Origin of the sequence: Vreelandella subglaciescola, assembly GCF_900142895.1 — a bacterium.
Classification (GTDB): Bacteria; Pseudomonadota; Gammaproteobacteria; order Pseudomonadales; family Halomonadaceae; genus Vreelandella; species Vreelandella subglaciescola.
On sequence record NZ_LT670847.1, the window covers coordinates 629,515 to 857,447 of the forward strand.

The following is a 227,933-nucleotide window of genomic DNA, read 5'->3' on the forward strand; positions in this document are numbered from 1 at the left end:
TTTTGCGGCGTCGAAAAGCGTGCCACCGTGCGCGCCAGCAGCAGGCCAAACGAGGCCACAAGCCCCACATGAAGCCCGGAAATGACGACCAGATGCGTGGTACCGCTGGCATTCAGCAGCGCCCAGTCATCCTGAGTCAGCTGCTCGCTTTCCCCCAGCGTCAGTGCGGCAAGCCAACGCCGCGCGGTGTCATCCGCCACGTGGCGATCAAGAAACGCAAGCGCCTGGCGTTTCAGCGCAATGCCGGCAGGCGCCAGGCGTTCAGGTTCGGGGATTTGGCGCACATAGCCCGTGGCGTGGATCCCTTCACGCCACAGCCAGGCGCCGTAGTCAAAACTGTGCGGATTGCTGAAGCCTCGCGGCGGTCGCAGACGCAGCGTCATGTGCCAGCGCTCTCCCGCACGCAGTGCCGTCTTGTGGTACGCACTGACCCGCACCTTTCCCAGCCGCGCACAGCCAGGTAACCCGGCCGGCGCCTGACAGCGTTTGACGTCCAGCATCAGGCGGGTAACGCCCGCGGTTTCACTCGCGCTGATAATGCGTGCTTCAACGCTCAGGTCAACGCCGCTAAGCCCTGCCGGCAAGCGGCTGGTATGCTCCAGCCCAACGCTGCCGTAAGCCCACAGCATCACGCCCACAAGCCCCAGCCAACGCACGCCAATGAGGCTGGCAACCAGCACGATGCCTGCCAGCACGGCGCTGAACAGCAGCGGATATTGAGCCCCTGCGCCCAACGCGGCAAGTCCCGCCCCCCACAGCGCCGCTGCGGCCAAAGGGAATGCGACTCCCACGCGCATACGCATCGCGCGTAGCGTTGCCCATTGATTCTCCACCATTGCTACCCTCTCCCTGGGTGAGTGCCGTGGCATCATAAGCGCGTAGCCGAAGCCAGCCACTATATGGATAATGGCAAGTCATGGATAATGGATAGCCTTCAAGGCCAGAGTGATCAACATGCCGCGCCGGTTCCTGCAGCGCTACATGCCCAAGCCCGACACCTTGAAACGTCAGCGCTCGCTGCGTTTCATGGCGCCGCTGATTGCGGACCCGAGGCTTTGGCTTTTAACCCGTCGTAGTGTCGCCAACGCCTTCAGCGTGGGGATATTCTGCGCGTTGCTGCCCATCCCGTTCCAGATGGTGGTGGCCGCTATCGGTGCGCGGCTTAGCCGCTGCAACCTGGCGCTGGCGGTGGGCCTGGTGTGGATTACCAACCCGCTGACCATGCCGCTGATATTTTACGCCAACTATCGTCTGGGCTCGTTATTTCTGGACGCGCCCGTGCGCGAAGCGCCGGTACACCTGTCAACCCGATGGATAGCCGAGCAGATGCACGACATTTTGCCGGCGCTGTTTCTTGGTTCGATGATCTCGGCGGTATTTTTTGCCGTGCTGGCCAACGCCGGCATCCGGCTCATCTGGCGCTGGCACGTGTCGCGGCACTGGAAGCGCCGGCGGCAGAAACGCCGCCAGCGCCGCGCCCGCATCGAAGCCGAGTTTGACGATTAGCTGTTTGACGACCGAGCTGACAGCGGAACGTTAAGGATTGGTCACCAGATGCCCGCCATCCAGCTTGAGCACGCGATCCTGATGCGCGGCCAGCGCCGGATCATGCGTGACGATGACAAACGCACAGGCGCTTTCACGCGCCAATTCGTCCATCAACGCCAGAATGGTGGCCGCGGTGGTCTGGTCAAGGTTGCCGGTGGGTTCGTCCATCAGCACAAGGCTCGGGTCGGTCACCAGCGCCCGGGCAATCGCCACGCGCTGACGCTCCCCGCCGGAAAGCTCGCCAGGCTTATGCTGCGCGCGATCAGCCATGCCCACGCGATCCAGCAGCGCCTGCGCACGGGCCTCTGCATCGCGCTTGCGCTGACCGCGAATAATCAGCGGCAAGGCGGCATTTTCCAGCGCGGTAAACTCGGCCAGCAGGTGGTGAAACTGGTAGACAAAGCCGATATAGCGGTTGCGAAAGCGGCCCAGTGCCGCCTCACCCAGCCCCGAGAGCGGCTCATCGGCAATCACGATGCGCCCCTGGGTCGGGCTATCCAGCCCGCCCAAAAGGTTCAGCAGCGTGGTTTTCCCCGAGCCCGAGCTGCCCACAATCGCCACGCGCTCGCCGGCGCGCACCTGCAGCGAGAGCGAATTCAGCACGGTCAGGTCTTCGGGGCCTTCGCTGTACGTGCGGGTGACGTTCTGGCAGTCAAGCATTACCGGCGCCCCGGATACGTCTACGGTTTCCGTCGTGTTCATGGCAGTATCCTCACTCATAGCGCAACACATCGGCCGGCTGCACACGGGCGGCACGCCAGGCGGGGTATAGCGTCGACAAAAATGTCAGCCCAAAGGCCGCTGCCACAATGTTGATCACATCGCTACCGCGCAGCTGCGAAGGCAGTTCGCTGATGAAGTAGACGCCGGCGTCGAGAAAATGAATGCCGAAGACGCTTTCCACCCAGCCAATCAAATCCGAGACGGTTAGCGCCAGCAGCACGCCGACGGCAACGCCGATGGCAATGCCGATCACCCCGATGGTCATCCCCTGAACAATAAAGATCCCCATGATCGAGCGTGGCGTAGCACCAATGGTGCGCAGAATGGCGATATCGGCACGCTTGTCGGTGACCACCATGACCAGCGTGGACACGATATTGAACGCCGCCACGGCGATGATCACGGTTAACAACAGGCCAATCATGCGCTTTTCCATCTGAATGGCCTGGAACAGGTTGCCCTGGGTGAAGGTCCAGTCGCGGCCGCGATAGCCATCCCCCAGATCGTTGACGATGGCCTGGGTTTCACTGCTGGCCGCAAACAGGTCGTCCAGCTCGAGGCGCAGGCCGCCGACCTCATCGCCCAGGCGAGCAAGGGTCTGCATATCGGCAATGTTGGCGTAGGCCAGCCGCGCATCAAGCTCGGCTCCCACGCTGAAAATGCCGCTGACGGTAAAGCGCTTGAGGCGCGGGAAAACGCCGGCAGGGGTAATCGAGGCTTCGGGCACCAGCAGGGTCACACGATCGCCCACGCCGACACCCAGATTGCGCGCCAGCGCCGAGCCCAGCACGACGTTCCATTCACCGGGCTGCAGATCGTCAAGGCTGCCGCGCTGCATGTGATCGCCAAGAATCGAGACATTGTCTTCCCACTCGGGCTCGATGCCGGTCACCAGGCCGCCCTGATTGCGTCCGCTGGCGGAAAACATGCCCTGCTGTTCCACATACGGCGCCGCACCGATCACCCGCTCGCGCTGGGTCAGTTTGTCGGCCAGTCCCTGCCAGTCTTCGAGGCCGTCAACCGCTTCAATCTTGGTATGCGGCACCATGCCCAGAATGCGCGTGCGCAGTTCGTGGTCAAACCCGTTCATGACCGACAGCACCAGAATCAAGACGGCAACGCCGAGCATCAGACCCAGCATGGAGGTCAGCGAAATAAACGAAATAAAGTGATTGCGGCGTTTTGCGCGCACGTAGCGCAGCCCCACCAGAAAAGGCAAACGGTCAAGCATGGCATGCTCCTTGTCAGCAAGCGCTCAGGCAAAGCTCAGCGTTCGTCAAAACGCCTGCCCCGGGTCAGTGGTAGACACGCGGCAGGCGAAAGCGTTGGCTTAGCGCCAGAAATCACGAATCGAAGCAATGCCCTGCGCCCCGACCGCGCGGGCGCGATTGGCATGAAAGCGCGTCATGCCGCCCAGCGCAAATACCGGCATGCCAGCGTGTTCCACGTGCTGCTGAAAATCATGCCAGCCCATCAGGATCGCGTCAGGATGCGACGGCGTCGGCGCCAGCGGCGAGAGAGTCACCAAGTCGCAATCCAGCGCCGCGGCCTTGTCCAGCTGCTCGGCGTTGTGCGTGGAGGCGCCCAGCCATTTGCCCATGGGTACCGGACGCTGATCCAACTGCATCAGCCGCTCGCTGGTCAAATGAATACCGTCCGCATCGACCTGCTCTAAAAGCGCCGGCTCACCGTTGAGCAACAGCCGCGCACCGTATTCACGGCACAGCGCCAGCGCTTGCCTGGCGCGCGCCACGTATTCCTCGCCGGAAAGCGTTTTGCCGCGCAGCTGCACCAGCCGTACGCCGTCTTTATCCAGCGCTCGAGTCAGGCGCTCGATAAAGACGTCTTCGTCGTCTTCTTCGGCGGTGATGAGATATTCGGTGGGCAGCATAACCGCACGCAGTATGGGCAGGTTGGCGGCCGGGAAAGGATAGCTCGCGAGATCTTCCATCGGCACCCAGCGCACCGCCTGACCTTCGCGGCCAAACGGCTCACCGGCGAACTCGTGCACTTGCCATACGTCGAGCAGAATGCGCTTATCGGGATATTCGTGATGCACGCGAATCAGCGGCTGGGCACAGCTTATCTCCACGCCCAGCTCTTCGTGCAGCTCACGCTTGAGCCCCTCAAGGCCGGTTTCGTAGGGCGCCAGCTTGCCGCCGGGAAACTCCCAGAGCCCGCCCTGATCGAAGCTGGACGGCCGGCGTGCGATCAGCACCTGTTTCTTGTCAGCGCTGATGATTGCCGCGGCGGCAACGTGAACCCGTCGTTTTACTATTGCATTCATTACGTCTTTATCCACTGTTTTGCTGAGCGACCCTCGCGGGCCGACGCTCTCTAGCTGCGATAGTCGGCGTTGATGGACACGTACTCATGGGACAGATCCGAGGTCCATACCGTGCCCCCCGCGTCGCCGCGTCCCAAATCAATACGAATGGTGATTTCCTCACGCGCCATCACCGCGCTGCCGGCCTCCTCGGTATAGCCCGGCGCACGGCCACCGCTTTCTACCAGACGCACCTCGTCAAGATCAATGACCACGCGACCCACGTCAAACCCGGCCACCGGCGCGCGTCCGACGGCGGCAAGAATCCGCCCCCAGTTGGCATCCGAGGCGTAAAGCGCGGTCTTGACCAGCGGCGAATGGGCCACGGTAAAAGCCACGTCAAGCGCCTCCTGGCGCGTTGTCGCCCGCGTCACCTCAAGCGTGACAAACTTGGTCGCGCCTTCGCCGTCGCGGATGACGGCCTGAGCAAGCGCTACCATCACCTGCTCAAGCCCGCGGGTAAACGCGTCGATATCCGCCTCGCTGACGACGTGCGCCCCGCGTCCAGTCGCTGCCAGCAGGCAGGCATCGTTGGTCGAGGTGTCGCTATCCACGGTGATGCAGTTGAACGAGCGATCTACCGTTTCACGCAGAAGCCTTTCCAACAGCGCCTGTTCAATCCCGGCGTCGGTCACCACAAAGCCCAGCATGGTGGCCATATCCGGCCTGATCATGCCCGAGCCCTTGGCGAAACCGTTGATGGTGATGCGCTGATCGCCCACGGGCACGTCAACGCTTGCACCTTTGGTGCAGGTGTCGGTGGTGAGTATCCCCGCCGCCGCCTGCTCCCAGGCCACACTCTGGCTGTCACAGGCGTTAAACGCCGGGGCAATGCCGGCCAGCAATGCCTGCATGGGCAGTGGCTCGCCGATCACACCGGTGGAAAACGGCAGCACCGCATGCGCCGGCACACCCGCCGCGTGGGCCAGTGTGCGGCAGCTTTCGCGGGCGTCTTCAAGCCCTTGTGCCCCGGTGCCGGCGTTGGCATTACCGGTATTGATCAGCCAGTAGCGCGGTGCCTGCTGCTGCTCACGGCACGCGGCCAGATGCTCTTTCGCCACCTGCACGGGGGCGGCACAAAACGCGTTGCGGGTAAACACGCCGGCCATGGTGGCCGTTTCGGGCAGCTCGACCACGACCAGATCACGCTGTCCGGCCTGTTTAATCCCGGCCATGGTCGTGCCCAGGCGTACGCCATCAAGTGCCGGCATTGTTGGAAACGGTATATTGCCCACCGCCATAGCGGTCTCCTCTGCTCGTTGACTCAGCCTGCTTTCGTCTCGGACAAGCGGGCCGTTCAGCTCAGCTTGCCGCAGCACTGCTTGTATTTTTTACCTGATCCGCAGATGCACGGGTCGTTGCGTCCGACTTTCGGGCCTTCCCGACGTACCGGCTGGCCATCAGCACCGGGAGTCGCTGCCTCCGACTGTTCAGCACCGGCTTCATCCGTACTGTCGCCCGGTTCATCATGGCGGCTAGCGGCAGTCGCCTGCTCGCGTTCCAGCGTTTCGCGGCGCTCACGTTCCAGCGCATCCACTTCTTCCGGCTGGCGCACCTGTACGTGGCTTAAAATCCGCGTGACATCGGCCTTGACGTTGGTCAGCAGATGCTGGAACAGCTCGAAAGACTCGCGCTTGTATTCCTGCTTGGGGTTTTTCTGAGCGTAACCGCGCAGGTGAATGCCGCGACGCAGGTGATCCATCGACTGCAGATGCTCTTTCCAGCGGGTGTCCAGCACCTGCAGCATAACCTGCTTTTCAAACCGCTGGATCAGGGTTTCACCGGCGGCTTGGACCTTCGCTGCATAGGCTTCACGGTGCATGGTTTGCAGCCGTTCACGCAGCTTTTCTTCGCTCAGACGCTGGTCTTCTTCGGCCCAGGCAACCACCGGTGCTTCAAGGTTGAGCTCGGCTTTCAGATGAGCCTCAAGGCCGGCCAGATCCCACTGTTCGGCCAGGCTCTGCGGCGGCACAAAGCTGCTGATGGCTTCGTCCATGACTTCTTCACGAATGCCCACCACGGCATCGGAGACGTTCTCCGACGACAGTACATCGTTGCGCTGCTCGTAAATAACGCGGCGCTGGTCGTTGGATACGTCGTCGTATTCCAGCAGCTGCTTACGGATATCGAAGTTGCGCCCTTCCACTTTTTTCTGCGCCCGTTCGACGGCGTTGGACACCATTTTGTGCTCGATGGCTTCGCCGCGCTCAAGCCCCAGCGCCTGCATCAGGCGTTGAACGCGATCGGAGCCGAACAGGCGCATCAGGCTGTCTTCCAGCGAGAGGAAAAAGCGCGTGGAGCCGGGGTCGCCCTGACGACCGGAGCGGCCGCGCAGCTGGTTGTCGATACGCCGGGATTCGTGGCGTTCCGAGCCCACAACATGCAGGCCGCCGGCCTCCAGCACCGCGTCATGGCGCGCTTTCCATTCAGCCTTCAGCGCTTCGATATCGGCATCTGACGGGTCGTCCAGTTTGGCGACCTCGGCCTCCCAGTTGCCGCCCAGCACGATATCCGTCCCGCGGCCGGCCATGTTTGTCGCAATGGTGACCGCGCCGGGGCGGCCCGCCTGAGCAATGATTTCCGCTTCGCTCTGGTGCTGCTTGGCGTTCAGCACGTTAAACGTCATGTCGGCGTCGCGCATCAGCTGCGCCAGGTATTCGGAGGTATCAATAGAGGCAGTACCCACCAGCACCGGACGCCCGGCTTCGGTCTGTACCTGCACATCCTTGATGATCGCCTCGTATTTTTCCTGCGCGCTCAGGTACACCAGATCGTTTTGATCCTTACGCGCCTGGGGGCGGTTGGTGGGAATGACGATAACGTCCAGCGCGTAAATCTGACGGAACTCGAACGCCTCGGTGTCGGCCGTCCCGGTCATGCCGGACAGCTTCTCGTAGAGGCGGAAGTAGTTCTGGAAGGTAGTGGACGCCAGCGTCTGGCTTTCGCGCTGCACGGTCACGCCTTCCTTGGCCTCAACGGCCTGGTGCAGCCCTTCCGACCAGCGCCGGCCGGGCATCGAGCGCCCGGTATGCTCATCGACGATAACCACCTGATCTTCAACGATGATGTAGTCCACATCACGGTGGTAAAGATGGCGGGCGCGCAGCGCCGAATGCATGTGCTGCAGCAAATTGAGGTTTTGCGCGGCGTAAAGCGAGGCATCTTCGCCCAGCAGTTCCTCGGCACGCATCACTTCTTCTACCCGGTTATGCCCCTGCTCGGTCAGCTCTACCTGCTTTTGCTTCTCGTCGAGCAGAAAATCCCCGGTGGGCATGGCATTTTCGTCTTCCGGTTCTTCACCCTGCTCCAGGTGTGTGGCCAGACGATCGACGATGCCGTAAAGCTCGGTGTTTTCATCCACGGCGCCGGAGATAATCAGCGGCGTGCGCGCCTCGTCAATAAGGATCGAGTCAACTTCATCGACAATGGCGTAGTGCAGCGGGCGCTGCACCTTGTCTTCCAGCGAGAAGGCCATGTTATCGCGAAGATAATCAAAGCCGAACTCGTTGTTGGTGCCGTAGGTAATGTCGCAGCCGTAGGCGTAGCGCTTTTCTTCATTGGACTGGCCAGAGAAAATCACGCCCACCGTCAGCCCGAGAAACTCATACAGCGGGCGCATCCAGTCGGCATCACGGCGCGCCAGATAGTCGTTGACCGTGACTACGTGCACGCCTTTGGCCGGCAGCGCGTTGAGGTAAACGGCAAGGGTTGCCACCAGCGTTTTACCTTCGCCGGTTTTCATCTCGGCGATACGCCCGCCGTTAAGCGTCATGCCGCCGACCATCTGGACGTCGAAATGACGCATTCCCATGACCCGCTTACTTGCCTCACGCACCACGGCAAACGCGCTGGGCAGAAGGCTATCAAGCGGCTCACCGTTCTCGAGGCGCGAGCGCAGCTCGACCGTTTTGCCCTGTAGCCCGGCGTCGTCCAGGCCTTCGAATTCAGGTTCAAGCGCGCTGATATGCTGCACGCTTTTTCGCATGCGTTTGACTTCGCGATCGTTTTTGGAGCCGACAACTTTGCGCAATACGTTATTGATCATGGACTTTCCAACTGGCTGCAAGAGGCGCATCAAGGCGCCACCTGATAAAAACAGGCAAATGCGCGATCATCCCGTCGAATAACGTCGACACTCGGGTTGACCGCTGCTCAATAAGGCGTGTGTGGGCATGCAAGGCGGCCCCCGGCGCGATACGACGTCAAGTGCGGCAACGAATCTTGACAGCCTGGCGCGGCGCGGGTGTGGGCGGGTACGTGCATAGCGGCAACGCTTGCCTGCGTGGTGCAACACAGGCAGGCGGCGCGCCAATCGACGCGCCTTGGCGCGCAAAATGGCAGGCGCCCATACGGCTGCGTAGACACAGCGGCTGAGGCTGCGTACCGCCTCGGGGGTGTGCAGGCTGACCGGAAGCAGGCAGCTGACCAAAAGCCCTGCCAGCCACCAACGCGCCGCTCGGCCGCGGCGATGAGGCCGCGGTGGCGTCGCTATGGGCATTGGCGTGGCGGGCATGCTAGGGTCGCGCTCCTTGGCGTGCTAGGATTTAGTCAGCTGCCATCAGTGGTTGCGTTGCAAATCAGTCGTCTTCCTGAAACCAACGCCAGCGGCGCTGAGGAGTTAAGCGTATGAGTATAAAGGTTAAGCGTTCTCGCGCACAGCCCATTGGCCAGCTGTTGAACCCGCGCGGCGAGGTCGGTCGGCTCATGCGCCAATCGCGCCTGATTGAAAAGGCGCAGACCCACCTGCGCGAAAGCCTGCCCGAGGACATGCGCGAGCACGTTTTTGTCGGCGGCTTCAGCGAAGGCAAGCTAACGCTGATCTGCAACCGCGCCGTGTTTCTGACCTGGCTACGCTTTGAGCAGACGCGCCTGCTGAGCCTGCTTCACCAGCTGCCGGGCTTTGAGGGCGTGACCGGCTTGCGCCTCAAAGTACGCCCGGTGCGTCCGGCAAAAGCGCCGCTGCGCTACTGCCAGACACTGCCCGAGGCGGCCGGCAAGGCGCTGACTCAGTGCGCTGAAGACACCGACGACCCCAAATTGAAAAACGCTCTGGAACGCCTTGCCTCCCACGCGACCAAGTCATGATAAATCCAGACAACAAAAAAGCACTGCCCTTTTCAGGAGCAGTGCTTTTTATTAGCCAGTACGCTGGGAGCAGACTGTTTATGCCATGGCCGGCGCCGCATAGGAAATGGGCGCGACGGCCGCTTCTTCCTCGAACGTGACGATCTCGTAAGCGTCCGGCTGGGCCAAAAGCTCGCGGCACAGCTGGTTATTGAGCGCGTGCCCCGATTTAACTCCGCGAAACTCGCCAATCAGGCTGTGTCCCAGCTGATACAAATCGCCGATGGCATCCAGCACCTTGTGCTTGACGAACTCATCGTCGTAGCGCAGCCCACCCTCATTGACGATGCGATAGTCATCCACCACAACGGCGTTATCCAGGCTGCCGCCCAGCGCCAGATTATTGGCACGCAGGCGTTCAATATCACGCATAAAACCGAAGGTGCGCGCACGAGACACGTCTTTGACAAAGGACGTGGTCGAAAAATCAATCAGCGCGGTCTGCTTCTGTTGCTCGAACACCGGGTGATCAAAATCAATGGAAAATGACACCTTGAAGCCGTTGTGCGGCAGGAAAACGGCCTGCTTATCGCCGTCGCTGACGGCGAGCTGACGCTTGATGCGGATAAATTTCTTCGGCGCATTCTGCTCACAGATCCCGGCGGACTGGATCAAGAACACGAACGGGCTGGCACTGCCATCCATGATCGGCACTTCCGCCGCGCTCAAGTCAACGTAGGCATTATCAATGCCCAGCCCGGCAAGCGCCGACATCAGGTGCTCAACGGTGGCGACCTTGACGCCATGCTGGGAAAGCGCCGTGCACAGCACCGTATCCTCCACCAGGCTAGCCCGCGCGGGCACTTCCACCGCCGGCTGCAGATCAGTCCGCACAAAGACGATGCCCGTGTTGGCCGGTGCCGGACGCAGCGCCATATGGACTTTTCGCCCAGAGTGCAGCCCCACTCCGGTAGCACGGATCACGTTTTGTAGTGTGCGTTGTTTGATCATGGGGTGCAGTTTTTACTCTGGTAGTGATAAGTAGGTGGTGATAATCGTAGAAACGGGGATTACGGCGGCTATGAACTCGAGCACTGCCGTCAGTCAACCTGGACAGCAACTCGTCTCAGCGCCGCTTTTGACACGCTTATCGGCCACGGTTATCAGCTACAATTATCGAACAGTGTTTATTTTAGCAGCACACATACCCATCGGCTAATAATTTCTTAACCTTTAGGGCTGTCCACGACAAAACATGTGCAATGTGCGCGTCAGTCACGCAGCGGCAACCGGTCGGCTACTTTCCCGCTGCGTGACCGAAAAGATAAACGTTAATCGGCTTGGCGGCGCAAAAACGCGGGGATGTCCAGATAGTCGTCTGCTTCGGTAGCGCGACGTTTTTCAGGACGCGGCTTCGCGGGTTCCGACGCCTCGGCGCGCGCAGCGGCCTGCTGCTGGCGCATCACCGTGGGCTGCTGCAGCTTACGGTAGTCAGAGCCGGCGTCGGCATGAGCCGTACGGCGCGCGGGCTCGCGTGCCGGAGCTTTGGCCTGACTGCCATCGAGTCCGGCGGCGACAACGGTCACACGCAGCTCGTCCGACATTTCCATGTCGATTGAAGTTCCCACCACGATAGTGGCTTCCTGAGAGGCGAACTCCTGCACTGTGGCACCCACGTCGTTGAACTCGCCGATAGACAGGTCCGGGCCAGCGGTAATATTGACCAGAATACCCCGCGCGCCGTGCAGGTCGATGTCTTCCAGCAGCGGGCTGCGGATGGCTTTTTCTGCCGCTTCCCGGGCGCGGTTTTCTCCCGTGGCCCCACCGGTACCCATCATGGCCATGCCCATTTCCGACATGACCGTGCGCACATCGGCAAAGTCGACGTTGATAATACCGGGGCTGGTAATCAGCTCGGCAATACCCTGCACCGCGCCCAGCAGAACATCGTTGGCCGCGCTGAACGCGGTCAACAACGTGGCGCTCTTGCCCAATACCGACAAAAGCTTTTCGTTGGGAATGGTAATCAGGGAGTCAACGTGTTCGGAAAGCTCTTTCATGCCTTCTTCGGCAGCGCGCGCACGCTTGGGACCTTCAAACGGGAAAGGCCGCGTGACCACGGCAACGGTCAGGATACCCAGTTCCTTGGCCACCTGCGCCACCACCGGCGCACCGCCGGTACCCGTACCGCCGCCCATGCCGGCGGTAATAAAGACCATATCGGCACCGTCGAGCAGCTCGGCGATACGCTCGCGGTCTTCCATCGCGGCCTGGCGCCCCACTTCCGGGTTGGCACCGGCACCCAGCCCTTTGGTAATTTCGCTGCCCAGCTGCAATACCGTCTTGGCGGATACGCGCTTGAGCGCCTGAGCATCGGTGTTGGCGCAGATAAACTCGACGCCTTCGATGCTGCTTTCGACCATATGATTGACGGCATTACCACCACCGCCGCCAACGCCTACTACTTTAATGACCGCACTGCTCGAGGGTGCGTTATCTACCAGTTCGAACATAAGCCCCGTCTCCTGAGCCGCGCTTGCGACCCTGTCAGAAATTTCTTTTGAACCAGCCCTTGAGTTTTGTCAGCGTCGTCTGATCGTTCCGGGCATCGCGCCGGGAGCTATCACCGCGCCCTGCCGGGGTAGAAATAACGCCGGCATGTGCCTCGCGACTGTGCCCGTGATGCACTTCCTGCAAAGCGTAGTGCAATAAGCCGACACCCGTGGCATAAATGGGATTACGCACAACGTCGGCAAGCCCCTTGACGTTTTGCGGACAGGCAATACGTACGGGCATATGGAAGATTTCCTCGGCAAGCTCACTTGCGCCTTCCATGCGTGCCGTCCCGCCTGTCAGCACGATCCCGGCGGCCACCATATCCTGATAACCGCTGCGGCGAAGCTCTTCTTTTACCAGCGTAAAAAGCTCTTCGTAGCGCGGCTCAACCACTTCGGCAAGCGCCTGGCGCGAAAGATCCCGTGACGGCCGATCGCCTACGCTTGGCACCTTGATCATCTCATCATTGGCAGCAAGTTCGGTCAGCGCACAGGCGTATTTGACCTTGATTTCTTCCGCATGCTGAGTCGGTGTACGCAGCGCCATGGCGATATCGTTGGTAACCTGATCACCGGCGATAGGGATAACCGCGGTATGGCGAATGGCACCTTCGGTAAAGATCGCCATATCGGTCGTCCCGCCACCGATATCTACCATACACACGCCAAGTTCGCGCTCGTCCTCGGTCAGCACGGCCATGCTGGACGCAAGTTGCTCAAGAATAATGGCGTCCACGTCAAGGCCGCAGCGGCGCACGCACTTCTCGATGTTTTGCACGGCGTTGGCCGCCGCTGTTACCAGATGCACCTGCGCCTCCAGCCGCACGCCGGACATTCCCAGCGGCTCGCGAATACCGCCCTGCGTATCGATGGAAAACTCCTGAGGCAGCACGTGCAGCACGCGCTGCCCTTCGGAAATGGCCCGCGCCCGAGCCGAGTCGATCACCCGATCAATGTCCGAGGTGGTCACTTCGCGCTCTTTGATAGCCACGACGCCGTCGGAGTTCATGGAGCTGATGTGACTGCCTGCAATGCCAACATAGACGGAGTGTATATCACAGCCGGCCATTAATTCAGCTTCCTCAACGGCGCGCTGAATAGATTGCACGGTTGATTCAATATTGATCACGACGCCGCGCTTCATGCCGCGCGAGGGGTGGGAGCCTATCCCGGCGATCTCAATGCCACCGTCGTCGGTGGGCTGGCCGACAATTGCGACGACCTTGGACGTTCCGATGTCCAGCCCGACCACCATATTGGATACGTTAGGTGAGCCTGCCATGAGTCGGGAAATCTCCTTGAATAACCTTGAATACGTGAAATGGAACGCCGCGCTAACCTCGGGCACCGTCGGCCTGAGCATTACGCGCCGCTCTCTCATACCGCTCTATATACATGCCACTTGCTGACGCTACGTTAACCACATACGACACGTTAGCGGCGTATTTCACTCGTACTACACACGTTCGACGCTATACACATCGCGCTATCAAGTCGTGTATACAAACTCTGCGCCGCACCCAGTGGCAGGCATTACGAACGTTATAGTATAGGAATACAAACCGTATCACGACCGTCAAACGTACAATACTGGGGAGTATAGAGAATTTAAACCCCAGAACAGGCATTTGCACCGTTTGTGAACACTTACCTTAACGCCCCTTGTAACAAAAACGTAACCGATGAGTTACGGCGCATTATCTGCCTGAGGAGATTTGCCGTGCCAGGCTACCGCGACGCCGTTGGGATAGCGCAGGTCAATGTAGCGAATGGCCTCGGCATACTCGCCAAGTTCGCGCTGCCATGAGGCGACCAGCCGCTTCAAACGTGCCTGATGTTGACGGCGGCCAAGCATGACCCAGGCGCCATCGTTGATCTGCAGCCGCCAGGCACCACGCGGCTCGAGGCGCAGCTGATCGAGCCCCAATCCGAGCGTGTCAAAGCGCTCACCAAGCGTCTGATAATAGGCCCAGACTTCCTGACTGCTGTTATCCGGGCCCGCCAGATCCGGCAGACCCGAGGGAGGTTCTATCGGCGCAAAGGTAAACGGCGCACCGTCGGCGTTCAGTAGTTGATCATCATTCCAGCGTGCTACCGGCGTTTGTTCGACCAGCTCGAACGTCAGGGCATCGGGCCACTGCCGTGAAATACGCACTTCCCTGAGCCAGCCGATATCCAGTGCCGACTGGCGCAGTGCCTCGAGATCCACCGACAGCCAGTGAGCATTGCGCACCAGCGGTGCCAACTGGTCGCGCAGGTAGTCAGCGCTTGCGTAATCCCACTCACCGCGCACTGACACCCGCTCCACAGGCGTATCCAGCCATAGCCACAGCGCCCGGCCGCCGGCGCCGAGCAACAGCACCAACAGCAGCAAACCGAACCAGGCATTAGGCTTCTGCATTGCGATCCGTATGCCCCGCCGTTGCCAGAATTTCCATGACCAGTTGATCAAAATCCATGCCGGTATGCGCCGCTGCCTGAGGCACCAGACTATGATCGGTCATGCCCGGTACCGTGTTGACCTCAATCAGCCAAAAGCGCCCCTGGGCGTCACGCATCACATCTACCCGGCCCCAACCGGCACCGCCAACGGCCCGAAAAGCCTCCTGGCACAGCGTGGCGAGCTCGGCTTCATCGGCATCACTCAGCCCGCAGGGCAGATGGTACTGCGTGGTATTGGTCAAATATTTAGCGTTATAGTCGTAAAAGCCACCCGGCACCTCGACGCGAATCGCCGGCAGCACACGCTCGCCCAGAAGCGCGACGGTGTACTCGTCGCCCTGGATAAAGCGCTCCGCCATGACCCGAGCATCAAAGCGCGCGGCTTCCTGATAGGCCGCCGCCAGCTCGGCGACACTGTCAACGATGCTGATCCCCAGCGTCGAGCCTTCATGCACCGGCTTGACGATCAGCGGCAACCCGAGCGTTTCAGCCACGGCGTGCCAGTCAGATTCAGCGTCAAGCATGATGCATTCGGGCGTGGGCAGTCCCAGCGCCTGCCACACCTGTTTGGTACGCTGTTTATCCATCCCCAGCGCCGAGGCCAGCACCCCACTGCCGGTATAGGGAATGTCCAACAGCTCAAGCGCACCCTGCAGCGAGCCGTCTTCTCCGCCACGGCCGTGCAGTGCGATAAACACCGTGGCGGGCGCCAGCTGCTCAAGCCCGCTCAGGCCACGGTCGTAAGGATCGTAGCCCACAGCACGCACGCCGCTACGCTGGAGGGCGGCGAGTATCGCCGCGCCGCTTTTCAGCGAAACCTCGCGCTCGGCGGACGTGCCGCCATACACCACCACGACGTCGTGCTCGGCAGCGTGAGTCGTTGCGTTTTGGCTCACAGTGTCACCTCGTCCAGATCCAGTTCGGCATTCGCCAGGCTCAGCGAAATACCGCCGATATCTCCGGCACCCTGGGTAATCAGAATATCGCCGGGGCGCAGCACATTGGCCAAAAGCCCCGGCAGCTCCTGCTTGTGTTCGACAAACAGCGGGTCGACATCGCCACGCTGGCGGATAGAGCCGGCAAGGGTGCGGCCTTCAGCGCCGGGAATCACGGGTTCGCCGGCGCTGTAGACGTCAAGCAGCAGCAGCGTATCGACCTGGGACAGCACACGTACGAAATCTTCGTACAGGTCGCGAGTGCGGGTATAGCGGTGCGGCTGATACAGCATCACCAGCCGCCGCTCGGGCCAGCCGGCGCGCACCGCCTGAATCACCATGTCTACCTCGCGCGGATGGTGGCCGTAGTCGTCCACCAGCATGACCGGCGCAGCGTCATTCGGTGCCACTCCCCGCGATAACAAAAACTCGCCGTGTATCTGAAAACGCCGCCCCACACCGGCAAAACCCGACAGGCCGCGCACAATCGCCGCGTCGCTGACGCCGGCATCGCTTGCCACCACAATCGCCGCCATGGCGTTCAGCGCATTGTGGCGCCCCGGCATGGCCAGGCAAATGTCCAGCGGCTCTCTTTCCGGGCGCAGCGCGGTAAAGCGCACCTCACCGCCCTGCTGGGCAAAGTCCACGATGCGATAGTCGGCGTCGTGGTCAAAGCCGTAGGTGACAAACTGGCGTTTTACCTGCGGACACAGCTCGCGCACGTGGGCATCGTCGATGCATAGCACGGCCAGACCGTAAAACGGCAGGTTATGCAAAAACTCGATAAAGGTGCTTTTCAACCGCTCGAAGTCATTGCCGTAAGTGGCCATGTGATCGGCGTCGATATTGGTCACGATCGAGACCAGCGGCTGCAGGTGCAAAAACGACGCGTCGGACTCATCGGCCTCGGCAACCAGGTAGTCGCCTTCACCCAAACGCGCATTGGTGCCGGCGCTGGTCAGCTTGCCACCGATGACAAAGGTGGGGTCCAGCCCGCCTTCCGCCAGCAGCGTTGCCGTCAGGCTGGTGGTGGTGGTTTTGCCGTGGGTGCCCGCCACCGCAATACCGTGGCGAAAGCGCATCAGCTCGGCGAGCATTTCGGCGCGGCGCACCACCGGCACGCGGTTGTCATTGGCCCAGCGGATTTCCGGGTTGGTGTCATCAATCGCGCTTGATACCACCACCACGTCAGCGCCTTCGACGTTTTCACGCGCATGCCCCAACGCCACCGTTACGCCACACTGGCGCAAGCGTTCGACCACCGGCGATGCCTTGGCATCGCTGCCGCTGACGCAATAGCCCTGATTCGCCAGCACTTCGGCAATGCCGCACATGCCGGCACCGCCGATCCCGATAAAATGCAGGCGCCGAATGCGCCGCATGCCGGGGCCTTTAAGCCGTCCGCCGGTGCCTGGCGCTACGGCATTGGTCGTCAAATCAGTCACGCACATTCTCCTTCTGAGCAAGGGCCAGACAGCCTTGCATTAACTGCTCGGTAGCATCCAGATGCGCTGCCTGACGCGCCTGCGAGGCCATAGCGGCCAGCACATCGGCAGATAAAAGCTCATTCAGCGCCTGCACCAGGTTTGTCTGGGTCAGCGCGTCCTGAATCATGCAGCGCGCCGCGTCGGCCTCGACAAGCACCTGAGCGTTGAGCCGCTGGTGATCGTCAACCGCGTGAGGAAACGGTACAAACAGCGCCGGTTTGGCCGCCGCGGCCAGTTCGGCCACGGTCAGCGCGCCGGCGCGACAGACGACAAGGTCGGCCCAGTCGTAGGCTTCGGCCATGTCGTCAATGAACGCGCTCACACGGGCATCAACGCCCTCGCGGTGATAAAGCACGCGAGTAGCCTCATCTCGCTCTCGGCCCGCCTGATGCCAGACGTCGGGACGTAGTGCTTCATCCAGCCCGGCAAGCGCAGGCGCCAGCCGCTCGTTCAGCGCCACCGCACCCAGCGAGCCGCCAACAATCAGCAACCGCAACCGGCGTTGTTGCATTTCGTCAGCGCGGCGCGGCGTATCGCCCAGCGCCGCGATATCCGCCCGCACGGGATTACCAATCACCGTTGCCCGCTGGCCAAAGGCCTGGGGAAACGCGGCGTAAGTGTGTTTTGCCAGCCGCGACAGCACACGGTTGGTGAGCCCCGCCACGGCGTTTTGTTCGTGAATGACCAGCGGCACGCCGCTCAGCCAAGCGGCAAGCCCGCCCGGCCCGCTGGCAAAGCCGCCCAGCCCGACCACCACCTGCGGCCTGAAGCGGCGCAGAATTCCGCGCGCCTGCCCTACCGCCCGCGTCAGGTTGAGCGGCGCTTTCAGCCAGCCGGCCAGGCCGTTACCGCGCAGCCCGCTGATGCGGATCTGGTGCAGGGGAAATCCTGCCTCGGGCACCAGCCGGTTTTCGATGCCTCGCGGGCTGCCCAGCCATTCGACCGCGACGCCACGCGCCTCCAGCGCCCGGGCCAGCGACAGCGCGGGGATGACATGGCCGCCGGTGCCGCCGGCCATAATCAAAACACGTTGTGGCGTAGGTTGTGTCACGCACTGCTCCCTTCTCAAAAGCCGGTTTCAAAAGCCTGTCTCAAAAGCCCGTTTCAACGGTCTGTAGCAACAGCACGCTAGGAGAGCTGCGGTCGACGACGCGGTTTGGACGGTGTTGGTGTGCGCTTGGGAGCAAGCCGGGTTTCACGATCGGCACGCAACAACAGGCCTACCATCACGCCGGTAACCAGCAGGCTGGAGCCGCCGTAACTCACCAGCGGTAGCGTCAGCCCCTTGGTGGGCAACAGCCCCGAACTCACCGCCATATTGATAAACGCCTGAGCGGCAATGATAAAACTGATGCCGTAGCTCATGTAAGCGGCAAACAGGTGACCGGCAAGCTCGGCCCGCCGGCCGATCAGCATGGCGCGGACGATAAACAGCGTAAACAACAGCACAATCGCGATGGCGCCGATCATGCCCAGCTCTTCGGCGATCACGGCAAAGATGAAATCGGTGTGGGCTTCGGGCAAAAAGTGCAGTTTCTGCACGCTGTTGCCCAGTCCGGTGCCGGCCACGTGGCCACGGCCGAAGGCAATCAGCGCCTGAGTCAGCTGATAACCGGTAGCAAACTGATCGGCCCAGGGGTCCAGAAAGCTGGTCCAGCGGGCCAGGCGGTAAGGCTCCATCGCCACCATGAGTACGGCACCAACGCTCAGCACGGCTCCTGAGCTCACCAGTAGCACAAGCGAGGCGCCGGCCATCATCAGCATGCCCACCACGCAGACGGTATAAACCACCATGCCGCCAAAATCCGGTGCGGCGGCCAACAAGCCGAGCGGCACGGCAAGTACCATCAGCGGGCGCACCAGGGTAAATAATCGCGTGCGCAGCTCAACGGTAAAGCGCGCCATGAACGCGGCCATGTAAAATACCAGCCCGAGCTTACCCACTTCCGACACCTGCAGGCTGGGCAAGGGGCCGGGCAGCGAAATCCAGCGCTTACTGCCGTTGATGTCCTGCCCCACTATCAGAACCGCCACGAGCAAGAACAGGCTCAAGCCTAAAATCAAACCGGCGTTTTGCCGCCAAAGTTCCAGCGGCAGGCTCAGCGCTACCGCCGCTGCGGTAATCGCGAGCAACAAAAACACGCCGTGCTGGCGTGCGTAGTGGTAGCTATCCTCCAACAGACCCACCGAGGCCGAGCTCACCATGACCCAGCCAATGCCGGCCAGCATCAGCGCGGCGAGCAACAGCCAGATATCACACGGCAGCCCGCGCGTGGTGAGAGTCTCGTGCAGACGTTGCATACGGCGTTTCATGGCGCAGCCTCCCCGGCTTTTTTACCGGCGCGGGCAATGCTCTTGACCTGCTCACAGAACGCCTCGCCGCGCGCCTGATAATTGGCGAATTGATCCAGACTGGCGCAGGCAGGCGAAAGCAGCACGCCATCGCCGGGCACGGCCATGGCAGCGGCGGCTTGCGTGGCGTCGGCCAGATCGACACAGCGTTGAACCGGCACCTGGCCATCAAGCGCCCGGGCAATGCTTTCAGCATCCGCGCCAAACAGCATCACGCAGCGCGCATAAGCGGCTAGCGGTTCAGCCAGCGGCGTGAAATCAGCGCCTTTCCCCACGCCACCGGCCAGCACAATAAGCTTTCCGGAAAGCGTTGACCCAAGGCCGTTCACCGCCGCGAGCGTCGCCCCGACGTTGGTTCCCTTGGAGTCGTTAACCCAGATGACATCGTTGATTTTCGCGATGGTTTCGCTGCGGTGGGCAAGCCCCGAAAAGCGCCGCAGCACCGCGCACATCGCGGCGGCATCGAGCCCCAGCGCCTGACCCATGGCCAGCGCGGCCAACGCGTTTTGCTGATTGTGCCGGCCGGCCATGTGTAGCTCACCGGCGGCAAGCCAGGGCGCTGCGCCCTGCATCAACCACGTCTCGCTCTCGTGCTCGGCAAGCCCCCAGTCAGCACCTGCCGGCGCCTGAGTGGTGAACCGCCGCGTCCGGGACGTGGGCAACAAGATTTCCACTGCCGGCCAGGTGTGCGGGTCATCGCCGTTTACTACCGCATGGCGTGCGCCACGAAAAATGCGTTGTTTGGCCGCGCGGTAGGCCGCCATATCCCCGTGACGATCCAGATGATCTTCGCAGAAATTCAGTATCGTCGCGCACTCGGCATTCAGGTGCGGCGTGGTTTCCAGCTGAAAGCTGGAAAGTTCCAGCACATACAGCCCGGCGGCGGGCGACGCGTCCAGCAAATCCAGCGCCGGAGTACCCAGGTTGCCACCCACCGCGACATTGACGCCTGACGCAGCGGCCATTTCACCCAGCAGCGTGGTCACCGTGGATTTGGCATTGGAGCCGGTAATCGCCGCGATCGGCGCGCGCACGGCACGGCTGAACAAGGCGATTTCACCCACAAGGCGCGGCTCGCCCGTTTGCGGGTTGTGCTTTTCAGCCATCTCAGCGAGCGCCGGCGCGCGCGGGTCAACGCCGGGGCTGAGTACGACCTCCTCGGCCTGACTCATATCCAGCTCGGCCAGCGCGCCGCAGTGCACGGAAACACCGGGATGTGCTGCGCAAAAGGCCTCAAGCCCGGGCGGAGCATCACGGGTATCAGCGACCATGAACGAGACGTTTAGCCGCGCCAGATGCCGGCAGATGGCGCGGCCGGATAGCCCCAGCCCCACCACCAGCGTCATGCCGCAAGGAACACGAATCATCACAGGCTCCCGTTAGCGGACTTTCAAGGTGGCAAGTCCCAACAGCACCAGCACCACGGTAATGATCCAGAAGCGCACGATAACCCGCGGCTCCGGCCAGCCTTTCAGCTCATAATGGTGGTGCAGTGGTGCCATGCGAAAAATACGCCGTCCGGTCAGCTTGTAGGACCCCACCTGAAGGATGACCGACAGCGTCTCGACCACAAAAATACCGCCCATGATGAACAGCACGATTTCCTGACGCACAATGACGGCCACCACACCCAGTGCGGCACCCAGTGCCAGCGAGCCGACATCGCCCATGAATACCTGGGCGGGGTAGGTGTTGAACCACAGAAAACCCAGCCCGGCACCAGCGATGGTGGCGCAAAATACCGCCAGCTCGCCGGTGCCGGCAATAAATGGCATGTGCAAATAGTCAGCAAACACCGCGTTGCCGCTGACATAGGCAAATACCGAAAGCCCCATGGCCACGAGCACCGTCGGCATGATGGCCAGTCCATCCAGTCCGTCGGTCAGGTTCACGGCGTTGGAACTGCCCACAATGACAAAGTAGCTAAGCACAATGAAAAACACGCCCAGCGGCAGCATGACCCCTTTCACCATGGGTATCAGCAGGCTGATTTCAACCGGGCTTGCCGCCGTGGCATAAAGGATACCGGCAGCACCCAGGCCCACCACCGACTGCCAGAAATACTTCCACTTGGCGGGCAAGCCACGCGGGTTTTTCTCGACGACCTTGCGGTAGTCATCCACCCAGCCAATGGCGCCAAAGCCAAGGGTTACGCCCAGCACCACCCAGACGTAGTGATTGGTCAGATCCCCCCAGATCAGCGTGCTGGCCGCCATGGAAATCAGGATCATCACCCCGCCCATGGTCGGCGTTCCCGCCTTGGACAGGTGCGACTGCGGGCCGTCATCGCGCACGGCCTGGCCAATCTGGCCTTCGACCAGGCGACGAATCACCAGAGGCCCCAGCCACAAGCACAGCAGAAGTGCGGTGAGTGCGCCTAAAATAACGCGCAACGTCAGATAGTTAACGACTTGAAAGGCGCTTTGATACTGCGCTAGAAAATTCGCCAGATGAAGTAACATGAGCGGCGCTTACCTTATTGTTTATCCATGCGCAGGGCGGCAATCAGCCGCTCCATGCCTGCGCTTCGAGAGCCCTTGACCAGTAAACTCGTGCCCGCTGGCAGCGCGCTTTGCAGGTGGTCTTCAAGCGCGGTGTAATCGTCAAAATGCTGGCTGCCACGACTTTCTGCCGCGTGGCGAGCAAAAGCGGTGCTTGCCGGCTTGGCGGCGTCGCCCAGCGTATACAGCGCCTCTACGCCCAGCGCAGCGGCGTAGGCACCCACCTCGGCGTGCAACGCGGCGGAGGCTTCGCCCAGCTCGCCCATCGCGCCAAGCGCGCACCAGCGCGGCGCAGGCAGCTGCGCCAGCGTATCCAGCGCCGCCTTGACCGCACCGGGGTTGGCGTTATAAGAGTCATCCAGCAGCGTCGTATCGCGCTTGCCCGGCAGTACACACAGCCGCCCGGAAAGCGCTGTTGCCTGGCACAGACCGTCTATTACACGCGACGCCTCAACGCCCAGACTCAATGCCACGGCAGCAACAGCAAGGGCATTGCTGACGTTATGCTGGCCGAAAAGCCCCAGCGCGACTTGTCCAACGCTATCGCCATTAACCACCAGCGTGAAAGCATAACGCCCCTTGTCGTCACAGGAAAGCGCCCCCGCGTGCACGTCTGCATCGGGATGTAACCCGAAACTCATCACGGCATTGGGCGCGGCGCACTGCGCCCAGAACGCAAAGTAAGGGTCATCGCGATTGATCACCGCCACGCCGTCGGCGGCCAATCCCTGCAAAATCTCACTTTTTGCCTGAGCGATTTGCCCCATGCCGCCGAACTCGCCCACGTGAGCGCCGGTCACGTTGGTAATCACGGCGATCTGCGGCATGGCCAGTCGCGTTGTCCAGGCAATTTCGCCCAGATGATTGGCCCCCAGCTCCACCACCGCTGCGCGGTGGTGCGGTTCAAGCCCCAACAGCGTGAGCGGTGCACCAATCTCGTTATTCAGGTTTCCCCGAGTGGCATGCACCGGCCCGAGCGGCGCCAACAGCGCTGCGACAAGCTCTTTAACCGTGGTTTTGCCGCTGTTGCCGGTTATGCCCACCAGCGGACAGGTAAATTCATTCCGCCAGGCGCGCGCCAGAAGCCCCAGCGCCAGGCGGGTATCGCAGCAGACGATCTGCGGCAAGGTAACGTCACAGGCACGTTCGACCAATACGGCGGCCGCTCCCTGGCGCTGCGCGTCGGCGATAAAATCGTGGCCGTCAAAACGCTCGCCCACCAGCGCGACAAACAAACAGCCCGGCACGATGGCACGGGTATCGGTGACGACGGTGGTCAGCGTCAGGTCTTGCCCGACACCGGCGCATTCACCCCCCACGGCATCGGCAATGCCGTAAAGCGTTAGCGGCGTCATGCCTCGATCCGGACGGCCAGCGCCTGCTGGACTTCATCGCTGTCGCGGTAGGCGTGACGCACGCCGCTGATTTCCTGGTAGGCTTCGTGACCTTTGCCGGCAATCAGCACCACGTCGTCAGGCTCAGCGCGGGCAATAACCTCGGCAATCGCGCGGCGGCGATCACCGATTTCCAGCACCTCAGCCGCCGGATCAAACCCGGCCAGCACATCCTGACGAATGGCTTCGGGCGATTCGGTGCGCGGGTTATCGTCGGTCACCACGCTGCAATCCGCATGGGCCTCTGCCATTCTGGCCATCGCTGCACGCTTGCCGCTATCACGGTCACCGCCACAGCCAAACACGCACCACAGCCGGCCGGCGCTGCCCAAGTGCGCGCGCAGCGCCACCAGCGCACTTTTAAGCGCATCCGGGGTATGCGCGTAGTCGACCACTACGCTTGGCGAGTCGGCTTCACGGTGAAGCGCCATACGCCCCGGCACGGGCCTGATACGGGCAGCGGCATCGACCAGCGCGTCCAGCGGCTCGCCCAGCCCGTAAAGGACGGCCATGGCCAGCAGCACGTTATCCAGATTGAAGCGCCCCATCAGGTTAAGCGAGAGCACTTTTTCAGCTTCGGGCGTGGCTATCAGCGCCTGCTGCCCGTTGGCATGCGGGCTCCATTCCAGCACCCGCAGGGTGACCGATTCATCCTCGCCGGTGGCCAGCACCCGGGTGTTTTCGCTACAGCCGGCAAGCATCAGCCGCGCCAGCGGGTCATCGGCGTTGACCACCGCCAGCGCCAGCTCGCTACGGCGAAACAGCTTGGCCTTGGTCGCGGCATAGGCGGCCATGCTGCCATGATAATCAAGGTGGTCGCGGCTCAGATTGGTAAACACCCCGGCGGTGACGTTCACCGCTTCAAGGCGATGCTGGTCCAGCGCGTGGGATGAGGCCTCCAGCGCGATGCGACGCAGGCCGCGCTGCGCCATATCACCCAGCGTTGCCTGCAGGGCCAGCGGCCCGGGCGTGGTCAGCCCGGTATCCGCAAGTGCCCCGGCGCGTCCCACGCCCAGCGTACCCACAACGCCGGTCGGCGTGCCCAGCTGCTCACTCAGGTCGGCGATGTAGTGCGTTACCGAGCTTTTGCCATTAGTGCCGGTCACGGCAATGATGTCGAGCGTATCGGGCACGGCAAACAGCGTACGGCCCAGCTCACCCAGACGCAGCGAAAGGTGCGGCATTGTCAGAATGCGCCCGGCAAGCGCGACGTCCCCGTCGCGCGCGTGTTTGAGCACCAGCGCGGCACCGGCCGCAAGCGCCTGGTCAATATAGTCACGCCCGTCTACCTGACTGCCGGGCACGGCGACAAAAATATCGCCGGCGGCGACCTGTCGCGAGTCGGTTATCAGCCGGATCGCATCAGGCAGCTCGGGCAGTTCCGGCGGCAAGGTTGCCGTTGGCCATACCTGCTGCAAAGCCGTTATTACGTCGCTTGCGGTAAGCGTCATGCTCTCTCCTTGACCTAGGGCGCGCTCTGCTCATCAGGCGGCACGTCCAAAAGGCGCAGCGCGTTGCCTGCCACATCCGAAAATACCGGCGCCGCCACCGCGCCGCCGTAAAAGTCACCCGCTTTGGGGTGATCGATCATCACCGCCGTCACGATACGCGGATCCGATGCCGGCGCAATGCCCACAAACACGCTGCGGTAAGCGTCCTTGTCGTAGCCGCTGACACCGGTCTTGCGCACGGTGCCGGTCTTGCCGGCCACCCGGTAGCCTTCCACCCGGGCACGACGGCCACCGGTGTTCGGCCCCACCACGGCCTCCAGCATGCCCAGCAGATCATCCGCCACCTGCGGCTTGATGACCGGCTTACCCGGCGGCGCCTGGTCAAGCTTCAGCAGCGATGGCGGCATGCGCGTGCCGTGGTTGGCAATCGCGGTATAGGCACTGGCCAGCTGCACGGCAGAGACCGAAAGCCCGTAGCCATAGGCCAGCGAGGCGCGTTCGCTGCGTGAAAAATCAAGGGTGTCCGGCAGGCTGCCGCCGGCTTCCCCGGGGAAACCGGTCCCCGGGTTATGTGAAAATCCCAGCTGGTTGTAGCGCTTCCATATCGTCGTGTCTTCAAGCCCCAATGCCAGACGCGACATACCGATATTGGACGACTTAACCAGCACGTTGGTCAGGCTCAGCTCGCCGTAGTTGCGGAAGTCGCGAATGGTAAAGCCATCGATCACCATCCACCCCGGCGTGGTATCAATGACCGTATCGGGGGTAAAATCCGAGCGTTCAAGCACCGTCGACATGGCCAGCGGCTTGACCACCGAGCCTGGCTCAAAGACGTCCACCAGCGCCTGGTTACGCAACCCTTGAGGATCCAGCCCGGCACGGTTGTTGGGGTTATAGGACGGCAGGTTGACCATCGCCAGCACTTCGCCGGTGCGCGCGTCCAACATCACCAGCACGCCGCCGTCGGCATCGTTTTCGTCCACTGCGGCACGCAGCTCACGGTAGGCCATATATTGCAGGCGCTGGTCGATGGAGAGGGTCAGGTTGCCGCCGGGCTGTGCTTCGCGCACCACGCCCAGTTCGCGCACCAGCCGCCCACGTCGGTCCTGCAAAATACGACGTTGGCCGGGGTGGCCAGCCAAATAGGGCTGGTAGGCAAGCTCCAGCCCCTCCTGCCCCTTGTCGTCAACGTTGGTGACACCCACAACCTGGGCAGCCACCTCGCCCGCCGGATAGTAGCGCTTGTATTCTTTTTGGGAATAAACGCCCGGCGTGTGAAGATTCAGCACCTCTTGCGCGGCCTTGGGCGTCATCTGGCGACGCAGGTACATGAATTCATGCTGACTGTAGCGCGCCACGCGGGCGTCAAAGTCCACCAGACTCATGCCCAACGCCTGGGCCAGCACAACGCGGCTAACCGGATCTTCGGGCAATTCCTGGGGATTGGCCCACAGCGTCATCACCGGGGTCGAGATAGCGAGCGGCTCGCCGTGGCGGTCGGTAATCATGCCGCGGTGGGCGGGAATGGTTTCGTGACGCAGCGTGCGGGCATCACCCTGGCTTTGCAAAAACGGCCGGTCAATCACCTGCAGCAGGGTGATGCGCCCGATCAGCACGGCGGCCACGATCACGATCGCCAGCAGCATAAATCCGAAGCGCCCCCGACCCAGCGGCGGGGCAACGGAGGCTGGACGCGTCTCACCGCCGCGACGCTTGGCGTTCACGGTTGGATGACCTTCACGTCGTGCACGTCGGGAATGCGCATGCTTAAACGCTCCGTGGCAATTTTTTCAATACGCGCGGGGGTTGACCAGGTACCGTCTTCCAGCAGCAGCTGGCCCCACTCGGTATTCAGCTGATTGTTTTCCTGCTCAAGCGTTTGTAACTCGGCGTACTGCACGCGGGTCTGATGGGTCATGGCCACAATGGCCAGGCCGGTTAACAGGCATAGCAGCATCAACGCACCAATGAGCAACGGCCACGGACGCAGAAAGACGCGCAGCGAGCGCGGCCGCTCGGCGCTGGCCACCCACTGTCGCAGTCTTTTTTTGTCTTTTGTGCGCGTTGCGTGACCGGCCATCTATGCCCCCAGCTTGCGTGCGGCCCGCATGACGGCGCTGCGTGCGCGGGGGTTGTCGGCGACTTCTTCGACGCTTGCTCGCTGCGCTTTGCCCAGCGCTTCCAGGCGGCGATTCAGCTGATCATCGCGCAGCGGCATACCTCGCGGCACGTGGGTGTCGCCACGCACGTGATGACGGATGAAGCGTTTGACACGGCGATCTTCCAGCGAATGGAAACTGATCACCACCAGGTGCCCGCCGGGTGCCAATGCCTCAAGTGCGGCATCAAGGGCGGCGTCCAGCTGATCAAGCTCGCCGTTGAGGTAAATCCGCAGCCCCTGAAAGGCCTTGGTAGCCGGGTGCCGCCCTTTCTCCCAGGCCGGGTGTGCTGTTTTCAACACCTCGGCCAGATCGACCGTACGGGTAAACGGCGTTTGCCCGCGCCGCGTTACCACCGCGCGCGCCAGCCGCTTGGCAAAGCGCTCTTCCCCGTAGGTCTTGAACACCCGGGCAATATCGGCTTCGCTGGCGCGGGCGATAAATTCCGCTGCGCTTTGGCCCTGAGTCGGGTCCATGCGCATGTCCAGCGGGCCGTCGCGCATAAAGCTGAAGCCGCGCTCGGGATCGTCAAGCTGCGGGGAAGACACGCCGATATCCAGCAACACGCCGGATAGCTGGCCGTATACGCCCTGTTCCCGGGCAAACTCCCCGAGCTGCGAAAAGGCCTGACGGGTAATCTGAAAGCGGCCGTCGTCGAACGCGTCGGCTGCCTCAATGGCCTGGGGGTCACGATCCATGGCCAGTAGCCGGCCGCCGTCTCCCAGCCGCTCTAAAATAACGCGAGAGTGCCCACCACGGCCAAAGGTGCCGTCCAGATAAACGCCATCCGGCGCGTGTACAAGGGTATCCACGGCACCGTCCAGCAAGACGCTGGTATGGCGAAAGCGGGCAGCAGCCTGATCCGCATCGGGTAAAGACATGTGGCTCTCACGCATAAGGTTACAAACAGGATGAACAAACAAGATCAGAGACAGACGTCTAAAACCTTGAACAGAGCGCCGTAGCGCTCTGTTGTTGATGGGGGAGTCGGCCGATAAGCCGGGTTCTGTCGTGGACAGCCATTCCTCTAGGCGCTACGTCACCCTAGCGCTCAAGCAACCTACCCGAACCCAGCGCGGGCCACGCCAACGGGTTCCTATTTGGTCTTGCTCCGAGTGGGGTTTACCTTGCCACGTACTGTTGCCAGCCGCGCGGTGCGCTCTTACCGCACCCTTTCACCCTTACCGGCCCCGAAAGGCTTAGGCGGTCTACTCTCTGCTGCACTTTCCGTCGGCTCACGCCGCCCAGGCGTTACCTGGCACTCTGCCCTATGGAGCCCGGACTTTCCTCCCCCGCGCAAGCGCGGCGGCGACTGTCTGGCCAACTCCGCGGGCAAGCATACCAGCGCGCTTGCCCGGCCTCAATCGTCATCGCAGGTTAATCCTTGATGGCTTGCAACCGTGCATACCAGACCTGCTTACGCCCGCCGAGCAAACGCGCCGCCAATGCCGCCCCCTGCTTGACGCCCACGCCTTCGGCCAGCAGCGCATTCAATAACGTATCAGCCGATATTTCCTGCTGTTCGGTATCGACGGTTGGCTGGGCGCCTTCGATCATCACCACAAATTCGCCCCGCGCCTGATTGGGATCGCTCACCAGCCGCTCGCGCAACACAGCCGGCGTGCCTGACAAAAACGTCTCGAAGGTTTTGGTCAACTCCCGGGCCAGCACCACCGGGCGCTCGGGCATCACCGCGTCAAGGGTATCGAGGGTGTGCAAAATGCGGTGCGGCGACTCGTAAAACACCAGCGTTTCTTCGCTCTCGCGCAGCGCTTCCAGAACCTGCTTGCGCGCGCCGGCCTTGGCCGGCAAAAAACCGCCAAAACGAAAGCGGTTGGTAGGCAAGCCGGCAGCGCTCAGCGCCGTAATCAGCGCCGAGGGGCCGGGTATCGGCACCACCGGATAGTCCAGCGCACGCAGCTCGCGCACCAGAATAAAGCCGGGATCGCTGATCAGCGGCGTACCGGCATCACTGATCAGCGCGATGTCTTCGCCGGCGGCGAGATATGCCGTCAGCTGCGCCACGCGCGCGGCTTCATTGTGTTCGTGCAGGGAAAGCATTGGCACGCTGATGCCCAAGTGCCCCAGCAGGCGACTGCTATGGCGCGTGTCTTCGGCGGCAATACGCGCCACGCTGCCGAGAATAGCCGCGGCGCGTGTGCTCAGGTCGTCCAGATTCCCAATTGGTGTGGCAACCACGTACAATGTGCCCGTACGCCTGTGTGTCATCATGACTCCCGATTCGTTTTAACTGACGTGTTGGCTGATTTGTTGGCCAACTCTTGCGGTACGCTATGCGCTATTGTGGCGTTGATGCCGGCGCCTGAGGGCCAAGAGCACCGCTTCATGGTGATTCACAGTCTTGTTAGTGGCCTGATGCCGCGAGCGAAGCACAAGCATTAACACCAATTAAGGAAGGATACATGAAACAGTCATTTCGTGGTCTTTTTGCCACCGCGCTCACGGCCTTGTTGCTGACAGGCTGTGCCGTTCAGCAGCAATCGCCAAGCGTCGTTGATCGCGCGCCCGCGCAGGACCCCGGCCAGCTGCTGGGCGATGCCGAACGGCAAGCCCCGGCAAAAGCCGCACAAACCCGCCTTGAAGCGGCGGACATTCTGGCACGCCAGGGCCAGCGCGACCGCGCCTTTGAAATTACCGACGGCCTTGATGAAAGCGTGCTGTCAGCGTCTGACCGCGTGCGCTGGGCGATTCTGCACTCAGAGCTTGCCCGCGCCCTTGATCAGCCGCGTGCCGTACTGCGTGCCACCCAGGTACTGGATGATGAGCTATCCATGTCATCCAACCAGCAAAAAGCCCTGATCGAACGGCGCCGCTGGGCACGCGAATCCCTGGATCAACCCGACCTCAAAAGCTTTGAAATACCCGAACTGGCGGGCCAGAAAGTGCAGCGCATTGCGGTTTTCCTGCCTGAATCCGGCCCGCTGAGCAACGTCGCCGACACGCTGGAAAAAGCCATTCGCACCCATCACCAGCGAGTCGGTGACGGCACTACGTTGCGCTTTATCGACACCACGCAATACTCGCTGAACGAGCTTTACCGCCGCGCCGGCGAAATGAACGCGCAAATCGTGATCGGCCCACTGTCCAAAGACCGCGTCACCCAGCTGGAACAGCGCCCCAGCGTGCCACTGCCAACCCTGGCGCTTAACTACGGCGAAAGCGACTACAATCAGGCCAAGCGCCTGTTCCAGTACGGCCTGTCAGCGGAAGATGAAGCGCGTCAGGCGGCAAAACGCGCCAAGCAAGATGGCAACCAGCAAATGGCGCTGATGGTACCTGATAATGCCTGGGGGCAACGTGTGGGCGACGCCTTCGCTCAAACGCTGCAGCAGGAAGGCGGCAACGTCACCAACGCCGTGCGCTACAACCCCAACGGCAGCGCTTCAACCGCCGTGAAACGGGCGCTTAGCGTCAGCGGAGAACGCGCTCGCCTGGGCAATATCGACGCCCTGTTTCTGCTCGCCGTACCCGAATATGCACGCCAGGTGCCGCCGCTGCTGGACTATTACTACGCCACCAGCCTGCCCGTTTATGCCACGTCCCACTTGAACGAAGGGCTCAAGCAGCCGCGTCTGGACAAGGACCTTGATGGCATCAGCTTTGCCGACATTCCCTGGCAGATTCCCGATGCTGCCGCCGGCGGTGAAGAAGCGCTGCCGTTTTACTCCACCTACGAAACGCTGCGCGAAGAAGCTGACCCGTCCATGTTCAGGCTGATGGCCATGGGCGTTGACGCCTACGAAGCCGGTACTCGCCTGGCCGATATTGCCTCTCTGCAGGACCTTCAGGGCGCGACAGGCCGGCTATACCTGACCGCTGATGGGCGCATCTACCGCGACCTGCCCTGGGCAGAGTTCAAGAACGGTGTACCGGGCGCCATCTTGTCCTCCAACCGGTCAGGCGATGAGTGACCCACGCACCGCCCGGGCACGCGGCACAGCCATCGAGCAGATTGCCGCTCGGTGGCTTGCAGAGCGAGGACTGAGGCTTTTGGGGCGCAATCAGCATGCCAAAGGCGGCGAGCTGGATCTGGTCATGCAGGACGGCGACACCCTGGTGTTTGTCGAAGTCAAACATCGCGAGACAACGCGCTACGGCCATCCGCTGGAAACCGTTACCGCACAAAAGCAGCGCCGCCTGGTACATGCCGCGCGCGTTTATCTGGCCCGGCAGCAGCTTTCCTGCCCCTGCCGCTTTGATGTACTTGCCGTCATCGGTACGCCCCCGGCGCTCACCTTTGAATGGGTCAAAGCGGCTTTTGACGCCTTTTGACCCATTAAAGCGATTATGCAAACAGGACGCCCAATGGATTTTCAAACTCGTATACTTGATCACTTCAACGCCAGCATCGACACCAAGACCTACGCCAGCGAAGTGCTCCCCCCCTTCATCGAAGTCGCCAGTCAGATGATGGTGCAGAGCCTGGTCAACGAGGGCAAGATCCTTGCCTGCGGCAACGGCGGCAGCGCCGGCGACAGCCAGCATTTTTCCTCCGAGCTGTTAAACCGCTTTGAGCGTGAACGCCCGAGCCTGCCGGCACTGGCGCTGACAACGGATACGTCAACGCTCACCTCCATCGCCAACGACTACAGCTACAATGAAGTGTTTTCCAAGCAGATTCGTGCGCTGGGCCAGCCCGGCGACGTACTGCTGGCCATTTCCACCAGCGGCAACTCGGCCAACATCGTGCAGGCCATTCAGGCAGCGCATGACCGCGAGATGACCGTGATTGCCCTCACCGGCCGCGACGGCGGCGACATGGCCTCGCTGCTGGAACAAGACGACTGCGAAATACGCGTACCGGCAACGTCTACCGCGCGCATACAGGAAGTCCACTTGCTGGCCATTCATTGCCTGTGTGACCTGATCGATGAACAACTGTTTGGCGGTGCCGTCTAATCCACGACACATCAACCTGCAATGCCTTTATCGTCACTGCGATAACATTACGCTTTTCACTCAACCCTCGGAGCCATGCCCATGTTAACTGCGTTTTGCGCCACGTTACGCTCTCGCACCGCAAGCCGCGCCTGCGTCGCCGCCCTGCTGACGGGCGGCCTGCTACTGCTTGGCGGCTGCGCCACCAACTCGGCCACTAACCAGTCGGATTACGGCCAGCGCACCAATGACGTTCAGGCCATCGATGCCACCATTGAAAATCAAGTGGCCAAAGCGCTGGTGCATGCCGATGCCCGACTCGGCGATGCGCGTATTCGCGCCCACAGTTTCAATGGCGCAGTGCTGCTGGTGGGCCAGGTGCCCAGCGAAGAACTGCATGACAAAGCCGGCCAGGTAGCCGAACAGCTGCGCGGCGTTGAAACCGTCCACAACGAGCTGGACATAGCGGCGCGCCTGCCCACCAGCCAGCGCCTGACCGACACCTGGTTGACCACCAACGTGGTCAGCCAGCTTGCGACCAACGATCACATCGACTCTTCCAAGCTCCAGGTCACCACCGAAAACGCCAGCGTCTACCTGATGGGCATTGTCTCGCGCCAGGAGGCCGAACGTATCGTGGCAGCCGTTTCCGGCGTGGCGGGCGTGCAACGTATCGTCAAGGTATTTGAGTACCTCGACGACGCTTAAAACCAGGCGCCTGGCCTTGAACCCTTGAGATAAAAAAACGCCCCGGCATAGTTTGCCGGGGCGTTTTTCATGGCGTGATGATCACAGCAATTTGGTCTGCTTTATCACCTGCTCTACTTCATCACTCGCCCTACTTGATCACCCGCAGCGTGGGTTTCTTTTTGGGCGTGTCTTTCGCTTTGTTCTGCGACTTGGCACCGGAGTCAGACGCGTCCGGCGTCTTCTCCTTGTCCTTGTCCTTACCCGTATCAACCTCAGGGCTGGCGCCATCGCTCGCATCCGAGACTGCAGACAGCGCAGGTTTTGCCGACGCGCCCTCGCCTTGTGCCGCAGTGACGGTATCGCTTTGCTCGCCCGAGGCGTCCGGCTCATCCGGCGCCGTCAGATCGGGCTCATGGCCAAAGACCATGCCCGCGCCATTCTCACTGGCGTAGACGGCCAGCAACGCCTCAATGGGAATCATGATCTGCATCGGCTGGCCGCCAAACCGCGCGCTAAACCCGATGGCCTGATTTTCCATGAAAAAGTCGCGCACCGCAGTCGGCGATGCGTTCAGCACGATCTGGCCGTTTTGCACAGACTGGCGCGGGACTTCAACGCCCGGCAAGGTGGCGTCAACCACCAGGTACGGCGTCAATTCGTTGTCCAGCAGCCATTCGTACAGGGCTCTGGCAAGATAGGGGCGGCTGGAACGCGTCATTGTCGCTCTCCTTTCGCTGCGTTGTGGGGCAAAATCGCAGGCATCGCGCGGGCGAATCAGGTGCGCATTTCTTTTTCGCGCTCGTTTAACGCCGCTTTGAAGGCATCACGCTCAAAAACGCGCGACATGTAGCTGAGCAACGGCTGCACCTGCTTTTCGGGCAGTTCGATATTGAGCTCGGGCAGGCGCCATAAAATCGGTGCCAGACAGCAGTCCACCAGCGTGAATTCATCGCTCATGAAAAACGGCATGTCTTCAAAGATGGGCGAAATACCCACAAGGCTTTCGCGCAGTTCCTTGCGTGCCTTGTCGGCTTCTTTTTTGCTGCCGGTGCGAATCTGGTCAACCATCGGGCACCATTCGCGTTCGATACGATGCATCCACAGGCGGCTTTGTGCCCGCGCCACAGGATAGACCGGCAGCAAAGGAGGATGCGGGAAGCGCTCGTCAAGGTATTCCATCATGACCTTGGATTCGTAGAGCACCAGATCACGATCCAGCAGCGTAGGAACGCTGTTGTACGGATTAAGCTCGGCAAGTTCTTCCGGCGCCTTGTCGTCATTCACGTTGACGATATCGACCGCGACGCCCTTTTCGGCCAGCACGATACGTACGCGATGACTAAAGTGGTCATCAGCTCCGGAATAAAAAATCATCGACGACCGTTTGGCCACAACACCCATGTAGCAATCCTCACATCAAGTCAATAGGGGATAATACCATGCCAAGCAAGCCCTAGGGGAAAGCGCTTATAAACTTAACCCGCCCAGAGACGCAAAAGGCGCACGACAGTTGCCGTGCGCCTTTTTATGCGTTTAGCACGTCTTAGTGAATATCACGCCAGTATTCCCGTTTGAGGAAGTAGCAGAGAATACCCAGCAGGAAAATAAAGATCAGCACTTTAGGCGCCAACGCCTGCGCCTTGAGCTTGGAGGGCTCGCCCACGTACGTCAGGAAGTTGGTCAGATCATAGACCGCCTGCTTGAACTCATCAGGCTCCATCTCGCCCGGCTGTGTCACCCTGAGTATGTCGCAGGACTGGTATTTTCCGGTCAGCGGGTCCGGTGACTGCCCTTCAACGTGGCGATCAGTCGCGGCACAGACCTTCTCCTGCACGCCCTGCAGCGGCTCCAGCACGTTGGGCATCGCCACCAGATCAAACACCTCGTTGTTGACCCCGGTCGAACTGCTCGGGTCCTGGTAGAAACTCAGCAGGTAGGAGTAAATCCAGTCAGGGCTACGCAGGCGCGCTTCAAGCGTCAGATCCGGCGGCGCTGCACCAAACCAATTCGCCGCGTCATCGCTTTGCATGGCAATGTGCATCTGGTCGTTAAAACCCAGATCCGGCGAGAAGATAAGGTTGTCTTCCACCAACCCCTGAGGAATACCCAGGTCGCTTGCTGCGCGCGAAAAGCGCTGATGCTCAAGCGAATGGCAGCCCATGCAGTAGTTGACGTACATCTTCATGCCGTTTTGCAGCGACGCGCGATCTTGCAGATCCGGCTCCATTGAGTACGGCAGACTTCCACCGCCGGCTGCCATGGCCGTTACCGGCAATAGCGCGAAGAGCAGTGCAAACAGTTGCTTTTTCATTAGCCAGTCACCCTTTCAGGAACGGGTTTAGTCTTCTCCAGCCTGGTGTACAGCGGCATCAGCACAAAGAAGGCGAAGTAGATGACGGTGCATGCCTGGGCGAGAACGGTGCGTCCCGGGCTCACCGGCAGCACACCGAGCACACCCAGAATCACAAAGCTGATGGCAAACAACGCCAGCATGACTTTTGACATCCAGCCCTTGTAGCGAATGGAGTTGACCGGGCTGCGGTCGAGCCACGGCAGCACGAAAAGCACGGCAATGGCACCACCCATGAAGATAACGCCGAGGAACTTCGCTTCCAGCCCGAAGACCGAGAAGGTAATCGCCCGCAAGATGGCGTAGAACGGCGTGAAGTACCAGACCGGCGCGATGTGATCCGGCGTTTTCAGCGGATTGGCCGGCTCGAAGTTAGGCTTCTCGATGAAGTACCCACCGCCTTCGGGGAAGTAGAAAATCACCACGCAGAAGACAAACAGGAAGACCGCGACCCCGACCAGATCCTTCACCGTGTAGTACGGATGAAAGGGAATGCCGTCGAGCGGTATGCCGGTTTCGTCTTTTTTCTGCTTGATGTCGATGCCGTCAGGGTTATTGGAACCCACTTCGTGCAGCGCGATAACGTGCAGCACCACCAGCGCCAGAATCACGATTGGCAAGGCCACCACGTGCAGCGCAAAGAAGCGGTTAAGCGTAATACCGGAAATCAGGAAATCGCCGCGCACCCACTGCGCCAGATCGGGGCCGATCGACGGAATGGCAGAGAACAGCGAGATGATGACCTGCGCGCCCCAATAGGACATTTGCCCCCAGGGCAGCAGGTAGCCCATGAAGGCTTCGGCCATCAGCGCCAGATAGATGGTCATGCCGAAAATCCACACCAGCTCGCGGGGCGCCCGGTAAGAACCGTAAAGCAGGCCGCGGAACATGTGCAGATACACCACGACAAAAAACGCCGAGGCGCCGGTGGTGTGCATATAGCGTATCAGCCAGCCCCACTCAACATCGCGCATGATGTACTCAACCGAGGCAAAGGCGCCTTCGGCCGTGGGGTTGAAGCTCATGGTGAGCCAGACGCCGGTCAGAATCTGGTTGACCAACACCAGCAGAGCCAGCGAGCCAAAGAAATACCAGAAGTTGAAGTTCTTCGGCGCATAGTACTTTGACAGATGTTCTTGCCACATCTGCGTTGCGGGAAAACGGTCATCGACCCAGCGCATGACGCCGCGCTCCGCCTTGGCTTTGTGTGGATTACCCATTAGGCAGTCTCCTTGTCCTCGCCGATAACGATGATTTCATCGCTCTCGAAGCGATAGGGCGGCACTTCAAGATTCGTCGGCGCGGGCACGTTGGAAAACACGCGGCCGGCCAGGTCGAAACGGGAACCGTGGCACGGGCAGAAAAACCCGCCGGGCCAGTTATCCACGCCCACGCCGTCGGCATCGGGTTCCGGCTTGAACAGCGGCGAGCAGCCCAAGTGCGTGCAAATACCGACTATCACCCCGATTTCGGGCTTGATCGAACGGAGCTCGCCGTCGATATACGCCGGCTGCTGGGGTACTTTCGAATCCGGGTCTGCCAAGCGATCCGCGCCCAGCGCCGTGGTGCGCTCGATCATTTCCGGCGTCCGGTTAATGACCCAGACCGGCTTGCCGCGCCACTCCACCGTCATACGCTGACCCGGTTCAAGCTTGGATATATCCGCTTGTACCGGGGCACCCGCCGCCCTCGCCTTGGCACTAGGCTGCCAAGAAGCCACAAAGGGGACCGCAACCCCGACTGCACCCACCGCTCCAACTACGGAGGTGGCACCGACGAGGAAACGGCGCCGGCCTTTGTTTACGCCGTTATCTGCCATTCCAGGTTTCTCCCTTTTGCTCACCCGTACGCCGTAAACGCGCATATGACGGCGACGAATATAAATTACGCCCTATAGTAAGAAAACACAGCGCTCCGCACAACAATAACCGCCCCTGACCAAAGTCATAAGAACGCTAACAAATTATTGATATCCAAACAAAAAAACGCCCAGGCCAAAGACCCGGGCGTTTTGCCGCATGCGTAAGTATTAACGCTTGGAGAACTGCGGACGACGGCGTGCTTTACGCAGGCCGACTTTCTTACGTTCAACCTGACGCGCATCACGCGTGACGTAACCGGCTGCGCGCAGCGCCGGACGCAGGTCTTCATTGTATTCCATCAGCGCACGGGTAATACCGTGGCGAATAGCGCCGGCCTGAGCCGAGCCGCCGCCGCCTTCAACGGTAACGTACACGTCAAACTGGCTGAGCGTTTCGGTCAGCTCGAGCGGCTGGCGTACTACCATCCGGCCCGTTACACGGCCGAAGAACTTATCCAGCTCAAGCTTGTTGACCGTAATGTTGCCGGAACCCGGCTTGAGGAAAACGCGAGCGGTGGAAGTCTTGCGGCGCCCGGTACCGTAATACTGCTGTGTCATGGCGAAGAGTTCCTTAGATGTTCAGTTCAAGCGGCTGCTGGGCAGAGTGCGGGTGCTCGGCGCCGGCGTATACCTTCAGCTTGGTATACATGGCACGGCCAAGCGGCCCCTTCGGCAGCATGCCTTTAACGGCAGACTCGATGACGCGCTCCGGTGCATGAGCAATCATTTTCTCGAAAGTCATGGAACGCAGGCCGCCCGGGTAGCCCGTATGGCGGTAATAGGTTTTGGCTTTTGCCTTGTTGCCGGTCACCTGTACTTTCTCGGCGTTGACTACAACGATGTAGTCGCCGGTATCAACGTGAGGTGTGAACTCGGGCTTATGCTTGCCGCGCAGACGGCGAGCAATTTCGGTCGCCAAACGACCGAGCGTTTTGTCAGTCGCGTCGACAACATACCAGTCGCGCTGGACGGACTGCGGCTTGGCACTGAACGTCTTCATGGATGAAATCACCAGATAAAGTGTATTGGGTGCAATGTTGCGCCATATAACGGCGCGCACCATCCCTATTTTTTTTGGTTGCCGCTATAAATTCGCGACAACAACATCGAGCGGGGCGGATTCTACCGCAACTGGCCGGTGAAGTTAAGCGCGCCCGCCCTTTTTCTTACGCGCCCCGCCTAAGGCCGGTGCGCGCAGGCAAGATAGTCCCGCGACTGCATCTCCTCAAGTCTTGAAAGCGTGCGCTGAAACTCGAAGCTTAGCCGCCCCCCGGTATACAGCGAGGTCACGGGCACCTCCGCCGACAGCAACAGGTTTACCCCGCGATCGTAGAACTCGTCGACCATATTGATAAAGCGCCGCGCCTGGGCATCGGTGCGTGGCCCCATCTGCATCACGTTGGAGAGCAGCACGGTGTGAAAGTACCGCGCGATTTCAATATAGTCGTTCTGGCTACGCGGCCCGTTGCACAGTTCGTCAAACTCGAACCACACCACCGCGTCGTGCAGGCGCCGCGCGGTCAGGGTGCGGCGATTGACCTCCAGTGCTGCCTGCGCGTCTCCCGTTTCGCCCGCCAGCGCCAGAAAGCTTTTTTCAAGCGCCTGTTCTGCCGCCTCGCCCAGCGGCGCATGAAAAATCTCGGCGCGTGACAGCGTACGCAGCCGGTAGTCAACGCCACCATCAAGGTGCATCACATCGCAGTGCTGGTTGAGCAGCGCAATGGCGGGTAAAAAACGCGCGCGCTGCAGCCCGTTTTTATACAGGTCATCGGGGACGATGTTTGACGTGGCCACCAGCACCACGCCGTGCTCAAACAACGCCTTGAGCAGATTGGCAAGGATCATGGCATCGGCGATGTCCTTGACGAAGAACTCGTCAAAGCAGATAACCCGCGCCTCTTTGGCCAGGTCAGCGGCAATCAGCGACAGCGGGTTTTTTTCCCCTTTATAGCGACCCAGCTCGGCGTGCACGTGCTGCATAAAACGATGAAAATGCGTGCGCTGCTTATCAGCAAACGGCAGCGAGGCATAAAACGCGTTCATCAGCCAGGTTTTACCGCGCCCTACGCCGCCCCAAAAATATACGCCTTGAATACCCGGCACCGCAGCGTGGGCGGGCTCATGGCGGCTTTTCCAAAGGCCGGCCAGCCGACGCGACAACCGTTTGGGAGAGCGCGCCGGTAACGCCGGCTCGGCCATCAGCGCCTCGTATAAACGCTGCAGTCGCTCTGCTGCGGCCTCTTGCGCGGCATCATGCACCAGCTCGCCGCTGTCCAGTTCGGCGCGGTAGCGGGCCAGCGGTGCCAGCGGCCGGGGCTGCCCATTGCTGGCACTGGCCAGCCTGCCCGCTCTCGCCTCTGATGCGCCGTTTATTGCCATATGACCTTCTCCCGCTTGACTGGACGGCAAGATTGTACTCGCCACGCCGCGTTGTCGCATGCCCTGCCGGGCGTCGTATAGTCGAATTGACCTGACTGGCCGGCAAGCGCCTATAATAGCAGCGTAAATAACCCGCACGGCCAGCGCCTGAGAGCACCGCGGCCAATAACTCGACCGCAAGGGAGAAATACAGGTGGAAGAAGCCAGCCTTCAGTTAACGTTTGCGTTTATTGGCATCATCATCGGCGTGGTAATCGGCGCCTTTAGCTACCGCGTGTTGAGCAAAGACCAGCGCCAGGTGTCGAATATCCAGCTCCGGCTCCTCGAAAGCGAGCGTCAGGTGGCAGAGCTCAAGGCCGATATGAGCAGTCATTTGCTGGATACGCACCGCCAGGTACACGGCGCCCGCGCCGCGCTGGATCAGCTTGAACAGCGCCTCAAGCAGGAAGCCGGCGCGTGGGCGATTGCCAGCGACGCGCTGACCGCCCATGAAACCAACTCGCTGAAAACCGCCGCACAAGAGCCACTCGCCGGCGAGGCCGACGCCTCGGAAGACCATCCACCGCGGGATTATGCGGACGGCCAGAACGGCACCCTCTCCGAAGATTTCGGCCTCAGGGAAGCAGCCGACGACGAAGCGGCCCAAGCGCCCGAGCCGCCACGCTACTAGGCTTTATCCGCAGGGCCTGCGCCATGCCCCGCCGTCAGGCGGGGTTGTCAATATCCACAAAGCGGTGCGTTACGCCATATTCTTCTGCCAGCCACTCGCCCAGCGCCTGTACGCCGTAGCGCTCGGTGGCGTGATGGCCAGCGGCCAGGTAATGAATGCCCAGCTCGCGCGCCAGATGCGTGGTGCGCTCGGAAATTTCGCCCGAGACAAACGCCTGCGCGCCGCCTTCATGGGCCGCCGCAATCATGTCCTGGGCACCGCCGGTGCACCAGGCAATACGTTCGATATCGCCCACGCCGGGCGCCTTGATCATCATGGGTTCGCGCTCAAGCTTGCCGGCAAGCTCGCCGGCCAGCGCTTCAACGCTGAGCGGCGCGGCCGTTTTGCCCTGCCACAGCAGCCCTTCGCCCAGCTCGCCGTCCAGGCAGCGCTCTACGCGCCAGCCGAGGCGCTTGGCCAGCTGCGCGTTATTACCCAGCGTGACATGGGCGTCCAGCGGCAAATGATAGGCCAGCAGGTTGATATCGTGATTGAGCAGCGTCTTGATACGCCGCTGCTTCATGCCCGTTAGCGCCACCGGCTCGTTTTTCCAAAAGTAGCCGTGGTGCACCAGCACCAAATCAGCCCGCCAGGCAACCGCTTCGTCGAGTAGCGCCTGACAGGCCGTCACGCCGCTTAGCACTCGGCGCACCTGCGGCCGCCCCTCCACCTGCAGCCCGTTAACGGTGAAATCCTTGAACCGCTGCGCGCCCAAGCGCTGCTCGCACGCTGCCACCAGCGTATCCCGATGAAGCATATTGCCCCCTTGAAAGATTGCCGTGCCGGTTAATTCAGGCAGAACCCCAGCGACCGGCATGTAAAATGTTACCATGCGCGCTATTATAAAGTCGGCGTCATGCAGGCGTGAACCCTTGCCACCGGGCGTTTTCCCATCAAGCTGACACCGTTATCCAAAGGAACGTCCTCACGCCCAGGAACGCATTTCATTCAAAGGATCGTACCTATGCAACGCTTCATGTTGCCCTACCTCTGGCCCGTTATCGCCGGCGTGCTGCTTGCTGCCCTGCTGCTTCTGGCATTTCCCGAACGTTTGCCCAATCCCTTTGCCGACGAACCACCGCCGACGCCCAACGTCAGCGGCACGGCTTTTACCCCGCTGATCGAGCCTGACGCTCAGCGCACCGCGCCCAACGTACAGAAAGCCACGCCGCTTACCCGTGGCCAGGGGCCTGCCAGCTATTCAAGCGCGGTACAAAAAGCGGCTCCGGCCGTCGTCAACGTTTATTCATCACGCATTGTCGAGCGTGACCAGCACCCGCTGATGTCAGACCCATTCTTCCAGCAGTTTTTTGACGACGATGACACCAGCCAACAGCGTATGCTCTCGAGTCTGGGCTCGGGCGTGATCGTCAGCCAGGACGGCTACGTACTCACCAATCACCACGTTATCAAGGGCGCCGACCAGATTCAGGTCGCCTTGCGTGACGGCCGCGAGGCGCTGGCGACCGTCATCGGCACCGACCCCGAAAGCGATCTTGCCGTCCTGCGCATTCCGCTGGACAACCTGCCCAACATCAAGCTGAGCGATTCGGAAGACGTGGCCGTAGGGGATGTGGCACTGGCCATCGGCAACCCCTTTGGCGTCGGCCAGACGGTGACCATGGGTATTATCAGTGCGACCGGCCGCAGCCACCTGGGGCTGAACGCCTACGAGGATTTCATTCAGACCGACGCGGCGATCAACCCCGGCAATTCCGGCGGCGCCCTGATCAATCCGGACGGCGCGCTGGTGGGCATCAATACGGCAATTTTTTCGCGCTCGGGCGGCTCTCAGGGCATCGGCTTTGCCATTCCGGCCAATCTGGCCCACGGCATTCTCGATGAGCTGGTGACTCAGGGGCGCGTGATTCGCGGCTGGCTGGGCATCGAAGCGCAAGAACTTTCCCGCGAGCTGGCGGCGTCTTTCGGGCTGCGCACGCCCCAGGGGATGATCGTTGCGGGCGTGGTCAAGGGCGGCCCGGCAGAAAGCGCCGGACTACAGCCCGGCGATGTGCTGCTGGCGCTTGATGACGAACCGATCCTCGACGCCCGCACTACCATGAGCGACATCGCCGAGCTGACTCCCGGCGACACCCTGCCCCTGACCATCGTGCGCAGCGGCGAGAAAAAGCACGTCGAACTCACCGTGGGCGAGCGCCCGGCGCCAGCCCGCCCGGGCCGGCAACAGCAAGGCACCAAGCAACAGAATTCACCTCAACAGGAACAACAATCGCGCGAGACATCAACGCACTAGCGGCGCAGGCGACACTATTTCTTCAGACGATACTCGGCCGAGCGAGCGTGGGCGGTCAGCGATTCGCCCCGCGCCAGCACCGAGGCAATCTTGCCCAGGGATGACGCGCCTTCTGCCGAGCAGTGAATAAGCGACGAGCGTTTCTGGAAGTCGTACACGCCAAGCGGCGAGGAAAAGCGCGCAGTGCCTGATGTCGGCAACACGTGGTTGGGGCCAGCGCAGTAGTCGCCCAGCGCTTCTGCGGTATAGCGCCCCATAAAGATCGCTCCGGCGTGGCGGATATTACCCAGCCAGCGCTCGGGCTCGGCCACCGATAGCTCCAGATGCTCCGGCGCAATACGGTTGATCAAGGTCACCGCTTCCTGCTCGCTGTCGCAGTGAATCAGCGCACCGCGAGCGCCGAGCGACGCGCGGACGATATCGGCGCGCTCCAGGGTGGGTAGCAGCCGTTCGATCGATGCTTCTACTGCGGCGAGGTGCTCGGCGTCCCAGCTGACCAGAATCGCCTGGGCGTCTTCGTCGTGCTCGGCCTGGGAGAACAGGTCCATGGCCAGCCAGTCGGGATCGGTGTGACCATCGGCCACGATCAGGATTTCCGACGGCCCAGCAATCATGTCGATGCCCACCTGACCGAATACCGCTCGCTTGGCCGTGGCCACGTAGATATTGCCCGGCCCGACAATTTTATCCACCCGCGGCACGGTTTCGGTGCCGTAGGCCAGCGCGGCAATCGCCTGAGCGCCGCCCACGGTAAACACGTAATCCACGCCGGCAAGGTGTGCCGCCGCCAGTACCAGTTCGTTGAGCACGCCATCGGGCGTCGGCACCACCATGACGATTTCTCTGACGCCGGCCACGTGGGCGGGCAGCGCATTCATCAGCACCGACGACGGGTAAGCCGCCTTGCCGCCGGGCACGTAAATACCCGCGCGATCAATCGGTGTGACCTGCTGGCCGAGCACGGTGCCGTCGGCTTCGGTGTATTGCCACGACTCGGGCTTTTGATGCTCGTGATAGCGGCGAATACGTCCGGCGGCGGCGGTCAGCGCCTCGCGCTGCTCGTCGGGCAGGCCGTTATACGCCTGCTCAAGGCGTTCGGGGGTTAACGTCAATTCCTGCATCGTCTTGGCCGAGAGGCGATCAAAGCGGTTGGTTGCTTCAATCACGGCGGCATCGCCGCGAGTTTTAACGCCCTCGAGAATCTCGGCCACCCGCGTCTGCACGGCCTGATCCGATACGCCTTCCCAGTCGAGCAAAGCGTCAAGACGCTGATCAAAAGCGTCGTCCCGGGTGGATAGCCGGGCAATGCCCGCTGCGCTAGCCGTCGCGTTCATAAGTGACCTCGTATAAAAAACAGGCGAAAAACGGTAACAAGCCGGGCTTAAGCGTGCGCTTCCTCGGCGCTCAAGCGCTTGTCGACGGCCGCTTCCAGACGCTCAATGAGCGGTTTGATCTGCGCGTGCTTCATGGTCATCGATGCCTTGTTGACCACCAGTCGCGTGCTGATGTGGTCAATCAGTTCGCGCGGCTCCATGCCGTTGGCGCGCAGGGTATTGCCGGTGTCGACGATATCGATGATTTCATCGGCCAGATTCATGATCGGCGCCAGCTCCATGGCGCCATACAGCTTGATCACTTCGGCCTGAATTCCCTGCTCGGCATAGTAGCGCCGCGCCACATTGACAAACTTGGTGGCGACCCGGCGCCGGGCGCGGCCGGGAGATTCGTCCCGGGCACCCGCCGTCATCAGCCGGCAACGGGCGATCTGCAGGTCAAGCGGCTCGTAAAGGCTGTCGGCGCCGTGTTCAAGCAGCACGTCCTTGCCGGCAATACCCATGTCGGCCGCACCCAGCTGTACGTAGGTCGGCACGTCGGTGGCGCGAATGACGATCAGCTTGACGTCCGCCAGATTGGTATCAAACAACAGCTTGCGGCTTTTGCGCAGGTCTTCCGCCGGGGTAATTCCCGCGTCGGCCAGCAGCGGCAGGGTTTCATCCAGTATACGCCCCTTGGAGAGCGCTAAAATCAGTTGCTTGCTCATGGTTGTCGCCCATCGTTATCGCATGGTTTGTCCGGCATACGGTTTAGCCCGGAATACGGCGGATACGCGCGCCCAGCTGCTGCAGCTTTTCCTCGATACACTCATAGCCACGATCAATATGGTAGATACGGTCAACCAGGGTTTCCCCTTCGGCCATCATCGCCGCAATTACCAGCGAGGCCGAGGCGCGCAGGTCTGTCGCCATCACCGGCGCACCCGACAACGACGTGACGCCGCTAATCAGTGCCGTATTACCTTCAAGGGCGATATCCGCGCCCATGCGATTGAGCTCTTGCACGTGCATGAAGCGGTTTTCGAAAATGGTTTCGACCACACGCGAATTACCTTCCGCGACCGCGTTCATGGCCACAAACTGGGCCTGCATATCGGTGGGAAAAGCCGGATACGGCGCGGTACGAATGTTGACCGCCCGCGGGCGCTTGCCGTGCATGTCGAGGCTGATCCAGTCGTCTTCAGCGGTAATCTCGGCGCCCGCTTCTTCCAGCTTGGCCAGCACCGCGTCGAGGATATCCGCACGGGTGCGGGTAACCTTCACCCGGCCGCCGGTCATCGCCGCGGCTACCAGAAAGGTACCGGTTTCGATACGGTCGGGCATGACGTCGTGATGGCAGCCGTGTAGCCGCTCGACGCCTTCGATGACGATGGTATCGGTGCCGTGGCCGCTGATATTGGCGCCCATCTTGACCAGGCACTCGGCCAGGTCAATCACTTCCGGCTCGCGGGCGGCGTTTTCCAGCACCGTGGTGCCGTCGGCCAGCGTCGCGGCCATCAGCAGGTTCTCGGTGCCGGTCACGGTCACGGTGTCAAAAAATATCGTCGCCCCGCGCAGGCGTCCGTCCACCCGGGCAAGGATGTAGCCGTTCTCGACGCGGATATCCGCGCCCATGGCCTCCAGGCCGCGGATGTGCAGATCCACCGGGCGCGAGCCGATGGCACAGCCGCCGGGCAGCGACACGTCGGCATGGCCAAAGTGCGCCAGCAGCGGCCCCAGCACCAGAATCGAGGCGCGCATCTTTTTCACCAGCTCGTAGGGCGCGTAGCAGCGCTTCACCTGGGAGCCATCCAGCTGGATGCTGAGCTTCTCGCCCATCACCGGCTCCACCCCCATACTGCCCAATAGCTCCAGCGTCGTGGTGATGTCCTGCAGGTGCGGCAAGTTGCCGATTACCACCGGGCCGTCAGCCAACAGGCTGGAACACAGAATCGGCAGCGCGGCGTTTTTCGCCCCGCTGGCCCAGACTTCTCCCGCTACCGACCCGTTGCCGGTAATGATCAATTTATCCATGCGCTTGGCGTTACCCCACGTTTTCCGGCGCGCTTTCCCACTGCGCCGGCGTGTAGGTTTTAATGCTGATGGCGTGCAGCGCGCCCGAGGCGATTTCATCGCTGAGCGCACCGTACACCAGCTGCTGACGCTTGACCGGTGTTAACCCCTCAAACGCTTCGCCCACGGCGATTACCTGAAAATTGCAGCCTTCGCCTTGAATATAAAACGCGCAGCCGTCCACACGCGACTCGAGCAGCGCTTTTACTTCACTGGGTTGCATGAGCGGAAAACTCCTTTGAAACCGTAGGAAAAAAGAAAACAGCGGCCATGATAAAGAAAAGCCGGCGCTTTGGCGATTGGCGCCTCAGGCCGGCTTATGCATTTGGCTGGTCAAACAGCGCATCCAGCTCGGTCAGGCTGGCCAGCCGGCGTAACGGCGCTGACAGCAGAATCTGCTCAATCGTCAGCTGGCGCCGCCGGCACGCACGCAGCCATTGCAACAGCACGCTGATGGCCGCACTGCTGGCCCGGTCCACGCCGCGAAAATCCAGCGTGAGCGCCGGCTGACCCGAGTGTTCAAGCCAGCGCTCACCGGCATCGGCAAGCGCGGCGGCCGCATTCTCACTGAGATTGCCGCTGGCCTCAAGCGCGTTGTCCTGCGCGGCTAGCGACACGCCCTGGCGGGAGAACAGCGTTGTCACTCGCTGCCGCCCTCTTCCAGCTCGTCAACGCCGACGTCGGGCGACCAGTTGCGGATAACCGCATCGTAATCGCGGTTGTTGTCACGCATTGACTGATCAAACTGGTTGCGAAACGTCAGCCCCAGGTTGATGCCGTTGACGATCACATTGACCACTCGCCAATCGCCGTCAGACAGTCGCAGGCTGTAGCTGACCGGGTAGACATCGCCGTTGTTGGCGACGATTTCCATTTCCACGCTGGTCTGGTCGTCGTAGCGCTGGGGGCGCTGATCGTCGATCACGCGCAGCTCGTCGTAGTCAAAGGTGACCAGCCCTCGCGTGTAGGTATCGATCAGCGTCTGGCGAAACACGTCGGCAAAGCGGCTGCGCTGCTCGGGGGTCGCATTGCTGAAATATTTTCCCATCACGCTGGCGCCGATATAGCGAAAATCGGCGACCTCGTCGAGGCTCTCGTCGACCAGCTTCTTAAGCTCGTTAACGTTGTTGGCGTAGTAGTCCTCGCGGGCGTCAAGGTCCGCCATGAATCCGGTAATATTGTCCCGGATCAGCGCCTCGGGCGTTTGTTGCTGGGCGTATAGCGGCGCGCTCAGCGCCACGGAAGCGGCGAGAATGCCGCTGCTCAGCCAGTGTTTGATGTTCATGGCGTCTCCTCGTTGTAGTGCGTCAGGGCCGGTACAGCACCCTCTTAGTCTTTGACCATGCTCGATACGAACTGCTGTATCAGCTCTTCAAGCACCAGCGCCGACTGGGTATCACGAATGGTATCACCATCTTCCAGCATCTCCGGATCGCCGCCAACGCTCAGGCCCACGTACTGCTCACCGAGCAGGCCAGACGTTAAAATTGCAGCGGTAGTATCGCGGGAAAGCTGGTCTTCAAGGTTGCTTTCCAGACGCATCTTTACCCGGGCTTCAAACCACTGCGTATCCAGATCGATGGACTCGACCCGACCCACGGTCACACCGGCCATGGTGACGCGGGCGCGCGGCTTCAGACTACCGATATCAGAAAAATTGGCCTCCAGATGAAACGTTTCTGAAGGCGCATTCAGCGTCAGGCCGCTGACGCGAAGGCCAAGAAAAACCAGCCCCAGAATGCCGGCGAGGACAAAAAGCCCCACCCCGAACTCTACGGTTTTACTGCGTTGCATGCACCTGCTCCCGCGTTTAAAGGCCGCCGAACATGACGGCGGTTAGCACAAAATCCAATCCCAGCACCGCAAGCGAGGAATACACCACGGTTCGCGTTGTAGCGCGGGAAATACCTTCTGACGTGGGAATCAAATCGTAGCCCTGAAAGACCGCAATCCAGGTGACGACCAGCGCAAACACCAGGCTTTTGATCATGCCGTTACCCACGTCGGCAAAAAACGCCACGCTGGACTGCATGTTGCTCCAGTAGGAGCCCTCGGAAACGCCCAGCCACTGCACGCCGACCAGATAGCCGCCCCAGATACCCACGACGCTGAAGCCGATGGTCAGTAGCGGCAGCGAGACAAAACCGGCCCACAGGCGCGGCGCGACCACGCGGCGCAGCGGATCAACGCCGATCATTTCCATGCTGGTCAGCTGCTCGGTAGCCTTCATCAGCCCGATCTCGGCGGTCAGCGCCGAGCCCGCGCGCCCGGCAAACAGCAGCGCTGCTACCACCGGCCCCAATTCGCGCAGCAGCGACAGTGAGACCATCTGGCCCAGCGCCTGCTCGGCGCCAAAATCAATCAGGATGGTATAGCCCTGAAGCGACAGCACCATGCCGATAAACAGCCCCGACACCAGCACAATGGCCAGCGACAAAACGCCGACAAAATGCATTTGCCTGAGCCACAGCCTGAACCCCTCGCCCGTGGGCACGCCGGCCATCGATTGGGCGATGAAGATGCTCGCCCGCCCCAGCGCTTCGACCACGCTACCGCCGCGACGCCCCAGGCGGGCGATGGACTCCACCAGTCTCGAAAACGTTCGTAAAAACGTTCGCCAAAACCCTGCCGCCATATCAGCCCGTCCTCGTCGTGGTTGTGGTCGTAGTCGTCGTATCGGCGCCGAGTATATCGCGGTAATACGGCGGCGCCGGATAATGAAACGGCACTGGGCCGTCGGGCTCGCCGTGCATGAACTGGCTGACCCGCGCATCCTCATGGGTATCCAGCGACGCCGGCGTGCCGTGGGCCACGATTTCACCGTCAGCGATCAGATAAAGATAGTCGGCGATGCTCATGGTTTCCTTGATATCGTGGGAGACCACCACCGAGGTCAACGACAGCGCCTCGCTCAGGCGTTTGATGAGCTGCACCAGCACCCCCATGGCGATGGGATCCTGCCCCACAAAGGGTTCATCGTAGAGGATCAGTTCGGGGTCCAGCACCACCGCGCGGGCCAGCGCCACGCGACGCGCCATACCGCCGGAAAGCTCTGCCGGCGTCAACGCGTGGGCGCCGCGCAGCCCCACGGCTTGCAGCTTGAGCAGCACGATGTCGCGGATCATGGCGTCGGGCAGGTCAGTGTGTACGCGCAGCGGAAACGCCACGTTTTCGAACACGTCCAGATCCGAAAACAGCGCGCCACTCTGAAACAGCATGCCCATGCGCCGGCGCAGCCCGAATAGCGCCTTGCGCGACAAGCGGTGAACGTCCTGACCGTCGATCAGCACGCGCCCCTTGTCCGGCGTCAGCTGGCCGCCGATCAGCTTGAGCAGCGTGGTTTTTCCCGTGCCGCTGGGGCCCATGATGGCGGTTATCTTACCCCGAGGAATGGACAAGTTGACGCCGCGAAAGATGGCGCGCCCGCCGCGGGAAAAGTGCAGGTTTTCCACTTCAATAAAGGCCGATTCCGTCATGGCACACCCGTGTAATTCAAGAATATCCGTCTTGTCATCCGGCCTATACTACACGAAGCGCGGCAAAAACAGGTTATCGAACAGCGTACTCTAACGCGTTATACTCACCGGAATCTACGGGTCGGCAGCATAAAATAAAACCCTCGGGCAAGCCGGCGCGCGATGTTACGATAACGGCAACACCGATACGTCCGCTTTCCCTCGTTGCCGCGATCATCATCAGCGGCTGAATCAGTCGTCACGTTCACCACCCAGCGATCCACCCTCAAGAGCGACGCCATGCCTTACTCACCCGCCGACACCGCCTTCCTGCGTAACAGTGCGCTGCGCACCCTGAACACTGAACAAGCCGCCATCAACGGCCTCAAGGCCAAGCTTGATGCGCACTTTGATCGGGCCTGCGAGCTAATACTCGCCTGCCAGGGCCGCGTGGTCGTGACCGGCATGGGCAAATCCGGCCATATCGGTGGCAAGCTCGCCGCGACTCTTGCCAGCACCGGCACACCGGCTTTTTTCGTACACCCGGGCGAAGCCAGCCACGGTGATTTAGGCATGATCACCCGCGCCGACGTCGTGCTGGCACTGTCCAATTCGGGTGAAACCGGTGAAGTGACCGCGCTGCTGCCGCTTTTGAAGCGCCTCGGTATCCCGCTAGTCAGCATGACCGGCCGCCCCGACTCAACCCTTGCCCGCCACGCCGATGCCCACTTGGACAGCGGCGTTGAACGCGAGGCCTGCCCGCTGGACCTGGCCCCGACCAGCTCCACCACCGCCGCGCTCGCGCTGGGCGACGCACTGGCGGTAGCGCTTTTGGAAGCACGCGGGTTTACCGCCGAGCAGTTTGCGCTGTCGCATCCCGGCGGCAGCCTCGGTAAGCGCCTTCTACTGCGCGTTCAGGACATCATGCACAGCGGCGAACGCCTGCCCCAGGTGGCACTGGGTAGCCCGCTGCGCGATGCGCTGCTGGAAATGACCCGCCAAGGGCTCGGCTTTACTTGCGTGGTTGCTCCCGATGGCCAACTTGCCGGGGTGTATACCGACGGCGACTTGCGCCGTACGCTGGATCAGCACCAGAACGTGCTGCGCCTCACAGTCGATGAGGTCATGACCCGCCCGGGCAGACGCATAACGCCCGACGTGCTTGCCGCCGAGGCAGTGCGTATAATGGAAGACAGCAAAATTACCGCACTTGCGGTGGTTGACCCCCAAGGGCGCCCCGTCGGCGCGCTGCATATGCACGACCTTCTCGCTAGCGGGGTCATCTAGCATCTGCAGCAACGCTTTCGGTTTAATGTTTTTCGGAGTCTGTATGCCTCAATCCATCGCGCCCAGCGCTACGCTTTCCCACACGCGCCTTCTCGCCCTTGACGTTGACGGCGTACTCAGCGACGGACGGCTGTATTTCCAGGCCGACGGCATTGAAATCAAGGCGTTTCACACCCAGGACGGCCACGGCCTCAAACTTTTGAAACGCATGGGAATTCACGTCGCGCTGATCACCGGCCGGGATTCACCCATGGTCACCCGGCGCGCTAAAGCGCTAGGTATTGCCCACGTTTACCAAGGCTGCGAGGATAAGCTCAGCGTGCTTGCGCGCCTCTGCCAAACGCTTGATATCCCCCTTGAGCAGGCGGCTTACTGCGGTGATGACCTGCCCGACCTTGCCGCCATTCAACGCGTTGGCGTTGGCATCTGCGTACCCAACGCCCCGACTTACATGCAGCAGCACGCCGACTGGGTTACTCAGCGCGCCGGCGGCCATGGCGCAGTGCGCGAAATCTGCGATGCGCTACTCAGCGCGCAGGGCCACTGGGAGAGCATTATGCAAACCTACCGGCACGAGCCGCTTTCATCATGAGTGCCACACTGTCTTGGCTTTATCGGATACGCAAACGCGTGTGGCTGCTGCTGGTGATTATTACCCTCGGCGTACTGCTGGCCTGGCTTGACCTGCGCGATACGCGCAACGCGCCGCCTAACCCGTCGGCACGTGCTGACGAGCCCGGCCACGTTATCGAAAACGCCGAGCTTACGCTTTACGATGCGGCCGGCAACCTGACGCAACGGCTGACATCGCCGCGCATTTTACATACGCCCCAGCAGGCCATAACCCTGTTTGATACGCCGCGCGCCACGCTGATCGACAGCGAGCAGCGTCAATGGCATGCCACCGCCAACACAGGTACGCTCAACGGCCAGAAACAGCGGCTGATGCTGGACGGCGATGCGCGACTGATAGCCCCCGATGAAGGCTGGCAGCTCGATACCCAAATACTGTATTACGACAGCCAGGACGCCCACGCCTGGAGCGACAGCCCGGCCTTGTTGCAGCAGCCTCCTCAGCGCATTCGCGCCCAGCGTCTGGATGCCTGGCTGAATACCAGCAAGGTACGTCTGACGGGTCGTGTCCGCGGTTACCATCCGCCCGCAACGGCATCAGCCGAGGAAACCCCATGAACACACGCACGCTTTCTTTTATCACCGCTGCCGCACTTGGCATCAGCGCACTCGGCAGCGGGATCGCCACCGCCCAGACCACGTCACCCGATCCCGTTCAGGTCGAAGCCGACCGCTTTGACCTTGATCAGCGCGCCGGCACGGTGGTGTACCGCGGCAACGTCAAGATACGCCAGGGCGAAATGCGCCTGCGCGGCGCCCGAGTGAACATACAGCGCAACGACGCTGGCGAGCTTTCCCGCGCCACCGCCTTTGGCGAGCGCGCCTACCTACGCGATCGCCCCGACGGACAGAAGGAACAGATCGAAGGCGAAGCACGTCAGATCATCTACCACGTGGCCGAGCGCCGCGTTGAACTGATTGATCAGGCCGAACTGGACCAGGGCGGCGATCACTTCGAAGGCGGCCGGCTGGAATATTTCATTGATCGGGAAGTGATACAGGCACGCTCTGACGTGGAAGGCAGCGACAACCAGCGTATCCGCATGACGCTGCAACCGGAGCAGTAAACGCAGACGCCGGCGATCATCGACATACCATCATTGCCACATACCGCCAGTGCCGCTATTGATCCCGACCACGACAGGGCGTTATCGATAGCGGGCAGGCCAGATCATAGACAAGGAAAGGGGCCACACGGTGTCTTTTGACGATATTACCGCCGAAAATCAGCCGGAAGCACCGGTCAAAACCCTCCACGCTCGCCATCTGGCCAAAAGTTACAAGCGCCGCCGCGTGGTCAAGGATATCAACCTGGATATCACCCAGGGCAGCATCGTCGGGCTTCTCGGCCCCAACGGCGCGGGCAAGACCACCTCGTTTTACATGATCGTGGGGCTGGTCAAGGCCGATGCCGGACACGTCAGCATTGATGATCACGACCTTTCCAGCGCGCCCATGCACGAGCGCGCCAAGGCGGGAATCGGTTACCTGCCTCAGGAAGCGTCAATCTTCCGCAAGCTCTCGGTGGCCGACAACATCATGGCCATTCTGGAAACCCGCCGGGATCTGGACCGCCACGCCCGGAGCGAGCGCCTTGAGGCGCTACTGGGCGACTTTCATATCACCCATATCCGCGACAATCTGGGCATGAGTCTTTCCGGTGGCGAACGCCGACGAGTGGAAATCGCCCGGTCGCTGGCCATCGAGCCCGCCTTTATTCTTCTCGACGAGCCGTTTGCCGGCGTTGACCCCATCTCGGTGGGCGAAATCAAGACCGTGATCCGCGCCCTCAAGGCCCGCCACATCGGCGTGCTGATTACCGATCACAACGTGCGCGAAACCCTGGATATCTGCGATACCGCCTACATTGTTGGCGACGGGCACATCATTGCCAACGGCTCGCCGCGCAGTATTCTCGACAACCAGCAGGTCCGCGATGTGTACCTCGGCGCCGAGTTTCGGCTTTAATCACCGATTTCCGCTTTCTGGCGACCGGCCGTTAGCTTGCAGCCTTGGGAAGCGCGGCTTAGGGTAAGACCTTTACCCCGATGAGTGATTCTTCGATGGCCATGAAAGCGTCTCTTCAGCTACGCGTTGGCACTCAGCTAACCATGACGCCGCAGCTCAAGCAGGCGATCTCGCTGTTGCAGCTGTCGACGCTCGACCTGCGTCAGGAAATCCAGCAGGCGCTGGACGGCAACCCGCTGCTCGATCAGGAAGACGAGTTCAGCGAACAGGCCGCGACTGACACGCCCGAAGACGGCTGGGCCGACAGCATTCCCAACGAACTTTCCGTTGACAGCGACTGGTCGGATACCTATCAGGACACGCCGCGTGCCACCGGCGCCGAGGGGCCGGATTTTGACCGTCAGGCCGCCGGGCAGAGCCTGCACGGCCATTTACTCTGGCAGCTGGCCATGCTGGATCTCACCGCCGATGAGCACTTGATTGCCGAAGCGCTGATCGACGCCGTTGATGCCAACGGCTACCTGACCCAGTCGCTTGCAGACGTCGAAGACGGCCTGCACCGCCAGGGGCTTCTTGAGGCCAACCTGACGCACATTGAAAGCGTGCTGGCGCGCCTGCAGCAGTTCGAACCCACCGGCGCCTTCGCCCGGGATCTGGGCGAGTGCCTCACGCTGCAGCTGGAAACGCTACCCGAGACCACCCCGCTGCTGATGCCCGCACGCCGGCTGGTACGCCAGTTTCTGCCCGCCCTCGGACGTGACGAATCACGCCTGCTGAAACGCCGGCTGGGGCTGGATGACGCCGGACTTGAGGCGGTAACCGAGCTGATCCGGAGCCTTGACCCGCGCCCCGGCAGCGCCTTTGAAAGCGTCGCCAGCGGCTATGTGATCCCCGACTTGCTCGCACGGCGCAGCGAACACGGCTGGCAGCTTGAGCTGAACCCGGATGCCGTGCCCCGGCTGCGCATCCAGCCCGACTACGCCAGCCTGATCAAACGCGCCGACAACAGCCAGGACAACCGCTTTCTCAAGGAGCATCTTCAGGAAGCGCGCTGGCTGATCAAAAGCCTCTCCAGTCGCAACGACACCCTGTTACGCGTCGGCCGCGAGATCGTCGCCCGCCAGCTGGATTTTCTCGACCACGGCGAGCAGGCCATGCAGCCACTGATCCTTGCCGATATTGCCGCCGCCGTCGATATGCACGAATCCACGATCTCCCGGGTAACCACGCAAAAATACCTGCACACCCCGCGCGGCGTGTTCGAGCTCAAGTATTTTTTCTCCAGCCAGCTGGGCGGCAAAGACGACAGCGCGCACTCAAGCACCGCCATTCGCGCGCGGATCAAACAACTCGTGGCGCAGGAGCCGGCTGACAAGCCGCTTTCCGACAGCCGTCTGGCGGCGCTTCTGGACGATGCCGGCATCCATGTGGCTCGTCGCACGGTGGCCAAATACCGTGAAGCGCTGGGCATTCCGCCCACCAGCGAACGCCGCCGCCGACGCTAGCCAACGAAACTCGCACCAGGGGCTTTGTTTACGTCCAAAAAGGGTTACAATCAAACCACATTCCGACGGATAAGGAGTATGTCCATGCAAGTTAACATCACCGGTCATCACGTAGAACTGACTGACGCCTTGCGTGACTATGTGAACGAAAAGCTCGCCCGGGTTGAGCGCCATTACGACAACATCACCACCGTGCAAGTCACCTTATCTGTGGAAAAAGAGCGCCAGCTCGCCGCCTGTACCATGCACGTTGCCGGCGCCGAGCTACATGCTGAAGCTACCCACACCGACATGTACGCCGCCATCGACGCGCTGGCCGACAAGCTCGACCGCCAGCTGGTCAAACACAAGGAAAAAGCACAGGCCCGCGCTCAGGGCGCCGGCGTGCGTTAAGCATAATGACGTTGGAAGCCATCCTCCCCCCGGAACGCGTGCTGTATGACGTACCCGGGGGCAGTAAAAAAAGGGTGCTGGAATTTTTCAGCACCTTTATTGCGCAGAATATCCCCAGCCTGGACAGCCAGGAAGTCTTCAGCCGCCTGATTGGCCGTGAAAAACTCGGCAGCACGGGTATCGGCAACGGCGTGGCTATTCCTCATGCGCGAAGCCCACACTGCAATGCCCCTATCGCCGGCTTTCTCAAGCTCGCCGAGGCCGTCGATTTCGACGCCATTGACGGCGATCCAGTGGATCTGGTGTTCGTCCTGCTCGTGCCTGAAAAGGCCGACGACACCCACCTGGCGCTGTTAGGCCAGGTCGCACTGATCATGAACGATGCTGACACGCGCATGCAGCTGCGCCGCGCGCAAAGCCAGCGTGAACTGCTTGACCTGATCATCGCCAGCATTCGCAAGCAACCCGACAGATAGCGCCCCCTTATCCGCTCGAACCCACGAGAGACGCTATGCAACTGGTCATTATTAGCGGTCGTTCCGGCTCGGGCAAATCCATTGCCCTGCAGGCGCTGGAAGACCTCGGCTACTACGCCATCGATAACCTGCCGGCGATGCTTCTGGGCTCGCTGGTGGATGAATTGCGCCATCAGACCGGACGCACCCACCTTGCCGTCAGCATTGATGCGCGCAACCTGCCGAGCGCCCTCGAGCGTCTGCCTGACCTTCTCGCCGAGCTCAAGGCACGCAATATCAGCTTTCATGTGGTCTACCTGACCACCGATGCCCGCATTCTGCTGGAACGCTACTCCGCCACGCGCCGCCGCCACCCGCTCACCCGGGACAGCGACATGACGCTTGAGGAGGCCATCGCCAAGGAAGAAGACACGCTCAGCGATGTGCGCAACCTCGCCGATTTAACCATCGATACCTCCAGGTTGTCGGTTCACGACCTGCGCGGGCGCATTACCGATCAGGTCGCGCACCGCCGCCGCGACCAGCTCACCCTGACCGTTGAATCCTTTGGCTACAAGCGCGGCGTGCCACTGGACGCCGACCTGGTGTTCGATGCGCGCTGCCTGCCCAACCCGTACTGGGACCCGGCACTGCGCGGCCTGAACGGGCGCGACGCCGAGATCGAGACGTTTTTACGCGGCTACCCCATCGTTGATGCCATGTGCCGCGATATTCACGACTGGCTAAGCCGCTGGCTACCGGCCTATCAGAATAGCCAGCGCAGCTATATTACCGTGGCCATCGGCTGCACCGGCGGTCAGCATCGCTCGGTGTATCTGGCCGAGCAGATCGGGCGGCTGATCCTTGATGCCATAGACGAAGTCCACGTGCGCCACCGCGAGCTTTCGGTACAGTACACACGCTCGACACCCGCCAGCACTTAACGGTTGGCGTACAACAACAATCGCTTCATCAAAAGGAACCCGCGTGCCGCGTAAAACCCTGACACTGACCAACCGTCGCGGCCTGCACGCCCGCGCCGCGACTCGGCTTGTCGCCTGCTGCCAGCCGTTTGAATCGAAGGTTCACGTTTACAAGGGCACCCAGCAAGCCGACGCCGGCAACATCATGGCGCTGCTGATACTGGCCGCCCCCTGCGGCACCGAACTCACCGTGCACGCCGAGGGCGAAGACGCCGAGCAAGCGCTCGACGCCGTCGAAGCGCTGTTTACCGCGCGCTTCGACGAAGACCATTAATTGGCTTCTATAGCTGGCGGGTAGCGTATATTTAATTACCGGCCACGGTCATCGCGTTGATCAGCCAGCTGCCGGTATGAATGCTGCCCCGGGTATCCACGTCATCACCGATACCGGCCAGATTGGCAAACATCTGCTCCAGATTGCCGGCAATGGTGAATTCCTCAATCGGGTACTGCACCTTGCCGTTTTCTACCCAGAAGCCCGTGGCACCACGCGAATAATCACCGGTGACGCCGTTAACCCCCTGCCCCATCAGCTCGGTGACCCACACGCCGCAATCCATTTTTTTCAACAGCGCCTCGGGCGTTTGCAGCGGCGCGCTAATGCGCAGGTTGCGTGCCCCGCCGGCGTTGCCGGTGGTGGGCAGAGAAAGCCGGCGGGCGCTGTAGGCCGAAAGCATATAGCTCGCGATCTTGCCCTCGGCAATAAAGCGGTTGTTGCGCGTTTGTACGCCGTCAGCGTCAAACGGCGAACTCGCCGTGGCACCGGGTTCCATCGGGCGCTCTTCAAGGCTGAACCACTCGGGAAACAGCGGCGTATTCAGCCGGTCGCAGAGAAACGAGGCCTGACGATAAAGCGCACCACCGGCCAGCGCACCCATCAGATGACCCACCAGCCCGCTGGCAAGTGAGGGATCAAACAACACGGGAAAGCTGCCGGTCGCCGGACGCCTGGCACCCAGCCGGCGCAAGGTACGCTGTGCCGCTTCACGCCCTACGTCCGCCGGCGCGCGCAGTGCCTTAGGGTCGCGCTCGGCAGTGTAAGCAAAGTCGCGCTGCATGCCGTTGTCGTCTTCGGCAATCAGCATGCACGATAGCCCATGGTGACTGCCCTTCTGGGTACCCAAAAACCCGTGGCTGTTGGCGTAAACGCGCACGCCCTCACCGGTGGACAGCGACGCCCCATCGGACTGGGTAATGCCCTCGACCTCGCGGCCGGCACGCTCGCACTCAAGCGCCAGCTCTACCGCCTGCTCGGTCGACAGTGCCCAGGGATAATGCACCTCAAGGTCGGGAATCTCGCTTGCCATCAGCTCGGCATCGGCAAGCCCCGACGCCGGGTCTTCGCCGGTATAGCGGGCAATAGCCAGCGCTTTTTCTACCGTGGCCTGAATGGAATCGTCGCCGGCGTCGGTTGACGAGGCACTGCCCTTGCGCTGGCCCACGTATACCGTGATGGCGATACCCTGATCCCGGGACAACTCCACGGTTTCCACTTCGCCAAGTCGCACGCTTATCTCAACGCCCTGATCAACGCTTGCGCCCACTTCCGCCGCATCGGCGCCCAGGCGCTTTGCCAGTGCCAGCGCCTGCTGCGCGCGGGATGCCAACACTGCCTGCTGCGCCTGCGCATCAAATGCCTGTGCCATGATGGCCTCCTGTCATTCCTGATAATCGAATTTTGATAACCGGGTGTTTAAGAATCGAGTGTTTAAGAAACGAGTGCGTAAGCACCGGAACGCTGATTAATCTGCCTGCCGGCTTGCTTGTCCAAAATGACACGCCCTGTTTGTTCACGCAGCCTGATATAATGCGGCCACTTGGCGGCCTGTGTTGTGCCGACTTTTACGAACGTTTTGACGAGTTTCATCATGCCCAAAAAAAATCCGGTGCCGGCGGCCGAGACGCCCCTGGAAGACGAACGTCCCAGCAAGTCCCAGCTCAAGCGCGAAATGCACGCGCTACAAGAGCTGGGCGAAACCCTGATCGCCATGAAGCCCGGCGAACGGGCCCGCTTTGCGCTCTCCGATGATCTGGAGCACGCCATTGACGAAACCGCGCGCATTAGCTCGCGCGAGGCCCGACGCCGGCACATGCAGTACGTCGGCAAACTCATGCGCAAGGAAGATTTAACCGCCCTGCACGCCGAGTTTGATGCGATTGATAAAGAACGCTTTCAGCGCGACCACGCCTTTCACCGGCTGGAAAAATGGCGCGATCGCCTGATTGACGAAGGCGACACCGCGGTCGACCACTACATGCAGGATCACCCCGACGCCGACCGCCAGACGTTGCGCCAGCTGGTACGCAATGCGCGACGCGAGCGCGACCAGCAAAAACCACCGGTCAGCGCGCGCAAGCTGTTCAAATACTTGCGCGAAAGCCAGAACATTTAAGCACACGGCCGGGGGCTTATACTCCGGGCTTACGACACCGAACTTATGACTGAGTCCCGCCCACGGTCAGCTCATCGAGCTTCAGGGTGGGCTGGCCCACGCCCACCGGCACGCCCTGGCCTTCCTTGCCGCACACGCCAATGCCGGTATCCAGCTCCATGTCGTGGCCAATCATCGACACCTGTCCCATGGCCTCCGGGCCGTTGCCGATCAGCGTCGCGCCCTTGACCGGTGCGGTAATCACGCCGTCTTCGATGAGGTAGGCTTCACTGGCCGAAAAGACGAATTTGCCCGAGGTGATATCCACCTGGCCGCCGCCAAAGCTGACCGCGTAGAGGCCGCGCTTGACGCTTTTGATGATATCCGACGGCTCGTCCTGACCGGCCATCATCAGCGTATTGGTCATGCGCGGCATCGGCATATGCGCATAGGACTCACGCCGCGCGTTGCCGGTAGGCGCCATGCCCATCAGCCGCGCGTTGAGCTTGTCCTGCATATAGCCGGTCAGAATGCCGTCTTCAATCAGCGGCGTGCGCTGCCCCGGCGTGCCCTCGTCATCCACGCTGAGCGAGCCGCGGCAGTCGGCAAGGGTGGCATCGTCGACCACGGTGACGCCTTTGGACGCCACGCGCTGCCCCATTTTTCCGGCAAACGCCGAGCTTCCCTTGCGGTTGAAATCGCCTTCCAGCCCGTGGCCCACGGCCTCGTGCAAGAGGATGCCCGGCCAGCCTGCGCCCAGCACCACGGGCATCTGCCCGGCCGGCGCGTCTACCGCCTCCAGGTTAACCAGCGCCTGGCGCACGGCTTCTTTGGCGTAGCGCTCGGCAACGCCCGCATCGCGCAGCTGGGCCATGGAGTAGCGCCCGCCGCCGCCGCCGCTGCCGCGCTCGCGACGGCCGTTATGCACGGCAATCACGCTGACGTTAAAGCGCACCAGCGGGCGAATATCTGCCGCCAGCGTGCCGTCGCTGGCGCGTACCAGCACCACTTCGTAAGTGCCCGACAGCGAGGCGCTGACCTGGCTGATGCGGGTGTCGGCCGCACGCGCCACGCGGTCGGCCAGTTTGAGCATGGCCACCTTGTCATCCGCACTCAGGCCGGCCAGCGGGTCAATGCCCGGATAGCACAGCGCCGCGCTGACGGGCCTGACCGCCTGACCGCTTAGACGTGTGCCGCTGCGCACGATGCCCGAGGCGGTCTTGCCGGTATCGACCAGCGCCTCAGCGGTAATCTGATTGGAGTAGGCAAAGCCGGTTTTTTCGCCGGCCAGCGAACGGACGCCAACGCCGCCGTCAATGTTATAGCTGGCCTCTTTGACTTCGCCGTCTTCCAGCACCCAGCCCTCTTGCCAGGTACGTTGAAAATACAAGTCGGCATAGTCGATCCCTGCCCCCATGGCGTGGGAAAGCCCGGTATCCAGGCTATCCAGATCAAGCCCGCCGGGGGTAAGTAACATCGAAGCTGCCTGGTCAAGCTGCGTCATTGAGAACCTTCCAGTGTAATGTCCGGCGAAGCCCAGGGGCCTTCCAACCGGTAATGAATCGTTGTGGCGCGCTCAAGGGCATCGCCAAACAGCGTATGCGCCACAAACAGCGCGCCGCCTACCACCGGCGCACCGGCGGCAAGCGCGGCAAGGGGTAAACTCTGGCTGATGGGCAGTGTGACGCCCAGACGCTGATCAAGTTCACGCTCAAGCAAATCAACGCTGCCGGTCAGCCGCATGGTCGTCGCCGGCGCATCGATGGTCAACGGGCCGCGCAGGCGCAGCAGGCCGCCGGCCACGTCGGCTTCGCCAGACACGCGATTGAACGCGGTGCCCTTGCCGGTCACATCCGAGAAATCCAGCCGCAGGCGACGCAGGATATTATCAAAATTCAACAGCCCCACCAGCCGTGCAGACGGTGAATCCAGCGTCACAAAGCGGCCGTCGCGGATGTCTGTCGAAATATTCCCTCCCGCCCGGCTCAGGGCAAACTGCCAGGGCGCACCGGGCCATTCGAGGGTCGCGGCCACTTGGGTACTTTCACTGCGCATGGCAATCGGCTGATCGAGCCGTGCCAGTGCGGTGCCCACATCACCCCCGGCAAGCGTCAGGTCGGCTCGCGTCTGGCTGGTGACCGAACTGCCGCTCCAGCTGAGTTCGCCGCGCGCCGACAGCTCGCCCAGCGTCAGCCCCACCGGTGCCAGCGTGAACTGATGCCGGCCAGCCTGCCAATAGGCGGTTAACGGGCCAAAGCGCTTCTCGCCAACGACGATATCGGCCACCCGCAGGCGGCCAGCAGGCAGGTCGGTGAGCCACTCGGGCATGGCCGCGGGTGCTGGCACTCGGGTTTTAACCGCCTGCAGCCAGTTTTCCGGCCCCGGCCCGGCGCTCTGCGAGGCCGAGCGACGCGCCTCGGGCAGCGCTAACAATTTATCCACCACCAGCCGGCCGACCGTCACGTCTAGCGGCTGGGCGGTGCCCGGCCGGTAGCGCAAATTGCCGGACAGCACGCTGCCATCCAGCGCCAAATCCACTTCCCCGTTGGCGCGTCGCTGCCCCGTCGCCGCCACGCTGCCCAGACACTTGCCGCAGTATTTCACGCAGGGGGTGTCAAGCGATAGCCCAAGCGGCGCAGCGCCCTGTTCATCGGCGGCTCTCCCACGCGCCGAAGCGCCTGTATCCGCAGGAAACAGCCCTGCCACGGAGCGCCAGTCCAGCGGCGCAATTTCGCGAGCACCAGCATTGACTTGCCAGCCCCGCCGGCTCGGCCAGGCCGGCGGCCGGGCGGCCTGGGTCCCGAGGTTGAGATTGCCCGCCAGGCGCTCCCCGACAAGGCGGCCGCGAAAATACGCCACGTCGCTCAACCGGCTTTCAATACGCCCGTCGGCAAACGTCGCATCCAGCGTCCACGGCCAGCGTGCATTGGCTGTCTTGGAAAAGGGCGCGGGCAGCTTGATACGCACGCCTTCGAGGTCGCTTTCCAGCCGTAGTGAAGGCGACTCGCCAAAGTCCAGCGTGCCCTGCCAGCGCGTACGTCCGGCGGCCAGCTGTGCCGCCGCATCAGGCGCCATGCCGGCGACGCCCAGCCACTCAACAATGTCTGCGTTGCCGTTGAGCGCCACCTGATCGGGGGTGAAATCGGCAGAGATATCACCGCCCAGCAGCTCGGCGTTGGCCGTACCCAGCAGCGCACCCTGTTCGCCGCGCTGCTGCCAGACGATATCTCCGCGCACCTTATTCAGGCCGACGCCCAGCGGCGTATAGGTCAACTGTTGCAACTGCGGCGAGGCGCTGATATCAAGCGTTAGCGCCTCGATATCGTCAAGTGCCAGCGCCAGTTCCACGTCGCCCTGCACCGCGCCCTCTGCCTGAATGTCTTCCAGCAGATCGGCCGCGCCAAGTGCCGGCGCGGCCAGAAAAAACGCCCTGAGCGCATCAGCATCCGCGTCCAGCGCGCCCGAAATGCGCAGTTGCCCGGACGTCACACCCAGATCAACCTGGCCGTCGCTGGCGCGAACGCCGTGGCTTTGCACCTGCGCTACGTTGGCTTCAAGCGCGTTTTGATCCAGCCGCAGGTGGCCTTGTATATCGCTAAGCTGCGGCCACCCCGGCGCGATAGGCAGCGAGCCCTGGGTGACATCCAGCTCAAGCGTGGTGTTGATGTCCTCGAGATCCAGCGTTTTGGCGATGGGCGTGGCAATTTTCAGCGTACCGTCTTCTACATGCCCGCTAACGCCGTTGGCGAGCCATTGGCTCAAGTCATTGTCGAACGCTTTCATGGGCAGCCAGCCCACCAGCGGGTGGTTGACCGCATCGACGTTCTGAAACGCCAGATCAAGCCCCAACTGTTCCTGCGGACCCCCGGCGGTCAGGCCAAACTCACCCTGTACCCGGGCGCCGTTCCATTGTGCACGCAACCGTTTGCCGCTGATTGACAGAGCAGAGCCGTCGTAGACCCACTGCACTTCGCCATCGGCGCGCTCAAGGCGCATCGGTTGGTTGAAAATCTCGGGGAAATTCAGCGTGCTGTCGGCACCGCCGGAAAATGCTACGCGGCCGCGCAGGTCCCGGGCCTCAACCCAGGCATCCACCGGCCCGCCGCCGGGCGCTTCGTCCCAGGGCGACACGGCCAGATCGTGCAGGGCGGCATCCACGCACCATTCACCGTTTTGCTGGCCGATCTGTAATCCCGTTACCTGCCCGCGCGGCGCCAGCGCCTGCAGCGGGCGCGTCAACGACTCGGGCAGTACCACGTAGTCGCCCCAGGCCGCCAGCGAATCCAGCTCAAAACCGCTGGTACGCAGCTGCCAGTCACCGGCCTGATGCGTCAGGTGCCAGCGCTTGGGCAGCGTTGGCGCCTTATGACGGTCGGGATCAACGCGCTTGGCGCCTTCCACATCGCCGCTCAGCCAGGCCTCGCCGCCGTCGCCCTCGCGGCGCCATTGGCCCCTGGCGTGCAACTTGTTGAGCACCACCTGTTTCTCCGCCTGTGAGAGGACAATCTCGGGTATATCAAGCTGTAAGCGCGCATCCTCAAGCCGGCCCGACTGCCACCGCGCCCACAGGCGCGAGCGGCCGCCGGCAAGCGCCAGTTGCGGTACGTAGTCCGGGCGTATCAGCTCGGCAAGAGCCGTCAGGTGCTCAAGCTGCATGTCCAGCTGCAGGGCAGCGGAAAAGTTTTTCAGCCCTGCGCTGCCCGGTCGCACATCGGCCTTGAAACTTGCCGCCGGCAAGCCGAGGGAGGATTCTTGACGAGTCGGTTCGTCGCTAGCGCGTTCTTCGATAGAGGGTTCGTCGCTGGCTAACAGCTGTGAGGCAATCGCCACGGAGCCGGCCAGACGAATGCGCTTCTCGCTGCCGCTCAACATCAGCTCAGGGGCGCTTAGGGTGGCGTTGTTATCGCCGTCGTGCATCATCACACGGGTGTCGGTGACCCACAGACGCTGGCGCAGTATCAGCCGCGTCCAGGCATCGATGGTATCCAGATCAACCGTGGGTTCAGGGGCAAAATAAAGCGGCAGTTTGGCCGGCTCGGGCCACTGCCAGGCAAGCCCTTCGCCACGATAAAGGTGCAGCCTGAAGCCATCCATGCGCGCCTGGCTGAACACCGGCGCCAGCGCACGCAGCGAGCGCCATACGTCCAGCCGCAGGCGCAGTGTATCGAGGGAAAACAGCGGGGCATCGGGAAGTTCAGCGCGAACGCCCTGCACCTCCAGGCTCAGGCCTTCACGCTCCACGGCAACCGAGAGCGTTTCAATACTCACCGGCGCGTCGAGGTGCGTTTGCAAAAACGCTTCAATATGCGGGGTCAGCGCATCCGCCTGGCTAGCCAGCAGGCGCAACACCAGCAGCAACACGGCCAGCGTGCCCAGGCACCAAGCCAGCAACACCAGGCACCCCTTTCGCAGCGCGTGCATCGTCATCGGCCTACATCAGTACGATGTCGTACTGCTCTTGTGAATAGTGCTGCTCAACCTGAAAGCGGATGGTTTTGTTGATGAACGTTTCCAGATCGGCCACCGACGTCGATTCTTCGTCAAGTAGACGATCCACCACCGCCTGGGAGGCCAGCACCATATAGGTTTCGGCGCTATACGCCCGCTCTTCGCGCAGAATCTCGCGAAAGATTTCGTAGCACACCGTTTCCGGCGTTTTCAGCTTGCCGCGACCGTCGCAGGTGGGGCAAGCCTCGCACAGCGTCTGCGCCAGGCTCTCCCGGGTGCGTTTGCGGGTTAGCTGCACCAGCCCAAGCTCGGTCACGCCGGTACACTTGGTCTTAGCATGGTCGCGCTCCAGCGCTTTTTCCAGCAGGCGCAGCACCTGACGCTGATGTTCGACGTCTTCCATATCGATAAAGTCGATGATGATGATGCCGCCGAGGTTACGCAGCCTGAGCTGGCGGGCAATGGAAGTGGCCGCTTCCAGATTGGTCTTGAAAATGGTTTCTTCAAGATTGCGGTGCCCGACAAAGCCGCCGGTATTGACGTCGATGGTAGTCATCGCTTCGGTCGGGTCGATCACCAGATAGCCGCCGGACTTCAGCTGTACCTTGCGGCTCAGCGCCTTCTGGATTTCATCTTCAACGCTGTACAAATCAAAGATGGGTCGCTCGCCGGGATAATATTCAATACGCTCGACGGCGGTGGGCATGAATTCACGGGCAAACTCCACCAGCCGGGTAAAGTTTTCCCGCGAGTCGATGCGCACTTTTTCGATATCCTCGCGCATCACGTCGCGCAGCGTGCGGATGAACAGCGGCAGGTCGTCGTAAATCACCGAGGGCGGTGCCGCGGTGATCTTGCGCTCGCTCACTTTCTGCCACAGGCGCAGTAAAAAATAGATGTCACTTGCCAGCTCCTCATCGCCGACGTTTTCCGCGGCGGTACGCACGATAAAACCACCGCTGGCGTCCACGTCCTGCCCGGCAACGCTTTGCTCGAGCAGACGACGCAGCCGCTCGCGCTCGCGCTCGTCTTCAATGCGCTGGGAAACGCCGTGGTGAGACGAGTCCGGCATATACACCAGATAGCGCGAGGGAATCGACAGGTGTGTGGTCAGCCGCGCACCCTTGGAGCCGATCGGGTCCTTGGTGACCTGTACCACCAGCGCCTGACCTTCATGCAGCAGCTGGGCGATGGTGAGTTGCTCGTCGGCGGGCGTTCCCGATGGCATGACTTCATGGGCGTGAATGAAGGCCGCGCGCTCAAGGCCAATGTCGATAAAGGCGGCCTGCATGCCCGGCAAAACGCGCACCACCTTGCCTTTATAGATATTACCCGCGATGCCACGACGACAGGCGCGTTCGATCAGCGCTTCCTGGAGCACGCCGTTTTCCACCAGCGCAACGCGGGTTTCCATCGGCGTTAAATTGATGAGGACTTCACCACTCATGCAGCATTCCTTATTAATTCACAGCAAGCGGAAATTCACGGTAAACGACCATGCCACGGTGCCTTCCTGGCACTTCACTTCGCACCGCTACGTGATTCAATGGCGCGCAACAGCGTGGCAAGCCACGGCCACAACAGCGCACTGGAAAGCGCTGGCAGCAAAAACGCCAGATGAATGGAAAAATCGCCCCACAGGGTTCTCACCCACTGCTCAACCAGCTGCACGATACCCAGCAGCACCAATACCAGCACCGCCTGCTGCACCAGCGAATAAGTACGAAACCGCGGATACACCAGCGCGCATAAAAACGCCAGCAACGAGAGCACCAGCGCGCTTTGCCCCAGCGCCCCGCCCTGGGTCAGATCCAGCAGAATGCCCAGTACAAAGCCGTGCAGCACGCCTACTCGCTCCGGGGCGCGCATGCAGCCGTAAATCAGCATCAGCCCGAGCCAGTCAGGCCGGTAAACCTGCCAGCCTTCCGCCAGCGGCATCACCTGCAAGCATAGCGCCAGCAGCAGAGCCAGCCAGATCACGGGGAGCGATACGTGGGACGCACGAGCCATCAGGGAGTCCTCGCGGTATCAGGAGCCGATAACGTGTTGGCGATGCGCTGTGCGCTACTCAGGGCAGCGCCGCTGATGGCCAGGCTATCGCCCCAGGGGCTATCTGCCTCGGTTTTGCGCGGCGGTGGAAACAGCAGCAGAAAATGCCGTGAACGCTCAAGCTGCGCCAGCGGCCTGGCCGTTACCCGAGCAAACGGCCGGCCGGGGTCGTGAAACACCTCGGTGACCTGCGCTACCGGGTAGCCTTCGGGAAAACGTCCGGCCAGCCCCGAGGTGGTCAGCAGATCGTCTTTGCGAATATCAGCCGTGTCAGGCACATGGAGCACCTTGACCTTGCCGTAGCGACCGGCGCCCTGAACGATAAAGCGCAGCCCGTTGCGATTGATCTGTACCGGCAAAGCGTGGCTGGCATCGGCCAGCAACAATACCCGGCTGGAATAGGCGGACACTGCCGTAATCTGGCCCACCAGGCCAAAGGCATCAATCACCGGCTGGCCCACATAGGCACCGTTGCGCCGCCCCCGGTCAACGACCATGCGGTGGCTGAAGGGGTCGTTATCCAGTGAGATGAGTTCGGCCGTGATATAGGGAATATCCCGCTTCTGCGCGGCGTTGAGCACATTACGCAGCTCGGCATTTTCCGCCTGCAGGCTGGCCATACGCTGGCCACGATGGGACAGCGTGAGCATTTTTTCGCGCAGGCGGCGGTTTTCATCCATCAGCTCCTGCTGTTCGGACAGCGCCACCGTGCCCCAGCTCAGCAGGTCACTGGGCACGCTCACCACCCACTGAATGGGTGCCACGACGGTGGACAGCTGCGCGCGCAGGGTTTCCATACGCGAAAAATGCTGGTCGGCAAACATCAGTGCGCTTGCCGCCAGCACGCAGAAAAACAGCCGGTAACCGGGCACATACCCGTCGGAAAACAGCGGTTTAATAAGCAATCCTCCGCACAGCCACCGCCGCGATTAGTCGCTCGACAGCAGCTCGAAGGTATGCTGATCGATCATTTCCAGCGCCTTGCCACCGCCGCGTGCCACGCACGAAAGCGGGTCTTCAGCAACCACCACCGGCAGGCCGGTTTCTTCGGAAATCAGCTTGTCCAGATCGCGCAGCATCGCCCCGCCGCCGGTCAACACCAGGCCGTGTTCGGCGATGTCGGACGCCAGCTCGGGCGGTGCCTGCTCAAGGGCGCTTTTGATCGCTGACACGATCGAGCTCAGCGTATCCTGCAGCGCGTCGAGAATCTCGTGGGAGTTAAGCGTGAAGCTGCGGGGAATGCCTTCCGCCAGATTGCGGCCGCGCACGTCGATCTCGCGCAGCTCGCTGCCGGGGTAGGCACAGCCGACTTCTTCCTTGATGCGCTCGGCCGTGGCTTCGCCAATCAGGCTGCCGTAATAGCGGCGCACATAGCTGGTAATGGACTCGTCGAAGCGGTCGCCACCCACGCGAATGGACTCGGAATACACCACGCCATTGAGTGAAATGATCGCGATTTCGGTGGTACCACCGCCGACGTCGACAACCATCGACCCCTGCGCTTCTTCCACCGGCAAACCGGCGCCGATGGCCGCAGCCATGGGCTCTTCGATCAGAAACACCTCGCGAGCACCGGCGCCTTCGGCCGACTCGCGAATCGCGCGGCGCTCAACCTGCGTCGACATGCAGGGAACGCACACCAGAACCCGCGGGCTCGGGGTTAAAAACGTGCTTTGATGAACCTTGCGAATGAAGTGCTGGAGCATCTGCTCGGTGACGGTAAAATCGGCAATCACGCCGTCTTTCATCGGACGAATCGCGGTAATATTGCCGGGCGTACGCCCCAGCATACGTTTGGCGTCAGACCCCACCGAGGCGACGCTGCGCATATTGCCCGACTGGCGAATAGCGACCACGGAAGGCTCGTCAAGGACGATGCCGCGCCCGCGTACATAAATCAGTGTGTTGGCCGTACCCAGATCGATCGACAGATCGCTGGAAAACAGCCCCCTTAGACGTTTGAACATGGAAGTTGATACCTAGTGCTGACCGGGAACCCTGTGCGGAGGCAAACGGTATCACCGCAACCCCCCGTCGGCAACCACGCAGCGCATCAACACTGCCCGTAAGCGCCAATATATGCTACCTTTTGCGCCACTTTTGGCACCCCCGAACGGTGCCGCCAAATCCGGCAGCGCGCAGACCACCCGCGCGCGCCACCCACCTTGCATGAGGACACCTCGATCATGGCGCTTGAACAGACCCACGTGCGTCGGGCAGCCCATCTGGCCCGGCTCGATGTAAGCGATGAACAGGCCAACGGCTTTGTTGACGACTTGAGCCAGATTCTGGACATGGTCGATCAGCTGCAAAGCGTAGATACCCAGGGCGTCGCTCCGCTTCTTCACCCCCTCGATGCCACCCAGCGTCTGCGCGCCGATGAAGTGACCGAGACCGATCAGCGCGAGCGCTTCCAGCGCTGTGCGCCGGCGGTGGAAGACGGGCTTTATCTGGTACCCCGCGTAGTTGAGTAGTTGAATAGTCAGCGCCCTGATGACGGCGTTTGAGCGGTCTTCCCGCTTATCTCACCCTGTTTTGTTACCCCGTGTCTTTATTCCATCGGAGCCTGTGGGCCATGTCTGACCACACTTTAACGTCGCTTGCGGCCGCGCTGAAAAACGGCGACGCCTCAAGCCGCGAGTTGACCACCGACTATCTGAAACGCATTGAGCGCGCTGAGCCGACGCTCAACAGCTTTATCAGCGTGACCGCCGAACAGGCGCTTGCCAGCGCCGACGCCGCCGATAAAACCCGTGCCCAAGGCGGCGCCGGTTACTTGACCGGCGTACCGCTGGCGCTCAAGGATATTTTTTGCACCCAGGGCGTAAAAACCAGCTGCGGTTCAAAAATGCTCGATAACTTTATCGCCCCCTATAGCGCCACCGTAGTAGAAAAACTCGACGCCGCCGGCAGCGTGAGTCTGGGCAAGACCAACATGGACGAGTTCGCCATGGGCTCGTCCAACGAGTCCAGCTTTTACGGCGCGGTCAAAAACCCGTGGGATTTGTCCGCCGTGCCCGGCGGCAGCTCCGGCGGCAGCGCGGCCGCCGTGGCCGCCGGATTGGCGCCGGGGTCACTGGGTACCGATACCGGCGGCTCGATCCGCCAGCCGGCCGCCTTTTGCGGCATTACCGGGCTCAAGCCCACCTACGGGCGCGTCTCGCGCTACGGCATCATCGCCTACGCATCGAGTCTCGATCAGGCCGGCCCCATGGCCCGCACTGCGGAAGACTGCGCGCACCTCATGACCGCCATTGCCGGCCACGACGCGCGCGACTCCACCAGCGTCACGCGCACGGTGCCCGACTACGCCGCACAGCTCGATGCACCGCTCGCAGGCCTCAAGATCGGCCTGCCGCAGGAATACTTCGGCGACGGCCTCGACCCCGCGGTTGCTACTGCGGTGCGCGGCGCGGTCAAAGTGTACGAGACGCTGGGCGCCACGGTGCGCGACGTCAGCCTGCCGCATACCCGCTACGCCACCTCGGCCTACTACGTGATTGCCCCGGCCGAGGCGTCTTCCAACCTGTCGCGCTTTGACGGCGTGCGCTTTGGCCACCGCTGCGACAACCCCGAAGACCTGCTCGACCTTTACCTGCGCTCCCGGGCAGAAGGCTTCGGTGAAGAGGTCAAGCGGCGCATCCTGATCGGCACGCACACGCTGTCCGAAGGCTTTTTTGACGCCTACTACACCAAGGCCCAGCAGGTACGCCGGCTGATTCGTCAGGATTTCCTCGACGCCTTTGACGACGTCGACGTACTGATGGGCCCCACCTCGCCCACGCCGGCGTTTGATCTCGGCGCACAGAAAGATCCGGTGTCGATGTACCTGCAGGACATCTACACCATTGCCGTCAATCTGGCCGGCATTCCCGGCATCAGCGTACCGGCGGGGCTGGTCAACGGCCGTCCGGTGGGGCTGCAGATTCTGGGCACCCACTTTGCCGAAGCCCAGCTGTTAAACGTGGCGCACCAGTTCCAGCAGGCTACCGACTGGCATCAACAACGCCCCGCTTTCGCCAAGGAGATCGTCTGATGCAATGGGAAACCGTGATTGGGCTTGAGGTCCACGTTCAGCTCGCCACGCGCTCGAAGATTTTTTCCGGCGCGTCGACCGCATTCGGCGCCGATGCCAACACCCAGGCCTGCGCCGTTGATCTGGGCATGCCCGGTACGTTGCCGGTGCTGAATGAACAGGCGGTGACCATGGCCGTACAGTTCGGCCTTGGCGTCAACGCCGAGATTGCCGAGACTTCGGTATTTGACCGCAAAAACTACTTTTACGCCGACCTGCCCAAGGGCTATCAGACCAGCCAGATGTACCATCCCATCGTCGGCCCCGGCGTGCTGGACGTGACCCTTGACGACGGTGCCGCCAAGCGCATTCGTATTCACCACGCGCATCTGGAAGAAGATGCCGGCAAGTCGCTCCACGAAGATTTTCACGGCATGACCGGCATCGATCTCAACCGCGCCGGCACGCCGCTGCTGGAAATCGTCTCCGAGCCCGACATGCGCTCGGCCAAAGAAGCTACCGCCTACCTCCGGGCGATTCACGCCATCGTCACCTATCTGGGTATTTCCGATGGCAACATGGCCGAAGGTTCGATGCGCTGCGACGTCAACGTCTCCGTGCGCCCCAAAGGACAGGCCGAGTTCGGCACCCGCGCCGAGATCAAAAACGTCAACTCTTTCCGCTTTGTCGAGCGCGCCGTCGCCTTTGAGGTCGAGCGCCAGATCGAGCTGATCGAAGACGGCGGCACCGTGGTGCAGGAAACCCGCCTGTACGACCCCGACCGCGACGAAACCCGCAGCATGCGCACCAAGGAAGAAGCCAACGACTACCGCTACTTCCCCTGCCCCGATCTGCTGCCGATCGTGCTCGACCAGGCTTACATCGATCACCTGCGCGCAGGCCTGCCCGAGCTTCCCGACGCCAAGCGCGAACGCTTTGAAAGCAAGCTGGGACTCTCCGCCTACGACGCCTCGGTGATTGCCGCCAGCCGCGATATGGCCGACTACTTTGAAGACGTCAACGGCGTCTGCGGCGATGCCAAGCAGGCAGCCAACTGGGTACAGGGCGCACTCTCGGGCGCGCTCAATCGCGAGCACCTCGACATTCGCCAAAGTCCGGTATCAGCGCACCAACTGGGCGAGCTGATTAGCCGCGTACTTGACGACACCATCAACGGCAAAGCCGCCAAGCAGGTGTTTCAGGCGCTGTGGGACGGCGAGGGTGAAAGCGCTGACGCTGTCATCGAGGCCAAAGGACTCAAACAGGTTACCGATACCGGCGCGATCGAAGCCATGATCGACGACGTGATCGCCCAGAGCCCCCAGCAGGTGACGCAGTACGTGGAAGCCGAGCCGGACAAGCGCGGCAAGATGATTGGCTACTTTGTCGGTCAGGTGATGAAAGCCTCGCGCGGCACGGCCAACCCCCAGCAGGTCAACCAGCTGCTCAAGGAAAAGCTCGACGCGCTGGTGTAGCGAGGTTGCTACCACCAATCGTAGGAGGGCAATTTATTGCGCGACGGCGCTGCCAAGCGCCTCGGGTTTACCAACCCCGGCAGGCCGCTGGCCTGCTTCGCCCGGCATAGCCGGCCTCCTACGAAAACCGGGGATTGCCACCCAGCCCACTACGGCGCGGTAAAGCGCACCAGCTGCGCGCAGCCGCCGGCCCACACCTCGGATGCAAGCTCGGCGATGCCTGCGGTGGGAAACGCCCTGCCTTGATCCTCGCGGCCCGCCACCAGCAGTCCGGTCAACTCGGCTACCAGCGGCATGTGGCTGACCACCAGCAGGTTGCCCGGCTGCTCGATCAGCCAGTCGCAAAACGCCTGGGGCGACCCCTCCGAGGTAATGCTGCCAAGCGTTTCCACCTCCAGTCCCAGCGCTTCGCCCATGGCGTTTGCAGTTTGCTGCGCGCGGGCAAAAGGACTGGCGATAATTCGCGTGACCGCCAATTCACTGCCCTGCGAATGCCGTGCCAGCCAGCTCGCCATGGTGGCTGCCTCCCGCTCGCCGCGGGGCGTCAACCGGCGGGCGCTGTCGGGCACGCCGTTGGCAGCCTCGCCGTGGCGCATGATCCACAGCCGGCTCATTGCTCACCCCCGGTTTCCTGATGCCCTGTCGCTTCACGGTGGGCCTTTTGCACATCGGCCTGGGGCAGCACAAACTCCACGTCGGTACTCTGCTCACCGGTCATCAATGCGCCGGCCATCTGCTTGGCCGGCACGCCTTTAAACAACACGCGGTCAAGCCCTTCGGCAAGCGGCATGTAAACGCCGATTTCCGCCGCCTTGGCGCATACCAGCCGCACCGTATTGACCCCTTCGGCCACCTGCCCCAGCGCTTCGACGGCCTGTTCCAGCGTGCGGCCTTCGCCCATGGCGTAGCCCACGCGGTAGTTGCGCGACAGGCTCGACGAGCAGGTGACGATCAAATCACCCACGCCGGAAAGTCCCAGAAACGTCATGGGGTTGGCGCCCTGCGCCACGGCAAAGCGGCTCATTTCGGCCAGCGCCCGGGTCATCAGCATGCTGCGCGTGTTTTCGCCCATGCCCAGTGCCGCCGCCATCCCCGCGGCAATGGCATAGATGTTTTTCAGCGCGCCGCCAAGCTCAACGCCGTGGCGGTCATTGCTGGCATACACGCGGAAATAGCCGCAGCTCAACACCTGCTGTACCCGGGTTCGGGTCAACGCATCGGCGCTTGCCACCACCGTGGCCGTGAGCTGTTTATCGGCGATTTCCGAGGCCAGGTTGGGACCGGCAATCACGCCTACGTGGCTAAAGCCGGTTTCTTCTTCAAGCACCTGGCTCATCAGCATGAAGCTGTCCGCTTCGATGCCTTTGGTGGTGCTGACCAGGATCTGCTCGGGGCGCAGCCACTGTTTGGCCGCCTTTACCACGCTGCGAAACGCTTTGGAAGGAATCGCAATCAGCACCAGCTCGGCGCCATCCAGTACCGCCTGCATGTCGGTCGAGGCGCATACCGCAGGGTTCATGGCGTAGTCGGGCAAATAGCGCCCGTTGTGGTGTTCGCGATTGATCTGCTCAACCAGCTCGGCATCGCGCATCCATTGGCGCACCTCGGCACCGTTGTCCGCAGCGATGCTTGACAGCGCCGTGCCAAAACTGCCGCCACCAAGCACCGCGACCTTGATCGCCACGGGGGTCTGCTGTTCCGCCATAAAAAGGTGTCCTACCGGAAGTGTTGTTAACCAATACGCTTGTTGATCAACACTCTAGCAAACAAACCAGAAAAAAAACGGCCCGTCAGGGTCACCTGACGAGCCGTTTGTCTCAACCGCTGCGCATTACGCCGTCAGCACACCGTTCAGGCGCTTGACGTAGGCGGCGGGGTCATCCAGATGCCCGCCTTCGGCGATAATCGCCTGATCCAGCAGGATGTGCGCGAGATCGCTGAAGCTGGCGTCGTCAGCGCCCTCCAGCCGTGCCACCAGCGCGTGGCCGGGGTTCAGCTCAAGAATCGGCTTGACCTCGGGCATCGGCTGGCCGGCGGCCTCCATGATGCGGCGCATCTGAAAGCCCATTTCGTTCTCGGGCAGCACCACACAAGCCGGCGAGTCGGTCAGCCGGTGGGTGATTTTGACCTCCTGAACGCCGTCGCTCAGCGCTTCCTTGACGCGCTTGACCAGATCCTCCTTGTCCTTGGCGGTTTCTTCCTGGGCTTTTTTCTCGTCGGCGTCTTCGACGTCGCCAAGATCCAGTTCGCCTTTGGCTACGTCGGTCAGCGATTTGCCGTCAAACTCGGTCAAATGGCTCATCAACCACTCGTCGATGCGGTCGGAGAGCAGCAGCACCTCGATGCCTTTCTTGCGGAAGATTTCCAGATGCGGGCTGTTTTTCACCGCGTTAAAGCCGTCGGCAACGATGTAGTAAATCTTTTGCTGGCCGTCTTTCATGCGCTCGACATAGTCAGCAAGCGACTGATCCTGGGTCGCGCTGTCGGTATGCGTGGAAGCAAAACGCAGCAGGCCGGCGATTTTCTCGCGGTTGCTGGCGTCTTCGCCCGGGCCTTCCTTGAGCACGCTGCCAAAGGTGTTCCAGAAGGTCTGGTACGCTTCGTTATCCTTGGCGAGCTTTTTGAGCATATCCAGCGAGCGCTTGGTCAGCGCGCTTTTGATCTTCTCGACCTGCGGGTCCTGCTGCAGAATCTCACGGGAGACGTTGAGCGACAGGTCGCGGGTATCCAGCACGCCTTTGACGAAGCGCAGATACAGCGGCAGGAACTGCTCGGCGTCATCCATGATGAACACGCGCTGGACGTAAAGCTTGACCCCGCGGGCGCCGTCGCGCTCGTAAAGGTCGAACGGCGCACGGCCGGGCACGAACAGCAGGCTGGTGTATTCAAGCTTGCCTTCGACCTTGTTGTGGCTCCACGTCAGCGGGTCGGAGAAGTCGTGGGAGACGTGCTTGTAAAACGCCTTGTACTCGTCTTCGGTGACCTCGCCTTTGGGACGTACCCACAGTGCGGTGGCTTCGTTGATGGTTTCCCAGGTGGTAACTTCACTGCCTTCGATCTCGTTACCTTCATCGTCCTTGGCCGTCTCGGTCTTGGGCATGCGCACCGGCACTTCGATGTGGTCGGAATACTTGCGCACCAGGTTTTGCAGGCGGAAGTCGTCGGCGTACTCTTGGGCATCGTCTTTCAGCTGCAGCACGATTTCGGTGCCGTGACGCTCGAGCTCCACCTCGGCAATGCTGAATTCGCCTTCCCCTTTGGAGCGCCACTCAACGCCTTCGGCGGCTTCACTGCCGGCTTGGCGGGTACGCACGGTGACTTCATCAGAGACGATAAAGCTGGAATAAAAGCCCACCCCGAACTGGCCGATCAGGTTGGCATCCTTTTGCTGTTCGCCCGACATCTGCTGCAAAAACTCGGCGGTGCCGCTTTTGGCAATCGTACCCAGGTTGGCGATCACGTCTTCACGATTCATGCCGATGCCGTTATCGCGCAACGTCACGGTACCCGCTTCGCTGTCGTGCTCGATCTCGACGCGCAGCTCGCTGTCGCCTTCAAACAGCGCGTCGTTGTCGAGCGCGGCGTAGCGCAGTTTGTCGCAGGCGTCGGCGGCGTTGGAAATCAGCTCGCGCAGAAAAATCTCGCGGTTGGAATACAGCGAGTGAATCATCAGATTCAGCAGCTGTTTTACTTCCGTCTGGAAACCCAGCGTTTCTTCCTTCGTCGCAGTCGTCATTCGCTCAGCCCTTCAAGTCTGTGTCGTGTTAACGTGAATCGGTAATACGCATCGGGTACTACCTGCCACGCCCGGGATTAAAATCCCGGTATTAAAAACAGTAATAAAAACGGTGTGAGCGAAATATGGGGCTAAGTCGACGCTTTTCAAGGTACGTATTTCAAGGTACAGATTTACAGCCGGTGCGTGGTCGGATCCTTGTCCAGCCGCCAGGCGCGGTACGGCTCCAGCTGTGCGTCGATACGATTCAGCAGCCAGCCGACAATCACCACATCGTCAAGCACGCCAAACAGCACGATAAAATCGGGAATCAGATCAAACGGCAGCAGCAGATACCCTACGGCGGCAACCATGATCGCGAACGCTTTCCACGGCACCGGGCGAAAGCGTCCGCGCAGCACATCGTTGGTCATGGGAATGAAAAGCCGCAGGCCTCGCGCCATGCGCTTGAACGCCCAGGTACGGGATTTGAGTCGACTCAGCCATCCCCAGCGGGTTAATAAAGACATCACACAATCCTCCGTTTGCTTTTTCAACGTCACACATTCACACACAACGCCGGGAGAACACCATGCACGCTTGGCGACGCCGTCTTTTACACGGGGCAAAACATGCCCGACTCGCGGGTGCCGTACTGCTGGCTGGCCTGCCGCTTACCGCTCTGGCCATGTCCGATGCCACCATGTCGGATAGCGCCATGCGTGATGCGCTGGCCGACGCCCGCGACCAGCGCTTTGCGAGTATTGATCGCGACGCCGTGGCCTCGCACGTGTTGCGCGGCTACATTGACTACCACCGGCTGCGCGGGGCGCTGCCCGCAGCCTCGCCGGCGCGAGTCAACAACTTCATCAAGGCCAACGCCGATGCCCCGCTGGCCGAGTGGATGCGTGGCCAGGCCATTAGCGCTTACGGCAAAGCCGGGCAGTTCAGCGACCTGCGCGCCGTGGCCAACGACAAGCCCGGCGGCACGGCGCGCCAGTGCTATTATTATACCGCGCTTTTGGATAGCGCCCCGGCAAAAGCGCAGCAGGGTGGCAAGGCCCTGTGGCTTGTCGGCCATTCCCAGCCGGCCGCCTGCGACACGCTGTTTGATCGCCTGCAAGGCCAGGGTGTGATCGATGACAACGCGACCTGGGAGCGGGCCATGCTCGCTTGGCAGGGCGGCGAAAATCGGCTGATGGACTACCTGCTGAAACAGCTGGATGAACGCTGGCATACCGCCACCCTTGTCGCCGAAGATACCCGGGATGACCCCGTTCGCCTACGCCGCGCACCCGACTGCCTCGGGCCGCGCTGTGCTGCCACCGACGGCTTTTACCGGGCGGCAATGGAACGCCTGACCCGTGATGATACCGACGCCGCCTTTGCCGCCTGGCAAGCCGTGGCGCCACGCGTGACCATCACGCCCGAGGCGCGTCGATCCATTCAGGAGGAACTGGCGTTTTATGCGCTGGTACGCGAAACACCCGGCACCCTTGGCTGGGTTGACGGCGTGCTGCCTACGCTTGACAGCGAACGGCTGCGGGAGCTTCGCGTACGCCGCGCCCTGGCCGACCGTGACTGGCGCGGCGTGCGCCACTGGGTCGTACAAATGCCCGTCGCCGAGCAGGAAAACAGCCGCTGGCAGTACTGGCTGGCCCGCGCGGACGAGCAGCTGGGTGATAACGCCCGCGCCAACACGCACTATCAGCGTGCTGCCGGTGAGCGTGATTTTTACGGCTTTGCCGCCGCCGATCGTCTTGGCCAGCCGTACTCCCTCAACCTGAAACGCTATCACTTTGACGCGACCAGCCGCGGGCGTATTGCGGCACTGCCCGCGGTCAGGCGCACCGAAGCGCTGATCCGCATTGGTGAAACCGGGCTTGCCACCAGCGAGTGGCTGAACGCCGTGCGCCAGGCCGACCCCCAGCGCGCCCAGGCGCTGGCCGACTATGCCGCCCAGAAGATTGAAGCCGGGCACACAAGCTGGCCGGCGCGGCTGGTGCAAACCACCATTGCCGGCAAGATGTGGGACGCGCTGGAATGGCGCTTTCCTGAAGCCTACCGCGACAAGTTCCAGCAGTTCGGTCAGGAAAACGGCGTGGACCCGTACCTGCTGATGGCGATTGCGCGGCGTGAAAGTGCCTACAACCCCAAGGTGCGCTCCCCCGCCGGCGCGCTGGGGCTGATGCAGCTGATGCCGGGCACCGCCGACGACGTCAGCCGCTCGCTTGGCCTGCCGGCGCCCGGGCGTTACGGCGTGCTTGACCCGGCACTCAACGTGCGTCTGGGCAGCGCCTACTTCAGCGACACCCAGCGCCGCTACCGGGGCAACCGCTTGGCGGCCACCGCCGCGTATAACGCCGGCCCCAGCCGCGTGGACCGCTGGCTGGGCGAGCATCGCGCAGAAGAATTTGACCTGTTCGTCGAGCGCATTCCGTTTCGTGAAACCCGCCACTACGTACAGGCGGTGCTGACGTACCGCGTCATTTTCCAGAGCCTTGCTCAGGGCGGCGATTCCAGTGGCGTCACGCTGTTAAGCGATGAGGAACAAAGCACCGGCTATAACCGCTCGCTGATGATGCCCAAAAGCTAACCTTCCCTTGCGCCCTGCTCTGGTTCCGTCTAGGGGCGCTGTTCAAACGCCAGTTTAATGCCGAAAGCAACCAGTACGCTGCCGGTTAACCCGTTAAGTGCGCGCCCGACGCGTGCGCTGGCAAGCCAGCGGTTGGCCCGCCCCACCATCAGCACCACGCTGATCTGCCAGATATTGGCAATGACGAAATGCACCCCCGCCAGCCACAGCGACTTCACCAGCGCCGGATCCCCGGGGGCGATGAACTGCGGCAAAAAAGCCATGTAAAATACGATGGTCTTGGGGTTAAGCACGTTAGAGACAAAGCCTTCTTTAACGGCCTGAAGGCGTGAGGGTGATGCTGCTCCGTGCATGGCGCCATCTACGGCAAGTGCCCGGCCGCGCCGCGCCACGCGCAGGCTTTGCACGCCCAGCCATATCAGATAGGCGGCACCGGCAAGCTTCAACACGTTAAACGCCACCGCCGACTGCAACAGGATCAGGGAGATCCCCAGCGCGGACACCGTGGCATGGACAAAAAGCCCGCAGCAGATGGCAACGCTGGTGGCAATGCCGTCGCGCACACCGCCACGGGCGGTATTGCGGATCACCAGCAGCGTATCCACCCCGGGGGTCAGCGAAAGCAGCGTAATGGCCACCACAAACGACCAGAAATGCCCGTCAATCAAGCTCCATTCCGCCATTAGGGGTGGCCTCTATCAAGTAAAAAATTCATCCCGTCGAAGCTTTACGCCCCGATATTTAACCACTACATTAATTTTGACGAACAGGCAAAGGGGCCGTTCGTCAGATAACCAAGCACGCAAGGAAACTGATAATGGCAACTGGCACTGTAAAGTGGTTTAACGATACGAAAGGTTATGGCTTCATTTCCCCCGATGACGGCGGTGACGATCTGTTTGCCCACTTTTCTGAAATTCAGGCTGAAGGCTTCAAGTCTCTACAAGACGGCCAAAAAGTCAGCTTTGAAGTCACTCAGGGTAAGAAAGGCCTACAGGCCTCGAACATCCAAGCTTCCTGAGCCCTTGGGGCCTTAGCGCCCGCGAGCGCCAAGAACATCGCAGAAGCCCGCCATATGGCGGGCTTTTTTGCTGCATGGGCCGAGGCGCTGCCTAACGCGCTACTCTGAGCCGGCGTCATCCTGGCCGTCGTTTTGTCCGGTGTCGCCGCTTTCAGGCATCGGCTGTAGCGTGTCGGGCGCGGTTTTCACACCCTCCTGCTCAAGCGCTTCAAACTGCTCTTGCAAACGCTTCTGGGTTTCTTCAAAGCGCCGCTCGGCGTCTTCAATCAGCGCATCAACCTCTGACTTTCCCAGCTCGCCGTCAAGCTTTTGAGCGTTACTCACCGAGCTCTCCATAAGCTCATCGGCAGACGGTTCATCAGTGGATAGATCGCTTTCCGGCAACTCCACATCCATTTCGGCCGACGTGCCGCTCTCGCCGGGCAGCGGTTCGGTTGTCGGCGCCTGATCTTTAACCTCGTCAAACTGCTCCTGCATTTTTTTCTCAGCTTCTTCAAAACGCTTATCAATGTCGCTAATCACTTTGTCCACGTCCGATGTCGTCACCTCGCCGGGCATGGCGGCATCTTCGTTGTTCAGCACGTCCTGCGGATCGACAGACAGCGTCTCGTCGTCAGCCTCTATGTCGCCGGGCCCTTCTTCACTGGGCCCTGCATTGCCCGCTGTCGCGTTCTCCGACGGACCATTCAGGCTGGCATCCGGCGCTGGCGCGTCAGCGTTGCCTTCATCCTGTGGGCCCGACTCGGTTGGCTGACTGCTCTGTTCCGCCGGCGCCTCGTCGGCGGGCGTCTCGGTTGGCGCATCGCTATCGCCGCAGGCACTAAGCAACAGTGCCGTGGCCGCCAGCGTCGGTATCCAAAAGCGATTTAACATGGCGGTATTCTCCTTACCGTCGCTGAAAGTAATGTTGATACATACGGTGCTTCAATGCGGTTCTTCTGTTTCTGCTGCCGGCGTATCACCGGCGTTGTCGCTATCGGTGCCCGATGACGGGTCAGGCGCATCGTCATCGATCAGCACGTCACTATGGATCAAAAGCGAAGAATCCTCGGGCATGGCAAGACGCAGTGCCAGCGGCACGACTTCCGCCGAGAACGCATCGAAACGATGCGCCTCGCCGTCGAGGGTCAACGGCCAGGGCGGGTGGCTCGGGTCGGTGCTAACCGACAGTTTGGAGACCGGCAAATAGCGCACAAAACGCCCGCGGGCGGGGAATTGGCGCAGCTCGGTAATCAACTGCGGCAATTCTTTCACCGAGGTGAAGTCTTTGACCAGCAGCATATCCAGATAGCCATCGTTGATCTTGGCTCTGGGCGCCAACACCTGCCCGCCGCCGGACTGGCGGGCGTTGCCCAGTGCAACCAGTAAAAACGCGGCCTTTTCTTCGCAAGTATCCCAATTAAGCGTGCCCTCGTAGCTGCGATGACGCCAGGTCTTTAGCGCGCCCATTAATGAATAGGCCGCACCGCCCAGAAGACGCTTGAGAAACTTGGGCGTGGTTGAGGTGACCTCGGCGCCGAAACCGGCGGTGGCCATATTAAGGTAGTACTCATCGACGCCTTTGCCGCGTCCAGTAGCCGAAATACGCACCACGTCTACCGGCTGTGTATCCCATCGGCAAATAGCCTGTAGCGCCGCGTAAGGTTCAAGGGGCAACCCCAGCGAGCGGGCAAAATCGTTGGCACTGCCCAGCGGCACAATGCCCAGCGCCGGGCGCCTGTCCTGAGGCAGACGCATCAGGCCGTTGACCACTTCGTTCACCGTGCCATCTCCGCCCCCGGCAATCACGTGAGTGGCGTTGTGATCCAGCGACATTTCGGCAAACAGCGCCGCATCGCCGGCTTCCCAGGTGGCATATACAATCAGCGTCATGCCCGCTCGCCGTTTTTTAGCCACCGCCTCGCGAAGCGCCGGATCGCCGGCAGACTTGCCGTTTACTACCAGTACATAACGCCGATTTATATCGCTCACCGTACTTCCTTCTGCTCCATATTATGCCTTGTCTCCCGCGCTGCGTGTCGCTCAGGCAAGCGCTTTTTCTACCAGCTCGTAAACGTTGGCCGACAGCGGCTCCTGCTTGATCCGCTCAAGCTCGGCCTGCATCAGCGCCTGGCGGGCGTCGTCAAAGCGGCGCCAGCGCGTCAGCGGCGTCATCAGGCGTGCCGCGATTTCCGGGTTAAGGCGATTAAGCTCAATCACCGCATCGGCCAGCAGCGCGTAGCCCGCCCCGTCCAGACGGTGGAAATTGACGCGATTCTGCGCAAACGCGCCGAGCAACGCACGCACCTTGTTGGGATTTTTCAGTGAAAACGCCGGATGCTGCATCAGGTATTTGACCCGTTCGAGCACGTCTTCCTGCGGGCGCGACACCTGAATGCTGAACCACTGGTCCATCACCAGCGAGTCATGAGCCCATTTTTCACCGAAGGCCTTGAGCGCCGGCGCGGCAAGCTCATCGCGGCTCGAGTGCACCAGCAGGGTCAGCGCCTGACGCACGTCGGTCATGTTGTGCCCGGCGTCAAACTGCGCCTGACAGCGCTCGATGGCCTCTTCGTCCTCAACCGCCATCAGGTAGGCAAGCGCCACGCTTTTGAGGCTACGCTGGCCGATTTGCTCTGGCGTAGGGGCATAGGCCTTGCTGGAGACGTTCGCGGTATAAACCGCCATGAACTCGTCGCGCAGCGCAAAACCGAGCGACTGGCGCACGAATTCGCGGGCGGCGTGGATGGCATCCACGTCTACCAGCGGCTGAGACTCGGCGATGCAGGCCTCAGAGGGCAGCTTGAGCATCTCTGCAAGCACTGCCTTGTCGTTGACCGGCGCGGTCAGTAAGGCGCGGTAAGCATCGATTACGCGGGTATCCATGACCTTTTCCACGCCGTTACGGTGCGCGGCAATCAGGTCGTTCAGCGCAAGCATCGCCAGCCGCTGGCTGGCTTCCCAGCGGTTGAAGCCGTCGCTGTCTTCGGTGAGCAGAAACGCCAGATCTTCGCGCGAATACGGGAAGTGCAGCTTCACCGGCGCCGAAAAATTGCGCAGCAATGAAGGCGTGGGCGCCTCAGCCACGTCGGTAAAGACAAACGTCTGCTCGGCCTCACGCAGGTGAATGACCGTATCCTTGCCGCGCTTTTCACCATCAAGCGTCAGCGTCAGGTCGTGGCCCGACTTGGTGCCCACCAGCCCCATGCGCACGGGGATGTGCAGCGGCTGCTTGTGGGTTTGCCCGGGCGTCATGGGCGTGCGCTGGCGCAGCGTCAGCCGATACTCGGCGTTGACGTAGTCGTACTCGCCGTGAGCGTCGATTTCCGGCGTACCCGCCTGATGGTACCAGCGCATGAACTGGGTCAGATCCTGCTGTGATGCTTCCGCCATGCAGCCGACAAAGTCTTCAATGGTGACCGCCTGGCCGTCAAAACGCTCGAAGTACAGGTCGCTGCCGCGGCGAAAGGCCTCCCAGCCCACGAGGTTTTTCAGCATGCGCACCACTTCCGCCCCTTTCTCGTAAATCGTCAGGGTGTAGAAGTTGGTGATCTCGATGTAATGCTCGGGGCGGATCGAGTGCGCGGTGGGGCCGGCATCTTCGGCAAACTGCGCGGTGCGGAAAAACGCCACGTCCTGGATACGCTTGACCGGCGCCGAGTTGGTGTCCGCCGAGAAGCTCTGATCGCGGAAGACGGTAAAGCCTTCTTTCAACGACAGCTGGAACCAGTCGCGGCAGGTCACGCGGTTGCCCGACCAGTTGTGGAAATATTCATGCGCCACAATGCCTTCCACCTGTTGGAAGGCGGCATCGGTCGCGGTATCGGGGTGGGTCAGCACCGCCGCCGAGTTGAATATGTTGAGCCCCTTGTTCTCCATGGCGCCCATATTGAAGTCGTTGACCGCCACGATCATGAAGCGGTCAAGATCGTATTCGCGTCCGTAGCTGTCTTCATCCCAGCGCATGGCGCGCTTGAGTGAGGCCATGGCGTGATCGGTCTTGCCCAGGTTCTCTTCTTCAACCCAGATCTGCAGCGTGACCTCCCGCCCGTTCATGGTCGTGAAATGATCCTCAACGCACGCCAGATCACCGGCCACCAGCGCGAAGAGATACGCCGGCTTGGGATGCGGATCCTCCCAGGTGACAAAATGGCGCCCGCCTTCAAGCTCGCCGCGCTCCACGGGGTTGCCGTTGGCCAGCAGCACCGGCTCGCGGGTGGCGTCGCCAATCACGGTGACGCGAAACACCGCCATCACATCGGGACGGTCGGGGTAAAAGGTAATCCGGCGAAAGCCTTCGGCTTCGCACTGGGTACAAAACATGCCGCTCGACTGATACAGCCCTTCAAGTGCGGTGTTCTCTTCTGGCGCGAGGCGCACGCGCGTCGCAAGCGTAAACGCAGCCGGCACGTTGGCAACGGTCAGCCCCTTGTCATCGTGCTGGTAGGCGCTTTCAGCAAGCGGCTCGTCGTCAAGCAAGAGAGACTCAAGGGTAAGCTGCTCGCCATTGAGAAACAGCGGCGCGTTCGGCGCGGCTTCAGGATGACGCTCGATGGTGAGGCGCGCCTCGACGCGGGTGCTGGCGGGGTCAAGGTCAAACGTCAGCTCGGTATGGGTCACGCGATAGGCGGGCGGCTGATAGTCGCTTAAATGAACCGGCTGCGGTTTTGACATGGCGTATGACTCCTTGTTGGCACCGGCTCAAGAATAGCCGATGTCAATGCAGAAAATGTGGAAAGACGCCGCCGCAAACGGCAGCGGCGCTATTTAATCTCGCAGGCTTGTCGCAAGCGTTAGCTACGAAAGCCAGTCATGAAAGCGTATCGAAAACGTTAGTCACGAAAGTTATCAAACTGCAGCGGCATATCGGGACCTTCTTCGCTGCGCAAAAGCGCCATGACGCCCTGCAGGTCGTCGCGCTTCTTGCCGGTCACGCGGACTTTTTCGCCTTGAATCTGCGCCTGTACCTTGGCCTTGCTCGCCTTGATGCGCTTGACGATATCTTTGGCGTCGGCCTGCTCGAGCCCCTGTTTGAGCGCTACCGTTTGGCGCGCCTTGACGCCGGCAAGCTCGGGCTCTTCTTCGTCCATGCAGCGCGCATCAATACCGCGGGCAATCAGCCGACCGCGAAGCATTTCCAGCATTTGTTGGAGCTGAAAATCCACCTCGGCTTCCAGCTGCACTTTTTCACCCTCCAGGGTGAAGGTGGCGTCAACGCCCCTGAAATCAAAGCGGGTTTGTACTTCACGATTCGCCTGATCGACGGCGTTGGTCGCTTCATGACTGTCAAATTCGGACACAATATCAAACGAGGGCATAGACACTTCCTAAAAAAATAGCCACTTCCTGAAAAGATATGACCCCATATTCTAGAGCAGCCACCCCGCTGCCTGCCAATTTGTTTAGCCAACTAGCAAAATGCGCGGCGACTTTCGGCGATCGGTCTCTATTATACAAGCCTTATTCAACGGCGTTGGCATTGCCCGCCCGATCGCTTAGGCTACGCCGCCAACCCCTTTCTTTGTCTGATACCGGCCCAAATACCCCGAACACATATCCAGAACAACAGGAGACACCATGAGCGATCGCGATACGCGCCACCAAGCATCCATGCAAAAGCTGAAGGCGCACGTGGATGAAAAAGTGGCCAACGCCACCGAACAGCGCGGCCTGATACTCATCAATACCGGTAACGGTAAGGGTAAAACGACCGCCGCCTGGGGCACCGTGACGCGCGCATTGGGCTACGGCTACAAGGTTGGCGTAGTGCAGTTCATCAAAGGACTCTGGGAGTGCGGCGAGCGCAACCGCCTGGAAGACGACCCCAACCTGGACATCGCCATTATGGCCACGGGTTTTACCTGGGACACCCAGAACCGCGAAGCAGACACCCAAGCCTGCCAGGCAGTCTGGGCCGACGCTGAGCGCATGCTTGCTGATCCCGACGTCTATCTCGTGGTGCTCGACGAGATCACCTACATGCTCAAATTCGGCTATCTCGACATCGACACCGTCAAACGCGCGCTAGAAAACCGTCCGCACGAGCAAACCGTGGTGATTACCGGGCGCAACGCCCACCGCGATTTGGTCGCCATGGCCGACACCGTGACCGAGATGCAGGAGGTTCGCCACGCCTTCAGCAGCGGCCTTCAAGCGCGCCGCGGCATCGATTTTTAACGTCGGTATTGGCTGTCAGCCTTTAGCAAACAGCCAGCCTCGAGGGAGGTTGGCTGTTTTGGCGCGATGGATCAATGAGCGGATCAGTCGTCAAACGGGTTGCGCAACACGATGGTTTCCATGCGGTCAGGGCCGGTGGAAATCATGTCGATGCTCGTCCCGATCTGCTCTTCCAGAAAGCTGATATAGGCACGCGCGTTGGCCGGCAACCCGTCGACGCTTTTCACCCCGATGGTCGATTCCGTCCAGCCCGGCAGGTCCTGGTACAACGGCTCGATGGCTTCATAGCCCTCAGAGTCTACCGGGTTGTCCATGACCTCGCCGTCTTTGCTGCGATAGCCCACGCACACGCGGATATTTTCCAGCCCGTCGAGCACGTCGAGCTTGGTCAGGCACAGCCCCGAAATCGAGTTGACCTGCACGGAGTGGCGCAGGGCCACGGCGTCAAACCAGCCGCAGCGGCGCGCCCGTCCGGTGGTCGCACCGAACTCGTGGCCCTTTTCCGCCAGATGGCGGCCGTGGTCATCAAACAGCTCGGTGGGGAACGGCCCGGAACCCACGCGGGTGGTGTAGGCCTTGGTAATGCCCAGCACGTAGTCCAGAAACAGCGGCCCCACGCCCGAACCGGTGGCAGTACCACCGGCCGTGGTGTTGGAGCTGGTGACGTAGGGGTAAGTGCCGTGGTCGATATCCAGCAGCGAGCCCTGAGCACCTTCAAACAGGATGTTTTCGCCGTTTTTACGAAACTCGTGCACCATGCTCACGGTGTCGCACACCATCGGGCGGAGCTCTTCGGCCATTTCCATGGCGCTATCCAGCACCTCCTGGAAATCGACCGCCGGCTCGCCGTGGTAACGGGTCAGTACGAAGTTATGGTAGTCGAGCACTTCGCCCAGCTTGGCGGCAAAGCGTTCGCGATGCAGCATATCGCCCAGACGCAGCCCGCGACGCGCGACCTTGTCTTCGTAAGCCGGGCCGATGCCGCGGCCGGTGGTACCGATCTTGGCCACGCCGCGCGCCTTTTCACGCGCCTGATCCAGACGCACGTGGTACGGCAGAATCAGCGGGCAGGCCGGCGACAAGCTCAGACGCTTGCGTACCGGCACGCCTTTGGCTTCCAGTTCGCGCATTTCTTCGATCAGCGCTTCAGGCGACAGCACTACGCCGTTGCCGATCACGCAGGCCTTGTCTTCGCGCAGGATGCCCGAAGGAATCAGGTGCAGTACCGTTTTTTCACCGTCGATCACCAGCGTATGGCCGGCGTTATGCCCGCCCTGGAAGCGAACTACGGCGGACGCTGATTCGGTGAGCAGGTCAACAATCTTGCCCTTACCTTCATCACCCCACTGGGTGCCCAGTACTACGACATTCTTACCCATTATGCACTCGTCTCTTGTGTCAGGGTCGTTGGCTGCCAACGACCGTCGATAAGCTCAAGCTGGCGGTCACACCCGTGATCCACAAGCCCGGTGCGCTGCCCCGGCAGCGCCTGTATTACCCGCTCCCCCTGACGACGCAGCGCCGTAACGACGTCGCGCAGGGTATCATCGGCGTCTGCCGGCGCCAGAATGGCGCCCGACCGCGGCGTGGCGCTGGCAAGCGTCGCCAACTGCTTCAAATCCATGGAAAACCCGGTCGCCGGGCGGGCACGGCCAAAGGCGCGGCCGGTATCATCATAGCGCCCGCCTTTGGCCAATGCGTAACCAAAGCCCGGCACATAGGCGGCAAACATCATCCCCGTGTGGTACTGGTAGCCGCGCAGTTCGGCCAGATCAAAATACAGTGACACGTCAAAACGCGCACGCACGCCCCGCTGCAGCGCGTCCAGGTCATCAAGTGCGGCGGTTACCGTCGCCGGTGCGCCGGCAAACGCCGCGCGCGCCCGGCCCAGCACATCGGCATCGCCGTGCAGCTCGCCCAGCGCGATCAGCATATCGGCAAGCGCCGGATCGGTAACGCTGCGCTCAACCTCACGGGCGATCTGCGTAGGCGATTTCAGCGCCAGCGCGGCAAACAGCGCACGCTCCTGATCGCCGTCCAGGGCGGCGGCCTCGACCAGACTGCGGTAAATGCCGATGTGCCCCAGCGCCAGGTGCATTTCACCGGCACCGGCGGCGATCAGGCTTTCAAGCGCCAGGTGAATGATTTCACCGTCGGCCTCCAGCCCCGCGTGGCCAAACAGCTCCACGCCGACCTGAACCGGGCTGCGCCCGCCCTGGTACTGATCCGCACTGGCGCGCATGACGCTGGTGCAATAGCACAGCCGCACCGGCCCTTCGCGACGCAACGAGTGCGCATCCATCCGTGCCACCTGCGGCGTTACGTCGGCTGTGGCGCCCATCATGCGGCCGGTCAGCTGATCGGTCAGCTTGAAGGTTTGTAAATCGAGATCGGTGCCGGTGCCGGTTAAAAGCGAGTCAAGAAACTCGGCGGGCGGCGGCATTACCTGGTCGTAACCCCAGCAGTGATAGAGGTCCAGCAGCGCACGGCGAAGCTCTTCCATACGGCTTGCTTGCGGCGGCAGTACCTCATCCATGCCGTCGGGCAATAGCCAGCGGTCAGCGATGGTCATGTCAACAATCCTGCGAGACGACGGTGAAAGCCCCATCCGAGAATCCACCGAGATATCGACAAATTCATCAACCTGAGGCCACAAAAAAACCGGGCGACGCCCGGTTAATAAAGTCTAGCATGTTTAGCCGCCGGATGAACCCCGTCCATCCGGCAACGCCGCGCTTATTCTGCGCTGCTCCCGCTTGGCATGGCATTTTTCAGGTAGCGGAAAAACTCGCTGTCAGGCTCAAGCACCATCAAGTTATCGCTGTTGGCGAAGCTTTTGCGATACGCGCTCAGGCTGCGCCAGAAAGCAAAGAACTCGGCGTCCTGTTCGTAGGCGTTAGAGTAAATCTGCGCCGCTTTAGCGTCACCTTCACCGCGTAGCGTTTGAGAACGCTCGTTCGCCTGAGCCAGCAATACCTGGCGGCGGCGGTCGGCATTAGCCTGAATCCGCTCGGCTTCCTCTTTACCCTGGGCGCGCCACTCGCGGGCTTCACGCTCGCGCTCCGAGCGCATACGCTCAAACACGGCGGCGGATACGTCCTCGGGCAAATCGATTCGCTTAATGCGGATATCACGAATGGCCACACCCAGCTCGTTACGCATAAGATCGTCGAGCTCCTCGCGCGGGCCGGTCATCAGGTCATCACGGTTCTCAGCGATAATCTGCTGCAGCTTTAGCCGCCCGAACGCGTTACGCAGGCTTTCGTCCACGCGCGGCTGAATCAGGCGCGCGGCCATCATGTTGTCGCCCCCCGTGGCTTCATAGTAAAGCGTCGGGTCGATGACCTGCCACTGAACGTAAGAATCTACGATTACCGCTTTCTGCTCACGGGTCAGGTAGCGGCTGGTGTCGGTGTCCAGCATTAATAGCCGCGTATCAAACTTGCGGATCGTCTGGGTGATCGGCACTTTGACATGCAGCCCTGGCTGAATACTTTCTTCTATCACTTCACCAAAGCGCAGCTTAACCGCACCTTCTGTTTCATCAACAACATAAAGCGTGCTGCTGGCAAGCCAGGCGGCGACGGCCAGACCGCCGACGATCAGCAGGGATCGTTTATTGATCATTTACCGGCCCTCCCTGCGGCTGGACGTTCTATTGCTGGAACTGTTACTGGAGCTGCTGCTGGAAGACGATGACGTCTGCGACGTGTTTTCCAGCACACGTGGATCCAGGTTGTCGTCGTTACGGCTGGACGAGGTGCCGCGCATCTTATCCAGCGGCAGATACATCAGCGGCGCATTGTCGCTAACATCCATCAGTACCTTAGGTGTAGAGCCAAACAGCTCTTCTATGGTTTCGATGTACATACGCTCGCGCATGATATCGGGCGACTTGCGATACTCGCCGAGCAGCGAAATAAAGCGGTTGGCCTGACCCTGGGCTTCGGCCACAACCGATTCGCGATAGCCCTGCCCCTGTTCGATAATACGCTGCGCCTGACCCTGGGCTTCAGGAATGATGGCGTTGGCGTAAGCGATACCTTTGTTAATGGTACGCTGACGGTCTTCGCGGGCACGGATGACGTCATCAAAGGCGTCAATAACCGGCCCCGGTGCCGACGTAGACTCAATGTTGATTGTCTGCAGCTGAACCCCGACTTCATACGTATCCAGGTAGGACTGCAGCCGACTGGCCACCGAGCTGCCCAGAATCTCACGCCCAAATGTCAGGATGTCGATCATGTCGGTGCCGCCCACTACGTGGCGCAGCGTTGAATCCAGCGCGTTTTCAAGCGACAGGCCAGGATCGCGCACGTTAAGAACGAAATCAGACGGATCAGAAACCCGGTACTGGGCAGAGATCTCCACTTTCACGATGTTCTCGTCGCGCGTCAGCATCGACTTTGTCTGAGTCAGCGAGCGGACCCGCGTAACGTTGACCATGCGCACGTCGTCAATCAGCGGCGGATTCCACTGCAGACCCGGCGTAACAGTTTCCTGAAACTTACCAAAACGTAGCACTACGCCACGCTCTGACTGGTCAACCAGATAAAAGCCCGAGGCCGCCCAGATGGCGAGCGCAACGATGAGCAAAAGCCCCGGCAAGGCAAAGACGTTGCGCGGCTTATTGCTGCCGCTGCCATTGCCATTACCGCTGCCACCGCGGCCTTTTTTGCTGCCACCAAACATGCCGTTGAGCTTTTTCTGAAACTTCTTCAACGCTTCGTCCAGATCCGGCGGCCCCCCGTTATTGTTATTGCCCCCATTGTTGCCTCCATTATTCCCCCCGCGGTTGCCGTCATCGCCGCCTTTGCGTCGACCACCGCTGCTCCACGGGTCGTGCTGGTCGCCACCACCAGGCTCATTCCAGGCCATACATCATCTCCATTAAGGTGTTCACCGGCACGCTACGTCGAGGCGTGTATACGCGACGCCGTGCTCCTTAATATTATTGCGGTTTACTATTCTTGACTTACCCTTTGCACTTTACCATTACTGCCAGATAAAACGCGTTGCTCTGCAGCCAGCGCGCAAACAGCGCGCCGTTTCAGGGCGGATTACTTACCAGTCAGCCGGCTGTTTAAGCCCTTCAGGCAAATAGGTATCGGCGCGCTCGCCAAGCTTTGCCATCAGCTGATTAAAGTCGCGCCTCGGTAGACGCACGTCAAGTACCGGGCGCCCTTCTTCGTCAAAATATTCGGCGCGCACGGCATTAAGCTCATGGAGACCGGCGCGCAGCTTGCCTTGCTCCGGGGCCAGCGTCAGCGGAAACTCTATCACGTCATCCGCCAGACGTTCGGTCAACGCCTGATACAGCAGATCCAGACCGCGGCCGTCCTGGGCGGAAAGCCAGACGACTTCAGGCATGCCGTTGCCGTCACGTTCGATGCGCGGCGCGCTATCCAGCCGGTCAATCTTGTTCATCACCTTGAGCATGGGCACACGGTCGGCGCCGATCTCGCTGAGCACGCCGTTAACCTGCTCGACGTTAAGCTCGCGATCAGGATCGGCCGCGTCAATCACATGCACCAGCAGCGAGGCGTCAACCGCCTCCTGCAGCGTGGCCTGAAACGCCTCTACCAGCTTGTGCGGCAGATGGCGAATAAAGCCCACGGTGTCGGCCAAGACCACCGGCCCTACGTCGTCAACGTTAAGCCGGCGCAGGGTCGGGTCAAGCGTGGCAAACAGCTGGTCGGCGGCGTAAACTTCAGCGGCCGTCAACGCGTTGAACAGCGTCGACTTACCCGCGTTGGTATAGCCCACCAGCGAAATGCTGTTGATTTCAGCGCGCGCCCGCGCACGACGGCTCTGCTCGCGCTGCTTGCGCACCTTGCTGAGCCGCTTGTGAATCGATTTGATACGCCCACGCAGCAGACGGCGGTCGGTTTCGAGCTGGGTTTCCCCGGGGCCGCGCAGACCGATGCCGCCTTTTTGACGCTCGAGGTGTGTCCAGCCACGCACCAAGCGCGTTGACATGTATTCAAGCTGGGCCAGCTCGACCTGCAGCTTGCCTTCGTGCGTTCTCGCCCGCTGGGCAAAGATATCCAGAATCAGCCCGGTGCGATCGAGCACCCGGCACTGCAAATCTTGCTCCAGGTTACGCTGCTGGGACGGATTTAACCCGTGATTGAAGATAACCAGCTCGGCTTCGTGGGCCGCGAGCATGGCTCGCAGCTCTTCAAGCTTTCCCGAGCCGATAAAAGTGCGCGAATCGGGACGCTTGCGGCTTGCTGTTAACAGCGTCGCCGACACCGCGCCGGCTGACCTGACAAGCTCAAGAAACTCGCCCGAATCTTCGCGATCAAGCTCGTCTTGAAAATCAACGTGCACAAGCACGGCCGTTTCACCGGCGTCTGGGCGCTCAAAAAACAATCAACACCTCATGGGCTGGTCTGCGTATGTGGGCAATCAGGCCTCAGCGTCGCTTTCAGCGTCACTTTCAGCGGCAGCGTCCGGTAGCGGCAGGCGCACGTTGCGCGACGGCACAACGGTAGAAATTGCATGCTTATACACCATCTGGCTGACGGTGTTGCGCAGCAGAATGACAAACTGATCAAAAGATTCAATCTGGCCCTGCAGCTTAATCCCGTTAACCAAAAAGATGGAAACCGGAATGCGCTCCTTGCGCAGAATGTTCAAGTACGGGTCTTGAAGGGACTGCCCTTTGGACATGGTGCTCTCCCTAAAACTGTCGTTGGAGTTGGTTATTAAAAGTGCGCCCGAGGCGCCCTACAGTATCATTACCCGAAAGGCCGGATCGTGGCCGCTCGAAAACACTCGCTATAAAAGGCGTATCTTACGCTAAGCGTTGCGCTCACGCACGGCTTTCAAGAATGGTTTTCAAAGACGGCTTTTTTCGACCAGCATCAGCACGTTATCCAGCGCCTGGGGGGATAATGTATCCACCCAATGTACATCATTCCAGCGCCTAAGCCAGGTCAGCTGACGTTTGGCCAGCTGCCGCGTGGCAATAATCCCGCGTTCAAGCAGCGCCTGGTGGTCATACTCGCCTTCCAGATACGCCCACACCTGACGATAGCCTACGCTTTTCATTGACGGCAGATCAGCCGTCAGGTCACTACGCTTTTTGAGGGCGGCGACCTCATCAATCAACCCCTCGTCGAGCATCGCGCTAAAACGTCGGGCAATACGCTCGTGCAATACGTCCCGCCTTTCGGGGGCAAGGGCTATGGACAGCACCTGCCAGGGAAAGGTTTCCGACTGTTGTTCGGCCCAAAGCTCAGTCAGCGTGCACCCGCTTATTTCGTACACCTCAAGTGCGCGCAAAATGCGCTGCGGATCGTTGGGATGAAGGCGCTGCGCCGACACCGGATCCACCTCGGCAAGGCGGCGATGCAGCGCTAAAAGCCCGTCGCGCGCCTGCTCCGCCTGTAGGCGCTTGCGGATGGCCGGATTTGATGCCGGCAGGTTGGCTACGCCGTCAAGCAGCTGCTTGTAGTAAAGCATGGTACCGCCCGTCAGCAGCGGCGTTTTGCCCCGCGCGCTAATCTCGCGCATCTGCTCGAGCGCATCCTTACGAAAATCCGCCGCCGAGTAAGGGTCAGCCGGGTCGCGGATGTTGATCAGGCGGTGCGGCGCCCGGGCCAGTTCATCTGCGCTGGGTTTAGCGCTGCCGATATCCAGCCCCCGATACACCATCGCCGAGTCCACGCTGATGATTTCACACCCCAAACGCTCGTGTAGCGCTATCGCCGCGTCGGTTTTACCGGCGGCGGTGGGCCCCATTAAAAAAATGGCCGGCGGGCGTGAATCAATCATGGGCTTGGTTTACTCCTTATTAGCCGCTTGTGGCCGTTTATTGGCCATTTACGGCCGCTTTACTGGCCGCGCAAAAACAAACGATCCAGCGCCTGCATGCTCATTTGCGTCCAGGTCGGACGGCCGTGGTTGCACTGGTCGCTGCGTTCGGTGCGTTCCATATCGCGCAGCAGTGCGTTCATTTCGTCCAGCGTCAGGCGCCGGTTGGCGCGCACGCTGCCGTGGCAGGCCATCGTCGATAGCAGCTCATGAATCCGCGCTTCGACCTGCCTCGTGCGGCCATAGCGCTCAAGCTCTTCAAGCATGTTGCGCACCAGCGCTTCGGGATCGGCGGTAGCCAGAAGCGCCGGCAGCTGGCGCACCAGCAGCGTTTCGGGGCCGGCAATATCAAGCGTCACGCCGAGCTTTTCGATCGCCTCCTGCTCACTTTCCACAATTGCCACTTCCTGCCGGCTGGCGGCCAGCGACACCGGCACCAACAGCGGCTGAGCGTCGATGCCGGTTTCATCCAGCTGGCGTTTCATGCGCTCATAAACGATCCGCTCGTGGGCGGCGTGCATATCCACCAGCACCAGCCCCTGGGCGTTCTGCGCGAGGATAAATACGCCATGCAGCTGCCCCAGGGCAAACCCCAGCGGCGGTGCGGCCGTCGGGTCCGGGGCGGCCATTGTGGCGGGTGCCTCGTGCACCGCGCGCGCCGGCTCGGCTTGAGACAGGGACTGAGACTGAGGCGTGAGCAACGTGTCTTCGTGATCAGGATGCAGCGCCTGGTAGCCCTGCATAAAGCGCCGCACCCGCGCCGCCCCCGGGTGGCGCTCGGGCGCTGGCGAAAGCGCCATACCCTGCTGCTCAAAGCGGCCGCTGGCCGCCGGCGTTGCATCAGGCGGCGCGGCCGCGCTTCCCTCATCAGAGGGTGTTTCGTCGGCGGGCGTCTCGTCGGCATTAGTCGCCGGCTGGGTATGGGCGAGGCAGCGATGCAGGCTGGAAAACAGAAAGTCATGCACCGTGCGCCCGTCGCGAAAACGCACCTCGTGCTTGGTCGGGTGCACGTTGACGTCCACCACGTCAGGGTCGACGTCCAGATACAGCACAAACACCGGATGCCGGCCGTTATACAGCACGTCGCGGTAGGCCTGGCGCACCGCATGGGCCACCAACCGATCGCGCACCACGCGGCCATTAACGAAAAAATACTGCTGATCGGCCTGGCCGCGGGAGTGCGTCGGCAGCCCTACCCAGCCCGACAGGCGCAGATCACCCACCTGACGCTCGATATAGCGGGCGTGCTCGATAAACGTCTTGCCCAGCAGCGAGGCGATGCGCCGCTCGCGTGCGGCGGGCGAATCTCCCGGCGGCAGCTGATGCACGGTTTTCTGGTTGTGGCGCAGCGTCCAGGCAATGTCGTAGCGCGACAGCGCCTGACGGCGGAATGCTTCTTCAAGGTGGGCAAACTCGGTTTTTTCGGTACGCAAAAATTTGCGCCGCGCCGGGGTGTTGAAAAACAAGTCGCGTACTTCGACGCTGGTGCCGCGCGGATGCGGCGCCGGCGCTACCCGCGCCTCCATCCCCCGGCCTTCGGCCATTACGCGAAAGCCGCTGCGCGGATCATCAAGGGCGTTGGAGGTCAGCGCCAGGCGCGAGACCGAGCTGATCGAGGCCAACGCTTCGCCGCGAAACCCCAGCGAGCTGACGCCCTCCAGATCACCGAGGCTCTCTATTTTGCTGGTGGCATGACGGGAAAGCGCCAGCGGCAAATCATTTTCGGCGATCCCTACGCCATCGTCGCGCACCTTGATCAGGCGCGTGCCGCCCTGCTCAACCTCGACCTCGATACGCCGGCTTGCCGCATCGATGGCGTTTTCGATCAGCTCTTTGGCCACCGCGGCCGGGCGCTCGACCACCTCGCCGGCGGCAATTTGGTTGGCCAGGCGCGGGTCGAGCACATGAATTTTCGGCGTCACTACAGCGTTAGCGTCCAATATGCACCCCTTGATACAACCTTCATAAAACGACCTTTACGGCACTCACCCCACGACATACCGCTTATGCGCCGGGTCTTCCTTACGAATTAGGAATCTGCAATACCTGCCCCACCCGAATCACATCGCCGTTCAGGTCGTTGGCACGACGCAGCTGACTGACCAGAACGCCGTGGTGCGAGGCGATGGAAGACAGCGTATCGCCCGAGCGGATGCGGTACTCGCCGCGGCTGGGGCTGCCCCGATGATCGCGCTGCCAGGCCAGTAAGCTAGCCGGCGGCGGATGCCGCTCAAAGTGCTTGCGCATACCGCTGAACACCGCCTTTGCCAAGCTTTCCTGATGCGACGGCGTGCCCAGGCGCTTTTCTTCGGTGGGGTTGGAAATAAACCCGGTTTCCACCAGCAGCGATGGAATATCCGGCGATTTCAGCACCACAAAACCGGCCTGCTCGACCCGCGACTTATGCAGGTGGTTGATTTGGGACAGCTGATCAAGCACCTGCCCGCCGATGGTCAGCGAGTCGTTGAGCGTGGCGGTCATGGTCAGATCCAGCAGCACCCCGCGCAGCACCTGATCCTTGTCGCGCAATGACAGGTTGCCGTCAACGCCGCCGATCAAATCCGAGCGGTTCTCGGTATCGGCCAGCCACTGGGCGGTTTCCGAGGTCGCGCCGCGCTGGGATAACGCATACACCGAACTGCCTTTAGGCCTTGGGCTGTTAAACGCATCGGCGTGAATGGACACAAAGAAGTCGACCTTTTGCTCTCGGGCAAGCCGGGTACGCTGGCGCAGGCCAAGGTAGTAGTCACCGTCGCGGATCAGCACGGCCTTGAACCCTTCGGTGGCGTTGATGCGCGCCGCCAGGCGCTGGCTGATCTCAAGCACGACGTCTTTTTCCCGCGTGCCGCCAGGCCCGGTAGCCCCCGGGTCTTCACCGCCGTGGCCGGCATCCACGGCGATAATGATATCGCGCCGGGGGTGCGGCTCGGCCTGTTGCGTTACCGGCGTGGCCTGCTCCGACTCGCCCAGCGCCTTGGCTTTGGTGCTGGCGCGTTCGGCGGCAATTTCCTGCTCGCGGATCATCGACTCAATCGGGTCGATGGGATTTTCCACCGCGCTTTCGCCGGGGTATTCCAGATCCACCACCAACCGGTGGCCGTATTGATCGTTGGGCGCCAGCGTGAAATGCCGCGGCTCGATCTTGCGGTTGAGTTCCAGTACCACGCGCAGGTCGTCGCCTTCACGCACGCCCGTGCGCACCGCAGAAATCGCGCTGCCTTCAAGCGCCAGCTTACTGGCGTCGACGTCAAGCTCGCTATTGGCAAGGTCGATCACCAGCCGCGCCGGCGAATCCAGCGAAAACACCTTGGCCTGGGCCGGCGAAGACAAATCAAACACCAGCCGCGCGTGGTCGGGCGCAGCCCACAGGCGCATGCTGTCGACCGTTGCCGCTTGAGCCACGTTAAACAAGCACAGCGCCACCCCTACGAGCAGGCCTGCCAAGCCATATGTTAGCCGCTGCGTGCTATCGCTCATGGGCGCTCCTGCGCTTTTTCCCACATTTCATCCCCCAGCACGGCAAGCCAGCCGGCGCCGCGCTGCGTTTGGCTTTCAAGCGTTGCTCGCCGGCCGTCTCCGTCCACCTCCAGGGTGACGTGCACATCCGCCGGTGGCAACCAGCCGCTGCCGCGGCTGGGCCACTCGATCACGCACAGCGCGTCGTCGGCGAGCACGTCGCGCCCGCCGATAAACTCAAGTTCTTCCGGGTCGCCCAGGCGATACAGGTCCAGGTGATAAACGCGCTGGCCGTCAACCTCGTAGGGCTCAATCAGCGTGTAAGTAGGACTTTTAACCGCGCCCTGATAGCCGTAAGCGCGCAGCACACCGCGCGTCAACGTGGTTTTCCCCGTACCCAGATCACCGTGTAGATAGAGGCGCCCACGGCCTTGAAAGATACGGCCTAGCGTTTCGCCAAACGCGACGTGCGCCTTCTCGTCGGGGAGTGTCACCTGCATGTGGGCTATTACCTTAATTGCGGGTTATCGGTTTAAGGCGGGTCAGGGATTGATCAGCCGGCGCGCATAGAATGCCAGATCACTGGCCAGCAAACCACGTTCGCCGCTGTCTTGCGCCGCACGATCCGCCGCCAGGGCGTGCACCAGGACCCCCAGCCAAACGCTTTGGTCGCTCACGCCTTGCTGACCAAGCAGTGCGCCGAGCATGCCGCTGAGCGCGTCACCCATGCCGCCGCTGGCCATGCCGGGATTGCCGTAGGGGCACACTACAAGCCCGCCCGGCCCGGCGATCAGGCTGCCGGCGCCCTTGAGGATGACGCGGCCGCCACGCTGCTGCCTGAGCGCCTCCACCGCCGCCGGGCGATCGGCCTCCACGTCGGCAACGCTAAGCCCCAACAGCCTGGCCGCTTCGCCTGGGTGCGGCGTCAGTACCCAGTTATCACGGCGCTCAAAGGGAAAGCGGCTGGCCAGCAGGTTCAGCGCGTCGGCGTCGAGCACCAAGGGCTTTTCGCTTGCCAACGCGGCGGCGAGCATTGCCTGCCCCCATGCGCCTTGACCCAGCCCTGGCCCCGCGACGATCACATCGCACTTTCCTAAGTGCTGTGCGACGAGCGGCGCCACATCAGCGCCGCCGCGCACGCCGTGCGCCATCACTTCGGGGCAACGCGTCAGGCTGGCGCTCACGTGTTCCGGCGCCGTGGCAAGACTTACCTTGCCAGCCCCCAGGCGCACCGCTGCTTGAGACGCAATCAGTGCCGCCCCGCCCAGCCCCGGCGCGCCGCCGAGCACCAGCACGTGCCCCATATGGCCTTTGTGCGCCGTGCGCGAGCGCGGAGGAAACGCCTCGGGTAACTGGCTTTCGTTCAGCCGGAAAGCGCGCGGCACAATATCAAAAAATGCCTGGGATTTAACGCCCAACGGCCGAAAATCCACCTCGCCGACGTGATCCGGCGCTTGACCGGTATAAAGCCCCAGCTTATCGCCGATAAACGTCACCGTGGCGTCAGCATGTACCGCGTACCCCAGCACCGCGCCGGTATCAGCGGCAAGCCCCGAGGGGATATCCACCGCAAGCACCGGCAGCCCGGCATGATTGATGGCGTGGATCGCCTGGCGGTAGGCGCCTCTCACCTCGCCGTCAAGGCCGGTACCCAGCAGCGCATCGACGATGATCTCGCCGGTGAACACAGTCTCATCATGCCACGCCTCGCAACCCACGCCCGCGTCGCTTGCCAGGGCGGCCGCGCGGGCGGCATCACCGGTTAGCGCGTCAATCGGTTTCACGCCGATGCGCTGCACTTTCATACCCGCCTGGGCGGCAAGGGCGGCCAGCACATGGCCGTCGCCACCGTTATTGCCGCCGCCGCAGACCACGCTCAGGCTGCGCACTTGGGGCCAGCGGGTGCGCACGCTGTGCCAGGCGCTTGATGCGGCGCGCTGCATCAGGGCAAAGCCCTCGACGCCGCCGGCGATCGTACGCCGGTCAAGCTCGCCCACCTGCCGCGCGGTATAAAGCGGGCGCAAGGATGCTGTATTCGCAAGGCTCACAGGATTTCCTTTCACATGGCGATCGAATGAATCGCGTATTGGTTCAGCTATGCGTTAGCATAGCGCCAAAGTCTGACCGTTGACCCCTTATGTCCGCTACCGTTCCCCCCAGCTCTTCTCGCACAGCATCACTTTCCGCCGCCGAGCTAGCTTCGCTTGCCGACGACATCAAAGCCTGGGGTGACGAACTCGGCTTTCAGCAGGTGGGCATTACCGATACCCAGCTTGAAGACCACGAAGCCCACCTGAATGACTGGCTCGACAAGGGCTATCACGGCGAAATGGGTTTTATGACCAAGCACGGCACCAAGCGCACCCGCCCCGCTGAGCTTGAGCCCGGCACCATTCGGGTGATCAGCGTGCGTATGGACTACCTGCCCGCCGACATGGAGAGCGTCGCGGTGCTTAACCAGCCCGAGCGCGCTTACGTGTCGCGCTACGCGCTGGGGCGCGACTACCACAAGCTGATGCGCAAGCGCCTCGCCGCCCTGGCCAAACGCATTGAAGCCCAGGTTGGTTCGTTTGGCTACCGCGCCTTTGTGGATTCCGCGCCGGTCATGGAACGCGCGCTGGCGCAAAAGGCCGGCCTCGGCTGGTTTGGCAAAAACGCCATGATGCTCAACCCCCAAGCCGGCTCGCTGTTTTTTCTCGGCGAGCTCTACACCGACTTGCCGCTGCCCGTGGATGCGCCGTTTGCGCGCGATCACTGCGGCAGCTGTAATGCCTGCCAGACGGTCTGCCCCACCGGCGCCATCGTGGCGGATAAAGTCGTGGATGCGCGCAAGTGCATTTCGTATCTCACCATCGAGCTGCACGGCGCGATTCCCGAGCAGTACCGCCGCGCCATGGGCAACCGCATTTACGGCTGCGACGACTGCCAGCTATTTTGCCCGTTTACCCGCTTTACCCAAACCACCCGCGAGGCCGATTTTGCCCCGCGCCACGACCTCGACCGCGCCGAGCTGTTAACGCTGTTTGGCTGGGGCGAAGAAGAATTTCTCGACAAGACCGCCGGCAGCGCGATTCGCCGCATCGGCTACGAGCGCTGGCTGCGCAACATCGCCGTGGCGCTGGGCAACGCGCCCTTCAGCCACGCCGTGGAAGCCGCGCTGATGGCGCGGCGCAGCTACCCCAGCGCCCTGGTTCGCGAGCACGTCGCCTGGGCGCTTACCGAGCAGCGCCATCGCCGTAATAACCGCATCGCGACCGCCGAGTAGCGTTCCTCTTACCCATGACCATTCTCAACGACTGTTGTTAATCACTCTTCTTCGCCGTAAACGTCCTCGGCATTGGCGCCCGTATGCAAAAACGTGCGGCGGTAGTGTTTAAGCTCACCGATGGATTCCTTGATGTCATCCATCGCCAGATGCACGTTGCGCTTGTTAAAGCCCTTGGCGGCGTCGGGATTCCAGCGTTTGGCCAGCTCTTTAAGCGTCGACACGTCCAGATTGCGGTAGTGGAAGAACGCCCACAGCTCGGGCATTTCGCGCTCCAGAAAGCGCCGATCCTGATGAATGCTGTTGCCACACATGGGCGAGCTTTGCGGCGTCACATACTCACGCAAAAACGCCAGCGTTTGCGCTTCGGCCTCAACCGGGCTTGTCGTGCTTTCCTTCACACGCTTCACCAGCCCCGACTCACCGTGGGTTTTCTGGTTCCAGTCGTCCATCTGCCCAAGCAGGCTGTCGGACTGTTTCACGGCGATCACCGGCCCCTCGGCCACGGTGTTCAGGTCGTTATCGGTGACCAGCGTGGCCACCTCGATGATGCGCTCTTTATTCGGGTCGAGCCCGGTCATTTCCAGATCAATCCAGACCAGCAGATCCTTTTGCGGCGTGCCCTGTTGCGGCGTGTTTGTATCGCTCATGGTGGCTCCTTGATGCGGCGGTAGGATTTTTTAACGATAACTTTAACGATCGGCGCCGGCAGACAACTCACCCGCCGGCGCATAACCCGTTACAATACCGATTCAATGCTATTGTACCGACCACCGGATGGCCATGAGCAAACGTAAACTAAGCCGTCAGCAGCGCTGGCGGGTGGAAAAAATCCAGGCTGAACGCGAAAAGCGCGCCGCCAAACACGATGCCCAGGAGGCCGAGCAGCTAGCCGCCGGCGAATACGGCGCCGAGCAGGCCGGCCGGGTGATCGCCCATTTCGGCCGCAGCCTGGAAGTGCGCAGTGCCAACGGTGCGGCCGTGCGCTGCCACCTGCGCGCCAACCTTGAAGGGCTGGTCACCGGCGACACCGTCATCTGGCGCGAAGGCCAGGAAGGTTCCGGCGTGGTGGTGGCGCGCACCGAGCGCGACAGCGTGCTTTCTCGCCCCGACGCCCAGGGCCGGCTCAAGCCGGTGGCCGCCAACGTTGACCAGCTGCTGATCGTGTTTGCCGTGGAGCCCAGCCCCCACGCCAACCTGATCGACCGTTATCTGATCGCCGCCGAGGCTACCGGCATCGCGCCGGTACTGGTGCTCAACAAGGTCGACTTGCTGCCCGACGACGGCGGCGAGCTTGGTCAGCTGCTGGAGCGCTACCAGGCGCTGGGCTACCCGGTGGTACGCACCACTACCGCCCAACCCGATGGGCTAGCCGCGCTTTACCGCCAACTGGCCGAGCGCACCTCGGTATTTGTGGGGCAAAGCGGGGTGGGCAAATCATCGCTGATCGACCAGCTGCTGCCCGAGGAAACCCTGCGCATCGGCGCGCTGTCAGAAGATTCGCGCAAAGGCACCCACACCACGACGACTGCCCGGCTTTACACCATGCCCGACGCCCGCGACGGCGTGCTGATCGATTCGCCGGGGATTCGCGAGTTCGGCCTGACCCATCTCGACGCGCAAACCGTCACCGACGGCTTTATCGAGTTTCGGCCGTTCCTCAGTCACTGCCGCTTTCGTGACTGCCGCCACCAGGCCGAGCCCGGCTGCGCTTTACTTGCCGCCGTTGAAGCAGGCAAGATCCATCCACAGCGTTTTGCCAGCTACCGGCGTATTCTCGCCAGCCTGAATGCGTGAACGCCCACGTCATCGTAAGGAGTCTCCATGAGTTCTCTACCGCACAGTTCTGAAGCCAGCCTGCTGCCGTTAATCGTCGAGCCGGAGCAGCTTGAGTCGCACCTAAATGATGCGCAGCTGCTGATTATCGACGTGCCTAAAAATCCCGGCAGCTACGCCCAAGGCCATGTGCCCGGCGCCGTGTTGCTGGAAGCGCGCCGGCTGATGCGCGGCGAAGGCCCGATTCCCAGCGAAGCGCCCGAGATCGAGACGCTCTCGGCCATGTTTAGCGAGCTGGGGCTAACCCGCGACACCCACGTCGTCGCGTATGACGACGAAGGCGGCGGCTTTGCTGCGCGGCTTTTATGGACGCTCGACCTGATCGGTCACACGCGTTACTCCTACCTGAACGGCGGTATTCACGCCTGGCGCGGTGCCGGCCTTGCGCAAAGCACCGAGCCCACCGCCCCCACGCCGTCTGACTACCGCGCCGAGATTCTGAACCCTAAAACGCGCATCACCTGCGACGAAATCAAAGAGCGCCTCGGCGACAAGGACTTTGCCGTGTGGGACGCCCGCTCGCCGGCGGAATTCAACGGCGAAAAAGGCAATAATAAGCACCTCGGCCACATCCCCGGGGCGGTCAACATGGAATGGACCAACGCTATGGACCTCCAGGGCGACCTACGCATGCGCGGCTACGCCGAGCTAATGATCGAGCTTGAGGCCACGGGCATTACGCCGGATATGGAAGTGGCCACCCACTGTCAGGGGCACCACCGCAGTGCTTTCACCTGGCTTGTGGGCAAAGCGTTGGGCTTTAGCATTCGCGGCTACCCCGGCTCCTGGGGCGAATGGGGCAACCGCGACGACACGCCGATTGAGCAATAGCGCCAGCTTGAACCCCTGAGTTCATAGAATAATGACAGCAACGCCGCCTTAACTCGTTAACCGTGGAACCAACACCAACGTGACGCTCTCAGACAAAGCCTTTGCGCTACTGCAATACCCGCTGCCCCATCACGCGATTTCACGGCTGGCGGGCAGCCTTGCCGACTGCGATTCGCCGCGGCTCAAAAACGCCTTGATTAGCACCTTTATCAAGCGTTTCAACGTCGATATGCGCGAAGCGTTTGAGCCGGACTATCGCGCCTACGCCACGTTTAACGACTTTTTCACCCGGGCGCTGAAAGATGGCGTCCGCCCCATCGGCGAAGGGCTCATCAGCCCCGCCGACGGCACGCTGTCGCAGTACGGGCGGCTCGCCGCCGGCGAGCTGGTGCAGGCCAAAGGCCACCACTTTTCCGCCCGCGCGCTGCTGGGCGGCGACGCCACACTGGCTGAAACCTTTACCGGCGGCAGCTACGCCACCGTGTATTTATCCCCCCGCGACTACCACCGCGTACACATGCCGGTCACCGGCACCCTGCGCGAAACCATCTACGTACCCGGGCGGCTGTTCTCGGTCAACCAGGCCACCGCCGCCTACGTGCCCAACCTCTTTGCCCGCAACGAACGCCTGGTATGCCTGTTTGATACCGCCAACGGGCCGCTTGCCGTGGTGCTGGTCGGCGCGATGATCGTCGCCACCATTGAAACCGTGTGGGCAGGCCAAGTTACCCCGCTTGCCGGCACGCCCCAACGCACCCGGCTAGATACCCCCGTTACGCTTGAAAAAGGCGCTGAACTCGGCCGTTTCAAGCTCGGCTCAACGGTGGTCATGTGCACCGCTAACCCCGTCGCGTTTGGCGATTTTGCTACCGACGCCAAGGTGCAGATGGGGGAAGGTTTGGGCCAAACGGCGGCCTTATGAGAGACAATATGCCGATGAACAATGACGCCACCCGACACCTGAGCGAGGCCTGGAAAACAAAATTTGCCTTGCTGCAAAAAATTGGCGCGGATAAAACATGCCTGTATCCGCCTGTCAGATCGCCTGAATACAAGGCGCTCAGCATAAAAGAGAAACTTAATATCTCTTTTAACCCCTGGGCCCTGTTTTTTGACTGGGTTTACTACCTGTGCAAAAAAATGTGGCTTAAAGGGGCGTTTATCATCGGCGCCACTTTCCTGTTTTATACCCTGATGACCGTGCTCGATGCGCTGGCCGGCGGGGTCATTCCCGCCACGCTGTTTTGGTTGCCGACGCCGATTATCTGTACGCAGATCGCCAATCATGACTACTATCGGAAGATCATTCATCACGAAGAAATGTGGCCAGGGTTGCCGACGATCTTTTCCCGCCCGGCCGGTGCAATCGGCTTTCCGTTAGCCGCGGCGGGAGTGTTCATCGCGGTATCGCTCACGCCTATTGGCGTTTTCCCGTAGCCTTTTTTTCATCCAACCCATTATTCAGCTAAGCTTATCCGGTATGAGGTCATCACAAGGAGCGCGCGCATGCATACACATATCGAGTGGGATGCCCCGGGTACGCAAAGCGTCAAAGCGTATTATGACCAGCATCCCGAAGGCTACCGCGAGCCGTACCCCGGCACCATCGTCTCCGGGCACTATCAAGGCATCGATGTGCGTGTGAAGGTCGAGGCCTACAAGGACCAGGTGAACATCGGCAAAGTCGCCGCTATCATCGATGCCAAAGGGAAACGGATAAAGCAGCACGGCAAGCTTAACCTGGGAGATATCGTACGCCTGCCCGATGAAAAGCGGGCCTTTGAAGCCGCGGATAATTCTCCCAAGGAAGATGACGACTAACGCGGCTTGCCAAGCGCCCGGCCGTACTCCTCGCTAGACTTACTTACGGCCGGCCTTCCACTGGAAGCCAAAGCCATACTGCTCGTCGGCTGGCTTATGATTCGCGAAATAGTTCACCTCTTTGGAAACGCTCAGTGCCCCGTTGCGGTTTTCCAGCATCGCAATCACACAGAAATTTTGGTCTTTGCCGCTCGCATCCATACGAATTTCTATTTCTGGCTGATCAGGCGCCTTAATCGATACGCGACCATTGGTTTGCGCCCAGTTAGCAACCCCTTCGTAGATGAAGGCAAAGATCATGATCCGCTCTATATCGTTCCAATGCTTACCATTGATATACAGATTCTCGCCTTGATTAATAGAACCTGTACGGTCGTCCCCATCGAGAAAGATATAAGGTTCTCTTTCCAGACTCCCGAAGTTCTTTCCTAGAGCTTGAACGATCCCCTTAGAGCCGTCTTTGAACGAAAACATACAGCCCAAATCAAGGTCGATACCGCCTTGATTACCCCCTAGAAGCGAACTCATCAGACCTTTTTTGCTGGCACCAGTCGTCTGATCCCAGTTGAGGTTGACGTGGATTTTCCCGAAGGTGCTCGATTTCTTCTCAAGCGATATAGTGTCGCCCTTTTTCTCAAGGGTGATCTTACTGAGATTAATCGACGATTTTTCTTGGGGCTTAGAGGGTGATGCGACGGGGGCCGCTGTTGATGACGGCGCTTGCTTGGAATTATTATCAATGTCGACGCCGAAATGCTCGGCTAGCGGCGCCATTCCACCGACGAACCCCTGGTCAACAACTTTCACTTTCCAGTCGCCGTTGCGTCGATACAACTCACACACGATCAGCGACTTTTCGGGTCGGCCTGTGCCCTGACCACTGAATTCAAATTGATCAGTACTACCTGACAGATCAAAACGGTAGCCGCTCGTCAGTGCGGATAACCCAGGTTCTACGGTGAGCACAAAAACAATGCGCTCAAGGTAGCTTGGCGCCTTGCTTAGATCGACGCCAAAGGTTGCCCCATCCTTTTGTAATAACGCGCCAGAAGGATGCTTAGGCTGGTTAAAGAAAACAAAATCGTCATCTGACGACACCTTCCCCGTATTGGCCAATAGAATGGCTGATGCATCCAGACTCGCCCCTTGGTCATCGCCGACGATGAGGCGAAAGGTAAGTTGAGCATCATTAAGTTTAGCATTCTGTCCTGTAACCAGCTGGGTACCCATTGATCATTTATCCTTAAGCCCGTTAATGTTCTCGTTGCTGCCACACTGCCATGGACTGTGCGGGTCACCAAAGCAGATGGCAACACCTGTTTCTTGGGTAAGCCACGCATGCCGGGCCATCCCGCGCTCCTGATCGTGCGTCAGGCTTCGCAGCTGAATGCCTGATACGTACAGATACCACCTCTTAACAAACTCCCGAATGTTGCACTCAGTGGCTACGATCAGGGCCTGTTGGACAGAGCACAATATTTACACAATTTCTGCTGAAATAACGGTTGTATTATCCCTCAATACGTATAGTGTTGGAGCCTCACAACCGTGAGTCACACGCTACGCAAGAGGAAATACTATGTTGAGCTCTATCGTCTCCAAGGCCCGTGAGTCCTTTACCTCACTGAAAGCCGATGCGCAAAAATTCAAAAATGAGAGTTTTCTGAATGCGGCCATGGCGGCAAGCGCGATGATTACCGTGGCCGATGGCGAAATTTCTCGGGAAGAAAAGCAGAAGGCGATCGCCTTTGTCCGCGCTCACGAAGCGCTGAGCATCTTTGACCCCGCCGAGGTAGCCAAGAAATTCAAGAATTACCTGGATTCCCTGGACAAGGACAACCCTGACACCGATACCGACATCGCGGAAATTACCGCAATGAGTGACATCGGCAAGGTGAAGAAAAACCCTGAGCAGTCCCGCATGGTTGTGCGCTTGGCCATTGCCATTGGCGGTGCCGATGGGGATTTCGATGCGCAGGAACAAGCCCAGGCAGCCAAGATTGCGCGTGAGCTTGGCCTTGACCCCAAAGAATTTGACCTCACCTAAGGTAGCGTCTCATGGATTTTGGCTTCCCCTTAGAAGCTGTGGTCATTTTAGCCGTTGCCGTAGTGGCGTCCGTTTGGCTTGACCTTTTCTCGCATCGTAATAGCGAAGAAGTGACGTTTCGGGATGCGGCTGTCTGGTCAGTCTTCTGGATCGCGCTGGCACTTTCCTTCTACGGCTACTTGCACCTGCGTTATAGCCCGGAAGCCGCCAGCCTTTTCTTGTCCGGGTACGTGCTTGAAAAAGCACTGTCCGTAGACAACATGATGGTGTTCGTGGCAATTTTTGCCAGCTTCAACATCAAGGGCATCCTGCAGCATCGGATTCTTTACTACGGCATCGCCGGGGCACTGGTTTTCCGCGCCATTTTTGTCGCCGGCGGCACTGCGCTTTTCGGCCTCTCTTATTGGATTGAGCTGCTGTTCGCGGCCATCGTCCTGTGGACAGGCGTCAAAATGTTCCAGGGCACCGACGAGGACGATATGGGCAATGATTACAGTGATCATTGGTCAGTTCGCTTCACCCGTCGATTCATGCCGGTGATCCCGCACCTGGTCGGCAAGAAATTCATCGTGGGTCGCAAACAGGCGGAGGAAATAGCCGCGCAAGATGGCGTTGAACCTCACAAGGGGGCCATGTTTTACGCCACGCCGATGTTGCTATGCCTGATCTGCATCGAGATTTCGGACATTGTTTTCAGCTTCGATAGCGTGCCCGCGATTATCGCCGTTACGAAAGAGCCGTTTTTGATCTACGCCGCTGTTATTTTCGCCATTCTCGGTCTGCGTAACCTCTACTTCATGCTAGCCGCTGCGGCCAAATACCTTGTGCATCTGGAAAAGGCCGTGGCACTGGTCCTGGTGTTTATCGCCGTGAAGCTGGCCACTGGGGCACTCGACATCTACCACATTGACCACCGGGTCAGCATGGCCGTTGTGCTGTCACTGATTCTCGGCGGCGTGGCGGCGAGTCTGCTGTTTCCGGCAAAAACGAAAGAAAGTCCCGTACAGTAACACTCAGCCGTGCGCCTCATGGGGCACGGGCACCCGTCCGTCGGGCGAAGTAAACAGCGCCTTTAATAGGCGCTGAATACCGAAAAGCAACGAAGGAGCACGATATGATTAATCTATCCAAAGGTAGCCGCGTTAACCTGACCAAAGAAGCGCCGGGCGCCACCACGTTCCGCATGGGCATGGGCTGGGACACGCGCGTCACAGATGGCGCCGAGTTTGACCTGGATGCCTCTGGCCTGCTGCTGGATGCCAACGGTAAGCCGCTGGGCGAAAAGCCGCTGGTGTTCTTCAACGAGCAAGCCTCCGCCTGCGGTGGTGTCACCACCTCCGGCGATAACCTGACCGGCGAAGGTGAAGGCGACGATGAAACCATCACCGTTGACCTGAACAAGATCGATTCAGCCGTTGATAAGATCGTGCTGGTGGTGACCATCCATGAAGCCGAGAGCCGCAGCCAGAACTTTGGCATGGTCGATAACGCCTTTGTGCGCATTTTGCAGGACGACAGCAACGAACCGGTCGCTCGCTATGACCTGACCGAAGACTACTCCACCGAAACCGCCGTGATCTTTGGCGAGCTTTACAAGAAAGAAGGTGACTGGCGCTTTGCGGCCAAGGGTGACGGCTTTGCCGGTGGCCTGGCGGCGTTTTTAGGCAAATACGGCCTGTAATTCGTCATTGAACCCCTGCCCGGGTGGCGGGGGCGCTCTGTACCGTTATCACATTTCCAGACTTTAAAAGGACATCATCATGGCAGTTTCTCTATCTAAGGGCGGCAACATTTCCTTGAGCAAGGAAGCACCGGGTATTAAGCATATCCGTATCGGCCTGGGCTGGGATGCGCGCGTAACGACCGGCACCGATTTTGATCTGGATGCGAGCGTATTTCTACTCAACGACCAGGGCGCTTGCCGTGACGATAAAGACTTCATCTTTTATAACCAACTGAAATCACAAGATGGCTCCGTTGAACATACCGGCGATAACCTGACCGGCGAAGGCGAAGGCGACGATGAAGTGATCAAGGTCGATCTTTCCCGGGTGCCGGCTGACGTGGACAAGATTGCCGTGAGCGTCACCATTCACGAATCTCAGGCGCGTAACCAGAACTTCGGCCAGGTTGAAAACGCGTTCGCGCGCATTGTTAACGAGGAGGATCAGAAGGAAGTCGTGCGCTACGACCTGTCGGAAGACTATTCCGTCGAAGATGCCATGGTCTTCTGTGAGCTTTACCGCCACGGCAACGAATGGAAGTTCCGTGCCATCGGTCAAGGCTTTAGCGGGGGCCTCGCCGACCTCGCCAATAAGTACGGCCTTAACGCTTCCTAAGCGTTATTGCCCTGAGCAGGGAGTGCCCCATTCCCTGCTCTTTGCTTTGCCGGCCCCTTTCTGGAAACGCTGTTCAACGATACGTCGAGGTAGCCTTGGCAGAGGAGTATCGTTTCCAGAGATTGCCTTCGGAGTGTTGCACCATGGATACATCAACAACGCATGTCCCCCTTCAAGCCGGTGATTTGGCGTTACGGCTTAGCCAAAACGGCCATCGCCTCGATGAGCTATTGGCCTTTGCGTCACGCCAGAACCCGCGTCGGGGCTACCTGTTTGTCTCCAAGGTGCTCGGCAAGCACGTGCCGGTTCGCCCGACCAAAATGGACGCCATTCATGCCGAGCTTGCGTCTAAGGTTGACCTGCTCGGGCGCCAGCCGTACGTGGTGGGAATGGCCGAAACCGCCGTAGGTCTGGGAGCGGGAGTGGCGCGTCACTTGGGCGACTTGCACGAAGGCGCGGTGTTCCACCACACCACGCGTTTTCTGGTCGAAACGCCGTGGATTCGAATCAAAGAAGCGCACTCGCACGCCGACACGATGCACATGGCCCAGCTGTCCACAAAAGCCGCCCGGGTGGTGGGCGATGCCCAGGACCTCGTGCTGGTCGATGACGAAATCTCCACCGGCAAAACCCTCGCCCAGTTGGCGCAAGCGTTAACCGCTCAGCCAACGCTTGCGCGTATTAAGTGCCTTCACATCGTCTCGCTGGTGAGCTGGCTCACCGACGCGGCGCGCGAAGCGCTGTTGGCGCTGTTACCCGAGGGCGTCGAGGTGCGTTTCGTTCAGTTGATGGCCGGCACGTTCACCTTTACCCCCTGCCCCGATTACCAGGTGGTACTGCCGGATAACGTGGATACGGCCTTTTGCGATGCCCTAAAAACGGCCGATACGTCCGCGCCAATTGAAGCCGAGGGGCTTTATGGTCGCCTGACGGGAAATCACCCAACGCCCGAACAGCCGTTGCCCCGCGTGCCTGGCGCCTCTCGTGACGCTGATCTGGTGGTGTTTGGCATGGGGGAATACCTGGATGCGCCGTTGCGGATGGCCCTGCAGTGGGAGCGTGACGGCATGGATGTGCTGTTTCAGAGCTCGACCCGCTCGCCCATCATGCTGGGCGATGCCATTCAGTCATGCCTTGAGCACCCCGCGCCGGGGCAGCCCGATAAGCGCCATTTTCTGTACAACGCGCCGGCCGGCCGGGTGCCGCTGGCCTTTGACGGGCTAGATTCGCCGGCGTTGAGCAAAGCACTGGAAGACAGCTACCGGGCGTTGCACCCGCACGGCACTGCCGAGGTGCCGGCATGAGCCAGGGCCGTTTCATTGTGCTGACAGATTTGGATGACACCCTGTTTGCCAGTGAGCGGGCGCTGCCTGCCGATGCGCCGCGTACTCATCTTGCCGCGACGGATGCTCATAATCAGCCTTTGTCGTATCAGACATCAGCTCAACGCGCCCTGTGGGCGCTAACCCAGCGCGCCGACATCGTTGTGCCGGTGACCGGGCGAACCAGTTACGCCATTGATCGCGTGACCCTGCCCTTGACCGGCCAGTACCGAATTGCCAGCCACGGCGCGCTGGTATTGGAGGAAGGTGCTCTGGCGCCTGAATGGCATAACGCTATCGCCCCACAGCTGTCCGCCACGCGCCAGACCCTCGACGACGCCGCGCGGACGTTGAGGCAAGCTTTTGCCGCTTTGGGTGAGCCTATCGCGCCAACGTGCCGCGTGCTGGAAGACATGGGGGTGCCGGTGTACCTGTCGATCAAAGCCAGCGGCACGTTAAGCCATCAGGCCCATGCGGCCTGCGTGTCAGTTGCTGCCGGCCATGGATTAACCCTGCACGCCAATGCGCGAAATGCCGCGCTACGCCCGGCCTACACCTGCAAGGCCGCGGCCTGCCGTTTTGTACTCGACCAGCTCATTAAGCGCCAACCCGAAGATACCGTCATTGGCCTGGGGGATAGCCTCTCCGATGTCGGTTTTATGGGGGTAAGTGATTTCGCCCTGGCGCCCACCAACAGCCAGCTATGGACGCACGTTAAGGAGCTTTCCCAATGACGACTGAGTGCCCTCGCACCCCCTTTCATGGGTCATATCGGCCGGAAGATTGCGAATTTCTCCTGACGCCGATTGAGGCCAACTACCTCACGATTGAGGAAAAAGAACGGCGCATACAGTCCGGGGAAGCGCATTACAGCGAAATGATCCACCGCGAGGCACCGCCTAGCGCGGAATACCTGGCGTTGTTTGAGCGTCTGTGCGAGCACTATACCCAGCGCCTGGCCGGCGAAATACGCGAGCTGGCAGCACAGGTAGTGGCGGACGCCGGCCGGTCGGAGCGCCCTGTCACGCTGGTGAGCCTGGTACGGGCCGGCACGCCGGTGGGCGCACTGCTGCGCCGGGCATTGGTCGACCATGAGCGCCAGCCCTGCCGCCACTACAGCGTGTCGATCATTCGGGATCGTGGCATTGATAGCGCGGCGCTGGACTACCTGCTGGACGAAAAGGGCGTCGCGCCGGAGCGGGTGTTCTTCGTGGATGCCTGGACGGCAAAGGGCGTGATTACCCGCGAGCTGCGCCAAGACATTGAGCGCTACAACGCACAGCGGGCGCATCTGGGCAAAAGCACGTTGCCGGTACGCCTGGTGGTCGTCTCCGACATTGGCGGCACCGCCGACATGGCCGCGACCTACGAGGACTACGCCATTCCATCAGGCATCTTGAATGCCACCGTATCCGGGCTGGTGTCACGCTCGGTGCTCAACGATCAAGTGCCGGCCGGCGCGTTCCACGGCTGCGTGCTTTACCAAGATCTGGCCGAGCATGACCAGACGCAAGCCTTTGTTGAGCGAATCAGCGCGGCCTTGCCTGCCGACGCCGCCGCGGGGGATGACCGGGGCGATGAGCGGCGCGCCACGCAGCAGGCCTTGATGGGCGACATGCTGGACAAGCTCAAAAGCCGCTACGACATCGCCGATATTAATCACATCAAACCCGGCATTGCCGAGGCCACCCGGGTGATGTTGCGCCGCGTCCCCGCTTTATTGATCGTGCGCGACGAGTGCCATCCTGATGTTCAGCATCTGCTGTTGCTGGCGAATGAGAAGAACGTCCCCGTTCACATTCGTGGTGACATGCCCTTTCACGCCTGTTCGCTGATCAAAGCCTTGACTGAGAGTAAGGAGGTGGCATGACAACACCACGCTACGGCGCCCTGGGTGCGTCGCTGTATGTGCCGGCGACCCATAAACACTTGGGCACTATCTTGGCCGAGGGGTGCGCCAGCGCGCGCTCCATCATTGTTTGCACCGAAGATGCCGTGGCCGCCGAGGAAGTGGAGTGGTGCCTGCATCGTTTGATGAAGGAATTGCGCGAGACGCCGGCCTCGGTGCCCCACCTGCGATTTTTGCGCCCGCGCTCCCCTGCGCTATTGCGGGAAGTGCTACAAGGCGGTGAGCGGACGGTCGCGGCGCTGGATGGCGTAGTGCTGCCCAAGTTCGATCACCTGTCCGCGCCGGAGTGGGCTGACACCTTGGCGCTGGCCCCTGACTTGCCGATCATGCCGACACTGGAAACCGCCATGATGTTCCAGGAAACAACGGCCTTGCAGACGCTCGCCGCCCTACAGCACATGACTAATCCAGTGATTGCGCTGCGGATCGGGGCTAACGACCTGCTGGGTGCGCTGGGCCTCAAGCGCCAGCCCGGGCAGACCATTTACGATACGCCGCTGCGCTCCACCCTTGAGCGGATAATCACCCTGTTTCGGCCGGCCGGTTACGAGCTCTCAGCCCCGGTGTGCGACCTGATCGGCGAGCCGGAGACGCTGGCACGAGAAATCGTGCAGGACATTGCCTGGGGCTTTTACGCCAAGACCTGCGTGCATCCCACACAGATTGATGTGATTGAAGCGCATTTGTCTCAGGCTCTTGCCCGCCAACACACCCTGGCGGTGGCATTAATGCAGAGCGATCAAGCCGTGTTCAAACACGACGGGCAGATGCTGGAGCAAACCTGCCATCAAGCGTGGGCCAGTCGCGTAAACGGCTTAGTAGCCACCTGATGTCAACGCGAAACCATGACTTATAGCCCGCCGGCACCTTGCCAGCGACCCTTTACCCCGTCAGAACGCCTGACGATCATTGAAAGCACATTGGAGATACATCATGGCGATTAGCCTCTCGAAAGGTCAGCGCATCAGTCTTGAGAAGAACGGCGGCAGCCTCAAGCACATCGAAATCGGAGCCAATTGGGGTGCGATTGAAAAGAAAACGTTGTTCGGTGGCAAGAAACATGTCGCGGTCGATCTGGACGCCTCCGTTGGCCTGTTTGATGCCCAAGGCAGCTTGGTGGATACCGTCTGGTATGGGCAACTGAAATCCAAGTGCGGCGCGATTCAGCACAGCGGTGATGACCGTCAAGGTGACACCGGGGGTGATGATGGGCTCGATAACGAAGTGATCAAAATCAATCTCGACAGCCTCCCGGCAAACGTCGATAAGCTGGCACTGGTGCTTAACTCTTATTCCCAGCAAAAGTTCGACGCCATCCCCTTTGCCGGCATTCGCATCCATGACGGTGCGGCATCAGGCCCTGACGGGGTGTTCGCCACCTTCGACGTGGCCCATGACGCCTCGTTTAACGGCAGCGTGAGCATGATTCTGGGTTCCGTATATCGCCACGAAAGCGGCTGGAAGTTCCGCTCTATCGGCGCGACGATTGCCGAGAAAGACCTGAAAGGCAGCCTCAAAGCCTTTGCCGAAAATTACGCCTAATTATTCACCATAAGAAGGTTAAGCCGCCCCCAACGGGGCGGTTATTGATGCCATGATTAGAGTAGTCCCTGACCAGCAAGATGTCCCTACCTACATCGCCTACTTCTGGGATAGGCTTCTGCAAGAGCCCAACGAGCTTGATGAAGACCCCATTATTCGCCTGGGGAAAAAGCCCCGTTATTACGCCCGTCGAGACTTGGTGAAGGTGAAAACCAGTGAAGCGCTAGCAGAGTGGGCAACAAAGTGGCTCACGCCAGAGGACTGGCGAAGGGCGCGGGATGCGGTACGGGCATCACGGTATAAGGAACGCAACAAGCTGGTAAGAGCCAGCATGAGCAAGGACACAAAAACCCTGCTTGATGATCGCGCCAAGCAATACGAGCTCCCCCTATGGCGTTACCTCGAACGCCTGGGGCTTACCGAACAAGCCTTGTGGGACTTGGAAGTTCGTGCCGACCTTTGCCTGGCAGAGGATGACGAGGTGCCCCGATAGTAGCCATGCCAATGATTTATCTCCGTTTACCGGACAACTCTGATGACCGAGAAGGCACTCGTACTCAGGAAGCCACCATTTTGACGGTTTTCGACAACTTATTGTCGTCTTTTGTACACTTCTTGCTACGCATCTAAGGGACACTCCCTGTAACGTTTCGCAAGGAGATCCCCATGAACCGCAATGTCATCCTGACCTGTGCTGTCACTGGCGCCGGAGATACCACCGGCAAGAACCCCAATGTCCCGATCACCCCCAAACAGATCGCCGACAGCTGCATTGAGGCCGCTCGGGCCGGTGCCAGCATCGCGCACATCCACGTGCGCGACCCCGAAACCGGCGGCATCAGCCACTCTGTGGATCACTTCCGCGAAGTGATGGAGCGGGTCCGCGAGGCGGATACCGACATCGTCATGAACATCACCGCCGGCGGCGGCGGCGACTGGATTCCGGACGTCGAGGACCCGACCCGCGGCGGCCCCGGCACCGACATCCAAACCCCGGCCCAGCGCCACGAACCGGTGGGCGAACTCCTCCCGGAACTCTGCACCCTGGACTGCGGCAGCCTCAACTTCGGCGATATGGTTTACGTCAACACCGCCGACTGGCTGCGCGAGCACGCCCGCCTGGTACAGGCCGCCGGCGTCAAGCCCGAGCTGGAGTGCTTCGATCTGGGCCACGTCTGGTTCGCCCGCCAGCTGCAGCAGGAAGGCCTGATCGACGGCGATCCGCTTTATCAGCTGTGCCTGGGCATCCCCTGGGGAGCTGAAGCCGATACCGAAACCATGCTGGCAATGCGCAACAAACTGCCGCAAGACGCCAACTGGGCCGCCTTCGGCATCGGCCGCCACCAGATGCCCATGGTCGCCCAAGCCATGCTGCTCGGTGGCCACGCTCGGGTCGGCCTGGAGGACAATCTCATGCTCAAGAAAGGCGAGTTAGCCACCAACGGCGGTCTGGTCGAGAAAGCCGGCGGCATCATCGAATCGCTCGGCGGCCGCGTCATGACGCCGGCCGAAACCCGCGCGCATCTCAAGCTGCGCGACCCGAACACCGGCCTGACCGTCGACACAGCCGCAGGAGGTGACGCATGAGCCAGCAATTAACCGTCATCGGCACCGGCGTCATCGGCAACGGCTGGATCGCCCGGGCGCTGGCCCAAGGCTGGGACGTGGTCGCCTTCGATCCGGCCGAAGGCGCTGAGGCACGCACTCGAACTTTCGTCAAAAGTGCCTGGCCGTCGCTTGAAAAGCGGGGGCTGGCCGAGAGCGCCGACCCTGCGCGGCTGACCTTCGTTGACAGCCTGGAGGCGGCCGTCGAGGGCGCCGACCTGATCCAGGAAAACGTCCCCGAGCGCCTTGAACTCAAGCGCGAGATTTTGGCCAAGCTGGACGCCGTCGCCGCACCGAGCGCGATCATCGGCTCGTCCACTTCGGGTTTTAAGCCGAGCGACCTGCAGCAGGACTGCACCCATGAGCCGGGGCGCGTGATCGTCGCCCATCCCTTCAATCCGGTCTATCTGCTGCCGCTGGTGGAGCTGGTGGGCGGTGAAGCCACCAGCACCGAACACACTGGCATCGCCCAGAAACTCTACCAGTCCCTGGCCATGCGGCCACTGATCGTGCGTCGTGAAATCGAAGGGCATATCGCCGACCGGCTGATGGAGGCGCTGTGGCGCGAGGCCTTGCACCTAGTCAATGACGGCGTGGCCACCACCGAGGAGATAGACGCCGCCGTGGTCTACGGCTGTGGCTTGCGCTGGTCACTGATGGGCACCTTCCTGACCTTCCACCTGGCCGGTGGCGAGCCAGGCATGCGCCATATGCTCGAGCAGTTCGGACCGGCACTGAAGCTGCCATGGACCAAGCTCGAGGCGCCGGAGCTCACCGATGAACTGATCGACAAGGTCGTCGAAGGCTGCGAATTCCAGGCCGCTGGCCGGCCCGTCGCCGAGCTCGATCGGCGCCGCGATGATTTCCTGGTCGAGCTGCTCGACCTGGTGCAGAAGTATTGGCCCGAGGCCGAAGGCCTCGAGGGGCGCATTTGATGGCATTACTCGAGACCTGCGTCGCCCCGGAATGGGTCGACTACAATGGCCACATGAACGACGCCGAATACGCCCGTGTCTTCTCCCAGGGCGTGGAAGCACTGATGACCGCCATCGGCCTCGACGAGGCCGGTTGTCGGCAGCATGGCTATACCATCTACACCCTAGAGACCCACCTTTGCTATCGTCGCGAGGCTCACGAGGGTCAACCGCTCAACGTCGAGGCAACGGTGCTCGACCGCGACGCTAAACGGCTGCATGTATTTTTCGAAATGCGTGATGCCGAGCGCAATCTGCTGGCCACCAGCGAGCAGATGCTAATGGGCATCGACAGCGAGGCCGGCCGGCCAGCGCCCTTCCCGGCGTCGGTCGAGGCAGCCATTAGTACGCTGCCGAGTCTCGCCGCCGATGCCTGGCCGCCACTAGCCGGGCGCCGCATTGGACTGCCGAATCGGCGCTGACGCAGCGTGTGGGCGGTAGATAGATGACTCGCTTACCTTATCACCCGGCATTTGTTCAGATCGATCGAGCCTGCCTGGGCGAGCAACGGTAGCGCTGGCGGAAAGCCCTGGAGAAGCTGGAGCTCGACGCGAAGCCGCAAGCCAGGCCCACCACCAGCACATCAAGATCGGTTTCTGTTAACAGGTAGTGCGCTCGCTGCAGGCGCAGGTCCAGATACCAGTCGCGAGGCGAACGGCCTAACTCGTGCTCAAAAATACGTTGCAACTGGCGCAGCGAGACCCCGCTGCGCCGTGCAATGTCGGCCAGCGCGAGCGGCGTTTCCAAATGACGTTCCATCAGATCAACAGCCTCCACCAGCCGAGCGTTGTGGGTATCAAGCCGTCGTGCCAATGTCATACGCTGCTGATCGTGACGCGTACGCATGCGCTCATGAACCAGCTGTTCAGAGACATCGATGGCTAAACGCTGTCCATGGCGACGGGCGATTACGTCTAGCGCCATGTCCATGGCTGCTGCGCCCCCAGCACATGAGAAACGCCGCGCCCCGAGTTCAAAAAGTTCGTTTGAGGTGGCGATCGCCGGAAAGCGTTCTTTAAAAGACGGCAAACTCTCCCAATGTAGGGTGACGCGCTCGCCGTTCAACAGCCCCGCCTCAGCCAGCAGGAAACAACCGGTATCGAGCCCGCCCAGCACACAGCCGGCAGCGGACATCCGGTGCAGCCAGCGCATCAGGGAACGGCTCAGATAACGTTCGGGATCGAAGCCACTGCATAGGGCCAACGACGGCAGATAATGCACCGCTTCGATGGACTGATCGGCAAGCAGTGTCATACCGTTGGACGCGGTCACAGGACTTCCGTCCTCGGTGATCAGCATCCACTCAAAGAGCGGTCGGCCACTGATACGGTTGGCGATTCGCAGCGGCTCGACAGCCGAGAAAAAAGCCATCATCGAGAAGCGTGGCAATAACAGGAAACCGATTAGCTCGGGAGTCGGACCGGAGTAGTTGAGGCGCATGGGACAAAATGTCAGAAAGGATGCGAGGCGGCCATGATGGCCGCCTCGCAGCGCCTAAACAAGGAAAGGATTCCAACAATATCATGTTGCTCTTTTTTTCCTGAATTCAACCCATCATCCAAACCCTACAGCTGGCATGTGAGCCACTCATGGCATGTTTGAACGGCTTCATGCAAGGTAGAAACTGTATTTATCGACGAGAGGAACCCTATGATTGCAACATTCACGAAACGACGCTGGTTAATGGCAGGTGCACTGTCTACCGGTCTGTTTGCCCTATTCACCCTCCCCACCGCACAGGCCGCACCGTCCGAGCAGCCTACGCTCGACGAAATCCGTTTCGGTGTGCCGCCCTGGCCGGGCATCACGGTCAAGAGCGAAGTCGCCAGTCAGCTGCTCGAGACACTCGGCTATAGCACTCGGCAGCGTCAACTGGCGGTCAGCGTAATCCTCAATGCCATATCTGAGGGTGGTCTCGAGGTTTATCTTGCTGGCTGGTATCCGCAGGAAGCAGATATGCTGGCACCGCTACTTGAGGATGGCACGATCATTGAAATCGTCGACAACGTGCCCTCGGCGCTTACGGGCATCGCCGTCACCGACGATGCCTGGCAGGCTGGCGTGCGCAGCATTACCGATCTGGACAAGCACGCCGATCGCTTTGATAGCCGCATCTACGGTATCGAGGCCGGCTCGGGGATCAACGATGCCGTACTCAGCGTCATCGACGATGATCTGTTCGGTCTTGGCGATTGGCAACTGCAAGAGTCCAGCAGCCCCGCGATGCTCGCCCAGGTGGGCCAGCAGATCGAAGCAGGCGAGTGGGCAGCCTTCATCGGCTGGCGGCCGCACTGGATGAACGTCACCTACGACATGCACTACTTGAAGGACTCTGACGACTCTGGCGCAGCCGAGCTCGAGGGCCGTGTCGCGACGGTTGTACGTTCCGATCTTGCTGAGCTGGACCCCAACGTCGCACATTTCTTCAAGCAATTCGTAGTGGGTAGCGAGATCCAGAGTGAGTGGGTCAACGCTTACTCTCGTGATGAACGCGCGGCCGATGAAGTCGCCAGCGAGTGGATCGCCGAGCACCAGGACACCGTCGCCGAGTGGCTCGACGGCGTCACGACCCGGGATGGAACTCCCGCCATGGAGGCGATGCGCGCCCAACTGCAGTGAGCCTCCGGCTTGGCACCTCTCCGGTGCCAAGCCCATTAATTGCACACGCCTGCACACCTGAGCAGGTCAGAATCGCCTCCTCTTTTCCCGGAGTAAGCGACCTTCGAACCGCCTTCTGCTGCTTATTCAAGCAGTATCTTTACAGTGGAATCCAGTACGTCACACCAGCTGATGGAAAATGTCGCAACGAGAATCACAACAGCACCGCCCAACCATTCCTAGTGCTACCCGCTGCTGCTGGTAGGCTGTGTTCAAGGGCGGCCACTAGCCGCGTGTCCATGCCGACCTCAACAAAGCCTAACCGGCGGCGTTCGGCGTTGTCGGCATCACTGTACTGACCGCATACGTCATACTGGCCGGATTGGCGTTTGACCGCTTTGTGGCACACGCTGCAACACAGGACTCGGACCCGCCGTGCTCATGGCGAGAGCTGCACACAATGCCCTGATACGTCAAGCGCCCAGGCGCAGGAAGGTGAGGAATGAGTATAGCCAAGGCTGTTTGCGGCGCACAGCGTGCGTTTTTTTCCCGACCCGCCGGACACCTATTCTGGCTGCTGGTAGTGATGGCGTTGACCGGCTGTGCCCTGCAGCCGCAAGCACCGGCGCTAGACCATGCCGCAGCGGCCGAGTCGATTCGTGCGCACTACGAAGTAGCGCTTTCCGACTTGCCACAGAGCAAACAGCGCCACTATGCCCAGCGACTCTACCGGGTGACCGGAGACGCCCGTTATCTCCCGCTTAACCGCGCCTATGGTCAACGCCTGGTAAGCCAGCTCAACGAAGAAATCGAAGCGCTGGGCACGCCGGGCTATGCAAAACGCCAGGCGCGTGAGGCGGTAGAAAACTACTCCACGAGCAGCAAAAAGCATCGGCGACGCAAGCGTATGCTTGCCGAGTGGGGAGAGATAGTTTATGCCAAAAGCCTGGCCTTCGACCTGACCCAGATGAAGCACTATGGCTTATTGAACGAACGCGAGCTGCCTAGCTACCAACGGGCACTCGACTACCTGGCCGACGTCGATTTTCGCCCCTTCCTGCTCGACCCCGACGTCATGGCGGTGTATGCAGCCCAGGTGGCCAACCTGACGTTTTACCTCGATGAGCTGGGCGTTACCGATCTGCGTCAAGAAGTGATAATGGCCTTTCGTCAGCAGTACCCGCCGGCGCGCGATGCAATGCTCTCGAACGCCGAGTACCGCAACAAGATTTATGGCATGACTCACTTCGTCATCGCCGCCAGTAACTATTATCAGAAGCCAGTGGCCGCCCAGCAGTTCCGCTGGGTGTTCGACGAATTTGCCGCCAGTCTGGAGCAGATTCTGGCGCGCACCAAAGCAGATATCTACACGGAGGTAGGGATCAGCTTTCTACTGGCCGGCGAGTCGTCTCATCCGGCCGTGACGCACCTACGCGATGCGCTGCTGAAGGCCTACGACCCCGCAGCACGGATGATTCCTTCAGAGCATGGCGATACCGAGCTGGCCAAGGGAGAACATCGCAACGTGCTGGCCATCATGCTGTTTGACTGGCCCGACAGGCTATACCCGGGACCCTTCGTCAACGACCTACTTGATAAAGTTATCGCGCAGCAGCGAGACAACTTCCTTGCTGCGCCCGTCCAGCACGGCTTTGAGGCCAAACATCGCCGTCGAGGCGACCTGAGACGCCTCGATCTTGGGCGGCATCACCAGCTCGACCCGGTTGACGCGCACGTCCAGCAGCGCAGGGCCGCTGGCGGCGAGCCACTGACGCATGGCGTCGTCCAGCTGGTCCAGAGAATCCACGCGCCAGCCGGGCATACCGCAGGCCTCGGCCAAGCGCGAGAAATCAGGGTTTTGCAGTTCAGTGAAGGTATCTAGCAGGCCTTCCACTCGCTGCTCCATCTCGACAAACCCCAGCGCACCGTTATTGAACACTAAAAGCTTCACCGGCAGCTGCTCTTGCACCAGCGTCAGCAAGTCTCCCATCAGCATGGTCATGCCGCCGTCACCGCACATGGCAATCACCTGGCGCTCGGGATAGGCCGCCGCCATGCCCATGGCCTGCGGGTAGGCATTAGCCATGGTGCCGTGCATCAGCGAGGTCAGCAGCTTACGCTGGCCATTGGCGGTGATGTGGCGCAATAGCCATGCCATGGGCGAGCCGCCATCGCCGGTAAAAATCGCGTCGTCATCGGCCATCCGGTCAAGCATTTGCGTCAATGTCTGCGGGTGAATCAGCGCCGGATCGTCGCTTTCAGCGGAAGCCGCGTAGCTTTCGCAATCTTTTTTCCAGCGTTCCAGCGCTTTATCCAGATGCTTGGTATCACGCTTTTCGGCGATCTTGGGCAACAGCGCTTCAATGGTATCGCCCACGTCACCGACCAGCCCCATGCGCACGGGCGAGCGCCGTCCGATATGCGCCGCATCACGGTCGATCTGGATGACGTGTTTGCCCTCGGGGTAAAACTGCGTCCAGGCAAAATCGGTGCCCAGGCAGAGCATGATATCGGCGCGATCGGTGGCCTCCACGCCGGCCCGGTTACCCAGAATCCCGGTCATACCGACGTTGAACGGGTTATTCGGTTCCAGATACTCCTTGGCCCGGCTGGAATGCACCACGGGCGCATTGAGCACTTTGGCAAGCTCGACCACTTGCGGCGCCGAGTGGCGAGCGCCAATGCCGGCATATAACGTGACCGTGCCGGCGTCATTCAGCGCCTGTGCCAACGCCTCGAGCTCGGCCTCTGCCGGGCGAATGACCGGCGCCGGGCGATGGACGCCCCACGCCAGCGTATCGTCGACGGTCTGTTCGAACATATCACCGTTGACGATAACCACCGCGACCCCGCCTTTGTTCAGCGCGGCCTGGGCGGCCATGGCGGTAATACGACGCGCCTGATCGGGGTGGCTGATGTATTCACAAAAAACGCTGGCCTGCTCATACACCTTGCGCTGATCCACCGCCTGGGGGAAACCCAGCCCGGCCTCGGCCCGCGCCACGTCCGAGGCAACCAGCAGCAGCGGCGCGCCGTTGCGGTGGCTTTCAAAAATACCGTTGACAAAATGCAGGCTGCCCGGCCCGCAGGTGCCGGCGCAGACCGCCAGCTCGCCGGTCGCAAAGGCTTCAGCACCGGCGGCCAGGGCCCCGGCTTCTTCGTGGCGCACGTGCATCCAGCGCAGGTCGGAGAGACGTATCGCATCGGTGAAGTGGTTGATGGTATCGCCCACAATGCCCCAGCAACGCTTAGCGCCGGCGCTGACCAGCGTATCGACCATGATTTCAGCGACGTTTTTCGCCATACCTGTTTCTCCTTGTGTCGATGATGCGCCTGCGGGGCGTGCCCAAGGGCGGCTAACAGCCTACCTTATACAGCGGCACGCTTTCAGCGAACCTTGCCGCCGCCGATGTCAGTTACATTTTTTCTTTGACGCCCATACGGATCAGCCACCAGTTCATGGGGCAGGCGGTAATAAAACCGGCAATCATCGCGAACTGCATGGTGAACCAGAAAACGGGAGAGGAGACATCCGGCTCGGTCCCGAACAGCGGGCGATAAATGGCAAAAACGGCAACCGCCATGGTGCCATACATGCCCAGCTGCCAGCTCACCAGCGACAGCGTATCGGCCTTTATCGCGGCCTTCAGCCCTGCTAACGGACGCAGATTGCGCATGGGCGCAATGGCAAAGTATTGAAAAACGATGCCGATACCGAAGGCCAGGATGAAATCCAGAATCCAGACCGCGAACATCTGCTCGGGGAAAATATCCGGCCAGCCCAGCGGCACCAGAATGGCCGGCAGCAAAAACGCCAGCGGCTCGCCCAGCATGTCGCCCAGCGTACAACCCGAACCGCAGTGCAGCGTGCCCTTGGCCACGGCGATGGGCAAAGGTGTATCTCCGTGCTGGTGCCCACCGCTTGCCCGGCCATGCCGCAGATAAAACCACAACAGCGGCACCGAGCCGAACAGCGCACACAGCGGCCACACCAGGCCCATGATGGCCATGTGCTGCGGGTGGCGCCGGCAATCCACTGCGATCCAGAGCGCGATGGCCACCGCCACCAACAGCGATATGACCGATAGCGTTAATAGCCAAGCGGGCATGCTTCACCTCACGATGTTGCAGTACAGGAAGAATTGTCTTGCCGCAGGCGCGGCTTACGCGTCTTTTTTCTTCCCCTACAGCGCCATCTTCCGCTCAACACCTAGGCGTATCAAAGCTAATGACTGCGGCAAGGCTGACATATCCCCTAGCACGGCGCCATTAGCCGAGTACGTGCTCAAATTGTCCGGCTTTCAGTGGCCGGGCGCCGAGCCACCACGGCAGGGGAAGTGGCGTTATTCATGGGGTTAGGCTTCGTGGGCGGCGCGGACTGTCCGGCTTTTGGTTAAAAGACGGACAGTTTGTCCATCGTTTTGGGCATTGCCAACCACGAGGGTTTTTACGCAATGTCTGTACGCGAAAACGGCGAAACCTGGCCACCAGCCTCTGGTGGCCATGACGTAAATAAAACGACCGATTGGCAGCCCCAGCATTACTGGATTCCTTCATCGCGCTGGTTTCAATGTATGGTAGTAGCGCGAAGGTGCGCCAAATCCGGCCTTCGCAGTTAGTGTACTTTATATAGGAGAAGTCTATGCAAGACATAAGACGTCTTGAGGTTGGCATGACCACAAAGATTGACACTGATCAGGTGAAGGAGCCTGAGGTGGGCAGGGAATATGTCCGAGGGCTCGATTCCAATAGTTGGCTCCTATTTACCAAAGACATGGCCGATGACAGCCCAGCTGTTGTTCGTATTGATAGTATCGACGGCGATGTGTGCCACTGCACGGTCACAAGAAAGCCAAATCGATAGCAGCGCTTATCATAATTCTTTATGAATCAATATTTATCCGTCGAGAGAGGAGGTTTGAAATGATATTTTTACGGCTCTTGACCACACTGCTACTGTCTCTGGGAATCGCTTCCGGCGCCCTGGCAGATCAATGGACCACACCATTCATCGAGGGCTACGGCAAGATTCAATACGACGCGGATGCCGCTTTCCAGCCCAAGCAGGACGAGCAATACAAGGTCATTTTCGCCATCGACAGCGATCAACAGCATGACGGCGTCAACGCGGGCCTGTGGAGCGTCGCCCGCTTCATGAACCTCATGGCCGCTGCCGATATGGACCCAGACAACGTTAAGGCCGTAGCGATGATTTCGGGAAGCGCCACCCCGCTCGCCATGAGCGATGAGTTCTATCAACAACGTAACGAGGCGTCCAATCCTAATCTGGAGTTGTTAAGGGCGTTAGCGGACAACGGCGTCGAGATCTACGTCTGCGAACAGGCTCTGGTCGGTTTTGACATCGATCCCGCTACGCAAGTCAACGAGCATATCGAACCGGTGCTATCCGCGCTGACTACCATCCCGCAACTGCAGATGGACGGCTACGTCCTGATGCCCTGAAACGGGGAAACGGCGATGTCCCAAGCTCCTGTTCCTGCCGCACTCGCCGTAGTGATGCACAAAGGCGAGCTTTTGCTTGTGCGGTGCAGAAACGAACCGGACATGGGGCTCTGGGGCTATCGTGGTTCAACAGGGGTGGGCTCTCACCTCTCCGTCCTGTCGACTCACCGAACGGAAAATCGTGGTGTCTGGCGCCTAGCCATATATCAACAATGGCCACAAGGAAAACGAAAACCATGAAAATGTTTACGACAATTCCACTGATGCTGCTGGCCGTCTTCTTCACCGGCATCGCCGGGGCGGCAGAGCAGTCCGGTCCCGGCCGAATGGGTGACGGCGGCTCGATGATGCAAGGCGGCATGATGGACGGCCCGATGATGATCGCATGCATGCTGTTCGCGCTGCTCGTTCTTGTGGTGCTCGTGCTCGCCATTGTGGCTCTGGTCAAGTATCTGCGTGGCGAACGTCGCTAGTCCGAACGAAGCTTTTGACCAGCTACTGCAACTTACGAACCGGCCGCGTCGAGGAGCACCGTATGAAGCGCATTGATCGAACACGCCGAAAGCTGCTGGTCGGCATCGGCGGCTTTGCAGGCATTTCAGCCGTGTCGCCGACGTTCTTGCTTGCCGCCTGCAATAGCGAAACGCCCGCCGGCAGCGACAATCTTGCCGCGACTCCCCACGGCGTTGAAAAGGGCCCGTTCGATGTCAACCTGAGGCTGCGCGCCCAACCCGACACCGTACCGATACTGCCCGGCACGCCCAGTGAAGTCTGGCGTTACAAGGCGGATTTGACCAAAGGATCGCCGGGTACGTTGACGCCGCTGGGCGAGAGCTATCCTGGGCCGCTGATTCGGCTGCGCCAGGGCCAGCGTGTACGCATACAACTGGAAAACCGGTTGCCCGAGGACACCACGGTCCACTGGCACGGCTTGCACGTGCCGCCTGACGTCGATGGTCAGCCGCGCCTGCCGATCAAGCCGGGCGATGACATGACGGTCGCGTTCGACGTGCGCGACCGCGCGGGCTTGTATTGGTATCACCCGCACCCGCACGGCCCGGATGGCGGTCGCGTGGGTTTTCAAAGCTATGCCGGCCTGGCCGGCCCGCTGGTGATCGAGGACGACATCGAACGCGCGCTCGGCCTGCCCGACGGCGAGCAGGAACTGATTCTGATACTGCAGGATCGCAGTTTCGCCGGTGACAACGAATTGACCTATCTCGACGGCATGGGATCGATGATGACCCGCATGCAGGGATTTCTCGGCGATCGTATTCTGGTCAACGGCCGCCCGCCGGAAACCCGCGATGTCGGCACCCGGGCCTATCGCCTGCGGATTCTCAATGGTTCCAATGCCCGTATTTACAAGCTGGCCTGGAGCGACGGCGAGCCGGTGACGGTTATCGGCACGGACGGCGGGCTGCTCGCAAAACCGCAGCGGCTGCCATACGTGACCTTGGCGCCGGCCCAGCGTGTGGATGTGTGGGTCGACCTGTCACAGGCGGAGGTCGGTCAGCAACTAAGCCTTGTCAGCGAGCAATACCGTGGTGGGATGATGGGCGACATGGGCGACATGGGCGACATGGGCGGCATGGGCGGCATGATGGGCAGGTCGGCGTTGCCGGCAGGCGCGCAATTGGATCTGCTGGGCCTGCGCATAACGCAACGTGTGCGCGATGGGCGGTCACTACCCCTGAACCTGGATTCGGAGCTTGCGACACCATCTGTAACAGCGGCTACGCCAATCCGTCGTTTCGAACTCGGAATGAGGATGATGCGCGGGTTTTCCATCAACGGGCGCCAATTCGAAGGCGCGACGGTGGCCGATGACGAAATCGTAGCGTTGGGCGACACCGAAATCTGGGAATTCGTCAATGACACCATGATGCCGCATCCGATGCATGTGCACGGCCTGCAGTTCGCGGTGATCGGACGTCAGAGTTTTAGCGATCGGCGCGGCTGGTCGGGCCTGGATGCCGGGCTGGTGGATGCCGGCCTGCACGACACGGTGCTGGTGCTACCGGGCGAACGCGTGCGTGTGGCGCTGACCTTCAACGATTTCAAAGGCCTGTATGTCTACCATTGCCACAACATGGAGCACGAGGACAACGGCATGATGCGCTATTACAGAGTGCGCGCATGACGGCCCAGGGCCGCCTACGCGAACCACGATACGAACGCTGATCCGCAGTGAAGACACAAAATCAGGTCGTCACGGAATACAGGAGGCTCGCGAACGCTTATGACAGGAAGTGGTCGTTCTATATCGAAGCGACCACGCGCGAAACGATCGCGCGCCTGTCATTACATGCCGAGGATCGATTGCTCGATATCGGCTGTGGTACCGGCGCCTTGCTGCATCGCCTCGCCGCGGTGCATCCGGTCTCCCGACTGGCCGGGGTGGATCCCGTGCCCGAGATGCTGGAGGCTGCGCGTGACAAGCTCTCGCCGGCGAGATACAGCGCGTTTTGCGGCCCGGCGGGCAACTCGTCGTCACGGATTGGTGCGGGGATTACTTGGCGTGCCGGCTGTTTGAGCGATATCAGCGCCTGCGCGGTCGCGCGCACGCCCAGATCTATCGAGCGCGTGACTGCAAGCGACTGCTCGAACAGGCCGGTTTCGCAGCAGTGGAAGTCGACGCCTACAAAATCAACTGGCGATGGGGGCTCATGACCGCCCGGTGCACCCGTGTTCCCGCTTAGATCAAACACGAAGACTCACCGCCGAGATACGCCACGATGACGATGGCTGCCGACACGTTGTCCCTTTGCCCAAAATCCGCGATTGCCCTGACGGCAGTGCCGATGATCGATGCCGAAGCCGGCGTTTTGCGTAATTTATCGGTTGTGGGCTCGCCTTAAGGGCGCAACCCAGGCCGAAGGCAATGAAAATCGCAGGCATTTGTGCTTTGATCGCGCACGGGCTCGATATTGGCGCAGAGCAACCCCCTGCGCCGTTTTCAGGTGCGGGTTTGGCGTGTCGATCACGCGCCTGGGGTTATGTCGCGCCACGCACGGCCAATTTCCAGCAGCGATGTCGGATGGTATTGAACAGCGCCACGGCTTCGCGGTTGACCTTCAGACACAGTTGTCCGGCGTGACGCACCACCTTGCCGGCGGTCTGGCAGACCCGCCAGCGTAGTGTCTGGATCTGATGCCGATGCCAGGTGCTGTTCAAAGTCCATTGCGTGAAGCCTTTGAGCAGGTTGTAGGCGAGCCCACCCAGACGAAAGAACACCGCGTTGGCAGCGAACTGGCCGCAGGGCATGCGTTCCATGCCAAAGCCGATTTTGAGTTCCTTGATCCGATTCTCGCTGGCTTCGCCGTGTTGGCGGTACCAGGCCATGGTGGCCACAGCACTTTCTTCGCGATTGCTGGCCACCGCGGCATAGCGATAAGGCGACACACCCGTGTCGAACAACGCGCTTTGATTGCCCCAGTTGCGGCGCCCGGCGCATGGTCGATGGCGCGGCATGGCTGGCCGATCAGGTGCTGCCCGAGCGGCCGGTCCGACAATGGGTGTTGAGTCTTCCTTTTCCGCAACTGGCCCACACCATCGTCCGCCGGGTGGGCCGGCTGCTCGAGCGCGACACCGAACAGCTTGACCTAGGCGAGGTGCTGGACGAAGACGACCCAATGCCCGATCTGGTGGGCCACTCCATCACCTACCGCATTGCTGTGGGCCCGCACCGGGGTCGCAAGGTGTTTACGCTCCAAACTATGCCGACCTGCGATGAGGAAGATTGGGCGACTGGCGATCCCGGTTACGTGGCCGGCTTTTCCTTGCACGCCGGGGTGGCAGTGAAAGTCTGCCAGCGATCTTCGGTTTACTTATCGGGACTCTATTTTTTGATGAGACATTCAGTACCGTGGAAATTACGGGAATTGCGATCACGGTTGTGGGACTACTGGTGATAATCATAACTCCAAATCAGGAAAAACGTATCATTTAGGATATTAGGAGCTGTAATCGAGAGGTGCAGGTGGTCTAAGAAACTTATCTTACCGCTGGGGCGCAATGGTTCGATGGTGGCGACAGGCGCGGCACTGGAATAGCGTGTGGTGCCGCCGACGCACCCGAGAATAGGCCGTGCCCTCGCAGCGTGGGCAGCGAAAGCCGTTCGGCCAGCGCGTTTGCTCTAACGCCACCGCACACTGCGTTTCGATCCCATAGTGCTCGAAAAACTCGGGCATCGACAGGCCGGGCTGAAACTGGATGGGGTTCATCGCCATGGTGTCATCCTCCATCCGTCAGCTATACGTATATGGCTATGTTGGCATCACCTGTTGGTTTGCTCCGGTGACACTGTATATAATACTGTATATTCGGTTCCTCTTTGGGGCAAATTATGAAACGAGCCGACATCAACGCCCTTGAAAAGACCCTGGCCCACCTCCCGGTTGATCTCAAACAACACCTTGCCAATCAGCTCCTTGGGCAAATTAATGCTCAGTCCCACACGCTGCTCGAAACCGCCAGCCAACGTCACCTTGTCGACACTATTTATCAGTTCATTTTCACAGGTTAGATCATAGTATTGAGAGCTTCTTTTAGCGCCTCTACTTCCTGGCCAGAGGGCACCGCTTTTTTGCACAGTTATTTATTGCAATTGCCTGCATCTCCGACATCTACAGCTCCCGAAATGAGCGCATCTCAGGTGGTACACTCGGTAGACTATTTGCGGCCGTGACAATCACCGGCTCAAGATGAAAACCATGGAGGCGAAGTGGAAATACTACTAATCGGTTTGCTGATGCTCACCGGGCTGATGTTGGGCACGCTTGGCAGCTACCTCTTTCGTGCGCCCCCCCTCTGTCAGCCTAGTTGTCCAGCTGGCGATTTCGCCTAAATTAACATCAGAATGGGCGGCATAGGATGGTTCATGCCACGTTATTCCAAGGAACGTAAAGCCGCGGTGCTGAAGAAACTATTACCGCCAGAAAACCGTAGTGTGGCGTCGGTCGCCGCCGAGGAAGGCATAGCGAACGCAACCCTGTATGGTTGGCTGAAAACATGCCGACAACAAGGAGTGCCTGTGCCAGGCAAGCGTAAGACCGGAGACGAATGGTCGGCTGATGCCAAGCTGGCCGTGGTGATTGAAACAGCTCCCCTGTCGGAGACCGAGCTTGGCGCCTATTGCCGGGAAAAGGGCGTATATCCTGAGCAGGTGCAGCGCTGGAAAGACGCCTGCCTCCAAGGCGCCGATCGGCACGAAGATCAGGAAAAAACGGCCCAAAAACAGCGTAAAGAAGACCGCCAGACGATCAAGAAGCTGACGTCGGAGGTTCGCCGTAAAGACCGGGCCTTGGCGGAGACGACCTCGTTACTGGTGCTGTCAAAAAAGCTCGAAGCCTTGTACGGCGAAGACCCGGACAACGAGGACAACTGACGCCGTTGAGCGAACGTACAAGGCTGCTACAAGACGTTGATGAAGCGGTAGCTGGTGGCGCCGCTCGCTACAAGGCGGCAGAACTGATGGGGCTAAGCCAGCGCACGTTAAAACGCTGGCGGCAGGCCAATGGCGATGTGACCACGGATCAGCGCTCACAGGCCGTGCGGGTTGTGCAGGCCCATCAGCTGACTCAAGCGGAAGAAGAGGCGATTCTAACCACTTGCTGCCAAACGGAATACCGGAGCTTGCCACCGTCGCAAATAGTCCCGCGACTGGCAGACCAAGGCCGTTATTTGGCCTCGGAATCGTCGTTTTATCGGGTGCTGAAAAAGCACCAACAGCTAAACCACCGAGGCCGCATGAAACCGGCCCGAAAGCTCGCTGAGCCGACCAGTTTTACCGCCTCGGGCCCGAACCAGGTGTGGAGTTGGGACATCAGCTACTGCCCCTCTGTAGTCCGTGGCGAGCACTGGTACCTTTACCTGATCATGGACGTCTACAGTCGCAAGATCATTGCCTGGGACGTGTATGACAACGAGTCCGGCGACTTGGCGAAGCAACTGGTGGAGCGCGCTCTATTGCGTGAAAGCTGCTGGCACACGCCACCAATTTTGCACTCGGATAACGGTGCGCCGATGACCTCGTACACTCTGCGCGCTAGGCTGGCGGAACTGGGTATGCTGATGTCCCACAGCCGCCCCCGGGTGAGCAACGATAATCCTTATTCAGAGGCGCTGTTCCGCACCGTCAAATACTGCCCGGCGTGGCCCACAAAGGGCTTTGCATCGCTGGCCGCCGTGCGTAAATGGATGTTGACGTTCGAGCACGCCTATAACAAACAGCACCTTCACAGCGGCATCAACTTCGTTACGCCCGCCGACCGGCATCGAGGCGTGGATACCCAGCGCCTGGCCCACCGAAAAGCCGTATATGAACGTGCCAAGCGCCTGAATCCCGGGCGCTGGTCGGGCGATATCCGACGCTGGGAGGCCACCGGATCGGTATCGCTCAATCCTGGCAAGCAACAGGAAATAGAGCTCAATAAACTGGCCGCTTAAACGTGGCTATTTGGACAACTGGGTTGAAAACTACCGCGCCCCGTGTCGTGGGCTATATACTCGCAGGCGTACTGTTTGCTCCAGATTTTCTGGGCGAATCGTTAGGAGTCGAAACAACCGAGTGGGCCCAGCCGATCATTGCCGTTACGCTGGGAATCATCGCCTACCTGATTGGCGGGGCGGTCACAGCCTCGCAGTTGCGCCAGCTCGGCTGGACCATTGTTACTGCCACGATGGGCAAAGTCACTGGCAGCTTTGTCGCGGTGTTGGTGGGCTTTTCGTTGTTCGGTCTGGCGGTGACCGATGTACCCGGCTGGTCGCTCGCTCTGCTACTTGCTGCAATTGCCACCACGACCGCACCGGCCGCCATTGTGGCGATTATTCACCAATACCGGGCCCGCGGCCCATTAACCACAACACTACTGGGAATGGTCGCGCTCGATGACGTACTGGCGCTGGTGATTTTCTCACTGGTACTGGCCGCAATGGAAAGCACTGGTTTTGCCGCTGCGATTCCAGCTGTCATTTGGGAGATCATCGCGGCAATCGGGTTCGGGGCGGCTGGTGGTTACGTGATAGAGCGTATCGCACGCCATTTACCCGAGCAGGAGCTGAAGCTGGTAGCGCTACTCGGCGCAATTATCCTGCTCACCGGGTTGGCCAAGGCCTGGCACTTCTCACCGTTGCTCGCAGCGATGGCACTCGGCTTTTCCACCCGATTGTTCGCTGGCGCCCATTCCGAGCCGCTATTTCGGCCGCTCGAACAGCTGCAGGAAGTGGTATTTGTGCTGTTTTTCACCGTCGCCGGGCTGCATTTCGCGCCTGCCGTCGTGCTCAGTCATGCCTGGCTGATTATTATGTACTTCCTGCTAAGGGCTGGCGGGCAGATCGTCGGCGCGATGGTCGGCGCACGACTTGCTGGCGCACCAAGAGTGGTCAGCCACAACGTTGGGCTGGTAATGTTGCCACAGGGCGGTATAGCCATCGGAATGGCCCTGATGCTCACCAACGTACCAAATTTGGAGGCCTCCGCGCTCCTGATCGTCAATATCGTCACGGCAACCACCCTGCTGACTGAAACTCTTGGCGCGGTGGCTACCCGATTTGGATTGGCACGAGCCGGTGAGCTCGGCCAGGCGACTGAAACCAACAAGATGAGAGGGGCTACATGAAAACTCGTGAATGGCTCAACGCCCATCCGGTCAAGGCATTGACCGTAGCCGGTGACTGCAGTCTTCAGGATGCCGCCCGCCTGCTACTGGATGACCCGGAAGGGCGCGATCTTTTTGTTCTCGACGCTGAGGGGCAGGTCTGCGGGCACCTGGGTTTCTGGCATGTGGCCACCCTGCTATTGGCCGAACTACGGCCCACCCACAGCCTTCGCGAACTGGTCGAACGTATCACACTGGGTAGCGTGGCTGATCACATGGACGATCATGTGATGTGTGCCGGAGTTGATGACCATATCAACGACATTTTATATCAGCATGATCTCTTCCAGCAGCACGTGGAGCGTCGCGTTGAAGACATCCCTGTGGTAGACGAGCAGCACCGATTGTTAGGCGTGATTCGTTTATCCGATTTATTGCGCGACGCAATCGCGGGAAATGACAGCCCAAAGACGCTCAATGCCTCCCGTACTGAATAGACTTCAGGTCGGTCTTTAAAATTCTAAATAACGCTTCAAACCGTTGTTTAAAAAAGCTTAAAAAGAAAAATATGGCGGCGCTCAGACAGTTTCAATAGCAGATTTACCGGCTGCCTCTTAACACATTCGCCCTCCATTCATAAGGTACGCGCCGCTTCCTTTGGTGAAGCGATGGCAAGGTAGCTCAGCTGGTTAGAGCACGGCACTCATAATGCCGGGGTCGGCGGTTCGAACCCGCCCCTTGCTACCAGTATTCGAAAAAGGTCGCGATTCACGTCGCGGCCTTTTTTATTTGCCGGGCGATAAAAATACGCAATGCCCTGCCTTTGCGGAGATACATCATGAGAACCACCGGCGACAGAATCCGGCAAGCGGTTTCGTTTGAAGTTCTAGGCCTGCTGATTTCGGTTCCCCTTGCAGCTTTTGTCTTCGGCTACTCTCTTGAAAAAACCGGCGTGCTCGGGCTTATTGGCGTGACTCTCGCAACCACGTGGAACTACATCTTTAACTTGGGCTTTGATCACACGCTAAAACGACTAACCGGCTCAACCCGTAAATCCCTAAAAGTGCGCTTTCTGCACGCGTTCAGTTTTGAGCTGGGGCTGTTAGTGGCTTTTCTTCCAATTATTGCTTGGTGGATGGACATAAGCTTGCTGGATGCACTCTTATTGGATGTGTCGTTTGCAATGTTTTATTTGGTGTACGCCTTTGTATTCACTTGGCTATGTTGGCATCACCTGCTGGTTTACACCTATCGCAGCACGGAGCCACGCCTCCTCTGAAGCCGGCGCATTTTCGAACAACCGGCGCCATGCCAGATCGCTCGGCAAATACGCTGTCCCCACGCCATGAAAGCGAGCGATCCAGCCCTTCAGTCGGCTGATATAACTGTTGACGTTTTGAATGTGGTATTCCCTGCCGATCACTCGTTGATTGTCGAGTGCGATCAGTCGATGGTGGGCAATGCCATGGTCGCTGGAGAAGGTTTTATACCAGCTGTGGCCGTCTGAACATAAAATAGAATCACGATTGATAATCGGCGTCAGAAAAGCATGGATCGTTGATTTGTTCAGTGCCGGATCCACCAGCTCGCTGACATGACCGTTGCGGTCTCGCACAATAACCACCGGAATTTTATCCGCTTTTTTCTTCTTATTACTTTCTCCGCCACGTTTTCTGGGGCTGCGATGCGTCAGGTTACGCTTGCGGTAGTTTTCAACCCAGTTGTCCAAATAGCCACGTTTAAGCGGCCAGTTTATTGAGCTCTATTTCCTGCGGCTTGCCAGGATTGAGCGATACCGATCCGGTGGCTTCCCAGCGTCGGACGTTGCCAGACCAGCGCCCGGGATTCAGGCGCTTGGCACGTTCATATACGGCTTTTCGTTGGGCCAAGCACTGGGTATCCACGCCTCGATGCCGGTCGGCGGGCGTAACGAAGTTGATGCCGCTGTGAAGGTGCTGTTTGTTATAGGCATGCTCGAACGTCAGCATCCATTGACGCACGGCGACCAGCGTTGAAAAGCCCTTTGTTGGCCATGCCGGGCAGTATTTGACGGTGCGGAACAGCGCCTCTGAATAAGGATTATCGTTGCTCACCCGGGGGCGGCTGTGGGACATCAGCATACCCAACTCCGCCAGCCTTGCGCGCAGGGTGTACGAGGTCATCGGTGCACCGTTATCCGAGTGCAAAATCGGTGGCGTGTGCCAGCAGCGTTCACGCAATAGAGCGCGCTCCACCAGCTGTTTCGCCAAGTCGCCGGACTCGTTGTCATACACGTCCCAGGCAATGATCTTGCGACTGTAGACGTCCATGATCAGGTACAGGTACCAGTGCTCGCCACGGACCGCAGAGGGGCAATAGCTGAGGTGAGTAGACCAAGGGAGTCGCACCCTCAGTCTCTCGCAGAACGGTGCGTGAACCTCTCGGCTCACACCGCTCCCATCAAGCAAACGCACCCGACATCCCTTGCGACCAGTGTGCGAACAGTTTTGGTCTCGCTTGTGCCAGTCGCTCCAGTGTGGCCACCGCTTTCTTCTTCCGTCCTCGAAGATGCTTGTACTTCCGCATAGCCCACCTGACCAGTCGCTTATTTACATAACGCGATACACGGTACATTAATGACCGGTAATAGCGTCCATAGTAATTCCACCAACCGTGCAGGTAGGGGTTGATAAAGCTCGCAATATCCATGATGGATAGACTTGTACGCTGCCCTATCCGCCACTCGCGTACCTTTTGAATAACATCCTTGAGAGAAGATCGACTGATGCCCGGGGAAAATCCCATAAAGAGATTCCCTGACCGGCTTTTCACGATGCGCTTCTCGAACGTATAACCAAGGAAGTCAAAAGACGTATGCATATGGCGTTGAGTTCTACGGTGATCCTGGCAGTAAACAATCTTGGTTTTCTCTGGGTGCAGCTCCAGCCCACAAGCCTTGAACCGTTCACGCAGTCGGTCTAGCAGGAAATTCGCCTGCTTTTGTGTGCTGCAGTGAAGCAGTCCATCGTCAGCATACCGACACCATTCAATGGTCGGAAAATGCTGACTCATCCAGTAATCAAAGGCGTAGTGCAGAAAAAGGTTTGCCAGAACGGGGCTGATCACCCCGCCTTGTGGCGTTCCCTTATCACGCGTCGCCATTTGACCACCAGCGTGGATCATTGGGGCCTTCAACCATCGTCGGATATAAAGCCTGACCCATGGGTTTGTGGTGTGTCGATCGACCGCTTTCATCAGCAGACGATGCGGAATGTTGTCGAACAGACCACGAATATCAAACTCCAGCACCCATGAGTATCGCCAGCATCGTTTCCGAGTGACTCCAATCGCTTGTATCGCCGATTTCCCCGGGCGATACCCGTACGAGTCTGGCAGAAAATGTGGCTCTACTTGGGGTTCAAACTGAAGTTTGACGGCCATCTGGGCAATCCTGTCTGACACAGTCGGAATGCCCAGTATTCGTTCGCCTCCTGATTTCTTGGGAATGGAGACGGCTCGAACAGGAGGTGGCATATAGCTACCCGACGACATTCGGTTCCAGATCTTGTAAAGATTGTTGCTGCGATCACGATCAAAATCCTTCAGAGATTGCCGATCGACACCGGCAGCCCCCGCATTGGCTTTGACCCGCTTGTACGCTTCAACGATTAGCCATTTATCAATGTCGTATGGTTTTGCCTGATGCCGACCCTCCTCCTGCTTTCGCAGTTGAGATCGGCTTTCAGGCGGCTTGATGCTGCCCCTTCGCTCCACCTCCATTACAGAGGCTTCATCACTACTACGAGCAGCTCCGTCCCAGTATCGTGCCTCGGTACTCTCGGCCTTATGGTGGTCGCCATTTGTGCCTTCTCCCTTGAACATCACGATGACTGGTTCCCGCAGTTCCCAGCAAGAGCCTGATATTGAGTCGCGCCCACTTTATGCCGGACACCACTTGCGCAGCATTCGGAATACGCCCACAAGCTTATCCCGAGGATGGGACACGCCCTCGGTTTTGATGTCACATATGGTTTTCGACACGTCTTCATGGGTTCGCTTTCGCTCGCCTCTCAATATCACACCTGACTGCATCAACTGTGCAGCCTTTTAACCCAACGCTCACCACAAACACTCTTAATGCATGCAGCTTGGGCTGGTTTGAAGCCTGCTTCCGACAGCCGACTTCGGTGGGCCCTACCACCATCTCTTGCTGAGCTTATGGCTCAGTCGAATATCTGCCTCCTTGCAGCCATTCTCCATTGCCTCTACGGCACACTGTCCCAACTCCACACCTGGTTCGGGCCCGAGGCGGTAAAGCTGGTCGGCTCAACGAGCTTTCGGGCCGGCTTCATGCGGCCTCGGTGGTTTAGCTGTTGGTGCTTTTTCAGCACCCGATAAAACGACGATTCCGAGGCCAAATAACGGCCTTGGTCTGCCAGTCGCGGGACTATTTGCGACGGTGGCAAGCTTTGGTATTCCGTTTGGCAGCAAGTGGTTAGAATCGCCTCTTCTTCCGCTTGCGTCAGCTGATGGGCCTGCACAACCCGCACGGCCTGTGAGCGCTGATCCGTGGTCACATCGCCATTGGCCTGCCGCCAGCGTTTTAACGTGCGCTGGCTTAGCCCCATCAGTTCTGCCGCCTTGTAGCGAGCGGCGCCACCGGCTACCGCTTCATCAACGTCTTTTAGCAGCCTTGTACGTTCGCTCAACGGCGTCAGTTGTCCTCGTTGTCCGGGTCTTCGCCGTACAAGGCTTCGAGCTTTTTTGACAGCACCAGTAACGAGGTCGTCTCCGCCAAGGCCCGGTCTTTACGGCGAACCTCCGATGTCAGCTTCTTGATCGTCTGGCGGTCTTCTTTACGCTGTTTTTGGGCCACTTTTTCCTGACTTTCGTGCTTGTCGGCGCCTTGGAGACAGGCGTCTTTCCAGCGCTGCACCTGCTCAGGATATACGCCCTTTTCACGGCAGTAGACGCCCAGCTCGGTCTCCGATAAAGGGGCCGTTTCAATCACCACGGCCAGCTTGGCATCAGCAGACCATTCGTCTCCGGTATTACGCTTGCCTGGCACAGGCACTCCTTGTTGTCGGCATGTTTTCAGCCAACCATACAGGGTTGCATTCGCTATGCCTTCCTCGGCGGCGACCGACGCCACACTGCGGTTTTCTGGCGGTAATAGCTTCTTCAACACCGCGGCCTTACGTTCCTCGGAATAACGTGGCATGAACCATCCTATGCCGCCCATTCTGATGTGAATTCAGGCGAAATCGCCAACCGGACAACTAGGCTGACAGAGGGGGCTGCCTCCAGCAGCGCCACGATGGCGTGCGAGCCGATGTATCCGGCCCCTCCGGTTACCAATATCTTCATTTAGTTCCTTGCAGCTGTTGTTGATCGCTCAGGTCATCGCCCCGGTACACGTCCAAGTAGCGTTGTGCAGTGGCCTCCAGAGAAAAGCGCTCCACCACCCGCTGACGGGCCGCTCGGCCCAGGTTCTCACGTTCGTCATCCGACAGACGCAGGGCGCGCCCCATCGCCTCTGCCAGCGCCTTGGCATTCCGCGGCGGCACCAGGAAGCCCGCATCTTCGACCACCTCCCGCACGCCCCCGCAGTCGGTGGCCACCACCGGGCGCTCGCAGGCCATGGCTTCCGCCACCACCAGCCCGAAGCCTTCCCAGGCGGAGGAGAGCACGAAAACATCACTGGCGGCCATCAGTTCCTGCAGCGCGGCGATTTGGTTAGCCGTCAGGTTGCCGGATTCTGCATTGCGCAGGACGGCCCAGCGTAGGTGCTTAGGGTGTTCCTGCTCGCGCCGCTCACGCTTTCTGACCTCATCAAGGGCGCGCGTGAAGATCTGCACGATATGGAACCAATCGACGGTGACCTCGGCCTTGGGCAGGTGCTCTTCCACGCCTTTGAGAAACGCCGGTGACATATCGCAGACCACCTCCTGCACGGTTTGGGGATCGCCCTGATGCGCGGCCAGGAACTCGCTGAAGGCCTCGACGGTGGCCTTGCCTCGGCCGGGTACCGCAAAGACAACCGGCTCGGTCTTGCGTTGCATATCCAGGAATACGGTGACGTAGCGATGGCCGCGTTTGGCCGCCGTTTCATCAAGCCCAACGGCCTTGACCTGAGAGAGGTCAAGTTGCTCGAGCATGCGCCCGACATAGTGATGCACAATGCGCCATAGCCGCTTGTCGGTGATCTCGATCAGCCGGGCGGCGGCGAGCACCGGCATCTCCCTGACCAGGGCCATGGCGGCCTGTTCAAACAACAGGGTGAAGTCGCTACCGGGGCGGGCCCAAGGTACCTCGATCCGCTTAATGCCGTGCGTGGGGCACTTGGTGCGTGGCACGCGGGCGTGCAAGTAGCAGTGATGTTGAAAGAAGTTCAGGTGCCGCCAGGTCTTGCTGGTGAAATCATGGGCCGGGCAAGCCTCACCACACTCTGGGCAAGAATAGAGGCTGCCACGTTCTGCCTCGACGGTGAGGTCCAAACGATGGGGTGACACGGCGGTATCCAGGTGCTGGTCCTTGAGAATCCAAGGCGCTTCAAGGCCCAAGCCGAGGGTCATAATCTGGGTGCCGTCCATGTCATACGTCCTGTCGTTGTGGGGACCATATTTTGGCCCAGTTCAGGAGGTGAATTCCACACCCAACGTCGAAGAGCCTTTAAATTGTGCTTCACTCATTGGGTTATCATTGCTCACGCGGGGCCGACTATGACTGGCGGTTATGGCCAGCTCGGAGAGCAAGTCCAGGTAACAGTGGGCGGTCATGGGAGCGAGTCCACACGCGGGCCCGCAACCTGATGCGGCTTGGACTGACTGAGCAGAGGGCTTGGGAAAGCGCAACGAATGGGCGGGGGCCGTGGTGGAACAGCGGTGCATCTCATATGAATGCAGCGTCCCCCTAAAAAGGTCTTTTATCGCCTGTCTCTGGTAAGCTTGCTGGATACGATGAACCGGCTTCAGAGCCGACCGTGAACTGCCGTGGTATGGAATCGTCGGTCCGACGCATCGGTGCCCGGTGGCGTGAGAGGACGGAGGAGGAAGCTCCCCCTCCTACTCGATTCCAGTGTTTAAATTTCGCTTATGGCTTTAAATTACTTTCACCTGCCGCAACTTGTCCGACATCAATGCTTAATCGGTTTAAAATCCGGGTCATTAAAATACGTGACGTAGTTTTCAATCGCCCCGATTACCTTTACCGCACCATCCTGCGCATTGGTTTTGCTTTCCATCGCAGTTGAGCCTTCCATCAAATCGGCAATGATCAGGTGCAGCTGGGCATCTGCCTCAGGCTCAAGCTTGCAATTCTCAACCATGTAATTGACTTCATTGGTGACTTTCTTGGCCAGTGCAGCGTACTTTTCCTCTGCTAGTTGATTGGAGTGGATAGCATCGTATTCTTTGTCCACGGCATTTCGGATATTAGTCATGGCCCGACTTAATGGTTCATCGATCGCCCACTTGCTGCCGCTATCGAGTTTAAGTTCCGCCACACCGTCGCCGTGGTCGTGGTCGGTATTTGCCGGTGCAGCTATTGCAGTAGCCCCCAGCAAGCTCAGCACCATACCAGTGATGGTTGCGAAGCTCGAAAGTCTGGATTTGATATTCATAACATTCTCCTGTGGGTAACGCCGTGTCTTCGGCTTGAAAGGAGTATCTCAGACTCACCTTAATCTAGGCTTAAGGAAACGGATTACCGCCAATATAAAATATCGACCGCCTTTAGACCGGCATCGCCCTAAAACGCACGGTTACAGCTAGGGGGCGTTAACAATTGATGATGAGCGTTGATCTGATTTAGCATGGAAGGATTTGAGGATAGACTATGGCTCGGCTACTCCTGCGTGATGATCAATGGCGTCGAATTGAGCCCCTCCTTCACGGCAAGGCCTCGGACCGCGGGGTGACAGCCAAGGACAATCGGCTATTCGTAGAAGCCATTCTCTGGATTGCCCGGACAGGCGCTCCCTGGCGCGATCTACCCGACGCCTTTGGTCGTTGGCACACGGCCTATATGCGCTATAACCGCTGGTGTAAGAAGGGGGTATGGCAGCAGATTTTCGACACGTTAGCCGATGATCCCGACCTGGAACAGCTGATGATCGATGGCAGTATTGTCAGGGTCCATCAACAGGGAGCGGCAAAAAAACCGCTCAGAACACGGAAGCCATGGGCAAGTCTCGAGGGGGCTTGAGCACCAAGATCCATGCCGCGGTCGATGCGCTGGGTAACCCAGTACGGTTGGTTCTTACACCGGGCCAGGCGTCGGAGTATGGTGCCGCTCCAGCGTTACTAGACGGTTTTTCCCCGCAAGCGGTGCTGGGCGACAAGGGATATGATTCCACTGCTTTGCGGGACATTATTCAGGCCGTGGGTGCAGAGCCGGTGATTCCTCCGAAAAAGAATCGCTTGGCGCACATCGAAGTAGACTGGCACTGCTACAAAGATCGCAATCTGGTAGAGAGGTTCTTTCAGAAAATCAAGCAGTTCAGACGATTGTCTACACGCTATGAGCGACTGGCAAGAAACTACCAGTCACTACTCTGTCTCGTGTCAGCCGTCATATGGCTGGCCTAATTGTTAACGCCCCCTAGGCCTTCCCCCGTGTCACCATCTTCAAGCGTTAGAGATGCTCCATGCAGCTCCGCTATACGCTCTGCAATCGATAGTCCCAGTCCGCTGCCTTCCTCACCACTGCCAAGCACACGATAAAAACGCGACACCGCTCCCTTTCGCTCCTCCTCGGGAATTCCTGGCCCGGTATCAACAATCTGAAGCAACACCTCACTGCCGATTCGTTTAATTCGCACATCAACCAGCCCACCGCTAGGCGTGTAACGAACCGCGTTATCAACAAGGTTTCGCACAAGAACTCCCAGCAAGGTTGCATCACCAAGGACCAGCCCTTCATCGTTTGCCTCGAAGCCTAGGTCTACGCCCTTACGTATCGCCACCGGTGCATGCAAGGCGACACGCTCGCTTACCACGGCAGAAAGTTTGATCTGTTGTTGATTAACGGGCGTTTTTTCTGGATCAATGCGCGAAAGCACAAGCAATGAAGTGGTTATAGTTTCCCGGACACACAAACGCAGGTAATCTCACCTGCCCATCGAGGTGTGTGTCATGAGCCAGAAAAAAGCCAATTCCTATACCGCTGAATTTAAAGAGGCCGCCGTCAAATTGGCGACGGAATCAAATCAACCGGTGACCCAATCTGCCAGGGAGCTGGGCGTTAACGTCAATACGCTGCATACCTGGGTCGACAAGTACTCTGGTAAACGAGAGGTCGGCAGTTCCGGCCAGGTGAATGACCCGCACCTGTATGAAGAGCTGAAACAGCTGCGGCGCGAGAATGCTCGCCTCAAGGAGGAACGCGAACTGCTAAAAAAGGCGGCGGCCTTCTTCGCCAAGGAATCTCGCTGAGGTACGCCTTCATCGAAGCACACCAGAGAGCGTTCGATACTGCCCTGATGTGCCGAGTGTTTGAGGTGTCTCGCAGTGGTTACTATGAGTGGCGCTCTCGGCCACCCTGCCAGCGAGATCAGCAAGATGAGGCGTTGAAGGCGAGGATCCGAGACCACCATACGCAGAGCCGGGCAACCTACGGCACGCGGCGTATCCAGCAGACACTGGCCAGTGAGGGCGAGGCGATCAGCCGTCGTCGGCTTGCCAGGCTAATGAGAGAGGAAGGCTTGGTGTGTAAGACACGGCGGAAATTTAAGGCGACCACGAATTCAAAGCACGGCAAGCCGGTTGCTTCGAATCTTCTGAATCGCACCTTCTCGGCCGCGCAGCCGGATCAAGCCTATGTCGGTGACATCACCTACATTCCGACACGGGAAGGCTGGCTCTACCTGGCCGTCTTCATCGACCTCTACTCGCGAGCGGTGGTGGGCTGGTCGATGGATAGCCGCATGCCCGCCTCACTGGTACATGATGCGCTGACCATGGCCGTCCGGAAGCGGCAGCCAGAAAATGGGTTGCTGGTACATAGTGACCGAGGTAGCCAGTATGCCTCCGATAGTTTTCAGTGGTTGCTAAAGCAGCATGACTTCCGGTGCAGCATGAGCCGAAAGGGGAATTGCTGGGATAACGCACCCTCCGAGAGCTTCTTTCACACCCTGAAGACTGAGCTGGTGTACCACGAAGATTTCAGAACGCGAGAAAAGGCGAAACAAGCCATTTTCGAGTATATCGAAGTGTTTTATAACCGAGTTCGGCTGCACTCCAGCAACGGCTACATGAGTCCGATGGACTATGAGTCAGAGCGACGAACGGCCGCTTGAAAATGTGTCCGGAAAACTGTTGCCAGATCACAATTGCTCAACCAGATGAACGGCACGGTCGGTACCACTGATCACCTTTTCCAACGCCTGCTCCCGATGGCTCGAATCGCGCGCTGCATAGGCCACCTGCGCCTGTGTTTTTATGGCGGCAAGCGGTGTGCGCAGTTCGTGGGCGGCATCCGCGGTAAAGCGACGTTCGTGGTCAAGTAAAACCTGCAAGCGGACAAAAAGAGCATTTAAGGCATCTTGCAGCGGTAAAACTTCACGGGGAGTACCCGTGATATCGAGCGGTTCAAGCTTGTCCGGCTCACGCTGCTTTACTTCACCAGTAAAGCGAGAAAGCGGCGAAAGCCCTGCACCAACAGATATCCAGATCAGTATGCCCAGTGCAGGAACAGCAAAATACAAAGGATGCAGCAGATGGGTTGCTATGCTTTCGGCTAGTGCGTTGCGTAGTTCATAGCGCTCACCAACACGCACATTGCTAAGACCGGCTTTGTCCCAATGGCTATAGATACGGTATTGAGTACCATTGATGGAGGCGTTTTCAAATCCGCCATACTGTGTGCCTAAGCGTTTTTCAGGAGCCGTACTTGAATTCAAAAGTAAGGTGCCGTCATGCAGCCATACCTGCAGTATGGTGTCGGTATAGTCGGGAATCTGTTGCGAGCTGGTGCTCTCTAAACTTTTTAAATTCTCTGAGCTATCTAAACCCTTTGAACTATCTAAACCCTCTGAACTTGCAAACTGCACGGATACCCGTTCAGCCGTTTTCACCAAACGGGCATCGAGCATGGTGCCAATTTCACTACGCGCATCAAGGTAGGTGAAGAACGCCGTGGCAATCCAGGCAAACAGCACCGATACCGCAAGAATCGCAAACAAACGCCAGCGTAATGATGTTCGAGTTATTGTCAAATCTGGTGTATGGGCATCAGGCAACGTTCCCGTCTGATTGATCCTCCACTGCTTCTCCGTCCTGGAACTCGACGTTGTTAACGACCAGTTCCAGGAGCTGAAATCCCTTAATGCGTTTCCACCGTTTCTGGGCGGTTTGCATCAACTTGAATACCATCGCTAAGGTGGTGTCTCTGGACCCACAGCCCCGGCTTTTCTTCGTCCTTAGCCGCACCGTGGCAAAGGTCGACTCAATCGGGTTGGTGGTGCGCAGATGAATCCAATGCACCGCCGGAAAATCGTAAAAGGCCAGTAACTCCTCCCGATCTTTTTTAAGGCACCCCATGGCCTTCGGGTACTTGTCCTGGAAACGCTTCAGTGCGCTGTCAAACGCCGTGTGGGCGGCGTCCCGGGTCTCGGCCAGGTAGATCTCATGCAAAGCCGACTTGACCTTGGGTTGCAGGGCCTTGGGAAGCTTATCGAGCACATTGGCCGTCTTATGCACCCAGCACCGCTGGTGCCGGGTCTCTGGGTAGGCCTTGGTCAGGGCCTTCCAAAAGCCCAAGGCACCGTCGCCCACAGCCAGCTTCGGGGCGACCCCCAAATGCTGGCTCTTCAGGCTCTCAAGCAGTTCCAGCCAACTCGCCTCGGACTCCCGGTGTCCGTCCTCAACAGCGACCAGTTCCTTGTGGCCATGCTCGGTGACACCGACGATGACCAGCAAGCACAGCTTGTTGTCCATACGCACGTTGCTGTAAACGCCGTCGGCCCACCAGTAGACATAGCGCTTCTGGCTCAGATCCCGGCGCTGCCAAGCCTTGTGCTCGTCCTGCCACCGGGCCTTCAAGCGGGAGACCGTATTGGCGGATAAACCTTTGGCCTGATCGCCCACCAAGGCGCTCAGGGCTTCCTGAAAGTCTCCGGACGAGACGCCTCGCAGGTAGAGCCAGGGGATCAGCTCATCCAGACTCTTGGCCCGCTTCAGGTACGGCGGCAATAACGTGCTATTGAAACGGATGCCGGTCCCGCTGCGGTCCCGGACCTTGGGTACTTGCACTTCGACATCGCCAACACCGGTCTGGACGTGACGCTGAGGCAGGTGGCCATTGCGAACCACAGCCTGACGACCGTCCGGTGCCTTACGATCCGCATACTGCTCAAGCAGCGCTGCCAGCTCGGCATCCACAGCCTCAGCAATTAGCTTGCGGGCCCCATTACGGATCGTTTCGTGCAATAGATCCTGTTCCAACTCTGGTTGTGAAAGAGCGTGCAGGGTAGACTTTGACATGGCGTATCATTCCTCTGTTGGTTGTGATCTGGCGAGATCAACCAACAGGATACGCCACCTCTTCAGCCTGCTTCCATACACCAGAAATCACCATAGCTCATGATGTTCTCATGGCCCAGGCTTCTCAATCATGTACCCAACACCGCGGATAGTGCGGATCAGTTGCCGATCCAGTTTTCGGCGCAAATGATGCACGAAAACTTCAATCGCATTGCTCTCTACTTCCTCCCCCCAGCCGTACAGCTGCTCCTCGATTTGTGCTTTTGACATAACTCGCCCTGCGTTGAGCAACAGTGTATGAAGAATGGCGAATTCACGTGCAGAGAGATCGACAGTGCCGCCAGACAAAGACACCGAATGACTGGCTGGATCGACCCGGAGCTCCCCGTGACTGATGATCGGTTCAGCATACCCCTTGGAGCGTCGCAGCAATGCCCGGAGCCGTGCCTGCAACTCAGCGAGATCAAAAGGTTTTCCCAGATAATCATCGGCACCCGCATCCAGGCCAGCGACTCGGTCCTCCACGGCATCACGAGCGGTCAGGATCAGAATCGGTAAGATCTGCCCTCTTGCCCGGACCCGTCTCAAAAGCTCCATGCCCGACAGCCTCGGTAGGCCGAGGTCAAGCACAACAGCATCGTAGCTACCCATGGCGAGAGCAGCATCGGCTTGCTGCCCATCCAGCGCCCAGTCAACCACCAGGCCTGACTGGGCAATGCCAGCAGCAATTCCGTCACCGAGTAATTTGTCGTCTTCAACGAGGAGAATCTTCATGCGTAGCAACTGACAAGGTGAGTGTTGTTAGCCGGAGAAGGCCTGGCCCTCCCCGGCGCTTATGCCGCTAAACAGCCCGTGCTGGCTGCTGAGCAGCAGGCGGAGCCTTCTGCACGCCCGCTGGGCGAGCACGTAGCAACCGCATGCCATTGACCACAACCACTAGCACTGAGATCTGGTGGATGAACATGCCACCGGCCATGTGCACCTCGTTGGCGAACACCCCGGCGAGGAGACCGGTAACCGTTAGCAGCGCAATCACTACGTTCTGGCGAATGTTGTTCAGAGTCGCCCGGGCAAGCCCAATTGCTTCGGGAATCTTGCCGAGATCGTCCGCCATCAGCGCGATATCGGCGCTCTCGATTGCCACGTCGGTTCCGGCGGCCCCCATGGCGATGCCGATATCCGCTGCGGCCAAGGCTGGGGCATCGTTGATGCCATCGCCAACCATCGCCGTGGGCCCGCTCTCTCGCTGAATCTTTTTGATAGCTTCGAGTTTCTGCTCAGGCAAGAGCCCAGCGTGCACCTCATCAATTCCCAGTTCGCGGGCAACCCGCCATGCGCTGGCGGCATGGTCGCCGGTGAGCATTACCAAGCGCTTCACCCCAGTCTTACGAAGAGCCTGCAAGGCCGCAACAGCGTCGGGGCGAACGCGATCGGCGAACCCGAGCAGCCCAATCACAACACCGTCGACGGCGATCGCTGCGGCGGTCTCACCCCGTGAATGAAGATCCTCCAGCGCCGTAATCGCTGCCGCAGGCCACTCTTCAACCCGGGTTTCAATCCAATCGGGGCGACCGATCTCGACTTTCCGATCCTGCCAGCCGGCACTGATGCCGCCGCCCGGTGCTGTATCGAAGCTATCCGCCCGGGGGCCAACATAGCTCTCTGGCAAGGCGCGCTCGACCGCCCGACCTAAGGGGTGTTCCGAGCCACTCTCCGCCAGCGCGGCCCAGCGCAGCAAACGAGTGCCGGTCGAACCTTCATCCGTTATTGTCGGCAGTGCTGGAATGCCAGACAGCGGCGTGATCGTCATCACTTCAGGGCGCCCTTCCGTGAGGGTGCCGGTCTTATCGAAAGCAACAGCTTTGATACGACCTGCTGTCTCCAAGTATTCACCACCTTTGATCAAAATCCCGTCGCGAGCCGCCCGGCCGATGCCAGCGATTATCGAGATGGGTGTGGAGATAACCAACGCACCCGGGCAACCGATTACCAGCAGCGTTAGCGCTAGGGCGACGTCCTTCGATATCACATAGGCGCCGATCGCCAGAACGATGATCATCGGCGTGTACCAGCTAGCAAAGCGCTCGATCATTCTCTGGGTCGGGGCCTTGGCCTCTTGGGCCTCCTCAACACGCTGGATGATTCGCGCTAGGGTGGTATCGGCACCTACGCCCTCAGCGTGGATCTCAAGGTAACCGTTATGGCTTACCGTGCCCGCAAACACCTTGTCGCCCACCTGCTTCTCGGCAGGAATTGGCTCGCCGGTAATTGCGCTCTCGTCGATCGCGGAACGACCGCTGAGGATTGCACCATCAACGCCGATACGCCCACCTGGGCGAACCACCACCGTTTCCCCGGGAATTACCTCGTGGGGCGCTACATTAATCTCGCTACCCTCGCGGAACACCGTAACCTCGGTCGGCGCCAGCGCCAGCATATCCTTCAGCGCGGAGCGGGTGCGGGCCAGAGTACGCGCCTCTAGGTAGCCGCCCAGCACAAACAAAAATGTGACTGCGGCAGATTCCCAGTATTCGCCGATGAATATGGCGCCAACGGCGGCAATCGTAACCAGCAATTCAATGCTGATCGCCTTTGCACGCAACGCGGCGAACGCCCGCAGTGCGATATCCGTACCGGCCACGGCCGCAGCGGTAAGCCAAAGCGCATCGGTAAGCCAGGAAGGGCCACCGAGAAAGTAGCTGGCGACGCCACCGAGGCTCGCCAAACCCGCCACAAGGGCTACTGTGCCGCGCCGGTGCGCTGGTGAGCGCAACTGGCGAGCCCAGTGGGACAATGTATTGATAAATTTCATGATTGTTCACCTCATGGTGAAACTGCCGGGCAGGCTTGTGGCCCGCCCGAACGTTTGTGAACTCAGAATGCGCTGATGCGCGCCTCGTAGCCGACTTCACGCACGGCTGAAAGCAGCTGCTCAGCCTTGACTTGTTCGGCATCGTGCTCGACCTCGATGCGTCCGGTCGCGAAATGGACCTTGGCATTAGTCACACCCCCGAGTCGGCCCAGCGCTTTCTCGATCTTGGTAATGCAGGAAGGACAGTTCAGCTCATCGCTACGCAGTAGGGTCTTCATCTCTCATCTCCTGTCTGTGTTTGGGTCACGACCAGAATGAGTGATGTGCGTGGTGTGTTACATGAGCCGCAACAAGTAGCTCCACTGAATTGTCATAAAATGCGGGAAATGCACAGGCGGGCCAGGTTCGTGCGAATGCGAATGCGTATCCACTGTCGACCGGTTTCGATGTCACCGCTGCGCCGCAACCCGGAAATGACCCTACTCACGGTCTCTGCGGTGGTTGCTACCATGGCGGCGAGGTCCTGTTGCGACAGCGGCGACTGGATCAGAATGCCACCATCGTCAGCTTCCCCCAGCCGGTCAGCGAGACGCACCAGCACCCGTGCGACCCGTGCCTCCACAGGCAAAGTGCTGATCGCGCAGATCGTTGCTTGAGCCGCTTCGAGATCACGGGCCACAGCATCAAGGACGTTCAATGCCACTTCGGAATGAGTGCGCAGCAAATATCGGAAGTCGGCGGTCGTGATCGCCAGCACGCAACAGGGTGTCTGCGCGAATGCGCTCTAGGGGTAGCAGCGCTGACCGAGCATGGTCAGGCCACCGAATAAGTCGCTCTGCCCCAACAGGTCGAGCAGCACCTCCTCCCCAGAGGCGCTGTACTGAAGCAGCTTGACTCTGCCGGGGGCGACCAGAAATAGCGCTTCGGCCGGCTCGCCCTCATGGTAGATCGCCCCACCGGCCGGGTAGTTGAAGGCACGAAAGTGGTAGTTCACAGCGTCGAGCGCCGGTGCCGCTAACCCTTTGAAATAGGGAACGTCACTTAGGATCCGAGCGCGCAGTTCGGTCGAGCAGTGGCCAAGCTCAACGCGCTCATCACTTAGCGGTGTCGTGCGCTTTCGCTTAATCATTGCTTCTCCGTTACGCAGGCCCGATCGTTGAGATGAGCCAACCATAACCCTTTCATCGATGACGGACTTAATCATCAACGGTAATCCCCCGATAGTCCACCGGATGCCACAAAAGGTGTTGTTCGGGATTAGTTGACCGCTACACAATTGTTAGCTGAGCCTAATGGCATGAGCATGATAAGCAAACACCACATTATGCAACCACGCCAAATATTCGACCTACTCCGGCCGTAAGTGCCATCGCGAGCGCACCCCAAAATGTGACTCTGATTGCGCCGATAGCAATTGAAGCACCACCTGCACTCGCAGCAATCCCGCCCAGAAGAGCGAGAAACACCAGTGAGGACACCGCAACAACAGAAATAAGTTGGCTACCGGGTACAAACCACGCTGCCACCAGCGGAAGTGCTGCACCAACTGTAAAAGTGACTGCCGAAGAGAACGCCGCTTGAACGGGCTGGGCGCTAACACTTTCCGAGATTCCTATTTCATCCCTGGCGTGTGCACCAAGTGCATCGTGAGCCATTAGCTGCTCAGCAACTTGCTTCGCCAGAGCCGACTCAAGCCCTCTGCCTTCGTATATTAAAGCGAGCTCCTCTTTTTCAGACTCAAAATCTTGTTCTAATGACCGTTTTTCAATGGCTAGATCCGCCTTTTCAGTATCAGACTGAGAGCTGACGGACACGTACTCACCCGCAGCCATAGACATAGCGCCTGCCACTAAACCGGCAAGCCCTGCCAGAAGAATGCCTTCTTGAGCACTGCTGGCAGCTGCTACACCAATAATAAGACTTGCCGTAGAAACTATTCCGTCGTTCGCACCGAGTACTGCGGCACGTAACCAACCTACGCGATGTGACCGATGGACTTCACTATGACTCATATGCTTGCCCAATCATTCGAGTTATTAACGAGGTTGTAGAAAAACCCTTCACAGCACGCTCACTTCTTGATGGTCAACTCATTGTAGATCGTGTGGAAGCCGTCCGCCCCCTGAGTGAGCTTTATGGCGATATCGATTTGGCTCTGTGTGTCGACGACGCCAACGAGACGCACATCACCTTTCAGCGTGGTCACGGCGATATCAAAGCCATTCAGCGCGGTGTCCCCCAGCAAAGCATTCTTGACGTTTTTTGTCACGTCGGCATCAGCTACGTTGACGGCGTTCGAGGTGGTCCGCTGTATACCTTCGAAATTTTCGGGGGGCTTGTTGCAAGCCGTCAACAACGCAAGGCTGACCAAGGCGATGCTCAAGAATTGTGTTCCACGATATTTGCTCATTGTAGTCTACTCATTGCTGGCAGGGTTTCCGCCAATTTTTAATCTATCAGACTGCGCCAGCATGCGGCGTCGGTCTGGGCGTTGCCAAACAACAGCGGCCCGTCAGTGACCGAGGCTGAAAGGCGAGCCCTATTTCAGCGAAACTCAAGAAATTCCTGATGAAAGCGTAATGACACGGACTGTTGCTTCAGTCCGCTTCGCAGGGCTTTTGCCAGGCCTTGTGGCCCACAAAACCAGATATCAACTTTGCGATTTTGAATTCGCAGTTGGTTCGCGGTCAATCGCTGCCCCTGCTTGCTGTCGTGGATGTGCAGTGCTATGTCCGGAAGTTGCTGCGTCAGTTGTCGCACACGAGTCACCATTGGATCATTCGCCGCGCCGGCGGTGCAGTAATGAAGTGTGACTGCAGGACGTTCTTTCTCGGTATTGATCAGGCGGTTCTCCAGTTCTGCCAGAAACGGCGTGATGCCGATGCCGCCGGCCACCCAGATCTGCTGGGCGCTTTTCCTGCCGCTGTCGAGATTAAAACGCCCATAGGGACCTTCGAGCGTAACCGCCTGGCCACTGCGTAGCTGCTTCGGGATCTTGCGGGTGTAATCTCCTAACGCCTTGATCTGAAAACTCAGCTGCCCGCTGGCATTGTTAGCACAGGACAGACTGAAAGGGTGTGCGCCTTCGATTCGGTCGAAGGTCACCAGGGCGAATTGTCCGGCTCTATGCCCTGGCCAGCGGTTGCCCATGTCGCAGACGACTTCGGTGATGTTGACTGACGTCTGCTTGACGGCCTGAACCAGCCCCTTGTAGCGGCGACTCCTTCCGATTTGTCCCGTCAATGATTGCAGGCTCGCGATGGCACCACCCACCATTAACAATGCCATCAGCCAGCCGATGGGTTGTTGCCACCACTTCAGCGGAGCCAACAATACAGCATGGGCGGCCAGCGCCAAATAAATCAATGGCATCGCCCGGTGCAGGTAGCGCCAGTAACCGTAGGGCACCCAGCGAATCAGGGTAATGACAACCAGAAACACTAGCAGATACAGGCCGGGTTCGCCCAAGTCTTCAGCGCCGTCCTGAAGGCTGTCCAGCAAGCCCGAAAAATTTGCTTCCTTTAGGCTGCGATCCGTTCCAAACCGGGCTTCGAGGGCGTCGTCCGCCATTTCGATCAGCCAGTGTGCCAGGGCAAAAATGACGGCCAGAATGCCGGTCCATTTATGCAGCTGATACATTCTGTCCAGACCACCTAACGGAGATTCAAACCATCCAGGTCGGGTAGCCAGCAACATAGTGATGGACATGAAATTGATGGCAAGGTATCCATTGAGTGTCAGGAAGTGCTCATAACTGAGCCCAGGATTCCAGAAACTCAACTGAACAGCTAAAAGCAGAAAAAGGGTGACACTGGTACGTAGGTTGGGCACAAACAAACTCCGGCTGGGTTTGTTTGAATTCTGCAGGGTTAACCTGACACCAACCTTAAACGTCCGGGTTTTATTCGACCACGGCAATATTGAGTTCGGCTTCAAAACCGTCGCTCTGGCCTGAGGCTGGCGATCGGAGGTTCAGGGTAATGCCCGCACCACTGGCGATGGCGTCCACAATCGCAAGCCCGATGCCGGAGCCCACTGTTTTTGTATCGGAGCGGACAAAACGGTTTCGCAACAAGGCGAGTTTCTCTGGTGGTACGAGCTCACCGCGATTAACCACCCGCAGGATGCCCTCGCCTGTAAGGCTAACATTCACAGGCTCATTGTCCGTGCCGTGCCTGAGGGCATTCTCGATCAGATTCCGAACCAGAATGGCGAAGGCATCCAGGTCCAGTAATGACGTAACGTCACCATCAGGCAGGTTGAGCAGGAGTCGACCGGGCGCCTGGTGATCATAATCGCTGGCCACCATCCGCAGTATGGGCACCAGGTTGTTAGCCTGCTCCGACAAGGCGCTGCCCCCTTCAGCCTTCGCCAATTCAAGCAGCTTCTCTGACAGTCGTGACAGGGTGCGAAGCGACTCTTCAATCTCGCTGGCTCGTACTTTAACGCCTGTATCCTGCGTTTCTGTTTTTAACCGCTGTAGCTTGGCTAGCGCCGTTGCCAGCGGGGTTCGCAATTCATGGGCGCTGTTGGCGGTAAAACTGCGCTCTGCTTCAAGGGCGCGGCGCAAACGTTCAAGCAACCGGTTCACCGAGATCATGATGGGTTCAAACTCTTCCGGTAAACGCTCGACCGCGACGGGAGAAAGATCGCCCCCACCGCGGACTTCTATGGACTGCTGCAATTGCACAACACGGCGAAGCGAACGTTTTATCACCCACCACACCCCGACCAGGCTGATGGGAATCAGAAATATAAGTGGCAACAGCAATGCAAGGCTCGTATCCAGAACGGCTTCGCGCCTGTGGTCCAAAGGTTCGGCAACCTCAATGTACAGGGTTCCGCTGATGGCTGACTCCCCGTATATTCGGTGAGTTAGCGTGTCAGAGAAGCCCTCTCGCGGTTTGGTGCCAAAAATGTCGGGGTCTGCGTCGTGGGATTGCAGCAGCAGTTTGCCCAACTTATCACGAACCAGATAGGTGAGATACTCGTTGTGTTCTTTCAGGGCCAATGCCCGCTCCAGGCTTGGGTCCCCTTCCCGGTTCAGTATGTCGGTCACCGCCAATGGCAGGATACGCTGCGCTGTTTCCTCCAATGCACTGTCGAACACCTCGTTCATTTCGTGCCGGGCCACCACGCCTGACGCGATAACACCCAGCAACCAGAGCAAGGTCACGCCAAGGGTAAGCCAGGTGCCAAGGGTTCTGTGTAAGCTGGATTTAGTGCTCATTCGGTTCCAGCCTGTAGCCCATGCCTCTGACGGTCACTATGGCATCGTGCCCCAGTTTTTTGCGCATACGGCTGATGTAAACCTCTATGGTGTTGCTCTCAATTTCGGCGCCGAACTGGTAAAGCCGGTCTTCAAGCTGAGCCCGCGATAGCAGTATTCCCGGGCGTTGCAGAAAACCCTCAAACAGCGCCCATTCACGGGCAGTAAGCTCCACCGGCTGGCCGTTGCGGCTGATGCGATGGTCACCCAGATCCACTTCAAGATCGCCAACACGCACCAGAGGATTCGGGTTGCCGCGATAACGGCGTGCCACGGCGGCCACCCGGGCAGAGAGTTCTGATAAATCAAAAGGCTTTACCAGATAATCGTCGGCACCGGCATTCAGCCCTGCAATGCGGTCTGACACCTGGTCTCTGGCGGTCAGAATAATCACGGGGGTTGTGTCACCGGTTGCCCTCAGTTTTTTCAAAAAATCAAAACCGTGACCGTCTGGCAGCATCAGGTCGAGCAAAATCAGATTATAAGGCGTGGTTTTCACACTCGTATCAGCGAAAGCGAGGCTCTGAACCCAGTCCACGGCATGGCCATCTTCGCTGATCTGATCCCGCACGGCCTCACCCAACCCGGTTGTATCCTCAACCAACAGTACCCGCATATCTCACCCTTCCCGTGATCACCAACAGAACATACTACAGCCATTACCTGACAGCCGTCTGAAACCGCATTATTACTGCTCCGTTCCTCCACCAGCGCCTTCCCTTGCCTGTTGGGCATTTACTAAACAAAGCGTTTACCTGCAGCTCATTCAGGCCAGTGTCAGGTAGCAACCTTAAGATTGATTCAACGGACACAACGGACACAACGGATTCATCGGGAGACATTTCATGAATATAAAACCCATTGTTATTACCTTTTCGCTGCTGCTTATGAGCGGCAGCGCAATGGCTGACGACGATTGCGATGACCCGGTTGCCGGATGGCAGCCACGGGAGAACCTGCGACAGAAGCTTGAGGCGGAAGGTTGGAAGGTGTTCCGCATTAAGGTAGATGACGGCTGTTACGAGGTTAAAGGAAGGGATCCGGAGGGTTATCGGGTGGAGGCCGAGTACTCACCAGCGACCTTTGAGCTGAGGGAAATGGAGCGCGAAGATGACGATGACGATGACGATGACGACGACGATCACGATGATGACCGTCATGGCAAGTCACGAAACTACAACGCATCGACCAATGAAGACCCGGTTTCGCCTAAGGGAATCGTCAAAGGTCGCCCCACCGTGACTGTTGAGTAATTAAAGGAGAGTAGATCATGAAAAAGATTCTGTTTGCGCTAGGCCTTGCGGCTGTGATGGCAGTACCGGCCTACGCACAGGCCAGGGAAGTCACTTTCAGCACACAGCTGAGTAATTACGGCGGTGACGGAGCTTATCTTGCGCTCTACCTCACCGATGCCGATGGCCAATATCAAGAGACCCTCTGGATATCCGGTGAGAAAAGCAAATATTACAAGCATCTACGTGACTGGGCCCGTGGCAGTGGTTTAAACCAGGCTGAATACGATGGCCTGACCGGCGCCAGTGTGTCCAGCGGGCGCACACTGAACGTGACCCTGGAACTTGATGACGCATTGATCGACTCCGGTTACCAGGTTCGTGTTGATACCGCCGTTGAAGATATGCGCGACAATCGCTCGGATGTGGTGGCCCCGCTAACCACGGAAGGCTCTGGAAAGTCGGTTGCTGGCCGTGGCTACGTCCAGTCTTTTGTTTATAACCTCAAGTAACTGACGGGAGCCAGCTTCATGCTACGCAAACTTCATGGTTGGCCCGGATTGGTCGCCGCACTGCTGCTTTTGGTGCTGGCGACCACGGGCGTTATTTTGTCCGTTGTACCCGCTATTGAACGGGCGGGCGCAACCATCCCGGCGACCGGCCAAATCAGTGTTGCTGACCTGGCTGAGCGTGTAGTGGCGCATTATCCGGGCACCGAGCAGATTGAACGCTCTCTGTCGGGCGAAGTTGTCGTCTATTACAGCCGTGACCGTCAGCCAGGTGCCGATCTGGTTAACCCGCTGACTGGTGAAGGTATTGCCCCCTATCAGCCTTCAGCCTTTTTGCGCTGGGTAAAAAACCTGCACCGCTCATTTCTATTGGATGATGCAGGCCGAATGCTTGCAGGCGGCTTGGCGGTAATGATGCTGCTGCTCTGCCTGTCTGGCATGTTTCTGCTGGCTCGACGGATGGGTGGCTGGAAGGCCATTTTAAAGCCCATTGCAGGTTCCGGTAGCTCGCGGATTCACGCCGAGCTGGCACGGTTTGCGGTGATTGGTTTGTTGCTGTCGGCACTGACCGGCAGCTACATGTCTGCGGTTCGGTTTGGCCTGCTGCCGGAGGCTGCTGCTGCGGAGCCATCCTTTCCGGCGGAGGTGTCAGGCGGCACGCCGGCACCGGTGAGCTCTCTGCTCGCGCTAAAAAACGTAGATGCTAACGAGCTACGTGAGTTGGTGTTTCCTTACCCGAATGATCCCAGCGACGTCTATTCCCTGAGCACGACCCAGGGTTCCGGGTTCGTTGATCAGGCAACCGGAGAACTACTGCAATACCAGCCTCGCTCTACGGGTAATCAGTTCCAGCACTGGATGATTCGCCTGCACACCGGTGAAGGCCTGTGGTGGCTGGGTTTGATTCTCGGGATGGCTGCGCTGACCGTTCCGGCACTGTCCTTCACCGGCATACAAGTCTGGTGGCAGCGACGTTCAACATCCGTGCGCCTGGGTGAAGGTGCCAGTATCGAAGTGGCGGATGTGGTTATTCTGGTGGGTTCAGAAGGCAACACCACCTGGGGTTTTGCCAGGGATCTTCAAAACAAACTCAATCAGGCCGGCAAAAAAGTACATTGTGCGCCGATGAATGACCTGGCAAAACGCTACCCGCAGGCCTCGGTGCTTTTTGTTCTGACATCAACCTACGGTGACGGTGACGCGCCCTCCTCCGCCAGTCAGTTCATGACTCGACTTGAACACTTTCAGGCGAATGACGGATTGGAGTTTGTGGTTCTGGGGTTTGGTGACCAACAGTTTCCAAAATTCTGTCAGTATGCGCTGGATGTAGACGCTGCCCTCAGTAGTAAAGGCCTGCAGCAAGTGAACCTTGTTACACGAATCGATCGCGGCTCCGCCATACAGTTTCGTGAATGGGGCGAGGCTATCGGCGAGCACATGGGCATCTCATTGGCGCTGACCCATAATCCCGCGCCAGCCGCCACTGCGGAATTCGAACTTGTTGAGCGCGTGGACTATGGCGTTGCGGTAAACGCGCCAACCAGCATATTGCGTTTCAGGCCGGTACAAGATCGCAGAAATTTATGGCAAGTGTTGTCTTTCAGAAGCCGGTCGAATCTGCCGAGTTTCGAAGCGGGTGACCTGTTTGGCGTTGCGCCACCCGGAGATAACACGGCCCGATTGTACTCGCTGGCGTCTTCGGCCTCGGATGGGCAGTTGGAAATCTGCGTCCGGAAACAGACCAATGGCCTGTGTTCAGGTTATCTGCACAGCCTCGAACCCGGAGATCGGATTTCCGGATTTATCCAGCAAAACCCGGGCTTTCGTCCGGCGGGCGGTGCAACGCCCATTATTCTCATTGGTGCCGGCGCGGGAATCGGCCCACTAGCCGGTTTTATCCGAAAGAACACGGATCGTAACCCCATGTACCTGTACTGGGGCGGGCGCAATCCGCAATCGGATTTTCTCTATCAACCGGAACTTGGCTGTTACCTGGATGACCACCGCCTTACCGGGTTGAATACAGCGTTTTCACGATCAGCAGAAAAAGCCTACGTTCAGGATGCCATCATTGCGGATGAAAGCGCGTTGCGGCAACTGATTGAAAAAGGCGCTCAGGTGCTGGTATGCGGGGGGCGGGATATGGCCTCCGGTGTAAGCCAGGTGTTTGACTCCATCCTCAAACCCTTGCACATGGATGTCGATGAGCTGAGAGCCGAAGGGCGCTATCTAGAAGATGTTTACTGACCGAGCATGACATGTCCCTTTCAAGGAGTGTTTGGATGACCACACGATTGCGCGAGTTCTATGCGCACTGATGGTCGGCGTGCTGGTATTCGCAAACTGGGCGGCAGCCGATAGCATAGTCTGGATGCAGATTTACTAGTGGAAATGGCAAATTACGGCACTGCTGTCCGCCGCTCTGGCGGGTTTGCTGATCTGGCGCTGGCACTGGCCGCCAACTCAACTGCTGATGCTGACAGCTGTCGTCGTGACTGCCGCCGTGATCGTGCCAAGCGCACCTGAATTGCCCTTTGCCATCGGCATTGCCGGTTTGATGATTATCGCGGCGTTGCGTGACCAAGATCGCGAGTGGACCCTACAAAGCTGGGATTTCGCAAAACAGATTCTACCGCTGCTTCTGGGCGGGGTATTCATTGCGGGCTTCGCGCTGGGTCGCCCCGGCCATGAAGGCATCATTCCTTCAGAATGGGTCGCAATGGCCGTGGGCGATAACACGCTGACCTCCACAGTCATCGCCTCTGTATTGGGCGCACTGATGTACTTTTCTACCCTGACCGAAGTGCCGATCGTTGAAGCGTTGATGGGATCCGGTATGGGCAAGGGGCCGGCACTGTCATTACCGAACATGCTGGTCATACGCACCAGGGCCAGCATAACCGGTACCTCCACGAGAACACCTACCACCGTCGCCAATGCTGCGCCGGACTGTAAGCCGAACAGGGCAATGGCGACCGCCACGGCCAATTCGAAGAAATTACTGGCGCCGATCATACCGGCAGGTGCCGCGATGCTATGGGGCACTTTCCAGGCCTTGGCCCAGCCGTAGGCGATGAAGAAAATCAGGAAGGTCTGGATAATCAGCGGTATTGCAATCAGTACGATATGCAATGGATTCGCAATAATCACGTCGCCCTGGAAGGCGAACAGCAACACCAGAGTGATGATCAAGCCGATCGGAGTGATGGGTGCCAGGCGTTTCATGAAGACGTTGTCGAACCACTCGATACCGCGCCGCTTGATAACAGCCTGACGCGTTAAATAGCCAGCGCCCAGTGGAATGACAATGTAAAGCACCACCGACAGGATGACCGTATCCCAGGGAACCTGAATGTTCGAGACGCCAAGCAGGAAAACCACGATGGGCGCGAAAGCGAACAACATGATCAGGTCGTTGAGCGCCACCTGCACCAAGGTGTAGGCAGCGTCACCTCGCGTGAGATAGCTCCACACGAAGACCATGGCAGTACAGGGCGCAGCACCCAGCAGGATAGCCCCGGCCAGGTATTCAGTGGCTCGTTCGGCAGGAATCAGGGGCGCGAACACCACGGTCAAAAAGAACCAGGCAATCGCAAACATGGTGAAGGGCTTGATCAGCCAGTTCACTGTCGTGGTGATAACCAACCCCTTAGGCTGACGCCGGACGCCGAGGACCGACGTGAAATCGATCTGTACCATCATGGGAAAAATCATCGCCCAGATCAGCACCGCTACCGGGATCGACACTTGCGCATACTCGAAGCGCGACAAGGCCTCGGGAATGACCGGAGCAAACTGCCCTATCAGCACACCCGCTACGATGGCCAGGGCTACCCAGAGCGAGAGAAAGCGCCCAAACAGGCCTATACCTTCAGACGTGCTGGGGGCCTGCGAGAACTTAGATTCGGTCATGCTGCATCTCCTTTTGTGAACAGCGGGCTACGCAACGTGCTTTCGATGACCGCACCGATGCGACCGGGCCAAGAGAAGGAATTCAAACGGCTCATCGTGCGTCTCGCGGGTGGTGAACCACCTCGCCATCTTCTTTGGTTAAGTGTTCGACGGGGCGCTCAAGAAGATCCAGTACCCGTTCGGAAGGCCGGCATAGACGAGCCCCTTTGTCAGTCACAACGATGGGGCGATTGATCAAAATCGGGTGCGCCATCATTGTATCGATCAGTTGATCATCGCTCAAAGCGGGATCGTCGAGCCCCAACTCATCGTAAGGCGTGCCCTTACGCCGAAGGAGTTCGCGAGGTGTTATCTGCATCATCGAAAGCAGCGCTACCAGTCGCTCACGACTGGGCGGGGTCTTGAGATATTCGACGACTTCTGGCGTTTCGCCTGATCCCGCCTTATTCATCAGGACGCCGAACGAGCGTTTTACGTCCCGTGGTGACCGGGACCGACCGGCTTTTATGTCATACGGTCGCTGAGTAGCCGATTAGCACATAGCTTTATCGTATCAATGCCGTGATATTTATAACTGAAGTTCATTGGTTTCGAGTGACGGCGCAGCCGTGGTCGTCGGCCTCCATAGTGGCCGTTTTGTCTGCTGGAAAAGGCTGAGTAATGCGACGTGTCAGGTCAATGCCGTCAGCCGCGGCAACCCCTTCAGTAAGGATGGCCACCATTTGTCGGCGGCATCGCCGAGGTGCACGGTGATACGCCGGGCGTGCACTGTCAGCGTGGCGGCCACCTTGAGCACCTGCTCGCGCATCCGCTTCAGGCTCCAGCCCTGCCGGGTCTGTCGTTCCAACAGGCAACGCAGCCCGTGTAGCACCTGATAAGCGCAGAGAGTCAGCAGCAGGTTTACCTCGTTGCGGGCCATGACGTCCTGGACGGTGGAGACACCGCGATCAGTCGAGGAGAGATGCATATCGAGCGACGACTTCACCTCGCCCATGTGGGCTTCGGCGCTGCCGCGCTTGCGATAAAGCGCCAGGACCTTTTCCGGCGGCCAGTCGAACTTGCCGAGATTGGTGACCAAAAAGAAGGCATGCAGCAGCAGATCATCGGGCCGCTCTTGTACCACCAGCACCACGCGCCGCGGCGCCGGCCAGGTACCGGCTTGGTACGCCAGGTCATGGCACCATTCCCGAGGTTGCTCGGGGGGCCGGCCGCGTGGCCGCTTCAGATGTGGCGCTGCCAGTGTCTGCAGGCCCGTATGACTGCGCAACCGGCCCAGATACTCGATGTCGCGATCTTCCAGCGCCTCAAGCGTGTCGTTGTCGGTGAAGCCGGCGTCGATGCGCACCTTGACCTTGGCCCCGGTGCTCTCGTTGAGTCGCCGCACCAGATGTGGGATCCAGGTATCGGCATTCTCGGCTGGGCCGGCGTTACCTTCACGCAGCAGGCCGCCCACCATGTCGCCGGTCTCTGCCAGCGAGGCCACCAAAGGCGAGTATATTCTGGCCCCGTAAAGTCCATGAAACGCCGAACCGCCCTGGTGGCCGTGAACGTCGATCGGCAAGCCGTCGATGTCCAGCGTCAGATGCTCGGGGCGTTCGCCGCCGTTCAGCGAGGTCAGTCGCCAGACCGCCAGCCGCAGCAGGCCCTCATGCACGGTATCGATATTGTCGTCGCGGCCCAGGCACGTCAGCAGCCGCGACAGCGTCGCTTGAGATGGCCGGTCCTGAGCCAACGGCGTTGTCCCGCGGGCATCACTGCAGGCTAGCTGCCAGAGCGGGTCACGGCGAAGCGTATCGGTATCGCTGAGGTCGATCCAGCCCATCGAACGCTGCAGCACCAGGGTACGCAGCTGGCTGGCTAACGAGTGGCGGACGCGATCCGGGTCGCGGTGATCGACCAGATGGTCGTCCAGCGCATCGATCATGCCGCTGTTGTCGAGGGCTTCACGCAACAGCAAAGCACCGCTGTCGCTGGTGGTGCGATGGCCGCTGAGCTCGACGCGGATGGACCCGTTGCATGACGGGGTCCAGGGGGATAAGCTTTCACCCATGGCGAGTGGTCCTCTTGAATTGTGTTCGTTCAGGAACATCTTGATTCTACAAGAGAAACTGCTCGCCATCTTCTTTTCTGTCTCAGCCCGGTGAATTAGGCGGGCTGATGCCTTGATCATCGCCAGCGTGTTTCGTGATGTGCCGCAGTCAGGGTTGTGATAAATCAGTGATTTCATAAGGTCTCAAAGCTCGTCTGATTGGGCGGGGCAAGCGATCAGCGAGGATGTCAGCGGCGCACAGACCTGTGGATGGCCCGCGCAACAATCATTGACCAGAAATTGGATCGTCTCTTGCACCCGATTCAAGTTCGCTCGATAGATGATGGAACGACTCTGGCGCTGGGAAAGAACAAGCTCTGCACGGGCAAGCACCGATAAATGTGCTGACATCGTGTTGTGCGGTACACCCAGTTGTCTTGCGATTTCGCCAGCCGGAAGCCCTTCTGGCTCATGACGAACCAAAAGCCGAAATGCTTCCAATCGAGTCTCTTGGGAGAGAGCACCAAAGCTCGCTATTGCCTTTAAAGTTTCCATATATCCAAGAATATGGACACAATGAAGCTCGGTCAAGTATTACGACTTCAAAGTTAACCCGAACGATCCTGGATGATCGTAACGACAGGAAGTCTCGCACTTAAAGTGCCAGAATCCGCCGGGCACCATTTAAGACGATCAAACCCACGATAGCACCGATGATCAAGTCCGGGTAACTGGATCCCGTCCAGGCGACCAAGGCACCTGCGGCTATCACGCCCAAGTTGATTACCACATCATTAGCCGAGAATATCCAGCTTGCCTTCATATGTGCTCCGCCTTCTCGGTGCTTGAAAATCAACAGCAGGCAACTGGTATTGGCAATCAACGCGACGAACGCAATGGCCATCATCATCAGCGATGCGGGCTCACTACCTGATACAAAGCGTCGCGCTACTTCTATGAGTACACCGAGAGCCAAAATCAGTTGGAGTACACCAGCTAGATGCGCGGCATGTACTTGCATTTTCGCACTGCGCCCTACGGCATAAAGGGCAACGCCATAAACCGCCGCGTCAGCAAACATGTCTAGTGAATCTGCGATCAGGCCGGTGGATTGGGCGATCAGTCCGCCCCCCATTTCTATGACGAACATGAGTGCATTGATGCCGAGCAACACACGCAGGGTGCTGGACTCCTGAGCAGCAGAGTCCGTCGAGTTCTCAACGATTTTGATCGTCTCCGGGCCGGCAACTAGCGTATTCAGAAGGGAAGCACCTAGGAGTCTGCGCGGTAGGAACGTCGTTATGACATAATAGGCTCATCTTCTCCAGCCACGGAATAGACGTCACGGGAACGAGTTTTCGATCTTATTCGCCAGATCAGGAGTTGCTGCTGCCTCCCAGTCTTAACGAATGGCTGGCCGAAGGCCATCTGGCCTACTTCATTAGTGACGTTGTCGAAGAACTGGACTTAAGCGCCTTTTATGCTCGCTACGAGGGAGACGGTCGCCGCAAGTCGCCTTTTGATCCGCGCATGATGCTGAAGGTGTTGATTTACGCCTACGCGACCGGAACTTTCTCGTCTCGCAAGATTGCCCGCAAACTCGAAGAGGACGTGGCCTTTCGCGTGCTGGCTGCCGACAATTTCCCCAGACATCGAACCTTGTGCGATTTCCGCAAACAGCACTTGAGTGCTTTCAGAGAGGTGTTTGTTCAGGTCATCCAGATTGCCCGGGAGGCTGAGCTGATTAGTCTGGGAACGCTAGTGATTGATGGCACCAAGGTAAAGGCGAATGCCAGCAAGCACAAGGCCATGAGCTACGGGCGTATGCAAGAGGAAGAAGTCCGCTTGTCGAAAGAAGTGGATGAGCTTTGTGGTCAGGCTCGGGCTGTGGATGAAGCAGAAGACGAGCAATTTGGTTCTGCCCAGCGGGGCGATGAATTGCCGGAAGAACTACAACGTCGCCAGTCGCGGTTAAGCAAGATCCGGGCAGCGAAAGCCAGGCTGGAAGCGGAGCAGGCGCAAGCCGATGACGCAAAAGGCAGGCATCCGGATGACGAACGGCGATCCCCTCGCGGTGGGCGGAACTTCAAACGGGACTATGGCGTTCCGGACGACAAAGCTCAGAGCAATTTTACCGATCCCGAAAGCCGCATCATGAAAACCCGTACCGGGTTCGAGCAATGTTACAACGGCCAGTTGGCTGTCGATGGCGAGTTCCAGATTATCGTCGCTAACCATCAAGGCAACAATGCCAGTGATAACGGCTGTCTGGTGCCACTGCTGGACGAGGTAGAAGCAACCCTGGGAGGCCAGCCGGAGCAGTGTCTGGCCGATGCGGGCTACCGTAAAGAAGCGGATTTCCAGGCCCTGGAAGAGAAAGGCATTGACGGTTATGTCTCGTTACGCAGAGAAGGTAAAGGGGGTGCGAATGGCCCGGAAGCTTGCTACCCCAGAGGGTCGGGCGGTCTACGCTCAGCGCAAGCATCTGGTCGAGGCTGTGAACGGTTGGATCAAGAACATTCTGGGCTTTCGTCAGTTCAGTTTGCGGGGCCTGGAGGCGGTAAAAGGCGAATGGGATCTGGTCTGTCTATCTCTCAACCTCAGGCGTATGAGTTTATTGATGAGACTGACATAGAGGCCCTGAAGCCACCTTTGCCGGGTGGGCGGCGCGGACGTTGTCCCTGTTGCCGACTCCCCGGGCCATTTCAAGTGGTCGCAGGGAAAACCGTGCTTTCAATCCGTTTGACCGTGCCAAACCTTATTCTGGCCTGGCAGTAGTCCGGTCATGCAAGACCGATGCTCAAAACACTCCTACCGCGCAGACTCCTAGACATGATGTTTTGACCTGCCCTCTCAGTTATGGCTCTGTGTTGGGGCGTGCCCATTTCAGCATAATCCACGCTGCTGAGATGGGCAGATCAAAACATCATGTCTAGACCCACCTACGTCTGGCAAGCGTGTAATACAGCAGTGGCACCACCAGAACCGTCAGCAGGGTAGAAAGCGCAAGCCCGAACACCAGAGAAATTGCCAAGCCGTTGAAGATCGGGTCGTTAAGAATAAAGTAAGCGCCCACCATCGCCGAGATGGCCGTCAGGGCGATCGGCTTGATACGCACCGCACCGGCTAACACCACGGCCTTATCCAGCTCAAGACCTTCTTCCAGAAGCTGCCGGATAAACACCACCAGCAAAATGGAGTTACGTACAATAATCCCCGCAAGTGCAATCATCCCTATCATGCTGGTTGCGGTAAATTCCCGACCCAGCAGGGCATGGCCCGGCATGATGCCGATCAGGGTCAGCGGAATGGGCGCCATAATCACCAGTGGCAGAATATACGAGCGAAATTGCGCCACCAGCAACACAAAAATCATGAACATGCCCACACTGTAGGCGGCGCCCATATCCCGGAAGGTTTCGTAGGTAATCTGCCACTCACCGTCCCACTTGAGCGTGCCTTTTTCCGGCAGTGGCGGCTGGTCAATAAAGAACTGTTCGGGTGCGCCCTCCTGCTGCTTGAGCTTCGACACCATGGCAAACATGCCGTATAGCGGTGAATCTATTGCCCCCGCCATATCGGCGGTTACGTAGGTCACCGGCAGCAGATTCTTGTGATAGATCGCGCCCATCCAGTCAGCTTCGCGCACCTGGGCGATACTGGCCAGTGGCACCAGATTACCGGCGCGGCTTCGCACCTGCAGGGACATAAGAACCGACGGCTGCGCCTTATCAGCGTCTTCAAGCGTTACCCGAATAGGTACCGGGTATTTGGCATGATCATCGTGTAAAAAGCTGACGTTCATGCCCCCCAGCGCCACCTGCAAGGCTTCGACGACCTGGGCCTGGGATACGCCAAGACGGGCGGCTCGGGCGCGATCCACTGCAATTTCCCATTGCCGTGTGGGCGCTTCCAGCGTGGTGTCGATATCCACCAGCCCCTGCACCTCAGCCATACCAGCCGCTACAGAGCGAGCCAGCTCAGCGCGCTGGTCAGGGTCAACGCCGTAGATCTCCGCCACCACTGGCGACAGCACCGGCGGGCCCGGCGGCACCTCAACAATTTTCACGCTGGCGTCGTAACGCTTGCCGATGGCCGTTAACGGATCCCGCAGCGCTTGGGCAATGGCGTGGGACTGGCGGGATCGCACATCTTCATCGCTGAGGTTTACCTGGATATCGCCCTGGTATGGATCGCTACGCAGGTAATACTGGCGCACCAGCCCATTAAAATTAATGGGCGCAGCGGTGCCCGCATAGCTCTGCCAACTGGTCACTTCGTCGACGCTCTCCAGATAATGGCCCATTTCCATCAGCACCCGCTGGGTCTGCTCGACCGGCGTGCTCTCGGGCATATCAACCACAACCTGAAGTTCGGATTTATTGTCGAAAGGCAGCATCTTCATGATAACCGCCTGAAACACCGGTAACGACGAAGCGGCCAGAGTCAGCAGAATCACCCCAAGCGCCAGCAGGCGGCGACGCCAGCGATGGTCACCCAGGAACGGTGTAAGGACGCCCCCAAAGATTTTCAGGGACATGGGGCTGACACCATCGGCAGAACTTTCGGCCTCCCCCGCTTCCGTCGCAGCTTCGCCTTTCTGATGTTTCAGCAGTCGCAAGGCCAACCAGGGCACAACTACGAAGGCAACAATCTGGGATAGCACCATACCGGCAGACGCGTTAATGGGGATGGGGCTCATGTACGGACCCATCAAACCTGTCACGAACGCCATGGGTAGCAAGGCCGCCATAATAGTAAGGCTGGCCATAATGGTAGGCGTGCCCACTTCGTCCACGGCCACAGGAATGATATCTCGTACCGGGAGGTTGGAGTTGCGGATCCGACGGTTGATGTTTTCCGTAATCACGATGCCGTCATCCACCAGAATACCGATAGAGAAAATCAGTGCGAACAGGGAAACCCGGTTCAGGGTAAAGCCCCAGGCCCAGGAGAACACCAGCGTCAGCAACAGCGTGATCAGTACAGCGACACCGACAATCAGCGCCTGGCGCCAGCCCATGGCCACAAGCACCAGAAACACCACGAACAGCGTGGCGGATATCAAGTCAGAAATGAGCTTTTGCGCTTTGGCAGAGGCGGTTTCGCCGTAATCCCGGGTAACAATAACTTCGACACCTTCGGGCAGGGCACGGTTGCGAATCTGCTCCAACCGCTCTTCGATAGCGGTTGTGATGTTCACGGCGTTTTGCCCGGGTTTCTTGGCTATCGCCAGTGTAACTGCCGGGTAGACATCACCAGGCTTACCGACGCTGCCAGAACCCGCCGCTGGCCCGAAGCCGGTCATGACACTTTGATCTGCAACCGTTCCGCCACGGCTGACGTTCGCCACATCATCCAGATGCACCGCCGCGCCGTTGTGCATACCAACAACAAGCTGGCGAACATCGTCTACGTTCTCCAGCAGAGTACCAACCTGAACCGGAATGGAGAGATTATCGCGGGTAATACGGGCTTCCTGGCTGCTGCTGTTGGCTGCTCTCAGAGCATCGCGGATATCGCTGAGGGTAAGGTTAAACCCGGCAAGCAGGGCCGGATCAAAATGGATATCCACACGGTCGGGCACTCCGCCCACTGTGTAAACATCCCGGGTTCCGGGCACCCGCTTAATTGCCACTTCCAACATGTGGGCCAGGCGGGTGAGTTCTTCGCCGGTATGACCATTAATCGGGTCGTACAGGGTCAGCGTCATCACCGGCACATCATCAATGCCTTTGGGCTTGACCACGGGTTGTGAGGCGCCCAGATCCGGCGGCAGCCAGTCTTGGTTCGAATAGACCTGATTGTAAAGCCGGACAAGCGCTTCCTGTCGTGGAATGCCGACTTCAAACTGCACAGTAATAACGGCCTGGCCCTGCCTAGAGACGGAATACACGTGCTCAACACCAGCAATTTCGCTCATCACCTGCTCGGCCGGAGTCGCAATGGCGCTTTCCACTTCCTGCGTGCTGGCACCCGGAAAGGCGACCATGATATCCGCCATGGTGACGTCTATCTGCGGCTCCTCTTCTTTCGGCGTCACGACAACCGCAAGCACACCCAGAATGATCGACAGCAACGCCAGCAAAGGCGTCAGATGGTTATCCTGAAAAATCCGGGCAATGGTACCGGAGGGGCCGACCGGAGGCAGTTCGCGACTCAATTCCCTGCCGCCTTATCCGATTCCTCAACAGAAACACCGGCAGCTGGCAGATTCAGACGATCTGTACCAACCAGCTCAACAGGATAAACCACGACTTGTTCGCCCTCACTCAAACCGGCCAAGATCTCCAGGCGGCCTTCCTGCTGCATGCCGGTCCGAACCTGCCGCAACCGCGGGCGGCCCTGATCATCCAGCACAAAAACGGCTCTCAATTCACTGCGACGAACAAGGCTGCTTTCAGGTATCCAGAGTACGTCTCGGCTGGCGACGGGAACACCGACCTTGACCAACATGCCCGGGAACAGAGAACCGTTGGGCTCAGCAAGGCGCATGCGTAGGCGGAAAGTATGAGTAGCGGAGTTGGCGTACGGATAAAACGTCATATCGCCGGTTTTTAGCACCCGCCCGTCCGCAAGAGTGACCTGCGCCTGGCGCTCACGCCTAGCAAGATCCGCGTACTGCTGGGGCAAGTCCACAACAACCCGCAGCTGTTCCAGCGAAAGACCACTAAGCAGGGGCTGCCCGGGGCTGACGGATTCGCCAATCTCCACGTGCCGTTCGGTCAATATGCCGCCGTAAGGTGCGAGTATGCGAGTATAGCTCAACTGCTCACGGGCTTCAGCCACAGCTGCTTCGGCCCGCTCAAGCCGCGCTTTCGCTCCCGCAAGGGTGTTCTGTGCCCGGTCCAATTCTTGTCGCGACACAAGACCACGTTCTTGCACGGCCTCAATGCGGGTGAACTGCTGTTGCGCATCGGCAAAGGCTGCCCGTGCTTCGTCCCGGCCACCCTGCGCCTGGCTAACGCGTGAGCTTTGCTCACTGCTTTCCAGTTGCACGATGAGATCACCGGCGACCACCGAGTCATCCACGTCAAACGGCAACTTCTGTACTTTGCCACTGGCCTGTGCGGACACGGTGCTCTGCTGAACCGCCTCGATCACACCATCAAGCACAAGCGTCTCCTGCAGTTCACTGCGCTCAACAGGAACTGCTTCCGGTCTGGCTGATGTTTCTTCACTCAGGGCGAATCCCGAACAAACCAACCCAAGCACGATCGTGCCCAGCACAGCAATACGCTTCACCACCAGCCACCTCGGCATAAAGTTATTAGTTAATAACCAAAGGTTATCAATATACTCAAGACGAAAACATCATGTCTAGGCTGGCAGAGGGGAGATTCGCCAGGCTGGTATAACCGCTACAATGGCAATAACCAGCATCCATAGCCAATGCCCAGCCCACATGGTGTTACCAAACATGTTCTCGTCCATCACGGCATTTCCTTCCTTACAAGTCATAGATTTCAATGGTGGTGTGAGTGAGCCTTCTCACATTGCTTGTTTTCTTACTGAAGATTTCAGGAAAATCTGTGCGGCAACCGCAATAACAATTATAGTGGCCACCGCCATGGCCCTGGCTGTAGCGTGATTTTTTAATGTCGTTCTCCGTTTGCCTCATTGTAGGCCGGAGAACGCTAACTACGCATGCACAGATTTTAGGGGATGGTTACCACCTCATCGGTAACCCCAAGAATGGTCAGGGAGTCACTTTGCGCGATCTTGCAGTTCCTGCTGATGCTCCAACATTTGCTCCATCATCAACTGCATCTGATCCATGCGTTTTTCCATAAATTGGATGCTGTCCTCTGATTTAATCGCAGGGTTGTCTTGGCTCGAATTTCCCTGCATTCCCTGGCCACTCATCATTCCTCGCCTGCCCATCATACCGTCCCGCATCATGTGCATCTGCTCTTGCATGCGCTCCATATGCTCCTCCATGAGCTCTTGATGGTTTTGTCCGGGATCTTTCCGCATCTGGCCGGTCATATCCTGCATGCGGGACATATTCTGCTGCATTTCCTGCATCTGTTCCGGGGACGTCATCATACCACCAGGCCCCTGCTGGCTACCTGAACCATGCGCCCAGACAACCGGTGTGGCCATAATCAACGAGATTGCGATTACTTTGGTGAAACTCTTCATAGCGAAGCTCCTTAACAAGGTTGATTTGCGACATATACAGTAAACAGCATCCACCTGAATCGGGCCTGAATTTATGTTCAAATCAACCTCTCGATTGTTGTACATCAATTTTTGTGGCTGGTCGATTCAACCGTCAGATTGCGTTGATAACTTCAGACAGCATGTCCCTCACCTCACCTGCAATCTCCTTGAGTTGCTCATTACCAATTGCTGTCATGGATGAAACGGGGTCAACCGCACTGACTTCAACACCCTCGGTTGTCTCGCGAAGAATGACGTTGCATGGCAACATTGCACCTACCCGAGGCTCTACGCCGATCGCTTCCCAAGCCATGTTTGGATTACATGCCCCGAGAATTGTGTAGGCGGGCATATCCTTGTCTAGTTTCTTTTTCATGGTCGCCTTGACGTCTATTTCCGTCAAAATCCCAAAGCCCCGATCGACCAAGGCCTGGCGTGTTCGTTCATCCACTTCCGCGAAATCCGCGTTTTTGATAACTCGATTAATTGTGTAAGACATGGAAACCTCCAGTTTTGTTGAGTTTTAACTGCCTTAGTCCAATTTAACCGTCCTCAAACGGAGTGCGTTGGCAATGACGCTCACCGAAGACAGCGACATCGCGGCAGCAGCAAAAATCGGGGATAAGAGAATCCCGAGAAATGGGTAGAGCACCCCGGCGGCAATCGGTATGCCGGCAGAGTTATAGACGAAGGCAAAAAACAGGTTTTGCCGGATGTTGCGCATGGTGGCTATCGACAAATGACGCGCTTCGACAATACCCATCAGGTCACCACGTAGGAGTGTAATGCCCGCACTCTCGATGGCGACGTCAGTCCCGGTTCCCATCGCGACACCAACGTCTGCGGTAGCCAGCGCTGGAGCATCGTTCACACCGTCTCCGGCCATCGCTACAATCCGCCCCTCGTCTTTAAGTTGCTGAACGACCTTTGCTTTGTCCTCGGGCAGCACTTCCGCTTTCACTTCATCAATATGGAGTTTGCGGGCGACGGCTTCGGCGGATGTCTGGTTGTCCCCTGTCAGCATGACCACGCGGATGCCGTCCTTCTGCAGTGCGGTAATAGCCGCTTCAGTGGTTTCTTTGATCGGGTCAGCAATGGCAATCAAGCCACAGACCTGCTCCTCCACCGCCGCGAATATCACCGTTGCGCCGTCCTTGCGAAGCCGATCTGCGTCTTCCTCAAAGGCGGAGGTATCGACGTTTTGTGACTCCATTAACAGCCGATTTCCAAGCAGAACCGCTTTTCCGTCGATCTTGCCGGTAACTCCTTTGCCATTCGGCGAGTCGAAATCCTCTGCGTCAGGCACGCTCAGTCCCATGGTTTTGGCTTTGTCGAGGATAGCGTGAGCCAACGGATGCTCACTGCCCTTCTCCAGGCCACCTGCATATCGCATCAGATCTTCTTCACTGAAGCCGTTTGCTAGAACCAACTTCGTTACCTGAGGTTTGCCTTCAGTCAGCGTGCCGGTTTTATCGACGACTACCGTATCGACTTTCTCCATGCGCTCAAGGGCTTCTGCATCCCGAATCAACACCCCATTCTGAGCACCTCGCCCTACGCCAACCATGATCGACATAGGCGTCGCCAAACCAAGAGCACAGGGGCAAGCAATAATCAGCACACTCACCGCTGCAATAAGGCCATAGGCCATTGGAGGCATTGGCCCAAAGGCTGACCAAACAATAAAGGCAATGACGGCTATAACAATGACCACCGGAACAAACCAGCCGGCCACTTTGTCGGCCAGTCCCTGAATCGGTGCACGGCTGCGCTGGGCGCTGGCCACCATCTGCACGATCTGGGAAAGCATGGTGTCACGCCCCACTTTGTCAGCTCGCATAATGAAGCTGCCTTGTTGGTTCATGCTGCCACCAATCACCTGGTCGCCTGTCTTCTTGCTGATGGCTAATGGTTCACCGGTTACCAGAGATTCGTCGATGTTGGAGCGACCTTCCAGGATCTCTCCATCCAGCGGTACCTTATCGCCCGGGCGAACTCGCAAACGGTCGCCGACCTTCACCTGATCCAGAGAGACGTCAGACTCGCCTCCCTCATCGTCCAGCTTTCTTGCTGTGGCCGGGGCCAGATCCAGCAACGCTTTAATTGCGCCCGAAGTCTTCTCCCGGGCACGAAGTTCCAGTACTTGCCCAAGCAACACCAGCACCACAATGACGGCAGCAGCCTCGAAATACACGGCTACCGAACCATCTGCCTGCCGGAAGGCATCGGGGAAAATCTGCGGAGCCAAGGTGGCGACAAGGCTATAGATCAACGCTACGCCGGTACCAATGGAAATTAGCGTGAACATATTCAGGTTGCGGTTGGCGACTGATTTCCAGCCTCGAACAAAGAATGGCAAGCCGCACCAGGCGACTACAGGCGTTGCCAGCACTAACTGAATCCAGTTCAAGGCTTGTGGCGACACGATGTGATCAAGGCCAATAAAGTGCCCCGTCATTTCAATTAAAAACACCGGGAGTGCGAGAACCAGGCCAATCCAGAACCGACGCGTCATATCCGTAAGCTCTTCCGACGGCCCATCGTCGAGGCTTACTTGCTCGGGCTCCAACCCCATTCCGCAGATTGGGCAATCGCCAGGGCCCTGTTGACGAATCTCCGGGTGCATTGGGCAGGTGTACATGGTGCCGGGGGCTACCGGTTCCGCAGGCTCGCGCTCCTCTCCGAGGTGTTTCTCGGAGCTCTCATCAAACTTGGACTGACATCCGGCGGAGCAGAAGTACCAGGTCTTGCCAGCATGTTGGCTGCGATGCTCTGCCGTATGGGGGTCTACCGACATCCCGCAAACCGGGTCTTTTACAGCGTGCTCACTCATTTCGCGCTCCTGCTTTATCTGCTGGCCAGTCCGCAAACGCAATGAAGTACAGGAAGACCAGATTCACCATTGGAATAAGAATCAGGATTCCCATCCAACCCGAGAAACCGGTGCGCTGACAGATTCGCCAAGCGGGTATAACCGCCACAATGGCAATGACCAGCATCCAGAGCCAATGCCCGGCCCACATGGTGCTACCAAACATATTCCCTTCCATCATGGGGTTACCCTCCAACTTACGTGTTGAATATTAGTGCTGGTGTTCGTGGGGCTCATCACGTTCCATAGCCTTTCTTCTGGCAGAAGATTTCAGGTACATCTGTTCGGCAACTGCGATGACAATCATAGCGACGACTGCCACACCGAGCACAAAGGGGTCAGTGTTCAGTTTAACCCAGACAAAACCGCCCAGAATCGTCAGGTCCAGGACAATCGACACGACTGGCACCCACCTTGTGGCCTTAATATCCTGATGCAGGTAGCGCAGCACCCCCCAATGAATAGAGATATCCATAATCAGATAAAAAATGATGCCTAGGGCTGCGATTCTTGAGAGGTCAAAAAATGCGGTCAGAACCAAGCCCAGCACCACGGTGTAAACGAGTGTGTGTTTCTGGATGCTGCCAGGCATACCGAAGTGGCTGTGAGGTACCAGCTTCATCTCGGTCAACATGGCCAGCATGCGTGAGACTGCAAATATACTGGCGAGGATGCCTCCAGCGGTGGCCATCATGGCAATCGCTACGGTGAACCATAGACCGTAATCACCCAGTGCCGGGCGCGCTGCCGCAGCTAGAGAGTAGTCCTGGGTCTCGATGATTTCGGCGAGGGATAAATTGCTTGCAACCGCAAAGCCCACCAGTGTGTAGAGAACCACGCAGGCGGCAATGGAGATCACAATGGCGCGGCCTACGTTGCGGTGCGGGTCTTTCACCTCGGAGCCGCTGTTGGTGATGGTGGTAAAACCCTTAAAGGCCAGTATGCCCAGTGCCGTTGCACCGAGGAAGTTGCCGACGACGCCGGTTTCGCCACTGCTCGAAAAATCGACCGCAAGACTGTCGGCCAGCCATACGCCCACCAGCCCGAAAACCAGAATGCCGCCAATTTTTAGAATTCCAATGAACGAAGCAACGCCCTGAATCCAACGGTTGCCAAGCAGGTTGATCACGAATGCCGCCAAAATAAGCGACACACCCAGCATCGGCACCATACGCCCGCCTTCATCACCCCCGAACAGCTGCATGGTGTATGACCCGAACGTGCGGGCCAGGAAGCTCTGGGCAATCACCATCGAGAAATACATCAGCAAGGCATTGAATCCCGTTGCCAAACGATCGCCGTACGCCTTATGCAGATACATGCCGATGCCACCCGCTGATGGGTAGGCGTTGGAGATTTTGATATAGGAATAGGAACTGAAGGAAACAACGATTGCGGCAGCCAGAAATGCCAGCGGAAACAGCGCTCCCGCCATCTGGGCCATTTGTCCGGTAAGCGCAAATATACCGGCACCGATCATGACACCGGTGCCCAGCATCACCGTCCCTGGTAGGGTCAGGCTGCCTTCCTGATAGCGCGAGGTTCTGTCCTGTTCTTTGCTCATTCGACCTCCTGTTATTTTTTTCATAGATGGGATTTTCGAACAGCAAAAGAGCTCACGTTTGACATTGGCACGAACGTTGTCATCCGTAAATCGGGACCACATTTTTTTCGATGCTGCCACCAGCCGCCCTTGAAGCACCCTCCTTGAGCCTCAATCAGGTTGATCAGTTCGTCAGTGGACCAATGTGTGCCATCGAACGGTAGCTTTCAACCGACCTGTCTCATTCCTTAGGGACCATAAATTCAAAATTACCCACCTTAGCTGCCTCAACACCGTGTCGTATCAAAGCTAATGACGTCACTCAGGCGCGGCTTGCCCAGCGCCAGCTGGATTAGCCGGTCGATCCCTAGTGCTACGCCGCTGCCTTCTGGCAGGCCGTGTTCGAGGGCGGCGACCAAGCGCGTGTCTACGTCGACCTCGTTAAAGCCTACCTCGCGGCGTTCGGCGTTGTCGGCTTCAAAGCGCGCGCGCTGTTCGGCGGGATCAATCAGTTCGTCGTAGCCGTTGGCAAGCTCCACGCCATTCAGGTAAAGCTCGAAGCGCGAGGCGACCCAGTCGCCGTGGCGGTCGCGATGGCGGCGCGCCAGTGCGGCCTGGCTGGCCGGGTAGTCCACCACGGCGCTCAGCTCGCCTTGGCCAAGGGTGGGCTCGATGACCATGCTCATGAGCAAATCCAGGCAAGTATCGCGCGGCTCGTCATCAAGCGCGTGCGCGGGCATAAAGCCGCGCTCGGCAGCAAGCCGGCGCAGGCGCGCAAGCGACGTGGTGAACGGGTCGACATCGAGGTGGGTATGAAACAGCTCGCGGTAGGCGTAGCGCTTGGGCGCGCCCTGCGGCTTGGATAGGACAGAAGGGGGCAAGATGGCATGGATCAGCGCGGCGGTTTCGTCCATCAGCGCGGTCAGGCTAAAGCCCGGGCGATACCACTCGAGCATGGTGAATTCGATATTGTGGCGGCCACCCACTTCGCCATCGCGAAAGCTTTTCGCCAGCTGGAATATAGCGCCGCTGCCCGCCGCCAGCAGCCTCTTCATATGAAACTCGGGCGAGGTTTGCAGCCACAGCCGCTGGCGCCCTGCCGGCGTTCGCGCCTCGGCAGACAGCGAGGCCAGGTGGACATCGGTGCTGCCGCCCTGGCCAAGCATGGGGGTTTCTACTTCCAGCACGTCGCGCTCGGCAAAAAAACTGCGCACGCGGGCTAACAGTTGTGCCCGCGCACGCAGCGTCTCAATCGAGGCCGAGGGTTCCCAGTCGCTCATCAGGCGCGCGACACATAGTCCCCGGTGCGGGTATCAACTTTCAGCACTTCGCCTTCGTTGATGAACAGCGGCACGCGCACTACGGCACCCGAGGAAAGCGTCGCCGGCTTGGAGCCACCCTGCGCGGTGTCGCCTTTCAGGCCGGGGTCGGTTTCGGTCACTTCAAGCGCGATGAAGTTGGGCGGCGTGATCTGAATCGCGTTATCGTTCCACAGCGTCACGGTGTAGGGCACCTGCTCTTTGAGCCACTTTTCGTCATCACCCAGCGCCTTTTTTTCTACCGCGTACTGCTCAAAGGAGCCGTCGGTCTGCATGAAATACCACATGTCGCCGTCGGTGTAGAGGTATTCCATTTCCAGTTCCATCACATCGGCGCCTTCGAGCGACTCGCCGGACTTGAAGGTGCGCTCGCCCACGCGGCCGGTCATCAGGTTGCGCAGCTTCACGCGGTTGAACGCTTGCCCTTTGCCTGGTTTGACCAGCTCGTTTTCGACAATCGAGCACGGATCGCCGTCGAGCATTACCTTTAAACCGCCCTTGAATTCGTTGGTAGAATAGTTGGCCATGGTGCCTCTCAGATTGCGTATATCAAAAACGTCAGCGCTCGATCGCCTGACCGGTGCGCCGCATGATAACCCGAAGGAGGGCTTTTTTGCAGGACAACATCATTATCGCCAACGCCGACGACACCCCCAGCGCGGCCTCCTGGCAGCGCCAGCTTTCCCGCGCGGTGCGCGACCCGCAGACCCTCTGCGAACGGTTGGGGCTTGGCAGTTTATGGCAGGCCGGCGCCCACACCGGCCATGCGCTGTTTGAAACCTGCGTGCCCGAGGCCTTTCTGGCGCGCATCAAACCCCATGATCCCAACGACCCGCTGCTGCGCCAGGTGCTGCCGCTTAGTAACGAGGCGCTTGAAACGCCGGGGTTTGTCAGCGACCCGCTGGCCGAGGCCGAGCACCGCCCCGCGCGCGGGCTGATCCACAAATACCACGGCCGCGTGCTGCTGATCGCAAGCCCCAACTGCGCGGTTAACTGCCGCTACTGCTTTCGCCGCCACTTCCCGTATGCCGACAACGCGCCGTCCCGCGCCCAGTGGCAGGAAGCGCTTAACTACCTGCGCGCCGACGAATCGATCCGCGAGGCGATCTTTTCCGGCGGCGACCCGCTGGCGGGAAGCGATAGGCAGCTGGCGTGGCTGGTAGGCGAGCTTGAAGGCATTGCGCACCTCAAGCGGCTGCGGATTCACACCCGCCTGCCAGTGGTGATTCCCGACCGCGTGGATGATGCCCTGCTTGGGTGGCTTGGCCAAGCGCGGCTGCAAACCGTGATGGTGCTGCACATTAACCACGCCCAGGAGATCGATCGGGCGGTGATTGAGGCCTGCGCGCGGCTGCAGCAAGCGGGGGTGACGCTTTTGAACCAGAGCGTGCTGCTGCGCGGCGTCAACGACGATGTCGATACGCTTGCCGCGCTTTCCGAGCGATTGTTTGACGCCCGCGTGCTGCCCTACTACCTGCACGTGCTCGACCCGGTGGCGGGAGCGGCGCATTTCGACGTCTCCGACGACGAAGCGCGCGAGCTAGTGGCAGGCCTTCGCCAACAGCTGCCGGGCTTTTTGATGCCGCGTCTGGTGCGCGAAATACCCGGGGAAGCGAGCAAAACGCCGCTTTGACACCCGTCCTCTGTGATAAAAAAACCGGCACCCGTGGGCGCCGGCTATGCGGGAAGGAACGAAGGAAGGAGAAAAAGGCTTAGGCGAGCGTGTTCGAGGTAACGTTGGCCGCCGGTGCTTGGGTGGAGTGGTGACGATTGATGGCGCTGAGCACGCCTTTCATCGAGGCGCTGGTAATGCTGTCATCAATGCCCACGCCAAATATCGCTTTACCATCGAGACGAACTTCGACATAGGCCACCGCTTCGGCATCGGCGCCCTGGCCGCGTGAGTGCTCGTTGTAGTCGATGATTTCTACCTCGTGGCCGGCGCTGGCAAGCGCCCCGATAAAGGCTGCTAGCGGGCCGTTGCCTTCGCCGCTCAGGGTCTGACGCTGGCCATCAATATCGACGGTGGCTTCCAGGTTTACCTTGGGGCTATCCGGCTCGGACCACAGGCGGTGGCTGGCCAGCGCAAAGGGCTCGCTGCGCTCCAGGTATTCGTCGCTGAAGGCCTGATAAATCATCTGCGAGGTAATTTCGCGTCCGGTGCGCTCGGCCACTTCTTGCACCACCTGGCTGAATTCGATAGACAGCCGACGCGGCAGCTCAACGCCGTGCTCCTGTTCCAGCAGGTAGGACACGCCGCCCTTGCCCGACTGGCTGTTGACGCGGATCACCGCTTCATAGCTGCGGCCAACGTCGAGCGGATCAATGGGCAGATACGGCACGTGCCAAATAGCATCCGGATGCTCGCGGCGCTCGGTCATGCCCTTCTTGATCGCATCCTGATGCGAGCCGGAGAAGGCAGTAAACACCAGATCGCCCACGTAAGGGTGGCGCGGATGCACCGGCAGCTGATTGCAGTGCTCCACCTCGCGCATGATCGGCGTGATGTTGGAGAAATCCAGTGCGGGGTGCACACCCTGGGTGTACATATTCATCGCCACGGTCACGATATCGACGTTGCCGGTACGCTCGCCGTTGCCAAACAGCGTGCCTTCGACGCGGTCCGCACCGGCCATCAGGCCAAGCTCGGCGGCCGCCACACCGGTGCCGCGGTCGTTGTGCGGGTGCAGGCTGATAATCAGCGTGTCGCGGTTTTTTACCTGACGGCAGAACCACTCGATCTGATCGGCGTAGTTGTTGGGCGTGGCGCACTCCACCGTTGCCGGCAGGTTGACGATCATGCGGTGCTCGGCTGTCGGCTGGTAGGTATCCATCACCGCTTCGACAATCTCGACGGCGAAATCCATCTCGGTGGTGGTGAAAAGCTCCGGCGAGTACTGGAACGTCCAGTTAGTTTCCGGCGCGGCATTCATGGCGTCGCGAATCTGACGAGTGGCATCTTGGGCAATCTGGACGCAGTCTTGCTTGTCGACCTTGAACACCACGCGGCGAAACATCGGGTCAGTGGCGTTATACACGTGGACGATAGCGTTTTTGGCGCCTTTGAGCGCCTCAAAGCTGCGTTCGATCAGGTGCGGGCGCGCCTGGGTGAGCACTTGGATGGTCACATCATCAGGGATCTTGTCCTGCTCGATCAGCGTGCGCACGAAGTCAAAATCGGTTTGTGAGGCCGACGGAAAGCCCACTTCGATTTCCTTAAAGCCAATATTTACCAGCATGTCAAAGAGGCGCTGCTTGCGCTCTTGATTCATCGGATCAATCAGCGACTGGTTGCCGTCACGTAGATCGACGCTGGTCCAGATGGGCGGCTGCTCGATGCGCTTGCCCGGCCACTGGCGATCGGGCAGGTCAACGGCGACAAAGGGGCGGTATTTTTGCGCGGGATCAGACAACATCATGGCGGCTCTCCTGGAAGAAAAGAAAACGGTGGGGCATAAAATAAGTATAGCCGGTGCCTCGGGGCACCAACGTAAAACGCCCCTTCACCGCAGGGGATGAAGGGGCGTTCAAGAAAGAGGCACGGCGGACGGTGGCGGCTATGTTGAAGACCGTATCGACGACATTGACGACCGGATCGGCAGCGCGACCCTCGCATAAAAAACAGTGCAAACCTTTGATATCCATGACGACCTCGCAACGTGTAACACCTAACGACAATGCCCGCAGCATTGCCCGACCCTGAACCTTCAGAGGCGGGCGCTTAGTAGTCGTAGGTCTAGTACAAGATGCGTCATGGAGATATTCATCGCTCTAGAAAATCAGTCCTAGCGTGTTTTGTCAACGCTATTTTCTGTTTGATGACGGCTGCCAGCGGGTGGAAAGACCAGACAAGCGGCCGGTGTAATCGCCAATATCCACTAAAATTTCACAACGCTGGCTCAACTGGTACTCTTCAGGGTTTGCGCTGTGCCGCGTTGTGCAGCAACTCAGGATACGACGCCGCGCCACGCTGCGGCAATCAAGGACTTTACCGACCGCTGGATTAACGCCCATGACACTGCTGTGGATCGCCCTACTGCCGCTTTTAGGCGTGCTGGTGCCCCTGATTACCTATCGGCACGGGCGCACCGCCTGCACCCTTGCAACTGCCCTGTTACCGGGCATTGCCCTGGCGCTGACGCTGTTGCAGATCCCTGCGCTAGCCGAGGGCCAGCCGCTGCGCTTTACCGTGGCCTGGCTACCGGAGCTGGGGCTTGACCTGGCGCTGCGTCTGGACGGCTTGACGCTGCTGTTCAATCTGCTGATTTTGGGCATCGGCCTGCTCATTTTGCTGTACGCCCACTTTTATCTGCATGAAGACGAGCCCGTCGGGCGTTTTTACGCCTTTATGGTGCTGTTCATGGCGTCGATGGTCGGCATCGTCATGGCCAACAACCTGATTCTTTTGTGGCTGTACTGGGAGCTCACCAGTCTGGCCTCGTTTTTGCTGATCGGTTTTTGGACCACCCAAAGTGCAGCGCGCAAGGGCGCCCGCATGGCGCTGACCGTGACCGGCGCCGGCGGGCTGGCCCTGTTGGCCGGCGTATTACTGCTGGGCCGCATAGCGGGCAGTTTTGACATGGACGTGGTGCTCTCAAGCGGCACGGCCATTGCCGCCGACCCGCGCTATCCGGCCATGCTGGTATTGGTGCTGCTCGGCGCCTTTACCAAGTCTGCACAGTTTCCGTTTCAGTTCTGGCTGCCCCACGCCATGGCCGCACCCACGCCGGTATCGGCCTATCTGCACTCGGCCACCATGGTGAAAGCCGGTATCTTTCTCATGGCACGGCTGCATCCGGCCCTTGGCGAAAGCGAGCTATGGACGGTTATCGTCGCGCTGACCGGTACCGTTACGCTGCTGTACGGCGCCTGGTTTGCGCTGTTCAAGACCGACCTCAAGGGGATTCTGGCGTTTTCCACCGTTAGCCACCTAGGGCTTATCACGCTGTTGCTGGGCATTGGCAGCCCCATGGCGATACTCGCCGCGCTGTTTCATGTCCTCAATCACGCCACCTTCAAGGCGGCGCTGTTCATGAGTGCAGGGATCATCGATCACGCGGCCGGCACGCGCGAGCTCAAAGCACTTGGCGGGCTGAAATCCACCATGCCAGTCATGGCCGTTTTAACCTCGCTGGCCGCCGCAGCGATGGCCGGTGTGCCGCTATTTAACGGCTTTTTATCCAAGGAAATGCTGTTTACCGAAACGCTTAACACGCCGATTCTTGCCGGGCTAAGCTGGCTCATGCCGGTGTTGGCAACGCTTGGCGGTGTGCTGTCAGTGGCTTACTCACTGCGCCTGGCCCACGCGGTATTTTTCAAACCCGGGCGCAAACAGCCCCCCAAAACCCCTCACGAGCCGCCGCGCCTGATGCGCGCGCCGGTCGAGCTGCTGGTCGCGCTTTGTGTGCTGGTCGGGGTATTTCCGGCCTTTTTCGCCGGCGGCCTGCTCGACCTAGCCACCCTTGCCGTGCTCGGCGAGCCGCTGGATTTTCAGTTGGCCGTCTGGCACGGCTTTAATGTACCGCTTGCCATGAGCGCAATTGCACTGGCTGGCGGCGCGCTGATGTACTGGCGTCATCCGGATATGCGCCGTTTTCTCCAACAGTTCAACGGCTTGGATGCCCGGCGGGTGTTCGAGCGCGGCATTATGTCCTGCAAGTATGCCTCGGAGCGCACTGTCACGTGGCTGGAAGGCAACTCGCTGCAGCGCTATATGGCATTTTTGCTGATGGCCGCGTTAGTCAGCGGCGTGGTCGGGCTTGCCCAGATTAACGAATTAACCGGCGAGCTCGGCAACCAGCCAATAGATGGCGCCGTGCTGTTTGGCGCAGCAATGCTGATCTTTGGCGGCATCGCGACCGCCGCGACCCACCGCTTCCGTTTGATTTCTTTGCTGATGCTGTCAATCGTTGGCTTGTTTGTGGCGCTGACCTTTGCCCGTTTTTCGGCCCCGGATCTCGCGTTAACCCAGCTCTCGGTTGAGGTCGTCACCATGATTCTGTTGATGCTGGCGCTGTTTTTCCTGCCTCAGCGCACACCCAGGGATTCCAGCCCCATGCGCAACGTGCGCGACATATTGCTGGCAAGCGCGCTGGGGCTGGTGATCGCCAGCCTTAACTACGCGGTGATGACCCGTGGTGTGGATTCGATTTCAGATTTCTTTGTCCACAACAGCGTACCGGGCGGCGGCGGGCACAACGCGGTCAACGTGATTCTGGTCGACTTCCGTGGGTTTGATACGCTTGGGGAAATTACCGTGCTGGCGCTTGCCGGCCTGGCCATTTTCAAGCTACTCAACCGCCTGCGCGTGTCGATGCCGCACAGCGACGTTGAAGGGCGCCTGTGGTCGCCCGATCGCTACCCGGCCATCTTGACCTCTATTTCCATGGCGCTATTGCCCCTGGCGCTTTTAGTATCAGCGTTCATCTTTTTGCGCGGCCACAACCAGCCGGGCGGCGGGTTTATTGCCGGGCTGATTACCGCCGTGGCGCTCATTTTGCTGTACGTGGCGCGGGGCGTGGAATGGGCCCAGCAGCGGCTTGATTTCCCCTTCCAGCCGGTTGCCGTGGCGGGCGTTGCCACGGCAACGCTGACTGGCCTTGGCAGCTGGCTGTTCGGGCAGCCTTTTTTAACCTCGGCCTTCGGCCATTTTTCGCTGCCGTTAATCGGCAAGTTCGAATTGGCAACGGTGCTCCTGTTTGATCTTGGGGTGTATCTGGCGGTCGTTGGCGCCACGCTGATGATCCTCGCCAACCTTGGCAAGGTCACCACGACCCACCGCCCGGTGACGGAGTCACAGGAACATCATACGGACAGCACGGCGCCTGCATCCGGCAAGGAGAACGGCTAATGGAAGCACTGTACGCAATAACCACCGGCATTCTGACCGCCTGCGGCCTTTACTTGACCCTTCGCGGGCGCACTTTTCCCGTCGTGGTGGGGCTGACGCTACTGTCCTATGCGGTCAACCTGTTCCTGTTTTCCATGGGCGGGCTGACCACCCACGGCGCCGTGATTATCAACGGGGCTAAAGACTACGCCGACCCGCTGCCTCAGGCGCTGGTGCTTACCGCCATCGTGATCGGCTTTGCGATGACCGCGTTTGTGGTGATTTTGGCCATGCGTGCGCGAAGCGAAATGGGTAACGATCACGTGGACGGTAAAAAGGATGATAACGAATGACACAGCATCTCATTGTCCTGCCGATTGTACTTCCCCTGGTGGCCGGAATTCTGCTGCTTTACAAGCGCCTCGGGCGGCTTAGCCAGATCAAGCGCCTGATCAGCGTTGTCGCCACCGTTCTGCTGTTGCTGGTGTCCATTGCGCTGGTGAAACAGGCGGCGAGCGGTGAGGTTACCTACTACGCGCTGGGCAGCTGGCAGCCGCCGTTTGGCATTGTGCTGGTACTTGACCGATTATCGGCGCTGATGGTGATGGTTACCTCGTTTCTGGCCGTTGGTGCGGTGGTTTATTCATGCGCCGGCGACGACGAAAAAGGCAGCAATTTTCACGGCCTGTTTCAATGGCAGCTGATGGGCATCAACGGCGCCTTTTTAACCGGTGACCTGTTCAACCTGTTCGTCTTTTTTGAAGTGCTGCTGCTGGCCTCGTATGCACTGCTGCTGCATGGCGGCGGCAAATTGCGCATTCAGGCAAGCGTGCACTATGTCGTGCTCAACATTGCCGGCTCGTCGCTTTTCCTGATTGCCGCAGGCGTGCTGTACGGCGCCACCGGTACGCTCAACATGGCCGATATGGCCAACCGTATTGCCAACCTGCCGGCCGAGCGCGAAGGGCTGGTAACCGCGGGGGCGCTGATGCTGCTGGTAGTGTTCGGCCTGAAAGCCGCCATGCTACCGCTGTATTTCTGGCTGCCGCGTACCTACGGCTACGCCCCGGCGCCGGTAGCGGCACTGTTCGCCATTATGACCAAGGTCGGCATCTACGCCATTCTGCGGGTATATATGCTCATGTTCAGCGATCAGGCCGGCTCGCTTGCCGCTCTGGAACAGCCCTGGGTATGGTGGCTGGCACTTGCCACCCTGGCCATTGCTGGCATGGGCGTACTGGCCGCGCGGGATCTGCGCCTGTTGGTGGCTTACCTGATCCTGATTTCGGTGGGCACGCTACTCGCGGGCATCGGCATGCGCACGCCCGCGGCCATCTCGGCGTTGCTTTACTATTTGATTCACACCACGCTTGTGACCGGCGGGCTGTTCCTGCTTGCCGCCATGATTGGCACCCAACGCGGCAAGGCCGGCACCCGGCTGGTGAAAGGCCGCCCCATGGCCGAAGGCGGCGGTTTGGCGCTGTTGTTTTTTGTCGGCGCCGTGGCCGTTGCCGGCCTGCCACCGCTGTCCGGGGCGCTGGGCAAAGCGCTGTTGCTGAACGCAGCCGAAGGGAATGCGCGCCTGTGGCTATGGCCCCTGTTGCTGCTGGCCGGGTTGGCCTCACTGGTAGCGCTTTCGCGCGCGGGCTCAACGATATTCTGGGCCAGCCACCGCGGCTCGCACTGCGGCGAAGCCCTGCCGCGCGCGCAGTGGTTCGGCGTAACCTGGCTGGTGGTGGCCGCCCCGGTATTGCTGGTGGTGTTTGCCGGCCCGGTCAGCGAATACACCCAGGCCACCGCCGAGCAGCTGGCTAATCCTGAAGCAATCATCCAAACACTGCTGCCGGCCACAGGAGATGCTCCATGATCAAGCCGCGCCGTTGGCTGCCCACGCCCGTTTTGTCCCTGCTGCTGCTGATCGTCTGGCTACTCCTCGCGCACAGTATCGCCCCGGGGCAAATCCTGCTGGGCGGCGTGCTTGCAGTGATAATACCGCTGTTTACCCATCGCTTCTGGGATGCCCAGTTGCATATCAAAAAACCCTGGCTATTGCTGCGCTTTTTTCTGCGGGTGATCGGCGACATCATTATCGCCAACTTTGAAGTCGCCTACCTGATCATCAATCCGTGCCGCAAAATGCGCCCGCATTTTATTGAATACCCGCTGATGCTTGAAGAGCGCTTCACCATTACGCTGCTCGCCAGCACCATTACGCTAACGCCCGGCACCGTATCGGCCAACCTGCGCCTGGACGGTAAATCGCTGTTGATTCATGCGCTGGACGTTGACGATCCCGAGGTACTGGTAGCGCAGATTCGCGAGCGCTACGAGCAACCGCTCAAGGAGATCTACGAATGCTGAGTATCGCGCTACCTATCGCGCTTACGCTGGTGATCATGGCGCTGTTGATGAACCTTTATCGTCTGGCCGTCGGCCCACGTCTCCCGGACCGCGTGATGGCGCTGGATACCATGTACGTCAACTCCATTGCGCTGATCGTGCTGCTGGGTTTCTGGCTGGGTAACAAGATCTACTTTGAAGCTGCCTTGTTAATCGCCATGCTCGGCTTTATCAGCACCGTGGCGATCTGCAAGTATATTCTGCGGGGGGACATCATCGAATGATTATTATCGACGCCGTGGTGGCAATTTTGCTGATTTCCGGGGGCACTTTTGCCTTTATTGGTTCGCTGGGCATGGTGGTGCTGAAAGACTTTTATATGCGCCTGCACGGCCCCACCAAGGTCACCACCTTGGGTATCGGCTGTATGCTGATCGCCTCGATGCTGTATTTCTGGCGCCTTGAAGGCATCATCAGTATCCAGGAAATGCTGATTACGCTGTTTTTATTTATTACCGCGCCGGTCAGCGCTCACCTGCTGGCCAAAACCGGCCTGCATATGCAGCTCAAGCGCGCAGACAAAACCCAGGGTGAACCGTTGGAGCTGCGTCAGGAAGAAGTGGGCGACAAGCCCGTCCCGCATCCGGACCACAGCCACGGCTAGGCCTGAGCTAGCGGGGCGAATTCGCGCGCCCCGCCTTGCCGTACCCTGCCCGTCTTTGCCAAAATCGGATAACTCTCTGCTCAAAAAACGCTTATTGTGCAGGCGTAGCGTTTGCGCATACGGCAGGCGGCTGAAACCCTCAGGGTAGCGAGAGACAGCACATGATTAGCTCACAAGCACATGATTAACCAAAAAGAGTTGCCGGCGTTATTCACCGGCATGATGGCGACGCTGGCCGGCATTGGCGTTGCCCGTTTTGCCTATACGCCGCTATTGCCGGCGATTATTCAGGCCGAGTGGTTCAGCCCCAGCCAGGCCGCTTATCTGGGCGCGGCCAACCTGCTGGGCTATTTGATCGGGGCATTAGCCGGCCACCCGCTTTCCGAGCGCTTTTCAACCCGGGGCTTGTTTGGCCTGTGCTTTGCCGGCATCGCCCTGAGCTTTCTGCTGTGCGCAGGCCCCAATAGCTTCGGCTGGTTTTTTATCTGGCGGCTGGTGGCGGGCATTGCGGGGGCCATTCTTGTGGTCGTGGGGCCGTCGCTTGCCCTCACGGCGACGCCGCCTGCACGGCGCACCGGCGTGGGCACGCTGGTGTTCACCGGCATTGGGCTCGGCACGCTGGTATCGGCGCTGGTGGTGCCGGCGCTGCTGGCCGTCAGCCTGACGGCCACCTGGATCGCACTGGGCGTGCTGATCATCATCGCGGGGATATTTTGCGACCATAATCTCGTGCAGCTGACTCTTTCACCACCTCATGCCGCGCCGGACTCACCCCCAAGCGATGCCCATCAAGAGCATCCTCAAAAAGCACAGGGCCATCCAGAACAGGCTCATAAAAAACCCGCCGGACTCGCACTGGTTATAGCGCTGGTGATGATGGCCTATGCGCTGGACGCGATCGGCTTTGTCCCGCATACCGTTTTCTGGGTGGACTACCTCGCCCGGGAAAAAGCGCTGGGCGCCCACGCCGCCTCGTTGCAGTGGGTCATCTTTGGCGTTGGCGCAGTATCGGGGCCGTTTATCGTCAGTTGGATGACAAGGCGGCTGGGCTGGCACAGGGGCCTGGTACTCGCCTTTCTGACCAAGGCGGCGGCCGTGGCGCTGCCGCTGCTGTCCATCGCGTTTATCAGCCGGTCAGCGTCGTCCTTTTTGGTCGGCGCGATGATTCCCGGCATCGTCGCCCTTACCTCAGGGCGGCTGGCCGAGCTCGCCGGCCCTACGCAGCACAAACGCCTGTGGGGACAGGCCACCGCCACCTTTGCCGCCGCGCAGGCGTTTTCCGGCTACGGCATGTCCGCCCTGTATGACGTGTGGCATACCTATACGCCGCTGTATGCGATCGGCAGCGCGGTGCTGGCAAGCGGCCTGCTGCTGGCGCTACTCAGCCAGCTGGTGTATCGCAGAACCCATGCCGCCTGAACGTGAGTCTGAATTTGAGCCGGCAGGCGTCACTTAACCCGCCACTCCTTGCGACTATGGCCCAACAAGTAAAGCACCGCGTCGAGCCCCAGCGTCGAGATAGACTGGCGCGCCTGCTCGCGCACCAGCGGCTTGGCACGAAAGGCAATGCCCAGCCCCGCTCTGGCGAGCATTTTTAGATCGTTGGCGCCGTCGCCCACGGCGACGGTCTGGCTCAAGCTGAGCCCCTGGCACTCGGCCATTTGCGCCAGCAGCTCCGCTTTGCGCTGGGCATCAACAATGGGCTCGCGCACTTCGCCGGTGACCTTGCCGCTTTCAATCACCAGCTCGTTGGCGTGAATCTCATCGAAGCCAAAGCGTTCCTGCAGGTGGCGGGCAAAGTAGGTAAAGCCTCCGGAAATAATCGCCGTGCGGTAGCCCTGCTGCTTTAACGTCGCCATCAGTGTTTCAAGGCCGTCCATCAGCGGAAGATGGGCGGCGATATCAGCCAGCACCGCTTCATCCAACCCTTCCAGTTTGGCCATGCGCGCACGAAAGCTCTGCTTGAAATCCAGCTCGCCGCGCATGGCCTGTTCGGTCACCGCCGCCACTTCATCGCCCACGCCGTGCCGGCGCGCCAGCTCGTCGATGACTTCGGTCTTGATCAGCGTTGAGTCCATGTCGAAGCACACCAGCCGGCGGTGGCCTTGCCATTCGCCGCTTGGCTGAATAGCGACGTCAACACCCTGGGCGTTGCCCAGCGCCAGCGCCTCTTTGCGCAGCGCTTCGACGTCAGCGCTCTCGCCGGTCAGCCAATAGGCTACGCAGGCGCCGCTGTTTTCGTCCGACAGCCATTCACGGCGCTCGACCGTCAACCCGTGGCGGGCCACCAGCGCTTCCGCCTCGGTCAAAAACGCCGCCGGCAGCGTGTCGCCCAGCAGCGTTAACATCAGCGCGTTTTCGCTCATTCATTTTTTCCTTTTTGTCCTTCGCTTTGCTGTCTCTCGAGGCGATCCACTTTCTGAAACCCGCGGGGCAGTTTGCTCCCGCGCCGCCCGCGTTCGCCGCGGTAGTAGCTCAAGTCGCCGGGTTTTATGGTCAGTTTGCGCTTGCCAGCGTGGATCACCAGCGCGTCGCTATCGGCCAGCACGGTGATATCGCGAACGAACTCTTCGCGGCGTGCCGCCCGTGCGCCGGGGATATCGAGCATTTTGATGCCCTTGCCCTTGGCCATCTCGGGCAGCTGCTCCAGCGGGAACAGCAGCAGCCGCCCTTCGTTGGATATCGTCGCCGCCCACAGCGCTTCATCGCTTTCGGGAATGGCCACCGGGGGTAACACGCTGCAGCCTTTGGGCAGCGTCAATGTGGCTTTGCCGGCCTTGTTCTTGCCGGTTAACGCCTCGAGCTGCGCGACAAAGCCGTAGCCGCCGTCAGAGGCGAGCACAAAGCGCTGGGCGGGAGGCGCCAACAGCACGCCGGCCATTTGCGCGCCGGCGGCCACGTTGACGCGTCCGGTCACCGGCTCGCCCTGCCCGCGAGCGCTGGGCAGGTTGTGCGCGGCCAGCGTATAGGCGCGGCCGGTATCGTCAAGCAGCACCAGCGGCTGGTTGGTCTTGCCCTGCGCGGCCAGATGGAAGCAATCGCCGGCCTTGTACGACAGCCCCGTCGGGTCGATATCGTGACCTTTGGCGGCGCGAATCCAGCCTTTCTCGGACAGCACCACGGTGATCGGATCAGCGCCCAGCAGTTCTACCTCAGACAGCGCTTTGGCGTCTTCGCGCTCTACCAGCGGCGAACGGCGCGCATCGCCGTGCTCTTTCCCCGCCGTGCGGATTTCTTTCTCGATCAGCGTGGTCAGCCGGGCTTCGCTGCCCAACAGCCCCTGCAGGTGCTTGCGTTCTTTTTCCAGTGCGTCCTGCTCGCCGCGGAGCTTCATTTCCTCCAGCTTGGCCAGCTGGCGCAGCCGCAGCTCCAGCACAGCTTCGGCCTGGCGTTCGGACAGCCCAAACGCGGCAATCAGCGCGGCCTTGGGTTTGTCCTCTTCGCGGATGATGCGAATCACTTCGTCAAGATTAAGGTAGGCGGCCAGCAGCCCTTCCAGCAGATGCAGGCGGTCTTCGACCTTGCCCAGCCGGTGCTCCAGGCGGCGGCGCACCGTGATCCGGCGAAAGCTCAGCCACTGGCCCAAAAGCTCGGGCAGCGACATCACCTGGGGGCGGCCATCGAGCCCGATCACGTTGAAGTTGACGCGAATGTTCTTTTCCAGATCGGTGGTGGCAAACAGGTGCGCCATCAGCGATTCCACTTCGACCCGGCTGGAGCGCGGTTCGATCACCAGCCGCGTGGGCTCTTCGTGGGTCGATTCATCGCGCAGATCAGCGACCATGGGCAGCTTTTTGGCCTGCATTTGCGCAGCAATCTGTTCGAGCACCTTGGCCCCGCTGACCTGATACGGCAGCGCGGTAATCACGATATTAGCGCCTTCGCGCTCGAAGCGAGCGCGCATCTTGATCGACCCGCGCCCGGCCTCGTAGAGCTTTTTCAGATCAGCACGGGGGGTGATGATCTCGGCCGCCGTGGGAAAGTCCGGCGCCGGCAGGTACTCCATCAAATCGGTCGTGGTGGCCTCGGGATGGCGCAGCAGGTGGCAGGTGGCGTCGACCACCTCGCTGACGTTGTGCGGCACGATATCGGTGGCCATGCCCACGGCAATGCCGGTGCCGCCGTTGAGCAGAATATGCGGCAGCTGCGCGGGCAGCACCGTGGGTTCCTGCATGGTGCCGTCGAAGTTGGGCGTCCAGTTCACCGTGCCCTGACCCAGCTCGGCGAGCAGCACTTCGGCAAACTTCGAGAGCTTGGCCTCGGTGTAGCGCATGGCAGCGAACGATTTGGGATCGTCGGGACTACCCCAGTTGCCCTGGCCGTCTACCAGCGGATAGCGGTAGCTGAACGGCTGCGCCATCAGCACCATGGCTTCGTAGCAGGCGCTGTCGCCGTGCGGATGAAACTTGCCCAGCACGTCGCCCACCGTGCGCGCCGACTTCTTGTACTTGGCGTTGGCAGAAAGCGCCAGCTCGCGCATGGCATAAATAATGCGCCGCTGAACGGGCTTGAGCCCGTCGCCGATGTTGGGCAGCGCGCGGTCGAGAATGACGTACATCGAGTAGTCGAGGTAGGCTTTTTCGGTGTAGTCGCGCAGAGAAAGGCGCTCAACGTCGCCTTCCGCCACGGCAATATCCATGGTCATGGAGTGACCTCTTCAAACGGGTAAAGGTGATCCGGCATGCTATACGTCGATATCGGCGAGGTTGCCGTAGTCTTCCAGCCATTTCTTGCGGTCGGGCGCGCGCTTTTTCGCCAGCAGCATATCCAGCATTTGCTCGCTGCCGTCGCCGTCAGTGCGGGTTAGCTGCACCAGCCGGCGGGTATCCACGGCCATGGTGGTTTCACGCAGCTGCAGCGGGCTCATTTCGCCAAGCCCCTTGAAGCGCTGGACGTTGGGCGTGCCGCGCTTTTTCGCCAAGCGTTTGAGAATCGAGGCTTTTTCGCTTTCATCCAGCGCGTAGTGCACTTCCTTGCCCAGATCGATGCGGTACAGCGGCGGCATCGCCACGTACACGTGGCCGGCATCCACCAGGCTGGGGAAGTGGCGCACGAACAGCGCGCACAGCAGCGTGGCGATGTGCAGGCCGTCGGAATCGGCGTCGGCCAGAATACACACCTTGTGGTAGCGCAGCTTGGCCAGGTCGGCGCTGCCGGGGTCCGCGCCGATGGCCACGGCAATATCGTGGACTTCCTGCGAACCGTAAATATCGTGGGTTTCCACTTCCCAGGTGTTCAGGATCTTGCCGCGCAGGGGCATGATGGCCTGGGTTTCACGGTTGCGCGCCTGCTTGGCGCTGCCGCCGGCGCTGTCGCCTTCAACCAGAAACAGCTCGCTTTGCGCCGGGTCCTGCCCCGAGCAGTCGGCCAGCTTGCCGGGCAGCGCGGGGCCCGAGGTGACCTTTTTACGCGCGACCTTTTTGGCCTTTTTCTGCCGCCGCTGAGCGGCGTTGATCACCAGTTCGGCCAGCGCCTCGCCCTCGGCCACGTGGCGGTTGAGCCACAGCGAAAAGGCGTCCTTGACCACGCCCGAGACAAACCCCGAGATCACCCGCGACGACAATCGCTCTTTGGTTTGTCCAGCGAACTGCGGGTCGAGCATTTTCACCGAAAGCACAAACGCCGCCCGCTCCCAGAGATCCTCGGCGGTGAGCTTGATACCCCGCGGCAGCAGGCTGCGAAATTCGCAAAACTCGCGTAGTGCCTCCAGAAGGCCCGAGCGAAAGCCGTTGATATGCGTGCCGCCCAGCGGCGTGGGGATCAGGTTGACGTAGGATTCCACCAGCGTATCGCCGCCTTCGGGCAGCCACTGGATGGCCCAGTCCACGCCGTTCTCGTCGTCGCTGAAGTGGCCCAGAAACGGCTCAGCGGGCAGCACCTCATAGCCATCAATGGCCTCGACCAGATAGTCGCGCAGCCCGTCGGCGTACTGCCATTCGCTTGTGGTGCCGTCGGGCTCGACCAGAATCACCGTCAGCCCCGGGCACAGCACCGCCTTGGCGCGCAGCAGGTGTTTCAGGCGCCCCACCGCCAGCTTGGGGCTGTCAAAGTAGCTTTCGTCCGGCCAGAAACGCAGCAGCGTGCCGGTGGCGCGCTTGGGCGCCTTGCCGATATAGGTCAGCTCTTCGACTTTATCGCCGTGGGCAAAAGCCATGGAATGGCGCGCGCCATCGCGGGTGACCTCCACCTCCAGCCGGCGCGACAGCGCGTTGACCACCGACACCCCGACCCCGTGCAACCCGCCGGAAAAACGGTAGCTGGAAGCGGAAAACTTGCCCCCCGAGTGCAGCTTGGTAAGGATCAGCTCGACGCCGGAAACGCCGTGCTCGGGGTGCGTATCAATGGGCATCCCGCGGCCGTCGTCGGCGACCTCGATGGCACCGTCGGGCATCAGCACCACCTTGACCCGGTTCGCATAACCGGCCAGCGCCTCATCGACGCTATTGTCGATTACCTCCTGGGCAAGGTGGTTGGGCCGTGAGGTATCGGTATACATGCCGGGGCGCTTGCGCACCGGCTCGAGCCCTGACAGGACTTCAATCGAGCTGGCACCGTACTGGGAGGCATCAAACTGGGACATGTTGCACTGATTTCCTGAAAGGGGCCAAAAGCCGCAAGGATACCGCAAAACCCCTGAAGCTGTATATCTGACCAGACATTGGCTATTGCGCCTCGGCAGCTGAAGCGGATCGTTTCGGCAGGCCTTGCGGCCTGCATCGCCCGGTAAACCGGCCTCATACGAAACCCCTTGGGTATCAGCCTTTTTGCCCCACCGTCCAAAACGCTTCCATCAGCCCGCGGGTGGAGGCGTCCATGCCTTCGGGAGTGGCGTCGCCTTCGAGGATCTGCTGGGTTTGTCCGGCGATTTGCTTGCCCAGCTCCACGCCCCACTGGTCAAACGGGTTAATGTCCCAGATCACCGCCTGAACAAATACCTTGTGCTCGTAAAGCGCGATCAACGAACCCAGCGTCTCGGGCGTCAGCCGGTCGAGCAGCACCGTGGTGGAGGGCTGGTTGCCGCGGTAGCGCTTGTGCGCAGGGCGCGGGGCATCGTCGTCGATGGCGTCGTCGCCCAGCATCAAGAGCCGCGACTGAGCAAAACAGTTGGCCAGCGTCAGGCGGTGTTGCGACTGCAGCAGCCGGCGGGTGTCGGCGTCGTCAACGTCGTCGTAGCGCGTCAGCGGGGCGATAAAATCGCACACCACCGACTGGGTGCCCTGGTGCAGCAGCTGATAAAACGCGTGCTGGGCGTTGGGGCCCAGCTGACCCCAGAGCACCGGGCAGGTGGAGTAGCCGGCCGGCTCGCCGTCGCGGGTGACGGACTTGCCGTTGGACTCCATTTCCAGCTGTTCCAGATAGGCGGAAAAATATTCCAGCCGGCCGTCGTAGGGCAAAATGGAATGCGCGCGGATATCCAGAAAGTTCACGTTCCAGATGCCCGCCAGCGCCAGCATCACCGGCGCGTTGTCGGCCAGTGGGGCGCTGGAAAAATGCTCGTCCATGGCGTGGGCGCCAGCCAGCAGGCGGCGAAAGTTGGCCATGCCGATCACCAGTGCAATCGGCAGCCCGATGGTGCCCCACAGCGAATAGCGCCCGCCAACCCATTCCCAGAAACGCAGCTGATGATCCGGCGTAATGCCCCACTGAGTCATTTTTTCAGGGCAGGCAGACACCCCGATAAAGTGCTGGCGGACGACCAGCTCAGGGCTGATCGGCGTGGCTCCCTGGCGCGTCAGGCGCGACAGCAACCAGTCCCGGGCGGTGTTGGCGTTGGACAGCGTATCCACCGTGGTGAACGATTTGGACGACAGCACAAACAGCGTGGTTTCAGGGTCCAGCCGGCTTAAGTAGTCGACCAGCTGCGAGCCGTCCATGGTCGAGGCGAAATGCACCTTCAGCCGGTGAATATCGTCCGGGCGGAAATCTGCCAGCGCGTGGGTCACCATTTGCGGGCCCAGGTCGGAGCCACCCACGCCCAGGTTCACTACCCGCTGGATGGGCTTGCCCGTTGCCCCCCGCCATTGGCCGGCGTGCAGCCGTTCCACCAGTTTTTCCATCTGCGCCAGACTTTCATGCACTGCCGCTGCCACGTCTTCGCCGTCAACGTTGAGTTCGGCGCCCTCCGGCAGGCGCAGCGCGGTGTGTAGTGCCGGACGATCTTCACTTTTATTCACCCGTCGACCGCTCAAAAGCCCCTCGATGGCCTCGGGCACGCCGGCTTCCCGGGCCAAACTCAGCAGCTGCTCAAGGGTCTCGCCGCTCCAGCGCTGCTTGGAAAGATCCAGCGTCAGCCCGGCCACGCGGCGAGAAAAAGTGGCAAAGCGCTCGCCGTCTACGTCGCGTTCGAACAGCGTCTTGAGCGGCGTTTGTTTTTGCGTCTCGGCGTGGCGCAACAGCGCCTGCCAGGCCGGCAGTGTATCGGGCGTTGAGGGTGCGGCGTTGGCCATAGGGCCTTCTCCTGTGGCGGCGGGTCTGTTCGCGTCATGGCGGGGCGGGTAAACTGTGACCCATCTTTTTTACCAATCGGCCTGCCCCATGAGTGATGCATCTTACCGTGACGCCATCTTTTCGACACCCCTTGACCGGGTGGCACGGTTTTCGTTTGACGAGAAAGTCGTGGCGTGTTTTCCCGATATGATTCGCCGCTCGGTGCCCGGCTACGGCCAGGTGCTGGGCATGCTTGGGCTGATTGCCCAGCGCCACCTGCGCCACGGCGCCCGCGTGTATGATCTGGGCTGCTCGCTCGGCGCCGGCGGGCTGGCGCTGGCCGGGGCGCTGCCGCCCGAGGCCTTTGCCTATACGGGCATTGACGTTTCTCCGGCGATGGCCGAACGGGCGCGCCAGACCTTTGCCGACGAGTGCCCCGAGCACGCCATGCAGGTCGATATTGCCGATATCCGCCAGTTCGAGTACGCGCCAGCAGGCATGATTGTGCTCAATTTCACCCTGCAATTTTTACCCCCCGACGACCGCGATGCCCTGCTGGCAAGGCTGTATCAGGCGCTGGAGCCCGGCGGCGTGTTGATTCTCTCGGAAAAAACCGTGGACGCCGACGAGTACGATAACGCCTGGCGGGTCGAGCGCTACCACGACTTCAAGCGCGCCAACGGCTACAGCGACATGGAAATCAGCCAGAAACGCAACGCGCTGGAAAACGTGCTGGTGCCGGATACCCTGGAAGCGCACCACGACCGCCTGAAACGCTCGGGCTTTGCGCGTTCGATGACCTGGTTTCAGTACCTCAACTTTGCTTCCATGATCGCCTTCAAGGAGGGCTGAATGGCGCGATCCAATACCACACTACCCGACGACCATCGTGCGCTGTATCAGGCGTTTCTGGACCAGGGCCTGACCGAATGGCTGGCGCGCCTGCCGGAGCAGCTCGAAAAGGGGCTGGACCGCCGCCGCCACGGCGACTTGCCGATGTGGGAAAAGGCCGTGGCCAAACTTCCCGCGCTGCCCGAGGAGCGCCGGGTCACGCTGGATGACGATAGTGTGCGCGTTGACGTAGCACTTGACCACAGCCGCCTTCGCCAGTGCGACAACCTGCTGCGCAAGCTCACGCCCTGGCGCAAGGGGCCGTTTTCGCTGGGCGGCATCGAGATCGATACCGAATGGCGCTCGGACTGGAAGTGGCAACGCGTAGCGCCGCATTTGGCGCCGCTTGCCGGCCGAAAAGTGCTCGACGTTGGCGGCGGCAGCGGCTATCACGCTTGGCGCATGGCCGGCGCGGGCGCCAGCTTTGCGCTGGTGATTGACCCCTCGCCGCGCTTTTACTGGCAGTTTCAGGCGGTGCGCCACTTTGTCGGCGACGCTGACGGCGGGTGCACGCACTTCTTGCCCGTGGGTATCGAGGACGTGCCCGAGAATCTTGGCTTTTTCAACACCGTGTTTTCCATGGGCGTGCTCTACCACCGCCCCTCACCGCTGGAGCATTTGCAGCAGCTAAAAGAGACGTTGGCCCCCGGCGGCGAGCTGGTGCTGGAAACGCTGGTGGTCGAAGGTGACGCGCAAACCGTGTTGCTGCCCGGCGAGCGCTACGCGGCCATGCCCAACGTATATTTCCTGCCGTCTTCCCAGGCCCTTTGCCACTGGCTTGAACGCACAGGCTTCAACAACGTGCGGGTGGTAGACGAGGCGGTCACGTCGCTTGCCGAACAGCGCTCCACCGAATGGATGACGTATCAATCGCTTGCCGACTTTCTCGACCCTGCCGATGCCACGCGCACCGTGGAAGGCTACCCCGCACCGCGCCGCGCGGTAATTGTAGCCAACAAGCCGGCAACGCTTTAACCCTCAGGGTTCTGTGCGTGCTGCTCCACATCCTGCTTGACCGAGTCCCAGCCGTGGGTGGAAATAAAGCCGTTATCATAGGCGTGCCGGGCAATATGCAAACTATCGCGCGCCAGCACCAGCGCACAGCCCTGCGCGGCAAGCTCGGCGTGCAGCCGCTGGATGGTCTTCTCACGCTCGGGGTCGTTGTCGACCCGGCGGATATACACGGCCATGACGCGCCCCGGGTGCGTTTTGACGATCTGCGCATACACTTCGGGGTCGTGCTGGCCGCTGTCGCCGATCAGCACGCAGGGCAGATCGTCAAACAGCTTGAGCATCCGCTCGATCAGGTCGCGCTTGTGGTCTTCCGCACGGCGCGGCCACGGATGGCGCAAGGAAAGCCCCCATTCGCGTAAAAACAGAATCGGTCCGACGGGAATACGGTTCAGCTGGAAAAACGCCTCCAGCATTTCATAAATCGCCCAGGGACCCCGTGAAACGTACAGAATCGGGCGTTCCTGCTTGTCGTTTTTGCCCCGGTGTAGCGCCTGATACAGCGCCGCCACGCCGGGAAACGCCGTGCGCCGTTCAGCTTTTTTGATAAACAGGCGGTAGAGCATTTTGAGCTTTTCAGCCACGCCGGTGAACATTACCGTATCGTCGATATCGCTAATCACCAGCAGGTCGGTTTCCTGCGGTGGCACATAGACTTCAGACTGGCTCTGCACCAGCGGGTGGCCGTCAGCGCGGACTTCGATATCCGCACGATGCCAGGACACGTCAATGGGCAGCGGTGACTCAAGCGCCAAGCGCACGTTGAAATAGCCGTCGCGGTCGGTCACTACCTGACGATGATTCTTGCCCAGCCGCACATCCACTTTGGCCCGCACCACGCCGCGACGCAGCACGCGCCGGGCCACGTCGGCGGTATCGCGCAGCGCGCCACGGCGCGGAATCATCCGCCCCAATGCCACCTGCTGATACACCCGCCCCATGACCAACGCCTCACGCTGCGAGCCATAGCCACGGTACGGATGCACCACCACGCCGCCGCGCCCATGATCCCGGCGCATGGGTGAGGCGGCCACGTGCAATAGCCGTTTGGTAAAGTGCGATACGCGCCGCAGTCCGTTTTTCATGCTGAGGCTCCTTGCTCAGAGACGCCTGATCGAAAGTCAGCGTGCTTATCGCACAACGCTTACATGGGGTGACAGCCAGACAGGCTACGCTTTGGCGCCATGCACGGCAAACGACCACAAAAAAGCGACGCCCCGCACGTGGCGAGGCGTCGCTGAACAAGGCCTTGAGACACAGGCCCGGTGATACGTGCTAACGGCTACAGCAGCGAGGTGATGTCTTTGGCATCCCAGTGGGGAAAGTGCTTGCGCACCAGGGCATTAAGATCCTGCTCGAACGCGGCCCAGTCGGTTTTCTGCTCCGGCGCGTTGGCGTCGCCTGCCTCCAGCACGCCGCGGATCATGCCCGCACCGACGGTGACGTTGGTCAGCCGGTCAATGACGATAAAGCTGCCCGTGCCGGGACTCTGACGATAGTCATCCACCGGGATGTCGGCGGTCAGCTCGATCTCGCAGCGGGCAATGGCGTTTAGCTCGAGCGCATCCGTCGCGTGGTGCTCCAGCGTATTCACGTCGACCTGATAGTCGATACGGCTTACCTGGCCCGACAGATCACGCGTGGCGAGCTTGAAATCGTACAGCCGGCCGGGCGTCAGCGCGTCTTCGTGCATCCATACCACGTCGGCACTGAAGGCGTTGGACAACGGCACCTCTTCATTGGCCGCGACCAGCCAGTCGCCCCGGGAAATGTCGATTTCGTCGTCCAGCGTCAGCGTAATCGCCTGGCCGGGATACGCCGCTTCCAGATCGCCATCGTAGGTCACCACGCGCTCGACGGTGGCCACTTTTTGCGACGGCAGCGCCTTGACCTGCTGACCGGGGCGTACGATGCCCGCCGCCAGCGTGCCGCAGTAGCCGCGGAAATCCAGATTCGGGCGGTTGACGTACTGCACCGGCAGGCGCAGCTGGGTCAGGTTCTGGTCGCGACTGAGCTCGACGCTTTCCAGAATCGACAGCAACGTATCGCCGGCATGACCGCGCGCGGGATCAAAGTACCAGGGCGTGTGCTCGCTTTGGTTGACGACGTTGTCGCCCTCAAGCGCCGAGAGCGGCACAAAGCGGATGTCGGACGCGTTCAGGTTCTGCGCAAAGGACTGATATTCTGCGACGATTTCATTGAAACGCGCCTCGGAATAGCCCGCCAGATCCATCTTGTTGACCGCAATCACCAGATGCTCGATACCCAGCAAATCCGCAATGAAGCTGTGGCGGCGGGTTTGCGTCTGCACGCCGTAGCGCGCGTCGATCAGTATGATTGCCAAACTCGCCGTCGAGGCGCCAGTGGCCATGTTGCGGGTGTACTGCTCGTGGCCCGGGGTATCGGCGATGATGAACTTGCGCTTCTCGGTCGAGAAAAACCGGTACGCCACGTCAATGGTAATGCCCTGCTCGCGTTCGGACTGCAGGCCATCGACCAGCAGCGCCAGGTCAACGCTGTCGCCGGTGGTGCCGCTGGTTTTGGAGGCTTGGGTGATCGCCGCGAGCTGGTCTTCAAAGATCATCTTGGAATCGTGCAGCAGCCGCCCGATCAGCGTCGACTTGCCGTCATCCACGCTGCCGCAGGTAATAAAGCGCAGCAGATCCTTGTTTTCGTGCTCGTGCAGATATTGCTCGATGTTGTCTTCAATCAGTGCTGACTGGTGTGCCATTGAATCGCCCCCGTTAAAAGTAGCCTTCGCGCTTCTTCTTCTCCATCGAACCGGCCTGATCACGGTCGATGGCCCGTCCGCTGCGCTCTGACGTCTTGGTCAGCAGCATTTCCTGAATGATCTCGGGCAGCGTGGCGGCATGGGATTCCACCGCGCCGGTCAGCGGGTAGCAGCCCAGGGTCCTGAAGCGCACCCACTTTTCCTGCGGCGTTTCATCCGGCGCCAACGGCAGGCGATCGTCATCGACCATAACCTGCATGCCGTCGCGCTCGACCACCGGACGCGGCGCGGCGTAGTAAAGCGGCACGAGGGGGATCTGTTCCAGATAGATGTACTGCCAGATATCCAGCTCGGTCCAGTTCGAGAGCGGAAACACGCGGATCGACTCGCCCTGATTGATCTTGGCGTTGTAGGTGTTCCACAGCTCGGGGCGCTGATTTTTCGGGTCCCAGCGGTGGAACTTGTCGCGGAAGGAGTACACGCGCTCCTTGGCGCGGGTGGCTTCCTCATCGCGGCGCGCACCGCCAAAGGCGGCGTCAAAGCCGTGCTTCGACAGCGCCTGCTTGAGCGCCTGGGTCTTCATGACATCGGTATATTTGGCGCTGCCGTGGTCGAACGGGTTGATGTTTGCCGCCCGCCCTTCTTCGTTGGTATGGACAATCAGCTCCATGCCCGACTCCGCCGCCATGCGGTCGCGGAACTCGATCATCTCGCGGAATTTCCACGTGGTATCCACGTGCAACAGCGGAAACGGCGGCGTGCCCGGATAAAAGGCCTTACGCGCCAGATGCAGCATGACCGACGAATCCTTGCCGATGGAGTACATCATCACCGGGTTGGCAAACTCGGCCGCGACTTCGCGGATGATATGAATCGACTCGGCTTCCAGCTGCTTCAGGTGCGTCAGCCGGGCGGCATCAACGGTGCTTTCGGCCGTCGACTCCGTGGCCTCGGAAAGAGCGGATATCTGGGTCATGTCCCACTTCCTCACAAAACAAAAACGACGCGCTCACAAAACAAAAACGACGCGCAGGGCGTGTCATGGCAAGCGTGTTAGTGGGGAGCAGGTTAACGCTGAACCAATAATAACCCAAAAGAATTAATAACTATTCTTTTATAACCTTTATTCAATAACTTTCTTTCCGTTCGACTAGGGCGTGTTGACGTTTCATGGCAGGGGTATTGGCAGGATAGGGGCAAGCTCGCAGAATAAAGGTTCCTACGCCAACAAACTGCAAGCCTGCCATGCCCCGACAAATGCTCACGGATGAACACTGGTCGAAGCTGAAACCTATCCTGCTTCAACAAGGTATTTATGACAAGGCTGACTTGCGTACCACGGTGGAAGGCATCCTGTATCGGATGCGCACCGGCTGCCCGTGGCGGGATCTACCGGAGACGTTTGGCCCCTGGAATACGGTCTACAAGCGTTTTAACGCCTGGTCAGCGAGTGGAAAGCTGATGAGGATTTTCAACACGCTGGTGGAAGATCCTGATGTCGAGTGGTTGTTCATTGATGGCTCCTACGTCAAGGCTCATCAGGACAGCACAGGGGCTGCCACGGAAGACGCAGAAGCCATCGGCAAAAGTCGTGCAGGCAATACCAGCAAGATCCACTTGACCGTGGATGCTTATGGGTTACCGATTGCCTTCAGGATAACCGGGGGTGAGGTGCACGACAGCACGGAAGCCCAGGCATTGATTGACGACTTGCCAGCAGGTGATGCGCTGGTGGCTGACAAGGGCTATGACAGTGAACGTATCCGTGAGCAGATCGAGGCCAAAGGCATGGCGGCGGTGATTCCACGCAGGCGTAACTCGAAAAAAGGAAATGCCAATCTGGACAGGGGGTTATATCGCTACCGGCATCTGGTTGAGAATGCCTTTGCTCGACTGAAACCGTATCGCGCCATTGCGACGCGCTACGATAAGCTCAAGCGAAACTACGAAAGCATGGTGGCCTTGGCGTGCTGTTTGTTGTGGCTCCCAATGTGAAACGTCAACAGGCCCTAAAACACCCGCTTGCGTTAGATCGCCACCTTGACGCGCTCCACGCGCGTACTGGCACCCTGGGCGTCGAGCGTCAGCACGCGATAGCCGGGGCTGGCTTCGGCGTCTACCGCGAAGTGTTCAGCATCGGGCAGAAACTGATCCGCCGCTGCCGGGCAGCCGTAAACGTCTACCTCTCGGCCGGCGCATGCCACGGTGCCGGAAAATACTTGATGGGCGTGGCCAAACAGCACGGCCTTGACCTGTGGATACGCGCTCAGCGCCTGCCAGAACGCGGCGCTGTCCTTGAGGCCAATGGCGTCCATCCAGTCAGCGCCCACCGCCACCGGCGGATGGTGCAGGGCAATCAGCGTGGGGCGGTCGTCGTCTTCAAGCTGCGCGGCCAAGGCGGCGAGTTTGTGCTCGCCGAGTTCGCCGTGGGGGGCGCCTGGCACCTGGGTGTCCAGCAGCAGCATGCGCCAGTCGCCCAGCGCTACGGCGTCAACCAGTTCGTGCTCGGCGGCCATCAGCTCGCGCTGATCGTGGTTACCGGGCAGCCAATGCCAGGGGCACGGCAGCGTATCAAACAGCCGCGCCGCTGCCGCGTAGGACGCCGCGGATTCGTCCTGGCTGATATCGCCGGTGACCACCACGGCATCGGGGCGTTCGTCGATCACTGCGGCCACCACCGCCTGCAGTTGGGCAAAGGGAATGCCGGTGCGCGAGCGCGCGGCGGGGTCGGCGTGCAGGTGGGGATCAGTGATTTGGACTAAACGCATTTATGGCGCTTCCGCGACAAAGGCGCTGTGCCCATGGGCCAAACCGTGGGCCAGCCACTCGCCCAGAAAGCGGTTGAGCTGGAGCTTTTCATCGGGCTGGTGCATGCGCGCATTGGGGTAGTGGTAGCGCCCGTGAAAGTGGCGTTCGCGCTGAAAGTCGATCACCTCGGCCATGCGCACGTCGTGATACAGGTGCACGCGCATTCGGGGGCTTTCAATTACCCGGTCCAGCGGCCCGGTCTGGGTCACTTCCACCAGCGTGGTGTAAGGCGCGTTGTGCCGGATATGCAGGCGCAGCGCGGAGGCATTACTAGCCCCGGCGTCATCAGCCACGTCGCCCAGACCGATTTCACGACGCTGCCCCTGCTCCATGTCGCCTACCAGGCGCAGCAGTCGCAGGTAGTTGGCGCTGCATTCGCCCTGCAGCGTTTTCAAATCGGTCACGTAGGCGGTTCGAGCCATACTTGCTCCTGCTTGCGTTCGTCTTGCTGAGGCTTTTGACGGCTTATTCCTGTATCGCCGCGCTAAAGCGGCGGGCGTGTTCGGGCAGCGCACGCAGCGAGGCGCGCTTGCCGGCCAGCCAGTGCATGCCGATCAGCGTCATGGCGTTATCGAGTCGTCCGGCTTCCATGAGTTCCCAGGCATCGGCAAAACGTACCACGTGGACGCGGATATCTTCGTGCTCATCCGCCACGCCGTGTACGCCGCCCAGATCACCGGCATCAACCAGCGCGCAAAACAGCGTCACCTGTTCGTTGCAGGCACCGGGGCTGGGATAATAGGTATGCAGCTTGACCAGCTCGCGCACCGTGCAACCGGCTTCTTCCTGGGCTTCGCGGCGGGCGACGTTTTCCAGGGTTTCGTCCTTGTCGATCAGCCCCGCCACCAGCTCAAGCTTCCACGGCGAGTCGGGATCATCCACCGCGCCGGCGCGAAACTGCTCGACAAAGACCAGCGAATCCAGCGCCACGTCGTAAAGCAGCACGCCCACGGCACCGTGACGACAGTGCAGTTCGCGGCGCATGGGCTCGCTCCAGCCGCCTTCAAACAGGCGGTGGCGAAGGGTCAACGCTTCGACGTGAAAAAAGCCCTGCTGTAATACCTCGCGCGAGGCAATGTCGACGTCGGCGCGGGTAAACGGCGGCGTTAACAGCGATGCAGACGATACGAACGCCATGAGGCACTCCCGGTCAGCCCAGTGGAAATTGGCCTTATTATCGGTGCACATCGCCGAGAATGCCAACCGGACTGCCCTGGCCATCATTCAACGTTACTTGAGAGTTGCGTCACTCAGGACCTGAGGGCTGCCTCAAGGTCAAGGTATCTTGACGCAAGTGATCACATCAGGAAGGGAGCGGCAATAACGAGATAACGTGCCGTCTTGGCAAGCGCCACGATCGGCAAGAAACTCCACAACGGCTCGCGCATGATCCCGGCTATTACGGTGAGCGGGTCACCGATAATCGGCACCCAGCTCAGCAATAATGACCAACGCCCGTAGCGGTGATAGGCCCGTCGGGCTTTCGCCAACCGGGCTTCGCTAGCAGGAAACCAGCGCTTATGCTGGAAGCGCTCGACATACAGCCCCATCAGCCAGTTTATCGTTGAGCCCAGCGTATTGCCGATGGCAGCCGCCAGCACCAGAACCCAGACCAAATACTGATCATTCAACAGCAACCCAACCAGCATCACTTCCGACTGAAGGGGAAGCAGCGTAGCGGCACCCAATGCTGCCAAAAAAAGCCCTGCATAACCGGTTAATTCACCCATCAGATCATGCAGAACCACATGAAAGCGGCATGGCCCGAATCTCGCAAGCCTGGCACTCCTCGCGCAAGGAAAGTTCGACGGCGGCGCGAGTAAACGGCGGCGTTAACAGCGATGCAGACGATACGAACGCCATGCGGCACTCCCGGTCAGGCCAGTGGAAAGGCCTTATTATCAGTGCTTAACGCCGGGAATGCCAACCGCCCGCTAACGTTGCAAGGCGTCGGAGTGGCTTAGAGGGTCTCGAGCAGAGATCGGGCGTCATCGCGCAGCGTTTCGTCAGAATCACGGCGCGCCTCGCGTGCAGTACCGTTCACCGCTTGCTGGGCATGCTGGCGGGCTGCCTGCGTTCTGTCTTCGTCAGCCAAAAAGGTGGCGTAATAATAGTTGACGTCAATGCCGTCGGGGCGAACAGCCAGCGCGCGCTGGAACATCTGATCCGCCTTGTCACTGTCGCCAAAGCTGACCAGCCCGCCGGGCACGCGAGCGTAAAGAATCCCCAGCGTCACGTAGGCCGAGCCGTTGTTGCCGTCCGGATCCAGCTGGATGGCGCGCTCAAGGGCCTGGCGCGCCGCCTTGGCATCGCCCAGCGCCCCGAGACCACCACGTTCGCCGGCGTAAGCCGCCAGCACCAGCCCTTGCCAGACCAGCACTTCGGCGTTATCCGGGTGTTTTTCTGCCAGCGCATTCACGTCCTCCACCAGCGCTTTGAGCGTCGCCTCACGCTGCCCTTCCGGCACTTCGGCCAGGGTATATTCCACGCGATTTTTTAACTCGAAAAAGCCGCTCGGATCATCGCCGAAAGCGGCACTGGACAAGGTCAGTGACGATAGCGCAACAACGCCTGCAAGAGCGGTGGCCATCGCGGTTTTCTGGATAAATAGCGGGCGCATACGAGATTCCTCATTGTTATTACTGACTGTTGTTGGTGCTGACTGTCGTTGTAACTGCTTTATGTCGCCGTCTTCAATGTAACGAACGTTTGAATGATTCGCCAGTTATGCCCCGAGACAATCCCGGTCAACGTTAAGGGTTTTTTAAGCCAACTGCGGGATGCTGCGTCTACCATCAACCCGCAGGAGTAGACGCATGACATTTCTGACCGTTATTCGGCGTAATGATCGTATGCGGCGTTTGGGCAAGGCGCTGGAAAAGAAGGCCAAGGCAGGACTTTATTCCCTGGCGGCCAGAAATCGCCTGGCGCCGCGCCCGGTGAGCGCCGCAACGCTTGACGGCGTTGAGCGCATCCTGCTGGTACGGCCCAATTTTCGTCTGGGCAATGCGCTAATCAGTGCCCGTCTGATCGAAGCCTTTGCCCACGGCCGGCCTGACATCACCGTCGACTATCTGGGCACTGACACCACGCAATCGCTGTTCAAGGGCATGCCGCTTGGCCACTACCATGCGCTAAGCCGCTCGATGCTGCTGCGCCCCTGGCGGTTGGTGGCGCTGTGGTTGGCCCTGCGCCGGCGCCACTACGACCTGGTGATCCAGGTCGCCGACAGCTCTTTTACCGGCTGGCTATGCACGCAGCTTTCCGGAGCACGCCAGTCGGTGGGCAAACGCGGCAAGCTGGCCTCAAGCTACCACTGGGTGATGAATGAGCCGTGTCGCCATGCGTATGACTTGCCGGCAAGCATCGCCACGCCGCTGCAACTCCCCTGCAAAGCGGCTCCCTGGCTGCAAATAGACGCCGAGGAGCGCTTTCGGGCCGCCCGCCTGCTGCATGGCATTGCCGAACACGGCGCCGCGCCTGTTGGCGTGTTTATTGGCGGCCATCTGGATAAGCGGCTGCCGCTGGCGTTCTGGCAAGCCCTGTTCACGGCACTCAATGCGCGCCGTCTTCCCTTTCTGGTGCTTGCCGGCCCCGAAGAACAGGACGCTTGCCTGGCACTTGCCCCGCATTTGGGCGACTGGGGTACGGCGGCTCCGCTCATGCCGCTACGCGACTTTGCCGCCTGCATCTCGCTGCTGCCCCGCCTTATCACCCCCGATACCGGCCCCATGCACATGGCCGCGGCGCTGGGTATACCGGTCATCGCCTTGCTGAATGTAGAAACGTCACAGCGATTTGCTCCCCGTGGCGCGCAAGACAGGGTGCTGCTTTACCCCACCGCAGCTGAGGTTGCCGAGTGCGCGATGCGGGAGACTCAACGCTCGCCCGCGCCTGGGCTTGCCCAAAGCGCGTAAGGGTTTCTTAACAAAACAGCTGTAACACGGACTCATGCCCGTCTGAGTCGCATGCCGCATCGACACCTTGAGGAGTCCCTTATGAATATTACCCACCTGACGAATGCGCGCACCGATATGGCCTTGACGTTCAGCCGCTATATGCCGCTCGTGCTGGCCGGCGCTGTCTGGCTCAGCGTGGCGCTGCTCAGCACTGCCTCTTCCACGCTGGATGCATGGCTTGGCGGCATCGCGCTACTGGCCGCGTTGGGTCACCTTATGCTGCCGGTTAGCGAGAACCACGGCGTTGACCAACACGCCACTAAGTTCAATCCGGCAAACATCGCGTCCAGCATCAGCATCGCCGCCAGCCTGACCATAGTGGTACTGTTCCTGCTGCAATAGGCCATGCTGCAAATCGGCCGTTCAACCATCTACCGCGAGTCCTGCCATGCGCGCACTGCTGATCGAAGATGACCCGCTGCTGGGCGACGGCATCAAAACGGCGCTGGAACGGGAGAAATACACCGTCGACTGGTTTACCCGGGGCAGCGAGGCGATAAGTGCGGTACATAACGAAACCTTCAGCGTCATGATTCTTGATCTGGGGCTTCCCGACATGGACGGTATGCAGGTGTTACAGCAGCTGCGGCACGAGACAACGTTACCCATTTTGATTTTAACCGCGCGCGATGCGGTCGAGGAGCGCATCCGCGGGCTGGATGCCGGCGCCGACGACTATGTGCTCAAACCCTTTGATTTACAGGAACTGCTGGCGCGCCTGCGCGTGGTTACCCGGCGTGCCACGGGGAGAGCCTCGCAGGTACTCACCCTCGGCGCTCTGAGCATCGACGAGGCCGAGCACAGCGTTATCTGGCACAATCAGGCCATCAAACTGGGGCGGCGCGAGTTTGCCTTGCTGCTGGAACTCGCACGCCATGCCGGCAACGTGCTGTCCCGGCCTCGCCTTGAGAGCCTGTTGTACGGCTGGGACGAAGCAGTCGAATCCAACACCCTGGAAGTCCACGTGCACCATTTACGTAAAAAGCTCGATAAACACCTGATTGTCACAGTTCGCGGGATTGGCTACCGGCTTGATCGCCAGGCGACATGATTTCCATACGCCGCTATTTCACCCGCACCCTGACGCTGATGCTGGTGGCAGGCGGCGGCATCGCGTTTGCCGCTGCGTATTTGATCACCGATCACGAAATGGAAGAAATACTCGACGCCCAGCTGAGTTTGCATGGCCGCGTGCTTACCGGTCAGCTGAGCCGCGAGACAACGCCTGCGCAGTATCAGCGTATTGCCCAAAGCCTGAGTATTCCCCGCTACCCGTCAGTCGTTTATCAGCACGGTGAGGCGCTGCCACCACCGGCCACGGCCACGCCGCCTGCGCTTTACCACGAAGAAGAACGAAACCTCGGGGTCGGGCTCTGGAACCGCGATAAAACCCCCCGACTGTTGACCGGCAAATGGAATAACCACGGCCTGTTTCCCGCCCCACAGGAAGAAGGCTATCGCTGGGTCACGTATAACGGCAGCCGTTGGCGGGTTTTCAGCCTGTGGGATAACGCCAGCGCCACGTGGTTGAGTCTGGGCCTGCACGGCAGCTTTCACGATGAGGTTGTGGAACGTATTGCGTGGAACAACCTGATTCCCATGCTGGTACTGCTACCGCTACTGCTATGGCTGATGAACCGCATCATACGGCGCGGGCTGTCTCCCGTGCGGCAGCTGTCGCGTCAGGTTGAAGGGCGTAGCGCCCGGGATTTAAGCCCCATCACCACCCCCGTACCGGACGAAATTGAAGGGCTGCGCCGCTCGTTGAACGCGTTTATTACCCGGCTGGAAGAAACGCTGAAGCGAGAGCGGCGCTTTACCGCCGATGCCGCCCACGAGCTGCGCACCCCGCTGGCGGCCCTCCGCATTCATCTGGATAACGCCCAGGCCGGCGAACAGCAGTCACTGCGCAAGGCGTATACCGGCGTGGAGCGCTTACAGCGAGTTGTCGAGCAGCTTCTGGTGCTGGCGCGGCTTGACCGCACGACAAAACAAAGTGCCGGCGTGATCGATATCTACCCGACCGTGTCCGACATCATGGCCGATTTATGGCCACAGGCGAACGCGCGCCAGCAACACCTTGAGCTAACCGGGAAAACGCGCCTGCCCGTGGCCGCAGACGACGTACAGGTCGGCATACTGGTACGCAACCTGATCGATAATGCCCTGCGCTACACGCCCGATAACGGCACTGTCACGGTTGAACTCGGGACCCAGGATGATCAGCCCTATCTCGCGGTGTGCGATACCGGCCCGGGTATTCCCCAGGAGCTCTTGCAAGCGGTGACGGAACGTTTTCGCCGCGCCGCGGACCAGCTGACCACGGGCAGCGGGTTGGGGTTATCCATTGTGCTTGAACTCGCCGAGCGCCAGCAGGCAGGCTTGACGTTACACAACCGCCAGCCGCACGGACTGGAAGCCCGAATTACGTGGTCTGCCCTGCCCGCTGAGCCCCGCAACCCGTAAACACGACGTGACGAGAACACAATGAAAGGCAGAAACATGACGCGCTGGCGCGATCCGGCGAAAGATCCGCGCCAGGAACCCAAAAGCAACGTGATTACCGCCGAAGGTGCGGCGCGCATGCGCGGTATTCTGGAGCATTTGTCGCGGGTGAAGCGCCCGGCGCTTTCCACCAAGGTGGGCGAGGCTGCCGCCCAGGGCGACCGCTCGGAGAACGCGGATTACACCTATAACAAAAAGGAGCTTAACCGCGTCATCGCGCGGATCCGCTACCTGACCAAGCGCCTCGACGAGCTGCAGGTGATCGACCGCCTGCCTGCCGATACCGGCAAGGTCTTTTTCGGCGCCTTTGTCGAGCTTGAGGACGAGCACGGCGAGACGCTGTCGCTACGCATCGTCGGCCACGATGAAACGGATACCCGAAAGCGCTGGATCAGCGTTGATGCACCGCTGGCCAAAGCACTGTTAGGCAAGCAAATTGACGACGATGTCACGGTATCAGCACCCGGCGGCGACAGCCTGTATAGCGTCAATACAATTCGCTACGCGCCCCGCCATGACGGGCATTCAGGACGCTGAAACCTTGTTTTCCCAGCACAACATTGATCCACATCAACCTTGGGTGCGACACAGGTGTGGCAAAAAGTCGCTTCACAGCGTCCTTTCACATCCTTGATAATACCCCTCCTCGCGGTTAAAGCCGCTGCGTTTGGCCTCCCGGTTTTCTCTCTCCCTTTCCGGGCAGACGCTCTGGCTTTACCTGCGGGCGTACGCCGAGCGAAGCGCCCCACCGCCCGTCACCACCACAGCAATGGCGGCAAGCTCCATGCCACCAATTAGCTTGCTAATAGTTAGCCTGCCTAGCACTAGCGGAGTGATGTTGGTTTGCTTGTCCCTGACAGGCCTGGGGCGTTTTGCCTCTCCACTCTCACGAGGTCGCAAGATGAGAAGAAAGAGCTTTACGCGCGCCATCGGTACCTTGTTGCTGATCACGCTGCCGCTGTTGCTAGGGCCTGTTGACGTTTCACATTGGGAGCCACAACAAACAGCACGCCAAGGCCACCATGCTTTCGTAGTTTCGCTTGAGCTTATCGTAGCGCGTCGCAATGGCGCGATACGGTTTCAGTCGAGCAAAGGCATTCTCAACCAGATGCCGGTAGCGATATAACCCCCTGTCCAGATTGGCATTTCCTTTTTTCGAGTTACGCCTGCGTGGAATCACCGCCGCCATGCCTTTGGCCTCGATCTGCTCACGGATACGTTCACTGTCATAGCCCTTGTCAGCCACCAGCGCATCACCTGCTGGCAAGTCGTCAATCAATGCCTGGGCTTCCGTGCTGTCGTGCACCTCACCCCCGGTTATCCTGAAGGCAATCGGTAACCCATAAGCATCCACGGTCAAGTGGATCTTGCTGGTATTGCCTGCACGACTTTTGCCGATGGCTTCTGCGTCTTCCGTGGCAGCCCCTGTGCTGTCCTGATGAGCCTTGACGTAGGAGCCATCAATGAACAGCCACTCGACATCAGGATCTTCCACCAGCGTGTTGAAAATCCTCATCAGCTTTCCACTCGCTGACCAGGCGTTAAAACGCTTGTAGACCGTATTCCAGGGGCCAAACGTCTCCGGTAGATCCCGCCACGGGCAGCCGGTGCGCATCCGATACAGGATGCCTTCCACCGTGGTACGCAAGTCAGCCTTGTCATAAATACCTTGTTGAAGCAGGATAGGTTTCAGCTTCGACCAGTGTTCATCCGTGAGCATTTGTCGGGGCATGGCAGGCTTGCAGTTTGTTGGCGTAGGAACCTTTATTCTGCGAGCTTGCCCCTATCCTGCCAATACCCCTGCCATGAAACGTCAACACGCCCTAGCAGGCTGCGGGTCTGCCCTGCTGGATTCCAAGGGCCAGATCGGCCAGGAGCAGACGCGGCTGATCTTGACCGTTTTTGGCCTGATGATGATCGTGGTCATTCCGGTTATCGGCATGACCTTCTGGTTTGCCGTACGCTATCGGCGCAGCAACAAAAACGCGGTTTACCACCCCGACTGGTCGCACTCCAACGCCATTGAAGTGGCGATATGGCTGATTCCCTGCATCATTATCGCGATCCTCGCGACAATGACATGGAAAACCTCCCATAGCCTTGACCCCCACAAGCCTATTGAAAGCGACGTTGCCCCGATGGAAATCCAGGTCGTTTCGCTGGATTGGAAATGGCTGTTCATCTATCCCGAACAGGGCATCGCCACGGTCAACGAGGTCGCCTTTCCCAAAGACGTACCGGTACGCTTCCGGGTGACGTCGGGCTCGGTGATGAATGCGTTTTTCATTCCCCATCTGGGCAGCCAGATCTACGCCATGGCGGGCATGGACAACGACGTTCACCTGATCGCCAATGAAAAAGGCGTTTATCCGGGACGTTCCACCAACTACAGCGGCTCGGGTTTTGCCGGCATGACGTTTGACGCTCACGCGACCTCACCAGAGGCGTTTGACGACTGGGTTGAAAACGTCCGCGAGTCCGCCGATAGCCTCACTTTCCCCGAGGAATACGAGGCGCTGGCCTTACCCACCCGGGATGTTCCGGTGAAATATTTCTCCGAGATATCGCCCCGGCTGTATGAAGACATTGTTCAGAGTTTTCATACCGGCCGCGACGGCGATGCATCCCCAAATAGCCACGGCGATGCGCCGATGAGCGCGGAGGCAGCGGAATAACATTATGTTCGGAAAACTAAGCTGGGAGTCGATCCCCTTCCATGAGCCCATCGTCATGGGCACCGTCGCGGTCATCGCGGTGGTAGCAGCGCTGCTGCTCGGGGCAATCACCTACTTCAAAAAATGGCAGTATCTGTGGTCAGAGTGGATTACCTCTGTTGACCATAAAAAACTCGGCATCATGTACTTTATCGTCGCGCTGGTGATGCTGGTTCGCGGTTTCTCGGATGCCATCATGATGCGCAGCCAGCAGGCATTGGCCGCCGGCGACGCCTCGGGCTATCTGCCACCCGAGCACTTTGATCAGATCTTCACCGCCCACGGCGTGATCATGATCTTCTTTGTGGCAATGCCCATGGTCATCGGCCTGATGAACCTGGTGGTGCCGCTGCAGATCGGCGCGCGCGACGTGGCCTTCCCGTTTCTCAATAACCTGAGTTTCTGGCTGTTTGTCGCCGGCGTGGTGCTGGTCAACCTGTCGCTGTTTATCGGCGAGTTTGCCAAAACCGGCTGGCTGGCCTACGCGCCGCTGTCGGGGATTCAGTACAGCCCTGATGTCGGGGTGGACTACTGGATATGGGCGTTGCAAATATCGGGGATCGGCACGACGCTGACCGGTATCAACTTCTTCGTCACCATTTTGAAGATGCGCACCAAGGGCATGACCATGTTCCGCATGCCGATCTTCACCTGGACGTCGCTTTGCGCCAACGTGCTGATCATCGCGTCATTCCCGATCCTCACCGCGACCATCGCGATGCTGACGCTGGATCGCTACTTCGGCATGCACTTCTTCACCAATGATTTTGGCGGCAACATGATGCTGTACGTCAACCTCATCTGGGCCTGGGGTCACCCCGAAGTGTATATCCTGATTTTGCCGGCATTTGGCGTGTTCTCCGAGGTCGCCTCGACGTTCTCGCGCAAGCGGCTGTTTGGCTATACCACCATGGTGTGGGCCACGGTATGTATTACCGTGCTCTCGTTCATGGTCTGGCTGCACCACTTCTTCACCATGGGTGCGGGCGCCAACGTCAACGCCTTCTTCGGCATCATGACGATGATCATCGCCATTCCCACCGGGGTGAAGATCTTCAACTGGCTGTTCACCATGTTCCGCGGGAGTATTCAGTTCACCTCGCCGGTCCTCTGGACGCTGGGCTTTATCGTCACCTTTACGCTGGGTGGCATGACCGGCGTAATGCTGGCCATTCCGGGCGCCGACTTTGTACTGCATAACAGCCTGTTTGTTATTGCCCACTTCCATAACGTCATCATCGGCGGCGTGGTCTTTGGCATGATGGCCGGCCTGACTTACTGGTTCCCCAAGGCGTTCGGTTTCACGCTCAACGAGAAATGGGGCAAGCGTTCGTTCTGGTGCTGGATCATCGGCTTTTACATGGCCTTCATGCCGCTCTACGCGCTGAGCTTCTTCGGTGCCGTACGCCGCATGCAGACCTACGCCGACACCAGCTGGCAGCCGCTGATGATTGCCGCCTGGGTTGGCGCCGTGATCATTCTGATGGGCATTGCCTGCACGGTGATTCAGCTTTACGTCAGCATTCGCGACCGCAAGCAGAATCTCGACGTCACCGGCGACCCCTGGGATGCGCGTACCTTTGAGTGGGCCACTTCATCTCCGGCACCGTTCTATAACTTTGCGCACCTGCCCGAAGTCACCGGCATCGACGGTTTCTGGGAAGACAAGCAGAAAAACGGCGCCGAAGCCCTGCTGAGCAATGGGCCTTACGAAGACATCCACATGCCCAAAAACACCGTGGCAGGCCCTGTCATCGGCATTCTCAGCATCGGTCTGGGCTTTGCGCTGATCTGGCACATCTGGTGGCTGGCGGCCCTTAGCGGCGCGGGCATGTTCGTTGCCTTCCTGATGCGCGTGTTCAACGATGACATCGACTACTACGTACCGGCTGCCGAGGTTGAGCGCATCGAGCGCGAGCACCGCGAGCGCTGGGCGCGTCGCGACGAACTCGAGCACACCAACCGAGTAGAGGTGCGGGCATAACATGGCAACGCAAACAATGAGTAATCAACACGCCCAGACGGCTGCGGCCGAGCATGAGCACGATCACCACGCCGATCATCATGATGCCGGCGGCACCAAGGTCTTCGGCTTCTGGGTCTATCTAATGAGCGATCTGGTGATCTTCGGGTCACTGTTCGCCACTTACGCCGTGCTCGCTGGGGGTACGGCGGGTGGCCCCTCGGGTCAGGATATTTTCGAGCTACCCTTTGTGCTGGTCGAAACCTTCCTGCTGCTGTTCTCGAGCTTTACCTACGGCATGGCCGTGCTTTCGATGAACACCGACAAGGTCGGCCAGCTGAAAGCCTGGCTGGGCATTACCTTTTTGCTCGGCGCGGCTTTTGTGGGCATGGAGCTTTACGAGTTCCACCACCTGATCGAGGAAGGCTTTGGCCCGGATCGCAGCGCGTTTCTCACCGCGTTCTTCACCCTGGTGGGCACCCACGGGCTGCACGTCACCTTTGGCCTGATCTGGATTGCGGTGATGTTCGTGCAGGTCTCGACCAAAGGGCTGAATCACATGACCCGCCCGCGGATCATGTGCCTGAGCCTGTTCTGGCACTTTCTGGACATTGTCTGGATCTGCGTCTTCTCCTTCGTCTACCTGATGGGAGTGCTGTGATATGAGCGATTCACATACGGCGCCGGGCGGCGCCAGCCACGGCAGCGTCAAAACCTACGTCGTCGGGCTGATTCTTTCCCTCGTGCTGACGGTGATCCCGTTTACCGCGGTAATGAGCGGCGCGTTCAATACCGGCATGACCGTGATCATCGTTGTCGCCATGGCGGTCGCCCAGATTCTGGTGCAGCTGATCATGTTCATGCACATGAACACTAAGTCTGACGACGGCTGGAATCTGACATCTTTCGTTTTCACCATAACCATCCTGGCTCTGGTCGTGGGAGGTTCGCTATGGATCATGCACCACTTGCAACTCAATATGATGATCGGCTAGTGGCAACGCCGAGCCGATTCCAGGACTTTATCACCCTGACCAAGCCGGGCATCATTGGCGGTAACGTGATCTCGGTGATGGGCGGTTTCTTTCTCGCCGCCCAGGGCACGTTTGACGGCTGGCTGTTTGTCGCCGCCCTGCTGGGGCTGGCGCTGGTGATTGCCTCGGGTTGCGCGTTCAACAACGTGATTGACCGCGACATCGACGCGCTCATGTCGCGCACCCGCAACCGCCCGCTGGTACAGGGGCGCATCACCCCGGCGGCGACGCTGGTCTTTGCCACGCTTCTGGGCGCCGGCGGGTTTGGCCTGCTGGCACTGGGTACCAACGCGCTGACGGTCGGCCTTGCCGCGTTCGGCTTTGCGATTTATGTGGGGGCGTATAGCCTTTATATGAAGCGCAACTCGGAATTCGGCACGCTGGTCGGTAGCCTTTCCGGCGCGATGCCGCCGGTGGTGGGCTATTGCGCGGTGACCGGGCAGTTTGATACCGGCGCGCTGACGCTGCTGGTGATTTTCTGCCTGTGGCAGATGCCGCACTCCTACGCGATTGCGATCTTTCGTCGGGAAGATTACCGCGCGGCGTCGATTCCAGTACTGCCGGTAGTGCGCGGCATTGAAACCGCCAAGCACTATATCCTCGGCTATATTCTGGCCTTTGTGGTCGCTACGCTGACGCTGAGCCTGGCCGGCTACGCAGGCGCTGGCTACTTTGCCGTCGCACTGGTGATGGGGGTTTACTGGCTGTATCTGGGGCTTGAAGGCTACCGCGCCCGCGACGATGTCAAATGGGCCAAGCAGGTGTTCGGCTTCTCCATTCTCACCATCACCGCTCTGAGCGTGATGATGTCGGTAGATTCAAGCCTGGCGCCCAACGTAGCGCTCTGGACGTCACTCTAAAGCCTGCCTGACAGCAAGCCAGTAACCAAAACCGCGCGACCCTTTCGGGCCGCGCGGTTTTTTTGTGGGTGCCTGAAAGCACTCGGTCACACACAACCCGGACGCCTACGGCGCCTTTCGCGCGGCATAGCCGCCCTCCTACAAAGCAAGAGGCAGTGAACAGGTTGCGTAGGAGGCCCTGAGTTTAGAATAAAGCGTACCGGGCGATGCAGGCCAAAGGCCTGCCGGGGTGCGGTGGCACAACTGTCGCGCAGCAGAGCTGCCCTCCTACAACCCCGAATGATAGCAATCATCAGGTTTTCGTAGGAGGCCCTGAGTTTAGAATAAAGCGTACCGGGCGATGCAGGCCCGATACACCTTGAACCGGCGGTTATCGGCCAGCACATCAAACGTCCCAAACGCACGCTCCAGCGGCACGGCATACGGCAGGAATGCGTTGGCTACCAGCACCAGCTTTCCACCTTTAGTCAGGTGACCGGACGCTTCGGCAATCAGGCGTCCCGCCGCGCCGTAGTCGATCTCGCGCTCCTGATGAAACGGCGGATTGCTGATGATCAGGTCAAAACGCTCATCGCCCAGCGCCGAATACACGTCGCTGGCCAGCACGCAGCCGTCTGCGCCATTTTCAGCCAGCGTCCTGCGACAGGCCTCAACGGCAAAGTGATTGACGTCTACCGCGCTGACGTTATGCCCCTGGCGCGCTAGCCAGGCGCTGATAATCCCGTCCCCGCAGCCAACGTCGAGCACCTTGAGCGGCGTATCGCCAAGCGCGCCCTCCAGCGTATCCAGCAGCAGCGTGGTGCCTTCATCGACCTTACCGTGGCCAAACACCCCCGGATGGCTGACCATCTGCATATCGCGCGCGGTAAAGCGTTCCCACGCCTGTGAGGCAAGGCGCTCGGCCGGCAGCGCGTCGGGTGCGCGGGTCTGGGTGACAAACACCGAGCAGCGCCGCGCGCCGTCGCGCTTGTCGCACTCAAGCCCGCGCTCGGCGAGCCATTTGGGCACGCGCCTAATGCCGCCCTGATGCTCGCCCACTACCGCCACCGGCGTACCGTCGGGCAGTGTCTGGTTCAGCCAGTCAAGCCACCACCCGCCCAGCCGCAGCGCTTTCGGCCAGAACAGCACCACGGCGTGAATCGTACCGCCGCGCAGCTTGGCCTCCGTTGCCTCATCAAGCGGCGATACCACGGGCGTACTCTGCGCCGCAAAGCGCTCATGCAGCGCTTGATCGGCGCTGACAACGCCCGCGGCAGCACTCAAAAGCCAAGGGTCATCCGGCGGCGCGATCGCCCAGAAAGAGGCAAAGTCGGGATCTTTGCTAAACGCATCGCGTTCCAGCAGTTGGCAGCTCGGCGTCTGAGCACTCATCGGGCTCTCCTATTGATTCACACAGGGTGGCTTACGCAGGGTATAAAGCAGGTAGCGCCCAAGGCGCCAGTGCGGGTCGGTACGGCAGTATTGGCGCTCAAGGGCGAAAAGCGTCGCCTGATCATCCGCATCTGCCACCGGTTCGCGCAGGTAATCCTGAAAAATACGGATGCCCGCTACGCCGTCAAGGGTCAAGCCGGCGGCGGCGGCAAAGTGCTCGATCTGAGCGTGGGTCAGCGGCGATACGGGCGTCAGGCGCTTGCGCTTGCCCAGCCCTTCCAACCGATCGTCCAGCGCCTTTTGCCGGTTGCCCTTGATCACGTTGGCAAACCGCAGCGCGTCGCGGTTGAACACCATCAGGCTTAGCTGACCGCCGGGCGCCACCAGCCGGCCAAGCGCTTCGAGTGCGGCACGCGGGTCGCCCATCCACTCAAGTACCGCGTGGCATATCACCAGCGGCCAGGGGCCGGGGGCTGCCGTATCCAGCGCCTGCAGCGGCGCCTGCAGATAATCGATGCGCTCGGCGAACGTCTCATCAGCGAGGGTGGCGCGCGCCAGCGCGAGCATATCACCAGACGGCTCGGCAAGTGTAACGTGATGGCCGCGGCGGGCCAGCCACGCTGCCTGCTGACCAAGGCCGCCGCCCACGTCCAGCGCCAGCTGGCCGCTAAGCGTTAGCATCTCGGGCAATAGCGCATCCAGCAACGCCAAACGTAGCTCGCCGCGCGGGGCGTTATACAGCGAGCGGGCAAACTTCTCCGCCATGCCGTCGAAATAACGGTCGCCTGCCGCCGTCAGTTCGGGCGCTTGTGGAGAGGCTTTCACTGGCGAGACTTTCACTGACGATCGCTCCGCGCATTGGGTGGGATGGCTTGCCTACCAATCGTGTCGCTTACCAAGCGTGCGGAGAGCGGCGATGGCGCGCTAGATTATTCACTCACACGAAAATAATCAATATGTTAAACGCTAGACCAACCGCTATCACGCTGCACTATCTCTCCTTGCCTGAAAAGTCCGAGTTTTTTCGCGAATTACTGATAAAATAACGCTTAGCCTGACCGAATTATCAACTGGCAAGGGAGGAATGCGTGAGCTACCAGATTGAGTTAAAGCGTATTTATGCACCGGTCAGCCAGGACGACGGCGCCCGCGTGCTGGTCGACCGGCTATGGCCCCGGGGGAAAACCCACGACACGCTACACCTGACCGCGTGGCATCCCGAAGCCGCCCCCTCTATCGGGCTACATCGCCAATATGACCAGGGGCGCCTCAGTCACACGTCGCTTCTGACGCGCTATCGCCTCGATCTTCGCGACAGCGGCGAGGCGCTACTCCCGCTGATGGTATATGCCCGCAAGGGCACTTTAACGCTGCTGACCAGCGAGCGGCGACTAGAACACTCTTACCTGATCGAGCTACGTGCCATCCTACTTGAAGCCCTCGAAGCAGAGGACATAGCCGACCGCGAGCCGTCATCGCCACCCTGCTATGCTCACGAAATGCGCAATTGGCTGTGAGCAACCCTGCCTGGTTGTCGACGGAGCAACCGGGCTTTACGGCAGGCGGCCTTCACGCTCAAGCCGCCGGCACACCCAGCGCTGGTAGAGCTTTGTCAACACGCCGTTGACGCCGGGAAGCGCCATGAAAAAAGCCGCCGGACGTAGCCTCGGCACGCGCTTCATCAGCAACACGTAGGCCTCGATTCCTTCATACAGCTGCCCGCTGGCGTCTTCAACGTGCAGCGACATCATCGCCGCGTCCGGGTCAACGTCAATCGAGTGCAGGTGCTCGGTGTACTGGTTAAAATCGCACCAGATCACCGACTTTCCCGTTTCTCCCGCCCAGCGTTCATAGCGGGCACGGTCGCGCCGGCATATCGGGCAGGCGCCGTCGTAATAGACATAAAGTAATGTGGTTTCTGCTGTCATAATGCCTCCGCCGGTTTCGCACCATCATCGCCTCAATCGCTGTCAGCGATGCCAGCTGATCGATGGAGTAGCGCACGCTTCTCACATCCAAAAACGTAACGCTCTGATACGGACGAACTAGCTCGCGAATCATTCATGGATGATGAGATGATTTGTCGAGGGTTGATGACGCCTCGAGAGTTCCCGGGGTCAGGCTTTCCTCATCCGCTTGGAAAAGCTCCTGTAACTCCCGGTTGGCCTGCTCGTGACTCTGCGCCAGCTGTTGCGTCTCGCGGGTTGTCTCCATCTGCTGTGCCAGGGTGCGCTCATCGTGTTGGTAAAAGGTCTCGATGGTGTGCTCGGCAACCTCGTCCTTGACGCCTAGCTCCATCAATACCCGCCGCGACATTTCAAGACTCGACAGCAGCAGCTCGCGAATCACGATAGACACGCCAAGGCGCATCAGCTGCTGGGCATGATAGCGATCCCGCGCCCGAGCAAGCAGTTTGGCCCGGGGGAAACGTCGCCGAATCAGCCGCGCCACCCGCATGGAGACGTCCACATCGCTCACGGCCAGCACCAGCAGGTACGCGCGCTCTGCCCCGGCGGCCTCCAACAGATCCAGCCGCGAGGCATCGCCGAAATAGACCTGATGGCCGTAACGTCGCACGAAATCGACCCGTTCCGGGTCGCTGTCCAGCACCGTAAAAGGAATCTGCAAATTCTGCAGCACCCGCCCGACGACCTGGCCGAAACGACTGAAACCGATGATCAACACCTGATTTTCGACGCGCTGGGGCTGGTCGTATTCACGCGACGGCTTCTTCTTTGGCGCTAACAGGCCGGAACGCAGCGCCAACGCGTTGATCAGCGGCGCGAGTGCGATGGAAAGCGACACAATCAGGATCAGCGTATTGACCAGCGGCGCCTCAAGCAAGCCAGCGGCCAGCGCGGCGGAGAACAGCACGAAGCCGAACTCACCGCCGTGCCCCATCAGCACCCCGAGCCGCAAGGCGACGGGCCAAGGCCGACGAAACAGCCGCGTGGCCAGCAGCAGCATCAGGAATTTGACGACGAACAACCCCAGCACGAGAAGCAGAATGCGCAGTGGCTCTTCCAGCAACAGGCCGATCTGGGCGGTCATCCCCACCGCCATGAAGAAAAGCCCCAACAGCAGCCCCTTGAACGGCTGAATATCCGCCTCGATGGCCGGGCGATATTCCGAATCCGCCAGCAGCACGCCGGCAACAAAAGCGCCCAGCGCCATGGATAATCCCGCTTTCTCCATCAACAGGGCCGCTCCCAGCACCACCATCAAGGCAACCGCAAGGAACATCTCCCGGCTTTGTACCCGGGCGATCTGATGAAACAGCGGGCGCAGCAGATAACGTCCGCAGAGAATCAATATGACGAAGGCACCGACGCCCAGCACGATATCCTTGATCATTGCCGAAGAATCGCCATCAAGGTTCGCCCCGGCGCCAAGGAAAGGAATCAGCGCGAGTACCGGAATGGTGGCCATGTCCTGAAACAGCAGAATGGAAAAAGCGTAACGGCCCTGGCGACTCTGCAACTCACCGCCCTCGCCGAGCAGCTGCAGGACCAGGGGCGTCGAGCTCAGCCCCAGGCCAAACCCCACGATCAGCGCCGCCGTAGGAGACAGCCCCAACAGCCAGGCAATCAGGGCGATGGCCAAGCCAGCGGTGAGAAGCTGCAGGCCGCCGAAAACGAACACCGCCTGGCGCATCAGCTTTAGCCGCGAAAGCTTGAGTTCCAGACCGATGATAAACAATAGGAAAACGATGCCGATCTGGGAAAACCCCAGCACCTGTTCGGGATCGCTCACCAAGCCAAGAGCGGCCGGGCCAATGGCTACGCCTGCCAACAGATACCCCAGCACTTCGCCAAGACCTAACTTTTTACACAGCGGCACTACCGCCACCGCCGCGACGAGAAATACCAGGGCGGAATACATCAGTCCGGTTTCCAAGGGCACATACTCCAGAGCGAAAATTATAGGGGATGGCCAGCTTCCTAGCGGCACAAACTGAACCCACCCACGGCCAAATGAAAATGATTGGCATGAGCGGCATTATATTCCGGCCCCAGTACCGTGGCGAAACGTCGACACGCGCCACGCTGAATCTCGTGCAGGAACTGGCCGGTCTTGCCTTCCTCCTGCCAATCGTCAAGCACGCTTATTCTCCGCCCGTCTGCCAGTGTGAAAGCGGCCACATCCAGCGCTTCTGCCGACGCATGGGCACTGCGCCGAGCATTTTCACGACCATAGATATTGCGGCAGGCGAAGCTGCCATAATGCTCGACGCGACTGACCGGGCTGCCCAGAAGATTTCTGGCCGCCGGCTGCAGCGTGTGATACTCAAACATCAGCCAGCCCAGCGCCAGCGGGCAGGTCGCCACAAAGCTGCGGTTGAACTGCACGCCGCTGGCGTTCAGACGTACCACATTGGTGAGCGGGCAGCTGGGGGTCGGCACATAATCCACCAACGCCTGATATTCGAGCGCGCTATCCGGCAGCGTATCCAGCACCGCCAGACACCCCTGACGATCACGCTTGAGCCACGTAAGCTTCCAGCCGGTGACCGGGGTAACCGGGTCCTGAATACGCAGTGGCTCAAAGGGGCTCCATTGTCGCGGAATCGCCCAGACGCCCTTGTCGAGAGCGACACCGATGGCGATCAGCACCAGCAAGCAGAGTAGGCGCTTCACCGGGGCGGCCGCTCGTCACGGCTGCGTTGCACCCGCTCGATGGCTTCACTGCCCTGACGGGAAAGAGTATCCAGACGGCTGACCTGCTCTGCCAGCCGCGGCAGCGCCTCGCGACGATAGCGCGAGACGTCGTCGATGGCGGCCATAACGTCGCCAAACGACTGTTCAAGCTTGTGCATGTCGAGCATCGCCGAGCCGGCGCGGGTCTGAATCTCCGTGCCCTGGCGGCGCAGGGCCTGAGCGGTGCCGGCGATCATATCCGCGGTGGTGGCATTGAGCGCCTCAACCTTGTCCAGCACCAGCCGCTGATTGGCCAGCCCCAGCGCTACGGTCACGGCCACGCTCAGTGCAGAAACGGTGACGTTGATGGCTCTATCCACGCCACGGATCAATTCCCGATTGTTGCGAATGAGCACTTCCAGCGCCAGCACGCCCTGCTGACTGACGGCCAGCTGCTGCTGGAGATCGACAATGCGCTGGCGCAGCGGAAACAGCAGCTCCTCCTCGATAAAACGGCGCTCGGCATCGTCTTGCGGCAGTGCTTCGGCTTTAAGCACCAAACGTTGATCAATCAGCTGGCCCAGCTCGATCTGCTCCTGCAGCTTTTCCGCCGCCTCTTCCAGCGCCTGCTGATCATCCGCCAGGGTCAGGTTATCGCGCCCCAGCCGATCCTTGCCCGCTTCAAGCTCATGAATGATCGCATCCAGCGCCTGCTGGGCACTTTCATACTTCTGAAAATAGCGCTCCAGACCGGTGCTCATGCCGGGAATGAGCGTCAGGATTCGATCGATACCCCGCCGAGCCAGATGGTGGCGCTGCGGATCGAGTTCATGCATGCGCTGGCGCAGCCCGGTTAGCGCCTGAGCCACCGGCCCGCCTTCGTCTCCCTGCTCGGCCAGCGTACGCATCGGGGTCTTGAGCAGTTCGCTCTGGTAGGCGGCCTGACGCTGGATCTCACGGCCCAGTTCGTCCACGTGGCGGCGCTGGGTCTGGCGCTCATTGCCCTGTGTCAACAACGCCGCCACGAAACGCTCGGCCTGATCCGGCAGGCTCGCCGTTCCCTCTGAGGAGGAAGACTTACGCTCCAGATCGGCGGCAACTTCCTCCGTCGACGGCAGGTATAGCGCTGGGTTGTGGGGATCTTGCGGGGTTGGCATAAGTCGAAGCGTCCTTCTGGAAGGGGATAAAAGCTCAAGGGCCGTTCTCAAGGCTCGTTCTTAAAGGCTACGGCTATAACGTTCCGCCCGGGCCACGAAGCGCTGCAGATCCCCCAGCGCTTGATCAGCGCTGACGGACGCCTGAGGACGGCGAGTATCCACTCGGGCCATTGCCACCGCCGCGTTATCCAGCGCGGTCAATGCAGTTTCGTTGCGGCCACTGAGTTCACGCAAATGTCGGTGGGTGTCCTCCACCAGCGCCAGGCGGCGTTCCAGAGCCAGGCGCTCCGCGGGGGATAATCGATCGCCTTCACGCGCCAGTCGCTGGCGCACAAGATTCCCGTCCACTCCCGCCACGCCGCTCGCCTGAGAGGCCATCGTGGTCAGATTATCCACCGCCACAAAACACACCTCCGCCACCAGCGAGCGGGCGCGCTCAAAGGCAAGCTCGCCCACCTCGAAACGCTCCAGCAATACCGCAATCGCCTTGCGATAGCGACTATAAAGGCGATCTGCCTGTTGGGCGAGAGCCGGCTGCTTGACCGCTAACAGACGCTTTTTGGCATCACACAGCGCTAGAATCACAGCGTCCGCATTGGCCGGAGGATGATCCGGATCGAGGATTTCCTCCCCGGCTTCGCGGGCGTCATGCGCCTGCTTCGCCTGACGCTGAGCCACGTCACGCTCGTGCTGAGCGTCGAGGCGTCGCTGCTGGCGGTTTCCCCACCAGCCGCGCAAGCGGCGTTCCAGAGGAAGCGCCACGGCAACCGCCACGAGACCCGCCAGCCAACCGCCCAGGGACGGCCCGAAGCCGCCCCACAGTGAGGTCAGCCACAACAGCCCCGCCAGAAAAGGCACGGCAAACCAGTAACGGATAACGACCTGCCAACGCGAAGGCCGCAGCGTGCCCAACGCACGGCGCGGGCTAACCAGACCGACCAAAAACCAGGGCAGGCAGGAAAGAAACAGCCCGTAGGAGAAACCTTGAAGAAATTCCAGCATGCGGCGTTACGTCCGATAGACAGACAAATATTGAGTGTAAAGCAAGGACGTCAGGCAAGGAAAAAAGACGGTGGCACTCTCTGCATGACACAGCGTCTTCAAAGGGTCAAACCAAGGACGACACAGCGGCCGGTGAGGCCATCTCCCCCAGCATGGCGGCAGCTTCTTCCAGCAGCGCCAACGCCCGCGTTACCGGCACACGCCCCGCCGGACCTGACACGGACAGCCAACGCACAGGCTGGCTGCCTAGCAGGACGACCGCCAACATTTCACCGCCGGGAATTACCGGACGCGGATCATCTGCGTTGGCGCATGCCCAGCGCATTCCCGGATGTAGGTCATGCCGCAGTGCCTGAGACGGCAACGCCACCAAGCGGCATTCAACGCCTTCCGACGTACGCTCGAGCAACGCAGCGGTTTCCTCAAGCTGCGCGGCGACCCGCTGCAAGCGAGGCTCTATCCGTACCAGAACGTCCTGGTCATCAGGTCGGCGACGTGCCAGCCGGCCGGGCGTGTCACCCAGCTGCCAGGTGCCGTCCCCCGTGCGGCGTACGTAGCCAAAGCGAGCCAGTGAGCCCAGCAAGCGTAACAGCGTGCTTTTGTAAAAGCCGGTACGCCGCGCAAGCGTTGCCAAACTAAATTTTTCCTCAGCGTCGTCAAATACCTCCAGCACCGTCAGAGCGCGCTCGACGGCTGCCACCCTATCGTTGGCCATGGAACTCACCTCCTCAACCAAAAACAGCTACCCTAAACTTTGGTCGCAATCCCACCGAACAGCATTGACCGAGCATATCAAGCTACCTAGCTTTCTACTCTGAAGAACGCAAATTCTACTTTACAGAACTTTAAGATAAGCCGCCCTCCGTCACAACCACGTTGAAACGCCAACAGCACGCTGAAAAAACCAACAACACCATGAATCATCGTGAGGACATCGCCATGTTCAACAAAACAACAGCCAGCAAAACACCGTTAACCCTTATCGCGACTGCCATGCTGGCGCTGGGCAGCAGCAGCCTGTTTGCCTTTGAGCCTGAAGGCAAAGTGGAGTGCATTGCTCCCGCCGACCCGGGTGGCGGCTGGGACTTTACCTGCCGTAGCGTTGGCAACGTCATGGAAACGCTTGACCTGGTACCGCGCAGCGTACAAACCATCAATATGGCCGGCGCAGGCGGCGGGGTTGCCTACGCACATACCGTCAGCAAGCGCGAAGGCGATGAGCAAGTGCTGGTTGCCGCCTCAACGGCCACCACGACGCGGCTGGCTCAGGGGCAGTTTCCAGGCCTGGATGCCGGCATGGTTAACTGGATTGGCGCGCTGGGTGCCGATTACGGCGTGATTGCGGTGGCCTCAGGTTCCGAGTACGACGACTTGCCCGAGCTAATGGCAGCTTTAAAGGAAAACCCGCGCAACGTGAAGTTTGCCGGTGGCAGCGCCAAAGGCGGCTGGGATCACCTCAAGGTGTTGATTGCCGCCAAAGCGGCTGACGTAGAAAACCTGCCGCGTATTCCCTACCTCTCCTATAACAACGGCGGCGAGGCCATGACTCAGGTTGTCGGCGGCCACGTTGACGCCTTTACCGGCGATATTTCTGAAGCCCAGGGCTTTATGGAATCCGGTGACTTACGCGTACTTGCGGTACTTTCGGAAGAGCGCCTGCCCGGCGAGTTCAGCGACATTCCCACCGCACGTGAGCAGGGCATTGATGCGATTGGCCCCAACTGGCGCGGTTTTTATATGCCGGCCGACATCTCTGACGATGCCAAGGCTTATTGGGTCGACGCCATGGATACGATCTACGCAAGCGAAGAATGGCAACAGGTAATGACCCGCAACGGCCTGATGCCGTTTCACATGAGTGCCGGCGAATTTGAAACCTTCGTCCTCAATCAAATCGATGAGATCGAGCAGCTGTCCAAAGATATCGGACTGATCCAGTAATGCGTTTGAATGACCGCATCCTCGGTATTTTGCTGATTGTCCTGGCCGTGGCTTACGGCTGGGGCGCCACGCAGCTCCCCGCTCCCTTTGGCGGTTCAGGCGCGGTAGGTCCCGAAACGTTCCCGCTGCTGTTGGCGGGGCTTCTGGGGTTATCCAGCCTTTATCTGGTGGTGCGCCCCGACCCGGATAACGCTTGGCCACTGAACCGTACCGGCGTTGAACTAATTATTGCCGTCGTCGTGTTAGTGCTTTATGCCATGCTACTGGCACCGCTCGGATTCATCATCAGTACAACGCTTGCCGTCGGCACGCTTTGCTGGCGCATGGGGTCAACGCCCGTACGCGCCTATCTGACCGGCCTTATTTCCGGCGTCGTAGTATTTCTGCTGTTCAACTTTGCGCTGGATCTGGCATTACCGCTGGGTCTGTTGGGCTTCTGGGAGATGGGCTAATGGAGACCCTCGGCTTTCTAATCGACGGCTTTGGCGTGGCACTCGCGCCACACAACCTGATGTTTGCCCTGCTGGGTGCCATTTTGGGCACGCTGATCGGCGCCCTGCCCGGGCTGGGGCCAGCCAACGGCGTGGCCATTTTGATTCCACTGGCTTTTTCGCTGGGGCTGCAGCCCGAAACAGCGCTTATCATGCTGACGTCGGTCTATGCCGGCGCCATGTACGGGGGCGCATTTCGTCCATTCTGCTGAACATTCCCGGTGACGAGCCGGCGATGATGACATGCCTCGACGGTTACCCCATGGCACAAAAGGGTAAGGCCGCCGAAGCACTGGCGATTTCAGCAGTAGCCTCGTTCATCGGCAGCCTGGTCGCGACCATTGGCCTGATTTTGCTGGCCCCCTTGCTCGCCAGGTTTGCCCTGACCTTTGGCCCCGCCGAATATTTTGCGCTGTTTTTGCTGGCGTTTGCCACGCTTGGCGGCATTACCGGCAAAAACCCCGTCAAAACTATCGTGGCTGCGTGTATTGGTCTGATGATTGCAACGGTCGGCATTGATAACACCGGCGTACAGCGCTTCACTTTCGGTGTGCTTGAACTTTACGAAGGCGTCGACTTCATTATTGCCATTGTCGGCCTGTTTGCCATTTCGGAGTTGCTGTTCTTTATCGAGGCACGCGCCAATGGCGGCACCCCCAAGATGGTCATCAACAAACTCTCGCTGTCCTTTGCTGATATCAAAGCGATCATTCCCTCCAGTCTCCGCGGCGGCGTACTCGGATTTATTGCCGGCGTGCTCCCCGGTGCCGGCGCGTCGCTTGGCAGCTTTATTGGCTACACACTGGAAAAAAAGATAGTGGGTAAAAAGGGCTATTTCGGCGAAGGCGACCCACGCGGCGTGGCCGCTCCCGAAGCCGGAAATAACGGTGCCTCAAGCGGTGCGCTGGTACCCATGCTCACGCTGGGCGTCCCCGGAAGCGGCACCACGGCCGTACTGCTAGCGCTGCTGATTTCATTAAACATTACGCCCGGCCCACTGATGTTCACGCAACACGCCGATGTTGTCTGGGGCGTTATCGCTGCGCTTTTGATCGGCAATTTTTTGCTTTTGCTGCTGAATATTCCGCTGGTAGGGATTTTCGTCAAACTGCTTTCGGTGCCACCGATGTACTTGCTGCCGGTCGTCACGATGGTCGCATTCGTGGGCATCTATTCCATCAGCAACACCACCTTTGATCTTTACTTCATGGTCGCCTTTGGCGCTGCCGGCTATGTATTACGCAAACTCGAAATACCGCTGGTACCGGTCATCCTCGGCCTGCTTTTAGGGCCGGAGATGGAAAAGAACCTGCGTCACGCGCTGGATATTGCCGACGGTGACTGGACGGTTCTATGGAGCAGCGGTCTTGCCATCAGCCTCTGGGCGCTTGCCGGTATTGGGCTTCTATTGCCGTACATGGTCGGCCCCATACTACGCCGCCGCATGCGTTCTACCGCGCCTTGACCTCATCCTTGTCCAATTCGGACGGGGATTTCCACGCCGGGACGGCAACGCCATGAGACTGAGGCTATGCCGGGAAAAGGTAACGGGCGCCAACTGGGTCAGCGCCCGCACATACTTCAACCTGACAACAGGCTTACATCTCCTGGGCCGTAGGGCGCAGGATAATCTCATTGATATCCACGTCTTGCGGCTGCTCAATCGCGTAGACAATCGCGCGAGCAACCGCATCGGCGTCGATTGCCACCTTGTAAAGCTCTTCCGCTGCTTCGGCGGCAGTGGGATCGGTGATGGTGCTGGTTAGCTCGGTGGCTATCGCTCCCGGCGAGATATTGGTGCTGCGAATTTCGTCACCGGCCTCCATACGTAGCCCCTCTGACAGAGCTTTGACGGCGTACTTGGTAGCGCAATAGACCGCACCGCCCGGAAACACTTTGTGCCCGGCGACTGAGGACAAATTGATCACGTGCCCGCTGTGCTGCTCGCGCATGGTCGGCAGTACTGCCGCAATGCCGTACAAAACGCCCTTGATGTTGACGTCTATCATCTGTTCCCACTCGTCTACCTTCAGGGCATCCAGCGGTGCCAGTGGCATAAGGCCAGCGTTGTTGATCAACACATCGATACGGCCGAAGGTTTTCTTGGCCAATGCCGCCAGGCTTTCTACCTGTTGGCTATCGGTAACATCGGTCACCTGCCACGTGACTTCCGCACCTTTTGCCGTCAGCTCTTCGGTCAGAGACTTCAGGCGGTCTTCCCTGCGTGCTGCCAGCACCAGTTTGGCGCCACGCTCTGCCAAGCGCCGGGCGGTGGCTTCGCCCAGACCGCTGCTGGCACCGGTGATGATGACAATCTTGCTGTTAATCGGATCGTTGACGTTGCTCATGGTCTTTCTCCTGCATGGATTAAAAAATGCTGATCAAGCGTTGGTTTCAAGCGCTTCGAGTGTGGGGTAATCGGTATAGCCGTGCTCATCGCCCCCGTAAAAGGTGCTGTCATCCCACTCGTTAAGCGGCGCATTCTGGCAAAAGCGCTCGGGCAGATCAGGGTTGGCGATAAACGGCCGACCGAATGTCACCAGGTCGCAGAGGCCCTCGCTGATGCGTGTGCGAGCTTCCTCGGCGGTGTAGGCACCGTTGGCGATGTAAGTGCCTTTATACACAGCGCGGATCGCATCGATAATGTCTTCCGGCCGACCGCTGGCGTGATTACCCTGGAAGGAATCCTCAACCACCTCGAGATAAGCGATGCCCAGGTCGTTCAGGTGTTTGGCAAAGGCGGTGAAGGTTTCGGTCGGGTTGTCGTCGTACATGCCGTTGAAGCTTCCGGTTGGGCCAACACGCACGCCCACCTTGTCCTTGCCCCACACATCAATGACGGCCTGGATCACCATCAGCGGCAGGCGCAGGCGATTCTCCAGCGAGCCACCAAACTCGTCGGTGCGGTGGTTGCTGCCGCTCTTGATGAACTGGTCCAGCAGATAGCCATTGGCGGCGTGAACCTCAACGCCATCAAACCCGGCTTCCTGCGCGTTCAGTGCGCCCTGGCGATACTGCTCAACAATACCGGCCATTTCGGCGGATTCCAGTGCCCGGGGCTCAGGGACATCTACCATGCCGGAATCGGCACTGATGAAGGTCTTGGCACCTTCCGGCTTGATCGCGGAGGGGGCGACTGGCAGGTTGCCGTTCGGCTGCAGTTCCGGATGGGAAATGCGCCCCACATGCCATAGCTGCATGTGGATGCGGCCACCCGCCGTGTGGACAGCGCCGGTCACTTTCTTCCAGCCGTTAACCTGCTCCTGAGAGTGGATGCCCGGTGTAAAGGCATAGCCTTTGCCTTGGGGGGAAATCTGCGTTGCTTCACTGAGGATCAGTCCGGCACTGGCCCGCTGCTGATAGTAGTGCACGTTCATGTCGTTCGGGATATCGCCCGGTTGGCTTGAGCGCGAACGGGTCAGAGGAGACATCAGGACCCGGTTAGGCAGCGTAAGGTCGCCCATCGTGAAGGGCTGAAATAACGGATCATTATGCTGTTGGTTGCTCATAAAACATGACTCTTCGCGGATGAGTTAATAGCTAAATAGACCAGTCTACTAGTATCTTGGCGAAAAAATGTTAGCCGGTGCCAAGGCACTGCTTGAAAAATACGCGAACAAACCGCTCCATCGGTTCTGTTGATTTCACCACTTTGGCTCTCAGGATGGCGCCTTCCCAGCCGGAGAGCAGGAAACTGGCAGCATCTGAAGGATCAATGCTCGCCTCGATGTCGCCGGCCGTTTGTGCCTCGGCAATGCAGCGCTCGAAGCGTTTTTCCCAGGCACAGAACACATTATCCAGCCGAATACGGAATATCTCGTTTTGCCCCGCCAACTCTTGACCCAAGTTGCCAATCAGACAACCACGAGCGCAGTTGCAGTTGGCCATGTTATCAAAGCCGATATCGAAGTAGGCGCGCAGGCGCTCAACGCAGGAAAGATTACTGTCATTGAGAATCTGGTCCAGCTTCGCCTCGTACTCCTCGGCAAAGGTGTCAATGATCGCAAGGCCGAAGTCATTCTTGCTGCTGAAGTAATGATAAAACGACCCTTTGGGTACGCCGGCAGCAGTGAGAATGCCATTGATACCGGTGGCACCAAAGCCCTTCATGCCGATGAGGTCAGCGCCTGCCTGAATGATGAGATTGCGTGTGTCGTTCGTCTTCATGCCAATCATAATAGACCAGTCGTCTAGACTCCGTCAAATCAACCACTCTATAGGCTCGCCGAGGCTTGATGACTGGCGCCCGGCTCCACCTCAGCGGCGTGAGACGCTTCAAGATGACAGACGCGATTACGTCCGTTTTGCTTGGCCGTATAAAGCGCCACATCCGCTCGGGTAAGCGCACCGTCAGGCCGCGCGTCTGTCGCCAGTAGCTGCGCAACGCCCACGCTGGTGGTAACACTCAGCGCATGCGTGCCTTGCCAGTTCACGCGCATATCTTCTATTGCTTTGCGCACTTTCTCGCCTACGCCAATGGCATCGTCCAGGCAGGTATCTGCCAGCACAACGGCAAATTCTTCTCCGCCCAGACGGCCGGACACATCAGTTTCACGCAGCTGCCCGGCCATGGTCTTGCCCAGCTCGGCTAGTACCAAATCCCCGGCGGCATGCCCGTAGCCGTCGTTGACCCGCTTGAAGTGATCAATATCCAGCATAAGCACGCAGGCCGGGTAATCTTTCTGGCGCTTGATGCGTCCATATTCCCGATCCATGGTGCTCATGAAGCTGCGTCGATTGGGCAGACCCGTCAGCTCATCGTGAAAGGCCAGCCGCGCCAGACATTCCTCCATGGACTTGCGTTCGCTGATGTCCTGCTGCATGCCCACCATACGCAACGGGCGGCCGTTGGCATCGCGGCTGATGACGTGGCCGGATTCAAACAGCCATACCCAGTGGCCGTCCCGGTGCCTGGCACGAAACTCGCACTGATAGCGGGGGCTTGCCCCGTCAAGATGCTGTTTGACCGCCTGCTGTAGCCGGCCGATGTCTTCAGGGTGCGTTCGCATCAGCCATTGCTCAGCCGTCCGAGGCAGATAGATATCGTCGGGGC

216 protein-coding genes, 1 tRNA gene, 1 other RNA gene and 11 pseudogenes (2 of these 229 only partly in view) are annotated in these 227,933 nt (G+C 59.9%); 90 read left to right on the forward strand and 139 right to left on the reverse strand.

The window, feature by feature from the left end:
* Positions 1-836: the start of a DNA internalization-related competence protein ComEC/Rec2 gene (locus B5495_RS02870; protein ID WP_231897216.1), read on the reverse strand. 1,468 nt of this gene lie to the left of the window's left edge; 836 of the gene's 2,304 nt are visible here — the first part of the coding sequence; its start codon is at positions 834-836; the stop codon falls past the left edge of the window.
* 118 nt (positions 837-954) lie between these two features.
* Here B5495_RS02870 and B5495_RS02875 point away from each other — a divergent pair, with 118 nt between their 5' ends.
* Entirely contained in the window at positions 955-1,506 is a 552-nt protein-coding gene (locus B5495_RS02875) for a DUF2062 domain-containing protein (protein ID WP_079551157.1), read from the forward strand.
* A 30-nt stretch (positions 1,507-1,536) separates the two neighbouring features.
* On the opposite strand, the gene B5495_RS02880 is transcribed toward B5495_RS02875, so the two are convergent.
* The 5 genes from B5495_RS02880 to secA all read right to left on the reverse strand — a co-directional run bounded on the left by B5495_RS02880 (position 1,537) and on the right by secA (position 8,642).
* A complete protein-coding gene (locus B5495_RS02880) occupies positions 1,537-2,250 on the reverse strand; it encodes an ABC transporter ATP-binding protein (protein ID WP_079551159.1) in 714 nt (237 codons plus the stop codon).
* Between the two features lie 10 nt (positions 2,251-2,260).
* Positions 2,261-3,502 (reverse strand): lipoprotein-releasing ABC transporter permease subunit, encoded by a 1,242-nt coding sequence (locus tag B5495_RS02885; RefSeq protein WP_079551161.1) that lies wholly within the window; start codon positions 3,500-3,502, stop codon positions 2,261-2,263.
* Between the two features lie 99 nt (positions 3,503-3,601).
* Positions 3,602-4,558 (reverse strand): Nudix family hydrolase, encoded by a 957-nt coding sequence (locus B5495_RS02890; protein WP_172824511.1) that lies wholly within the window; start codon positions 4,556-4,558, stop codon positions 3,602-3,604.
* A 50-nt stretch (positions 4,559-4,608) separates the two neighbouring features.
* Positions 4,609-5,838, reverse strand: coding sequence for a bifunctional glutamate N-acetyltransferase/amino-acid acetyltransferase ArgJ (gene argJ, locus B5495_RS02895; RefSeq protein WP_079551162.1), 1,230 nt, complete (start codon positions 5,836-5,838; stop codon positions 4,609-4,611).
* Positions 5,839-5,894: 56 nt separating this feature from the next.
* On the reverse strand, positions 5,895-8,642 hold the full coding sequence (gene secA, locus B5495_RS02900; protein ID WP_079551164.1) for a preprotein translocase subunit SecA: 2,748 nt from the start codon (positions 8,640-8,642) through the stop codon (positions 5,895-5,897).
* A 581-nt stretch (positions 8,643-9,223) separates the two neighbouring features.
* On the opposite strand from secA, the gene B5495_RS02910 reads away from it, so the two are divergent.
* Positions 9,224-9,682 (forward strand): DUF721 domain-containing protein, encoded by a 459-nt coding sequence (locus B5495_RS02910; protein ID WP_079551166.1) that lies wholly within the window; start codon positions 9,224-9,226, stop codon positions 9,680-9,682.
* 78 nt (positions 9,683-9,760) lie between these two features.
* On the opposite strand, the gene lpxC is transcribed toward B5495_RS02910, so the two are convergent.
* From lpxC to rsmI, 17 genes are all read right to left on the reverse strand, one after another.
* Complete coding sequence (gene lpxC / locus B5495_RS02915) at positions 9,761-10,672, reverse strand: UDP-3-O-acyl-N-acetylglucosamine deacetylase (protein ID WP_079551168.1); 912 nt, start codon at positions 10,670-10,672, stop codon at positions 9,761-9,763.
* Positions 10,673-10,992: 320 nt separating this feature from the next.
* Positions 10,993-12,174 carry a cell division protein FtsZ gene (gene ftsZ / locus B5495_RS02920; protein ID WP_079551170.1) on the reverse strand — a complete coding sequence of 394 codons (1,182 nt, stop codon included), beginning with the start codon at positions 12,172-12,174 and terminating at the stop codon, positions 10,993-10,995.
* A gap of 34 nt (positions 12,175-12,208) precedes the next feature.
* Complete coding sequence (ftsA, locus tag B5495_RS02925; protein ID WP_079551172.1) at positions 12,209-13,498, reverse strand: cell division protein FtsA; 1,290 nt, start codon at positions 13,496-13,498, stop codon at positions 12,209-12,211.
* A gap of 405 nt (positions 13,499-13,903) precedes the next feature.
* Positions 13,904-14,617, reverse strand: a complete 714-nt coding sequence (locus B5495_RS02930) for a cell division protein FtsQ/DivIB (RefSeq protein ID WP_079551174.1) — start codon at positions 14,615-14,617, stop codon at positions 13,904-13,906.
* Positions 14,604-15,554 (reverse strand): D-alanine--D-alanine ligase, encoded by a 951-nt coding sequence (locus B5495_RS02935; protein ID WP_079551176.1) that lies wholly within the window; start codon positions 15,552-15,554, stop codon positions 14,604-14,606. Before B5495_RS02935 ends, B5495_RS02930 begins: the two co-directional genes overlap by 14 nt.
* Positions 15,551-16,975, reverse strand: coding sequence for a UDP-N-acetylmuramate--L-alanine ligase (murC, locus tag B5495_RS02940; protein ID WP_231897261.1), 1,425 nt, complete (start codon positions 16,973-16,975; stop codon positions 15,551-15,553). The genes B5495_RS02935 and murC overlap by 4 nt, the downstream gene beginning before the upstream one ends.
* Positions 16,976-17,030: 55 nt before the next feature.
* The gene (murG, locus tag B5495_RS02945) at positions 17,031-18,131 is read right to left on the reverse strand and encodes an undecaprenyldiphospho-muramoylpentapeptide beta-N-acetylglucosaminyltransferase (RefSeq protein ID WP_079551180.1); all 1,101 of its coding nucleotides are present in this window, start codon (positions 18,129-18,131) and stop codon (positions 17,031-17,033) included.
* Between the two features lie 77 nt (positions 18,132-18,208).
* Positions 18,209-19,381 carry a putative lipid II flippase FtsW gene (gene ftsW, locus B5495_RS02950; RefSeq protein ID WP_172824589.1) on the reverse strand — a complete coding sequence of 391 codons (1,173 nt, stop codon included), beginning with the start codon at positions 19,379-19,381 and terminating at the stop codon, positions 18,209-18,211.
* 8 nt (positions 19,382-19,389) lie between these two features.
* Complete coding sequence (gene murD / locus B5495_RS02955) at positions 19,390-20,799, reverse strand: UDP-N-acetylmuramoyl-L-alanine--D-glutamate ligase (RefSeq protein WP_079551183.1); 1,410 nt, start codon at positions 20,797-20,799, stop codon at positions 19,390-19,392.
* Positions 20,800-20,811: 12 nt separating this feature from the next.
* Positions 20,812-21,894, reverse strand: coding sequence for a phospho-N-acetylmuramoyl-pentapeptide-transferase (mraY, locus tag B5495_RS02960; protein WP_079551185.1), 1,083 nt, complete (start codon positions 21,892-21,894; stop codon positions 20,812-20,814).
* 14 nt (positions 21,895-21,908) lie between these two features.
* On the reverse strand, positions 21,909-23,288 hold the full coding sequence (locus B5495_RS02965; protein WP_079551187.1) for a UDP-N-acetylmuramoyl-tripeptide--D-alanyl-D-alanine ligase: 1,380 nt from the start codon (positions 23,286-23,288) through the stop codon (positions 21,909-21,911).
* Positions 23,285-24,778: a UDP-N-acetylmuramoyl-L-alanyl-D-glutamate--2,6-diaminopimelate ligase gene (locus B5495_RS02970; RefSeq protein WP_079551189.1), complete on the reverse strand. Its 1,494-nt coding sequence runs from the start codon at positions 24,776-24,778 to the stop codon at positions 23,285-23,287. The genes B5495_RS02965 and B5495_RS02970 overlap by 4 nt, the downstream gene beginning before the upstream one ends.
* 14 nt (positions 24,779-24,792) lie before the next feature.
* Positions 24,793-26,502: a peptidoglycan D,D-transpeptidase FtsI family protein gene (locus B5495_RS02975; protein WP_422822016.1), complete on the reverse strand. Its 1,710-nt coding sequence runs from the start codon at positions 26,500-26,502 to the stop codon at positions 24,793-24,795.
* On the reverse strand, positions 26,499-26,858 hold the full coding sequence (ftsL, locus tag B5495_RS02980; RefSeq protein WP_079551191.1) for a cell division protein FtsL: 360 nt from the start codon (positions 26,856-26,858) through the stop codon (positions 26,499-26,501). The genes B5495_RS02975 and ftsL overlap by 4 nt, the downstream gene beginning before the upstream one ends.
* Positions 26,859-27,818 carry a 16S rRNA (cytosine(1402)-N(4))-methyltransferase RsmH gene (gene rsmH / locus B5495_RS02985; protein ID WP_079551193.1) on the reverse strand — a complete coding sequence of 320 codons (960 nt, stop codon included), beginning with the start codon at positions 27,816-27,818 and terminating at the stop codon, positions 26,859-26,861.
* A 98-nt stretch (positions 27,819-27,916) separates the two neighbouring features.
* Positions 27,917-28,265: RNase P RNA component class A (gene rnpB, locus B5495_RS02990), an RNA gene on the reverse strand.
* A gap of 49 nt (positions 28,266-28,314) precedes the next feature.
* Positions 28,315-29,166, reverse strand: coding sequence for a 16S rRNA (cytidine(1402)-2'-O)-methyltransferase (gene rsmI, locus B5495_RS02995; RefSeq protein WP_079551195.1), 852 nt, complete (start codon positions 29,164-29,166; stop codon positions 28,315-28,317).
* Between the two features lie 194 nt (positions 29,167-29,360).
* Here rsmI and B5495_RS03000 point away from each other — a divergent pair, with 194 nt between their 5' ends.
* The 4 genes from B5495_RS03000 to B5495_RS03015 all read left to right on the forward strand — a co-directional run bounded on the left by B5495_RS03000 (position 29,361) and on the right by B5495_RS03015 (position 32,544).
* Positions 29,361-30,869 (forward strand): penicillin-binding protein activator, encoded by a 1,509-nt coding sequence (locus B5495_RS03000; protein ID WP_079551196.1) that lies wholly within the window; start codon positions 29,361-29,363, stop codon positions 30,867-30,869.
* A complete protein-coding gene (locus B5495_RS03005) occupies positions 30,862-31,230 on the forward strand; it encodes a YraN family protein (protein WP_079551198.1) in 369 nt (122 codons plus the stop codon). Before B5495_RS03000 ends, B5495_RS03005 begins: the two co-directional genes overlap by 8 nt.
* Positions 31,231-31,263: 33 nt before the next feature.
* Positions 31,264-31,857 carry a phosphoheptose isomerase gene (locus tag B5495_RS03010; RefSeq protein ID WP_079551200.1) on the forward strand — a complete coding sequence of 198 codons (594 nt, stop codon included), beginning with the start codon at positions 31,264-31,266 and terminating at the stop codon, positions 31,855-31,857.
* An 81-nt stretch (positions 31,858-31,938) separates the two neighbouring features.
* A complete protein-coding gene (locus tag B5495_RS03015; RefSeq protein ID WP_079551202.1) occupies positions 31,939-32,544 on the forward strand; it encodes a BON domain-containing protein in 606 nt (201 codons plus the stop codon).
* Positions 32,545-32,674: 130 nt separating this feature from the next.
* On the opposite strand, the gene B5495_RS03020 is transcribed toward B5495_RS03015, so the two are convergent.
* From B5495_RS03020 to zapE, 8 genes are all read right to left on the reverse strand, one after another.
* A complete protein-coding gene (locus tag B5495_RS03020) occupies positions 32,675-33,244 on the reverse strand; it encodes a ClpXP protease specificity-enhancing factor (RefSeq protein WP_079551203.1) in 570 nt (189 codons plus the stop codon).
* 56 nt (positions 33,245-33,300) lie between these two features.
* Positions 33,301-33,927, reverse strand: a complete 627-nt coding sequence (gene sspA / locus B5495_RS03025) for a stringent starvation protein SspA (RefSeq protein WP_079551205.1) — start codon at positions 33,925-33,927, stop codon at positions 33,301-33,303.
* 142 nt (positions 33,928-34,069) lie between these two features.
* Entirely contained in the window at positions 34,070-34,837 is a 768-nt protein-coding gene (locus B5495_RS03030) for a cytochrome c1 (RefSeq protein ID WP_079551207.1), read from the reverse strand.
* The gene (locus B5495_RS03035; protein ID WP_079551209.1) at positions 34,837-36,096 is read right to left on the reverse strand and encodes a cytochrome b; all 1,260 of its coding nucleotides are present in this window, start codon (positions 36,094-36,096) and stop codon (positions 34,837-34,839) included. The genes B5495_RS03030 and B5495_RS03035 overlap by 1 nt, the downstream gene beginning before the upstream one ends.
* On the reverse strand, positions 36,096-36,695 hold the full coding sequence (gene petA / locus B5495_RS03040) for a ubiquinol-cytochrome c reductase iron-sulfur subunit (protein ID WP_079551211.1): 600 nt from the start codon (positions 36,693-36,695) through the stop codon (positions 36,096-36,098). Before petA ends, B5495_RS03035 begins: the two co-directional genes overlap by 1 nt.
* 210 nt (positions 36,696-36,905) lie before the next feature.
* Complete coding sequence (rpsI, locus tag B5495_RS03045; protein WP_079551213.1) at positions 36,906-37,295, reverse strand: 30S ribosomal protein S9; 390 nt, start codon at positions 37,293-37,295, stop codon at positions 36,906-36,908.
* 13 nt (positions 37,296-37,308) lie between these two features.
* The gene (gene rplM, locus B5495_RS03050; protein WP_079554882.1) at positions 37,309-37,737 is read right to left on the reverse strand and encodes a 50S ribosomal protein L13; all 429 of its coding nucleotides are present in this window, start codon (positions 37,735-37,737) and stop codon (positions 37,309-37,311) included.
* 179 nt (positions 37,738-37,916) lie between these two features.
* Positions 37,917-39,116, reverse strand: a complete 1,200-nt coding sequence (gene zapE, locus B5495_RS03055) for a cell division protein ZapE (protein ID WP_079551215.1) — start codon at positions 39,114-39,116, stop codon at positions 37,917-37,919.
* 193 nt (positions 39,117-39,309) lie between these two features.
* On the opposite strand from zapE, the gene B5495_RS03060 reads away from it, so the two are divergent.
* Complete coding sequence (locus B5495_RS03060) at positions 39,310-39,786, forward strand: ZapG family protein (RefSeq protein WP_172824512.1); 477 nt, start codon at positions 39,310-39,312, stop codon at positions 39,784-39,786.
* Between the two features lie 34 nt (positions 39,787-39,820).
* Here the strand turns inward: B5495_RS03060 and B5495_RS03065 are convergent, their stop codons facing one another.
* The gene (locus tag B5495_RS03065; RefSeq protein WP_079551219.1) at positions 39,821-40,582 is read right to left on the reverse strand and encodes a Nif3-like dinuclear metal center hexameric protein; all 762 of its coding nucleotides are present in this window, start codon (positions 40,580-40,582) and stop codon (positions 39,821-39,823) included.
* 207 nt (positions 40,583-40,789) lie between these two features.
* Here B5495_RS03065 and B5495_RS03070 point away from each other — a divergent pair, with 207 nt between their 5' ends.
* Positions 40,790-42,079 carry a S1C family serine protease gene (locus B5495_RS03070; protein ID WP_079551221.1) on the forward strand — a complete coding sequence of 430 codons (1,290 nt, stop codon included), beginning with the start codon at positions 40,790-40,792 and terminating at the stop codon, positions 42,077-42,079.
* Between the two features lie 14 nt (positions 42,080-42,093).
* Here the strand turns inward: B5495_RS03070 and hisD are convergent, their stop codons facing one another.
* The 9 genes from hisD to B5495_RS03115 form a co-directional block, all read right to left on the reverse strand.
* Entirely contained in the window at positions 42,094-43,413 is a 1,320-nt protein-coding gene (gene hisD / locus B5495_RS03075) for a histidinol dehydrogenase (protein WP_079551222.1), read from the reverse strand.
* 47 nt (positions 43,414-43,460) lie between these two features.
* The gene (hisG, locus tag B5495_RS03080) at positions 43,461-44,120 is read right to left on the reverse strand and encodes an ATP phosphoribosyltransferase (protein ID WP_079551223.1); all 660 of its coding nucleotides are present in this window, start codon (positions 44,118-44,120) and stop codon (positions 43,461-43,463) included.
* A 43-nt stretch (positions 44,121-44,163) separates the two neighbouring features.
* Complete coding sequence (gene murA, locus B5495_RS03085; protein WP_079551225.1) at positions 44,164-45,426, reverse strand: UDP-N-acetylglucosamine 1-carboxyvinyltransferase; 1,263 nt, start codon at positions 45,424-45,426, stop codon at positions 44,164-44,166.
* A gap of 10 nt (positions 45,427-45,436) precedes the next feature.
* Entirely contained in the window at positions 45,437-45,688 is a 252-nt protein-coding gene (locus B5495_RS03090) for a BolA family protein (RefSeq protein ID WP_079551227.1), read from the reverse strand.
* Positions 45,689-45,782: 94 nt separating this feature from the next.
* Positions 45,783-46,109, reverse strand: coding sequence for an STAS domain-containing protein (locus tag B5495_RS03095; protein WP_079551229.1), 327 nt, complete (start codon positions 46,107-46,109; stop codon positions 45,783-45,785).
* Positions 46,106-46,750, reverse strand: a complete 645-nt coding sequence (locus B5495_RS03100) for an MlaC/ttg2D family ABC transporter substrate-binding protein (protein WP_079551231.1) — start codon at positions 46,748-46,750, stop codon at positions 46,106-46,108. The genes B5495_RS03095 and B5495_RS03100 overlap by 4 nt, the downstream gene beginning before the upstream one ends.
* 44 nt (positions 46,751-46,794) lie before the next feature.
* Positions 46,795-47,259 (reverse strand): outer membrane lipid asymmetry maintenance protein MlaD, encoded by a 465-nt coding sequence (gene mlaD, locus B5495_RS03105; protein WP_079551233.1) that lies wholly within the window; start codon positions 47,257-47,259, stop codon positions 46,795-46,797.
* A 16-nt stretch (positions 47,260-47,275) separates the two neighbouring features.
* Entirely contained in the window at positions 47,276-48,100 is an 825-nt protein-coding gene (gene mlaE / locus B5495_RS03110; protein ID WP_079551235.1) for a lipid asymmetry maintenance ABC transporter permease subunit MlaE, read from the reverse strand.
* 1 nt (position 48,101) lies between these two features.
* A complete protein-coding gene (locus tag B5495_RS03115) occupies positions 48,102-48,941 on the reverse strand; it encodes an ABC transporter ATP-binding protein (RefSeq protein ID WP_079551237.1) in 840 nt (279 codons plus the stop codon).
* Between the two features lie 279 nt (positions 48,942-49,220).
* Between B5495_RS03115 and B5495_RS03120 the strand changes: the two genes are divergently transcribed.
* The 10 genes from B5495_RS03120 to B5495_RS03165 all read left to right on the forward strand — a co-directional run bounded on the left by B5495_RS03120 (position 49,221) and on the right by B5495_RS03165 (position 56,418).
* Positions 49,221-50,207, forward strand: a complete 987-nt coding sequence (locus B5495_RS03120; RefSeq protein WP_079551239.1) for a KpsF/GutQ family sugar-phosphate isomerase — start codon at positions 49,221-49,223, stop codon at positions 50,205-50,207.
* A gap of 43 nt (positions 50,208-50,250) precedes the next feature.
* The gene (locus tag B5495_RS03125) at positions 50,251-50,799 is read left to right on the forward strand and encodes a KdsC family phosphatase (protein WP_079551241.1); all 549 of its coding nucleotides are present in this window, start codon (positions 50,251-50,253) and stop codon (positions 50,797-50,799) included.
* Positions 50,796-51,398, forward strand: a complete 603-nt coding sequence (lptC, locus tag B5495_RS03130) for an LPS export ABC transporter periplasmic protein LptC (RefSeq protein WP_079551243.1) — start codon at positions 50,796-50,798, stop codon at positions 51,396-51,398. The genes B5495_RS03125 and lptC overlap by 4 nt, the downstream gene beginning before the upstream one ends.
* Positions 51,395-51,907, forward strand: a complete 513-nt coding sequence (lptA, locus tag B5495_RS03135; RefSeq protein ID WP_079551245.1) for a lipopolysaccharide transport periplasmic protein LptA — start codon at positions 51,395-51,397, stop codon at positions 51,905-51,907. The genes lptC and lptA overlap by 4 nt, the downstream gene beginning before the upstream one ends.
* Before the next feature lie 130 nt (positions 51,908-52,037).
* Positions 52,038-52,808, forward strand: coding sequence for an LPS export ABC transporter ATP-binding protein (gene lptB / locus B5495_RS03140; protein WP_172824513.1), 771 nt, complete (start codon positions 52,038-52,040; stop codon positions 52,806-52,808).
* A gap of 95 nt (positions 52,809-52,903) precedes the next feature.
* The gene (locus B5495_RS03145; RefSeq protein ID WP_079551247.1) at positions 52,904-54,313 is read left to right on the forward strand and encodes an RNA polymerase factor sigma-54; all 1,410 of its coding nucleotides are present in this window, start codon (positions 52,904-52,906) and stop codon (positions 54,311-54,313) included.
* Between the two features lie 84 nt (positions 54,314-54,397).
* The gene (gene hpf, locus B5495_RS03150; RefSeq protein ID WP_079551249.1) at positions 54,398-54,706 is read left to right on the forward strand and encodes a ribosome hibernation-promoting factor, HPF/YfiA family; all 309 of its coding nucleotides are present in this window, start codon (positions 54,398-54,400) and stop codon (positions 54,704-54,706) included.
* Positions 54,707-54,711: 5 nt separating this feature from the next.
* The gene (locus tag B5495_RS03155; protein WP_079551251.1) at positions 54,712-55,182 is read left to right on the forward strand and encodes a PTS sugar transporter subunit IIA; all 471 of its coding nucleotides are present in this window, start codon (positions 54,712-54,714) and stop codon (positions 55,180-55,182) included.
* A gap of 35 nt (positions 55,183-55,217) precedes the next feature.
* Positions 55,218-56,105 (forward strand): RNase adapter RapZ, encoded by an 888-nt coding sequence (gene rapZ / locus B5495_RS03160; RefSeq protein ID WP_079551253.1) that lies wholly within the window; start codon positions 55,218-55,220, stop codon positions 56,103-56,105.
* Positions 56,106-56,148: 43 nt separating this feature from the next.
* A complete protein-coding gene (locus tag B5495_RS03165; RefSeq protein WP_079551255.1) occupies positions 56,149-56,418 on the forward strand; it encodes an HPr family phosphocarrier protein in 270 nt (89 codons plus the stop codon).
* A 31-nt stretch (positions 56,419-56,449) separates the two neighbouring features.
* On the opposite strand, the gene pmbA is transcribed toward B5495_RS03165, so the two are convergent.
* Positions 56,450-57,790, reverse strand: coding sequence for a metalloprotease PmbA (gene pmbA / locus B5495_RS03170; protein WP_079551257.1), 1,341 nt, complete (start codon positions 57,788-57,790; stop codon positions 56,450-56,452).
* A gap of 62 nt (positions 57,791-57,852) precedes the next feature.
* On the reverse strand, positions 57,853-58,014 hold the full coding sequence (locus B5495_RS14545; RefSeq protein WP_154045191.1) for a hypothetical protein: 162 nt from the start codon (positions 58,012-58,014) through the stop codon (positions 57,853-57,855).
* On the opposite strand from B5495_RS14545, the gene yjgA reads away from it, so the two are divergent.
* Entirely contained in the window at positions 58,013-58,537 is a 525-nt protein-coding gene (gene yjgA, locus B5495_RS03175) for a ribosome biogenesis factor YjgA (protein ID WP_079551259.1), read from the forward strand. The two genes, B5495_RS14545 and yjgA, sit on opposite strands and share 2 nt — an antisense overlap.
* A 43-nt stretch (positions 58,538-58,580) precedes the next feature.
* Here yjgA and tldD read toward each other — a convergent pair whose 3' ends face one another.
* From tldD to B5495_RS03205, 6 genes are all read right to left on the reverse strand, one after another.
* Positions 58,581-60,020 (reverse strand): metalloprotease TldD, encoded by a 1,440-nt coding sequence (gene tldD / locus B5495_RS03180; RefSeq protein ID WP_079551261.1) that lies wholly within the window; start codon positions 60,018-60,020, stop codon positions 58,581-58,583.
* Positions 60,017-63,937 (reverse strand): YhdP family phospholipid transporter, encoded by a 3,921-nt coding sequence (locus tag B5495_RS03185; protein WP_331712889.1) that lies wholly within the window; start codon positions 63,935-63,937, stop codon positions 60,017-60,019. Before B5495_RS03185 ends, tldD begins: the two co-directional genes overlap by 4 nt.
* 10 nt (positions 63,938-63,947) lie before the next feature.
* Entirely contained in the window at positions 63,948-65,411 is a 1,464-nt protein-coding gene (gene rng / locus B5495_RS03190) for a ribonuclease G (RefSeq protein ID WP_079551265.1), read from the reverse strand.
* Between the two features lie 74 nt (positions 65,412-65,485).
* Positions 65,486-65,974 (reverse strand): rod shape-determining protein MreD, encoded by a 489-nt coding sequence (mreD, locus tag B5495_RS03195; RefSeq protein ID WP_079551267.1) that lies wholly within the window; start codon positions 65,972-65,974, stop codon positions 65,486-65,488.
* A complete protein-coding gene (gene mreC / locus B5495_RS03200) occupies positions 65,974-66,918 on the reverse strand; it encodes a rod shape-determining protein MreC (protein WP_079551269.1) in 945 nt (314 codons plus the stop codon). Before mreC ends, mreD begins: the two co-directional genes overlap by 1 nt.
* A 24-nt stretch (positions 66,919-66,942) precedes the next feature.
* Positions 66,943-67,980: a rod shape-determining protein gene (locus B5495_RS03205; RefSeq protein ID WP_079551271.1), complete on the reverse strand. Its 1,038-nt coding sequence runs from the start codon at positions 67,978-67,980 to the stop codon at positions 66,943-66,945.
* A 219-nt stretch (positions 67,981-68,199) separates the two neighbouring features.
* On the opposite strand from B5495_RS03205, the gene gatC reads away from it, so the two are divergent.
* The 3 genes from gatC (at position 68,200) to gatB (ending at position 71,503) form a co-directional block, all read left to right on the forward strand.
* The gene (gatC, locus tag B5495_RS03210; protein WP_079551273.1) at positions 68,200-68,487 is read left to right on the forward strand and encodes an Asp-tRNA(Asn)/Glu-tRNA(Gln) amidotransferase subunit GatC; all 288 of its coding nucleotides are present in this window, start codon (positions 68,200-68,202) and stop codon (positions 68,485-68,487) included.
* A 101-nt stretch (positions 68,488-68,588) separates the two neighbouring features.
* Positions 68,589-70,049, forward strand: a complete 1,461-nt coding sequence (gene gatA, locus B5495_RS03215) for an Asp-tRNA(Asn)/Glu-tRNA(Gln) amidotransferase subunit GatA (RefSeq protein WP_079551274.1) — start codon at positions 68,589-68,591, stop codon at positions 70,047-70,049.
* Positions 70,049-71,503 carry an Asp-tRNA(Asn)/Glu-tRNA(Gln) amidotransferase subunit GatB gene (gene gatB, locus B5495_RS03220; RefSeq protein ID WP_079551276.1) on the forward strand — a complete coding sequence of 485 codons (1,455 nt, stop codon included), beginning with the start codon at positions 70,049-70,051 and terminating at the stop codon, positions 71,501-71,503. The genes gatA and gatB overlap by 1 nt, the downstream gene beginning before the upstream one ends.
* 149 nt (positions 71,504-71,652) lie before the next feature.
* Here gatB and sixA read toward each other — a convergent pair whose 3' ends face one another.
* The 4 genes from sixA to B5495_RS03240 all read right to left on the reverse strand — a co-directional run bounded on the left by sixA (position 71,653) and on the right by B5495_RS03240 (position 75,748).
* Positions 71,653-72,117 (reverse strand): phosphohistidine phosphatase SixA, encoded by a 465-nt coding sequence (gene sixA, locus B5495_RS03225; protein ID WP_079551278.1) that lies wholly within the window; start codon positions 72,115-72,117, stop codon positions 71,653-71,655.
* Positions 72,114-73,208, reverse strand: coding sequence for an NAD(P)H-dependent glycerol-3-phosphate dehydrogenase (locus B5495_RS03230; protein WP_079551280.1), 1,095 nt, complete (start codon positions 73,206-73,208; stop codon positions 72,114-72,116). Before B5495_RS03230 ends, sixA begins: the two co-directional genes overlap by 4 nt.
* Before the next feature lie 126 nt (positions 73,209-73,334).
* Positions 73,335-75,239: a molecular chaperone HtpG gene (gene htpG / locus B5495_RS03235; protein WP_079551282.1), complete on the reverse strand. Its 1,905-nt coding sequence runs from the start codon at positions 75,237-75,239 to the stop codon at positions 73,335-73,337.
* A gap of 173 nt (positions 75,240-75,412) precedes the next feature.
* Positions 75,413-75,748 carry a YkvA family protein gene (locus B5495_RS03240; protein WP_079551284.1) on the reverse strand — a complete coding sequence of 112 codons (336 nt, stop codon included), beginning with the start codon at positions 75,746-75,748 and terminating at the stop codon, positions 75,413-75,415.
* A 62-nt stretch (positions 75,749-75,810) separates the two neighbouring features.
* On the opposite strand from B5495_RS03240, the gene B5495_RS03245 reads away from it, so the two are divergent.
* Positions 75,811-77,814: a transglycosylase SLT domain-containing protein gene (locus tag B5495_RS03245; RefSeq protein WP_079551286.1), complete on the forward strand. Its 2,004-nt coding sequence runs from the start codon at positions 75,811-75,813 to the stop codon at positions 77,812-77,814.
* Positions 77,815-77,843: 29 nt separating this feature from the next.
* On the opposite strand, the gene B5495_RS03250 is transcribed toward B5495_RS03245, so the two are convergent.
* The gene (locus B5495_RS03250) at positions 77,844-78,497 is read right to left on the reverse strand and encodes a LysE family translocator (RefSeq protein WP_079551288.1); all 654 of its coding nucleotides are present in this window, start codon (positions 78,495-78,497) and stop codon (positions 77,844-77,846) included.
* 134 nt (positions 78,498-78,631) lie between these two features.
* Between B5495_RS03250 and B5495_RS03255 the strand changes: the two genes are divergently transcribed.
* The gene (locus B5495_RS03255; RefSeq protein ID WP_079551289.1) at positions 78,632-78,835 is read left to right on the forward strand and encodes a cold-shock protein; all 204 of its coding nucleotides are present in this window, start codon (positions 78,632-78,634) and stop codon (positions 78,833-78,835) included.
* A gap of 99 nt (positions 78,836-78,934) precedes the next feature.
* Here B5495_RS03255 and B5495_RS03260 read toward each other — a convergent pair whose 3' ends face one another.
* The 4 genes from B5495_RS03260 to B5495_RS03275 all read right to left on the reverse strand — a co-directional run bounded on the left by B5495_RS03260 (position 78,935) and on the right by B5495_RS03275 (position 84,132).
* A complete protein-coding gene (locus tag B5495_RS03260) occupies positions 78,935-79,708 on the reverse strand; it encodes a hypothetical protein (RefSeq protein WP_079551291.1) in 774 nt (257 codons plus the stop codon).
* A 51-nt stretch (positions 79,709-79,759) separates the two neighbouring features.
* The gene (gene yegS, locus B5495_RS03265; RefSeq protein WP_079551293.1) at positions 79,760-80,806 is read right to left on the reverse strand and encodes a lipid kinase YegS; all 1,047 of its coding nucleotides are present in this window, start codon (positions 80,804-80,806) and stop codon (positions 79,760-79,762) included.
* A gap of 51 nt (positions 80,807-80,857) precedes the next feature.
* On the reverse strand, positions 80,858-83,488 hold the full coding sequence (gene pepN, locus B5495_RS03270) for an aminopeptidase N (protein WP_079551295.1): 2,631 nt from the start codon (positions 83,486-83,488) through the stop codon (positions 80,858-80,860).
* Positions 83,489-83,646: 158 nt separating this feature from the next.
* Positions 83,647-84,132 carry a YajQ family cyclic di-GMP-binding protein gene (locus B5495_RS03275; protein ID WP_079551297.1) on the reverse strand — a complete coding sequence of 162 codons (486 nt, stop codon included), beginning with the start codon at positions 84,130-84,132 and terminating at the stop codon, positions 83,647-83,649.
* A gap of 259 nt (positions 84,133-84,391) precedes the next feature.
* Here B5495_RS03275 and cobO point away from each other — a divergent pair, with 259 nt between their 5' ends.
* Positions 84,392-84,991 (forward strand): cob(I)yrinic acid a,c-diamide adenosyltransferase, encoded by a 600-nt coding sequence (cobO, locus tag B5495_RS03280; protein WP_079551299.1) that lies wholly within the window; start codon positions 84,392-84,394, stop codon positions 84,989-84,991.
* An 83-nt stretch (positions 84,992-85,074) separates the two neighbouring features.
* On the opposite strand, the gene B5495_RS03285 is transcribed toward cobO, so the two are convergent.
* The 11 genes from B5495_RS03285 to B5495_RS03335 all read right to left on the reverse strand — a co-directional run bounded on the left by B5495_RS03285 (position 85,075) and on the right by B5495_RS03335 (position 98,316).
* Positions 85,075-86,370, reverse strand: coding sequence for an adenylosuccinate synthase (locus tag B5495_RS03285; protein WP_079551301.1), 1,296 nt, complete (start codon positions 86,368-86,370; stop codon positions 85,075-85,077).
* Entirely contained in the window at positions 86,370-87,563 is a 1,194-nt protein-coding gene (locus B5495_RS03290) for an ATP phosphoribosyltransferase regulatory subunit (RefSeq protein WP_079551302.1), read from the reverse strand. The genes B5495_RS03285 and B5495_RS03290 overlap by 1 nt, the downstream gene beginning before the upstream one ends.
* Before the next feature lie 164 nt (positions 87,564-87,727).
* Positions 87,728-88,618: a protease modulator HflC gene (gene hflC, locus B5495_RS03295; protein WP_079551304.1), complete on the reverse strand. Its 891-nt coding sequence runs from the start codon at positions 88,616-88,618 to the stop codon at positions 87,728-87,730.
* Entirely contained in the window at positions 88,619-89,869 is a 1,251-nt protein-coding gene (gene hflK, locus B5495_RS03300; RefSeq protein ID WP_079551306.1) for an FtsH protease activity modulator HflK, read from the reverse strand. It abuts the gene before it with no gap.
* A gap of 186 nt (positions 89,870-90,055) precedes the next feature.
* A complete protein-coding gene (hflX, locus tag B5495_RS03305) occupies positions 90,056-91,366 on the reverse strand; it encodes a ribosome rescue GTPase HflX (RefSeq protein WP_079551308.1) in 1,311 nt (436 codons plus the stop codon).
* A gap of 36 nt (positions 91,367-91,402) precedes the next feature.
* Positions 91,403-91,666, reverse strand: coding sequence for an RNA chaperone Hfq (gene hfq / locus B5495_RS03310; protein WP_079551310.1), 264 nt, complete (start codon positions 91,664-91,666; stop codon positions 91,403-91,405).
* 168 nt (positions 91,667-91,834) lie between these two features.
* Positions 91,835-92,773: a tRNA (adenosine(37)-N6)-dimethylallyltransferase MiaA gene (gene miaA / locus B5495_RS03315; RefSeq protein WP_079551312.1), complete on the reverse strand. Its 939-nt coding sequence runs from the start codon at positions 92,771-92,773 to the stop codon at positions 91,835-91,837.
* Positions 92,774-92,832: 59 nt separating this feature from the next.
* Positions 92,833-94,752: a DNA mismatch repair endonuclease MutL gene (mutL, locus tag B5495_RS03320; protein WP_079551313.1), complete on the reverse strand. Its 1,920-nt coding sequence runs from the start codon at positions 94,750-94,752 to the stop codon at positions 92,833-92,835.
* Between the two features lie 82 nt (positions 94,753-94,834).
* On the reverse strand, positions 94,835-96,289 hold the full coding sequence (locus B5495_RS03325) for an N-acetylmuramoyl-L-alanine amidase (RefSeq protein ID WP_079551315.1): 1,455 nt from the start codon (positions 96,287-96,289) through the stop codon (positions 94,835-94,837).
* Complete coding sequence (gene tsaE, locus B5495_RS03330; RefSeq protein ID WP_079551317.1) at positions 96,286-96,768, reverse strand: tRNA (adenosine(37)-N6)-threonylcarbamoyltransferase complex ATPase subunit type 1 TsaE; 483 nt, start codon at positions 96,766-96,768, stop codon at positions 96,286-96,288. Before tsaE ends, B5495_RS03325 begins: the two co-directional genes overlap by 4 nt.
* Before the next feature lie 42 nt (positions 96,769-96,810).
* A complete protein-coding gene (locus tag B5495_RS03335; protein WP_079551319.1) occupies positions 96,811-98,316 on the reverse strand; it encodes an NAD(P)H-hydrate dehydratase in 1,506 nt (501 codons plus the stop codon).
* Between the two features lie 89 nt (positions 98,317-98,405).
* Here B5495_RS03335 and queG point away from each other — a divergent pair, with 89 nt between their 5' ends.
* The gene (gene queG, locus B5495_RS03340) at positions 98,406-99,533 is read left to right on the forward strand and encodes a tRNA epoxyqueuosine(34) reductase QueG (protein WP_079551320.1); all 1,128 of its coding nucleotides are present in this window, start codon (positions 98,406-98,408) and stop codon (positions 99,531-99,533) included.
* 41 nt (positions 99,534-99,574) lie between these two features.
* Here the strand turns inward: queG and orn are convergent, their stop codons facing one another.
* A complete protein-coding gene (gene orn / locus B5495_RS03345) occupies positions 99,575-100,183 on the reverse strand; it encodes an oligoribonuclease (RefSeq protein ID WP_079551322.1) in 609 nt (202 codons plus the stop codon).
* A gap of 133 nt (positions 100,184-100,316) precedes the next feature.
* On the opposite strand from orn, the gene rsgA reads away from it, so the two are divergent.
* The 5 genes from rsgA (at position 100,317) to B5495_RS03370 (ending at position 104,021) form a co-directional block, all read left to right on the forward strand.
* Entirely contained in the window at positions 100,317-101,330 is a 1,014-nt protein-coding gene (rsgA, locus tag B5495_RS03350) for a small ribosomal subunit biogenesis GTPase RsgA (protein ID WP_079551324.1), read from the forward strand.
* A 27-nt stretch (positions 101,331-101,357) separates the two neighbouring features.
* The gene (locus B5495_RS03355; RefSeq protein WP_079551326.1) at positions 101,358-102,200 is read left to right on the forward strand and encodes a sulfurtransferase; all 843 of its coding nucleotides are present in this window, start codon (positions 101,358-101,360) and stop codon (positions 102,198-102,200) included.
* Positions 102,201-102,279: 79 nt separating this feature from the next.
* Entirely contained in the window at positions 102,280-103,122 is an 843-nt protein-coding gene (asd, locus tag B5495_RS03360; protein WP_079551328.1) for an archaetidylserine decarboxylase, read from the forward strand.
* Positions 103,123-103,130: 8 nt separating this feature from the next.
* Positions 103,131-103,637 carry a DUF2628 domain-containing protein gene (locus tag B5495_RS03365; RefSeq protein WP_172824514.1) on the forward strand — a complete coding sequence of 169 codons (507 nt, stop codon included), beginning with the start codon at positions 103,131-103,133 and terminating at the stop codon, positions 103,635-103,637.
* Between the two features lie 69 nt (positions 103,638-103,706).
* On the forward strand, positions 103,707-104,021 hold the full coding sequence (locus B5495_RS03370; protein ID WP_079551332.1) for a hypothetical protein: 315 nt from the start codon (positions 103,707-103,709) through the stop codon (positions 104,019-104,021).
* Positions 104,022-104,060: 39 nt separating this feature from the next.
* Here the strand turns inward: B5495_RS03370 and B5495_RS03375 are convergent, their stop codons facing one another.
* Together B5495_RS03375 and B5495_RS15105 are read right to left on the reverse strand one after the other, a co-directional pair.
* A complete protein-coding gene (locus B5495_RS03375; RefSeq protein WP_079551334.1) occupies positions 104,061-105,251 on the reverse strand; it encodes a TerD family protein in 1,191 nt (396 codons plus the stop codon).
* A 15-nt stretch (positions 105,252-105,266) separates the two neighbouring features.
* Positions 105,267-105,401 (reverse strand): annotated as a pseudogene (locus tag B5495_RS15105) (IS30 family transposase); the annotation flags it as partial.
* A 199-nt stretch (positions 105,402-105,600) separates the two neighbouring features.
* Here B5495_RS15105 and B5495_RS03385 point away from each other — a divergent pair.
* From B5495_RS03385 to B5495_RS03445, 13 genes are all read left to right on the forward strand, one after another.
* Entirely contained in the window at positions 105,601-106,068 is a 468-nt protein-coding gene (locus B5495_RS03385) for a tellurite resistance TerB family protein (protein WP_079551337.1), read from the forward strand.
* An 11-nt stretch (positions 106,069-106,079) separates the two neighbouring features.
* The gene (locus B5495_RS03390; protein WP_079551339.1) at positions 106,080-107,078 is read left to right on the forward strand and encodes a TerC/Alx family metal homeostasis membrane protein; all 999 of its coding nucleotides are present in this window, start codon (positions 106,080-106,082) and stop codon (positions 107,076-107,078) included.
* 104 nt (positions 107,079-107,182) lie between these two features.
* Positions 107,183-107,749 (forward strand): TerD family protein, encoded by a 567-nt coding sequence (locus B5495_RS03395; protein ID WP_079551341.1) that lies wholly within the window; start codon positions 107,183-107,185, stop codon positions 107,747-107,749.
* A 79-nt stretch (positions 107,750-107,828) separates the two neighbouring features.
* Entirely contained in the window at positions 107,829-108,407 is a 579-nt protein-coding gene (locus B5495_RS03400; protein WP_079551344.1) for a TerD family protein, read from the forward strand.
* A gap of 143 nt (positions 108,408-108,550) precedes the next feature.
* On the forward strand, positions 108,551-109,711 hold the full coding sequence (locus B5495_RS03405) for a phosphoribosyltransferase domain-containing protein (RefSeq protein ID WP_079551346.1): 1,161 nt from the start codon (positions 108,551-108,553) through the stop codon (positions 109,709-109,711).
* A complete protein-coding gene (locus B5495_RS03410) occupies positions 109,708-110,463 on the forward strand; it encodes an HAD family hydrolase (protein WP_079551348.1) in 756 nt (251 codons plus the stop codon). The genes B5495_RS03405 and B5495_RS03410 overlap by 4 nt, the downstream gene beginning before the upstream one ends.
* Positions 110,460-111,599, forward strand: coding sequence for a cysteine protease StiP family protein (locus B5495_RS03415; RefSeq protein ID WP_079551350.1), 1,140 nt, complete (start codon positions 110,460-110,462; stop codon positions 111,597-111,599). Before B5495_RS03410 ends, B5495_RS03415 begins: the two co-directional genes overlap by 4 nt.
* Entirely contained in the window at positions 111,596-112,468 is an 873-nt protein-coding gene (locus B5495_RS03420; RefSeq protein WP_079551352.1) for an HpcH/HpaI aldolase/citrate lyase family protein, read from the forward strand. The genes B5495_RS03415 and B5495_RS03420 overlap by 4 nt, the downstream gene beginning before the upstream one ends.
* 103 nt (positions 112,469-112,571) lie before the next feature.
* Positions 112,572-113,180 (forward strand): TerD family protein, encoded by a 609-nt coding sequence (locus B5495_RS03425; RefSeq protein ID WP_079551354.1) that lies wholly within the window; start codon positions 112,572-112,574, stop codon positions 113,178-113,180.
* A gap of 331 nt (positions 113,181-113,511) precedes the next feature.
* Positions 113,512-113,673, forward strand: coding sequence for a hypothetical protein (locus tag B5495_RS14555; protein WP_154045193.1), 162 nt, complete (start codon positions 113,512-113,514; stop codon positions 113,671-113,673).
* A 173-nt stretch (positions 113,674-113,846) separates the two neighbouring features.
* Entirely contained in the window at positions 113,847-114,767 is a 921-nt protein-coding gene (locus B5495_RS03435; protein ID WP_079551357.1) for a beta-keto acid cleavage family enzyme, read from the forward strand.
* Entirely contained in the window at positions 114,764-115,720 is a 957-nt protein-coding gene (locus B5495_RS03440; protein ID WP_079551359.1) for an L-carnitine dehydrogenase, read from the forward strand. The genes B5495_RS03435 and B5495_RS03440 overlap by 4 nt, the downstream gene beginning before the upstream one ends.
* Positions 115,720-116,181: a thioesterase family protein gene (locus B5495_RS03445; protein WP_079551361.1), complete on the forward strand. Its 462-nt coding sequence runs from the start codon at positions 115,720-115,722 to the stop codon at positions 116,179-116,181. The genes B5495_RS03440 and B5495_RS03445 overlap by 1 nt, the downstream gene beginning before the upstream one ends.
* 55 nt (positions 116,182-116,236) lie before the next feature.
* Here B5495_RS03445 and B5495_RS03450 read toward each other — a convergent pair whose 3' ends face one another.
* Positions 116,237-117,199 carry a GlxA family transcriptional regulator gene (locus tag B5495_RS03450; RefSeq protein WP_079551363.1) on the reverse strand — a complete coding sequence of 321 codons (963 nt, stop codon included), beginning with the start codon at positions 117,197-117,199 and terminating at the stop codon, positions 116,237-116,239.
* A gap of 210 nt (positions 117,200-117,409) precedes the next feature.
* Between B5495_RS03450 and B5495_RS03455 the strand changes: the two genes are divergently transcribed.
* Together B5495_RS03455 and B5495_RS14885 are read left to right on the forward strand one after the other, a co-directional pair.
* Entirely contained in the window at positions 117,410-118,378 is a 969-nt protein-coding gene (locus B5495_RS03455; protein WP_154045195.1) for an ABC transporter substrate-binding protein, read from the forward strand.
* A 565-nt stretch (positions 118,379-118,943) separates the two neighbouring features.
* Positions 118,944-119,936 (forward strand): annotated as a pseudogene (locus tag B5495_RS14885) (DUF3541 domain-containing protein); the annotation flags it as partial.
* 9 nt (positions 119,937-119,945) lie between these two features.
* Here B5495_RS14885 and B5495_RS03465 read toward each other — a convergent pair.
* Together B5495_RS03465 and B5495_RS03470 are read right to left on the reverse strand one after the other, a co-directional pair.
* A complete protein-coding gene (locus B5495_RS03465) occupies positions 119,946-121,661 on the reverse strand; it encodes a thiamine pyrophosphate-dependent enzyme (protein ID WP_079551367.1) in 1,716 nt (571 codons plus the stop codon).
* A 112-nt stretch (positions 121,662-121,773) separates the two neighbouring features.
* Positions 121,774-122,466: a DUF4396 domain-containing protein gene (locus B5495_RS03470; RefSeq protein WP_079551368.1), complete on the reverse strand. Its 693-nt coding sequence runs from the start codon at positions 122,464-122,466 to the stop codon at positions 121,774-121,776.
* A gap of 814 nt (positions 122,467-123,280) precedes the next feature.
* Between B5495_RS03470 and B5495_RS03485 the strand changes: the two genes are divergently transcribed.
* The 5 genes and pseudogenes from B5495_RS03485 to B5495_RS15075 all read left to right on the forward strand — a co-directional run bounded on the left by B5495_RS03485 (position 123,281) and on the right by B5495_RS15075 (position 126,522).
* Positions 123,281-123,820 carry a DsrE family protein gene (locus tag B5495_RS03485; RefSeq protein WP_079551374.1) on the forward strand — a complete coding sequence of 180 codons (540 nt, stop codon included), beginning with the start codon at positions 123,281-123,283 and terminating at the stop codon, positions 123,818-123,820.
* A 236-nt stretch (positions 123,821-124,056) separates the two neighbouring features.
* Positions 124,057-124,293 carry a hypothetical protein gene (locus B5495_RS03490; RefSeq protein ID WP_079551375.1) on the forward strand — a complete coding sequence of 79 codons (237 nt, stop codon included), beginning with the start codon at positions 124,057-124,059 and terminating at the stop codon, positions 124,291-124,293.
* A 62-nt stretch (positions 124,294-124,355) separates the two neighbouring features.
* Positions 124,356-125,963, forward strand: coding sequence for a multicopper oxidase family protein (locus B5495_RS03495; RefSeq protein ID WP_079551377.1), 1,608 nt, complete (start codon positions 124,356-124,358; stop codon positions 125,961-125,963).
* A gap of 47 nt (positions 125,964-126,010) precedes the next feature.
* Positions 126,011-126,226: pseudogene (locus B5495_RS15070) on the forward strand (class I SAM-dependent methyltransferase); the annotation flags it as partial.
* A gap of 62 nt (positions 126,227-126,288) precedes the next feature.
* On the forward strand, positions 126,289-126,522 hold the full coding sequence (locus B5495_RS15075) for a methyltransferase domain-containing protein (RefSeq protein ID WP_331712896.1): 234 nt from the start codon (positions 126,289-126,291) through the stop codon (positions 126,520-126,522).
* A 295-nt stretch (positions 126,523-126,817) separates the two neighbouring features.
* Here B5495_RS15075 and B5495_RS03505 read toward each other — a convergent pair whose 3' ends face one another.
* Entirely contained in the window at positions 126,818-127,294 is a 477-nt protein-coding gene (locus B5495_RS03505) for a transposase (RefSeq protein ID WP_079551378.1), read from the reverse strand.
* Between B5495_RS03505 and B5495_RS14785 the strand changes: the two are divergent.
* Positions 127,231-127,647 (forward strand): annotated as a pseudogene (locus tag B5495_RS14785) (hypothetical protein); the annotation flags it as partial. The gene B5495_RS03505 and the pseudogene B5495_RS14785 overlap by 64 nt on opposite strands.
* Before the next feature lie 189 nt (positions 127,648-127,836).
* Here the strand turns inward: B5495_RS14785 and B5495_RS03515 are convergent.
* Positions 127,837-128,052: pseudogene (locus B5495_RS03515) on the reverse strand (transposase); the annotation flags it as partial.
* Between the two features lie 116 nt (positions 128,053-128,168).
* Between B5495_RS03515 and B5495_RS03520 the strand changes: the two are divergent.
* From B5495_RS03520 to B5495_RS03545, 6 genes and pseudogenes are all read left to right on the forward strand, one after another.
* Positions 128,169-128,312: pseudogene (locus B5495_RS03520) on the forward strand (IS1595 family transposase); the annotation flags it as partial.
* A 390-nt stretch (positions 128,313-128,702) separates the two neighbouring features.
* Positions 128,703-130,270, forward strand: a protein-coding gene (locus B5495_RS03525; RefSeq protein ID WP_231897145.1) for an IS3 family transposase whose coding sequence is annotated in 2 segments (ribosomal slippage) — positions 128,703-129,188 and positions 129,191-130,270 — 1,566 coding nt in all. Because the reading frame shifts where the segments join, the coding sequence is not laid out codon by codon here.
* 23 nt (positions 130,271-130,293) lie between these two features.
* Complete coding sequence (locus tag B5495_RS03530; RefSeq protein WP_172824516.1) at positions 130,294-131,442, forward strand: cation:proton antiporter; 1,149 nt, start codon at positions 130,294-130,296, stop codon at positions 131,440-131,442.
* Complete coding sequence (locus tag B5495_RS03535; RefSeq protein ID WP_079551387.1) at positions 131,439-131,918, forward strand: CBS domain-containing protein; 480 nt, start codon at positions 131,439-131,441, stop codon at positions 131,916-131,918. Before B5495_RS03530 ends, B5495_RS03535 begins: the two co-directional genes overlap by 4 nt.
* Positions 131,919-132,091: 173 nt before the next feature.
* Positions 132,092-132,168 (forward strand) — tRNA-Met (locus B5495_RS03540).
* Positions 132,169-132,259: 91 nt separating this feature from the next.
* Positions 132,260-132,700, forward strand: a complete 441-nt coding sequence (locus B5495_RS03545; RefSeq protein WP_079551388.1) for a PACE efflux transporter — start codon at positions 132,260-132,262, stop codon at positions 132,698-132,700.
* On the opposite strand, the gene B5495_RS03550 is transcribed toward B5495_RS03545, so the two are convergent.
* The 8 genes from B5495_RS03550 to B5495_RS03585 all read right to left on the reverse strand — a co-directional run bounded on the left by B5495_RS03550 (position 132,641) and on the right by B5495_RS03585 (position 139,021).
* On the reverse strand, positions 132,641-133,177 hold the full coding sequence (locus B5495_RS03550; RefSeq protein ID WP_079551390.1) for an IS1595 family transposase: 537 nt from the start codon (positions 133,175-133,177) through the stop codon (positions 132,641-132,643). The genes B5495_RS03545 and B5495_RS03550 overlap by 60 nt on opposite strands.
* A complete protein-coding gene (locus B5495_RS03555) occupies positions 133,161-133,808 on the reverse strand; it encodes a DDE-type integrase/transposase/recombinase (protein WP_172824517.1) in 648 nt (215 codons plus the stop codon). The genes B5495_RS03550 and B5495_RS03555 overlap by 17 nt, the downstream gene beginning before the upstream one ends.
* 52 nt (positions 133,809-133,860) lie before the next feature.
* Positions 133,861-135,282 carry a group II intron reverse transcriptase/maturase gene (ltrA, locus tag B5495_RS03560; protein WP_231897217.1) on the reverse strand — a complete coding sequence of 474 codons (1,422 nt, stop codon included), beginning with the start codon at positions 135,280-135,282 and terminating at the stop codon, positions 133,861-133,863.
* 383 nt (positions 135,283-135,665) lie between these two features.
* Entirely contained in the window at positions 135,666-136,109 is a 444-nt protein-coding gene (locus B5495_RS03565; protein WP_079551393.1) for a helix-turn-helix domain-containing protein, read from the reverse strand.
* A gap of 5 nt (positions 136,110-136,114) precedes the next feature.
* Positions 136,115-136,621, reverse strand: a complete 507-nt coding sequence (locus tag B5495_RS03570; RefSeq protein ID WP_154045197.1) for a hypothetical protein — start codon at positions 136,619-136,621, stop codon at positions 136,115-136,117.
* Positions 136,622-136,629: 8 nt separating this feature from the next.
* Positions 136,630-136,767, reverse strand: a complete 138-nt coding sequence (locus B5495_RS14995; RefSeq protein ID WP_197685637.1) for an NAD-dependent epimerase/dehydratase family protein — start codon at positions 136,765-136,767, stop codon at positions 136,630-136,632.
* The gene (locus B5495_RS03575) at positions 136,764-137,993 is read right to left on the reverse strand and encodes an ISL3 family transposase (RefSeq protein ID WP_079551397.1); all 1,230 of its coding nucleotides are present in this window, start codon (positions 137,991-137,993) and stop codon (positions 136,764-136,766) included. The genes B5495_RS14995 and B5495_RS03575 overlap by 4 nt, the downstream gene beginning before the upstream one ends.
* 542 nt (positions 137,994-138,535) lie before the next feature.
* Entirely contained in the window at positions 138,536-139,021 is a 486-nt protein-coding gene (locus B5495_RS03585; RefSeq protein ID WP_079551399.1) for a hypothetical protein, read from the reverse strand.
* 215 nt (positions 139,022-139,236) lie between these two features.
* Between B5495_RS03585 and B5495_RS03590 the strand changes: the two genes are divergently transcribed.
* Positions 139,237-139,988 (forward strand): IS5 family transposase gene (locus tag B5495_RS03590; RefSeq protein ID WP_231897218.1). Its coding sequence is split into 2 segments (ribosomal slippage): positions 139,237-139,543 and positions 139,543-139,988, totalling 753 coding nucleotides; the frame shifts between segments, so codons are not numbered across the junction.
* On the opposite strand, the gene B5495_RS03595 is transcribed toward B5495_RS03590, so the two are convergent.
* Entirely contained in the window at positions 139,985-140,461 is a 477-nt protein-coding gene (locus B5495_RS03595; RefSeq protein WP_231897264.1) for a sensor histidine kinase, read from the reverse strand. The two genes, B5495_RS03590 and B5495_RS03595, sit on opposite strands and share 4 nt — an antisense overlap.
* 73 nt (positions 140,462-140,534) lie before the next feature.
* On the opposite strand from B5495_RS03595, the gene B5495_RS03600 reads away from it, so the two are divergent.
* Positions 140,535-141,697 (forward strand): IS3 family transposase gene (locus B5495_RS03600; protein WP_422822019.1). Its coding sequence is split into 2 segments (ribosomal slippage): positions 140,535-140,811 and positions 140,811-141,697, totalling 1,164 coding nucleotides; the frame shifts between segments, so codons are not numbered across the junction.
* A gap of 27 nt (positions 141,698-141,724) precedes the next feature.
* On the opposite strand, the gene B5495_RS03605 is transcribed toward B5495_RS03600, so the two are convergent.
* The 12 genes from B5495_RS03605 to B5495_RS03660 form a co-directional block, all read right to left on the reverse strand.
* Positions 141,725-142,639, reverse strand: coding sequence for a histidine kinase dimerization/phospho-acceptor domain-containing protein (locus tag B5495_RS03605; RefSeq protein WP_079551402.1), 915 nt, complete (start codon positions 142,637-142,639; stop codon positions 141,725-141,727).
* Positions 142,632-143,882, reverse strand: coding sequence for an IS256 family transposase (locus tag B5495_RS03610; RefSeq protein WP_079551404.1), 1,251 nt, complete (start codon positions 143,880-143,882; stop codon positions 142,632-142,634). Before B5495_RS03610 ends, B5495_RS03605 begins: the two co-directional genes overlap by 8 nt.
* Positions 143,883-143,990: 108 nt before the next feature.
* Positions 143,991-144,656, reverse strand: a complete 666-nt coding sequence (locus tag B5495_RS03615) for a response regulator (RefSeq protein ID WP_079551405.1) — start codon at positions 144,654-144,656, stop codon at positions 143,991-143,993.
* 67 nt (positions 144,657-144,723) lie between these two features.
* Positions 144,724-146,694 carry a heavy metal translocating P-type ATPase gene (locus B5495_RS03620; RefSeq protein ID WP_079551407.1) on the reverse strand — a complete coding sequence of 657 codons (1,971 nt, stop codon included), beginning with the start codon at positions 146,692-146,694 and terminating at the stop codon, positions 144,724-144,726.
* 62 nt (positions 146,695-146,756) lie between these two features.
* Positions 146,757-146,972 (reverse strand): heavy-metal-associated domain-containing protein, encoded by a 216-nt coding sequence (locus tag B5495_RS03625; RefSeq protein ID WP_079551409.1) that lies wholly within the window; start codon positions 146,970-146,972, stop codon positions 146,757-146,759.
* Positions 146,973-147,064: 92 nt separating this feature from the next.
* The gene (locus B5495_RS03630) at positions 147,065-147,451 is read right to left on the reverse strand and encodes a Crp/Fnr family transcriptional regulator (RefSeq protein ID WP_079551411.1); all 387 of its coding nucleotides are present in this window, start codon (positions 147,449-147,451) and stop codon (positions 147,065-147,067) included.
* A 27-nt stretch (positions 147,452-147,478) separates the two neighbouring features.
* The gene (locus B5495_RS03635) at positions 147,479-147,823 is read right to left on the reverse strand and encodes a cyclic nucleotide-binding domain-containing protein (protein WP_172824519.1); all 345 of its coding nucleotides are present in this window, start codon (positions 147,821-147,823) and stop codon (positions 147,479-147,481) included.
* Positions 147,824-148,016: 193 nt separating this feature from the next.
* Entirely contained in the window at positions 148,017-148,706 is a 690-nt protein-coding gene (locus B5495_RS03640; RefSeq protein WP_079551415.1) for a VIT1/CCC1 transporter family protein, read from the reverse strand.
* 59 nt (positions 148,707-148,765) lie between these two features.
* On the reverse strand, positions 148,766-149,104 hold the full coding sequence (locus B5495_RS14730; RefSeq protein WP_172824520.1) for a BON domain-containing protein: 339 nt from the start codon (positions 149,102-149,104) through the stop codon (positions 148,766-148,768).
* Positions 149,105-149,238: 134 nt separating this feature from the next.
* The gene (locus B5495_RS03650; RefSeq protein ID WP_079551417.1) at positions 149,239-150,525 is read right to left on the reverse strand and encodes a ferredoxin reductase family protein; all 1,287 of its coding nucleotides are present in this window, start codon (positions 150,523-150,525) and stop codon (positions 149,239-149,241) included.
* A gap of 70 nt (positions 150,526-150,595) precedes the next feature.
* A complete protein-coding gene (locus tag B5495_RS03655; protein ID WP_079551419.1) occupies positions 150,596-151,924 on the reverse strand; it encodes an ATP-binding protein in 1,329 nt (442 codons plus the stop codon).
* Positions 151,914-152,579 carry a response regulator gene (locus tag B5495_RS03660; RefSeq protein ID WP_079551421.1) on the reverse strand — a complete coding sequence of 222 codons (666 nt, stop codon included), beginning with the start codon at positions 152,577-152,579 and terminating at the stop codon, positions 151,914-151,916. Before B5495_RS03660 ends, B5495_RS03655 begins: the two co-directional genes overlap by 11 nt.
* A 229-nt stretch (positions 152,580-152,808) precedes the next feature.
* Here B5495_RS03660 and B5495_RS03665 point away from each other — a divergent pair, with 229 nt between their 5' ends.
* The 4 genes and pseudogenes from B5495_RS03665 to B5495_RS14890 form a co-directional block, all read left to right on the forward strand.
* Positions 152,809-153,216: a PepSY domain-containing protein gene (locus B5495_RS03665; protein WP_079551423.1), complete on the forward strand. Its 408-nt coding sequence runs from the start codon at positions 152,809-152,811 to the stop codon at positions 153,214-153,216.
* A gap of 17 nt (positions 153,217-153,233) precedes the next feature.
* Positions 153,234-153,707: a DUF2271 domain-containing protein gene (locus tag B5495_RS03670; protein ID WP_079551425.1), complete on the forward strand. Its 474-nt coding sequence runs from the start codon at positions 153,234-153,236 to the stop codon at positions 153,705-153,707.
* Positions 153,708-153,725: 18 nt separating this feature from the next.
* Positions 153,726-155,951: a PepSY domain-containing protein gene (locus B5495_RS03675; protein WP_079551427.1), complete on the forward strand. Its 2,226-nt coding sequence runs from the start codon at positions 153,726-153,728 to the stop codon at positions 155,949-155,951.
* A gap of 310 nt (positions 155,952-156,261) precedes the next feature.
* Positions 156,262-156,525, forward strand: a pseudogene (locus tag B5495_RS14890) (permease); the annotation flags it as partial.
* A 50-nt stretch (positions 156,526-156,575) separates the two neighbouring features.
* Here the strand turns inward: B5495_RS14890 and arsB are convergent.
* The 5 genes and pseudogenes from arsB to B5495_RS03705 form a co-directional block, all read right to left on the reverse strand.
* Positions 156,576-157,616 (reverse strand): annotated as a pseudogene (gene arsB / locus B5495_RS03685) (ACR3 family arsenite efflux transporter); the annotation flags it as partial.
* A gap of 91 nt (positions 157,617-157,707) precedes the next feature.
* Positions 157,708-158,067 (reverse strand): arsenate reductase (glutaredoxin), encoded by a 360-nt coding sequence (arsC, locus tag B5495_RS03690; RefSeq protein ID WP_079551429.1) that lies wholly within the window; start codon positions 158,065-158,067, stop codon positions 157,708-157,710.
* A gap of 219 nt (positions 158,068-158,286) precedes the next feature.
* Positions 158,287-159,705 (reverse strand): IS1380 family transposase, encoded by a 1,419-nt coding sequence (locus tag B5495_RS03695; protein WP_079550256.1) that lies wholly within the window; start codon positions 159,703-159,705, stop codon positions 158,287-158,289.
* 144 nt (positions 159,706-159,849) lie between these two features.
* Entirely contained in the window at positions 159,850-160,236 is a 387-nt protein-coding gene (locus tag B5495_RS03700; RefSeq protein WP_231897220.1) for an ArsR/SmtB family transcription factor, read from the reverse strand.
* Between the two features lie 64 nt (positions 160,237-160,300).
* Positions 160,301-160,927 (reverse strand): annotated as a pseudogene (locus B5495_RS03705) (cation efflux transmembrane domain-containing protein); the annotation flags it as partial.
* 53 nt (positions 160,928-160,980) lie between these two features.
* On the opposite strand from B5495_RS03705, the pseudogene B5495_RS03710 reads away from it, so the two are divergent.
* Positions 160,981-162,280 (forward strand): annotated as a pseudogene (locus tag B5495_RS03710) (IS1182 family transposase).
* A 297-nt stretch (positions 162,281-162,577) separates the two neighbouring features.
* On the opposite strand, the gene B5495_RS03715 reads toward B5495_RS03710, so the two are convergent.
* The 9 genes from B5495_RS03715 to efp form a co-directional block, all read right to left on the reverse strand.
* On the reverse strand, positions 162,578-165,808 hold the full coding sequence (locus B5495_RS03715) for an efflux RND transporter permease subunit (protein ID WP_079551435.1): 3,231 nt from the start codon (positions 165,806-165,808) through the stop codon (positions 162,578-162,580).
* On the reverse strand, positions 165,805-166,890 hold the full coding sequence (locus tag B5495_RS03720) for an efflux RND transporter periplasmic adaptor subunit (protein ID WP_231897221.1): 1,086 nt from the start codon (positions 166,888-166,890) through the stop codon (positions 165,805-165,807). The genes B5495_RS03715 and B5495_RS03720 overlap by 4 nt, the downstream gene beginning before the upstream one ends.
* Positions 166,891-167,352: 462 nt before the next feature.
* Positions 167,353-167,790, reverse strand: a complete 438-nt coding sequence (locus B5495_RS03725; RefSeq protein ID WP_079551439.1) for a hypothetical protein — start codon at positions 167,788-167,790, stop codon at positions 167,353-167,355.
* 133 nt (positions 167,791-167,923) lie between these two features.
* The gene (locus B5495_RS03730) at positions 167,924-168,310 is read right to left on the reverse strand and encodes a DUF302 domain-containing protein (RefSeq protein ID WP_079551441.1); all 387 of its coding nucleotides are present in this window, start codon (positions 168,308-168,310) and stop codon (positions 167,924-167,926) included.
* A gap of 33 nt (positions 168,311-168,343) precedes the next feature.
* Complete coding sequence (locus B5495_RS03735; protein ID WP_079551443.1) at positions 168,344-170,644, reverse strand: heavy metal translocating P-type ATPase; 2,301 nt, start codon at positions 170,642-170,644, stop codon at positions 168,344-168,346.
* Positions 170,637-170,864 (reverse strand): hypothetical protein, encoded by a 228-nt coding sequence (locus tag B5495_RS03740; RefSeq protein WP_079551445.1) that lies wholly within the window; start codon positions 170,862-170,864, stop codon positions 170,637-170,639. The genes B5495_RS03735 and B5495_RS03740 overlap by 8 nt, the downstream gene beginning before the upstream one ends.
* 30 nt (positions 170,865-170,894) lie before the next feature.
* Positions 170,895-172,247: an APC family permease gene (locus B5495_RS03745; RefSeq protein ID WP_079554888.1), complete on the reverse strand. Its 1,353-nt coding sequence runs from the start codon at positions 172,245-172,247 to the stop codon at positions 170,895-170,897.
* A gap of 266 nt (positions 172,248-172,513) precedes the next feature.
* On the reverse strand, positions 172,514-173,509 hold the full coding sequence (gene epmA / locus B5495_RS03755) for an EF-P lysine aminoacylase EpmA (RefSeq protein WP_154045203.1): 996 nt from the start codon (positions 173,507-173,509) through the stop codon (positions 172,514-172,516).
* Positions 173,506-174,072: an elongation factor P gene (gene efp, locus B5495_RS03760; protein WP_079551448.1), complete on the reverse strand. Its 567-nt coding sequence runs from the start codon at positions 174,070-174,072 to the stop codon at positions 173,506-173,508. The genes epmA and efp overlap by 4 nt, the downstream gene beginning before the upstream one ends.
* Positions 174,073-174,158: 86 nt before the next feature.
* Here efp and epmB point away from each other — a divergent pair, with 86 nt between their 5' ends.
* Positions 174,159-175,178 carry an EF-P beta-lysylation protein EpmB gene (gene epmB / locus B5495_RS03765; protein ID WP_231897222.1) on the forward strand — a complete coding sequence of 340 codons (1,020 nt, stop codon included), beginning with the start codon at positions 174,159-174,161 and terminating at the stop codon, positions 175,176-175,178.
* 79 nt (positions 175,179-175,257) lie between these two features.
* Here the strand turns inward: epmB and leuA are convergent, their stop codons facing one another.
* Positions 175,258-176,964 carry a 2-isopropylmalate synthase gene (gene leuA, locus B5495_RS03770; protein ID WP_079551452.1) on the reverse strand — a complete coding sequence of 569 codons (1,707 nt, stop codon included), beginning with the start codon at positions 176,962-176,964 and terminating at the stop codon, positions 175,258-175,260.
* Entirely contained in the window at positions 176,951-177,190 is a 240-nt protein-coding gene (locus tag B5495_RS14575; protein ID WP_154045205.1) for a hypothetical protein, read from the reverse strand. The genes leuA and B5495_RS14575 overlap by 14 nt, the downstream gene beginning before the upstream one ends.
* 367 nt (positions 177,191-177,557) lie before the next feature.
* On the opposite strand from B5495_RS14575, the gene B5495_RS03775 reads away from it, so the two are divergent.
* The 7 genes from B5495_RS03775 to B5495_RS03805 all read left to right on the forward strand — a co-directional run bounded on the left by B5495_RS03775 (position 177,558) and on the right by B5495_RS03805 (position 184,797).
* Positions 177,558-180,395 (forward strand): monovalent cation/H+ antiporter subunit A, encoded by a 2,838-nt coding sequence (locus tag B5495_RS03775; RefSeq protein WP_079551454.1) that lies wholly within the window; start codon positions 177,558-177,560, stop codon positions 180,393-180,395.
* The gene (locus B5495_RS03780; RefSeq protein WP_079551456.1) at positions 180,395-180,727 is read left to right on the forward strand and encodes a Na+/H+ antiporter subunit C; all 333 of its coding nucleotides are present in this window, start codon (positions 180,395-180,397) and stop codon (positions 180,725-180,727) included. Before B5495_RS03775 ends, B5495_RS03780 begins: the two co-directional genes overlap by 1 nt.
* Positions 180,724-182,241 (forward strand): monovalent cation/H+ antiporter subunit D, encoded by a 1,518-nt coding sequence (locus B5495_RS03785; RefSeq protein ID WP_079551458.1) that lies wholly within the window; start codon positions 180,724-180,726, stop codon positions 182,239-182,241. The genes B5495_RS03780 and B5495_RS03785 overlap by 4 nt, the downstream gene beginning before the upstream one ends.
* Complete coding sequence (locus B5495_RS03790; RefSeq protein ID WP_079551460.1) at positions 182,238-182,735, forward strand: Na+/H+ antiporter subunit E; 498 nt, start codon at positions 182,238-182,240, stop codon at positions 182,733-182,735. Before B5495_RS03785 ends, B5495_RS03790 begins: the two co-directional genes overlap by 4 nt.
* Complete coding sequence (locus B5495_RS03795; protein WP_079551462.1) at positions 182,729-182,998, forward strand: K+/H+ antiporter subunit F; 270 nt, start codon at positions 182,729-182,731, stop codon at positions 182,996-182,998. The genes B5495_RS03790 and B5495_RS03795 overlap by 7 nt, the downstream gene beginning before the upstream one ends.
* Positions 182,995-183,378 (forward strand): Na+/H+ antiporter subunit G, encoded by a 384-nt coding sequence (locus tag B5495_RS03800; protein WP_079551464.1) that lies wholly within the window; start codon positions 182,995-182,997, stop codon positions 183,376-183,378. Before B5495_RS03795 ends, B5495_RS03800 begins: the two co-directional genes overlap by 4 nt.
* A 180-nt stretch (positions 183,379-183,558) precedes the next feature.
* Positions 183,559-184,797: a YbfB/YjiJ family MFS transporter gene (locus B5495_RS03805; RefSeq protein WP_079551466.1), complete on the forward strand. Its 1,239-nt coding sequence runs from the start codon at positions 183,559-183,561 to the stop codon at positions 184,795-184,797.
* 29 nt (positions 184,798-184,826) lie between these two features.
* On the opposite strand, the gene serB is transcribed toward B5495_RS03805, so the two are convergent.
* The 4 genes from serB to pgi all read right to left on the reverse strand — a co-directional run bounded on the left by serB (position 184,827) and on the right by pgi (position 191,825).
* Positions 184,827-185,744 (reverse strand): phosphoserine phosphatase SerB, encoded by a 918-nt coding sequence (serB, locus tag B5495_RS03810; protein WP_079551468.1) that lies wholly within the window; start codon positions 185,742-185,744, stop codon positions 184,827-184,829.
* A complete protein-coding gene (gene parC / locus B5495_RS03815) occupies positions 185,741-188,023 on the reverse strand; it encodes a DNA topoisomerase IV subunit A (protein ID WP_079551470.1) in 2,283 nt (760 codons plus the stop codon). The genes serB and parC overlap by 4 nt, the downstream gene beginning before the upstream one ends.
* A 39-nt stretch (positions 188,024-188,062) precedes the next feature.
* The gene (gene parE, locus B5495_RS03820) at positions 188,063-189,958 is read right to left on the reverse strand and encodes a DNA topoisomerase IV subunit B (protein ID WP_079551472.1); all 1,896 of its coding nucleotides are present in this window, start codon (positions 189,956-189,958) and stop codon (positions 188,063-188,065) included.
* 175 nt (positions 189,959-190,133) lie between these two features.
* Positions 190,134-191,825: a glucose-6-phosphate isomerase gene (gene pgi, locus B5495_RS03825; protein ID WP_079551474.1), complete on the reverse strand. Its 1,692-nt coding sequence runs from the start codon at positions 191,823-191,825 to the stop codon at positions 190,134-190,136.
* A gap of 88 nt (positions 191,826-191,913) precedes the next feature.
* Between pgi and cmoA the strand changes: the two genes are divergently transcribed.
* Both cmoA and cmoB read left to right on the forward strand, forming a co-directional pair.
* Entirely contained in the window at positions 191,914-192,657 is a 744-nt protein-coding gene (gene cmoA / locus B5495_RS03830) for a carboxy-S-adenosyl-L-methionine synthase CmoA (protein ID WP_079554889.1), read from the forward strand.
* On the forward strand, positions 192,658-193,671 hold the full coding sequence (gene cmoB, locus B5495_RS03835) for a tRNA 5-methoxyuridine(34)/uridine 5-oxyacetic acid(34) synthase CmoB (protein WP_079551476.1): 1,014 nt from the start codon (positions 192,658-192,660) through the stop codon (positions 193,669-193,671). It begins immediately after the preceding gene.
* Here cmoB and B5495_RS03840 read toward each other — a convergent pair.
* The 3 genes from B5495_RS03840 to cysD all read right to left on the reverse strand — a co-directional run bounded on the left by B5495_RS03840 (position 193,668) and on the right by cysD (position 197,414).
* The gene (locus tag B5495_RS03840; RefSeq protein WP_231897223.1) at positions 193,668-194,792 is read right to left on the reverse strand and encodes an App1 family protein; all 1,125 of its coding nucleotides are present in this window, start codon (positions 194,790-194,792) and stop codon (positions 193,668-193,670) included. The two genes, cmoB and B5495_RS03840, sit on opposite strands and share 4 nt — an antisense overlap.
* A gap of 197 nt (positions 194,793-194,989) precedes the next feature.
* Positions 194,990-196,438 carry a sulfate adenylyltransferase subunit CysN gene (cysN, locus tag B5495_RS03845; RefSeq protein ID WP_079551478.1) on the reverse strand — a complete coding sequence of 483 codons (1,449 nt, stop codon included), beginning with the start codon at positions 196,436-196,438 and terminating at the stop codon, positions 194,990-194,992.
* 13 nt (positions 196,439-196,451) lie between these two features.
* Complete coding sequence (gene cysD / locus B5495_RS03850; RefSeq protein ID WP_079551480.1) at positions 196,452-197,414, reverse strand: sulfate adenylyltransferase subunit CysD; 963 nt, start codon at positions 197,412-197,414, stop codon at positions 196,452-196,454.
* Between the two features lie 269 nt (positions 197,415-197,683).
* Here cysD and B5495_RS03855 point away from each other — a divergent pair, with 269 nt between their 5' ends.
* The gene (locus tag B5495_RS03855; protein WP_079550575.1) at positions 197,684-198,433 is read left to right on the forward strand and encodes an IS5 family transposase; all 750 of its coding nucleotides are present in this window, start codon (positions 197,684-197,686) and stop codon (positions 198,431-198,433) included.
* 32 nt (positions 198,434-198,465) lie between these two features.
* Here B5495_RS03855 and B5495_RS03860 read toward each other — a convergent pair whose 3' ends face one another.
* From B5495_RS03860 to B5495_RS03880, 5 genes are all read right to left on the reverse strand, one after another.
* Positions 198,466-199,206, reverse strand: a complete 741-nt coding sequence (locus B5495_RS03860; protein ID WP_079551481.1) for a metallophosphoesterase — start codon at positions 199,204-199,206, stop codon at positions 198,466-198,468.
* Positions 199,207-199,668, reverse strand: a complete 462-nt coding sequence (locus B5495_RS03865) for a DUF1249 domain-containing protein (RefSeq protein WP_079551483.1) — start codon at positions 199,666-199,668, stop codon at positions 199,207-199,209.
* A gap of 43 nt (positions 199,669-199,711) precedes the next feature.
* Entirely contained in the window at positions 199,712-200,383 is a 672-nt protein-coding gene (locus B5495_RS03870; protein WP_079551485.1) for an NUDIX domain-containing protein, read from the reverse strand.
* Between the two features lie 161 nt (positions 200,384-200,544).
* On the reverse strand, positions 200,545-200,976 hold the full coding sequence (locus B5495_RS03875) for a YqaA family protein (RefSeq protein WP_079551486.1): 432 nt from the start codon (positions 200,974-200,976) through the stop codon (positions 200,545-200,547).
* A gap of 230 nt (positions 200,977-201,206) precedes the next feature.
* On the reverse strand, positions 201,207-201,866 hold the full coding sequence (locus B5495_RS03880; protein ID WP_079551488.1) for a tetratricopeptide repeat protein: 660 nt from the start codon (positions 201,864-201,866) through the stop codon (positions 201,207-201,209).
* A 196-nt stretch (positions 201,867-202,062) separates the two neighbouring features.
* Here B5495_RS03880 and B5495_RS03885 point away from each other — a divergent pair, with 196 nt between their 5' ends.
* The 5 genes from B5495_RS03885 (at position 202,063) to greB (ending at position 206,247) form a co-directional block, all read left to right on the forward strand.
* Positions 202,063-203,163, forward strand: coding sequence for a glycosyltransferase family 9 protein (locus B5495_RS03885; protein ID WP_172824521.1), 1,101 nt, complete (start codon positions 202,063-202,065; stop codon positions 203,161-203,163).
* Positions 203,164-203,244: 81 nt separating this feature from the next.
* Positions 203,245-203,547 (forward strand): hypothetical protein, encoded by a 303-nt coding sequence (locus B5495_RS03890; protein ID WP_079551492.1) that lies wholly within the window; start codon positions 203,245-203,247, stop codon positions 203,545-203,547.
* Between the two features lie 46 nt (positions 203,548-203,593).
* Entirely contained in the window at positions 203,594-204,256 is a 663-nt protein-coding gene (locus B5495_RS03895) for a response regulator (protein WP_079551494.1), read from the forward strand.
* The gene (locus tag B5495_RS03900; RefSeq protein WP_079551496.1) at positions 204,253-205,671 is read left to right on the forward strand and encodes an ATP-binding protein; all 1,419 of its coding nucleotides are present in this window, start codon (positions 204,253-204,255) and stop codon (positions 205,669-205,671) included. Before B5495_RS03895 ends, B5495_RS03900 begins: the two co-directional genes overlap by 4 nt.
* A 21-nt stretch (positions 205,672-205,692) precedes the next feature.
* Positions 205,693-206,247 (forward strand): transcription elongation factor GreB, encoded by a 555-nt coding sequence (gene greB, locus B5495_RS03905; RefSeq protein WP_079551498.1) that lies wholly within the window; start codon positions 205,693-205,695, stop codon positions 206,245-206,247.
* 445 nt (positions 206,248-206,692) lie between these two features.
* Here the strand turns inward: greB and B5495_RS03915 are convergent, their stop codons facing one another.
* Positions 206,693-207,442: an IS5 family transposase gene (locus tag B5495_RS03915; RefSeq protein WP_079550575.1), complete on the reverse strand. Its 750-nt coding sequence runs from the start codon at positions 207,440-207,442 to the stop codon at positions 206,693-206,695.
* 73 nt (positions 207,443-207,515) lie between these two features.
* On the opposite strand from B5495_RS03915, the gene cyoA reads away from it, so the two are divergent.
* From cyoA to cyoE, 5 genes are read left to right on the forward strand one after another with little or no spacing between them, the layout of a single operon-like run.
* Entirely contained in the window at positions 207,516-208,385 is an 870-nt protein-coding gene (cyoA, locus tag B5495_RS03920; protein WP_079554893.1) for a ubiquinol oxidase subunit II, read from the forward strand.
* A 4-nt stretch (positions 208,386-208,389) separates the two neighbouring features.
* Positions 208,390-210,408 carry a cytochrome o ubiquinol oxidase subunit I gene (gene cyoB, locus B5495_RS03925; RefSeq protein ID WP_079551502.1) on the forward strand — a complete coding sequence of 673 codons (2,019 nt, stop codon included), beginning with the start codon at positions 208,390-208,392 and terminating at the stop codon, positions 210,406-210,408.
* A gap of 1 nt (position 210,409) precedes the next feature.
* Positions 210,410-211,048: a cytochrome o ubiquinol oxidase subunit III gene (locus B5495_RS03930; RefSeq protein ID WP_079551504.1), complete on the forward strand. Its 639-nt coding sequence runs from the start codon at positions 210,410-210,412 to the stop codon at positions 211,046-211,048.
* Position 211,049: 1 nt separating this feature from the next.
* Complete coding sequence (cyoD, locus tag B5495_RS03935; RefSeq protein WP_079551506.1) at positions 211,050-211,382, forward strand: cytochrome o ubiquinol oxidase subunit IV; 333 nt, start codon at positions 211,050-211,052, stop codon at positions 211,380-211,382.
* Positions 211,340-212,281 carry a heme o synthase gene (gene cyoE, locus B5495_RS03940; protein WP_079551508.1) on the forward strand — a complete coding sequence of 314 codons (942 nt, stop codon included), beginning with the start codon at positions 211,340-211,342 and terminating at the stop codon, positions 212,279-212,281. The genes cyoD and cyoE overlap by 43 nt, the downstream gene beginning before the upstream one ends.
* Before the next feature lie 318 nt (positions 212,282-212,599).
* On the opposite strand, the gene B5495_RS03945 is transcribed toward cyoE, so the two are convergent.
* Both B5495_RS03945 and B5495_RS03950 read right to left on the reverse strand, forming a co-directional pair.
* Positions 212,600-213,652, reverse strand: a complete 1,053-nt coding sequence (locus B5495_RS03945; RefSeq protein WP_079551510.1) for a class I SAM-dependent methyltransferase — start codon at positions 213,650-213,652, stop codon at positions 212,600-212,602.
* A 9-nt stretch (positions 213,653-213,661) separates the two neighbouring features.
* The gene (locus B5495_RS03950; RefSeq protein ID WP_079554895.1) at positions 213,662-214,417 is read right to left on the reverse strand and encodes a methyltransferase domain-containing protein; all 756 of its coding nucleotides are present in this window, start codon (positions 214,415-214,417) and stop codon (positions 213,662-213,664) included.
* Between the two features lie 323 nt (positions 214,418-214,740).
* Here B5495_RS03950 and B5495_RS03955 point away from each other — a divergent pair, with 323 nt between their 5' ends.
* Positions 214,741-215,169 carry a DUF488 domain-containing protein gene (locus B5495_RS03955; protein ID WP_079551512.1) on the forward strand — a complete coding sequence of 143 codons (429 nt, stop codon included), beginning with the start codon at positions 214,741-214,743 and terminating at the stop codon, positions 215,167-215,169.
* A gap of 36 nt (positions 215,170-215,205) precedes the next feature.
* On the opposite strand, the gene B5495_RS03960 is transcribed toward B5495_RS03955, so the two are convergent.
* The 6 genes from B5495_RS03960 to B5495_RS03985 form a co-directional block, all read right to left on the reverse strand.
* Positions 215,206-215,580, reverse strand: a complete 375-nt coding sequence (locus B5495_RS03960; RefSeq protein ID WP_079551514.1) for a thiol-disulfide oxidoreductase DCC family protein — start codon at positions 215,578-215,580, stop codon at positions 215,206-215,208.
* 133 nt (positions 215,581-215,713) lie between these two features.
* A complete protein-coding gene (locus B5495_RS03965; RefSeq protein ID WP_154045207.1) occupies positions 215,714-217,549 on the reverse strand; it encodes a monovalent cation:proton antiporter-2 (CPA2) family protein in 1,836 nt (611 codons plus the stop codon).
* Positions 217,550-217,593: 44 nt separating this feature from the next.
* Positions 217,594-218,289 carry an extensin-like domain-containing protein gene (locus B5495_RS03970; RefSeq protein ID WP_079551516.1) on the reverse strand — a complete coding sequence of 232 codons (696 nt, stop codon included), beginning with the start codon at positions 218,287-218,289 and terminating at the stop codon, positions 217,594-217,596.
* Positions 218,286-219,446 (reverse strand): toxic anion resistance protein, encoded by a 1,161-nt coding sequence (locus B5495_RS03975; protein ID WP_079551518.1) that lies wholly within the window; start codon positions 219,444-219,446, stop codon positions 218,286-218,288. The genes B5495_RS03970 and B5495_RS03975 overlap by 4 nt, the downstream gene beginning before the upstream one ends.
* Before the next feature lie 60 nt (positions 219,447-219,506).
* A complete protein-coding gene (locus tag B5495_RS03980; RefSeq protein WP_079551519.1) occupies positions 219,507-220,448 on the reverse strand; it encodes a cobyrinic acid a,c-diamide synthase in 942 nt (313 codons plus the stop codon).
* Positions 220,449-220,554: 106 nt separating this feature from the next.
* Positions 220,555-221,163, reverse strand: coding sequence for a helix-turn-helix domain-containing protein (locus B5495_RS03985; RefSeq protein ID WP_079551521.1), 609 nt, complete (start codon positions 221,161-221,163; stop codon positions 220,555-220,557).
* 224 nt (positions 221,164-221,387) lie between these two features.
* Between B5495_RS03985 and B5495_RS03990 the strand changes: the two genes are divergently transcribed.
* The 3 genes and pseudogenes from B5495_RS03990 to B5495_RS04000 all read left to right on the forward strand — a co-directional run bounded on the left by B5495_RS03990 (position 221,388) and on the right by B5495_RS04000 (position 224,345).
* On the forward strand, positions 221,388-222,389 hold the full coding sequence (locus B5495_RS03990) for a Bug family tripartite tricarboxylate transporter substrate binding protein (protein ID WP_079554898.1): 1,002 nt from the start codon (positions 221,388-221,390) through the stop codon (positions 222,387-222,389).
* Complete coding sequence (locus B5495_RS03995; RefSeq protein WP_079551523.1) at positions 222,389-222,841, forward strand: tripartite tricarboxylate transporter TctB family protein; 453 nt, start codon at positions 222,389-222,391, stop codon at positions 222,839-222,841. Before B5495_RS03990 ends, B5495_RS03995 begins: the two co-directional genes overlap by 1 nt.
* Positions 222,841-224,345, forward strand: a pseudogene (locus tag B5495_RS04000) (tripartite tricarboxylate transporter permease). Before B5495_RS03995 ends, B5495_RS04000 begins: the two are co-directional and overlap by 1 nt.
* A gap of 133 nt (positions 224,346-224,478) precedes the next feature.
* On the opposite strand, the gene B5495_RS04005 reads toward B5495_RS04000, so the two are convergent.
* The 4 genes from B5495_RS04005 to B5495_RS04020 all read right to left on the reverse strand — a co-directional run.
* Positions 224,479-225,228 (reverse strand): SDR family oxidoreductase, encoded by a 750-nt coding sequence (locus tag B5495_RS04005; protein WP_079551525.1) that lies wholly within the window; start codon positions 225,226-225,228, stop codon positions 224,479-224,481.
* Between the two features lie 33 nt (positions 225,229-225,261).
* Positions 225,262-226,389: an alkene reductase gene (locus tag B5495_RS04010; RefSeq protein WP_079551527.1), complete on the reverse strand. Its 1,128-nt coding sequence runs from the start codon at positions 226,387-226,389 to the stop codon at positions 225,262-225,264.
* Between the two features lie 70 nt (positions 226,390-226,459).
* Positions 226,460-227,047, reverse strand: a complete 588-nt coding sequence (locus B5495_RS04015; RefSeq protein ID WP_079554899.1) for a TetR/AcrR family transcriptional regulator — start codon at positions 227,045-227,047, stop codon at positions 226,460-226,462.
* Between the two features lie 47 nt (positions 227,048-227,094).
* A protein-coding gene (locus tag B5495_RS04020) for a GGDEF domain-containing protein (protein WP_079551529.1) crosses the window boundary here: on the reverse strand, positions 227,095-227,933 show its 3' portion. Its footprint extends 103 nt past the window's final position; 839 of the gene's 942 nt are visible here — the last part of the coding sequence; its start codon lies beyond the right edge, outside the window — the gene reads right to left on this strand; its stop codon occupies positions 227,095-227,097.

Excerpts from the sequence above, each read along its gene's own strand:
- B5495_RS02875 (WP_079551157.1), top strand. The coding sequence starts at position 955 with ATGCCGCGCCGGTTCCTGCAGCGCTACATGCCCAAGCCCGACACCTTG.
- B5495_RS02880 (WP_079551159.1), bottom strand. The coding sequence starts at position 2,250 with ATGAACACGACGGAAACCGTAGACGTATCCGGGGCGCCGGTAATGCTT.
- B5495_RS02885 (WP_079551161.1), bottom strand. The coding sequence starts at position 3,502 with ATGCTTGACCGTTTGCCTTTTCTGGTGGGGCTGCGCTACGTGCGCGCA.
- B5495_RS02890 (WP_172824511.1), bottom strand. The coding sequence starts at position 4,558 with ATGAATGCAATAGTAAAACGACGGGTTCACGTTGCCGCCGCGGCAATC.
- argJ (WP_079551162.1), bottom strand. The coding sequence starts at position 5,838 with ATGGCGGTGGGCAATATACCGTTTCCAACAATGCCGGCACTTGATGGC.
- secA (WP_079551164.1), bottom strand. The coding sequence starts at position 8,642 with ATGATCAATAACGTATTGCGCAAAGTTGTCGGCTCCAAAAACGATCGC.
- B5495_RS02910 (WP_079551166.1), top strand. The coding sequence starts at position 9,224 with ATGAGTATAAAGGTTAAGCGTTCTCGCGCACAGCCCATTGGCCAGCTG.
- lpxC (WP_079551168.1), bottom strand. The coding sequence starts at position 10,672 with ATGATCAAACAACGCACACTACAAAACGTGATCCGTGCTACCGGAGTG.
- ftsZ (WP_079551170.1), bottom strand. The coding sequence starts at position 12,174 with ATGTTCGAACTGGTAGATAACGCACCCTCGAGCAGTGCGGTCATTAAA.
- ftsA (WP_079551172.1), bottom strand. The coding sequence starts at position 13,498 with ATGGCAGGCTCACCTAACGTATCCAATATGGTGGTCGGGCTGGACATC.
- B5495_RS02930 (WP_079551174.1), bottom strand. The coding sequence starts at position 14,617 with ATGCAGAAGCCTAATGCCTGGTTCGGTTTGCTGCTGTTGGTGCTGTTG.
- murC (WP_231897261.1), bottom strand. The coding sequence starts at position 16,975 with ATGCGGCGCATTCGGCGCCTGCATTTTATCGGGATCGGCGGTGCCGGC.
- ftsW (WP_172824589.1), bottom strand. The coding sequence starts at position 19,381 with ATGCAACGTCTGCACGAGACTCTCACCACGCGCGGGCTGCCGTGTGAT.
- murD (WP_079551183.1), bottom strand. The coding sequence starts at position 20,799 with ATGATTCGTGTTCCTTGCGGCATGACGCTGGTGGTGGGGCTGGGGCTA.
- mraY (WP_079551185.1), bottom strand. The coding sequence starts at position 21,894 with ATGTTACTTCATCTGGCGAATTTTCTAGCGCAGTATCAAAGCGCCTTT.
- B5495_RS02965 (WP_079551187.1), bottom strand. The coding sequence starts at position 23,288 with ATGACGCCGCTAACGCTTTACGGCATTGCCGATGCCGTGGGGGGTGAA.
- B5495_RS02970 (WP_079551189.1), bottom strand. The coding sequence starts at position 24,778 with ATGACGCTTACCGCAAGCGACGTAATAACGGCTTTGCAGCAGGTATGG.
- ftsL (WP_079551191.1), bottom strand. The coding sequence starts at position 26,858 with ATGGCCGGTCACGCAACGCGCACAAAAGACAAAAAAAGACTGCGACAG.
- rsmH (WP_079551193.1), bottom strand. The coding sequence starts at position 27,818 with ATGTCTTTACCCGATGCGGATCAGGCTGCTGCCCGCTTTCGCCATACC.
- rsmI (WP_079551195.1), bottom strand. The coding sequence starts at position 29,166 with ATGACACACAGGCGTACGGGCACATTGTACGTGGTTGCCACACCAATT.
- B5495_RS03000 (WP_079551196.1), top strand. The coding sequence starts at position 29,361 with ATGAAACAGTCATTTCGTGGTCTTTTTGCCACCGCGCTCACGGCCTTG.
- B5495_RS03005 (WP_079551198.1), top strand. The coding sequence starts at position 30,862 with ATGAGTGACCCACGCACCGCCCGGGCACGCGGCACAGCCATCGAGCAG.
- B5495_RS03010 (WP_079551200.1), top strand. The coding sequence starts at position 31,264 with ATGGATTTTCAAACTCGTATACTTGATCACTTCAACGCCAGCATCGAC.
- B5495_RS03015 (WP_079551202.1), top strand. The coding sequence starts at position 31,939 with ATGTTAACTGCGTTTTGCGCCACGTTACGCTCTCGCACCGCAAGCCGC.
- B5495_RS03020 (WP_079551203.1), bottom strand. The coding sequence starts at position 33,244 with ATGACGCGTTCCAGCCGCCCCTATCTTGCCAGAGCCCTGTACGAATGG.
- sspA (WP_079551205.1), bottom strand. The coding sequence starts at position 33,927 with ATGGGTGTTGTGGCCAAACGGTCGTCGATGATTTTTTATTCCGGAGCT.
- B5495_RS03030 (WP_079551207.1), bottom strand. The coding sequence starts at position 34,837 with ATGAAAAAGCAACTGTTTGCACTGCTCTTCGCGCTATTGCCGGTAACG.
- B5495_RS03035 (WP_079551209.1), bottom strand. The coding sequence starts at position 36,096 with ATGGGTAATCCACACAAAGCCAAGGCGGAGCGCGGCGTCATGCGCTGG.
- petA (WP_079551211.1), bottom strand. The coding sequence starts at position 36,695 with ATGGCAGATAACGGCGTAAACAAAGGCCGGCGCCGTTTCCTCGTCGGT.
- rpsI (WP_079551213.1), bottom strand. The coding sequence starts at position 37,295 with ATGACACAGCAGTATTACGGTACCGGGCGCCGCAAGACTTCCACCGCT.
- rplM (WP_079554882.1), bottom strand. The coding sequence starts at position 37,737 with ATGAAGACGTTCAGTGCCAAGCCGCAGTCCGTCCAGCGCGACTGGTAT.
- zapE (WP_079551215.1), bottom strand. The coding sequence starts at position 39,116 with ATGGCAATAAACGGCGCATCAGAGGCGAGAGCGGGCAGGCTGGCCAGT.
- B5495_RS03065 (WP_079551219.1), bottom strand. The coding sequence starts at position 40,582 with ATGCTTCATCGGGATACGCTGGTGGCAGCGTGCGAGCAGCGCTTGGGC.
- B5495_RS03070 (WP_079551221.1), top strand. The coding sequence starts at position 40,790 with ATGCAACGCTTCATGTTGCCCTACCTCTGGCCCGTTATCGCCGGCGTG.
- hisD (WP_079551222.1), bottom strand. The coding sequence starts at position 43,413 with ATGAACGCGACGGCTAGCGCAGCGGGCATTGCCCGGCTATCCACCCGG.
- hisG (WP_079551223.1), bottom strand. The coding sequence starts at position 44,120 with ATGAGCAAGCAACTGATTTTAGCGCTCTCCAAGGGGCGTATACTGGAT.
- murA (WP_079551225.1), bottom strand. The coding sequence starts at position 45,426 with ATGGATAAATTGATCATTACCGGCAACGGGTCGGTAGCGGGAGAAGTC.
- B5495_RS03090 (WP_079551227.1), bottom strand. The coding sequence starts at position 45,688 with ATGCAACCCAGTGAAGTAAAAGCGCTGCTCGAGTCGCGTGTGGACGGC.
- B5495_RS03100 (WP_079551231.1), bottom strand. The coding sequence starts at position 46,750 with ATGAACATCAAACACTGGCTGAGCAGCGGCATTCTCGCCGCTTCCGTG.
- mlaD (WP_079551233.1), bottom strand. The coding sequence starts at position 47,259 with ATGCAACGCAGTAAAACCGTAGAGTTCGGGGTGGGGCTTTTTGTCCTC.
- mlaE (WP_079551235.1), bottom strand. The coding sequence starts at position 48,100 with ATGGCGGCAGGGTTTTGGCGAACGTTTTTACGAACGTTTTCGAGACTG.
- B5495_RS03115 (WP_079551237.1), bottom strand. The coding sequence starts at position 48,941 with ATGACGGAATCGGCCTTTATTGAAGTGGAAAACCTGCACTTTTCCCGC.
- B5495_RS03120 (WP_079551239.1), top strand. The coding sequence starts at position 49,221 with ATGCCTTACTCACCCGCCGACACCGCCTTCCTGCGTAACAGTGCGCTG.
- B5495_RS03125 (WP_079551241.1), top strand. The coding sequence starts at position 50,251 with ATGCCTCAATCCATCGCGCCCAGCGCTACGCTTTCCCACACGCGCCTT.
- lptC (WP_079551243.1), top strand. The coding sequence starts at position 50,796 with ATGAGTGCCACACTGTCTTGGCTTTATCGGATACGCAAACGCGTGTGG.
- lptA (WP_079551245.1), top strand. The coding sequence starts at position 51,395 with ATGAACACACGCACGCTTTCTTTTATCACCGCTGCCGCACTTGGCATC.
- B5495_RS03145 (WP_079551247.1), top strand. The coding sequence starts at position 52,904 with ATGGCCATGAAAGCGTCTCTTCAGCTACGCGTTGGCACTCAGCTAACC.
- hpf (WP_079551249.1), top strand. The coding sequence starts at position 54,398 with ATGCAAGTTAACATCACCGGTCATCACGTAGAACTGACTGACGCCTTG.
- B5495_RS03155 (WP_079551251.1), top strand. The coding sequence starts at position 54,712 with ATGACGTTGGAAGCCATCCTCCCCCCGGAACGCGTGCTGTATGACGTA.
- rapZ (WP_079551253.1), top strand. The coding sequence starts at position 55,218 with ATGCAACTGGTCATTATTAGCGGTCGTTCCGGCTCGGGCAAATCCATT.
- pmbA (WP_079551257.1), bottom strand. The coding sequence starts at position 57,790 with ATGGCACAGGCATTTGATGCGCAGGCGCAGCAGGCAGTGTTGGCATCC.
- yjgA (WP_079551259.1), top strand. The coding sequence starts at position 58,013 with ATGCCCAAAAAAAATCCGGTGCCGGCGGCCGAGACGCCCCTGGAAGAC.
- B5495_RS14545 (WP_154045191.1), bottom strand. The coding sequence starts at position 58,014 with ATGATGAAACTCGTCAAAACGTTCGTAAAAGTCGGCACAACACAGGCC.
- tldD (WP_079551261.1), bottom strand. The coding sequence starts at position 60,020 with ATGACGCAGCTTGACCAGGCAGCTTCGATGTTACTTACCCCCGGCGGG.
- B5495_RS03185 (WP_331712889.1), bottom strand. The coding sequence starts at position 63,937 with ATGCACGCGCTGCGAAAGGGGTGCCTGGTGTTGCTGGCTTGGTGCCTG.
- rng (WP_079551265.1), bottom strand. The coding sequence starts at position 65,411 with ATGAGTGGTGAAGTCCTCATCAATTTAACGCCGATGGAAACCCGCGTT.
- mreD (WP_079551267.1), bottom strand. The coding sequence starts at position 65,974 with ATGGCTCGTGCGTCCCACGTATCGCTCCCCGTGATCTGGCTGGCTCTG.
- B5495_RS03205 (WP_079551271.1), bottom strand. The coding sequence starts at position 67,980 with ATGTTCAAACGTCTAAGGGGGCTGTTTTCCAGCGATCTGTCGATCGAT.
- gatC (WP_079551273.1), top strand. The coding sequence starts at position 68,200 with ATGGCGCTTGAACAGACCCACGTGCGTCGGGCAGCCCATCTGGCCCGG.
- gatA (WP_079551274.1), top strand. The coding sequence starts at position 68,589 with ATGTCTGACCACACTTTAACGTCGCTTGCGGCCGCGCTGAAAAACGGC.
- gatB (WP_079551276.1), top strand. The coding sequence starts at position 70,049 with ATGCAATGGGAAACCGTGATTGGGCTTGAGGTCCACGTTCAGCTCGCC.
- sixA (WP_079551278.1), bottom strand. The coding sequence starts at position 72,117 with ATGAGCCGGCTGTGGATCATGCGCCACGGCGAGGCTGCCAACGGCGTG.
- B5495_RS03230 (WP_079551280.1), bottom strand. The coding sequence starts at position 73,208 with ATGGCGGAACAGCAGACCCCCGTGGCGATCAAGGTCGCGGTGCTTGGT.
- htpG (WP_079551282.1), bottom strand. The coding sequence starts at position 75,239 with ATGACGACTGCGACGAAGGAAGAAACGCTGGGTTTCCAGACGGAAGTA.
- B5495_RS03240 (WP_079551284.1), bottom strand. The coding sequence starts at position 75,748 with ATGTCTTTATTAACCCGCTGGGGATGGCTGAGTCGACTCAAATCCCGT.
- B5495_RS03245 (WP_079551286.1), top strand. The coding sequence starts at position 75,811 with ATGCACGCTTGGCGACGCCGTCTTTTACACGGGGCAAAACATGCCCGA.
- B5495_RS03250 (WP_079551288.1), bottom strand. The coding sequence starts at position 78,497 with ATGGCGGAATGGAGCTTGATTGACGGGCATTTCTGGTCGTTTGTGGTG.
- B5495_RS03255 (WP_079551289.1), top strand. The coding sequence starts at position 78,632 with ATGGCAACTGGCACTGTAAAGTGGTTTAACGATACGAAAGGTTATGGC.
- B5495_RS03260 (WP_079551291.1), bottom strand. The coding sequence starts at position 79,708 with ATGTTAAATCGCTTTTGGATACCGACGCTGGCGGCCACGGCACTGTTG.
- pepN (WP_079551295.1), bottom strand. The coding sequence starts at position 83,488 with ATGTCAAAACCGCAGCCGGTTCATTTAAGCGACTATCAGCCGCCCGCC.
- B5495_RS03275 (WP_079551297.1), bottom strand. The coding sequence starts at position 84,132 with ATGCCCTCGTTTGATATTGTGTCCGAATTTGACAGTCATGAAGCGACC.
- cobO (WP_079551299.1), top strand. The coding sequence starts at position 84,392 with ATGAGCGATCGCGATACGCGCCACCAAGCATCCATGCAAAAGCTGAAG.
- B5495_RS03285 (WP_079551301.1), bottom strand. The coding sequence starts at position 86,370 with ATGGGTAAGAATGTCGTAGTACTGGGCACCCAGTGGGGTGATGAAGGT.
- B5495_RS03290 (WP_079551302.1), bottom strand. The coding sequence starts at position 87,563 with ATGACCATCGCTGACCGCTGGCTATTGCCCGACGGCATGGATGAGGTA.
- hflC (WP_079551304.1), bottom strand. The coding sequence starts at position 88,618 with ATGATCAATAAACGATCCCTGCTGATCGTCGGCGGTCTGGCCGTCGCC.
- hflK (WP_079551306.1), bottom strand. The coding sequence starts at position 89,869 with ATGGCCTGGAATGAGCCTGGTGGTGGCGACCAGCACGACCCGTGGAGC.
- hfq (WP_079551310.1), bottom strand. The coding sequence starts at position 91,666 with ATGTCCAAAGGGCAGTCCCTTCAAGACCCGTACTTGAACATTCTGCGC.
- miaA (WP_079551312.1), bottom strand. The coding sequence starts at position 92,773 with ATGATTGATTCACGCCCGCCGGCCATTTTTTTAATGGGGCCCACCGCC.
- B5495_RS03325 (WP_079551315.1), bottom strand. The coding sequence starts at position 96,289 with ATGAGCGATAGCACGCAGCGGCTAACATATGGCTTGGCAGGCCTGCTC.
- tsaE (WP_079551317.1), bottom strand. The coding sequence starts at position 96,768 with ATGCAGGTGACACTCCCCGACGAGAAGGCGCACGTCGCGTTTGGCGAA.
- queG (WP_079551320.1), top strand. The coding sequence starts at position 98,406 with ATGTCCGCTACCGTTCCCCCCAGCTCTTCTCGCACAGCATCACTTTCC.
- orn (WP_079551322.1), bottom strand. The coding sequence starts at position 100,183 with ATGAGCGATACAAACACGCCGCAACAGGGCACGCCGCAAAAGGATCTG.
- rsgA (WP_079551324.1), top strand. The coding sequence starts at position 100,317 with ATGAGCAAACGTAAACTAAGCCGTCAGCAGCGCTGGCGGGTGGAAAAA.
- B5495_RS03355 (WP_079551326.1), top strand. The coding sequence starts at position 101,358 with ATGAGTTCTCTACCGCACAGTTCTGAAGCCAGCCTGCTGCCGTTAATC.
- B5495_RS03365 (WP_172824514.1), top strand. The coding sequence starts at position 103,131 with ATGCCGATGAACAATGACGCCACCCGACACCTGAGCGAGGCCTGGAAA.
- B5495_RS03370 (WP_079551332.1), top strand. The coding sequence starts at position 103,707 with ATGCATACACATATCGAGTGGGATGCCCCGGGTACGCAAAGCGTCAAA.
- B5495_RS03375 (WP_079551334.1), bottom strand. The coding sequence starts at position 105,251 with ATGGGTACCCAGCTGGTTACAGGACAGAATGCTAAACTTAATGATGCT.
- B5495_RS03385 (WP_079551337.1), top strand. The coding sequence starts at position 105,601 with ATGTTGAGCTCTATCGTCTCCAAGGCCCGTGAGTCCTTTACCTCACTG.
- B5495_RS03390 (WP_079551339.1), top strand. The coding sequence starts at position 106,080 with ATGGATTTTGGCTTCCCCTTAGAAGCTGTGGTCATTTTAGCCGTTGCC.
- B5495_RS03395 (WP_079551341.1), top strand. The coding sequence starts at position 107,183 with ATGATTAATCTATCCAAAGGTAGCCGCGTTAACCTGACCAAAGAAGCG.
- B5495_RS03400 (WP_079551344.1), top strand. The coding sequence starts at position 107,829 with ATGGCAGTTTCTCTATCTAAGGGCGGCAACATTTCCTTGAGCAAGGAA.
- B5495_RS03405 (WP_079551346.1), top strand. The coding sequence starts at position 108,551 with ATGGATACATCAACAACGCATGTCCCCCTTCAAGCCGGTGATTTGGCG.
- B5495_RS03410 (WP_079551348.1), top strand. The coding sequence starts at position 109,708 with ATGAGCCAGGGCCGTTTCATTGTGCTGACAGATTTGGATGACACCCTG.
- B5495_RS03415 (WP_079551350.1), top strand. The coding sequence starts at position 110,460 with ATGACGACTGAGTGCCCTCGCACCCCCTTTCATGGGTCATATCGGCCG.
- B5495_RS03420 (WP_079551352.1), top strand. The coding sequence starts at position 111,596 with ATGACAACACCACGCTACGGCGCCCTGGGTGCGTCGCTGTATGTGCCG.
- B5495_RS03425 (WP_079551354.1), top strand. The coding sequence starts at position 112,572 with ATGGCGATTAGCCTCTCGAAAGGTCAGCGCATCAGTCTTGAGAAGAAC.
- B5495_RS14555 (WP_154045193.1), top strand. The coding sequence starts at position 113,512 with ATGAGCAAGGACACAAAAACCCTGCTTGATGATCGCGCCAAGCAATAC.
- B5495_RS03435 (WP_079551357.1), top strand. The coding sequence starts at position 113,847 with ATGAACCGCAATGTCATCCTGACCTGTGCTGTCACTGGCGCCGGAGAT.
- B5495_RS03440 (WP_079551359.1), top strand. The coding sequence starts at position 114,764 with ATGAGCCAGCAATTAACCGTCATCGGCACCGGCGTCATCGGCAACGGC.
- B5495_RS03445 (WP_079551361.1), top strand. The coding sequence starts at position 115,720 with ATGGCATTACTCGAGACCTGCGTCGCCCCGGAATGGGTCGACTACAAT.
- B5495_RS03450 (WP_079551363.1), bottom strand. The coding sequence starts at position 117,199 with ATGCGCCTCAACTACTCCGGTCCGACTCCCGAGCTAATCGGTTTCCTG.
- B5495_RS03455 (WP_154045195.1), top strand. The coding sequence starts at position 117,410 with ATGATTGCAACATTCACGAAACGACGCTGGTTAATGGCAGGTGCACTG.
- B5495_RS03465 (WP_079551367.1), bottom strand. The coding sequence starts at position 121,661 with ATGGCGAAAAACGTCGCTGAAATCATGGTCGATACGCTGGTCAGCGCC.
- B5495_RS03470 (WP_079551368.1), bottom strand. The coding sequence starts at position 122,466 with ATGCCCGCTTGGCTATTAACGCTATCGGTCATATCGCTGTTGGTGGCG.
- B5495_RS03485 (WP_079551374.1), top strand. The coding sequence starts at position 123,281 with ATGATATTTTTACGGCTCTTGACCACACTGCTACTGTCTCTGGGAATC.
- B5495_RS03490 (WP_079551375.1), top strand. The coding sequence starts at position 124,057 with ATGAAAATGTTTACGACAATTCCACTGATGCTGCTGGCCGTCTTCTTC.
- B5495_RS03495 (WP_079551377.1), top strand. The coding sequence starts at position 124,356 with ATGAAGCGCATTGATCGAACACGCCGAAAGCTGCTGGTCGGCATCGGC.
- B5495_RS03505 (WP_079551378.1), bottom strand. The coding sequence starts at position 127,294 with ATGCCGCGCCATCGACCATGCGCCGGGCGCCGCAACTGGGGCAATCAA.
- B5495_RS03535 (WP_079551387.1), top strand. The coding sequence starts at position 131,439 with ATGAAAACTCGTGAATGGCTCAACGCCCATCCGGTCAAGGCATTGACC.
- B5495_RS03545 (WP_079551388.1), top strand. The coding sequence starts at position 132,260 with ATGAGAACCACCGGCGACAGAATCCGGCAAGCGGTTTCGTTTGAAGTT.
- ltrA (WP_231897217.1), bottom strand. The coding sequence starts at position 135,282 with ATGTTCAAGGGAGAAGGCACAAATGGCGACCACCATAAGGCCGAGAGT.
- B5495_RS03570 (WP_154045197.1), bottom strand. The coding sequence starts at position 136,621 with ATGCCACGTTATTCCGAGGAACGTAAGGCCGCGGTGTTGAAGAAGCTA.
- B5495_RS14995 (WP_197685637.1), bottom strand. The coding sequence starts at position 136,767 with ATGAAGATATTGGTAACCGGAGGGGCCGGATACATCGGCTCGCACGCC.
- B5495_RS03575 (WP_079551397.1), bottom strand. The coding sequence starts at position 137,993 with ATGGACGGCACCCAGATTATGACCCTCGGCTTGGGCCTTGAAGCGCCT.
- B5495_RS03585 (WP_079551399.1), bottom strand. The coding sequence starts at position 139,021 with ATGAATATCAAATCCAGACTTTCGAGCTTCGCAACCATCACTGGTATG.
- B5495_RS03610 (WP_079551404.1), bottom strand. The coding sequence starts at position 143,882 with ATGTCAAAGTCTACCCTGCACGCTCTTTCACAACCAGAGTTGGAACAG.
- B5495_RS03615 (WP_079551405.1), bottom strand. The coding sequence starts at position 144,656 with ATGAAGATTCTCCTCGTTGAAGACGACAAATTACTCGGTGACGGAATT.
- B5495_RS03620 (WP_079551407.1), bottom strand. The coding sequence starts at position 146,694 with ATGAAATTTATCAATACATTGTCCCACTGGGCTCGCCAGTTGCGCTCA.
- B5495_RS03625 (WP_079551409.1), bottom strand. The coding sequence starts at position 146,972 with ATGAAGACCCTACTGCGTAGCGATGAGCTGAACTGTCCTTCCTGCATT.
- B5495_RS03635 (WP_172824519.1), bottom strand. The coding sequence starts at position 147,823 with ATGATTAAGCGAAAGCGCACGACACCGCTAAGTGATGAGCGCGTTGAG.
- B5495_RS03640 (WP_079551415.1), bottom strand. The coding sequence starts at position 148,706 with ATGAGTCATAGTGAAGTCCATCGGTCACATCGCGTAGGTTGGTTACGT.
- B5495_RS14730 (WP_172824520.1), bottom strand. The coding sequence starts at position 149,104 with ATGAGCAAATATCGTGGAACACAATTCTTGAGCATCGCCTTGGTCAGC.
- B5495_RS03655 (WP_079551419.1), bottom strand. The coding sequence starts at position 151,924 with ATGAGCACTAAATCCAGCTTACACAGAACCCTTGGCACCTGGCTTACC.
- B5495_RS03660 (WP_079551421.1), bottom strand. The coding sequence starts at position 152,579 with ATGCGGGTACTGTTGGTTGAGGATACAACCGGGTTGGGTGAGGCCGTG.
- B5495_RS03665 (WP_079551423.1), top strand. The coding sequence starts at position 152,809 with ATGAATATAAAACCCATTGTTATTACCTTTTCGCTGCTGCTTATGAGC.
- B5495_RS03670 (WP_079551425.1), top strand. The coding sequence starts at position 153,234 with ATGAAAAAGATTCTGTTTGCGCTAGGCCTTGCGGCTGTGATGGCAGTA.
- B5495_RS03675 (WP_079551427.1), top strand. The coding sequence starts at position 153,726 with ATGCTACGCAAACTTCATGGTTGGCCCGGATTGGTCGCCGCACTGCTG.
- arsC (WP_079551429.1), bottom strand. The coding sequence starts at position 158,067 with ATGAATAAGGCGGGATCAGGCGAAACGCCAGAAGTCGTCGAATATCTC.
- B5495_RS03695 (WP_079550256.1), bottom strand. The coding sequence starts at position 159,705 with ATGTTCCTGAACGAACACAATTCAAGAGGACCACTCGCCATGGGTGAA.
- B5495_RS03725 (WP_079551439.1), bottom strand. The coding sequence starts at position 167,790 with ATGAAGAGTTTCACCAAAGTAATCGCAATCTCGTTGATTATGGCCACA.
- B5495_RS03730 (WP_079551441.1), bottom strand. The coding sequence starts at position 168,310 with ATGTCTTACACAATTAATCGAGTTATCAAAAACGCGGATTTCGCGGAA.
- B5495_RS03735 (WP_079551443.1), bottom strand. The coding sequence starts at position 170,644 with ATGAGTGAGCACGCTGTAAAAGACCCGGTTTGCGGGATGTCGGTAGAC.
- B5495_RS03740 (WP_079551445.1), bottom strand. The coding sequence starts at position 170,864 with ATGATGGAAGGGAATATGTTTGGTAGCACCATGTGGGCCGGGCATTGG.
- B5495_RS03745 (WP_079554888.1), bottom strand. The coding sequence starts at position 172,247 with ATGAGCAAAGAACAGGACAGAACCTCGCGCTATCAGGAAGGCAGCCTG.
- efp (WP_079551448.1), bottom strand. The coding sequence starts at position 174,072 with ATGGCCAACTATTCTACCAACGAATTCAAGGGCGGTTTAAAGGTAATG.
- leuA (WP_079551452.1), bottom strand. The coding sequence starts at position 176,964 with ATGATGTTGTCTGATCCCGCGCAAAAATACCGCCCCTTTGTCGCCGTT.
- B5495_RS14575 (WP_154045205.1), bottom strand. The coding sequence starts at position 177,190 with ATGGATATCAAAGGTTTGCACTGTTTTTTATGCGAGGGTCGCGCTGCC.
- B5495_RS03775 (WP_079551454.1), top strand. The coding sequence starts at position 177,558 with ATGACACTGCTGTGGATCGCCCTACTGCCGCTTTTAGGCGTGCTGGTG.
- B5495_RS03780 (WP_079551456.1), top strand. The coding sequence starts at position 180,395 with ATGGAAGCACTGTACGCAATAACCACCGGCATTCTGACCGCCTGCGGC.
- B5495_RS03785 (WP_079551458.1), top strand. The coding sequence starts at position 180,724 with ATGACACAGCATCTCATTGTCCTGCCGATTGTACTTCCCCTGGTGGCC.
- B5495_RS03790 (WP_079551460.1), top strand. The coding sequence starts at position 182,238 with ATGATCAAGCCGCGCCGTTGGCTGCCCACGCCCGTTTTGTCCCTGCTG.
- B5495_RS03795 (WP_079551462.1), top strand. The coding sequence starts at position 182,729 with ATGCTGAGTATCGCGCTACCTATCGCGCTTACGCTGGTGATCATGGCG.
- B5495_RS03800 (WP_079551464.1), top strand. The coding sequence starts at position 182,995 with ATGATTATTATCGACGCCGTGGTGGCAATTTTGCTGATTTCCGGGGGC.
- B5495_RS03805 (WP_079551466.1), top strand. The coding sequence starts at position 183,559 with ATGATTAACCAAAAAGAGTTGCCGGCGTTATTCACCGGCATGATGGCG.
- serB (WP_079551468.1), bottom strand. The coding sequence starts at position 185,744 with ATGAGCGAAAACGCGCTGATGTTAACGCTGCTGGGCGACACGCTGCCG.
- parC (WP_079551470.1), bottom strand. The coding sequence starts at position 188,023 with ATGACCATGGATATTGCCGTGGCGGAAGGCGACGTTGAGCGCCTTTCT.
- parE (WP_079551472.1), bottom strand. The coding sequence starts at position 189,958 with ATGTCCCAGTTTGATGCCTCCCAGTACGGTGCCAGCTCGATTGAAGTC.
- pgi (WP_079551474.1), bottom strand. The coding sequence starts at position 191,825 with ATGGCCAACGCCGCACCCTCAACGCCCGATACACTGCCGGCCTGGCAG.
- cmoA (WP_079554889.1), top strand. The coding sequence starts at position 191,914 with ATGAGTGATGCATCTTACCGTGACGCCATCTTTTCGACACCCCTTGAC.
- cmoB (WP_079551476.1), top strand. The coding sequence starts at position 192,658 with ATGGCGCGATCCAATACCACACTACCCGACGACCATCGTGCGCTGTAT.
- B5495_RS03840 (WP_231897223.1), bottom strand. The coding sequence starts at position 194,792 with ATGAAAAACGGACTGCGGCGCGTATCGCACTTTACCAAACGGCTATTG.
- cysN (WP_079551478.1), bottom strand. The coding sequence starts at position 196,438 with ATGGCACACCAGTCAGCACTGATTGAAGACAACATCGAGCAATATCTG.
- cysD (WP_079551480.1), bottom strand. The coding sequence starts at position 197,414 with ATGACCCAGATATCCGCTCTTTCCGAGGCCACGGAGTCGACGGCCGAA.
- B5495_RS03855 (WP_079550575.1), top strand. The coding sequence starts at position 197,684 with ATGCCCCGACAAATGCTCACGGATGAACACTGGTCGAAGCTGAAACCT.
- B5495_RS03860 (WP_079551481.1), bottom strand. The coding sequence starts at position 199,206 with ATGCGTTTAGTCCAAATCACTGATCCCCACCTGCACGCCGACCCCGCC.
- B5495_RS03865 (WP_079551483.1), bottom strand. The coding sequence starts at position 199,668 with ATGGCTCGAACCGCCTACGTGACCGATTTGAAAACGCTGCAGGGCGAA.
- B5495_RS03870 (WP_079551485.1), bottom strand. The coding sequence starts at position 200,383 with ATGGCGTTCGTATCGTCTGCATCGCTGTTAACGCCGCCGTTTACCCGC.
- B5495_RS03875 (WP_079551486.1), bottom strand. The coding sequence starts at position 200,976 with ATGGGTGAATTAACCGGTTATGCAGGGCTTTTTTTGGCAGCATTGGGT.
- B5495_RS03880 (WP_079551488.1), bottom strand. The coding sequence starts at position 201,866 with ATGCGCCCGCTATTTATCCAGAAAACCGCGATGGCCACCGCTCTTGCA.
- B5495_RS03885 (WP_172824521.1), top strand. The coding sequence starts at position 202,063 with ATGACATTTCTGACCGTTATTCGGCGTAATGATCGTATGCGGCGTTTG.
- B5495_RS03890 (WP_079551492.1), top strand. The coding sequence starts at position 203,245 with ATGAATATTACCCACCTGACGAATGCGCGCACCGATATGGCCTTGACG.
- B5495_RS03895 (WP_079551494.1), top strand. The coding sequence starts at position 203,594 with ATGCGCGCACTGCTGATCGAAGATGACCCGCTGCTGGGCGACGGCATC.
- B5495_RS03900 (WP_079551496.1), top strand. The coding sequence starts at position 204,253 with ATGATTTCCATACGCCGCTATTTCACCCGCACCCTGACGCTGATGCTG.
- greB (WP_079551498.1), top strand. The coding sequence starts at position 205,693 with ATGAAAGGCAGAAACATGACGCGCTGGCGCGATCCGGCGAAAGATCCG.
- B5495_RS03915 (WP_079550575.1), bottom strand. The coding sequence starts at position 207,442 with ATGCCCCGACAAATGCTCACGGATGAACACTGGTCGAAGCTGAAACCT.
- cyoA (WP_079554893.1), top strand. The coding sequence starts at position 207,516 with ATGAAACGTCAACACGCCCTAGCAGGCTGCGGGTCTGCCCTGCTGGAT.
- cyoB (WP_079551502.1), top strand. The coding sequence starts at position 208,390 with ATGTTCGGAAAACTAAGCTGGGAGTCGATCCCCTTCCATGAGCCCATC.
- B5495_RS03930 (WP_079551504.1), top strand. The coding sequence starts at position 210,410 with ATGGCAACGCAAACAATGAGTAATCAACACGCCCAGACGGCTGCGGCC.
- cyoD (WP_079551506.1), top strand. The coding sequence starts at position 211,050 with ATGAGCGATTCACATACGGCGCCGGGCGGCGCCAGCCACGGCAGCGTC.
- cyoE (WP_079551508.1), top strand. The coding sequence starts at position 211,340 with ATGGATCATGCACCACTTGCAACTCAATATGATGATCGGCTAGTGGCA.
- B5495_RS03945 (WP_079551510.1), bottom strand. The coding sequence starts at position 213,652 with ATGAGTGCTCAGACGCCGAGCTGCCAACTGCTGGAACGCGATGCGTTT.
- B5495_RS03950 (WP_079554895.1), bottom strand. The coding sequence starts at position 214,417 with ATGGCGGAGAAGTTTGCCCGCTCGCTGTATAACGCCCCGCGCGGCGAG.
- B5495_RS03960 (WP_079551514.1), bottom strand. The coding sequence starts at position 215,580 with ATGACAGCAGAAACCACATTACTTTATGTCTATTACGACGGCGCCTGC.
- B5495_RS03975 (WP_079551518.1), bottom strand. The coding sequence starts at position 219,446 with ATGCCAACCCCGCAAGATCCCCACAACCCAGCGCTATACCTGCCGTCG.
- B5495_RS03980 (WP_079551519.1), bottom strand. The coding sequence starts at position 220,448 with ATGCTGGAATTTCTTCAAGGTTTCTCCTACGGGCTGTTTCTTTCCTGC.
- B5495_RS03985 (WP_079551521.1), bottom strand. The coding sequence starts at position 221,163 with ATGGCCAACGATAGGGTGGCAGCCGTCGAGCGCGCTCTGACGGTGCTG.
- B5495_RS03990 (WP_079554898.1), top strand. The coding sequence starts at position 221,388 with ATGTTCAACAAAACAACAGCCAGCAAAACACCGTTAACCCTTATCGCG.
- B5495_RS03995 (WP_079551523.1), top strand. The coding sequence starts at position 222,389 with ATGCGTTTGAATGACCGCATCCTCGGTATTTTGCTGATTGTCCTGGCC.
- B5495_RS04005 (WP_079551525.1), bottom strand. The coding sequence starts at position 225,228 with ATGAGCAACGTCAACGATCCGATTAACAGCAAGATTGTCATCATCACC.
- B5495_RS04010 (WP_079551527.1), bottom strand. The coding sequence starts at position 226,389 with ATGAGCAACCAACAGCATAATGATCCGTTATTTCAGCCCTTCACGATG.
- B5495_RS04015 (WP_079554899.1), bottom strand. The coding sequence starts at position 227,047 with ATGAAGACGAACGACACACGCAATCTCATCATTCAGGCAGGCGCTGAC.